This window comes from Pseudonocardia sp. GCM10023141 (assembly GCF_042653605.1).
This window is the reverse complement of sequence record NZ_JBHSIR010000035.1, coordinates 57,672-281,801: the sequence shown is the minus strand read 5'-3', so window position 1 is coordinate 281,801 and position 224,130 is coordinate 57,672. Positions and strand designations below refer to the sequence as shown.

General features: G+C 71.5%; 211 protein-coding genes, 1 tRNA gene and 10 pseudogenes (2 of these 222 running past the window's edge). 120 read left to right on the top strand and 102 right to left on the bottom strand.

What is annotated here, in order from left to right; all coding sequences use genetic code 11:
- The 3 genes from ACFPFQ_RS21605 to ACFPFQ_RS21595 form a co-directional block, all read left to right on the top strand.
- Nucleotides 1-130: the 3' end of an alkaline phosphatase PhoX gene (locus tag ACFPFQ_RS21605; protein ID WP_379621563.1), read on the top strand. 1,313 nt of this gene lie to the left of the window's left edge; the window shows 130 of its 1,443 coding nt (coding positions 1,314-1,443); the start codon falls outside the window, past its left edge; it ends in the stop codon at nt 128-130.
- Between the two features lie 120 nt (nt 131-250).
- Entirely contained in the window at nt 251-727 is a 477-nt protein-coding gene (locus ACFPFQ_RS21600; protein ID WP_379621561.1) for a PH domain-containing protein, read from the top strand.
- A complete protein-coding gene (locus ACFPFQ_RS21595; protein WP_379621559.1) occupies nt 724-1,950 on the top strand; it encodes a PH domain-containing protein in 1,227 nt (408 codons plus the stop codon). The genes ACFPFQ_RS21600 and ACFPFQ_RS21595 overlap by 4 nt, the downstream gene beginning before the upstream one ends.
- Before the next feature lie 84 nt (nt 1,951-2,034).
- Here ACFPFQ_RS21595 and ACFPFQ_RS21590 read toward each other — a convergent pair whose 3' ends face one another.
- The gene (locus tag ACFPFQ_RS21590; protein WP_379621557.1) at nt 2,035-3,411 is read right to left on the bottom strand and encodes an amidase; all 1,377 of its coding nucleotides are present in this window, start codon (nt 3,409-3,411) and stop codon (nt 2,035-2,037) included.
- 133 nt (nt 3,412-3,544) lie between these two features.
- Between ACFPFQ_RS21590 and ACFPFQ_RS21585 the strand changes: the two are divergent.
- Nucleotides 3,545-4,648 (top strand): annotated as a pseudogene (locus ACFPFQ_RS21585) (MFS transporter); the annotation flags it as partial.
- Between the two features lie 74 nt (nt 4,649-4,722).
- Here the strand turns inward: ACFPFQ_RS21585 and ACFPFQ_RS21580 are convergent.
- Nucleotides 4,723-4,815, bottom strand: a tRNA-Sec gene (locus tag ACFPFQ_RS21580).
- An 8-nt stretch (nt 4,816-4,823) separates the two neighbouring features.
- A complete protein-coding gene (locus ACFPFQ_RS21575) occupies nt 4,824-5,219 on the bottom strand; it encodes an anti-sigma factor antagonist (protein WP_379621555.1) in 396 nt (131 codons plus the stop codon).
- Nucleotides 5,220-5,288: 69 nt separating this feature from the next.
- Between ACFPFQ_RS21575 and ACFPFQ_RS21570 the strand changes: the two genes are divergently transcribed.
- Complete coding sequence (locus ACFPFQ_RS21570; protein WP_379621553.1) at nt 5,289-5,732, top strand: acyl-CoA thioesterase; 444 nt, start codon at nt 5,289-5,291, stop codon at nt 5,730-5,732.
- Nucleotides 5,733-5,795: 63 nt separating this feature from the next.
- Here ACFPFQ_RS21570 and ACFPFQ_RS21565 read toward each other — a convergent pair whose 3' ends face one another.
- Nucleotides 5,796-7,097 carry a glycosyltransferase family 2 protein gene (locus ACFPFQ_RS21565; RefSeq protein WP_379621551.1) on the bottom strand — a complete coding sequence of 434 codons (1,302 nt, stop codon included), beginning with the start codon at nt 7,095-7,097 and terminating at the stop codon, nt 5,796-5,798.
- Nucleotides 7,098-7,257: 160 nt separating this feature from the next.
- Between ACFPFQ_RS21565 and ACFPFQ_RS21560 the strand changes: the two genes are divergently transcribed.
- Both ACFPFQ_RS21560 and ACFPFQ_RS21555 read left to right on the top strand, forming a co-directional pair.
- On the top strand, nt 7,258-8,247 hold the full coding sequence (locus ACFPFQ_RS21560; protein WP_379621549.1) for a patatin-like phospholipase family protein: 990 nt from the start codon (nt 7,258-7,260) through the stop codon (nt 8,245-8,247).
- A gap of 18 nt (nt 8,248-8,265) precedes the next feature.
- Nucleotides 8,266-9,558, top strand: coding sequence for a competence/damage-inducible protein A (locus ACFPFQ_RS21555; protein ID WP_379621547.1), 1,293 nt, complete (start codon nt 8,266-8,268; stop codon nt 9,556-9,558).
- Nucleotides 9,559-9,613: 55 nt separating this feature from the next.
- Here ACFPFQ_RS21555 and ACFPFQ_RS21550 read toward each other — a convergent pair whose 3' ends face one another.
- From ACFPFQ_RS21550 to ACFPFQ_RS21535, 4 genes are read right to left on the bottom strand one after another with little or no spacing between them, the layout of a single operon-like run.
- Nucleotides 9,614-10,747, bottom strand: coding sequence for an epoxide hydrolase family protein (locus tag ACFPFQ_RS21550; protein ID WP_379621545.1), 1,134 nt, complete (start codon nt 10,745-10,747; stop codon nt 9,614-9,616).
- Nucleotides 10,747-11,505: an SDR family NAD(P)-dependent oxidoreductase gene (locus ACFPFQ_RS21545; protein ID WP_379621543.1), complete on the bottom strand. Its 759-nt coding sequence runs from the start codon at nt 11,503-11,505 to the stop codon at nt 10,747-10,749. Before ACFPFQ_RS21545 ends, ACFPFQ_RS21550 begins: the two co-directional genes overlap by 1 nt.
- A 9-nt stretch (nt 11,506-11,514) precedes the next feature.
- Nucleotides 11,515-12,531: an acetamidase/formamidase family protein gene (locus ACFPFQ_RS21540; protein ID WP_379621541.1), complete on the bottom strand. Its 1,017-nt coding sequence runs from the start codon at nt 12,529-12,531 to the stop codon at nt 11,515-11,517.
- Nucleotides 12,532-12,588: 57 nt separating this feature from the next.
- Entirely contained in the window at nt 12,589-13,335 is a 747-nt protein-coding gene (locus ACFPFQ_RS21535; protein ID WP_379621539.1) for an IclR family transcriptional regulator, read from the bottom strand.
- Between the two features lie 67 nt (nt 13,336-13,402).
- Here ACFPFQ_RS21535 and ACFPFQ_RS21530 point away from each other — a divergent pair, with 67 nt between their 5' ends.
- The 5 genes from ACFPFQ_RS21530 to ACFPFQ_RS21510 all read left to right on the top strand — a co-directional run bounded on the left by ACFPFQ_RS21530 (nt 13,403) and on the right by ACFPFQ_RS21510 (nt 18,198).
- On the top strand, nt 13,403-14,569 hold the full coding sequence (locus ACFPFQ_RS21530; RefSeq protein ID WP_379621537.1) for a 4-hydroxybenzoate 3-monooxygenase: 1,167 nt from the start codon (nt 13,403-13,405) through the stop codon (nt 14,567-14,569).
- Entirely contained in the window at nt 14,569-15,285 is a 717-nt protein-coding gene (pcaH, locus tag ACFPFQ_RS21525) for a protocatechuate 3,4-dioxygenase subunit beta (protein WP_379621535.1), read from the top strand. The genes ACFPFQ_RS21530 and pcaH overlap by 1 nt, the downstream gene beginning before the upstream one ends.
- Nucleotides 15,278-15,838, top strand: a complete 561-nt coding sequence (gene pcaG, locus ACFPFQ_RS21520; protein ID WP_379621533.1) for a protocatechuate 3,4-dioxygenase subunit alpha — start codon at nt 15,278-15,280, stop codon at nt 15,836-15,838. The genes pcaH and pcaG overlap by 8 nt, the downstream gene beginning before the upstream one ends.
- Nucleotides 15,839-15,987: 149 nt before the next feature.
- Entirely contained in the window at nt 15,988-16,479 is a 492-nt protein-coding gene (locus ACFPFQ_RS21515; RefSeq protein ID WP_379621531.1) for a GtrA family protein, read from the top strand.
- 243 nt (nt 16,480-16,722) lie between these two features.
- On the top strand, nt 16,723-18,198 hold the full coding sequence (locus tag ACFPFQ_RS21510) for an NAD(P)/FAD-dependent oxidoreductase (protein WP_379621529.1): 1,476 nt from the start codon (nt 16,723-16,725) through the stop codon (nt 18,196-18,198).
- Here the strand turns inward: ACFPFQ_RS21510 and ACFPFQ_RS21505 are convergent.
- Nucleotides 18,095-19,264 (bottom strand): acetyl-CoA hydrolase/transferase C-terminal domain-containing protein, encoded by a 1,170-nt coding sequence (locus ACFPFQ_RS21505; protein ID WP_379621527.1) that lies wholly within the window; start codon nt 19,262-19,264, stop codon nt 18,095-18,097. The two genes, ACFPFQ_RS21510 and ACFPFQ_RS21505, sit on opposite strands and share 104 nt — an antisense overlap.
- A gap of 44 nt (nt 19,265-19,308) precedes the next feature.
- Between ACFPFQ_RS21505 and ACFPFQ_RS21500 the strand changes: the two genes are divergently transcribed.
- On the top strand, nt 19,309-20,304 hold the full coding sequence (locus tag ACFPFQ_RS21500) for a glutathione S-transferase family protein (protein WP_379621525.1): 996 nt from the start codon (nt 19,309-19,311) through the stop codon (nt 20,302-20,304).
- 63 nt (nt 20,305-20,367) lie between these two features.
- Nucleotides 20,368-21,609 (top strand): glycoside hydrolase family 3 N-terminal domain-containing protein, encoded by a 1,242-nt coding sequence (locus ACFPFQ_RS21495; RefSeq protein WP_379621523.1) that lies wholly within the window; start codon nt 20,368-20,370, stop codon nt 21,607-21,609.
- Between the two features lie 75 nt (nt 21,610-21,684).
- Here ACFPFQ_RS21495 and ACFPFQ_RS21490 read toward each other — a convergent pair whose 3' ends face one another.
- Entirely contained in the window at nt 21,685-27,243 is a 5,559-nt protein-coding gene (locus ACFPFQ_RS21490; protein WP_417715033.1) for a carboxyl transferase domain-containing protein, read from the bottom strand.
- Between the two features lie 185 nt (nt 27,244-27,428).
- On the opposite strand from ACFPFQ_RS21490, the gene ACFPFQ_RS21485 reads away from it, so the two are divergent.
- Nucleotides 27,429-28,283, top strand: a complete 855-nt coding sequence (locus ACFPFQ_RS21485) for an alpha/beta fold hydrolase (protein ID WP_379621519.1) — start codon at nt 27,429-27,431, stop codon at nt 28,281-28,283.
- A gap of 33 nt (nt 28,284-28,316) precedes the next feature.
- Here the strand turns inward: ACFPFQ_RS21485 and ACFPFQ_RS21480 are convergent, their stop codons facing one another.
- The gene (locus ACFPFQ_RS21480; protein ID WP_379621517.1) at nt 28,317-28,697 is read right to left on the bottom strand and encodes a MarR family winged helix-turn-helix transcriptional regulator; all 381 of its coding nucleotides are present in this window, start codon (nt 28,695-28,697) and stop codon (nt 28,317-28,319) included.
- Between the two features lie 89 nt (nt 28,698-28,786).
- Here ACFPFQ_RS21480 and ACFPFQ_RS21475 point away from each other — a divergent pair, with 89 nt between their 5' ends.
- The 3 genes from ACFPFQ_RS21475 to ACFPFQ_RS21465 all read left to right on the top strand — a co-directional run bounded on the left by ACFPFQ_RS21475 (nt 28,787) and on the right by ACFPFQ_RS21465 (nt 31,216).
- The gene (locus ACFPFQ_RS21475) at nt 28,787-30,217 is read left to right on the top strand and encodes an MFS transporter (RefSeq protein ID WP_379621515.1); all 1,431 of its coding nucleotides are present in this window, start codon (nt 28,787-28,789) and stop codon (nt 30,215-30,217) included.
- An 80-nt stretch (nt 30,218-30,297) separates the two neighbouring features.
- Nucleotides 30,298-30,843, top strand: coding sequence for a carboxymuconolactone decarboxylase family protein (locus tag ACFPFQ_RS21470; RefSeq protein ID WP_379621513.1), 546 nt, complete (start codon nt 30,298-30,300; stop codon nt 30,841-30,843).
- 7 nt (nt 30,844-30,850) lie between these two features.
- On the top strand, nt 30,851-31,216 hold the full coding sequence (locus ACFPFQ_RS21465) for a VOC family protein (protein ID WP_379621511.1): 366 nt from the start codon (nt 30,851-30,853) through the stop codon (nt 31,214-31,216).
- Nucleotides 31,217-31,258: 42 nt separating this feature from the next.
- Here the strand turns inward: ACFPFQ_RS21465 and ACFPFQ_RS21460 are convergent, their stop codons facing one another.
- The gene (locus ACFPFQ_RS21460; RefSeq protein ID WP_379621509.1) at nt 31,259-31,726 is read right to left on the bottom strand and encodes a winged helix-turn-helix transcriptional regulator; all 468 of its coding nucleotides are present in this window, start codon (nt 31,724-31,726) and stop codon (nt 31,259-31,261) included.
- A gap of 60 nt (nt 31,727-31,786) precedes the next feature.
- Between ACFPFQ_RS21460 and ACFPFQ_RS21455 the strand changes: the two genes are divergently transcribed.
- Complete coding sequence (locus ACFPFQ_RS21455) at nt 31,787-33,193, top strand: DHA2 family efflux MFS transporter permease subunit (RefSeq protein ID WP_379621507.1); 1,407 nt, start codon at nt 31,787-31,789, stop codon at nt 33,191-33,193.
- An 87-nt stretch (nt 33,194-33,280) separates the two neighbouring features.
- Here the strand turns inward: ACFPFQ_RS21455 and ACFPFQ_RS21450 are convergent, their stop codons facing one another.
- The gene (locus ACFPFQ_RS21450) at nt 33,281-34,702 is read right to left on the bottom strand and encodes an MFS transporter (protein WP_379621505.1); all 1,422 of its coding nucleotides are present in this window, start codon (nt 34,700-34,702) and stop codon (nt 33,281-33,283) included.
- A 184-nt stretch (nt 34,703-34,886) separates the two neighbouring features.
- Between ACFPFQ_RS21450 and ACFPFQ_RS21445 the strand changes: the two genes are divergently transcribed.
- Entirely contained in the window at nt 34,887-36,251 is a 1,365-nt protein-coding gene (locus tag ACFPFQ_RS21445) for an ATP-dependent 6-phosphofructokinase (RefSeq protein WP_379621794.1), read from the top strand.
- Nucleotides 36,252-36,255: 4 nt separating this feature from the next.
- Here ACFPFQ_RS21445 and ACFPFQ_RS21440 read toward each other — a convergent pair whose 3' ends face one another.
- Both ACFPFQ_RS21440 and ACFPFQ_RS21435 read right to left on the bottom strand, forming a co-directional pair.
- Nucleotides 36,256-36,849: a DUF1707 SHOCT-like domain-containing protein gene (locus tag ACFPFQ_RS21440; RefSeq protein ID WP_379621503.1), complete on the bottom strand. Its 594-nt coding sequence runs from the start codon at nt 36,847-36,849 to the stop codon at nt 36,256-36,258.
- A 117-nt stretch (nt 36,850-36,966) separates the two neighbouring features.
- Nucleotides 36,967-38,472, bottom strand: coding sequence for a long-chain-fatty-acid--CoA ligase (locus ACFPFQ_RS21435; protein ID WP_379621501.1), 1,506 nt, complete (start codon nt 38,470-38,472; stop codon nt 36,967-36,969).
- Between the two features lie 116 nt (nt 38,473-38,588).
- Between ACFPFQ_RS21435 and ACFPFQ_RS21430 the strand changes: the two genes are divergently transcribed.
- A complete protein-coding gene (locus tag ACFPFQ_RS21430; protein ID WP_379621499.1) occupies nt 38,589-39,077 on the top strand; it encodes a MarR family winged helix-turn-helix transcriptional regulator in 489 nt (162 codons plus the stop codon).
- A 72-nt stretch (nt 39,078-39,149) separates the two neighbouring features.
- Nucleotides 39,150-40,583: an MFS transporter gene (locus tag ACFPFQ_RS21425; RefSeq protein WP_379621497.1), complete on the top strand. Its 1,434-nt coding sequence runs from the start codon at nt 39,150-39,152 to the stop codon at nt 40,581-40,583.
- Nucleotides 40,584-40,595: 12 nt separating this feature from the next.
- Here ACFPFQ_RS21425 and ACFPFQ_RS21420 read toward each other — a convergent pair whose 3' ends face one another.
- Nucleotides 40,596-41,360, bottom strand: a complete 765-nt coding sequence (locus tag ACFPFQ_RS21420) for a crotonase/enoyl-CoA hydratase family protein (RefSeq protein WP_379621495.1) — start codon at nt 41,358-41,360, stop codon at nt 40,596-40,598.
- A gap of 117 nt (nt 41,361-41,477) precedes the next feature.
- Between ACFPFQ_RS21420 and ACFPFQ_RS21415 the strand changes: the two genes are divergently transcribed.
- Both ACFPFQ_RS21415 and ACFPFQ_RS21410 read left to right on the top strand, forming a co-directional pair.
- Complete coding sequence (locus tag ACFPFQ_RS21415) at nt 41,478-42,626, top strand: thiolase family protein (RefSeq protein ID WP_379621493.1); 1,149 nt, start codon at nt 41,478-41,480, stop codon at nt 42,624-42,626.
- Between the two features lie 7 nt (nt 42,627-42,633).
- Nucleotides 42,634-43,782 (top strand): CaiB/BaiF CoA transferase family protein, encoded by a 1,149-nt coding sequence (locus ACFPFQ_RS21410; RefSeq protein ID WP_379621491.1) that lies wholly within the window; start codon nt 42,634-42,636, stop codon nt 43,780-43,782.
- Nucleotides 43,783-43,912: 130 nt separating this feature from the next.
- Here the strand turns inward: ACFPFQ_RS21410 and ACFPFQ_RS21405 are convergent, their stop codons facing one another.
- The 8 genes from ACFPFQ_RS21405 to ACFPFQ_RS21370 form a co-directional block, all read right to left on the bottom strand.
- A complete protein-coding gene (locus ACFPFQ_RS21405; RefSeq protein WP_379621489.1) occupies nt 43,913-45,412 on the bottom strand; it encodes a S1C family serine protease in 1,500 nt (499 codons plus the stop codon).
- Between the two features lie 70 nt (nt 45,413-45,482).
- On the bottom strand, nt 45,483-46,313 hold the full coding sequence (locus ACFPFQ_RS21400; protein ID WP_379621487.1) for an N-acetylmuramic acid 6-phosphate etherase: 831 nt from the start codon (nt 46,311-46,313) through the stop codon (nt 45,483-45,485).
- 4 nt (nt 46,314-46,317) lie between these two features.
- Entirely contained in the window at nt 46,318-47,742 is a 1,425-nt protein-coding gene (locus tag ACFPFQ_RS21395; RefSeq protein WP_379621485.1) for a glycoside hydrolase family 3 N-terminal domain-containing protein, read from the bottom strand.
- Complete coding sequence (locus ACFPFQ_RS21390) at nt 47,739-48,554, bottom strand: carbohydrate ABC transporter permease (RefSeq protein ID WP_379621483.1); 816 nt, start codon at nt 48,552-48,554, stop codon at nt 47,739-47,741. The genes ACFPFQ_RS21395 and ACFPFQ_RS21390 overlap by 4 nt, the downstream gene beginning before the upstream one ends.
- Nucleotides 48,551-49,525 (bottom strand): carbohydrate ABC transporter permease, encoded by a 975-nt coding sequence (locus ACFPFQ_RS21385; RefSeq protein ID WP_379621481.1) that lies wholly within the window; start codon nt 49,523-49,525, stop codon nt 48,551-48,553. The genes ACFPFQ_RS21390 and ACFPFQ_RS21385 overlap by 4 nt, the downstream gene beginning before the upstream one ends.
- A complete protein-coding gene (locus ACFPFQ_RS21380; protein ID WP_379621479.1) occupies nt 49,522-50,829 on the bottom strand; it encodes a sugar ABC transporter substrate-binding protein in 1,308 nt (435 codons plus the stop codon). Before ACFPFQ_RS21380 ends, ACFPFQ_RS21385 begins: the two co-directional genes overlap by 4 nt.
- Before the next feature lie 172 nt (nt 50,830-51,001).
- A complete protein-coding gene (locus ACFPFQ_RS21375; RefSeq protein ID WP_379621477.1) occupies nt 51,002-51,721 on the bottom strand; it encodes a GntR family transcriptional regulator in 720 nt (239 codons plus the stop codon).
- A 145-nt stretch (nt 51,722-51,866) separates the two neighbouring features.
- Complete coding sequence (locus ACFPFQ_RS21370) at nt 51,867-53,036, bottom strand: thiolase family protein (RefSeq protein ID WP_379621475.1); 1,170 nt, start codon at nt 53,034-53,036, stop codon at nt 51,867-51,869.
- A 312-nt stretch (nt 53,037-53,348) separates the two neighbouring features.
- Here ACFPFQ_RS21370 and ACFPFQ_RS21365 point away from each other — a divergent pair, with 312 nt between their 5' ends.
- The gene (locus tag ACFPFQ_RS21365) at nt 53,349-54,593 is read left to right on the top strand and encodes a TMEM165/GDT1 family protein (RefSeq protein WP_379621473.1); all 1,245 of its coding nucleotides are present in this window, start codon (nt 53,349-53,351) and stop codon (nt 54,591-54,593) included.
- Nucleotides 54,594-54,651: 58 nt separating this feature from the next.
- Here the strand turns inward: ACFPFQ_RS21365 and ACFPFQ_RS21360 are convergent, their stop codons facing one another.
- The 4 genes from ACFPFQ_RS21360 to ACFPFQ_RS21345 all read right to left on the bottom strand — a co-directional run bounded on the left by ACFPFQ_RS21360 (nt 54,652) and on the right by ACFPFQ_RS21345 (nt 57,296).
- A complete protein-coding gene (locus ACFPFQ_RS21360; RefSeq protein ID WP_379621470.1) occupies nt 54,652-55,887 on the bottom strand; it encodes an acyl-CoA dehydrogenase family protein in 1,236 nt (411 codons plus the stop codon).
- 43 nt (nt 55,888-55,930) lie between these two features.
- Nucleotides 55,931-56,002 carry a putative leader peptide gene (locus ACFPFQ_RS21355; protein ID WP_379621792.1) on the bottom strand — a complete coding sequence of 24 codons (72 nt, stop codon included), beginning with the start codon at nt 56,000-56,002 and terminating at the stop codon, nt 55,931-55,933.
- A 3-nt stretch (nt 56,003-56,005) separates the two neighbouring features.
- Nucleotides 56,006-57,133, bottom strand: coding sequence for a dimethylsulfone monooxygenase SfnG (sfnG, locus tag ACFPFQ_RS21350; RefSeq protein WP_379621468.1), 1,128 nt, complete (start codon nt 57,131-57,133; stop codon nt 56,006-56,008).
- A gap of 91 nt (nt 57,134-57,224) precedes the next feature.
- A complete protein-coding gene (locus ACFPFQ_RS21345) occupies nt 57,225-57,296 on the bottom strand; it encodes a putative leader peptide (RefSeq protein WP_379621790.1) in 72 nt (23 codons plus the stop codon).
- Nucleotides 57,297-57,610: 314 nt separating this feature from the next.
- Here ACFPFQ_RS21345 and ACFPFQ_RS21340 point away from each other — a divergent pair, with 314 nt between their 5' ends.
- From ACFPFQ_RS21340 to ACFPFQ_RS21305, 8 genes are all read left to right on the top strand, one after another.
- Nucleotides 57,611-59,197: an ABC transporter substrate-binding protein gene (locus ACFPFQ_RS21340; protein WP_379621466.1), complete on the top strand. Its 1,587-nt coding sequence runs from the start codon at nt 57,611-57,613 to the stop codon at nt 59,195-59,197.
- Complete coding sequence (locus ACFPFQ_RS21335) at nt 59,182-60,138, top strand: ABC transporter permease (RefSeq protein ID WP_379621464.1); 957 nt, start codon at nt 59,182-59,184, stop codon at nt 60,136-60,138. Before ACFPFQ_RS21340 ends, ACFPFQ_RS21335 begins: the two co-directional genes overlap by 16 nt.
- On the top strand, nt 60,135-61,031 hold the full coding sequence (locus ACFPFQ_RS21330; protein ID WP_379621462.1) for an ABC transporter permease: 897 nt from the start codon (nt 60,135-60,137) through the stop codon (nt 61,029-61,031). Before ACFPFQ_RS21335 ends, ACFPFQ_RS21330 begins: the two co-directional genes overlap by 4 nt.
- A 73-nt stretch (nt 61,032-61,104) precedes the next feature.
- Entirely contained in the window at nt 61,105-62,703 is a 1,599-nt protein-coding gene (locus ACFPFQ_RS21325) for a dipeptide ABC transporter ATP-binding protein (RefSeq protein ID WP_379621460.1), read from the top strand.
- Nucleotides 62,704-62,723: 20 nt separating this feature from the next.
- Complete coding sequence (locus ACFPFQ_RS21320) at nt 62,724-63,881, top strand: LLM class flavin-dependent oxidoreductase (protein WP_379621458.1); 1,158 nt, start codon at nt 62,724-62,726, stop codon at nt 63,879-63,881.
- Nucleotides 63,882-64,076: 195 nt separating this feature from the next.
- Nucleotides 64,077-65,828, top strand: a complete 1,752-nt coding sequence (locus tag ACFPFQ_RS21315) for a hypothetical protein (RefSeq protein ID WP_379621456.1) — start codon at nt 64,077-64,079, stop codon at nt 65,826-65,828.
- 126 nt (nt 65,829-65,954) lie between these two features.
- A complete protein-coding gene (locus tag ACFPFQ_RS21310; protein WP_379621454.1) occupies nt 65,955-66,767 on the top strand; it encodes a DUF1684 domain-containing protein in 813 nt (270 codons plus the stop codon).
- A gap of 22 nt (nt 66,768-66,789) precedes the next feature.
- Nucleotides 66,790-66,882 carry a TetR family transcriptional regulator gene (locus tag ACFPFQ_RS21305; RefSeq protein ID WP_379621788.1) on the top strand — a complete coding sequence of 31 codons (93 nt, stop codon included), beginning with the start codon at nt 66,790-66,792 and terminating at the stop codon, nt 66,880-66,882.
- Nucleotides 66,883-67,195: 313 nt separating this feature from the next.
- Here ACFPFQ_RS21305 and ACFPFQ_RS21300 read toward each other — a convergent pair.
- From ACFPFQ_RS21300 to ACFPFQ_RS21285, 4 genes and pseudogenes are all read right to left on the bottom strand, one after another.
- Nucleotides 67,196-67,942, bottom strand: a pseudogene (locus tag ACFPFQ_RS21300) (DUF222 domain-containing protein); the annotation flags it as partial.
- 485 nt (nt 67,943-68,427) lie between these two features.
- Nucleotides 68,428-69,291: an alpha/beta fold hydrolase gene (locus tag ACFPFQ_RS21295; protein ID WP_379621452.1), complete on the bottom strand. Its 864-nt coding sequence runs from the start codon at nt 69,289-69,291 to the stop codon at nt 68,428-68,430.
- Between the two features lie 120 nt (nt 69,292-69,411).
- A complete protein-coding gene (gene mihF / locus ACFPFQ_RS21290; protein WP_379621450.1) occupies nt 69,412-69,723 on the bottom strand; it encodes an integration host factor, actinobacterial type in 312 nt (103 codons plus the stop codon).
- A gap of 318 nt (nt 69,724-70,041) precedes the next feature.
- Nucleotides 70,042-71,385 (bottom strand): cation:dicarboxylate symporter family transporter, encoded by a 1,344-nt coding sequence (locus tag ACFPFQ_RS21285; protein WP_379621448.1) that lies wholly within the window; start codon nt 71,383-71,385, stop codon nt 70,042-70,044.
- 90 nt (nt 71,386-71,475) lie between these two features.
- Here ACFPFQ_RS21285 and ACFPFQ_RS21280 point away from each other — a divergent pair, with 90 nt between their 5' ends.
- Both ACFPFQ_RS21280 and ACFPFQ_RS21275 read left to right on the top strand, forming a co-directional pair.
- Nucleotides 71,476-73,104 carry an ATP-binding protein gene (locus ACFPFQ_RS21280; RefSeq protein WP_379621446.1) on the top strand — a complete coding sequence of 543 codons (1,629 nt, stop codon included), beginning with the start codon at nt 71,476-71,478 and terminating at the stop codon, nt 73,102-73,104.
- Nucleotides 73,101-73,793, top strand: a complete 693-nt coding sequence (locus ACFPFQ_RS21275) for a response regulator (RefSeq protein ID WP_379621444.1) — start codon at nt 73,101-73,103, stop codon at nt 73,791-73,793. Before ACFPFQ_RS21280 ends, ACFPFQ_RS21275 begins: the two co-directional genes overlap by 4 nt.
- A 6-nt stretch (nt 73,794-73,799) precedes the next feature.
- Here ACFPFQ_RS21275 and ACFPFQ_RS21270 read toward each other — a convergent pair whose 3' ends face one another.
- Nucleotides 73,800-75,917 (bottom strand): LCP family protein, encoded by a 2,118-nt coding sequence (locus ACFPFQ_RS21270; protein WP_379621442.1) that lies wholly within the window; start codon nt 75,915-75,917, stop codon nt 73,800-73,802.
- A 354-nt stretch (nt 75,918-76,271) separates the two neighbouring features.
- Here ACFPFQ_RS21270 and ACFPFQ_RS21265 point away from each other — a divergent pair, with 354 nt between their 5' ends.
- Entirely contained in the window at nt 76,272-77,018 is a 747-nt protein-coding gene (locus ACFPFQ_RS21265; protein ID WP_379621440.1) for an IspD/TarI family cytidylyltransferase, read from the top strand.
- Here the strand turns inward: ACFPFQ_RS21265 and ACFPFQ_RS21260 are convergent.
- The 5 genes from ACFPFQ_RS21260 to ACFPFQ_RS21240 all read right to left on the bottom strand — a co-directional run bounded on the left by ACFPFQ_RS21260 (nt 76,991) and on the right by ACFPFQ_RS21240 (nt 82,829).
- Nucleotides 76,991-77,761, bottom strand: a complete 771-nt coding sequence (locus ACFPFQ_RS21260; protein WP_379621438.1) for an SAM-dependent methyltransferase — start codon at nt 77,759-77,761, stop codon at nt 76,991-76,993. The two genes, ACFPFQ_RS21265 and ACFPFQ_RS21260, sit on opposite strands and share 28 nt — an antisense overlap.
- Before the next feature lie 76 nt (nt 77,762-77,837).
- The gene (locus ACFPFQ_RS21255) at nt 77,838-79,316 is read right to left on the bottom strand and encodes a GntP family permease (RefSeq protein WP_379621436.1); all 1,479 of its coding nucleotides are present in this window, start codon (nt 79,314-79,316) and stop codon (nt 77,838-77,840) included.
- The gene (locus ACFPFQ_RS21250; protein WP_379621434.1) at nt 79,316-79,954 is read right to left on the bottom strand and encodes a bifunctional 4-hydroxy-2-oxoglutarate aldolase/2-dehydro-3-deoxy-phosphogluconate aldolase; all 639 of its coding nucleotides are present in this window, start codon (nt 79,952-79,954) and stop codon (nt 79,316-79,318) included. Before ACFPFQ_RS21250 ends, ACFPFQ_RS21255 begins: the two co-directional genes overlap by 1 nt.
- Nucleotides 79,951-81,552: an N-acyl-D-amino-acid deacylase family protein gene (locus tag ACFPFQ_RS21245; protein WP_379621432.1), complete on the bottom strand. Its 1,602-nt coding sequence runs from the start codon at nt 81,550-81,552 to the stop codon at nt 79,951-79,953. Before ACFPFQ_RS21245 ends, ACFPFQ_RS21250 begins: the two co-directional genes overlap by 4 nt.
- Nucleotides 81,552-82,829 (bottom strand): alanine racemase, encoded by a 1,278-nt coding sequence (locus ACFPFQ_RS21240; RefSeq protein WP_379621430.1) that lies wholly within the window; start codon nt 82,827-82,829, stop codon nt 81,552-81,554. The genes ACFPFQ_RS21245 and ACFPFQ_RS21240 overlap by 1 nt, the downstream gene beginning before the upstream one ends.
- 159 nt (nt 82,830-82,988) lie before the next feature.
- Between ACFPFQ_RS21240 and ACFPFQ_RS21235 the strand changes: the two genes are divergently transcribed.
- The 8 genes from ACFPFQ_RS21235 (at nt 82,989) to hypF (ending at nt 89,545) form a co-directional block, all read left to right on the top strand.
- Nucleotides 82,989-83,990: a sugar kinase gene (locus ACFPFQ_RS21235; RefSeq protein WP_379621428.1), complete on the top strand. Its 1,002-nt coding sequence runs from the start codon at nt 82,989-82,991 to the stop codon at nt 83,988-83,990.
- On the top strand, nt 83,987-84,760 hold the full coding sequence (locus ACFPFQ_RS21230; RefSeq protein WP_379621426.1) for an IclR family transcriptional regulator: 774 nt from the start codon (nt 83,987-83,989) through the stop codon (nt 84,758-84,760). The genes ACFPFQ_RS21235 and ACFPFQ_RS21230 overlap by 4 nt, the downstream gene beginning before the upstream one ends.
- Nucleotides 84,757-85,176: a RidA family protein gene (locus ACFPFQ_RS21225; protein WP_379621424.1), complete on the top strand. Its 420-nt coding sequence runs from the start codon at nt 84,757-84,759 to the stop codon at nt 85,174-85,176. The genes ACFPFQ_RS21230 and ACFPFQ_RS21225 overlap by 4 nt, the downstream gene beginning before the upstream one ends.
- Nucleotides 85,177-85,444: 268 nt before the next feature.
- A complete protein-coding gene (locus ACFPFQ_RS21220) occupies nt 85,445-85,837 on the top strand; it encodes a helix-turn-helix transcriptional regulator (protein ID WP_379621422.1) in 393 nt (130 codons plus the stop codon).
- Nucleotides 85,838-85,840: 3 nt separating this feature from the next.
- The gene (locus ACFPFQ_RS21215; RefSeq protein ID WP_379621421.1) at nt 85,841-86,404 is read left to right on the top strand and encodes a phosphoheptose isomerase; all 564 of its coding nucleotides are present in this window, start codon (nt 85,841-85,843) and stop codon (nt 86,402-86,404) included.
- A complete protein-coding gene (locus tag ACFPFQ_RS21210; protein WP_379621419.1) occupies nt 86,401-86,625 on the top strand; it encodes a HypC/HybG/HupF family hydrogenase formation chaperone in 225 nt (74 codons plus the stop codon). The genes ACFPFQ_RS21215 and ACFPFQ_RS21210 overlap by 4 nt, the downstream gene beginning before the upstream one ends.
- Nucleotides 86,622-87,290 (top strand): D-sedoheptulose-7-phosphate isomerase, encoded by a 669-nt coding sequence (locus ACFPFQ_RS21205; protein ID WP_379621417.1) that lies wholly within the window; start codon nt 86,622-86,624, stop codon nt 87,288-87,290. Before ACFPFQ_RS21210 ends, ACFPFQ_RS21205 begins: the two co-directional genes overlap by 4 nt.
- The gene (gene hypF, locus ACFPFQ_RS21200; RefSeq protein WP_379621416.1) at nt 87,287-89,545 is read left to right on the top strand and encodes a carbamoyltransferase HypF; all 2,259 of its coding nucleotides are present in this window, start codon (nt 87,287-87,289) and stop codon (nt 89,543-89,545) included. The genes ACFPFQ_RS21205 and hypF overlap by 4 nt, the downstream gene beginning before the upstream one ends.
- Before the next feature lie 69 nt (nt 89,546-89,614).
- On the opposite strand, the gene ACFPFQ_RS21195 is transcribed toward hypF, so the two are convergent.
- The 13 genes from ACFPFQ_RS21195 to ACFPFQ_RS21135 form a co-directional block, all read right to left on the bottom strand.
- Nucleotides 89,615-89,869 (bottom strand): hypothetical protein, encoded by a 255-nt coding sequence (locus ACFPFQ_RS21195; RefSeq protein ID WP_379621414.1) that lies wholly within the window; start codon nt 89,867-89,869, stop codon nt 89,615-89,617.
- A gap of 100 nt (nt 89,870-89,969) precedes the next feature.
- The gene (gene hypB, locus ACFPFQ_RS21190; protein WP_379621412.1) at nt 89,970-90,755 is read right to left on the bottom strand and encodes a hydrogenase nickel incorporation protein HypB; all 786 of its coding nucleotides are present in this window, start codon (nt 90,753-90,755) and stop codon (nt 89,970-89,972) included.
- Nucleotides 90,710-91,090: a hydrogenase maturation nickel metallochaperone HypA gene (locus ACFPFQ_RS21185; protein ID WP_379621410.1), complete on the bottom strand. Its 381-nt coding sequence runs from the start codon at nt 91,088-91,090 to the stop codon at nt 90,710-90,712. Before ACFPFQ_RS21185 ends, hypB begins: the two co-directional genes overlap by 46 nt.
- Entirely contained in the window at nt 91,090-92,250 is a 1,161-nt protein-coding gene (gene hypE / locus ACFPFQ_RS21180) for a hydrogenase expression/formation protein HypE (RefSeq protein ID WP_379621408.1), read from the bottom strand. The genes ACFPFQ_RS21185 and hypE overlap by 1 nt, the downstream gene beginning before the upstream one ends.
- On the bottom strand, nt 92,247-93,374 hold the full coding sequence (gene hypD / locus ACFPFQ_RS21175; RefSeq protein WP_379621406.1) for a hydrogenase formation protein HypD: 1,128 nt from the start codon (nt 93,372-93,374) through the stop codon (nt 92,247-92,249). Before hypD ends, hypE begins: the two co-directional genes overlap by 4 nt.
- A gap of 10 nt (nt 93,375-93,384) precedes the next feature.
- Complete coding sequence (locus tag ACFPFQ_RS21170; RefSeq protein WP_379621404.1) at nt 93,385-93,669, bottom strand: HypC/HybG/HupF family hydrogenase formation chaperone; 285 nt, start codon at nt 93,667-93,669, stop codon at nt 93,385-93,387.
- Between the two features lie 121 nt (nt 93,670-93,790).
- A complete protein-coding gene (locus ACFPFQ_RS21165; RefSeq protein WP_379621402.1) occupies nt 93,791-94,291 on the bottom strand; it encodes a hydrogenase maturation protease in 501 nt (166 codons plus the stop codon).
- Nucleotides 94,288-95,694: a hypothetical protein gene (locus ACFPFQ_RS21160; RefSeq protein WP_379621400.1), complete on the bottom strand. Its 1,407-nt coding sequence runs from the start codon at nt 95,692-95,694 to the stop codon at nt 94,288-94,290. The genes ACFPFQ_RS21165 and ACFPFQ_RS21160 overlap by 4 nt, the downstream gene beginning before the upstream one ends.
- Entirely contained in the window at nt 95,687-96,316 is a 630-nt protein-coding gene (locus ACFPFQ_RS21155; RefSeq protein WP_379621398.1) for a DUF6084 family protein, read from the bottom strand. The genes ACFPFQ_RS21160 and ACFPFQ_RS21155 overlap by 8 nt, the downstream gene beginning before the upstream one ends.
- 1 nt (nt 96,317) lies before the next feature.
- Nucleotides 96,318-96,968, bottom strand: coding sequence for a DUF5947 family protein (locus tag ACFPFQ_RS21150; protein ID WP_379621396.1), 651 nt, complete (start codon nt 96,966-96,968; stop codon nt 96,318-96,320).
- A gap of 1 nt (nt 96,969) precedes the next feature.
- Nucleotides 96,970-97,500, bottom strand: coding sequence for a hypothetical protein (locus ACFPFQ_RS21145; protein WP_379621394.1), 531 nt, complete (start codon nt 97,498-97,500; stop codon nt 96,970-96,972).
- Nucleotides 97,500-99,308, bottom strand: coding sequence for a nickel-dependent hydrogenase large subunit (locus ACFPFQ_RS21140; RefSeq protein ID WP_379621392.1), 1,809 nt, complete (start codon nt 99,306-99,308; stop codon nt 97,500-97,502). Before ACFPFQ_RS21140 ends, ACFPFQ_RS21145 begins: the two co-directional genes overlap by 1 nt.
- 5 nt (nt 99,309-99,313) lie before the next feature.
- Complete coding sequence (locus tag ACFPFQ_RS21135; RefSeq protein ID WP_379621390.1) at nt 99,314-100,360, bottom strand: hydrogenase expression protein HypE; 1,047 nt, start codon at nt 100,358-100,360, stop codon at nt 99,314-99,316.
- 178 nt (nt 100,361-100,538) lie between these two features.
- Here ACFPFQ_RS21135 and ACFPFQ_RS21130 point away from each other — a divergent pair, with 178 nt between their 5' ends.
- On the top strand, nt 100,539-101,210 hold the full coding sequence (locus tag ACFPFQ_RS21130; protein ID WP_379621388.1) for a FadR/GntR family transcriptional regulator: 672 nt from the start codon (nt 100,539-100,541) through the stop codon (nt 101,208-101,210).
- 177 nt (nt 101,211-101,387) lie between these two features.
- Here ACFPFQ_RS21130 and ACFPFQ_RS21125 read toward each other — a convergent pair whose 3' ends face one another.
- From ACFPFQ_RS21125 to ACFPFQ_RS21085, 9 genes are all read right to left on the bottom strand, one after another.
- Nucleotides 101,388-102,203 (bottom strand): amidohydrolase family protein, encoded by an 816-nt coding sequence (locus ACFPFQ_RS21125; RefSeq protein WP_379621386.1) that lies wholly within the window; start codon nt 102,201-102,203, stop codon nt 101,388-101,390.
- On the bottom strand, nt 102,200-103,141 hold the full coding sequence (locus ACFPFQ_RS21120; protein ID WP_379621384.1) for an aldo/keto reductase: 942 nt from the start codon (nt 103,139-103,141) through the stop codon (nt 102,200-102,202). The genes ACFPFQ_RS21125 and ACFPFQ_RS21120 overlap by 4 nt, the downstream gene beginning before the upstream one ends.
- Before the next feature lie 23 nt (nt 103,142-103,164).
- Nucleotides 103,165-104,202 (bottom strand): ABC transporter permease, encoded by a 1,038-nt coding sequence (locus ACFPFQ_RS21115; protein ID WP_379621382.1) that lies wholly within the window; start codon nt 104,200-104,202, stop codon nt 103,165-103,167.
- Entirely contained in the window at nt 104,199-105,704 is a 1,506-nt protein-coding gene (locus tag ACFPFQ_RS21110) for a sugar ABC transporter ATP-binding protein (protein WP_379621380.1), read from the bottom strand. Before ACFPFQ_RS21110 ends, ACFPFQ_RS21115 begins: the two co-directional genes overlap by 4 nt.
- Before the next feature lie 94 nt (nt 105,705-105,798).
- Complete coding sequence (locus ACFPFQ_RS21105; RefSeq protein WP_379621378.1) at nt 105,799-106,851, bottom strand: sugar ABC transporter substrate-binding protein; 1,053 nt, start codon at nt 106,849-106,851, stop codon at nt 105,799-105,801.
- A gap of 25 nt (nt 106,852-106,876) precedes the next feature.
- The gene (locus tag ACFPFQ_RS21100; RefSeq protein WP_379621376.1) at nt 106,877-107,635 is read right to left on the bottom strand and encodes an SDR family NAD(P)-dependent oxidoreductase; all 759 of its coding nucleotides are present in this window, start codon (nt 107,633-107,635) and stop codon (nt 106,877-106,879) included.
- Nucleotides 107,632-108,969: an enolase C-terminal domain-like protein gene (locus ACFPFQ_RS21095; protein WP_379621374.1), complete on the bottom strand. Its 1,338-nt coding sequence runs from the start codon at nt 108,967-108,969 to the stop codon at nt 107,632-107,634. The genes ACFPFQ_RS21100 and ACFPFQ_RS21095 overlap by 4 nt, the downstream gene beginning before the upstream one ends.
- A 137-nt stretch (nt 108,970-109,106) precedes the next feature.
- Complete coding sequence (locus tag ACFPFQ_RS21090; RefSeq protein ID WP_379621372.1) at nt 109,107-110,084, bottom strand: ArsR/SmtB family transcription factor; 978 nt, start codon at nt 110,082-110,084, stop codon at nt 109,107-109,109.
- A gap of 317 nt (nt 110,085-110,401) precedes the next feature.
- Entirely contained in the window at nt 110,402-111,382 is a 981-nt protein-coding gene (locus ACFPFQ_RS21085; protein ID WP_379621370.1) for an N-acetylglucosamine kinase, read from the bottom strand.
- A 107-nt stretch (nt 111,383-111,489) separates the two neighbouring features.
- On the opposite strand from ACFPFQ_RS21085, the gene ACFPFQ_RS21080 reads away from it, so the two are divergent.
- From ACFPFQ_RS21080 to ACFPFQ_RS21060, 5 genes are all read left to right on the top strand, one after another.
- A complete protein-coding gene (locus ACFPFQ_RS21080; RefSeq protein ID WP_379621368.1) occupies nt 111,490-112,434 on the top strand; it encodes a MurR/RpiR family transcriptional regulator in 945 nt (314 codons plus the stop codon).
- Between the two features lie 68 nt (nt 112,435-112,502).
- A complete protein-coding gene (locus tag ACFPFQ_RS21075; protein ID WP_379621366.1) occupies nt 112,503-113,303 on the top strand; it encodes a sugar isomerase domain-containing protein in 801 nt (266 codons plus the stop codon).
- Between the two features lie 100 nt (nt 113,304-113,403).
- Nucleotides 113,404-114,831, top strand: coding sequence for an N-acetylglucosamine/diacetylchitobiose ABC transporter substrate-binding protein (gene ngcE / locus ACFPFQ_RS21070; protein WP_379621364.1), 1,428 nt, complete (start codon nt 113,404-113,406; stop codon nt 114,829-114,831).
- A 14-nt stretch (nt 114,832-114,845) separates the two neighbouring features.
- Nucleotides 114,846-115,757 (top strand): carbohydrate ABC transporter permease, encoded by a 912-nt coding sequence (locus ACFPFQ_RS21065; RefSeq protein ID WP_379621363.1) that lies wholly within the window; start codon nt 114,846-114,848, stop codon nt 115,755-115,757.
- A gap of 25 nt (nt 115,758-115,782) precedes the next feature.
- Nucleotides 115,783-116,703 carry a carbohydrate ABC transporter permease gene (locus ACFPFQ_RS21060; RefSeq protein WP_379621361.1) on the top strand — a complete coding sequence of 307 codons (921 nt, stop codon included), beginning with the start codon at nt 115,783-115,785 and terminating at the stop codon, nt 116,701-116,703.
- 59 nt (nt 116,704-116,762) lie between these two features.
- Here ACFPFQ_RS21060 and bla read toward each other — a convergent pair whose 3' ends face one another.
- The gene (gene bla, locus ACFPFQ_RS21055) at nt 116,763-117,656 is read right to left on the bottom strand and encodes a class A beta-lactamase (protein WP_379621786.1); all 894 of its coding nucleotides are present in this window, start codon (nt 117,654-117,656) and stop codon (nt 116,763-116,765) included.
- A gap of 124 nt (nt 117,657-117,780) precedes the next feature.
- Here bla and ACFPFQ_RS21050 point away from each other — a divergent pair, with 124 nt between their 5' ends.
- The 4 genes from ACFPFQ_RS21050 (at nt 117,781) to ACFPFQ_RS21035 (ending at nt 121,167) form a co-directional block, all read left to right on the top strand.
- Nucleotides 117,781-118,650 carry a LysR family transcriptional regulator gene (locus ACFPFQ_RS21050; RefSeq protein WP_379621359.1) on the top strand — a complete coding sequence of 290 codons (870 nt, stop codon included), beginning with the start codon at nt 117,781-117,783 and terminating at the stop codon, nt 118,648-118,650.
- Nucleotides 118,647-119,540, top strand: coding sequence for a serine hydrolase (locus ACFPFQ_RS21045; protein ID WP_379621357.1), 894 nt, complete (start codon nt 118,647-118,649; stop codon nt 119,538-119,540). The genes ACFPFQ_RS21050 and ACFPFQ_RS21045 overlap by 4 nt, the downstream gene beginning before the upstream one ends.
- Before the next feature lie 6 nt (nt 119,541-119,546).
- The gene (locus ACFPFQ_RS21040; RefSeq protein ID WP_379621784.1) at nt 119,547-120,284 is read left to right on the top strand and encodes a siderophore-interacting protein; all 738 of its coding nucleotides are present in this window, start codon (nt 119,547-119,549) and stop codon (nt 120,282-120,284) included.
- Between the two features lie 82 nt (nt 120,285-120,366).
- Nucleotides 120,367-121,167, top strand: coding sequence for a mycofactocin-coupled SDR family oxidoreductase (locus tag ACFPFQ_RS21035; protein ID WP_379621356.1), 801 nt, complete (start codon nt 120,367-120,369; stop codon nt 121,165-121,167).
- Nucleotides 121,168-121,304: 137 nt separating this feature from the next.
- Here ACFPFQ_RS21035 and ACFPFQ_RS21030 read toward each other — a convergent pair whose 3' ends face one another.
- Genes ACFPFQ_RS21030 through ACFPFQ_RS21010 form a run of 5 tightly spaced genes read right to left on the bottom strand, consistent with a single transcriptional unit; the run spans nt 121,305 to nt 125,421 of the window.
- Complete coding sequence (locus tag ACFPFQ_RS21030) at nt 121,305-122,072, bottom strand: SDR family oxidoreductase (protein WP_379621354.1); 768 nt, start codon at nt 122,070-122,072, stop codon at nt 121,305-121,307.
- Nucleotides 122,073-122,120: 48 nt separating this feature from the next.
- Nucleotides 122,121-123,089: a zinc-binding dehydrogenase gene (locus ACFPFQ_RS21025; RefSeq protein WP_379621352.1), complete on the bottom strand. Its 969-nt coding sequence runs from the start codon at nt 123,087-123,089 to the stop codon at nt 122,121-122,123.
- 14 nt (nt 123,090-123,103) lie between these two features.
- Nucleotides 123,104-124,219 (bottom strand): hypothetical protein, encoded by a 1,116-nt coding sequence (locus ACFPFQ_RS21020; RefSeq protein ID WP_379621350.1) that lies wholly within the window; start codon nt 124,217-124,219, stop codon nt 123,104-123,106.
- Nucleotides 124,216-124,773, bottom strand: coding sequence for a VOC family protein (locus tag ACFPFQ_RS21015; protein ID WP_379621348.1), 558 nt, complete (start codon nt 124,771-124,773; stop codon nt 124,216-124,218). The genes ACFPFQ_RS21020 and ACFPFQ_RS21015 overlap by 4 nt, the downstream gene beginning before the upstream one ends.
- A 57-nt stretch (nt 124,774-124,830) precedes the next feature.
- Nucleotides 124,831-125,421, bottom strand: coding sequence for a sigma-70 family RNA polymerase sigma factor (locus ACFPFQ_RS21010; RefSeq protein ID WP_379621346.1), 591 nt, complete (start codon nt 125,419-125,421; stop codon nt 124,831-124,833).
- Nucleotides 125,422-125,525: 104 nt separating this feature from the next.
- Here ACFPFQ_RS21010 and ACFPFQ_RS21005 point away from each other — a divergent pair, with 104 nt between their 5' ends.
- From ACFPFQ_RS21005 to ACFPFQ_RS20985, 5 genes are all read left to right on the top strand, one after another.
- A complete protein-coding gene (locus ACFPFQ_RS21005) occupies nt 125,526-126,272 on the top strand; it encodes a zf-HC2 domain-containing protein (protein ID WP_379621344.1) in 747 nt (248 codons plus the stop codon).
- A complete protein-coding gene (locus ACFPFQ_RS21000) occupies nt 126,269-126,844 on the top strand; it encodes a MauE/DoxX family redox-associated membrane protein (RefSeq protein WP_379621342.1) in 576 nt (191 codons plus the stop codon). The genes ACFPFQ_RS21005 and ACFPFQ_RS21000 overlap by 4 nt, the downstream gene beginning before the upstream one ends.
- Nucleotides 126,844-127,545 carry a DsbA family protein gene (locus tag ACFPFQ_RS20995; protein ID WP_379621341.1) on the top strand — a complete coding sequence of 234 codons (702 nt, stop codon included), beginning with the start codon at nt 126,844-126,846 and terminating at the stop codon, nt 127,543-127,545. The genes ACFPFQ_RS21000 and ACFPFQ_RS20995 overlap by 1 nt, the downstream gene beginning before the upstream one ends.
- Before the next feature lie 87 nt (nt 127,546-127,632).
- Nucleotides 127,633-128,946, top strand: a complete 1,314-nt coding sequence (locus ACFPFQ_RS20990; protein WP_379621339.1) for a molybdopterin-dependent oxidoreductase — start codon at nt 127,633-127,635, stop codon at nt 128,944-128,946.
- Nucleotides 128,943-129,488, top strand: coding sequence for a hypothetical protein (locus tag ACFPFQ_RS20985; RefSeq protein ID WP_379621337.1), 546 nt, complete (start codon nt 128,943-128,945; stop codon nt 129,486-129,488). The genes ACFPFQ_RS20990 and ACFPFQ_RS20985 overlap by 4 nt, the downstream gene beginning before the upstream one ends.
- Here ACFPFQ_RS20985 and ACFPFQ_RS20980 read toward each other — a convergent pair.
- The gene (locus tag ACFPFQ_RS20980) at nt 129,429-130,079 is read right to left on the bottom strand and encodes a histidine phosphatase family protein (RefSeq protein ID WP_379621335.1); all 651 of its coding nucleotides are present in this window, start codon (nt 130,077-130,079) and stop codon (nt 129,429-129,431) included. The two genes, ACFPFQ_RS20985 and ACFPFQ_RS20980, sit on opposite strands and share 60 nt — an antisense overlap.
- Here ACFPFQ_RS20980 and ACFPFQ_RS20975 point away from each other — a divergent pair.
- The 3 genes from ACFPFQ_RS20975 (at nt 130,078) to ACFPFQ_RS20965 (ending at nt 131,765) form a co-directional block, all read left to right on the top strand.
- The gene (locus ACFPFQ_RS20975) at nt 130,078-130,290 is read left to right on the top strand and encodes a CbtB domain-containing protein (protein WP_379621333.1); all 213 of its coding nucleotides are present in this window, start codon (nt 130,078-130,080) and stop codon (nt 130,288-130,290) included. The two genes, ACFPFQ_RS20980 and ACFPFQ_RS20975, sit on opposite strands and share 2 nt — an antisense overlap.
- A gap of 47 nt (nt 130,291-130,337) precedes the next feature.
- A complete protein-coding gene (locus tag ACFPFQ_RS20970) occupies nt 130,338-131,177 on the top strand; it encodes a CbtA family protein (protein ID WP_379621331.1) in 840 nt (279 codons plus the stop codon).
- 72 nt (nt 131,178-131,249) lie between these two features.
- Nucleotides 131,250-131,765, top strand: coding sequence for a DUF4282 domain-containing protein (locus tag ACFPFQ_RS20965; RefSeq protein WP_379621329.1), 516 nt, complete (start codon nt 131,250-131,252; stop codon nt 131,763-131,765).
- 128 nt (nt 131,766-131,893) lie between these two features.
- Here ACFPFQ_RS20965 and ACFPFQ_RS20960 read toward each other — a convergent pair whose 3' ends face one another.
- Entirely contained in the window at nt 131,894-132,565 is a 672-nt protein-coding gene (locus tag ACFPFQ_RS20960; protein WP_379621327.1) for a TetR/AcrR family transcriptional regulator, read from the bottom strand.
- A 561-nt stretch (nt 132,566-133,126) separates the two neighbouring features.
- Between ACFPFQ_RS20960 and ACFPFQ_RS20955 the strand changes: the two genes are divergently transcribed.
- The 15 genes from ACFPFQ_RS20955 (at nt 133,127) to ACFPFQ_RS20885 (ending at nt 146,646) form a co-directional block, all read left to right on the top strand.
- Nucleotides 133,127-133,882 carry an MlaE family ABC transporter permease gene (locus ACFPFQ_RS20955; protein WP_379621325.1) on the top strand — a complete coding sequence of 252 codons (756 nt, stop codon included), beginning with the start codon at nt 133,127-133,129 and terminating at the stop codon, nt 133,880-133,882.
- 2 nt (nt 133,883-133,884) lie between these two features.
- Nucleotides 133,885-134,730: an MlaE family ABC transporter permease gene (locus tag ACFPFQ_RS20950; RefSeq protein WP_379621323.1), complete on the top strand. Its 846-nt coding sequence runs from the start codon at nt 133,885-133,887 to the stop codon at nt 134,728-134,730.
- A complete protein-coding gene (locus ACFPFQ_RS20945) occupies nt 134,727-135,959 on the top strand; it encodes an MCE family protein (RefSeq protein ID WP_379621321.1) in 1,233 nt (410 codons plus the stop codon). Before ACFPFQ_RS20950 ends, ACFPFQ_RS20945 begins: the two co-directional genes overlap by 4 nt.
- A complete protein-coding gene (locus ACFPFQ_RS20940) occupies nt 135,956-136,957 on the top strand; it encodes an MCE family protein (RefSeq protein WP_379621319.1) in 1,002 nt (333 codons plus the stop codon). The genes ACFPFQ_RS20945 and ACFPFQ_RS20940 overlap by 4 nt, the downstream gene beginning before the upstream one ends.
- The gene (locus ACFPFQ_RS20935; protein WP_379621317.1) at nt 136,954-137,940 is read left to right on the top strand and encodes an MCE family protein; all 987 of its coding nucleotides are present in this window, start codon (nt 136,954-136,956) and stop codon (nt 137,938-137,940) included. The genes ACFPFQ_RS20940 and ACFPFQ_RS20935 overlap by 4 nt, the downstream gene beginning before the upstream one ends.
- Nucleotides 137,940-139,034 (top strand): MCE family protein, encoded by a 1,095-nt coding sequence (locus tag ACFPFQ_RS20930; RefSeq protein ID WP_379621315.1) that lies wholly within the window; start codon nt 137,940-137,942, stop codon nt 139,032-139,034. Before ACFPFQ_RS20935 ends, ACFPFQ_RS20930 begins: the two co-directional genes overlap by 1 nt.
- A complete protein-coding gene (locus ACFPFQ_RS20925; RefSeq protein WP_379621313.1) occupies nt 139,031-140,077 on the top strand; it encodes an MCE family protein in 1,047 nt (348 codons plus the stop codon). Before ACFPFQ_RS20930 ends, ACFPFQ_RS20925 begins: the two co-directional genes overlap by 4 nt.
- Nucleotides 140,074-141,312, top strand: a complete 1,239-nt coding sequence (locus tag ACFPFQ_RS20920) for an MlaD family protein (protein ID WP_379621311.1) — start codon at nt 140,074-140,076, stop codon at nt 141,310-141,312. Before ACFPFQ_RS20925 ends, ACFPFQ_RS20920 begins: the two co-directional genes overlap by 4 nt.
- The gene (locus tag ACFPFQ_RS20915) at nt 141,312-141,890 is read left to right on the top strand and encodes a hypothetical protein (RefSeq protein ID WP_379621309.1); all 579 of its coding nucleotides are present in this window, start codon (nt 141,312-141,314) and stop codon (nt 141,888-141,890) included. The genes ACFPFQ_RS20920 and ACFPFQ_RS20915 overlap by 1 nt, the downstream gene beginning before the upstream one ends.
- A 237-nt stretch (nt 141,891-142,127) precedes the next feature.
- Nucleotides 142,128-142,760: a DUF1707 SHOCT-like domain-containing protein gene (locus tag ACFPFQ_RS20910; RefSeq protein WP_379621307.1), complete on the top strand. Its 633-nt coding sequence runs from the start codon at nt 142,128-142,130 to the stop codon at nt 142,758-142,760.
- Nucleotides 142,761-142,788: 28 nt separating this feature from the next.
- Nucleotides 142,789-144,096 (top strand): ABC1 kinase family protein, encoded by a 1,308-nt coding sequence (locus ACFPFQ_RS20905; protein WP_379621782.1) that lies wholly within the window; start codon nt 142,789-142,791, stop codon nt 144,094-144,096.
- Nucleotides 144,097-144,183: 87 nt separating this feature from the next.
- Nucleotides 144,184-145,398, top strand: coding sequence for a cytochrome P450 (locus ACFPFQ_RS20900; RefSeq protein WP_379621305.1), 1,215 nt, complete (start codon nt 144,184-144,186; stop codon nt 145,396-145,398).
- Nucleotides 145,392-145,589 carry a ferredoxin gene (locus tag ACFPFQ_RS20895; RefSeq protein ID WP_379621302.1) on the top strand — a complete coding sequence of 66 codons (198 nt, stop codon included), beginning with the start codon at nt 145,392-145,394 and terminating at the stop codon, nt 145,587-145,589. Before ACFPFQ_RS20900 ends, ACFPFQ_RS20895 begins: the two co-directional genes overlap by 7 nt.
- 34 nt (nt 145,590-145,623) lie before the next feature.
- Nucleotides 145,624-146,220: a TetR/AcrR family transcriptional regulator gene (locus ACFPFQ_RS20890; RefSeq protein ID WP_379621300.1), complete on the top strand. Its 597-nt coding sequence runs from the start codon at nt 145,624-145,626 to the stop codon at nt 146,218-146,220.
- Between the two features lie 3 nt (nt 146,221-146,223).
- Nucleotides 146,224-146,646: a VOC family protein gene (locus ACFPFQ_RS20885; protein ID WP_379621298.1), complete on the top strand. Its 423-nt coding sequence runs from the start codon at nt 146,224-146,226 to the stop codon at nt 146,644-146,646.
- Here ACFPFQ_RS20885 and ACFPFQ_RS20880 read toward each other — a convergent pair.
- The 6 genes from ACFPFQ_RS20880 to ACFPFQ_RS20855 all read right to left on the bottom strand — a co-directional run bounded on the left by ACFPFQ_RS20880 (nt 146,595) and on the right by ACFPFQ_RS20855 (nt 153,131).
- Nucleotides 146,595-148,805: a SulP family inorganic anion transporter gene (locus ACFPFQ_RS20880; protein ID WP_379621296.1), complete on the bottom strand. Its 2,211-nt coding sequence runs from the start codon at nt 148,803-148,805 to the stop codon at nt 146,595-146,597. The two genes, ACFPFQ_RS20885 and ACFPFQ_RS20880, sit on opposite strands and share 52 nt — an antisense overlap.
- 329 nt (nt 148,806-149,134) lie before the next feature.
- The gene (locus tag ACFPFQ_RS20875; RefSeq protein ID WP_379621294.1) at nt 149,135-149,722 is read right to left on the bottom strand and encodes a TIGR03086 family metal-binding protein; all 588 of its coding nucleotides are present in this window, start codon (nt 149,720-149,722) and stop codon (nt 149,135-149,137) included.
- Between the two features lie 63 nt (nt 149,723-149,785).
- Nucleotides 149,786-150,394: a DJ-1/PfpI family protein gene (locus tag ACFPFQ_RS20870; protein ID WP_379621292.1), complete on the bottom strand. Its 609-nt coding sequence runs from the start codon at nt 150,392-150,394 to the stop codon at nt 149,786-149,788.
- A gap of 95 nt (nt 150,395-150,489) precedes the next feature.
- Nucleotides 150,490-151,122, bottom strand: coding sequence for an arginine--tRNA ligase (gene argS / locus ACFPFQ_RS20865; protein WP_379621290.1), 633 nt, complete (start codon nt 151,120-151,122; stop codon nt 150,490-150,492).
- Entirely contained in the window at nt 151,115-151,915 is an 801-nt protein-coding gene (locus ACFPFQ_RS20860) for an SDR family oxidoreductase (RefSeq protein WP_379621288.1), read from the bottom strand. Before ACFPFQ_RS20860 ends, argS begins: the two co-directional genes overlap by 8 nt.
- 193 nt (nt 151,916-152,108) lie before the next feature.
- The gene (locus tag ACFPFQ_RS20855; RefSeq protein WP_379621286.1) at nt 152,109-153,131 is read right to left on the bottom strand and encodes an ArsR family transcriptional regulator; all 1,023 of its coding nucleotides are present in this window, start codon (nt 153,129-153,131) and stop codon (nt 152,109-152,111) included.
- 218 nt (nt 153,132-153,349) lie between these two features.
- Here ACFPFQ_RS20855 and zwf point away from each other — a divergent pair, with 218 nt between their 5' ends.
- The gene (zwf, locus tag ACFPFQ_RS20850; protein WP_379621284.1) at nt 153,350-154,843 is read left to right on the top strand and encodes a glucose-6-phosphate dehydrogenase; all 1,494 of its coding nucleotides are present in this window, start codon (nt 153,350-153,352) and stop codon (nt 154,841-154,843) included.
- A gap of 13 nt (nt 154,844-154,856) precedes the next feature.
- Here the strand turns inward: zwf and ACFPFQ_RS20845 are convergent, their stop codons facing one another.
- Complete coding sequence (locus tag ACFPFQ_RS20845) at nt 154,857-155,669, bottom strand: thioesterase family protein (RefSeq protein WP_379621282.1); 813 nt, start codon at nt 155,667-155,669, stop codon at nt 154,857-154,859.
- A 27-nt stretch (nt 155,670-155,696) separates the two neighbouring features.
- Nucleotides 155,697-157,076, bottom strand: coding sequence for an MFS transporter (locus tag ACFPFQ_RS20840; protein WP_379621280.1), 1,380 nt, complete (start codon nt 157,074-157,076; stop codon nt 155,697-155,699).
- Between the two features lie 128 nt (nt 157,077-157,204).
- On the opposite strand from ACFPFQ_RS20840, the gene ACFPFQ_RS20835 reads away from it, so the two are divergent.
- Nucleotides 157,205-157,726 (top strand): winged helix-turn-helix transcriptional regulator, encoded by a 522-nt coding sequence (locus ACFPFQ_RS20835; protein ID WP_379621278.1) that lies wholly within the window; start codon nt 157,205-157,207, stop codon nt 157,724-157,726.
- A 15-nt stretch (nt 157,727-157,741) separates the two neighbouring features.
- Here ACFPFQ_RS20835 and ACFPFQ_RS20830 read toward each other — a convergent pair whose 3' ends face one another.
- Nucleotides 157,742-158,515 (bottom strand): SAM-dependent methyltransferase, encoded by a 774-nt coding sequence (locus ACFPFQ_RS20830; protein WP_379621276.1) that lies wholly within the window; start codon nt 158,513-158,515, stop codon nt 157,742-157,744.
- Between the two features lie 118 nt (nt 158,516-158,633).
- Entirely contained in the window at nt 158,634-158,843 is a 210-nt protein-coding gene (locus tag ACFPFQ_RS20825; protein WP_379621274.1) for a hypothetical protein, read from the bottom strand.
- 290 nt (nt 158,844-159,133) lie between these two features.
- On the opposite strand from ACFPFQ_RS20825, the gene ACFPFQ_RS20820 reads away from it, so the two are divergent.
- The gene (locus tag ACFPFQ_RS20820; protein WP_379621272.1) at nt 159,134-159,826 is read left to right on the top strand and encodes a histone-like nucleoid-structuring protein Lsr2; all 693 of its coding nucleotides are present in this window, start codon (nt 159,134-159,136) and stop codon (nt 159,824-159,826) included.
- Here the strand turns inward: ACFPFQ_RS20820 and ACFPFQ_RS20815 are convergent.
- The gene (locus tag ACFPFQ_RS20815) at nt 159,816-161,075 is read right to left on the bottom strand and encodes a flavin-dependent oxidoreductase (protein ID WP_379621270.1); all 1,260 of its coding nucleotides are present in this window, start codon (nt 161,073-161,075) and stop codon (nt 159,816-159,818) included. The two genes, ACFPFQ_RS20820 and ACFPFQ_RS20815, sit on opposite strands and share 11 nt — an antisense overlap.
- A gap of 361 nt (nt 161,076-161,436) precedes the next feature.
- On the bottom strand, nt 161,437-162,423 hold the full coding sequence (locus tag ACFPFQ_RS20810; RefSeq protein WP_379621268.1) for an aldo/keto reductase family protein: 987 nt from the start codon (nt 162,421-162,423) through the stop codon (nt 161,437-161,439).
- A 59-nt stretch (nt 162,424-162,482) separates the two neighbouring features.
- Here ACFPFQ_RS20810 and ACFPFQ_RS20805 point away from each other — a divergent pair, with 59 nt between their 5' ends.
- From ACFPFQ_RS20805 to ACFPFQ_RS20780, 6 genes are all read left to right on the top strand, one after another.
- Entirely contained in the window at nt 162,483-162,869 is a 387-nt protein-coding gene (locus ACFPFQ_RS20805; RefSeq protein ID WP_379621266.1) for a hypothetical protein, read from the top strand.
- 414 nt (nt 162,870-163,283) lie between these two features.
- Entirely contained in the window at nt 163,284-164,420 is a 1,137-nt protein-coding gene (locus ACFPFQ_RS20800) for an ABC transporter substrate-binding protein (protein WP_379621264.1), read from the top strand.
- 1 nt (nt 164,421) lies between these two features.
- Nucleotides 164,422-165,339, top strand: coding sequence for an ABC transporter permease (locus tag ACFPFQ_RS20795; RefSeq protein ID WP_379621262.1), 918 nt, complete (start codon nt 164,422-164,424; stop codon nt 165,337-165,339).
- Nucleotides 165,327-166,157: an ABC transporter permease gene (locus ACFPFQ_RS20790; protein WP_379621260.1), complete on the top strand. Its 831-nt coding sequence runs from the start codon at nt 165,327-165,329 to the stop codon at nt 166,155-166,157. The genes ACFPFQ_RS20795 and ACFPFQ_RS20790 overlap by 13 nt, the downstream gene beginning before the upstream one ends.
- A complete protein-coding gene (locus ACFPFQ_RS20785) occupies nt 166,154-167,272 on the top strand; it encodes an ABC transporter ATP-binding protein (RefSeq protein WP_379621258.1) in 1,119 nt (372 codons plus the stop codon). Before ACFPFQ_RS20790 ends, ACFPFQ_RS20785 begins: the two co-directional genes overlap by 4 nt.
- 20 nt (nt 167,273-167,292) lie before the next feature.
- Nucleotides 167,293-167,994 (top strand): spermidine synthase, encoded by a 702-nt coding sequence (locus tag ACFPFQ_RS20780; RefSeq protein WP_379621256.1) that lies wholly within the window; start codon nt 167,293-167,295, stop codon nt 167,992-167,994.
- On the opposite strand, the gene ACFPFQ_RS20775 is transcribed toward ACFPFQ_RS20780, so the two are convergent.
- Nucleotides 167,891-168,907, bottom strand: a complete 1,017-nt coding sequence (locus ACFPFQ_RS20775; protein ID WP_379621254.1) for an RNA polymerase subunit sigma-70 — start codon at nt 168,905-168,907, stop codon at nt 167,891-167,893. The genes ACFPFQ_RS20780 and ACFPFQ_RS20775 overlap by 104 nt on opposite strands.
- Before the next feature lie 25 nt (nt 168,908-168,932).
- Entirely contained in the window at nt 168,933-169,580 is a 648-nt protein-coding gene (locus ACFPFQ_RS20770) for a TetR/AcrR family transcriptional regulator (RefSeq protein ID WP_379621252.1), read from the bottom strand.
- Between the two features lie 125 nt (nt 169,581-169,705).
- Between ACFPFQ_RS20770 and ACFPFQ_RS20765 the strand changes: the two genes are divergently transcribed.
- Nucleotides 169,706-170,509 (top strand): alpha/beta fold hydrolase, encoded by an 804-nt coding sequence (locus ACFPFQ_RS20765; RefSeq protein ID WP_379621250.1) that lies wholly within the window; start codon nt 169,706-169,708, stop codon nt 170,507-170,509.
- 28 nt (nt 170,510-170,537) lie between these two features.
- The gene (locus ACFPFQ_RS20760; RefSeq protein WP_379621248.1) at nt 170,538-171,083 is read left to right on the top strand and encodes a dihydrofolate reductase family protein; all 546 of its coding nucleotides are present in this window, start codon (nt 170,538-170,540) and stop codon (nt 171,081-171,083) included.
- A 10-nt stretch (nt 171,084-171,093) separates the two neighbouring features.
- On the opposite strand, the gene ACFPFQ_RS20755 is transcribed toward ACFPFQ_RS20760, so the two are convergent.
- The 9 genes from ACFPFQ_RS20755 to ACFPFQ_RS20715 all read right to left on the bottom strand — a co-directional run bounded on the left by ACFPFQ_RS20755 (nt 171,094) and on the right by ACFPFQ_RS20715 (nt 180,650).
- A complete protein-coding gene (locus ACFPFQ_RS20755) occupies nt 171,094-172,161 on the bottom strand; it encodes an ATP-dependent DNA ligase (protein ID WP_379621246.1) in 1,068 nt (355 codons plus the stop codon).
- 575 nt (nt 172,162-172,736) lie between these two features.
- Complete coding sequence (locus tag ACFPFQ_RS20750; RefSeq protein ID WP_379621244.1) at nt 172,737-173,015, bottom strand: GlsB/YeaQ/YmgE family stress response membrane protein; 279 nt, start codon at nt 173,013-173,015, stop codon at nt 172,737-172,739.
- 130 nt (nt 173,016-173,145) lie between these two features.
- The gene (locus tag ACFPFQ_RS20745; RefSeq protein WP_379621242.1) at nt 173,146-174,402 is read right to left on the bottom strand and encodes a PucR family transcriptional regulator; all 1,257 of its coding nucleotides are present in this window, start codon (nt 174,400-174,402) and stop codon (nt 173,146-173,148) included.
- Between the two features lie 45 nt (nt 174,403-174,447).
- Complete coding sequence (locus tag ACFPFQ_RS20740; protein ID WP_379621240.1) at nt 174,448-175,860, bottom strand: fatty acid desaturase; 1,413 nt, start codon at nt 175,858-175,860, stop codon at nt 174,448-174,450.
- A 222-nt stretch (nt 175,861-176,082) separates the two neighbouring features.
- Nucleotides 176,083-177,060, bottom strand: a complete 978-nt coding sequence (locus ACFPFQ_RS20735) for a Gfo/Idh/MocA family protein (protein WP_379621237.1) — start codon at nt 177,058-177,060, stop codon at nt 176,083-176,085.
- Entirely contained in the window at nt 177,057-178,097 is a 1,041-nt protein-coding gene (locus tag ACFPFQ_RS20730) for a Gfo/Idh/MocA family protein (protein ID WP_379621235.1), read from the bottom strand. Before ACFPFQ_RS20730 ends, ACFPFQ_RS20735 begins: the two co-directional genes overlap by 4 nt.
- A complete protein-coding gene (locus ACFPFQ_RS20725; protein WP_379621233.1) occupies nt 178,094-179,179 on the bottom strand; it encodes a 3-deoxy-7-phosphoheptulonate synthase in 1,086 nt (361 codons plus the stop codon). Before ACFPFQ_RS20725 ends, ACFPFQ_RS20730 begins: the two co-directional genes overlap by 4 nt.
- Nucleotides 179,180-179,443: 264 nt before the next feature.
- A complete protein-coding gene (locus ACFPFQ_RS20720) occupies nt 179,444-179,938 on the bottom strand; it encodes an FBP domain-containing protein (protein WP_379621231.1) in 495 nt (164 codons plus the stop codon).
- 40 nt (nt 179,939-179,978) lie between these two features.
- Complete coding sequence (locus tag ACFPFQ_RS20715; RefSeq protein WP_379621229.1) at nt 179,979-180,650, bottom strand: TetR/AcrR family transcriptional regulator; 672 nt, start codon at nt 180,648-180,650, stop codon at nt 179,979-179,981.
- A gap of 150 nt (nt 180,651-180,800) precedes the next feature.
- Here ACFPFQ_RS20715 and ACFPFQ_RS20710 point away from each other — a divergent pair, with 150 nt between their 5' ends.
- The 9 genes and pseudogenes from ACFPFQ_RS20710 (at nt 180,801) to ACFPFQ_RS20670 (ending at nt 188,659) form a co-directional block, all read left to right on the top strand.
- Nucleotides 180,801-181,607 carry an enoyl-CoA hydratase/isomerase family protein gene (locus ACFPFQ_RS20710; RefSeq protein WP_379621227.1) on the top strand — a complete coding sequence of 269 codons (807 nt, stop codon included), beginning with the start codon at nt 180,801-180,803 and terminating at the stop codon, nt 181,605-181,607.
- Nucleotides 181,604-182,239: an enoyl-CoA hydratase-related protein gene (locus ACFPFQ_RS20705; protein ID WP_379621225.1), complete on the top strand. Its 636-nt coding sequence runs from the start codon at nt 181,604-181,606 to the stop codon at nt 182,237-182,239. Before ACFPFQ_RS20710 ends, ACFPFQ_RS20705 begins: the two co-directional genes overlap by 4 nt.
- An 11-nt stretch (nt 182,240-182,250) precedes the next feature.
- Nucleotides 182,251-182,985 (top strand): SDR family NAD(P)-dependent oxidoreductase, encoded by a 735-nt coding sequence (locus ACFPFQ_RS20700; RefSeq protein ID WP_379621223.1) that lies wholly within the window; start codon nt 182,251-182,253, stop codon nt 182,983-182,985.
- Between the two features lie 45 nt (nt 182,986-183,030).
- A pseudogene (locus ACFPFQ_RS20695) lies at nt 183,031-183,840 on the top strand (AMP-binding protein); the annotation flags it as partial.
- 127 nt (nt 183,841-183,967) lie between these two features.
- Nucleotides 183,968-184,162 (top strand): annotated as a pseudogene (locus ACFPFQ_RS20690) (hypothetical protein); the annotation flags it as partial.
- Between the two features lie 28 nt (nt 184,163-184,190).
- Complete coding sequence (locus ACFPFQ_RS20685; RefSeq protein WP_379621221.1) at nt 184,191-185,351, top strand: acyl-CoA dehydrogenase family protein; 1,161 nt, start codon at nt 184,191-184,193, stop codon at nt 185,349-185,351.
- A complete protein-coding gene (locus ACFPFQ_RS20680; protein ID WP_379621219.1) occupies nt 185,348-186,469 on the top strand; it encodes a CaiB/BaiF CoA transferase family protein in 1,122 nt (373 codons plus the stop codon). Before ACFPFQ_RS20685 ends, ACFPFQ_RS20680 begins: the two co-directional genes overlap by 4 nt.
- Nucleotides 186,462-187,673, top strand: coding sequence for an acetyl-CoA C-acetyltransferase (locus ACFPFQ_RS20675; RefSeq protein WP_379621217.1), 1,212 nt, complete (start codon nt 186,462-186,464; stop codon nt 187,671-187,673). The genes ACFPFQ_RS20680 and ACFPFQ_RS20675 overlap by 8 nt, the downstream gene beginning before the upstream one ends.
- On the top strand, nt 187,673-188,659 hold the full coding sequence (locus ACFPFQ_RS20670; protein ID WP_379621215.1) for a zinc-dependent alcohol dehydrogenase family protein: 987 nt from the start codon (nt 187,673-187,675) through the stop codon (nt 188,657-188,659). The genes ACFPFQ_RS20675 and ACFPFQ_RS20670 overlap by 1 nt, the downstream gene beginning before the upstream one ends.
- A gap of 874 nt (nt 188,660-189,533) precedes the next feature.
- On the opposite strand, the gene ACFPFQ_RS20665 is transcribed toward ACFPFQ_RS20670, so the two are convergent.
- On the bottom strand, nt 189,534-189,785 hold the full coding sequence (locus tag ACFPFQ_RS20665; RefSeq protein ID WP_379621213.1) for a hypothetical protein: 252 nt from the start codon (nt 189,783-189,785) through the stop codon (nt 189,534-189,536).
- Nucleotides 189,786-189,943: 158 nt separating this feature from the next.
- Between ACFPFQ_RS20665 and ACFPFQ_RS20660 the strand changes: the two genes are divergently transcribed.
- The 3 genes from ACFPFQ_RS20660 (at nt 189,944) to ACFPFQ_RS20650 (ending at nt 193,701) form a co-directional block, all read left to right on the top strand.
- Nucleotides 189,944-191,815 carry a helix-turn-helix domain-containing protein gene (locus ACFPFQ_RS20660; protein WP_379621211.1) on the top strand — a complete coding sequence of 624 codons (1,872 nt, stop codon included), beginning with the start codon at nt 189,944-189,946 and terminating at the stop codon, nt 191,813-191,815.
- Between the two features lie 150 nt (nt 191,816-191,965).
- Nucleotides 191,966-193,012, top strand: a complete 1,047-nt coding sequence (locus ACFPFQ_RS20655) for an alcohol dehydrogenase catalytic domain-containing protein (protein ID WP_379621209.1) — start codon at nt 191,966-191,968, stop codon at nt 193,010-193,012.
- A gap of 38 nt (nt 193,013-193,050) precedes the next feature.
- The gene (locus ACFPFQ_RS20650) at nt 193,051-193,701 is read left to right on the top strand and encodes an acetate uptake transporter family protein (RefSeq protein WP_379621207.1); all 651 of its coding nucleotides are present in this window, start codon (nt 193,051-193,053) and stop codon (nt 193,699-193,701) included.
- A 125-nt stretch (nt 193,702-193,826) separates the two neighbouring features.
- Here ACFPFQ_RS20650 and ACFPFQ_RS20645 read toward each other — a convergent pair.
- Nucleotides 193,827-193,937 (bottom strand): annotated as a pseudogene (locus ACFPFQ_RS20645) (integrase core domain-containing protein); the annotation flags it as partial.
- A 249-nt stretch (nt 193,938-194,186) separates the two neighbouring features.
- On the opposite strand from ACFPFQ_RS20645, the gene ACFPFQ_RS20640 reads away from it, so the two are divergent.
- The 12 genes and pseudogenes from ACFPFQ_RS20640 (at nt 194,187) to ACFPFQ_RS20585 (ending at nt 206,143) form a co-directional block, all read left to right on the top strand.
- The gene (locus ACFPFQ_RS20640; protein ID WP_379621205.1) at nt 194,187-194,594 is read left to right on the top strand and encodes a hypothetical protein; all 408 of its coding nucleotides are present in this window, start codon (nt 194,187-194,189) and stop codon (nt 194,592-194,594) included.
- A gap of 64 nt (nt 194,595-194,658) precedes the next feature.
- Nucleotides 194,659-196,254 (top strand): acyl-CoA synthetase, encoded by a 1,596-nt coding sequence (locus ACFPFQ_RS20635; protein ID WP_379621203.1) that lies wholly within the window; start codon nt 194,659-194,661, stop codon nt 196,252-196,254.
- A gap of 396 nt (nt 196,255-196,650) precedes the next feature.
- Nucleotides 196,651-197,183, top strand: a pseudogene (locus ACFPFQ_RS20630) (transposase); the annotation flags it as partial.
- 4 nt (nt 197,184-197,187) lie between these two features.
- Nucleotides 197,188-198,117: an enolase C-terminal domain-like protein gene (locus ACFPFQ_RS20625; protein ID WP_379621201.1), complete on the top strand. Its 930-nt coding sequence runs from the start codon at nt 197,188-197,190 to the stop codon at nt 198,115-198,117.
- A gap of 182 nt (nt 198,118-198,299) precedes the next feature.
- A complete protein-coding gene (locus ACFPFQ_RS20620; protein WP_379621780.1) occupies nt 198,300-199,130 on the top strand; it encodes a mycofactocin-coupled SDR family oxidoreductase in 831 nt (276 codons plus the stop codon).
- A 39-nt stretch (nt 199,131-199,169) separates the two neighbouring features.
- Nucleotides 199,170-200,066 (top strand): AAA family ATPase, encoded by an 897-nt coding sequence (locus ACFPFQ_RS20615; RefSeq protein WP_379621199.1) that lies wholly within the window; start codon nt 199,170-199,172, stop codon nt 200,064-200,066.
- A 167-nt stretch (nt 200,067-200,233) separates the two neighbouring features.
- Complete coding sequence (locus ACFPFQ_RS20610) at nt 200,234-201,079, top strand: vWA domain-containing protein (RefSeq protein ID WP_379621197.1); 846 nt, start codon at nt 200,234-200,236, stop codon at nt 201,077-201,079.
- Between the two features lie 424 nt (nt 201,080-201,503).
- Complete coding sequence (locus ACFPFQ_RS20605; protein ID WP_379621195.1) at nt 201,504-201,683, top strand: hypothetical protein; 180 nt, start codon at nt 201,504-201,506, stop codon at nt 201,681-201,683.
- Between the two features lie 233 nt (nt 201,684-201,916).
- Nucleotides 201,917-203,068 carry an acyl-CoA dehydrogenase family protein gene (locus ACFPFQ_RS20600; protein ID WP_379621193.1) on the top strand — a complete coding sequence of 384 codons (1,152 nt, stop codon included), beginning with the start codon at nt 201,917-201,919 and terminating at the stop codon, nt 203,066-203,068.
- A complete protein-coding gene (locus ACFPFQ_RS20595; protein WP_379621191.1) occupies nt 203,065-204,108 on the top strand; it encodes an acyl-CoA dehydrogenase family protein in 1,044 nt (347 codons plus the stop codon). The genes ACFPFQ_RS20600 and ACFPFQ_RS20595 overlap by 4 nt, the downstream gene beginning before the upstream one ends.
- 44 nt (nt 204,109-204,152) lie before the next feature.
- Nucleotides 204,153-204,929 carry an enoyl-CoA hydratase/isomerase family protein gene (locus ACFPFQ_RS20590; protein WP_379621189.1) on the top strand — a complete coding sequence of 259 codons (777 nt, stop codon included), beginning with the start codon at nt 204,153-204,155 and terminating at the stop codon, nt 204,927-204,929.
- Nucleotides 204,926-206,143 (top strand): CaiB/BaiF CoA transferase family protein, encoded by a 1,218-nt coding sequence (locus ACFPFQ_RS20585; protein ID WP_379621187.1) that lies wholly within the window; start codon nt 204,926-204,928, stop codon nt 206,141-206,143. The genes ACFPFQ_RS20590 and ACFPFQ_RS20585 overlap by 4 nt, the downstream gene beginning before the upstream one ends.
- 22 nt (nt 206,144-206,165) lie before the next feature.
- Here the strand turns inward: ACFPFQ_RS20585 and ACFPFQ_RS20580 are convergent, their stop codons facing one another.
- From ACFPFQ_RS20580 to ACFPFQ_RS20570, 3 genes and pseudogenes are all read right to left on the bottom strand, one after another.
- The gene (locus tag ACFPFQ_RS20580; protein WP_379621185.1) at nt 206,166-206,942 is read right to left on the bottom strand and encodes a GntR family transcriptional regulator; all 777 of its coding nucleotides are present in this window, start codon (nt 206,940-206,942) and stop codon (nt 206,166-206,168) included.
- Nucleotides 206,943-207,299: 357 nt separating this feature from the next.
- Complete coding sequence (locus tag ACFPFQ_RS20575; protein WP_379621183.1) at nt 207,300-209,084, bottom strand: sigma-54-dependent Fis family transcriptional regulator; 1,785 nt, start codon at nt 209,082-209,084, stop codon at nt 207,300-207,302.
- Nucleotides 209,085-209,588: 504 nt separating this feature from the next.
- A pseudogene (locus ACFPFQ_RS20570) lies at nt 209,589-210,127 on the bottom strand (integrase core domain-containing protein); the annotation flags it as partial.
- A 191-nt stretch (nt 210,128-210,318) separates the two neighbouring features.
- On the opposite strand from ACFPFQ_RS20570, the gene ACFPFQ_RS20565 reads away from it, so the two are divergent.
- Nucleotides 210,319-210,819 (top strand): transposase, encoded by a 501-nt coding sequence (locus ACFPFQ_RS20565; RefSeq protein ID WP_379621181.1) that lies wholly within the window; start codon nt 210,319-210,321, stop codon nt 210,817-210,819.
- 7 nt (nt 210,820-210,826) lie between these two features.
- Here the strand turns inward: ACFPFQ_RS20565 and ACFPFQ_RS20560 are convergent, their stop codons facing one another.
- Nucleotides 210,827-211,105 carry a hypothetical protein gene (locus tag ACFPFQ_RS20560; protein ID WP_379621179.1) on the bottom strand — a complete coding sequence of 93 codons (279 nt, stop codon included), beginning with the start codon at nt 211,103-211,105 and terminating at the stop codon, nt 210,827-210,829.
- Here ACFPFQ_RS20560 and ACFPFQ_RS20555 point away from each other — a divergent pair.
- Both ACFPFQ_RS20555 and ACFPFQ_RS20550 read left to right on the top strand, forming a co-directional pair.
- Nucleotides 211,088-211,780, top strand: coding sequence for a cupin domain-containing protein (locus ACFPFQ_RS20555; protein WP_379621177.1), 693 nt, complete (start codon nt 211,088-211,090; stop codon nt 211,778-211,780). The genes ACFPFQ_RS20560 and ACFPFQ_RS20555 overlap by 18 nt on opposite strands.
- Before the next feature lie 887 nt (nt 211,781-212,667).
- Nucleotides 212,668-213,102 (top strand): SRPBCC family protein, encoded by a 435-nt coding sequence (locus ACFPFQ_RS20550; RefSeq protein WP_379621175.1) that lies wholly within the window; start codon nt 212,668-212,670, stop codon nt 213,100-213,102.
- A 467-nt stretch (nt 213,103-213,569) separates the two neighbouring features.
- On the opposite strand, the pseudogene ACFPFQ_RS20545 reads toward ACFPFQ_RS20550, so the two are convergent.
- A pseudogene (locus tag ACFPFQ_RS20545) lies at nt 213,570-214,544 on the bottom strand (IS1380 family transposase); the annotation flags it as partial.
- A gap of 177 nt (nt 214,545-214,721) precedes the next feature.
- Between ACFPFQ_RS20545 and ACFPFQ_RS20540 the strand changes: the two are divergent.
- Both ACFPFQ_RS20540 and ACFPFQ_RS20535 read left to right on the top strand, forming a co-directional pair.
- Nucleotides 214,722-214,877, top strand: a pseudogene (locus tag ACFPFQ_RS20540) (IS256 family transposase); the annotation flags it as partial.
- A 612-nt stretch (nt 214,878-215,489) separates the two neighbouring features.
- Nucleotides 215,490-216,689 (top strand): TetR/AcrR family transcriptional regulator, encoded by a 1,200-nt coding sequence (locus ACFPFQ_RS20535; RefSeq protein WP_379621173.1) that lies wholly within the window; start codon nt 215,490-215,492, stop codon nt 216,687-216,689.
- Nucleotides 216,690-216,713: 24 nt separating this feature from the next.
- On the opposite strand, the gene ACFPFQ_RS20530 is transcribed toward ACFPFQ_RS20535, so the two are convergent.
- A complete protein-coding gene (locus ACFPFQ_RS20530; protein ID WP_379621171.1) occupies nt 216,714-217,868 on the bottom strand; it encodes an acyl-CoA dehydrogenase family protein in 1,155 nt (384 codons plus the stop codon).
- A gap of 199 nt (nt 217,869-218,067) precedes the next feature.
- On the opposite strand from ACFPFQ_RS20530, the gene ACFPFQ_RS20525 reads away from it, so the two are divergent.
- The 3 genes and pseudogenes from ACFPFQ_RS20525 to ACFPFQ_RS20515 all read left to right on the top strand — a co-directional run.
- The gene (locus ACFPFQ_RS20525) at nt 218,068-218,808 is read left to right on the top strand and encodes an SDR family oxidoreductase (RefSeq protein WP_379621169.1); all 741 of its coding nucleotides are present in this window, start codon (nt 218,068-218,070) and stop codon (nt 218,806-218,808) included.
- Between the two features lie 659 nt (nt 218,809-219,467).
- Nucleotides 219,468-219,767 carry a Dabb family protein gene (locus tag ACFPFQ_RS20520; protein WP_379621167.1) on the top strand — a complete coding sequence of 100 codons (300 nt, stop codon included), beginning with the start codon at nt 219,468-219,470 and terminating at the stop codon, nt 219,765-219,767.
- A gap of 185 nt (nt 219,768-219,952) precedes the next feature.
- Nucleotides 219,953-220,494 (top strand): annotated as a pseudogene (locus tag ACFPFQ_RS20515) (SDR family NAD(P)-dependent oxidoreductase); the annotation flags it as partial.
- 239 nt (nt 220,495-220,733) lie between these two features.
- Here the strand turns inward: ACFPFQ_RS20515 and ACFPFQ_RS20510 are convergent.
- The 3 genes from ACFPFQ_RS20510 to ACFPFQ_RS20500 all read right to left on the bottom strand — a co-directional run.
- The gene (locus ACFPFQ_RS20510; protein WP_379621165.1) at nt 220,734-221,924 is read right to left on the bottom strand and encodes a TetR/AcrR family transcriptional regulator; all 1,191 of its coding nucleotides are present in this window, start codon (nt 221,922-221,924) and stop codon (nt 220,734-220,736) included.
- A gap of 236 nt (nt 221,925-222,160) precedes the next feature.
- Nucleotides 222,161-222,688 carry an SMP-30/gluconolactonase/LRE family protein gene (locus tag ACFPFQ_RS20505; RefSeq protein WP_379621778.1) on the bottom strand — a complete coding sequence of 176 codons (528 nt, stop codon included), beginning with the start codon at nt 222,686-222,688 and terminating at the stop codon, nt 222,161-222,163.
- Between the two features lie 26 nt (nt 222,689-222,714).
- Nucleotides 222,715-224,130 carry the 3' portion of an AMP-binding protein gene (locus ACFPFQ_RS20500; RefSeq protein WP_379621163.1) on the bottom strand. It continues 336 nt past the right edge of the window, so 1,416 of the gene's 1,752 nt are visible here — the last part of the coding sequence; its start codon lies off the right edge, out of view — the gene reads right to left on this strand; the stop codon is at nt 222,715-222,717.

The following is a 224,130-nucleotide window of genomic DNA, read 5'->3' as shown; positions in this document are numbered from 1 at the left end:
CACGGCGAAGACGAAGAACGTGGAGTTCACGGGGCCGATCTACTCGCCGGACCGGAAGTTCCTCTTCGCCAACGTCCAGGAGCCGGGGTTCACGTTCGCGATCACGGGGCCGTGGCGCAACCAGCGGTAGCGCGGGTGGGCAATACCTCCTTCGGAGCAGACGAGACGTAAGGATGACGACGGGGGCGGACCTCTGCGCCATGGTGCAGAGGTAACTTCTGGATCTCTGACCACCGCGGCGACCGCACCGTTGCGGCTGCGGCCACCGCGGCACCCCGTCGACCGGCGCGCCATCACCTGGTGGCGGCTGCAGTCGGCGGGGTGGTGGCTGGCGCTGCTCGTCGTCGGCGGCGTCGGCCTGGTCATCTTCTCGCCGGCCTGGCTGGTGGTGCTGGATGTGGTGATCGCCGTGATCGGGCTCGCCGACGTCGCGGTGCTCCCGTCGATGCGCTACCGGCGGCACCGGTACGAGCCCACCGACCAGGCCGTCTACGTCCGCGACGGTGTGTTCGTCCAGGACTGGCGGGTGGCGCCGCTGTCGCGCGTGCAGACCGTCGACACCAAGCGGGGACCGCTGCAGCAGTGGCTGGGCCTGTCCACCGTCACGGTCACCACGGCGTCGACGGCCGGGGCGTTGAAGATCCACGGGCTGGACCGCGACGTGGCGGCCGAGCTGGTGGAGCGGCTGTCGGCGGCCACCGAGGACACCCCTGGCGACGCGACATGAGCCCGGACGTCACGGGGTCGGACATCAGGGAGTCGGGCGCCGCTGTTCCCGGCGTGGTCGCCGTGCCGGAGCAGGAATGGCTGCGGCTGCACCGCCGGTCGATCTGGGTGGCGCCGCTGCAGCCGCTGGCCGGGCTGCTGGTCACCGGCCTGCTGGTGATCACGTTCCGCGGCTGGGACGAGGTCGGTGTGGTCGAGCCGCTCATCGGCGTGGTTGTCGCGCTGGGCGCGTTCCTTCTCAGCGCCTGGTCCTGGGCCACCACCCGCTACCGCATCACGGGCACGCACGTCGAGATGCGCAGCGGGATGCTGGTGCGCAAGCACCGGGCCGTGGCGCGCGACCGGCTGCGCTCGGTCGACCTCACCGCCGACATCACGCACCGCGTCGCCGGGCTCGCGGTGGTGGTGATCGGCACCGGGCGCCAGGGCGGCGATGCCGATGACGAGGTCGAACTCGACTCGGTGGCGCGCGGCGAGGCGGAGCGGCTGCGCGAGATGCTGCTGGTGCGGCGGGGCCGGCCCGCTGGGACCGTTTCCGGCGTTGCTTCCGGTTCCGGCGGGGACCCGAACGCGCTGGCCTCCTTCGAGGCGAGCTGGCTGCGCCTGGCCCCGTTCTCGCTGCTCGGACTCGTCGCGGTGGGAGTGCTCCTCGCCGGTGCCACGCAGCTGCTCCGCACGGTCGGGGGCGACGAGGTCTTCGGCTCCGGTCCGGTGCAGGCGGCGTGGGACTGGGTCGTCGGCACGCCGGTGCCCACCGTCGTGATCGTCGCGCTCGCGGTCCTGCTGGTGCTCAACACCGTGCTGTCGACGGTGCTCTACGTCCTGTTCTACGGCGGGTACACGGTGCGCCGCGCCGACGACGGCACCCTGCGGATCGCCTACGGGCTGATCACCCACCGGTCGGTGGCCATCGAGGAGCGCAGGATCCGGGGCGTGCGCATGGATGAGCCGCTGATCCTGCGCCTCGGCGGCGGCGCGCGCCTACGGCTCGTCGCGGCCGGGCTGGGGGCCAAGGACGGCGACGGCGAGGAGAAGCAGGACAGCGACCTGCTCCTGCCCACCGCGCCGCGCGCGGTCGCCGACCGGGTCGTCGCCAGCGTGCTGGAGGTGCCGGTCGCGCCCGCCGCGGACGGCGTCCGGAGCCACCCGCTCGCGGCGCTGCGTGTGCTGCTGGTCCGCTGGGTCGGGGTGGCGCTGGTGCCGGCCGTCGTGCTGGAGCGCTGAGCGCGGCTGTCTTCGCACACCGTTGGGGGTCGTCGCACGCGTTCCAGGGTGTGCGAGCACCGGCGAAGGTGTGCGACGTCGGGATCAGACGTACGCGCGGGGCGTCGCGGCGCCCGCGGTCGGCACCGGCTGCCGCTCCAGGCGCGCGGCCGCGGCGAGCAGCGCGGCCTCGGAACCGGGACGTCCCACGAGCTGCACCCCCACCGCCCGGCCGCCGATCAGGACGGGTGCCACCACCGCGGGCAGCCCGGCCAGGTTCCACGCCTGCGTGTAGGGCACGCGCCGGGCCGACTGCAGCGCGGTGCGCAGGTACCCGTGGTCGGACAGGGTGCCCGCGGCAGGTGCCGGGCCGGCGACCGCGGGGGAGAGCAGCAGGTCGTATCCGGCGTCGTCGAGCCAGGCGAGGACGCTCTCGCGCCAGGCTGTGACGGTGGCCGGGCGCGGTGGGGTGAAGCGCAGCACCTGCCTGCCCCTGCGGACGACGCTGGCGGTGCGGGGCTCCACCTCGGCCAGGTCCAGCTCCAGCGCGGCGGCATCGGCCGCCACCCCGGCGTGCCAGCGGCTCGCCCACTGGGCGCCGAGCCGGTGCGGGTACGGCGGGTCGTCGAACGTCACGGTGCAGCCGCCGGGCCCGGCGCGCAGTCGCGCCGCCGCGCCGACGACGGCGGCCCGGTGGTCGGCGTGGAGCTGGCCCGACGGGCCGGGGCTGCGCAGCGACAGCGCGATCCGGCCGGGACCCTCCGCCGTGAGCGTCACCGGTGCGCCCCACAGCACGCTGAGCATCAGGGCGGCGTCCCTGGCGGTGCGGGCGAGCGGGCCCGCCGCCGTCAGGCCGTGCCAGCGCTCGCCGACGCCGCCCGGCAGCGGCACCACGCCGGTGCCCGGTTTGAGCCCGACCAGCCCGCAGTAGGCCGCCGGGATGCGGATCGAGCCGCCGCTGTCGGTGCCGAGCGCGATCGTGGCCATGCCGGCCGCGACGGCCGCGGCGCTGCCGCCGCTGGACCCACCCGGGTCCCGCGTCTCGTCGAGCGGGTTCAGCGTGCAGCCGAGCGCGGACTGGGTGAACCCCCAGATCGCGAGCTCCGACATCCGGGTCTTGCCCACCACCACCGCGCCGGCCGCGCGCAGCCGCTTGACCAGCTCGTCGTCGCGCCGGGCCGGGGTGGTGGACGTGGCGGCGGAGCCGTGGCGGGTGGGGTAGCCGGCCACGTCGATGTTGTCCTTGATGGCGACGGGCACGCCGGCCAGCGGCAGCGCGAACCGGTCGGCCCTGGTGTCGACGGCGCCTGCCTCGGCCAGCACGCGGCGCGGGTCGCAGGTCTGGAACGCGCCGATGACGGGCTCGCGCTCGCCGACGCGCGCCAGGTGCGCCTCGGCCACCTCCACGGCGCTGCTGCGCCCGTCGCGCACCCGTTCGGCGATCTCGACCGCGGTGAGCGCAGTCAGGTCGAGGGCGTCCATCCCCCCACCCTGGCATTGATCAGGGGTTATCGGGAGTCGACCCGCCGGGTTCCGAGCACCCTCACGGCGAGTTGAGTCAGTCCGGCTCAACTCTGCTTGACTCCCTTCGGGGGTGTCGAGCCATGATTGAGTCGTGCGGACTCAACTTCTTCCGACGGGGTTCCGGATCTGGGTGGCGGCGGCCACCGTCTCGCAGGTGGGCGATGCCGTCCTCTACTTCGCGATCGGCTGGGCCGCCACCGCCTACGGCGGCACGGCGGCGGGTGCGGTGCTGGCGGCCGTGATCGTGCCGCGGACGCTGCTGATGCTCCTGGGTGGGACGATCGCCGACCGGATCGGGCCGCGCCGCGTGATGCTCACCGCGGACGCGTTGTTGCTGGTCGGATCCGCTTTGGCCATCGTGCTCGCCGGGGCCTACGGCACGCCGCTGTGGCTGCTGGCCACCATCGCGGTCGTGCTCGGGGTGACCACGTCGTTCTACTTCCCGGCGGCGGGCGCGCTGCCGGCCCGGCTCGTCGACGCCGAGCAGCTGCCGCGGGCGCTCGCGCTGCGCAATGCCGGGTCCCAGATCGGGAGCCTCGCTGGCGGCCCGCTCGGCGGGTTGCTCGTCGCGCTCGGCGGGCTCGGCGCGGCACTGGGACTCAACGCGGCGTCGTTCCTGCTCGTGCTGGTGGTGATGGTCGTGCTGCGGCCGATGAGCGGCCCCGCGCCGGTGGAACGGGGATCGGTGTGGAGCGAGATGCGCGACGGGTTGCGGGTCGCGATGCGCCGCCGCGCGCTGCGTCAGGTGCTCGGCCTCTACGCGGTGGCGGGCGGGTTCGTGCTCCCGCTCGGTTCGCTGGCCGTGCCGCTGCTGGCCAGGGAGCGGGACTGGGGTGTCACGGGAGCAGGCTGGGTCGACGGGTCGATCGGTGCCGCCGCGCTCGTCGGCGCGCTGGTGATCGCCCGCACCGGCGTGCACCCGCGCACCGGTCGAGCCGTCGCCGCCGGCCTGCTGGGCACCGCTGCCGGGGCCATCGCGCTGGCACTGGCGCCGGTCGTCGGGGTCGCCTTCGGGGGCGGCGTGCTGATCGGCTGCGGGCTGGCGGTGTTCATCGCCCACGCCGGACCGCAGCTGGTGGCCCGAACGCCCGGCTCGCACCTGTCGCGCGTGCAGGCACTGCTGGGCATGGTGCAGAGCACGGCGCTGATCGGCACGAACCTGCTGCTCGGGGACCTCAGCAGGGTCGCGGGCGCGGCCGTGGCCGCGCTGGTGTCGGCCGCGTTCCTCGCGACGGCGGCAGTGGTCGCCGCGCTGTCGAAAGAGCTCGGCGGAGGCGGACGGGAATCGAACCCGCCTGGCCGAGGTGCTCGGCCACGTCGGTGTTGAAGACCGCGGGGGCCACCAGGCGCCCTTACGCCTCCCTGGCCGGCTACCGAGCCGCGGCGAGTGCCTCGGGCACGTCGTCGGCGATGGCGAAGTGCGGGAGCAGGCCGGTGGCCTCCATCGCGCGTTTCACGATCCGCGAGCCGGGCACCACCCACAGCCTGCCGCCGGCGGCATCGGCTGCGTCCTTGGCCCCGACGAGCACGGCGAGCCCGGCCGAGCCGAGGAACGTGACGTCGGTCAGGTCGAGCACGATGTGGCGCGCGGCGGCCTGCTGTTCCTGCAGGCGCGCGTTGAGCAACGGAGCGGTGAGGGTGTCGAGCTCGCCCACGACGTGCAGCACGCGCACGCCTGGTCCATGATCGACAACGTCGAAGCGGATGATCTCACCGACGTCGAGACCGTCGGCGGGAGTCTTCTCGCCGGGGGTATCGGCGTCCATGGACGGAACCCTACGGCGACGCTCATGGGGGCACAACAAGACCCCCGGCGCGTGCGATCCTCAGTGGTCATGGACGGTCAGTTCGCGGTGCGGATCGTGGTGCGCAGCTATGAGGTCGACGCCAACCAGCACGTCAACCACGCCATCTACCACCGCTACGGCGAGCACGCGCGCACCGAGCACCTCGCCGCGGCGGGCTGCTCGATGGCCCGGCTGGTCGAGCGCGGGATGGGGATCGTCTTGTTGGAGACCCATGTCCGGTTCCTGCGGGAGCTGCGCCACGGTGACGACGTCGAGATCGACTCCCGGATCGCGTTCGGCGCCGGGAAGACCTTCGAGATGGCCCACACGCTGCGCCGCGCCGACGGCGTCGTGGCGGCCGAGATCAGCTGCCGGATGGGCCTGCTCGACGCCGCGGCGCGGAGGCTGCTGGCGGAGCCACGGGAGCGGCTTTCGGAGATCGCGACAGATCCCGGCCTGATCGGGGCGCACGCCCACCCCGACTTCGCATGACGTCGCCGGTCCTCGCACACCGTGGAACGTGTGCGAGGACCGGCGAGGGTGTGCGAGGTCGCCTCAGGCGGCCAGCGCGTCCGCTGGGGCCGCCTTGCGGGCTCGGGCCGGCGCCGGACGGTCGGCGGCCAGCGCGGGCACCTGACCACCGGAGCGGCGGGTGGCGCGGCGGGACCGCAGGTACGCCCGCGGTCCGGCGGCGAGCCCGCGCATCCGGGCTGCGCTCGAGCCCGCCGGCAGTGCCGGTGCGGCCGTCCCGGAGGTGCTGGTAGCGCTGGTGGCGCTGCCCTGGGTGTTGATCCGGCGCAGCGCCGAGACGGCGGCCGGGATCCGGCGCACCGCGGTCCTGCGGGCGCGGGGGTCCAGGGCGATCTTGGTGAGGAACGCGCCGAGCCCGACCGCGTAGCCGTAGACCTGCTTGCGCAGCGCGGCGGCGTCGACGCGGTGGTGGTGCCAGACGAAGATGCCGGGCTCGTAGCCCAGCACGTTGCCGGCCAGCACGAGGCGCACGAGGAACTCGCAGTCCTCGCCGCTGAACGTGGCCGATCCCGGGCCGAGCGCCTCGTCGAAGCCGCCCGCGGCGCGCGCGACGTCGGTGCGCACGGCCAGGTTGGCGCCGATCCCGAACAGTCCGGGGGAGAACGGGAAGATCGGGGAGTCGGCGGGCGGCGCGGCCAGGGCGAACCGGCGCGGGGTGTAGCCCTTGCTCCAGCCCAGCGCGGCGTCGGCCGCCAGCTCCTCCGGGGTGCCCAGGCGTGCGGCGAGCACCGGGCCGCTGAGGCAGTCCAGTTCGGGCTCGGCGTCGAACGCGCCCGTGATGCGGGAGGCCCAGCTGCGGTCGGGCTCGGTGTCGTCGTCGGTGAAGGCGACGATCGCGGTGTCGGCCTCCAGCAGGCCGCGGTTGCGTCCGGCGGACGCGCCGCGGCGCGGCTCGCGGACGTAGCGCACCCGCTTGTCGTCGATGGCCCGCACGACGGCGGCGGTGGCGTCGTCGACCGGGTCGTTGTCGACCACGAGCACGGTGACGTCGGGGTGGTCACCGGCGAGCAGTGCGCGCACGCAGCGGTCCACGCTGTCCGGGCGGCCACGGGTGGCCACCACGACGGTCAGCGGGCTGGCGGAGACGGGGGGAGCTGCCGGGGAGGCGACGGTGCCGAGCGCGTCGTCGAGCGCGGTGCGGACGGTGTTGGCCGTCGCGCGCCCGCCGACGAGCGGCAGCTCGATCGTGCCGATGGGGATGCCGCCCGCGGTCACCAGCAGCCGGGCCGCACCGAAGCGGCCGTCGACGGCGATGGCCCGGACGGGGTCGTGACGATCCACTCGGCCGACCCAGGTCGGCGCGGGCAGGGAGTTCCAGGCGTTCATCGGAGTCCTCCCGACGTTGCTCGTTGGCGGATTCATTGGGGCCCACGTTAGGTGTGGCTCCCTGTGGTGACGCTGAGTCGACATGTGTGTGAGCTGTGCGTGACCGTATTCCTCGACTCCGGACCGGGCGGATCGGCCGCGGGCCCCGTACTCTTTCGACGTGGATTCTGAGGGGTCGCTCCCCTTCTTGCACGGCGACCGGGACGTGATGCGCGTCCTGCTCGACCGGCGCGCCGACGGCAGCACCCCCGGGGCACGACATGACGATCATCGGGTGGCCCTGGTCATCGGCGGCGGCGGGATGCGCGGCACCTACGTCGCGGGCATGCTGAGGGCGCTGGAACGCGCTGGCCTGCAGCCGGGCTTCGACGAGGTGTACGGAGCCTCCTCCGGATCGTTCAGTGCGGCGGCCTTCCTCACCGGCAATGCCGAGGACTGCGCCACCTGTTTCCACGAGGACCTGTCGACCGAGGCATTCATCAACATGAAGCGCCTGGGGTCGCGGCGACCGGTGGTCTCGCTCGACCACCTCGTCGACGCGATCGGGTCGCGCCGGCCGATGGACTGGGCCGGATTGGGCCGAACGCCCGCCCCGCTGCGGATTGTGGCCACTGACACAGCCGACCTCACCCCGCACACGCTCGAGGGCATGGTCACCGACGCCGACTGGGTGCAGGCGCTGCGGGCCAGTGCCTCGATCCCGCTGCTGTGCGGGCCGCCCGTCTCCTACGGCGGCCGCCGCTGGGTGGACGGCTCGGTGGGCGAGCCGCTGGCGATGCTGCGCGCGCTGCGCGGTGGCGCCACGCACGTGCTCGTCATGCTGTGCCGCGGCGCCGACGACATGCACGAGGACGCCGATGCGGGCATGTCGCTGTGGGCCCGCACGCTCGACCGGATCGTGCCGGGGCTGGGCACCGTGGCGCAGGGATCGCGGCGCTACGGCGCGGAGCTGCGGATCGTCACCGACGCGGCACATCCCGACCGCGGTCCGGGGCACCTGCTCGCGATGGCACCGTCGCGCTCGGCGGGTGTCGGATCACTGTGCGTCGACGCCGACCCGCTCGGCGAGGCCGTCCGGATCGGTGACGAGTCGGCCGTCGCGGCCATCGCGTCGGTGGCGCTCGAGGGACGTGACCTCGATCCTGCGTGAGTGACTAACGTCCCTCCCATGGATGCAGGTGAGCGGCCCCGCGCGGCCGTCGTCGTCACCGGTAGCGAGCTGCTGACCGGCGTGATCTCCGACAGCAACGGTCCGTGGCTCGCCACGGAGCTGGCCGGGCTCGGCTTCGAGCTGGCCCACCTCCTCCTGGTGGGGGACCGGGCCGACGATCTCGCCGCCGCGTTGCGCTTCGCCGCCGACGCGGGAGCCGAGCTGCTCATCACCAGCGGCGGCCTGGGCCCGACGGCCGATGACCTCACCGCCCAGGTCGTCGCCGACTTCGCCGGTCTCGAACTCGAGTTCGACGAGCAGGTGCACGCCACGATCGCGGCGATCGTCGCAGGCTGGTCGGCGCGCACCGGGTTCAGCGGCCCGTCCGTCGACGCCGCCACCCGCAAGCAGTCGATGGTGCCGCGCGGTGCGGTGGTGCTCCCGCCGGTGGGCACCGCACCGGGCCTGGTCGTGCCGACCGCGGGCGGGCCGCTGGTCGTCGTGCTGCCCGGACCGCCGCGCGAGCTGCGGGGCTCGTGGCCCTCGGCGCTCGCGACCGCCCCCATGCAGGCGCTGCTGGCCAGGGTGCCGCGCGCCGAGTCGCGATCGCTGCACTTCTTCGGGCTGCCGGAGTCGGAGATCGCGGAGTCGCTGCGCGAGGTCGGTGCCGCGCTGGACCTGACGGCGCTGGAGGTCACCACCTGCCAGCGGCACTCCGAGCTCGAGGTGGACATCCGCGCGCGGCCGGGCGCCGAGGAGACGGCAGAGGCGCTCGTCGACGAGCTGGTCGGCAGGCACCGCAGGCAGCTGCTCAGCACCGACGGCGCGCGCACCGACGAGCTGGTGGCGCGCGCGCTGCTGGCGTCGGGGCTGACGGTGGCGACCGGGGAGTCGTGCACTGGCGGGATGCTCGCGTCGCGCCTCGTCGACCGCGCCGGGTCGTCGGCGTACGTGGCGGGCGGGGTGGTGGCCTACACGAACGAGGCGAAGACGGCGCTGCTCGGCGTTCCGGCCGACATGATCGTCGCGCACGGGGCGGTGTCGCCGCAGGTGGCGCGGGCGCTGGCCGACGGGGCGCGGGAGCGGCTCGGCGCCGACATCGGCGTCGGGATCACGGGGGTGGCCGGGCCGGGCGGCGGCACGGAGGCGAAGCCGGTGGGCACCGTCAGCCTCTGCGTGTCCACCGGCGACGGCCAGGTGATCGCCCGCGACGTCCGGCTGCCCGGCAGCCGGGCCGACATCCGGGAGCGCTCCACGGACCTCGCGATGTACCTGATCCTGCGCGCGGCAGGCGGCCTGCCCACCCCCTGACGGGCTGGGGTCAGGTTGCGCGGGCTGCGGCGAAGCGCGCCGTTCCAGCGGGAGGTCAGCGCAGGGGACGGAAGAATTCCCGCAGCTCGTCCACGTACACCTCGGGCTGCTCCAGCGACGCGAAGTGGCCGCCGGTCTTCGGCTCCGACCAGTGCCGCACGTCGGTGTAGCGCTGCTCGATCCAGGAGCGCGGCAGCCGCACCAGCTCGTGCGGGAACTGCGTGATGCCGGTGGGCACCTCGACGGTGTCCACGCGCCTGCTCTTGAAGCTCTCCCAGTACAGCCGTGCCGACGACGCGCCGGTGTTGGGCAGCCAGTGCAGCATCACGTTGTCGAGCAGGCGGTCGCGCGAGATCACGTTCTCCGGGTGCCCGGCGCAGTCGGTCCAGTCCCAGAACTTCTCGACGATCCACATGGCCTGGCCCGACGGGGAGTCGGCGAGCCCGTAGCCCAGCGTCTGCGGGCGGGTGGACTGCTCGGCCGAGTAGCCCGTGCCGACCTTGGCGAACGCCTCGCGCTCGGCGAGGCGGCCCTTCTCGTCGGCGGTGAGCGGGCCCACGTCGCCGGTCTCGGGCCGCTGCGCGATCGGCATCGTCAGGTGGATGCCGAACAGGTTCTCCGGCGCGCCGGTGCCCAGCGCGGAGGTGATGATCGAGCCCCAGTCGCCGCCGGCGGCGCCGTAGCGCTCGTAGCCGAGCCGGTCCATCAGCTGCGCCCACGCGGTGGCGATCCGCTCGACTCCCCAGCCCGCGATCGTCGGCTTGCCGCTGAACCCGTACCCGGGCAGCGACGGCGCGATGACGTGGAACGCGTCGCGGGGATCGGGCGGGTCGATGAGCGCGTCGACGATGTCGACGAACTCGATCACCGAGCCCGGCCAGCCGTGCGTCAGCAGCAGCGGCATCGCACCCTTGTGCCGCGACCTCGCATGGATCAGGTGGATCTCGACGCGGTCGTCACCACCGCCGTCCAGGCCGGTGCGGAACTGCGGCAGCGCGTTGAGCTCGGACTCGCAGCGGCGCCAGTCGTACTGGTTGGCCCAGTAGTCGGTGAGCTCCCGCGCGTAGTCGAGGGGGACGCCCTGCGACCAGCCGGCCACCGTGGCCGCCTCGGGCCACCGGGTGCGGGCGAGCCGGTAGCGCAGGTCGTCCAGGTCGGGTTCGGGGATGGCTACGCGGAATTCGCGCACTAAAACTGCACTCCTCTGGTGAGAGCACCGTCGACGACGAGGTTGGTGCCCGTGATGAAGGACGCGCGCGGGCTGGCGAGCATGGTGACGGCGTACGCGATCTCCTCGGCGGTCGCCATCCGGCCCGTGGGATTGAGATCCATGGCCGTGGCGAACAGATCGGGGTTGCCGCCCTCGATGCCCTGCCACACGCCTCCGGGGAAGTAGGTGTTGCCCGGCGAGACGCAGTTGGCCCGCACGCCTGATGCCGCGAGCTGGAAGGCCAGCCCGGAGATGTAATGGATCACGGCGGCCTTCATGGTGCCATACGCGTCCTTCGCGAAGTCGATCTCGCGACCGGACACCGACGAGACCGCGACGATCGAACCCTTCGACGTCTCCAGGTGCGGTTGCGCCGCCTCGCACAGCCGGACGGTATGCATGAGGTCGACCTGGTAGCTCGCCTGCCAGTTGTCCTCGCCGGAGCCGATGGCCAGCGCGCTGACGTTCGCGACGACCACGTCGATCCCGCCGAACGCCTCGGCCGACGCCGCCACCCAGGCCGTCAGCGCCGCCGCGTCGGCCACGTCGACGGCGGTGCCGGCCACGTCGCCGCCTGCGGCCCGCAGCTCCTTCTCCGCCGTGGCGACGTCGGCTGCGGTGCGGGCGCAGAACGCCACCCGCATGCCCTCGGCCACCAACGCCTCGACGGTGGCGCGCCCGATGCCCTTGGTGCCGCCCGTGACCAGCGCGGTCTTGCCGGTGAGCTGCAGATCCATGGAGTGCTCCTAGATGAGTTCGCGCGAGAGCTCGCGCAGGTGGCGGTGCATGGCGCCGTAGGCATCGGCGGCGGGCAGGAGCGACTTCTCGACGAGGGTGAGCGCGCTGTAGTTGGCGTCGACGACGTTGGCCAGCGGGGAGCGGCTGATCTGGGTGAGCAGCTGGTAGGCATCGAGACGGTCGAGCCCGTAGAGCTCGCCGAGCCAGCCGACCATCCCGACCTGACTGGCCCGCCACGCGTCCTCCAGAGGGCGCGACGAGCCGACGACGGCGTAGTGGTCGTCGTGCTCGAGCCGGGGCCACTCGGGCGCGCCACCTTTGATCAGATCGACGATCAGGGTCACCTCCATGGCACCCTCGACGGCCGTGCCGCAGCTCTCGCCCTCACCCTGGCGGTAATGGCCGTCGCCCACGGAGAACAGCGCGCCCTCGACGTTGACGCCGAGGAAGCAGGTGGTGCCCGCCTTCATCTCGGGGGTGTCCATGTTGCCGCCGAACTTGTCGGGCACCAGGCTCGAGCGCACCTCGCGGCCGGCTGGGGCGACACCGACGGTGCCGAGCATGGGGTTGCAGGGCAGCTCGATGCTGAAGCCGTCACTGCCGCGCACCGGGCGCTGGGCCTCGAAGAGCACGGTGTTGCGGGCGCGGTCGAGCTGGTAGATCCACGTCTGCTCGGGCAGCGGGGTGTTCAGCAGCGCCGTGCGGTCGGTGCCGGTGAGGGCGCCGAAGAACGGGATCGTGGTGGACGCCGCCCAGTCGCGGGCCGGAGTCAGGTCCACGATGTGGATGGCCAGCGTGTCGCCGGGCTCGGCGCCCTCCACGTGGAACGGGCCGGTCTGCGGGTTCACCTCCGTCATGTCCAGCACCTGGCTGGGCAGGTCGCAGGCGCGCTGCAGGCGCCCGGAGAAGGCATCCTCGGTCCAGAGCTTCAGCGCGGTGCCGGGCCGGACCCGGTGCGTCGGCGCGACACCGCCGAACGTCCACGCGTACTGATCGGGGGTGGGGCGGAACTCGACGACATCCACCCGCGTGATCGTCGTGCGGAGTGCTTCGCGGCGCAAGGGCCTGGGGTGCTCCGGACGCTATCGCCTTCGCTCCGGCGCCCCCAGCACTCGGGAGATGCCCCGCGCCGCGGTCCGCACCACCGGCACGAAGGCCCGGGGGTCGGAGTCGGACGGCACGACGATCGACAGTGCCGCGACGACGTCACCGCGGCGCCCGCGCACCGGGGCCGCCACCGACAGGGAGATGAGCTCGATCTGCCCGTTGCTGATCGCGACACCGGTGTGCCGCACGTCGGCGAGCACCCGGCGCAGCTCGTCGGGTCGGCAGATGGTGCGGGCCGTGAACCGCTGCAGCGGCGCCGCCAGTACCTGCTCCTGCAGCTCCGCGCTGGAGTGGGCCAGCAGCACGAGCCCGACGCCGGTGGCGTGCAGGGGGAGCCTGCCCCCGACCCGGGTGATCACGTTGACCGCCCCGCGGCCCGACAGCCGCTCCACGTAGACGACCTCGGTGCCGTCGAGCACCGCGAGCTGCACGTTCTGTTGCGTCACCGCGTAGAGGTCCTCGAGGAAGGGCATCGCCGACTCGCGCAGGCCCAGCCCGCGTGGGGCCAGCGCGCCGACCTCCCACAGGCGCAGTCCGATGCGGTAGCGGCCGTCGTCGGCGCGTTCCAGCGCGCCCCATGCGGTGAGCTCGCCGACGAGCCGGTGCGCGGTGGACAGCGGCAGCCCGGCGCGGCGCGCGATCTCGGTCAGCGTCAGCTCCGGCCGTTCGGCGCTGAACGCGTCGAGGACGCCCAGCACGCGCGTGGTGACCGTCTCGCCCATCGGCCCATCCTTCCGTTCTCCGGAAGTCGCGTCGAGACCGCCCGATCGGAGGGCCAGGCTCTCGGTCATGCGAACCCAGGTCGGAATCGTGGGAGCGGGGCCCGCGGGGCTGCTGCTGTCGCACCTGCTGGCCCGCCAGGGCATCGATGCCGTGGTCCTCGAGACCCGCAGCCGCGACTACGTCGAGCAGCGGGTGCGGGCCGGGGTGCTGGAGCACCCGACGGTCGAGCTGCTGCGCGAGGTCGGCCTCGCCGATCGCCTGGACCGCGAGGGCCTGCCCCACGAGGGCATCTCGCTGCGCTTCGACGGTGGCGACCACCGCATCGACTTCGCCGACCTCACCGGGCGCGGCATCGTCGTCTACGGGCAGCAGGAGGTCGTCAAGGATCTCATCGCCGCCCGGCTCGATGCCGGCGGCGACATCCTGTTCGAGGTCTCCGACGTCGCCGTCGCCGGTCTCGACGACGACCCGCTGATCACCTTCACCGATGCCGACGGCCGCGCACAGGAGCTGCATTGCGCGGTGATCGCGGGCTGCGACGGTTTCCACGGGATCACCCGCGGCGCGTTCGCGCCGGAGATGTTCGAGCGCGACTACCCGTTCGCGTGGCTCGGGATCCTCGCCAAGGCGGCCCCGACGCACCATGAGCTCGTCTACGCCAGCCACGCCAACGGCTTCGCGCTCTACTCCATGCGCAGCCCCGAGGTCACGCGGCTGTACCTGCAGGTTCCCCCCGACACCGACGCGAGCACCTGGTCGGACGGTCAGGTCTGGGACGAGCTCGGCACCCGGCTCGCCGCTGACGGCTTCCACCTCAACGAGGGCCCGGTGCTCGAGAAGAGCGTGACGGCCATGCGCAGCGTCGTCGCGGAGCCGATGCGCCACGGCAGGCTCTTCCTGGCAGGCGATGCGGCCCACATCGTGCCACCCACCGGCGCGAAGGGCATGAACCTCGCGATCGCCGACGTCCGCGTGCTCGCCGAGGCGCTCACCGGGTACCTCCGCAACGGCGACGAGTCGGGGATCGATGCCTATTCCGACACCTGCCTGCGTCGGGTCTGGCGCGCCGAGCACTTCTCGTGGTGGATGACCTCGATGCTGCACACCTTCGACACCGAGGACGCGTTCACCCGCCGCCTGCAGCTCTCGCAGCTGCGCTACACGGTCTCGTCCCGGGCTGCGGCAACGAGCCTCGCCGAGAACTATGTCGGTCTACCCCACGGAGCACTCTGATGACGATCCCGCACCCGGCCGGGTACCGGTCGCCCCCGCCCGGCACGCACCCGGCGCTGGCCTCGCACGACTACCGCAGCACCCGGCTGCGCGCGCCGTCGCAGGCCCCGGTGATCCTGCGGGACCGGCTCACCGAGATCACCGGCCCGCTGCTGGTCGGCGACGTCGGCCCGTCGGACCACGACCTGACCACCCAGCACGCCGGCGAGCCGATCGGGCAGCGGATCGTCGTGTTCGGCCGCGTGCTGGACGCCGACGGCCGCGCGGTGCCCGACACGCTCGTCGAGGTGTGGCAGGCCAACGCGGCGGGCCGCTACGCCCACGCCGGGGACAACTGGCCTGCGCCGCTCGACCCGAACTTCTCCGGCGGTGGCCGCGTGCTGACCGACTCGGCCGGCAACTACTCCTTCACCACCATCAAGCCCGGCGCCTACCCCTGGGGCAACCACCGCAACGCCTGGCGGCCCGCGCACATCCACTTCTCGCTGTTCGGCCGCGCGTTCACCCAGCGGCTGGTCACGCAGATGTACTTCCCCGACGACCCGCTCTTCGCCCAGGACCCGATCTACAACTCGGTGCCCGACGAGGCCGCCCGTCGCCGGATGATCTCCACCTTCGACCTGGAGGCCACGCGCCCGGACTGGGCGCTCGCGTACCGGTTCGACATCGTGCTGCGCGGCCGCGAGCAGAGCGTCTTCGAGGAGCCCCATGAGTGAGATCGCCCCGCTGGGAGAGACACCGTCGCAGACCGTCGGGCCGTTCCTGTCGCTCGGGCTGACCTGGCCGAACGGTTACCTCGTCGTTCCCGACGGCGCCCCCGGCGCGATCCTGATCTCGGGCGTGCTCACCGACGGAGCGGGCGAGCCCGTTCCCGACGGCGTCATCGAGACCTGGCAGGCCGACGCGGACGGCCGCTTCGACCATCCCGACGATCCGCGCGGCGCGAGCGGCTCCGGGTTCGTCGGCTTCGGTCGGTGCAGCACCGATGCCGCGGGCCGGTTCCGGATCGTCACGATCAAACCGGGTGCGATCGGTGACGGCCAGGCGCCGCACATCGACGTGACGGTGCTGGCCAGAGGCCTGCTCGACCGGGTCGTCACGCGCATCTACTTCCCGGACGAGTCCGCGGCGAACGCGACCGACCCGCTGCTGTCCGAGCTGGCGCCGGAGCGCGCCGCGACGCTGCTGGCGCAGCCCGCGGGCGCGGGCGAGCTCACCTTCGACATCCGGCTGCAGGGCGCGGGCGAGACGGTCTTCCTCTCGATCTGAACCGATGGCAGGGATCACCCGAAGAACTGGTTGCAGGCGGAATCACCCGGCGTTCACAGCGTTGCCACAGGTAGGAGATAGCGAGCTGATCGGTCCAGGTGCGAGAAAGGACAAGTCGATCTGCACCTGACGAAAGGGAGTGACCACCGATGGCGGGAGCAGCGCTCACAGCGACCGGCCCCACCACGGTCGGACCCATCGGGACAGGGCCCGGCAGCGCACTGGCACGCCTGCAGGCCAACCATCCCCTCGTTGCGCAGCTGGCCCGCTTCATGGTCGTGGGCGGGCTCAGCACCGCTCTCAATGCCGGCCTGTTCCTGATCGTCACGAACTGGCTGGACTCGGTGCCCGCCAACCTGGTGTCGCTCGTGCTCAGCACGGTGGTCAGCACCGAGATCAACCGGCGCTTCACCTTCGACAGCGCGCCCACGGACCACTGGCGGGTGCACGTGCAGAACAGCGGCACCGTGCTCTTCTACGCGTTCTACGGCTCCATCGTGCTGCTGCTGCTCGACGGCTTCGTGCCCGGTGCGAGCCCCGTGCTCGAGAGCGCCACCGTGGCGGCCGCCAGCGTGCTGGGCGGGGCCGCCCGGTTCCTGGTGCTGCGGTACTGGGTGTTCGCGAAGCACGCAACCGTGTGACGGATCGGGTGACCGGCGCATTCCGGCCGCCACGGTTGTGGTGACAGTTCCGGCATCAGCGGCACCATTGAGCTGACGGTTGCGGGCACTGTGTCCTTGAGCGCTGTGTTCGACGATTCCTGAAGTACCGGCGATCCCATCGCCGGAAGCAGAAGGAGTCCTCGCCATGAAGATCAGAATTCCCCGGGCCCTCGCCACCACCACCGCCATGTTCGGCATCGCGACCGCCGTGCTGAGTGAGCAATGAGTTCCCCCCATCGGCCGGGCACCGTCCGCGTGGCGGGCCGCGCGGTCGTGCTGGGCGCGAGCATCGCCGGCCTGCTGGCGGCGCGGACGCTCAGCGATGTCTACGACGAGGTCGTCGTGATCGACCGGGATCCGCTGACCGGCACGGGTCCCCGCAAGGGTGTGCCACAGGGCCGGCACGCCCACGTGCTGCTGGCCCGCGGGCATGCCGTGCTCGAGGAGCTGTTCCCGGGGCTCACCGCCGACCTCGTCGGTGCCGGGGCCGTCGTGATCGACCAGATCCGGGACACCGTCTGGATGGCGTCGGGTCGCAGGCTGGCCCAGGCGCCGTCGGATCTGCGCGCGCTCGCGGTGAGCCGTCCGGCGCTGGAGGACCACGTCCGGGACCGGGTCCAGAAGCTGCCCGGGGTGACGTTCCGGGGCGGCCACGAGGCCACGCGCCTGCTCGCCTCGGCCGACCGGGGGACGGTGACCGGTGTCGAGCTGGCGGACCTGACCGCCGGCCTGCGGTGCGAGCTGGCAGCGGAGCTCGTCGTCGACGCGACGGGCCGCAGCAACCGCGGCGCCACCTGGCTCGCCGAGCTGGGCTACGTGCGGCCCGCCGAGGAGGTGGTCAAGGCGACGATCGCCTACGCCTCACGACAGTACGTGCGCTCGGGGCCGCTGGCGAGCGGTGCGATGGCGATCGCCGCGGTGGTGATGTCGCCGGAGTTCCCGCAGGGAGCGGCGGTGCTGCCGATGGAGGGGGATCGCTGGATGGTCACCCTGATCGGCCTGGACGGGAACCTCCCGCCGACCGACATCGCGGGCTTCGACCGCTTCAGCAGGCTGATACCCAGCGCCGACCTGCACGACGTCGTCGACGGCTGCGAGCCGCTCACCGAGCCGCTTTCCTACCGGGTGCCGGCGAGCGTCCGGCGGCGCTACGAACGTCTGCGCCGCCTGCCCGACCGGTACCTGGTGATCGGCGACGCGCTGTGCGCGTTCAACCCGATCTACGGCCAGGGCATGACGGTGTCGGCGATCGAGGCCACGGTCCTGCGGGAGTGCCTCCAGAGCTCGACGACCGGCCTGCCCCGCCGGTTCTACCGCCAGGCGGCCCGCGCGATCGACATCCCGTGGGACATCGCGGCAGGCGGTGACCTCGCCCTCCCGACGGTCACGGGGAAGCGGACGCTCAAGACCCGCCTCCTCAACGCCTACGTCGCGCGGATCCTGCGCGCGGCGGAGCGCGACGCGCAGGTCGGGCGGGCGTTCCACCGGTCGGTGAACCTGATCAGCCGCCCGACGTCGCTGTTCGCGCCGTGGCTGCTGCTGCGGGCGTTGGCGGGCCTTCCTGCAACGGCGATCGGGCGGCGTCCCACGGTGATCACCGGCTGCGCTCGAACACCTTCCCGTCCCACAGCTCCAGCAGCGCGGCCGCCCGCTCCGCGCGATCGAGCCCCCGCAGCGCGACGGACCCGCGCTCGGTGACCACCACGTCCACGTCGTGCGACGCGGTGGTGACCGGTCGCGACAGCGTCCGGACCAGCGTCGAGCGGCCGCGGTGCTCGGACGCGACGGCCACCACCGACAGCCCGCCGCGTGAGCGCGTGCCCGCCGCCGCGTAGTCGGCGTGGCCGCCGATGCCGCCGACCACCGCCGACGCGGTGCCCTCGACGTTGACCTGCCCGTCGACATCGATCTCGATGGCGGTGTTGCAGGCGATGAACGGCGCCGGGTCGTCGGAGCACAGCCGGCTCGGGTCGTGGGTGTACTCGACGGGTCGCAGCAGCGGGCGCCCGTCGGCCCAGTCGTAGAGCCGCTTCGTGCCCACCAGGTACGCCGCGATCGCCTCGACCAGCAGGCCGCGCTCGTCGAGGTCGACCACGCCCTCCGGCAGCAGCCCGGAGTCCACCCGCACCGGCACCCGCAGTGCACCCAGCAGTGCCGTGCCCAGCCGGCCGGGGCCGACCTGCACCCGGGCACCCTCTGGCACCAGCCTCGCCACGTGCGCCGCGATGGCCGTCTCCACCTCGCCGGGGGCCTCGGTGGGCACCTCCCGCGGCGCGTCGTCGACCTCGGCCAGCACCGTGACGGCGTCGGGAGGCAACGGCGGACCGGCGTCGCAGTGCGGGGCCGTGCTCGACACCACGGCCGCAACCGGCACGCCCGCGTCGACGGCGCCGCGCATCCAGGAGACCTCTGCACCGAAGCGCAGCCCGTCGGGGGTGCGGACGAGCGTGGCCAGCAGCAGGTCGGGGCGCAGCGGGCCGGCCAGCAGTGCCGGCATGGCCGAGAGCCGGGCGGGCACCGAGCGCAGGGTGCCGGCGGCGACGTGGCGGCGCAGGCCCCAGCCCGGCATCACCGTGCGGGCGTCAGCGAAGGCGCCCGGGTCCAGGTCGGGTTCGTCGTGGGGCATCCAGCCCAGCACGAGGCCGAGGTCGCGGTGCTGCAGGGCGATGCGGGTCAGTTCCGGGTAGAGGGAGCGCGGCCCGCCGGCGCCGTCGGAGATCGCGATCCGCATGCCCGGCCGAACGAGATCACCCAGCGCCACCACGCAGCGATGATCGCACGGTCGCTCGCGGCGGTAGGTTCGTTGTCATGGCCACCACCCCTTCCACCGGCTCGTTCGAGCGTGCACCCGTCGCGTTGGACGAGCGGATCACCGCCGACGGCTCGTCCGCATGGCCGGTAGAGGCCGGCCGCTACCGGCTCGTCATCGCCCGCGCCTGCCCGTGGGCCAACCGGTCCGCGATCGTGCGGCGGCTGCTGGGCCTGGAACAGGCGATCTCGATGGGCATCGCAGGCCCGCTGCACGACGAGCGCAGCTGGCGCTTCCACAACGACCCCGACAACCGCGACCCGGTGCTCGGCATCGAGTGGCTCGGCGACGCCTACCGCAAGGCCGACCCCGGGTTCGACGCCGGCATCACCGTGCCGGCGATGGTGGAGATCGCCACGGGCAAGGTGGCCACCAACGGCTTCCAGCAGCTCACGCTGGACTTCTCCACCCAGTGGACGGCGTTGCACCGCGAGGGCGCGCCCGACCTCTACCCCGAGTCGCTGCGGGGCGAGATCGACGAGGTCATGGACGGCGTCTACCGCGACGTCAACAACGGCGTGTACCGCTGCGGCTTCGCGTCCACGCAGGAGGCGTACGAGAAGGCCTACGCGGCGTTGTTCGCGCGGCTCGACGAGATGTCGGAGCGGCTGGCCACGCAGCGGTTCCTCGTCGGCGACACGATCACCGAGGCCGACGTGCGGCTGTGGGTCACGCTGGTGCGCTTCGACGCCGTGTACCACGGCCACTTCAAGTGCAACCGGCAGAAGCTGTCGGAGATGCCGGTGCTGTGGGCCTACGCGCGCGACCTGTTCCAGCTGCCCGGCTTCGGTGACACCACCGACTTCGAGCAGATCAAGCAGCATTACTACGGCGTGCACCGGGGCATCAACCCGACGGGCATCGTGCCGGCCGGCCCGGACGTCACCAACTGGCTCACCCCGCACGGCCGCGAGGAGCTGGGTGGACGCCCGTGGGGCGACGGTACCCCGCCCGGCCCGCCACCCGAGTACGAGCGCGTGCCGGCGATCGGCTGACGCACCCGGGCGCGCCGCGGGCCCGGCGCCCGCCACGCAGCGTCGCCGGGCATGATGCTGGGGATGCCCACCTGCCACCCGTCCCTGCAACTGCGTGCGCACCCGCCGCAGCGGCGTCGCGGTACGCGCCCGGCCGGGCCGCTGCTCGTCGGGATGCTGGCCGGACTCGTCGCGGCGATGGTGGCCGGGCTGGCCGTGCCGGCGCCGGCACTGGCCCTGACGCCCATGGCGCTCGCCCCGCAGGCCGACACCTCGGGCAGCGCGCTGGGCCCCGACCGGCTGCCCGCCTGCAGCGCCGTCGTCGCCGCGATGACGCCCCGCGCGCGGGTCGCGCAGCGGCTGATGGTCGGCGTCGACGCGTCCGACCCCGCGGGCACCGCCGAGTCGGTGCGGGCCACCCAGATCGGCGGGATCTTCATCGGCGGCGATGCCACGGACCTGCTGCAGAACCAGGCGCTGCGCGGCGTGCAGGCGGTGTCGCGCATCCCGCTGGCCGTCGCCGTCGACGACGAGGGCGGGCGGGTGCAGCGCGTCGACGCGCTCGACGGCAACCTGCCCAGCGCGCGCACGATGGCGGCGCAGCAGACACCCGTGCAGGTCCAGGAGGCGGCGCAGGCCAGGGGCAAGGCACTCGCCGCGCGTGGCATCACGATGAACTTCGGCCCGGTCGTCGACGTCGGGCAGCAACCCTCGGGCGCCGTCATCGGGGACCGCTCGTTCAGCTCCGACCCCAAGGTTGCCGCCCAGTACGCCGCCGCCTTCGCGATGGGGGAGCGCACCGCGGGGATCTTCACGGTGCTCAAGCACTTCCCAGGTCACGGGCGGGGCGACGGGGATTCGCACAAGGGACGCGTCACCACGCCGCCGCTGGCGGAGCTCAAGTCCGACGACCTGCTGCCCTACACCGCGCTGCTCGGCGCCGGTGGCCCGCTGTCGCTCATCGAGGGCAAGGGCCGCACCGGGGTGATGGTCGGGCACCTCGACGTCCCCGGCCTCACCGACGACCTGCCCAGCTCGCTGACCCCGGCCACCTACAAGCTGCTGCGCGAGGACTACAAGTTCGACGGGTTCGTCATCACCGACGACCTCGGCGCGATGAAGGCCGTCACCGGCACGTTCGAGCTGCCCGAGGCCGTCGAGCGGGCACTGGCGGCCGGCGCCGACATGGCGCTGTGGTCGGCGGGCGGGCGCATCACGCCCGTGCTGGATCGCCTCGAGCAGGCGCTGACCGCCGGCCGCCTGGATGCCGCGGCCGACGACACCGCGGTGGCGCGCGTCCTGCGCGCGAAGTCCGTCTGCTCGTAGCACCGCCGGCGCACACCGTGTGGGGCTCGCGCACACCGTCAACGGTGTGCGCGAACCCCACAGGATGTGCGTGAGCTAGCGGGTCGGGCCCGCCTTCGCGATCCCGCGCTGGACCGCCTCGTAGAGGTAGGACCGCAGGCGGGTCGGCGCGACGATCTCGTGCACCGAGCCCACCCGCTGCGCGCGCTGCACGCTGTGTGCGGCGTCGAACTCGTCGGCCACCTGCCCGAGCTTCTCCGACCGGACACCCGGACGCACGGCCCCGAGCTCGGCCGAGAGGCGCGCGGCCTCGGTGTCGGAGCCGGCCCGCCGGGCGTCGGCGATGCGGGCCTCCAGGTCGGCGACGCGCGCGTCGGCAGCGGTGCGCTTGTTGACCTCACCCGCGAACACCACGGCCGCGGCGGGCGCGCCACCGAGCACCGAGGCGTAGGAGCCTTCGACGGCCGCCACCTCCATGTTGTCGTTGAGCGTGCCGGAGAACACCACGAACGCGCCGCCGTGGTAGCGGCTGACCACGCAGAACACGATCGGGCCCTGGAAGTTGACCACTGCTCGGCCGATCTCGGCGCCGTACTCGAGCTGCAGCTGGCGCAGCGACTCCGGGGAGCCGTCGAAGCCCGAGAGGTTGGCGAGCACCACCAGCGGGCGGTTGCCGCTCGCCGCGTTGATCGCCCGCGCCGTCTTCTTCGACGACTTCGGGAACAGCGTGCCCGCCGTGAACGTGGTGGGCCCGTCCATCGGGATCCGGCCGCGGCGCGGCAGCGGCCGGGACTCGATGCCCAGCAGCGCGATCGGCTGGCCGCCGAGGTGGGCGTCGAGCACGACCACGCCCTCGGCGTCGATCATGTCGACCCAGCGCTCCAGCGTCGGGTGGTCGCTGTCGGCCACCGCCTGCAGGATCGACCGGATGTCGAACGGCTTCTTGCGCCCGGGGTTGGCGGTGAACACCTCGCCCACGGTGGCGAAGTCGGTGCCGGCGCCCGCGTGCGGCGAGTCGGAGACGTCGCGGTCGACGGGGTCGGACGTGGGTGCCGGGCGCGGGAACGCCTCGCCGGGCGCCCGGTAGGTGTGGTCGTAGTGCGCGAGCAGCACGTCCACCGCGCCGGACACGTCGGGCGCCCAGTACTGCGCCTGCCCGTTCGGGCCCATGATCCGGTCGTAGCCACCGATGCCGAAGTTGTCCTCGGCCGAGACACCACCGGAGAAGTCGAGCGACTGCTTGCCCGTGAGCACCATGGCGCCCTCCGGCGTCATCACCAGGATGCCCTTGGTGTGCATCAGCATCGTGGCCTCGGCGTTCCAGTACGGCTGGGCGCCCACGTTGATGCCGGTGACGATCACGTTGATCTCGCCGCCCGCCTGCGTGAACTCGATGATCGAGCGCAGCACCCGGGAGATCCAGTCCATGTTCTCGGTGCCGGAGTCCATCGCGATCCGGGCCCCCGCCGACACCGCGTACCACTCGACGGGCGCGTCGAGGCGGCTCGCCAGCTCGATGGCGGCCTGCACCCGGTGGCACTCGGCCTCCGAGAGCGCGCCCAGCGCCCGCGTCGGGTCGCCGAGCAGCACGACCCGCGTCATGCCCTCGGGGTAGCGGCTGGTGGCCGTGGTGACGGTGCCCAGCACGATGCCGGCCTTGTTGCCGCCGGGCGCGCGGTCCACCGGCACCGCGGTGCCGGTGTCGTCGAGGTCGTACTCGGTGAACGTGCCCGGCTCACCGCCCTTGTCGGGGTTGCGGGCCAGCAACGACACCAGCTCGTAGGGGTAGATCGTGCCGCGGCGCCGGGCCCTGATCACCTTCTGGGCGTAGGCGTCGAGCTCGCGCAGCTTCCGGACGGGCGGGTCGGTGACCTGGACGGTGAGGCCGGCACCGGGCGGGCGCGACATCCGGAGCATGAACTCGCGGGGCTCGCCGCCCTCCTCGGGCTGGTAGCGGAACTGCACCTGCGCCTGCTCCAGCCCGATCGCCTCGGCGCGCGGCGCGAGCACCCGCACCACCGCGTCCAGCTCGTCGAGCGAGACGTCGACCACCGGCCAGACGTAGAGCAGCACGCGGTTCCAGTCGACCTTCGCGTCGGCGCGGTCGGCGGCCCGCGCCGAGCGCAGCGCGTCCATGCAGGCGTCGAGCACGTGCTCCAGCTGCGGCAGGGCCCGGATCGTGCCGTTGTCGTCGCGCAGCACGGTGAGCTCGCGGACGTCCGACAGCGCGATCAGCCGCTTGTCGTCGGGCACGTTGCGCCCGATCGCGCGGAACAGGTGCACGTCGACCGGTGACGGCAGGCGCGTCAGCTCGAAGTCGGCGAGGCGCCAGAGTCCGAGCCGGGCCGCGACCAGCGGGTGCAGGCCACGCAGCGTGCGGTCCTCGACGGGCTTGCGGTCGGGACCTGATCGGAAGGTGAACCACGCCGACCGCTCGTCCCCGGCGGGTCGGCGCACGGCCACCGCGACGCGCTGCAGCTTGTCGGGCAGCCTGCCCAGCATCGCCTTGATCTTCTCGGCGGAGCGCTCCGGGTCCTCGTCGGGCGCCTCTCCCGCGATCACGTAGAGATCGAGCAGGGCGGTGCGGTCGGCGGGCAGTGCCGCGATGATGCGGCGCAGGTCGCCCTGCACGGTCATCGGATCGCCCCCGCTCGGGGCGTCGGCGGCCGTGTGGACGGTGGTGGCGAGAACCGTGTAGTCGCGGCCCTCGTGGGTGAAGGCCGCGGTGAGCAGCGGACGGCCGCCCCGGTCGGAGAGCTCGACGTCGCGCAGGGTGCGGATGCGGTAGTAGCGCCGCGTCATCACCTCCAGCATCGCGGCGTGGTGCTGCGCGCCGAACACCCCGAGGATCGGCTCGGCCGCCGAGACGATCGTGTCGATCTGGCGGGCGCGCTCGGCGGGCTCGTCGGAGAGCCGGTCCAGCTCGGCGCGCACCGCCGCCTGGCCGCGGGCGCGCTCGGCGTCGACGAGCGGGGCGTCGAAGCACGTGTAGCGCACCTGCCGGGCCAATCCACCGACCACGGGGTGCCGCAGCTGGGTGGCGCGCACCAGCCGGTCCAGCACCCGCTGGTACTCCTCGCGAGCGCCGTCGGGCAGCGAGTGCGGGTGGCGCAGGCGCCACTGCAGCAGGTCCAGCACCACCGGGACGTGCGCGGTGGCGCGCCGGTGGGCCAGGAACATCCGGTACAGCGCGCTCGACAGCTCCGGTGTCGGCTCCAGGTCCAGCACGCCGTAGTGGCTCAGCGCGGTGCGCAGCTTGTCGCAGAACGACTCGGGCAGGCCCTCGGCGTCGGCGTCGCGCGAGCGCAGGTAGGCGTAGAGGTACTCCTGCGGGTTGCGCGCCTCCTCGCCCGTCGGGTCGGACTGCTGCGACTCGTCCTCGGGGCCGCGACGGTTGCGGCTGAGCGCGCAGAGGTCCGCGAAGATCCGGAAGGTGGCCATCTCGCCGGCCAGTACACCCGGGTCGTCGGCAGGCAGCTGCTCGCGCGCGGCGGTCAGCGCCGCCTGCAGCGGGCGGGCGTCGCTCTCGTCGATGTCGTAGCCGAGCACGAGGAAGCGCAGCGCGGTGAACGTGTCGGCGGCGACGGCGCCAGGGTCGGCTCCACCGACGGTGGCCTCGCCCAGCGCCGACAGGTCGACGCGGTCCCCGGTGGGTGCGGCGTCGCCGTCGGCGGCGGGCTCCAGCCGGATGAGCTTCGTGCCGCCCTCCACCTGCGTGTTGGCGTCGACGAGGATCTCCGCGACGCGGCCCGCCACGGGCGCGCGCAGCGGCGTCTCCAGCTTCATGCTCTCGACGACGGCCACGATGTCGCCCGCCTCGACGAGGTCACCCGCCGCGATCGGGATCGCCACCACCATGGCGGGGGCCGGCGCGCGGACCATGCCGGCCTCGCCTCCGGAGATGCGGTGCACGGCGCCGTCGACCTCGATGAGGTAGTCGGACTCCTGCAGCACCGACAGCACGTGGAACGTGTGGTCGCCGACGGTGAGCTTGCGCTCGTAGCGGCCGGTGCGCTCGGCGTCGACGTCGACGGAGTGGCCGTCGAGCGACACGTGGTAGCGCGAGCCCCGCGACTGCGCGACGCGCAGCCGGTAGGCCTGCCCGCCGGCGCGGACGTCGACCTGGTGCCAGGTCTCGTGGCCGACCTCGGGACGCCCGCGCTCCGCGGAGGCGAACAGCCGCTCCCGCTGGCGCGCGACGTGGGCGTCCTGCGCCTCGACGGCCGTGGCGAGCAGCGCGACGTCGAGGCGCCGCGGCGGGGTGTAGCCCTGCGCCATCAGGCCGTCGAGCCAGGTGGTGTCGGTGTCGCCGGAGCGCACCTCGGGACGGTCGAGGATGTCGAGCAGGAACGCCTTGTTGGTGGTGCCGCCGTCGATCACCGCGGTGGTCTGGCGCAGCGCGCGCGACAGGCGCGCGCGGGCCTCGTTGCGGTCGCGGCCCCACGCGATCACCTTGGCGATCATGGAGTCGAACTGCGGCGGGATCACGTCACCGGAGGCGACGCCGGTGTCGACGCGCACGCCGGGGCCGCTGGGCAGCGCGAGGTGCTCGATGCGTCCGGGTGCGGGGGCGAAGCCCTGCTCGGGGTCCTCCGCGGTGAGCCGGGCCTCGATGGCGTGGCCGCGCGCGGGCGGCGCGGCGGGCGCGATGTCGGCGAGCAGCCCGCCACCTGCGACGTGCAGCTGCAGCTTGACGATGTCGACGCCGGTGGTGACCTCCGTGACGGGGTGCTCCACCTGCAGTCGCGTGTTGACCTCGAGGAACGTCAGCAGGCGTTCCTTGGGCTCGTAGAGGAACTCGACGGTGCCCGCGTTGACGTAGCCCGCGGCCTTCGCCAGCGCGGCGGCGGAGTCGCGCAGCAGCTGCTCCTGCTCGGCGTCGAGCGCGGTGGAGGCCGACTCCTCGAGCACCTTCTGGTTGCGCCGCTGCACCGAGCAGTCGCGGATGCCGAGCGTCCACACGTCGCCGCTCGCGTCGGCGATCACCTGGACCTCGACGTGGCGCCCGCCGCTGATGGCGCGCTCCAGGAAGACGGTGGCGTCGCCCGCGGTCTTCGCGGCCTCCGAGCCGGCCCGCTCGAAGGCCTCGGCGAGCTCCTCGGGCGCGTTGACCTTGCGGATGCCGCGTCCGCCGCCGCCGGCGGTGGCCTTGACCATCAGGGGGTAGCCGATGCGCTCGGCGTGCTCGCGCGCCGCGGCGACGTCGGCGACCGGGCCGTGGCTCCACGCCGCCAGCGGGACCTGGACCTGCTCGGCGAGGCGCTTGGCCTCGATCTTGTCGCCGAGCCGCTCCATCACCTCGGGCGACGGCCCCACGAACACGATGCCGAGGTCGCGGCACAGGCGGGCGAAGTCGGCCTTCTCCGACACGAAGCCCCAGCCGGGCCAGACCGCGTCGGCGCGGGCGACCTTCAGCGCCCGCTCGAGCTCCGCGTAGTCGAGGTAGGGGCTGGCCGCGAAGGCCTGGTCTGGGTCGTCGGGCCCGATGAGGACGGCCTCGTCGGCCTCGCGCACGAACATGGCGTGGCGATCGACGGCGGTGAAGAGCGCGATCGTGCGCAGCGGCCGGAGTCCCTCGGCGTTCCATTCACGCACCGCGTGAATCAGCCTCATCGCCGGTTCACCCCGGTTGACGATGGCGATCCGCTGGAACAACTGCTCCGTCACGATGTTCTCTCTCCCGTCGCTGGTGATCCCTGTTCCGGTGACCACGGCTCGGACTCCATGGCGGGGTCGCCGCTGCCCGGGGCCCACCCAACTCGACACCAGACGCACGCACAACCTGCGAGCGGGCGAAGCGCGTGAAGGTTTGGACACAGTCCGTGGGGCATCATGATCTCGTGCCTACGTCGACCCGCGGCAACCTGACCTTCGATGTGCGTGTGACCGGGCCCGATGACGGCGATCCGGTGCTGGCGCTGCACGGCTTCCCGCAGCGTGGCAACTCGTGGGATCCGGTGGCGGCGATGCTCGGTGCAAAAGGCTATCGGACGATCGCTCCCGACCAGCGCGGATATTCACCCGGCGCGCGCCCGGTGGGACGCCGCGCGTACGCGCTGGGGGAGATCACCGAGGACGCGATCGCGGTCATCGATGACCTCGTCGGGCCGTCGGGGCGGGTGCACGTGGTGGGCCACGACTGGGGTGCCGCGGTGGCGTGGCGGCTGGCGGCGCGACACCCCGACCGGGTGCGCACGCTCACGGCCGTGTCGGTGCCACCGGCCGCGGCGTTCGTGCGCGCGCTGCTCACCACCCGTCAGGCGTTCGCGTCCTGGTACATGCTGGCGCTGCAGCTGCCGGTACTGCCCGAGCGGCTGCTGGCGGCGGGGGATCGGCCGTTCTCACCCGCGCTCGTGTCGATGCTGCTGCGCACCGGGCAGACCCGGGAAGCCGCCGAACGCGACGCGGCGGGCCTGGCCGATCCGCAGGCGCTCGCGGCGGCGATCGGGTGGTACCGCGGGATGCTCGCCGAGTCGCCGACCGTCTCCGACCCGCCCGTCGAGGTACCCACCCTGTTCGTCTGGAGCGACGGCGACAGCGCGCTGACCCGGCAGTCCACGGCGCTGGTGCACAAGTACGTGACCGGCCCGTTCCGCTACGCCGAGCTGCGGGGCGTCAGCCACTGGGTGCCGGACCAGGCGCCCGTCGAGCTGGCGGAGCTGATGCTGGAGCACCTGGCGGCGCATCCGGGGTGAGGTTCCCGACCTGGCCAACCCACCCGTTGTGGATCACGCAGGGGTGAGCGCGGCCGCCAGCACCGACCGGTGGGTGGCCTGCGCCTCCGCGTGCTTGCGCCTGCCGGCCGCGGTGAGCTCGACGAAGATGCCGCGCCGATCGGTGTCGCACATGTTGCGGGTGACGAAGCCGTCGGCGTCGAGCCGGGCGACCACCCGCGACAGCGCGCTCTGGCTCAGGTGCGCACCAGCGGCGAGCTCCTGCATCCGAACGGACGGCTTGTCGAGCGGGGAGTCGGCCATCTGGTCCAGCACCTCGAACTCGCTGGCACCGAGGCCGTGGCCCTCGCGCAGCGCGCGATCCAGCGCGCACCAGGTGGCGTGGTAGCGCGCCAGCAGATCACGCCAGTCTGCGACGAGCTCGTCCTCGGTCACGGCCGCCACCTTACCATGCGGCGGCATAAAATTCCTGTGCATTGAATGACGTCGCATTAGATGCAGTTGCATGTATAGAGTGCCTCCTCGTGACCACAACGGCATCACCTCTCCTCGCACCCGCCGCGGGGACACGCTGGTCCGCTCGTACCTGGGCGGGTCTGTTCCTCCTCTGCGGGGTGCTGTTCCTCGACGGGCTCGACGTCTCGATGGTCGGCGTCGCGCTCCCGTCCATCGGCACCGATCTCGGCATGACCACTTCCAGCCTGCAGTGGGTCGTCAGCGGCTACGTCCTGGGCTACGGCGGTTTCCTGCTGCTGGGCGGGCGCACGGCCGACCTGCTCGGCAGGCGCACCGTCCTGCTCGTCGCGCTCGGCGTCTTCGCGCTCGCGTCGCTGCTCGGCGGCATCGTCGACGACCCGACGCTGCTGATCGCGGCCCGGTTCATCAAGGGCGTCGCGGCGGCGTTCACCGCGCCGGCGGGCCTGTCCATCATCACCACGACGTTCGCGGAGGGCCCCGCCCGCAACCGCGCGCTGAGCATCTACACCGCGTTCGGTGCGAGCGGGTTCTCGTCCGGCCTGATCCTCGGGGGGCTCATGACCGAGGTCGGCTGGCGCGCGACGTTCCTGCTCCCGTTCCCGATCGCGGTGCTGGTGCTGCTGCTGGGGATCAAGCTGATCCCGCGCCACCCGCGTCCCGAGCTCACCCACCGCGGCTACGACGTCGGCGGCGCCATCACCAGCACCGCGGCGCTGCTGCTGCTCGTCTACACCGTCGTGACGGCGTCCGACGTCGGTTGGACCAGCCTGCGCACGCTCGGCTCGTTCGTGGTCGTGATCGGGTTGGTGGTGGCGTTCATCCTGGTGGAGCGGCGGGTCGCGCACCCGCTGCTGCGCCTGGGCATCCTGCGCAACCGCAAAGTGCTCGCCGCGAACCTGGCCGCGATGGCCGTCTTCGGCTCCTACATCGGCTTCCAGTTCATCGGGGCGCTCTACCTGCAGTCGCTGCTGGGTTGGTCGCCCCTGGGCATGGCGCTGGCGTTCCTGCCTGCCGGGCTGATCGTGGCGTTCGGCGGTCCGCGCACCGGGGCGCTGGTCAACCGGTTCGGTCCCGGGCTGGTCGTGATGGCCGGGCTCGTCGCGTTCACCGTCGGATACGCGCTCTACCTGCGGATCGACGTCGTGGCCGACTACCCGGCGGTGATCCTGCCCAGCATGATCCTGATCGGCCTGGGCTTCGCGCTCGCCTTCCCGGCGCTCAACATCCAGGCCACCACCGGCGTCGTCGACGACGAGCAGGGGCTGGCCTCCGGGCTGGTGCAGACATCCTTCCAGGTCGGCGGGGCGATCAGCCTCGCCATCGTCACGGCGCTGATCAGCGGCGGCCACGCCACGACTCCGACGGCCGTGCTCGACAGCTACCGGCCCGCACTGTGGCTGGTGACCGGGCTGGCACTGGCCGGACTGGCGCTCACGGCCGCGCTGGGCGGTCTGCGCAGGCGAACCGAGGTGGGCTGACGCAGGAGGGCGTCCCTCCTGACGTTGAACGTCGGCAGGGACGCCCTCCTGACGTGGCCGGGCGCCGTAGGGTCCTCCGCATGGCTCGCGTTCCCTACCTCGACCCCGACACCGCCCCGCCCGTCACCGCATCGGCGCTGGGCAAGCTGCCCGCTCTGCACGTGTTCGGGATGATGGCCAACGCCGAGTCGGCGTTCGTGCCCTGGCTGCGCTTCGGCGGCGTCATCCTCAACGACCTCGCGCTCGATCCGCTGCTGCGCGAGCTGGCCATCCTGCAGGTGGGGCGGCTGGCCGCGCGCTACGAGTGGGAGCAGCACGTGGGCATCGCGAAGTCCTGCGGCGCCACCGACGAGCAGATCGCGGCGCTGGACCGCGGGGAGATCGAGGCCGGCTGCTTCAGCCCGGTGCAGCAGTTGGTTCTCGCGTTCGTCGCCGACATGGTGCGCGACGGCGTCGTCCCCGACGACCGGTACGCCGCACTGGCCGCCGAGCTCGACGACCGTCGCATCGTGGAGCTGGCCATGACCACCGCCCAGTACCTGGGCCTGGCGCGGATCATGACGGCGCTGCGGATCGACTCGGACCCGCCGGCGCCGCCCGGTTCGGTCAAGGTCTCGAGCCTGTGACCGGCTGATGGAGATCCTCTCCGGCCGGGTGCTGCTGCGACCCGTCGACAGGGAACGCAGCCTGGCCTTCTACCGCGACGTGCTCGGCCTCGCAATAGCCCGCGAGTTCCCCGGCGGCACGGTGTTCTTCATGGGGAGCGGGTACCTGGAGCTGTCCGGGCAGGCCGACGCGCCGTCGAGCGCCGCGGTGGCGCTGTGGATGCAGGTCCGCGACCTCGACGCGGCCGCGGTCGAGCTCGCCGCGCACGTCGTCCGGGAACCGCGCAAGGAGCCGTGGGGCCTGTCCGAGATGTGGATCACCGATCCGGACGGGACGCGGATCGTGCTCGTGCAGATCCCGCCGGACCACCCGATCCGCCGCGATACCCGCTGAGCCGTCGAGAACGACGGTGTCATGATCCAAAGGCCCCGTTGATCATGGCAACGTCGTTCTCGACGGGGTTGGGAGAGTTACCAGGGTGTCCGCGCGGGTGAGCAGGTGGCCCTCCGTGCAGCGCATCTCGACGCGCACCTGGCCGCCGCAGCCGTGGTGCTCGACGCGGACGGGCGGGCCGTCGGGGCCCGCGCGGTGCTCGTCGCCCCACGCCAGCATCGCCTGCAGCACCGGGCGCAGGTCGCGGCCCGCGTCGGTGAGCTGGTACTCGTGGCGCTCGCGGCGGCCAGGCTCCCGGTAGGGGACGCGCACGACGATGCCGCCCTCGATCAGCGCCTCGAGCCTGCGCGTGAGCACGTTGCGGGCGATGTCGAGGTTCGCGGCGATGTCGTCGAAGCGACGGTGGCCGCGGAACAGGTCGCGCAGCACGAGCACCGTCCAGGCGTCGCCGACGACGGCCGCGGTGCGCGCCACCGAGCACCGGACGCTGTCGAGCTCCTTCGCATCCATGCGTCGACCCTAGCGGACTGGGTTGCGCTGCGGAACTCAGCTACCTACGCTGCGTTGCTTATGAGAACTCAGCCGGCTCGGCCCGGCGCTGTGCTCGCCGTGGCGGCGCTCGGCGCCTTCGTGGCCTTCCTCGACGTGACCATCGTCAACATCGCGTTCCCGGCGGTCTCCGCCGAGTTCGCCGGGGCGTCGCTGGCCGGCCTGTCCTGGGTGATCACGGCCTACAACATCGTCTTCGCGGCGCTGCTGATCCCCGCCGGTCGCCTCGCCGACCAGTTCGGCCGCCGCCGGGTCTTCCTCACCGGCCTGGCGCTGTTCGGGCTGGCCTCGGCCGCGTGCGCGCTGGCGCCGAACGCCGGGGTGCTGGTCGCGGCGCGGGCGGTGCAGGCCGTGGCCGCCGCGCTGCTCGCGCCGTCCTCGCTCGCGCTGCTGCTGCCCGCCTTCCCGCCCGAGCGGCGCGGAGCGGTCGTGGGGGTCTGGGGCGCGACCAGCGCCGTCGCCGCGGCGGCCGGGCCGGCGCTGGGCGGGATGCTCGTCGAGGGGCTGGGCTGGCGCGCGGTGTTCCTCGTCAACGTGCCGATCGTGGTCGCCGTGCTGGTCGCGGGCGTCCTGCTGCTCCCGGAGTCGCGCGACCCCCGCCACGGCATCCCCGACGTCGCGAGCGTGGTGCTGCTCGGCGCCGGTGTGGCGCTGCTGTCGCTGGGGATCGTCAACGGCGAGGGCGGCGCCTGGACGTCGGCGGCGGTCGGGTGGCCGCTGGTGGCCGCGGTGCTGCTGCTGGCCGGGTTCGTGCTGCGCAGCGCCCTGGTCCGCAACCCGCTGGTCGAGCTGGGGCTCTTCCGGGTGCGCGCGTTCGCGGCCGCGACGGCGGGCTACTTCCTCTACTCCGCCGCGTTCTTCGCGCTCCTGCTGTCCAACGTGCTGTTCCTGACCGGTGTCTGGCACCTCGACGTCCTCGTGGCCGGGCTGGCGGTGACGCCGGGGCCGCTGATGGCCGCGCTGGCCGCTCCCGTCGCCGGTCGTCTCACCGACCGCTTCGGCGCCCGCGCGGCGATCGTGCCGGGCGGGCTGCTGTTCGCGGCGGGCACGCTGCTCCTCGCGACGCAGATCGGCGCTGCACCGGACTACGCGGCCGTGTTCCTGCCGGCCGCGATGCTCACCGGCGCGGGCACCGGCACCGTGTACGCCGGGCTCGGGGCCGCATCGGTGGCCCAGCTGCCGCCGTCGCGCTTCGCCACGGGCAGCGCCGTCGGCAACTGCGCCCGGCAGATCGGCGCGGTGCTCGGCGTCGCGCTGCTGCTGTCGGGGCTGGGTGCCGCGGGGGCACAGCTCGGGGCGTTCCGCACGGCCTGGGCGGTGATGGTCGTCGGTGGGGTCGGTGCGGCCGCCTGCGGGCTGGTGGCGGGTGCGGTGCGCGCCCGCCGGTCGGCGCCGCCGCAGCCCGTCACTGCCGAGCCGTTGGGATGAGTGGGCCGTTGGGATGAGTGGGCCGTTGGGATGAGTGGGCCGTTGGGATGAGTGGGCCGTTTGGGATGAGTGGGCCGTTGGGATGAGTCAGGCAGCCTCGGCCAGCACCTGCTCGCAGACCTCGGCGGCCTGCGGGCGCGGGGTGAGGGCGGCGATCACGCACCCCACGGCCGCGCCGGCCGCCGCCGTGGCGAACACCACCGTGTAGGCCGTGCCGGCCGGAAACATCTGACCGTCGGTCATCACGGTGAACCCGGTGGCCACCGCGGCGACCACCGCACTGCACGACGACGTCCCGAGCTGGCGCATCAGGGTGTTGAGGCTGTTGGCCGCGGCGGTCTCGGTCGGCGGCACCGCATCCATGATCAGCATCGGGAGCGCGGAGTAGGAGAGCGCCGCGCCGATCGAGCTGACCGAGGTGGCCACCAGCACCAGCGGGATCGACGCCGGCAGGAACGCCAGCGCGATGTTGCCGACGACGAGGATCGACGTGCCGAGCACCAGCGTGGTCCGGGCGCCCCAGCGGGCGGAGATGCGCGCCGAGACGGGGGAGAAGACCGTCATCGAGATGCCCGTGGGCAGCATGACGATGCCGGCGGCGACCAGCGAGAGCCCGAACCCGTAACCGGTGCCCAGCGGTGCCTGCAGGATCTGCGTGGTGACGAGGAACCCGGCGAACATGGCGAACCCGATGAGGATCGACGCCACGTTCGTCCACAGCACGGCGGGCCGGGCGGAGACGCGCAGGTCGACCAGCGGTGAGCGGGCGCGCAGCTCCCACGCTCCCCATACGACGAAGAGCGCGGCGGCCGCGACCAGCAGCCCGATCACGAGCGGGCTGCCCCAGCCCCACTCGCTGCCCTTCGAGACGGCCAGCAGCATGCACACCAGCGCCCCGGCGAGCCCGATCGCCCCGGGGAAGTCGAAACGGCCGGGGGCGCGCTCGCCCGATGCCGGTACGAGGATCGCGACCAGTGCGATGAGCACCAGCGCGAGCACCGCGGCCCCGGCGAAGAGCCACCGCCAGCTCGTGTGCTGGGCGACGACCCCGGTCAGCGGCAGCCCGATCGCGCCCCCGATCCCGAGCGATGAGCTCATCAGCGCCACGCCGCTGCCCACCCGGTCGGCCCGGAGCAGATCGCGCATGATGCTCATGCCGAGCGGCACCACCCCGAGCGACGCCCCCTGCATCGCCCGCCCGACGATCAGCGTGCCGACATCCGGCGATGCTGCTCCCAGCGCCGACCCCACCGCCACCAGCACCAGTGCCACCAGTAGCAGCCGGCGCCTGCCGTAGAGATCGCCGAGCCTGCCGAGCAGCGGCGCGCAGACCGCGCCGGCCACGAGCGTGGCGGTGACGAGCCACGCCACCGTGGCCGGTGTGGCGTTGAGCAGGCGGGGGAACTGGGGCAGCAGGGGGATCACGAGCGTCTGCATCAACGAGACGCACAGGCCGCACGAGGCGAGGACGGCGATGACGAGTGCCGGACGGGGGGTGAGGGCGACCACTCGATCAGGTGACCACGGGTCGTTGGCAATGGCAAGGTGATTCGTTCTGCCTACATCGCTGGCCCCGATGGGGGTAGGCAGTGCAGACTGTACCGGTCAAGAGAGCCATGACCCCATTGCCGCGGCCTGGCCCCACCACCTCGAGACCCCGTCTCGGGACCGCCGCAGGAGTGCCGTCGTGAGCATCGCCTTCGGAGATGACGACAGCAACGTCGTCGAGCTGCCCCGCCACCAGCCGGCGCCCGATCTCGCCATCGCCACCCTCGGACCGTCGCGGATCACCTCCCCGATGGCTCCGCTGCTCGACGCCCGCCAGACCACCGAGCACTACGTCGACGAGCACGACCGCGTCCTGTTCGACGACACCCTCGAGGGCATCTCCTCCCGCGGTGTCCCGGCCGCCGAGCTGCCCAGCATGGAGCCGTGCGGGCCCCGCCGGAAGATCTACTTCGACCCGGCGAAGACGCGCGCGGCCATCGTGACCTGCGGCGGGCTGTGTCCCGGCCTCAACGACGTGATCGCCGGGCTGGTCCGCACCCTCACCTACCACTACCGGGTCCGCCGGGTGGTCGGCATCCGCAACGGCTACCAGGGCTTCGTCGCGAGCTACGGCCACGACGTCGTCGACCTGACGCCCGAGTCCGTGCGCGACATCGCCACCGACGGCGGCACGGTGCTCGGCACCTCGCGGGGACCGCAGGACCCGGAGGAGATCGTCGACTGCCTGGAGCGGCTGCACGTCAACGTGCTGTTCGTCGTCGGTGGTGACGGCTCGATGCGCGGGGCCATGCAGATCGCCGCGACGGTGGCCGAGCGCGGCCTGCTCATCTCGGTGGTCGGCATCCCGAAGACGATTGACAACGACATCCCCTACATCGACCAGAGCTTCGGCTTCCAGACCGCGTTCTCCCACGCCAGCGACGCGATCCGCGCGGCGCAGGTGGAGGCGAAGTCGACGGCCAACGGGATCGGGCTGGTCAAGCTGATGGGCCGCCACTCCGGCTTCATCGCCTGCTACGCCGCGCTCGCCCGCTCCGGTGCCGACGTGGTGCTCATCCCCGAGGTGCCCTTCGCCCTCGACGGCGAGGGTGGCCTGCTCGCGCACCTGCGCCGTCGCGTGGCCGAGCGCGGGCACGCCGTCGTGGTGGCCGCCGAGGGCGCGGGGCAGGAGCTGCTCGGCCCCGAGGACCGCAGCGACGCCTCCGGCAACGCGCGCCTGCAGGACATCGGCCCCTACCTGCGGCGCCGCATCGGTGACCACTTCGCCGATGCCGGCATCGAGACGTCCATCCGCTACATCGATCCGAGCTACGCGATCCGCAGCGTCCCGGCCAACCCGTACGACTCGGTGTACTGCGTGCGGCTCTCGCAGGCCGCGGTGCACGCGGCGATGTCGGGCCGCACCCAGATGGTGGTGGGCCGCTACCGGCGCCGGTTCGTGCACGTGCCGATGGCGGCCGCGGTGAGCAGGCGCAACCAGGTGGACCCGCACGGTGATCTCTGGCTGGCCGTTCTGGAGTCGACGGGGCAGCCGGTGCGCTTCGCCTGACCGGCTACCGCAGCCAGCCGCCGGACGGGTGGTAGGGCCGCGGGCGCGTCGAGTGCTTGACGGTGATGGTGCCGCACCGGGTGCTGCCCACCACCTCGATGTGCGGGGTGCCGCGCTCGGCCGCAGGCGCCGTCCTGTCGTTGATCAGCCCGATGCCGGCCCGCACCTGGTCCAGGTCGACGGTGGCGCCCGGCGGCAGGACGAGGTCGACGTTGCCGGCGCCGACGTTCAGGTCGACGGTGACGTCGGTGGTGGTGAACCGGGCCTCGGTGAAGTCGAGCCGGACGTTGCCCACCCACGTGCTCACCGCGACCGTCGCGGGCACCACCCAGTGGCCGCTGCGCTGCAGGTCGCCCACCCGGCCGGCGATAGTGAGTACGTCGTCGGCGATGTCCGGCGACAGCCGGGCCCCCGGGAGGTCGATCAGCACCGAGTTGAGGTCGGCCCGCGTGACGGCCGCGTTCGCCACGCCGAGCCGTCCGGTGTACTCGTCGGGCGTCAGCCGCCCCGCCGCCAGCTGCCGGGCGAGCAGCTCGGCGACGTGCTCGCGTTCTGCGTGGGACACCCGCAGGTCCCGGGCCGGGGTGCAGTCGCTCATCACTCCACGGTAGGTACGGCACCGTCGACCGGCATCAGGGCGATCCCTGGCTTTCCCGCGCCAGCTCGGTGAGGGTGACGCCCGACCGCGGGATCGCTCAGGTCCGGGGACGTGCCGTCACACCCCGGTGCCCTCGGGGGCCTCGACCTCGCGGCGCAGGATCTTGCCGGTGGGGCCCTTGGGCAGCGCGTCGACGACCCAGACGTGGCGCGGGTACTTGTAGGCCGCCACCCGCTCCTTGACGAACGCCTTGAGCTCGTCGGGCTCGGCCGACTCGCCCGGCTTGAACGCCACCGCCGCGCCGATCTCCTCGCCGAGGTCGGCGTGCTTGATCCCGATGACGGCGGCCTCGGCGACGGCCGGGTGCTCGTAGAGGGCCTCCTCGATCTCGCGCGGGTAGACGTTGTAACCACCGCGGATGATCAGGTCCTTCTTGCGGTCGACGATCGTGTAGTAGCCGTCGGCGTCTCGCGTCGCGATGTCGCCGCTGCGGAACCAGCCGTCCGGGATCGCCTCGGCCGTGGCCTCCGCGCGGTTCCAGTAGCCCTTCATGACGACCTCGCCGCGGATCGCGATCTCGCCGGGCTCGCCGTCGGCCACCTCGTTGCCCTCGTCGTCGACGAGCTTCATCTCGCAGCCGCGCACCGGGAACCCGATCGAGCCGGGCTTGCGCTCGCTGCCCGGCTGGTTGAACGACGCGACCGGTGAGGTCTCCGAGAGGCCGTAGCCCTCGAGGATCATGCAGCCGAGCTTCTCCTCGAACGCCCGCATGACCTCGACGGGCATCGCGGAGCCACCGGAGATGCAGACGCGCAGCGACGAGACGTCGGCGCCGTCGGCGTCGGGGTTGTTGAGGATGGCCGCGTACATCGTGGGCACGCCCTCGAACACGGTGACCCGGTCGCGCGCGATCACGGCCAGCGCCTTGGCCGGGTCGAACCGCGGGATCAGCGTCAGCGACGCCCCGCTGACCACCGCGGCGTTGAGCCCGCACGTCAGACCGAACACGTGGAACAGCGGCAGGCAGCCCATCATCACGTCGTCGGTGGTGATCTCGATCAGCGTGTCGACGGTGGTGCGGGCGTTGCTGTCGAGGTTGTGGTGCGTCAGCTCGGCGCCCTTGGGCTGGCCGGTGGTGCCCGAGGTGTAGAGGATCACCGCCGTGTCGTCGTCGGCGCGGTCGACGGGGGTGGTGAGCGGTGTGGCGTCACCGACCTGCTCCTTGGAGAGGCCCAGCGCGCTCACCGTCACGGCGTCGACGCCGACGGCCTTCCCGCCCGCGGTGACCGCGTCACCGCCGCCGTCCCAGCCGAAGACCAGTGACATGCCCGAGTCCTTGAGGTAGTACTCGACCTCGCGCGCCTTGAGCAGCGGGTTCATCGGCACGACCGTGGCGCCGGCCAGCAGGGCCCCGTAGAACAGCACCGGGAAGGCGGGGACGTTGGGCAGCACGATCCCGATCCGGTCGCCGGGCTCGATGCCCCGCGCCTGGAGCATGCCCGCGGCCGCAGCCGCCTGGGCGTGCAGCTCGGAGTAGGTGAGCACGAAGTCGTCCAGCCGTACCGCGGGCCGGGACCCGTGCTCGGACGCCGCTGTCACGAGATTGGCTGCGAGATTGGTCATGGCCAGACCTTATTGCCTGGTGGCCCGGTCCGCAGGGAGGCTCGGACCTGCCGATCCGGATCGTCCCGTCGCGGGATCATCCCGTTGCGGATGGTCGTAGTGTGGAACGTATGGACATGCGCAGCAACGACGAGATCCGCGGTGACCTGTCGTTCCTCCTCGACAAGGCGAGCCAGTCCCTCGCGGCGCGCATGACGGCCGCGCTGTCGGACGTCGGGGTCACGCCGCGCGGCTACTGCGTGCTCATGAAGGCCATGCCGGGGGAGCTCACGCAGGGCGAGATCGCCGAGATCGCACTGCTCGACAAGACCACGATGGTGGTGACGGTCGACCACCTCGAGGGCGCCGGACTGGCGCGCCGCACGCCGGCACCCACCGACCGGCGGGCCCGGATCGTCGAGACCACCGACGAGGGTGCCCAGGTCGTGGCGAGGGGTCGCACGATCATCGACGGCGTCTTCGACGACGTACTGGGGGTCCTCACGGAGCCGGAGCGCGCCGCCTTCCTCGACGCGATGGTGAAGCTGGTCGGGGCCGGCGGGCCGCTCTCGGGTGCGGCGCAGGGCGAGCAGGTGCCGCGACGCAAGTCCTCTCGAACGGTCTAGTTGATTTCAGGATCGTCTAGAACGGGACTATCTGTTACGGTCCCTCTTGGAGCTCTCGTCCAGGAGGTACTGATGGCTGTCCCTGCCGCGCCGGGCATCGAACGTCCGATGCGCTCGCGCTGGTTCGCGCTCGCCGTGCTCTGCGGCGGCCTACTCATGATCATTCTCGACGGCACGATCGTCAGCACGGCACTGCCGACGATCCAGTCGGATCTCGGCTTCTCCCCGGAGGGTCTGGCCTGGACGGTCAACGCCTACCTCGTCCCGCTCGGCGGCCTGCTGCTGCTCGCCGGGCGGCTGGGCGACCTGCTGGGACGCCGCCGGATGCTGGTCGCAGGCCTCTCGCTGTTCGTGGTGGCCTCGCTGCTGTGCGGGCTCGCCGTCGGCCCGGAGATGCTCGTGGCGGCCCGGTTCGTGCAGGGCGTCGCGGCGGCCATGGCCTCGGCCGTGGTGCTCGGCATGATCGTCGAGCTGTTCCCCGAGCCTGCCGAGCGGGGGCGGGCGATGGGCGCCTACGCCTTCGTCGGTGCTGCCGGGGCGTCGATCGGGACGCTGTTGGGCGGCGTGCTCACCGATGCCGTCGGCTGGCCGTGGATCTTCTTCGTCAACGTCCCGATCGGGATCGTCGTCGTGGTGCTCGCGCTGCGCACCCTCCCGGCCGACGGGCCCCGCACCGGCTCCGGGCATGCCGACGTGCTCGGCGGCGTGCTGGTGACGGCCGGGCTGGCGGCACTGGTCTTCACGATCATCGCGCCCTCCGGACCGCTGGTGCGGGTGATCGCAGGGGTGGTGGCCGGCACGCTGCTGGTGGCGTTCGTGCTGCGGCAGCGTCGTCCCAGCAGGCCACGCACCGCGCCAGGGGCAGGCGCCGAGCCGCTGGTGGACCTGCGCGTCTTCCGGTCCCGGGCCGTCAGCGGCGGCAACGTCGCGCAGTTGCTCGTCGTGGCCGCGATGATGGGTTTCCAGTTCACCGTCGCGCTCTACCTGCAGCATTCGCTCGGCTACACGCCCACGCAGGCCGGGCTCGCGCTGCTGCCCGTGCCGGTCGTGATCGCCGTGGTGTCGCTGACCGCGGCGGGACGGCTGATCACGCGGTTCGGGGCGCGCGCCGTGCTGGTCGTGGGGGAGTCCGTGCTGGTGGTGGGCCTGGCGCTGCTCACCGTGACGGTAGGTGGGGACTATGCCGTGAGCATCCTGCCGGCGATGGTCCTGCTGGGGCTGGGGGCCGGCGTGGTGATCCCCGCCGTCAACACGGTGATCATGTCGGATGCCACGCCGCAGAACGCCGGGCTCGCGTCCGGGCTGGCCAACACCAGCCAGCAGGTGGGCGCCGCCATCGGCATCGCGGTGCTGGCCGCGCTGGCCGCCGCCCGCACCGACGGCCTGGTGACCGGGGGTGTCCCGACCGCAGCGGCGCTGGCGAGCGGCTACCAGCTGGCCTTCGCGATCAGCGCGGTGCTGGCGGCACTGGCCACGGTGGTGACGCTGGTGGTGCTGCGCCGCTGACGCACACCCTGCTCACTCCCCGCGCCACACCGGCGCGCGCTTCTCCGCGAACGCCGTGGCGCCCTCGCGCGCGTCCTTCGACACCATGACCGGGCCCATGATCTTCGCCTGGCGGTCCCAGCGCTCGGCCGCCGGCCAGTCGGGGGACTCCGCGATGATCTGCTTGGTGGCCCGCACGGCCAGCGGGCCGCTCTGGCTGATCTTCGCGGCGAGCTCGAGCGCACCCTCCAATGCCTTGCCCGGCTCGGTGAGCCGGTTGACCAGTCCCCACGCCTTCGCGTCCTCGGCGCCGAAGAACTCCCCGGTCAGGGCGTACTCCATCGCGATCGCCCGCGGGATCCGCTGCGGCAGCCGGAACAGGCCGCCCGCACCTGCCACGAGCGAGCGCTTCGCCTCGGGGAGCCCGAACTTCGCCTCGCGCGAGGCGACGATCAGGTCGCAGGCCAGCGCGATCTCGCAGCCGCCGGCCAGCGCGTAGCCCTCGACGGCGGCGATGATCGGCTTGGCCGGCGGCGTCAGCGTGATGCCGGCGAGCCCGCGGCCCTCGACGACCGGGATGTCGCCGGTGAGGAACGCCTTCAGGTCCATCCCCGAGCTGAACGACCCGCCGGCGCCGGTCAGGATGCCGACCGTGATCGACGGGTCGGCGTCCAGCTCGTCCAGCGCCGCCGCGACGCCGCGGGCCAGTGCCCCGTTCACCGCGTTGCGGGCCTGCGGGCGGTTCATGGTGATCACCAGGACCGCGCCGTCGCGCTCGGTCAGCACCTCGTCGGACACAAAGACCTCCCCATCTCGGCGGATGTGACGCGGCTCGCTCGCCCGCGCACCCGGATCGGAGCCTATCCTCAAACAGACAGGTCTGACTGGTACGAACTGCAGTGAGGGAGTTCGGGTATGCGGGACGCAGTGATCGTGGAGGCCGTGCGTACACCGGTCGGCAAGCGCAACGGTGGGCTGTCCGGGGTGCACCCCGTGGACCTCTCTGCGCACGTGCTGCAGGCGCTGGCCGCCCGGACGGGCATCGATCCTGCCGTCGTCGATGACGTGATCTGGGGCTGCGTCGGCCAGGTGGGCGAGCAGACGTTCGACATCGGCCGCAACGCGGTGCTCGCCGCGGGCTGGCCGGAGACGGTCACCGGCGTGACGATCGACCGGCAGTGCGGGTCGAGCCAGCAGTCCGTCCACTTCGCCGCGGCGGGACTGATCGCCGGCCAGTACGACGTGGTCGTCGCCGGCGGTGTCGAGTCGATGTCGCGGGTGCCGATGGGGGCGTCGTCGCAGGGTGCCGACCCGCTGGGCCCGCTGTACCTGGCTCGTTACGACAACGTGCGTCCCAACCAGGGCGTGGGCGCCGAGATGATCGCCGAGCGGTGGGGCTTCTCCCGCACGCAGCTCGACGAGTTCTCCGCCGCGTCGCACGAGAAGGCGGCTGCCGCGCAGGACGCAGGCCGGTTCGACGCGCAGATCGCGCCGGTCACGCTGCCCGACGGCACCGTGATCAGCAAGGATGAGGGCATCCGCCGCGGGTCGTCGGTGGAGTCGCTCTCCGGGCTCAAGACGGTGTTCAAGCCCGAGGGCGGCGTGATCACCGCCGGCAACGCCTCGCAGATCTCCGACGGCTCCGCGGCGCTGCTGATGATGACTTCGGAGAAGGCCGCGGCACTGGGCCTGACGCCGATCGCCCGGGTGCACACCGCGGTGCTCGCCGGTGCCGATCCGGTGATCATGCTGACCGCGCCGATCCCCGCCACCCAGAAGGCGCTGGTCAGGAGCGGTCTGGGCATCGACGAGATCGGGGCGTTCGAGGTCAACGAGGCATTCGCGCCGGTTCCGCTGGCCTGGCTCGCCGAGCTCGCGGCGGACCCGAAGGCGCTCAACCCCAACGGCGGCGCGATCGCGCTGGGCCACCCGCTCGGCGGCTCCGGTGCCCGGCTGATGACCACGCTCGTGCACCAGATGCGCGACAACGGCATCCGCTACGGCCTGCAGACGATGTGCGAGGGCGGCGGCCAGGCCAACGCCACGATCCTCGAGCTGCTGTGATCGCCGCATGATCGATGACGCCACCCCGGCCACCGGACCGCTGGCCGGGGTGGTCGTCGCCGACTTCTCCCGGGTGCTGGCCGGTCCGTACGCCACGATGATGCTGGCCGACCTCGGCGCCACGGTGATCAAGGTGGAGGGCCCTCCCACGGGCGACGACACCCGGATCTGGACGCCGCCGACGCGCGACGGCGTGGCCACCTACTACCTGTCGATCAACCGCAACAAGCACTCGATCCTGCTCGACCTCGCCGATCCGGACGATCTCGCGGTGGCGCAGCGGCTCGCCGCGCGCGCCGACGTCATGATCGAGAACTTCAAGCCGGGCGGGCTGGTGCGGTTCGGGCTGGACTACGCCCGGGTCGCCGCCGCGAACCCGGCCGTCGTCTACTGCTCGATCAGCGGGTTCGGCCCGGCCGGGGGCGCCGCGCTGCCGGGCTACGACCTGCTGGTGCAGGCGACGTCGGGGCTCATGAGCCTCACCGGCGAGCCCGACGGGCCGCCGTTGCGCGCAGGGGTCGCGGTGTTCGACGTGATCACGGGGCTGCATGCGGCCGTCGCGATCCTCGCCGCGCTGCACCACCGCGACCGCACCGGCGAGGGCCAGCTGGTGGAGACGAACCTGCTGTCGGCGGCGCTGTCGGGGCTGGTCAACCAGACCTCCGCCTACCTGGCGGGCGGTGTCGTGCCGGGACGGCTCGGCAACGCGCACCTGAGCCTGTTCCCGTACGAGCCGCTGCCCACCGGCGACGGCGACCTGATCATCATCGCGGCCAACGACGGCCAGTTCCGCAAGCTCGTCACCGCGCTGGGTGTGTCGGAACTGCTCGACGACCCGCGGTTCGGCTCGATGGCTGAGCGCAACGCCCACCGCGACGCGCTGCGCCCGCTGCTGCTCGCACCGCTGGCCACGCGCTCGGCGCAGGAGTGGTTCGAGGTGCTCAGCGCGGCGGGGGTGCCGTGCGGGCCGATCAACACCGTGGACCAGGGCCTGGAGCTCGCCGCGAAGCTGGGGCTCGAGCCGGTGGTGGAGCCCGGCGGCGTCCCGAGCGTCCGCAACCCGGTGACGTACTCGGCCACCCCGCCGTCCTACCGCCGCCCGCCGCCCGCGCTGGGCGCCGACGGCGACGCGGTCCGCGCCTGGCTGGCCGGCTGAGCCCACCGGACCGTCACGGCCGTGAAACGGCGAAACCCCAGGTCGCGGCTGAAGTCCGCGGTCCGGGGTTCCGCCCTGTAGGGCCACGACCCGGGCGGAAGTGGATCCGCCGAGGCCGGTTTTCAGGTGGTCAGTTGCCGCCGAACGGGCTGCCGTTGCCGCCCTCGCCGTTGCCGCCGCCGGTGCCGCCGTTGCCCCCGCCGTTGCCACCGCCGAAGGGCGAGCGGCCGAACGGGCTGGTGCTCTCCCCGCCGGTGCTGGTGCTGGCGGCCTTGTCGGGCTGGCTGCCGAGCGTGACCTGGGCGGTGCGGGTGGCCCCGCCGTTGGTGAGGGTGAGCGTGACCTGCTGGCCGGGTGCGTAGGAGCCGATCCGGGCGATGAGGTCGGCGAAGTTCTGCACCGTGGCGTCGCCGACCTTCGTGACGACGTCGCCCGCGGCGAGCCCGGCCGCTGCGGCAGGCGAGCCCGCCACGACCTGGCCGATCTGCGCCCCACCGGTGCCCGAGCCGGCCGCGTTGCCCTGCACGCCGAGCACCGGCTTGCTGGCCGTGCCGGTGCTCATGATCTCCTGCGCGATGCGCTTGGCCTGGTCGATCGGGATGGCGAAGCCGAGGCCGATGCTGCCGTCGCTCTGGCCGCCGCCGGTGGCGATGGCCGAGTCGATGCCGACCACCTGGCCGTCGAGGTTGATCAGCGGGCCACCGGAGTTGCCGGGGTTGATCGCCGCGTCGGTCTGCAGCCCGTTGTAGACGATGGCCGAGCCGTCCTCGCCCTGCGTGGAGACGGTGCGGTTGAACGCGCTGACGATGCCGCTGGTGACGGTGCCGGTGAGGCCCTTCGGCGAGCCGATGGCCACCACGGTCTGGCCCACCTGCAGGTCGGCGCTGCGACCGAGCGTGGCGGGGGTGAGGCCGGAGACGTTCTGGATCTTGAGGACCGCGAGGTCGTAGCTCGGGGAGGTGCCGACGATGGTGGCCGTGTGCGTGGTGCCGTCGGCCAGCGTGACGGTGACCGGGCCCTGGGTGCCCGCGACGACGTGGTTGTTGGTGAGCACGTTGCCGTCGGCGGTGAGGATCACGCCCGTGCCCTCGACGGTGCCCTGCGCGACCTTCCCCTGGATGTCGACGGTGCTCGGCGTCATCTTCGCCGCGGCGGCCGGCACCGAACCCGGGGTGAGGGCCGAGGCGTTGGTGCTCGACGGCGACGACGTGAGCTGCGTGCCGCCCGACGGGCTGCCCAGCAGCGCGTAGGCGCCACCGAAACCGGCGCCGCCGCCGACGATGCCGGCGATCAGGGCCGCGGCCACGATCCCGCCCATGGCGCGCTGCTTGCGCGGCTTCTCGGTGGTGGGGCCGGGCAGCGGGTTGACCGCGGTCTGGCTGTAGGGGTTGGTGCCGTAGTGCGGCGGGCCCGACGACCAGCTCGGGCCGGACTGGGCCGGGCCGGGGTACGCGGGACCGTGACCGCCGGGATTGCCGGCGGGATTGCCACCAGGGGGATTGCCGCCGGCGGGGGCGCCGCCCACGGGTGCGGTGGCCGCGGTGTAGGACGGAACGGGGGGCTGCTCGGTACGGGGGCGATCGGTCGGTGCGCTCGCGTCCCGGCCCTGCTCCCTCTGCTCGTCGCTCATGACACATAGATTGCCTCCCGTTTCTGGGAGGTAGCTGAGGAGCGCCTGGGAATCCGTTCGCGTTTCGGTCTCAGGTTGCCAGCAGTTGCTGCAGCGCGGCGCGGGTGTTGCCCGCCGCCGCGTCCAGCGCGGCGCCGACGGCCGCCTGGTCGGCCCCGGTGATCTCGATCAGGATCCGCTGCGCGCGGCGGCGCAGCTTCTCGTTCGAGGCGACCACGTCGATCATCCACGGACCGTGGGTGCGGCCGATGCGCACCATCGCGGCCGTCGACAGCACGTTGAGGGCCACCTTCTGGGCGGTGCCTGCGGTCAGCCGGGTGGACCCGGAGATCACCTCGGGCCCGGTGAGCAGCTCGACGGCGACGTCGGCGCGGGCGGCTGCCGGGCTGTCGGCGTTGTTGACGATCGCGACGGTGGCCGCACCCGCGGCCCGGGCCACGTCGAGCGCGGCGAGCACGTACGGCGTCCGGCCCGAGGCGGAGATCCCCACGACGAGGTCGAGCGGGCCGGGGGAGCGCTCGCGCAGGTCGGCCGCGCCCGCTGCGGTGTCGTCCTCGGCGCCCTCGACCGCCATGTCGGCGGCCCGCGAACCCCCGGCCAGCACCGCCTGCACCATCTCGGACGACACGCCGAAGGTCGGCAGGCACTCGGCGGCGTCGAGCGCGGCGAGGCGGCCGGGGGTGCCGGCGCCGACGTAGATCAGCCGCCCGCCCCCGCCGAGCGCGTGCTCGGCGAGCGCGACGGCCTCGGCCAGCTGCCTCGATGCCGCGGCGAGCACCGCGGGCACCGCGGCCTCGGCCGCCAGCAGCACGTCGACGATGTCACCCGGGGACCGCTCGTTGAGGTCCTCGAGCCCCGGCCGAGCGCCCTCGGTGCCGAGCCCGTCCAGTTCCTGGCTCACCCATCTACCCCTTGTCCGTCGTGCGTTCGAGCAGGTCGGCAGCCGTCTCGGCGTGCACCCGCCCGTCCCCCCACAGCGTCACCGACGGCGACACCGATGCCCCCTCGACCGGCAGCCCGATCTGTACCACGACCGTGTCGGGCCGCTGTGCCCTCAGGTCGGCGAGTGCCGCGTTCGGCCCGTCGACCAGCGCGACGACCGGACGCCCGGCCGGCAGCGGATCGAGGACGGCGCCCACGGTGACGCTCGCGTCGCGCGTCCGCAGGGCCGCGACCAGCCACGGTTCGTGGGCGCCCGCCGCGACGCCCGGCCCGTGTGTCAGGTCGACGACGTGGGCCCCCCGTCCCACGCCCACGTCGCCGACCACGTCCACGACGCGGCGCAGCACGGCAGAGCCGGCACCGGTACCGGTGAACGGGAGCACCGGACGCGCTCCGATCCAGCCGGACAGCTCCGCGACGCGCTGTTGCGCCTGCTCCACCCGCGCGCGGGAGAGCGTGCCGTCCTGCAGCGCCGCGAGCACGGCGTCGCGCACCTCACGGTAGCCGAGCTCGTCGTCGTAGGGCGTGGGGAACCCGGGGTTGCCGGTGCACAGCAGGTCGACGCCCGCGGCGAGCGCGGCCACCGCACCCGGGCCCCGGCCGATGCCCTGGGCGATCGCGTGCATGTCCAGCGCGTCGCTGATGACGACGCCGTCGAAGCCCAGCTCGGTGCGCAGCAGCCCGAGCACCGTGGCGCTCATCGTGGCCGGCGCGGGGTCCAGCGCGGGGAAGACGACGTGGGCGGTGAGGACCGCGCGCACGCCCGCGCCGACCGCGGCCGCGAACGGCGGCAGGTCCCGGGAGCGCAGCGTCGCCACGTCGGCCGCGACGGTCGGCAGCGCCACGTGCGAGTCGACGGTGGTGGACCCGTGGCCGGGGAAGTGCTTGGCCGCGGCTGCCACCCCCGCGCCCTGCAGCCCGCGCACGAACGCCGCGGTGTGCCGGGACACGAGGTCGGCGGTGGCGCCGAAGGAGCGGATGCCGATCACCGGGTTCTCCGGCTCGGCGTTGACGTCCGCGACGGGGGCGAGCACGAGGTCGATGCCCGCTGCCCGGCACTGGCGGCCCAGCCCGGCCGCGACGGCCTCGGTGGCGACGACGTCGTCGAGGCGCCCGAGTGCCGCGGCGGCAGGCCACGACGAGCCGGCGGCGTGCTCGAGCCGGGTGACCGAGCCGCCCTCCTCGTCCGAGGCGATGAGGAAGCCGGGCCGACGGGCGTGCAGCTCGGCGGTCAGGCCGGTGAACCCGGCCTCGACGTTGGAGGCGAACACGCAGACCCCGCCCAGCCCGCCGTCGATCGCCCGCGCGAGCCAGTCGGGCACCCGCGGACCGGCGAAACCGGGCAGGAGCACACCGTCGGCCAGCCGTTCCAGCGCCGGATCGGTCACCCCTTCACCGCGCCCGCGACGAGCCCGTCGGTGAGCCGCTTCTGCGCGATGATGAAGAAGATCATCACCGGGATCGTGATGATCGTGGACGCGGCCATCACCGAGCCCCAGTCGGTGCCGTGCTGGCCGAAGAACTGCCGCAGCCCGACCGCCACCGTGTAGTTGTCGTCCTGCGACATGAACGTCAGCGCGAAGATGAACTCGTTCCACGCGGTGATGAAGGAGAAGACGCTGGTGGCCACCAGGCCCGGCGCGACCAGCGGGAACAGCACCGACCAGAACATCCGCCACCACGACGCCCCGTCGAGGAAGGCGGCCTCCTCGAGCTCGACGGGCACCGCGGCGACGAAGCCGCGCAGCGTCCAGATCGCGAACGGCAGCGAGAACGCCAGGTAGACGATGACCAGGCCCATCAGGCTGTTGAGCATCCCGAGGTTGCGCGCCTGCACGAACAGCGGGATGACCAGCGCCTCCAGCGGCACCATCTGGATGATCAGGACCATCACCAGCACCGACGTGCGGAAGCGGAAGCGGAACCGGGCCACGGCCACGGCGGCCAGCATCGCCAGCGCGGCGCTGATGATGACCGTGGCGATGGCGACGATCAGCGAGTTGAGCAGGTAGGTGCCGAAGCCGCCCTCGCGGAAGACGTAGGTGAAGTTGTCGAACGTCCAGCTGTCGGGCCACAGCGTGCGCGAACCCGCGTTGGCCCGGCCGTTGAGCGAGGTGGAGACCATCATCCAGACGGGCAGCAGCGTGAACGCCAGCACCGCGGCGACCCCGACGCCCTTGCCGACGGACCGGATCGTCACAGCTCCTCCTCCTTGAACAGCAGCCGCAGGTAGGCGAGCGTGATCCCGAGCAGTAGCAGGGTGAGCAGCACGGCGATGGCGGCGCCGACCCCGAACTTGTTCTGGGCGAAGGACTCCGAGTAGGACCAGGTGCCGAGGTTGAGCACGCCCCGGTTGATCCCGTCACCGCCGGGCATCAGGTAGATCTGCGTGAACACCTTGAAGTCCCAGATGGTCGAGAGCACCGTGACCACGGCGAACACCTGCCGCAGCATCGGGAACGTCACCGACCAGAAGCGCCGCCACGCGTTCGCGCCGTCCATCAGCGCGGCCTCGGTGAGCTCCTTCGGGATCGTCATCAGCCCGGCCAGCACGGTGAGCGCGACGAACGGGAAGCCGTGGTGCACCACGTTGAGCGCGGCGATCGCGTAGAACGAGATCCGGTCGTTGAACGGGTTGGCGGTGGCCGCGTCGACCAGCCCGAAGGCCTGCAGCGCCTGCAGTGCGACCCCGTCACCCGGGGTGAACAGGAAGACCCACACGTAGGTGCCCGTGACCGCCGGGATCGCCCACGCCGCCATGATCGCGGTGGTGACCAGGCCGCGGGTCAGCGGCTTGAGCTTCGCGAGCAGCAGCGCCACCAGCGTGCCGAGCACCACGGTGAGCAGCACCGTCACGATCGCGAAGACCACCGTGTTGGGCAGGACGGTGGTCCACAGCGTGCTGGTGCCCAGCACCGAGCCGTAGTTGTCGAGCCCGACCCAGTTGTTCGCCCCGGTCCGCAGCTCGCGCAGCCCGAAGTTCTGCAGCGACAGCACGACCACCCGGATCAGCGGCCACAGCAGCAGGCCCGCCATCGCCACCAGTGCGGGCGCCAGCAGCAGCCACGGCCGCCACTTCTGCGAGCCCGGACGGCGGGTGGGACGGCCCGGCCGGGCCGCGGGGGTGCCCGCGGCCCGGCTCGGCGTCGTGCGTGGCGAGACGGTCGTCACGATCCTGCGAAGATCTGGTTCATCTCGGCGGCCGCGTCCGAGGTGGCCTTCTCGACCGTCTTCTCGCCGGTGAGGATGGACCGCATCATCGCCGCGATCGTCTTCTTGCCCTGGATCTTGCCGAACAGCGGGGTGACGGGCACGCTGCGCCCGGCGTCCACCATCTGCTTGGCGAACGGCGCCACCAGCGGGTCCGGGGACTGCGCGGCCTGCTGCATGAGCGCGGTGGTGCCGGGGAAGTAGCTCGAGTCGCTGCTCCACTTCTGGGCGAAGTCACCGGTGCCCATCAGCTTGACGAGCTCCCACGCCAGCTCCGGGTTCTTGGTGCCGTCGAAGATCGACAGGAGCGACCCGCCGAGCACGGACGGCGCGAGCCCGCCGGTCGGGCCGGGGAGGGCGAACGCGCCGATCTTGCCCTTCAGGTCGGGTGCGGCCTGCAGGATCGCCTTCGGCGTCCAGCTGCCGGAGATCGTCATCGCGGCCTGGCCCTTGGTGAAGGCGTCACGCAGGTCGGTCTCGCGCCATGTCGCCGCGGCGGGGGTGGAGAAGCCGTTCTTCACCGCGAGGTCGGAGTAGAACTGGATGCCCTTGCGCGACTCGGGTGAGTCGATCGCCGAGGTCCACTTGCCATCCTTCTCGGTGGCGATCTGGCCACCGGCGCCCCAGACGAACGGGTAGACGGCGAACTCGTTGTCGCCCGCGATCGGGAACGGCAGCATGTCCGGCTTCGCGGCCTTGATCTTCGCGGCGGCGGCGACCATCTCGTCCCAGGTGGTGGGCGGGGTGATGCCCAGCTCCTGGAAGACGTCGGTGCGGTAGACCACCGAGCGGACGCCCGCGTACCAGGGCATGCCGTAGAGCCCGCCGTCGAGCGTGCCCGCCTCCTTGAGGCCGGCCACCAGCCCGTCGGTGAGGCCGGCCTGCTTCACCTGCTGGGTGAGGTCGACCAGCGCGCCGATGTCACCGAACTCGCCCGCCCAGGTGGTGCCGATCTCGGCGACGTCCGGCGTGGTCTTGCCGGCGATCGAGGTCAGGAACTTGTCGTGCGCCGAGGCCCACTGCTGGAACTGGACGTCGAGGGTGGCGCCGGTCTGCTTGGTGAACGCGGCCTTCAGGTCGTCGAAGAACGGCTTGGAGTTCGGGTTGGTGCCCTCCATGATCCAGAGGGTGACCGTCTTGCCGGTTCCGTCGGCGGGCGATCCGCCCGCCGCGGGGGCGCTGCTGCCGCCGCAGCCGGCGAGCGCGAGCGCCGCCACCGCCGTCAGCGCGACGCCCGCGCGGCGTACCGCGCGTGCTCCGGTCATCGACCACATGGTGGTTCCCTTCCGAGAAAGTTCCTCGCCCCGTCGCGAAGCAGACCGCTTTGTGAGACCAGAGGTCTAATATGGGCGAGACTTTAACCCGGACGCCCCGGCCCCGGTCAAGGATTCGGGCGGATTTCGGAACGGGATTCCGGGCGGGCCCGGACCTCGGAGCTCAGGTCGGGAAGATGTCGACCATGATCCGGTAGCGGTCGCCGCGGTAGACCGAGCGCACGAACTCGGCGACCCGGCCACCGTCGACGCGGCAGGTGCGTTCGAAGCAGAACGCGGGCGAGCCGGCGGTCACCCCGAGCGCGGCGGCATCGTCGGTGCTGGTCAGCGCCGCCTCCGCGGTCTGCGTGCCGGACGTGATGCGGTGGCCGTAGCGCTGGGCGAGCAGCTCGTAGTACGAGCTGTCCTCGAGGTCCTCGCCGCGCAGCCCGGGCACGAGGTCGCCGGGTACGTGCAGGTCCTCGACGGCCATCGGCTCGTCATCGGCCAGCCGGAGCCTGCGCACGTGCAGCACCGGGGCGCCGGCAGGCACCTCGAGCAGTGCAGCGAGCATGACGCCCGCCGGGGCGCGTCCGGTCCGGAGCGTGCGGCTGCCCGGTCGCATGCCGCGGGCGCGCATGTCGGCGGAGAACGAGTTGGCGGCCAGCCGGTGCGCCACCTTGGCGGGCGCCACGAACGTCCCGGCGCCTTGCCGGCGCACCAGCAGGGACTCGGCCACCATCGAGTCGACGGCGCGGCGCAGCGTCATGCGGGCGACGCCGAGGTCGCGGGCGAGGTCGCGCTCGGCGGGCAGCGGCTCGCCCGGCGACATCGCCGCGATCAGGTCGGCGAGCCGCGCACGCAGCATCCGCTGCTTGTCGGTCTCGGCTGCGGGCGCGCTCATGGGCCATTGGTACACCAGCAGAACCCGCGGAGGCCAACATCCGCGCAATCCGGAGGTCGAATGCACCCCTAGGTCGCACACACCGCAGAGGCACCGCACACATCGTGCACGGTGTGTGCGGGCGCGTTGCGGTGTGTGCGAGCGCTCAGCGCAGGAGCTCCACGATCGTGGCGTTGGCGGTGCCGCCGCCCTCGCACATCGTCTGCAGGCCGTAGCGGATGTCGTTGTCGCGCATGTGGTGCAGCAGCCGCGTCATCAGCACGGTGCCCGACGCCCCCAGCGGATGCCCGACGGCGATGGCGCCGCCGAGCGGGTTGAGGCGGGACTCGTCGGCGCCGAGCTCGGCCAGCCACGCCAGCGGGACGGGCGCGAAGGCCTCGTTGACCTCGAACGCGCCGATGTCGGAGATCGACAGTCCGGAGCGCTTGAGCACCTTCTGGGTGGCGGGGATGGGGCCGGTGAGCATCATCAGCGGGTCGGCCCCGCTGACGGCGCCGGAGTGGTAGCGCGCGATCGGCGTCAGGCCCAGCTCGGCGGCCCGCTCCGCCGAGGCGATGAGCACGGCGGACGCGCCGTCGGAGATCTGCGACGCGTTGCCGGCGTGGATCACACCGCCCTCGCGGAAGCTGGGCTTGAGCTTGGCCAGCGTCTCCGGGGTGGTGCCGCGACGCAGCCCCTCGTCGGCGGTGAGGCCGGGCGCAGCGGGCACCGCGGCGAGCTGGGCGTCGAACGCGCCGGCGTCGATGGCGGCGGCGGCCAGCTCGTGCGAGCGCGCGGAGTACTCGTCGAGGCGGTGGCGCGAGAGGCCCCAGTGCGCCGCGATCCGCTCCGCGCCCACGCCCTGGTTGAAGTCGCCGCCGGGGAACTCGCCGCTGGTCAGGTCGGCGGCGTAGCGCTCGCGCACGAGCGGGCCGAACAGCGAGCCGATGTCGCGTCCCGAGCCCAGCGGAACGCGCGTCATCGACTCCACGCCGCCCGCGACGACCAGGTCGTACTGCCCCGAGGCCACCATCCCGGCGGCGAAGTCGAACGACGACTGGCTCGACCCGCAGGCCCGGTTGATCGTGACGCCGGGCACCGACTCCGGCCAGCCCGCCGCGAGCACGGCGTAGCGCCCGATCTGCGCGGCCTGGTCGCCGACCTGGTTCACGCAGCCCCACAGCACGTCGTCGATCAGCTGCGGGTCGACGCCGGTGCGCTCGACGAGCGCGCGCAGCACGACGGCGGAGAGATCGACCGGGTGGACGTCGGCGAGCGAACCCTTCCGCTTGCCGATGGGGGTGCGGACCGCGTCGACGATGACGGCCTCGGGCATGGTGGGCTCCTCACGCAGGGCTGTTGAACGAACGTTAGGTGGGGTCTGGGCGGCACACCAGGACGTGTGACGGCCGCGACGCCGACGATGTCCTCGACGCTGCGTAGACTGACGGTCGCGAAGGGGAGTAGCTCCCAACGTCGCGGTCGACATACTGGCTCGCCGATCCCACATGGCAGCCCGGCCGCACGGCCTGTCCCGCGGCACCACCCGCGGTGAGGCGAGCGAGACCTTCGATCCGGTGCAGCACTTTCCGGATCGGAGCCGCTCGCGACCCCGATCCGGACCGAGATCGAGGGGTCGATCAGGTCGATGGACGGTTTCCTGCTGGCGTGCGCCGTGAGCTTCGCGGTGGTCTTCGTTGCGGAGCTGGGCGACAAGTCCCAGCTCATGGCGCTCACGTTCGCCACCCGCTACCGCATGCTCCCGGTGCTGGTCGGCATCACCATCGCCACCGCGGTGGTGCACCTGATCTCGGTGGCCGTCGGGCACAGCTTCGGCGCGGCGCTGCCGACGGGCTGGATCGCGCTCGCCGCAGCCGTCGCGTTCGTCGGCTTCGGGGCATGGTCGCTGCGCGGTGACTCCCTGAGCGAGGCCGAACGCACCAAGGCCGACCGCGCTGGCGGCTCGGCCGTCGTCGCCGCGTCGGTGGCGTTCTTCCTCGCCGAGCTGGGCGACAAGACGATGCTGGCCACGATCACGCTGGCCACCCAGTACGGCTGGTTCGGCGTCTGGCTCGGTTCCACGGTCGGGATGGTGGCTGCCGACGCGCTCGCCATCGTCGTGGGCAGGCAGCTGGGCCGGATGCTGCCCGAGCGGCTGGTCAAGATCGGCGCGGCGGTCCTGTTCTTCGTCTTCGGCGCCGTGCTCGCCTACGAGGCGATCGAGGGGCTGAGCGGGCAGTCGCCGTGGGCCGCGATCGCCGACGGCCTCGATCACCACGCCGCGGGCTGGATCGCGCTCGGCATCGCCGTGCTGGCCACCCTCGCCGGCGGGATCGGCAGGCTCCGGACGCGCGGGAACGCGAGCCGTCGCGGTGGCGCGTTCGCACCGGCGGCGTGGTCGGCGCGCATCCTGTTCGGGCTCTCGACGGTGCTGGGGCTGGCCGCCCCGCTGCTCGTCGCCGCGGATGTGATCGACCCGATCACGGTCTTCGACGACCCCGGCCTGGTGGTCGTCGGGGCCGGGCTGGCGCTGCTCGGGGTGGCGCTCGTGCTCGCGGCGCAGGTCAACGCCCGCCCGAGCCGTCGGGAGCCGGTGCTGGTCACGCGCGGCCTGCACGCCCGCATCCGCAACCCCGGGCTGACGGGCATGGTCGTGGCCACCGCGGGCACGCTGCTGATGGTGCCGACGCTGATCGCGGTGCTGGGCGCCGTGCTGCTGGTCGTGGCCGTCCAGGTGCAGGCCCGGGGCGTGCGGGAGCCGCTGCTCGCCCGGCTGCACGGCGAGTCCTACGTGCTGTACGCCGCGCGCAGCGGGCGCTTCCTGCCGAAGGTCCTCCCGCTCGACGACGCGCCTGCCGGCCTGCGGGACGCCCAGCGGATGCGGGTCGGCTGAGCTAGCAGGCCGCAGCCGGTGGCCGGCCAGGTCGATCCGCCGGCCACCGGCGCCTCGATCAGGAGTACCAGGTGGGTTCCGGCAGCTCGTCACGCAGCAGGAACGCCCCGACCTCCCGACGCTTGTAGGCGACCGGGTCGTGCAGGGTGTGGGTGCGCACGTTGCGCCAGAACCGGTCGAAGCCCAGTGCCGCGGCGGTGGCCCGCGCGCCGAGTCCCTCGAAGACCTTGGTGGTGATCTCCAGCGCGACCTCGGTCGCCCGCGCCTTCACCGCGGCCACCCGCACCTCGTGCTCCCCGCGCTGCTGCGCGGTGACGTTCCAGGCGTCGTGGTGGATCGCCAGTCCCTCCTCGGCCACCCGGTCGGCGAGCGCTTCCACGGCCCACAGCTTCGACGCGAGGTCGCCGTAGAGATCGAGCTGGTAGGGCTCGTCGACGGCCCGGTCGAAGCCGCCGTGCAGCCACGGCCGGGTCTCGGTTCGGGTGTACTCGGCGGCGGTCTCCAGCGCGCCGCGCGCGATGCCGAGGTAGAAGTTGACGAACACGAGCTGGATCGTCGGCACGTTGAGCGTGTTGTAGACCCGCGGCTGGAACACCTTGTCGACGAACCCGGCCGCCGCGGCCCACGGCACCTGCACCTCCGAGATCGTGACGCTGCCGCTCTCGGTGAGGCGCTGGCCGATGTTGTCCCAGTCGTCGTGGAACGTGATGCCGGGCTGGTCGCTGGGCACGATCGCGAAGACGTGCGTGTCGGTGTTCTCCAGCACGCCTTCCAGCACCGTGACGTCGGAGACCCGGCTGCCCGTGGAGAACGACTTGCGTCCGTTGTAGACGATGTGGTCGCCATCGTCGCGGATGACGACGTCGGCGTCGCGCGGGTTGACCGCGCCGCCGAAGAACCAGCGGTTGCGCGCGGCCTCGGCCTCGACGGCGGCGATCTGCTCCTTCGTGCCGACGAGCCGGGCCGCCCAGTTCCACAGGTAGTGGTAGCCCAGCAGCTGGCCGATCGAGCCGTCGGCGGCCGCGACCTCGCGGACCACGCGGTACGCGGTGGGCCATTCCTGGCCGCCCCCGCCGTGCTCGGCCGGTCCGAGCAGCGTGACCAGCCCGGAGTCCTTGAGCAGCGCGATCTCGGCATACGGGGTCTCGGCGGCGCGATCGCGCTCGGCCGCGTCGACGGCGAGGATCTCCGCGACCTCGTGGGCGCGGGCGATCCAGGCGTCGGCCGTGTCGGGTGTGGGGCGGGTGGTCCAGTCCGGGGCGGCGGTGCCGGGCCGGTTCTCGGTAGTGGTCATGTCGGTTCCTCTCGAAGCGGATGTCCTGCGGGCTGACGGGCGATCAGCGACAGACGCAGGACGCGATCCGGACGAGGTCGACGTGGAGCCGACGGACCAGTGCGGGAGAGGCCACCGGCTAGTGCGTCAGGGCGGGCTCGCGCTCGAGGAGTTCCGCCTCCTTCTCGCGGATGATCGGCAGCACGTGGCTGCCGAAGTGCTCGACCTCCTCCTGGAAGTGCAGGTAGCCCAGCAGCAGCAGGTTCGCGCCGCGGCGCTTGTACTCGATGGCGCGGTCGGCGATCTGCTCGGGCGTGCCGATGAGCTGGGTGCGGAAGCCGTCGTTGTACTGGACGAGGTCCTCGAACGAGGAGTCCGCCCACATACCCTTCTTGTTGCCCGTGGAGGCGCCGGCCTGCTGGACGGCGTCCCGGAAGCCCTCGACGGCCGGCTTGTTGGCCTTGGCGATGATCTCGCGGAGCGTCTCGCGGGCCTCCTTCTCGGTGTCGCGGGCGATCATGAAGCCGTTGAGCCCGAACTTCGGCGGGGTCGTGCGCCCGGCGTCCTCGGCGTGCGCGAGCACCTCGGTGACCTGCTCGGTGAAGCCCTCGTAGTCCTTGCCGTTGCTGAAGTACCAGTCCGAGACCCGGCCGCCGTTGCGGCGCGCTGCCGAGGAGTTGCCGCCCTGGAAGATCTCCGGGTGGGCCCGGCCGGGGACGGCGAGGGGCTTGGGCTTCAGGTCGAAGTCGTGGATGCGGTAGAAGTCTCCCGAGAACTCCGCGCTGTCGCTCGTCCAGATCTCGCGCAGGACGCGGATGAACTCCTCGGAACGGCGGTAGCGCTCGTCGTGTTCGAGCCACGGCTCGCCCAGCGCGGTGAACTCGGCCTTGAGCCAGCCACTCACGACGTTGACGGCGATGCGTCCGTTCGACAGGTGATCGGCCGTCGCGACCCACTTCGACAGCACACCCGGCTGCCACAGCCCGGGGTGGATCGCGGCGATGACCTTGAGCCGCTCGGTGGCCAGCAGCAGTGCGAGCGAGAAGCTCGTGGACTCGTGCTGGTGGTCGGCCCCGTAGCTGGCCATGTACCGCACCTGCGAGAGCGCGTACTCGAAGCCGTTGTTCTCGGCCGTCTGCGCCAGCTTCTTGTTGTAGTCGTAGCCCCAGTCGGTGCGCTGCTCGATGTCGCTGGTGACCAGACCGCCGCTGACGTTGGGCACCCAGTAGGCGAATCGCAACGGTTCGGGCGGCAATTGTTCGGGCATGGAGAACCCCAATTCGGGAAAGTGCGATGAAATGAACGGACATATGCCGGCGGGCACATGTGGTGGACGCGCTGGAGGCGTCAGGAGCAGGTCAGCGACACGTGGCCGACGACACGCGCGACAGATCGACGTGACGCCGACGGGTGAGCTCGCGCGGGAACATTGATCTCCACCGTGGTTGAGACCGGCCGTGCTGTCAACCCGCAGCGGTGCGGAACACAATTTCCACCCGATGGGTTGAATGCTCACGATTCGCTCCGTAGCGTCAAGAGTGGCCATGAGTTTCGGCGATAGCGGAGGGAGGTGTGATGGACACGCGGGACGGGGGCGCGAGCCCGCTGCACACCACCTGGCACGCCTGGCGCCACGAGGTGGATCTCTGCCGCACCTGCACCGCCATCTGTACGGGCTGACGCTCCGCTCCTGTTTCCGGCGCCACCGCCGCCGGCTCGTCACCCCGTTTCCCGAAGGACCCCCATGCGCCGCCTCCTGCCCACCGCCGTACTGGCGAGCCTGCTGCTCGCCGCCTGCGGCACGTCCGCCTCGCTCCCCGCTGCTGCCGGGCCTCCGCACGCAGGCGGGACGCTGCGCTTCGCCGTCTCCAGCGACCAGGGCTGCCTCGATCCGCAGCAGGTGTCGAGCAACGACTCGATCTACGCGGTGCGCCAGCTGGTGGACTCGCTCACCGACCAGGATCCCAAGTCCGGTGAGATCAAGCCCTGGCTCGCCACGGCGTGGACGGCCAACGCCGACGCCACCTCGTACGTCTTCACGCTGCGCAGCGGCGTCACCTTCAGCGACGGCACGCCGCTCGACGCGAGCGCCGTCAAGGCGAACTTCGACAAGGTGCCGACGCTGGGTGCCAGGGCCGCGCTGCCGAAGGGCTACCTCGCGGGCTACCAGGGCACCACCGTGCAGAGCCCCACGCAGTTCACCGTGGCGTTCAGCGCCCCCAACGTGCAGTTCCTGCAGGGCACCTCCACCCACAGCCTCGGCATCCTCGCGCCCGCCACCGTGGCGAAGTCCGACGACGAGCGCTGCGCGGCGGTCGTCGGGTCCGGACCGTTCGTGCTCGGCGGGTACGTGAAGAACCAGTCGATCACCCTGACCAAGCGCACCGGCTACAACTGGGGCTCGTCGCTGTGGGCGCACACCGGCGATGCGTACCTGGACGGCGTGGAGTTCCGGATCGTGCCCGAGTCGGGCGTGCGCACCGGCAGCCTGCAGTCCGGCGAGGTCGACGCCATCGGCAGCATCGGCCCGCAGGACGAGGCCCCGCTCACCGGCGCCGGGGTGCAGCTGCTCGCGCGCGCCAACCCGGGACTCCCGTTCGGCATCGGGTTCAACCTGTCGAAGCCGATCGTGTCCGACCCCGCTGTCCGCACCGCCCTGTCGCTGGCCATCAACCGGCCCGAGGTGGTGAGCGCGGTGTTCACCTCGCAGACGAAGGCGGCCACGAGCCCGCTCGCGTCCAGCACGCCGTCCTACGCCGACGAGTCGGCGCAGCTCGCGTTCGACCCGGCGAAGGCCGGCTCGACGCTCGACGCCGCCGGCTGGACAGCCGGTCCCGACGGCATCCGGGCCAAGGCCGGGCAGCCGCTGCGCATCGAGCTCACGTTCTACGCCAACGCCGCCACCAACAAGCCCGCGCTGGAGCTGATCCAGCAGCAGGCCAAGGCCGTCGGCATCGACCTGCAGCTCAAGGAACGTCCCATCAGCGACGCGACGCCGGTACAGCAGAGCGGTGACTACGTGGCCAGCTGGGGCAACCTGACCCGGGCCGACCCGGACATCCTGCGCAGCACCTACTCCACGGCGGGCACCAACTTCTACCGCCTGCCCGCCGGCCCGCTCGACGCCGCGCTCGCCGGCCAGGCCGCGGCGGTCGACCCGGCGAAGCGCACCACGCTCGTCGGGCAGGCCCAGCAGCTGCTGGTCGCGAACTACTACACGGTGCCGGTGGTGGAGCTGACCACGGTGCTCGGCGTCGCCCCGGACGTCCACGACGTCACGTTCGACGCGTCCTCGCGCATCCAGCTCCACGACGCGTGGAAGTCGTCGTGATCCGCTACCTCGCGCGCCGCATCGCGCTCGCGGTCGGCGTGCTCTGGGCGGCGTTCACCGTCTCGTTCATCGTGCTCTACCTGCTGCCGGGCGACCCCGTCGCGACGATGGCGGGCGGCGGCCTGGACGGCGAGCCGCTCTCGCCCGCCGCGCTCGACGCGCTGCGGGCCCGCTACGGCTTCGACCGCCCGGTGCTCGAGCAGTACTTCACGAAGCTGCTGGCCGCGCTGCACGGCGACTTCGGCACGTCCATCCAGAACGGCCAGGACGTGGGCGCCGCGATCCGGGAGGCGCTGCCGCCGACGATCCAGATCGCGCTGTCCGGGCTGCTGGTGGCGGTGGTGCTCGGCAGCGTGGTCGCGCTCGTGGCCACGTACACCTCGGCCCGCTGGCTGCGCCAGCTGCTGATGGGGCTCCCGTCGCTGGCGGTCTCGCTGCCGGTGTTCTGGGTCGGCCTGATGCTGGTGGAGCTGTTCTCCTTCCAGCTGCGGCTGCTGCCGTCAGTCGGTGCTCGGGGGGTCGAGTCGCTGGTGCTGCCGGCGATCACGCTCGGGCTGCCGACCGGGGCGCTGGTGGCCCAGGTGCTGGCCAAGAGCCTGAGCCAGGCGCTGGAGGAGCCCTACGTCGTGACGGCGCGGGCGAAGGGGGTCGGTCGGGTGGCCATCCATCTGCGCCACGCGCTGCAGAACGCGGCGATCCCGGCGCTGACGGTGCTCGGGTACGTGGTCGGCAACCTGATCGCGGGCTCGGTGGTGGTGGAGACGGTGTTCACCCGACCCGGGCTGGGCAGGCTGACGGTCGCCGCCGTCGGCGTGCAGGACATCCCGCTGGTGCAGGGGATCGTCGTGTTCGCCGCCGCGGTGTTCGTGGCCGTCAACTTGCTCGTCGACCTGCTCTACCCCGTGCTCGACCCGAGGATCACCGCGGGAGCGACCGCATGACCGAGCTGCTGATCCGCGAACCCGCGCTGGCGAGCGCACCGGATCCCGACCGTCCGACATCCGCGCGCAGCAGGCGCCTGCTGCGCTTCCTGCTGCACCGCCCGGGACTCGTGGTGTCGGTGGTGGTGGTGGTGCTGGTGCTGATCGCGGCCTTCGCGCCCACGCTGCTCGCCGGTGGCGATCCGGACCTCGGCGTCCCCGCCGCCAAGCTGCGACCGCCCGGTCCCGGCCACCTCCTCGGCACCGACTACCTCGGCCGCGACGTCTACACGCGCGTGGTGCACGGCGCCGCGCTGTCGTTGCAGGCCACGGTGATCGCCGTGAGCGTGGCGCTGGTCGTCGGCGGCCTGATCGGGCTGCTGGCGGGCTTCGTCGGGCGCTGGGTGGACGAGGCGCTGATGCGCGTCGTCGACGTCATGCTCGCGATCCCGGCGGTGCTGCTGTCGCTGGCGCTGATCACCGCGCTGGGCTACGGCACGATCAAGGTCGCCATCGCGGTGGGGGTGGCGAGCGTCGCGAGCTTCGCACGGGTGATGCGCGCCGAGACGCTCCGGATCCGCCAGACCACCTACGTCGAGGCCGCCAGGGCGGCGGGCACCCGCTGGTACGTGACGCTGTGGCGCCACGTCCTGCCCAACGCCGCAGGCCCGGTGCTGGTGCTGGCCGTGCTGGAGTTCGGGCTGGCGATCCTGGCGGTGTCGTCACTGTCGTTCCTCGGGTACGGCGCGCCGCCGCCCGCTCCCGAGTGGGGCTCGCTGATCGCGGAGGGCCGCAACTACCTGGCCACCGCGTGGTGGCTGTGCGCGATGCCCGGCTTCGCGATCGCGGCCACCGTGCTGTCGGTGAACCGCATCTCGCGGGCGCTGGACGGGGAGTGGGCGAGGGCCCGGTGAGCGAGCTTGCGAGCGAGCCAATGTCACAGCGCCCTTGCGCGCAGCGCCGACCGAGCCTCAGCGAGGGAGAGCGGTGAGCGAGCTGCTGCAGGTCGAGGACCTCGACATCAGCTACCACACCTCCGGTGGGCTGATCCGCGCCGTCCGCGGGGCGTCGCTGACGGTGGCGGCGGGGGAGACCGTCGCGATCGTCGGGGAGTCCGGATCGGGCAAGACGACGCTGGCGCAGGCCGTGATCGGGCTGCTGCCACCCAACGGCGCGGTCGACGCCGGGAGCGTCCGCCTCGCCGGGGCGGACCTGGCGCGGCTCTCGGAGCGGGAGTTCCGGGCCGTGCGGGGCAAGCGGATCGGGCTGGTACCGCAGGACCCCACGGTGTCGCTCAACCCCGTCCGCAAGATCGGCGCCCAGGTCGCCGAGGTGCTGCGCGTGCACGGGCTGGCCGACCGGCGCCGGGCCGCGCTCGACGCCGTCGAGATCCTGGAACGGGCCGGGCTGCCGGAGCCTGCCGTGCGGGCGGGGCAGTACCCGCACGAGCTCTCCGGTGGCATGCGCCAGCGGGTGCTGATCGCGATCGCGATCGCGGCGAAGCCACGGCTGATCATCGCCGACGAGCCCACCAGCTCGCTGGACGCCACCGTCGCCCGGCGCATCCTCGACCACCTCGAGGGGCTGGCCCGGGAGACCGGCACGGCGCTGCTGCTCATCACCCACGACCTGGGCGTCGCGGCCGACCGCGCCGACCGGATCATCGTGATGTCGCAGGGCCGGATCGTCGAGGAGGGCCCGGCGGGAGCGGTGCTCGCGGCACCCCGGGACGCCTACACGCGCCGGCTCGTCGAGAGCGCGCCCGGGCTGCGCCCGGCAACGCCGCCGGCCCGGTCGGCGCCCGCCGGGCCGCCGCTGGTGGAGGTCCGGGACCTGGTCAAGGAGTTCCGGCTCCCGGGCCGCCGCACGCTGCGGGCCGTGGACGGCGTCAGCTTCACGATCGGGCGCGGCGAGACGCTCGCGCTGGTCGGGGAGTCGGGGTCGGGCAAGTCGACGACCGCGCGGATGGTGTTGCGGCTCGCTGATCCGACCTCGGGGCAGGTGCTGTTCGACGGGAGCGACATCACCACGTCCCGCGGGCGGCCGTGGCGGGAGCTGCGCCGCCGGGCCCAGCTGATCTACCAGAACCCCTACGCGTCGCTGGACCCGCGCTTCAGCATCGAGGAGCTGGTGGCCGAGCCGCTGCGGGCGTTCGCCGTCGGGGACGCGGCCGCGCGCCGGCAGCGGGTCACGGAGCTGGTGGAGCGCGTGGCGTTGCCGTCGTCGGTGCTGGCGCGCCGGCCCGTCGAGCTCTCGGGCGGGCAGCGCCAGCGCGTCGCGATCGCCCGCGCGCTCGCGCTCTCCCCGGACCTCGTGGTCTGCGACGAGCCGGTGTCGGCGCTGGACGTCTCGGTGCAGGCGCAGGTGCTCGACCTGCTCGGCGAGCTGCAGGCCGACGCCGGGCTCACGTACCTGTTCATCTCCCACGACCTCGCCGTGGTCCGCAGCATCGCCCACCGCGTCGGTGTCATGCGGGAGGGCAGGCTGCTGGAGCTCGCGCCGGCGCGTCAGCTCTTCGAGAATCCCGGGCACGAGTACACGCGCGAGCTGCTGGCGGCCATCGCCGGCAGCCGCGCCCACGTCTGACCGGCAAGGTGGGTGGGCCTGTGACCGCACGGATTCCGCTGTCGATCCTCGACCTGTCACCGGTACCTGCCGGGGGAACGGCCGCCGACGCGCTGCGCAACACCCTCGCGCACGCCCAGGTGGCCGAGCGCGCCGGTTACGCGCGGTACTGGGTGGCCGAGCACCACCTGAACCCCGGTGTCGCGTCGGCGTCCACACCGGTGCTGGTGGCGCTGCTGGCGGCGGCGACGTCCACGATCCGGGTGGGGTCGGGCGCCGTCCAGCTGCCCAACACCCCGCCCCTGCTGGTGGCCGAGCAGTTCGGCACCGTCGCCGCCGTGCACCCGGGACGGGTCGACCTCGGGCTCGGCCGGTTCGACCTGCACAAGATCCTCGCGCTGATCCAGGAGGGCCGGGCCGCGGCCCGCGGTGACGCACCGCCGGCCCGGCCGTCCCGCGTGGTGGACGGGCTGTTGATCCCGACGCCCGGCCGCTTCGCAGGCGACCTCTCGCTGTTCGGTGCACTCGGCGCGCTGCTCGGGTTCGACGCCGCCGACCCGGCACCGGACTACCGCACCCAGGTCACCGACATCCTCGACCACTTCGCCGGGCGCTCCCGCCGTCCCGACGGCGTCCCGATGACCGTCCAGCCCGCGGCGGGCGCCGATCTCGACGTCTGGGTGCTCGGGTCCAGCGCGGGTGAGAGCGCGCGGGTGGCGGGCGAGCTGGGGCTGCCGTTCGCCGCGAGCTACCACACGGTGCCCGCCACGGTGCTCGACGCGGTGGCGGCCTACCGGGCCGGGTTCCGGCCGTCTGCACGGCTGGCGCGTCCGCACGTCATGGTGTCGGCCGACGTCGTGGTGGCCGAGACCGTCGAGCGGGCCCGCGAGCTCGCCGCACCGTACGCCGGATGGGTGCTCGACATCCGCGCCGGCCGCGGCGCGCACCCCTACCCGACGCCCGCCCAGGCCCGCGCGCGCGTGTGGACCGATGCCGAGCGGGCCGCCGTGGCCGACCGCGTCGACACGCAGTTCGTGGGCGACGCGGGCACCGTCGTCGAGCGGCTCGCGACGCTCGCGCGGGTCACCGGAGCCGACGAGCTGCTCGTCACGACGATCACCGGCGACCCCGCCGACCGGGTCCGCAGCACCGAGCTCCTCGGACACGAATGGTCCACTGCGGTGCTGCCGATCGGGTAAGAAAACCCTTACCTGGCGCTACACGGGCGTTCCCGCCGAGGAGATCGCCCGAAAAGTGAAACGAACGCATGCTTCTCCTCGACAACGAATCAGCCGGCGCCAGACCGGCAGCGAAACCGGGAGAAAAACATGAGCGGCGCTCAGGGTGGCAATGGCGGCAACGGTGGGACCGCAACTTCCTCCAACAGTGGCAATGTGAACGTGGGCGGATCGCAGAGCAACACCGCCTCGGCCAACGCCAACGGCGGCAACGGTGGCGCAGCCACCGCCGGACACGGTGGCGCAGCCACCGGCGGCAACGGCGGCAACGGCGGTCACGCCGATGCCTCCAACGCGGGCAACGTGAACGTCGGCGGCCACCAGAGCAACGACGCTTCCGCCAACGCGAACGGTGGCAACGGCGGAGCCGCCACCGCAGGGCACGGCGGCAACGCGACCGGTGGCAACGGGGGCAACGGTGGCGACGCCACGGCCCACAACACCGGCAACGTGAACGTCGGCGGGCACCAGGACAACTCGGCCTCCGCGAACGCGAACGGTGGCAACGGCGGCGCGGCACACGCCGGCGGCCACGGCACCGCGACCGGTGGCAACGGTGGTAACGGCGGCACCGCCGACGCCGGGAACGTGGGCAACGTCAACGTCGGTGGGCACCAGAGCAACGACGCGAGCGCCAACGCGAACGGCGGCAACGGCGGAGCCGCCACCGCCGGGCACGGTGGGCACGCGACCGGCGGCAACGGGGGCAACGGCGGCACCGCAGACGCCCACAACACCGGCAACGTGAACGTCGGCGGGCACCAGAGCAACGACGCCACGGCGAACGCGAACGGTGGCAATGGCGGCGCGGCACACGCCGGCGGACACGGCACCGCGACCGGCGGCAACGGCGGCGACGGCGGGCACGCCACGGCGGGCAACGACGGCAACGTCAACGTCTTCGGCAGCCAGCACAACACCGCGTCGGCCAACGCCAACGGCGGCAACGGTGGCAACGCCGATGCCGGGCACGGCGGGCACGCCACGGGCGGCAACGGGGGCAACGGCGGCACCGCCGACGCCCACAACGTCGGCAACGTCAACATCGGCGGGCACCAGGACAACTCCGCCACGGCCAACGCGAACGGTGGCAACGGCGGCGACGCCGACGTCCCCCACAACACGGGCATCGTCCCGCCGTGGCTGCAGCACGGCACCGCGACCGGCGGCAACGGGGGCGACGGCGGCACCGCCAGCGCCTCCAACGAGGGCAACGTCAACGTCGGCGGGCACCAGGACAACTCCGCCACGGCCAACGCGAACGGCGGCGACGGTGGCGACGCCCACGGCGCCGGCGGGTTCTTCGGCCACGGCGACGCGGTCGGTGGCGACGGTGGCTTCGGTGGCCTGGCCATCGCGGTCAACGCCGGCAACGTGAACCTCGGGCACGGGTCGCAGACCAACTCCGCCACGGCCAACGCCAACGGTGGCGACGGCGGCAACGCCGGCGGCAGCCCGGTCACCATCACCCACGGTGGCGACGGCGGAAACGGCGGCATCTCGCTCGCCGTCAACGCCGGCAACATCAACTTCGGGGACGGTGTCCAGGAGAACTCGGCCACGGCCAACGCAGGAGGCGGCAACGGCGGCGACGCGTTCGGTCACGGCACGGGCGGCGACGGCGGCGACGGCGGGTTCGCCTCGGCGATCAACGCCGGCAACGTCAACTTCGGTGGCTTCCAGCACAACGACGCCACGGCCAACGCCAACGGCGGCGACGGCGGCGACGCCTTCGGTGGCCACAACCCGTTCCTCCACGCCGATGGTGGCGACGGCGGCGACGGTGGCGAGGCCTTCGCCTCCAACGAGCACAACCTCAACGTGTTCGGCGACCAGCACAACCACGCCGACGCCGACGCCGATGGTGGCGACGGTGGGGCTGCGCACGCGTTCGACTTCCACATCTGATCCGATGATCTGAGCACCACCTGACCGATGCCGGCCTGCTGATCCCCAACAGGCCGGCATCGGCATGTCCGGTGCCGGAAAATCTGCGGCAGGCATGAACCGGCGGCCTCCGGTGTTGCACCGAACATGACAGTGGCACAGGAGATCCGGTCGGACCTGCAGCGCGCCTGGGACACCTGGCACGCCGCACGCGAGGGCGAGCTGAGCACACCGCACGGGTGGCTCAGCCTCACCGCACTGCAGTGGCTCACCCCGGAGCCGTCGGCGATCGAGGGGCTGCCCGGCCTGTGGAGCGCAACCCCCGACGGCGTGAAGATCTCCGCAGTGGCCGCCGACGGGCTCGTCGTCCAGACCACGCGCGAGCCGCGCCGCATCGACGGCACGGCCACGCTGCACCCGGTGGACGGGCTGCCCGGCACGCTCGTCGAGCTCGGTGACGTGGTGATCGAGGTCGTGCGCCGCACCGACACCCACGCGCTGCGCGTGCGCGACCCGCAGGCAGCCACCCGCACGGGCTTCACCGGCGTGCCGGCGTTCCCGGCGCAGGAGCGCTGGGTCGTGCCGGCGCGGTTCGAGGCGTACCCGGAACCCGTCGCGATCACGGTGGACGCGGTGGTGGAGGGGCTCAACCACTACCTGACCGCCGTCGGCGTGGTGCGGTTCGAGCTCGACGGCCAGACGCACGAGCTCGTCGCGATGCCGGGCAAGGACGGCGGTCTGTCGCTGCACTTCCGAGACGCCACCTCGGGCGTCACGACCTACTCGGGCGGCCGTCAGGTGCGCACCGCCGACCCGGCGCCCGATGGCAGCGTCGAGATCGACTTCAACCGGCTCACGAACCTGCCCTGCGCGTTCACCGACTTCGCCACCTGCCCGCTGCCGCCGGCCGGCAACGTGCTGACGGTGGCCGTGGAGGCCGGGGAGCGCATCCCGAGCTGAGGGGGAGCTCGGTTTCGACCTGGTGACGGTCGACGCGGTGGCCGGGCGCTGCGGCGCATCGAAGGCCACGCTGTACCGGCACTGGCCCAGCGAGGGCGCGTTGCTCTCCGAGTAGACCGCCCGTCACGTCGCGGGCCCGCAGGACGTGATGTGGGGCGTACTTCGACGCCTTCGCGGGGGACGCCGGGTGTGGGTCGGGTGTTTGCTGGTTGTTGATCGGACCGGAGCCCGTGCGTGCTTGGTGCGGGCCCGCTCGGTCCGGGCTGGGCCGGTACCGGTTCTGGGCCGGTGGGCTCGGCGGCGGCAGTATCGGGCGCGGGATCGGCGGTCTGCGGTGCCTCGTCCGGGGTGGCTGCGGTCTCGGCGTTGCGGCCGTCGGTGACCATGGCCGTGATGATGTCGGCGCGTCCGAGTCCGGCAAGGGTCCCGTCGAGGAGCCGGACGAACAGATCCGCGCGGACTTGGTGCACGGTGCCGGGATGCCCGGCGCGGCGGATCGCATCGGCCAGGTCTTCGAGCCGCGCCGCCGCAGCGGCGGCCTCGGTCGGCGTGAGTCCGTGGGCGGTGATGGTGGCAGTTCCGTCGGCCGCCAGATAGCCGGTCACGCCGCGTTCGTGGACGGCGGCTCGGTATTTCTTGCGGGAGTAGGAGCGGTCGACGGCCAGGACTTCCCGCAGTAGCCACTGGGCGAGTTGCCCGGTGGTCCACTCTTCGGCCGGGCCCACGAGCCGCGTGCAGATCCGCTCGATCTGGGGGTCGGTGAGGTCGGCGAGGTAGTCGGTGAACACGCGCGCCTTGTGGTGATCGAGTCGTCCGGCCAGCAGCGCGGCATACACGAGCGGCAAACGGTTGATCAGTATCGAGGCGAATTCGCGTTCGTATCCGGTACGGCGTGCGGTGAAGGTCAAGGCGGCGGCGATCTCGGCGTCGGCCCAGTCGCCGGTGGTGCGGTGCAGGAGGTGGTGGGGGTCATCGGGGTCGGGGTCGCTGCGCGAGATCTGGTCGAGGGCGGCGGCGTAGAGGGCGAACAGTTGCGAGGTCTGTCGCCAGGTCGCCTGGAGTACGTCGACCTTCTGGTCCTGCGGGATGGCGGTGAAGTCGAGGTTGGTGAGGGCGGCGAGCAGTTCGGGCCCGGGCGGCAGTGCCGCGAGGCTCGGTAGCTGCTGGTCAACCATCATGTGTCGACCATACGTTCGAGGACCGACGGTTCCGGGGTGTTCCGGGGGCGGTCGGGCAAAAAATCTTGAAGACTTTTCGGGCCCGCAGCGCGCCAACCCCCGGCCGCCTCACGCGACCGTCGGTCCGACTCGCGGGTCGATCCCATCCCGACTCGCGGGTCAATCGGTCCCGACTCGCGGGTCATTCCGTCCCGACTCGCGGGCACATCCGTCGCAACTCGCGGGCCGATCTGGCGCAACTCGCGGGCACATCCACCGCAACTCGCGCGTTGACCTGCACTAACTCGTAGCTGCGGGCACGCCTGACCCGGTTTCTCGGGAGCCCCGCCGGGTGAGAGAGCCCGTGCGCGCGCAGCGCGCACCCCGGGGCCCAAGTGTCCCCAGCCCTCCCCGAGACCTGCCCCGCCGGCGAGGCGTCGGCAAAGCCGGGGCACACCACCCAACCGCACCGGACCGGCAGGCACGAAACCGGCGCACGCGACCTAAGCAGACGTAGCAGCCGCCGACGTCTGAGTCAGTATCGCGGCGGCCAGCGGCGAGACCACCGTGCGATTGATGGCATGCCCCATCCCCGGAATCCGGACCAATCGCCCGCTACCCAGCGCCCGGGCCAGGTGCCCGGCGTGGGGCGGCGGGTACACGGGATCCTCAGGAGCCTCGATGACGAGCGTCGGCACCTCGACGGCGGCCAGCTCGGCGCCGCGGTTGAAGCCGTCGAGCGACATCTGCGCGTGGGCGATGACCGGCTCGTGGTGGCCCGCGTGCTCGATGACCCGCTCTTCGAGCGCCCGGAACTCGTCGGCGTCGAACGTGGTGCCGGTGCCGTTGAGCAGGCGCCAGTGCTGGACGCGCCATTCGAGCTCGCCCTCGCGGTCGCGCTCGTCGTCGAGCTCGCCCCACATGCGCAGCAGTGCGGGGTCGGGGCCGGGCAGCTCGGGTGCCCCCGGGACGGGCAGCGCCCCGGTGCAGAAGACGGTGGCCGAGATGCACCGCTCGGGATGGTCGAGCAGCATGAGCTGGACGAGCGTGCCGCCCAGCGACATGCCCACGACGTGGGCCCGCGGGATGTCGAACGCGTCGAGCACGGCGATCGCATCGGCGGCCAGGTCGGTGACGCCGTAGGGCTGGTCCGCGAAGGCGGCGGTGCTGCGGCCGGTGTCGCGGTGGTCGTAGCGGATGACGCGGTGGCGCTCCGCGAGCTGGGCGACGAGCTCGTCGGGCCAGATGAGCCCGGACGATGCTGCGCCCATCACGAGCAGGATGGGCTCGCCGGGATCGGGCGAGCTGGAGGCGAGGTCCTCGGTCCAGAGCCGGACCCCGGGCGCGACGTCGATGAAGCGATCCACCTGCTCAGCCTGCCTGTCGCCTTGGCGCGTGTCGAACGAAAGGTCCCGGCAGGTGGTGCAGCCCACCCCGCCCGCCCCCGAGGATGACCTCGGGGGCCGGACGTGGAAGCGGGCTTCGTACTACTTGAGCGCGTCCAGCAGCGCCTGGCGCTGGCGGTCGCCCAGTCCGGCGGCGCGGCGCGAGGCGTCGATGCCGGTCTGCTCGAGCAGCGCCGAGACCTTGGCGGGGCCGTAGCCGGGGAGGCTCTTGAGCAGGTCGGCGACCTTGGTCTTGCCGACGATCGTGTCGGACTTCGCCCGGCTGAGCACGGCCGGGATGGTCTCCTTGCCGGCGGCGATCGCGTCGCGCAGCTCCTTGCGGGCCGTACGTGCGGCGGCGGCCTTCTTGAGGGCCTCGGCGCGCTGCTCGGGGGTGAGCGTGGGCAGTGCCATGTTGGCGTTCTCCTCTCCATGCGTCCACCCAGGACGGGTGTCTGCGCAGGTCATCTTCGTGTCAAGCGTGGCAGAGCCGCTCAGCGACACGCGTGCAGCCCCCCTTCTGACGTGCGGATCGATCGAAAAGGCGCTGTTCGGGGGTGTCCGGGGGCACCATCGGGTGAGGGTGGTGTGGACAACGTCCGCGCAGGTCAGCGGCGGTGCGGTGCTCGTGCGATCACGCTCTGCAACCTCCGTTGACGCAACGAACGGCGCGCTCGTCCAGCGGATGTGGACGAGCGCGCCGTCGTGCGGTCGGGTCGGGGACTGCGGGGCTCAGGCCGAGGTGGTGGCCGGGTCCTTCAGCAGCTGCACCTCGGGTGCGTGGGGGTCGTTGTCGAGCATGGTGGCCTCGTCGAACGGGTCCTCGCCGCTGAGCACCCGGTTGGCCTTGTCGCGGTCGAACTCGCCGACCCAGTTGCCGATCAGCACGGTGGCCACGGCGTTGCCGGCGAAGTTGGTGACGGCGCGGGCCTCGGACATGAACCGGTCGATGCCGACGATCAGCCCGACGCCGTCCACGAGGTCCGGACGGTGCGAGGCCAGCCCGCCCGCCAGCGTCGAGAGCCCGGCCCCGGTGACGCCGGCAGCACCCTTCGACGCGATGATCATGAACAGCAGCAGCGAGATCTGCTCGCCGAGCGCCAGCGGCTTGCCCAGCGCGTCGGCCACGAACAGCGAGGCCATCGTCAGGTAGATCGCGGTGCCGTCCAGGTTGAACGAGTAGCCCGTTGGCACCGTGATCCCGACGACCGGCCGCGAGACGCCGATGTGCTCCATCTTCGCGATGAGCCGCGGGAACGCCGACTCCGACGACGACGTCGAGACGATCAGCAGGAACTCGCGGCCGAGGTAGCGCAGCAGCGAGAAGATGCTCATCCCGGCCGCGAAGCGCAGCAGCAGCCCGAGGATCACCACGACGAACAGGAAGCACGTGACGTAGAAGCCGAGCATCACCTGGAAGAGTGCGCCGACGGCCTTCCAACCGGTCTCGCCCACCACGGCGGCCATCGCGCCGAACGCGCCGATCGGGGCCACCCACATGATCATGGTCAGGATCCGGAAGACGAGCTTCTGGAGGTAGCTGATCGCGGTCAGGATGGGCTGCCCCGTCTGCCCGAGCGCCTGGACCCCGAAGCCGACGAGCAGCGCCACGAACAGCGTGGAGAGCACGCTCGTGCCGACCAGCGCGGAGAACAGAGTGGTCGGGATGATCTCGAGGATGAAGTCGGTGGCCCCCTCGGCCGCCGGCACCTTGTACGGCGTCAGGTTGGTGATCCCGAGCCCGGCACCGGGCTGCACGATGTTGCCGACCACGAGGCCGATGGCCAGCGCGACGGTGGACATCGCGATGAAGTAGCCCAGCGCGATCCCGCCGACCTTGCCGACCTTCGCCGCCTGCCGGATGGAGCCGATGCCCAGCACGATCGTGCAGAAGATGATGGGGCTGATCATCATCTTGATGAGGTTGACGAACGCGGTGCCGAGCGGCTTGAGACCCTTGCCGAGCTCGGGCCACAGCAGGCCGACGACCACGCCCAGTATCACCGCGACGACCACCGCGATGTACAGGAAGTGGGTCCGATCCTTCTTGGCTGGGGGTGCGGATGTGGCTGACACGGGGTCCTCCGGGGGCCGACGACGACGGCGGGCATTTGCGCCGACATGCGGGTGTCGGCACTCTTCGCGAGAAGCATCAGGGGAGTGGTGGTGGCCGTCACGGTTTCGTTCATTTCGTACGTGCGCAGATGGAGCGTCGCCCGGCAGCTGTTCGCCCTGCAGGCGCTCGTCATCGTGATCGTGCTCGGCGGTGTCGCCACCGCCACCTACGTGCAGCTCGACCAGGCGAACATCGGCTCGACCGCCGACGAGATGCTGGCGGTCGCGCACACCCTCGCGGCCGAGCCCGACGTCCTCGCGGGGCTCGCCGAGCCGCAGCCGACGGCGGTGCTGCAGCCGCTGGTGGAGCGCGTGCGCGTCGACACCGCCACCGACTTCATCGTGGTGATGACCCCGGCCGGCATCCGCTTCACGCATCCGGACACCACGCAGATCGGCCAGAAGTTCCTCGGTTCCATCGAGCAGGCCGCCCGCGGCGAGTCCTACACCGAGACCTACACGGGCACGCTCGGCCCGTCGGTGCGGGCGGTGGTGCCGGTGTTCGCGGCCGGTCGGGTCGTCGCCCTCGTGTCGGTCGGGCGCACCGTCTCCGCGGTGGCGCGCGACTTCGCCCCGCAGGTGACGTTGCTGCTGAGCGCCGCTGCGGTGGCGCTGCTGCTGGCCGCGGCCGGGTCGTGGCTGGTCAGCCGGTGGCTGCGGCGCGCCACCCACGACCTGGGGCCGACGCAGCTCTCCCGCATGTACGAGTACTACGACGCCGTGCTGCACGCGGTGCGCGAGGGGCTGGTGCTGCTCGACGGCGCCGGCCGGGTGCAGCTCGTCAACGACGAGGCGCGCCGGCTGCTGGGCCTGGGTGAGGACACCGACGTCGTCGGCCACCCGATCGACGCGCTGGGGCTGCCGGACGCGCTCGCGGCGTCGCTCGCGAGCGGCGAGCCGTCCCACGACGAGATCCACGTGACAGCCGACCGGATCGTGGTCGTCAACCAGGCCACGACCCGCCGGGGGGTCCGCAGGCTGGGCACGGTGGTCACCCTGCGCGACCACACCGAGCTGCGCGCGCTGGTGAGCGAGCTGCAGACGATCCGTGGCTTCGCCGACTCCCTCAACGCGCAGGCCCACGAGGCCGCCAACCAGCTCCACACCGTCATCTCGCTCATCGAGCTCGGCCGGGCCGACGACGCGCTGGAGTACGCCACACGCGAGCTGCAGGTGGCCCAGCAGCTCACCGACGCGGTGCTGGGTGCCTTCGCCGTGCCCGAGCTCGCCGCGCTCGTGGTGGGCAAGGCGGCCGAGGCGGCGGAGCGCGGCGTCGAGCTGATCCTCGACGACGGCGCGTCGGTGCCCGCCGGCATCGCCGACCCGCGCGACCTCGTGACGATCGTGGGCAACCTGCTCGACAACGCGATCGATGCCACCCTGGACACCCCGGCACCGCACGTGGTGCGGCTCGGTGCGTCGATACGGGAGGAGGAGCTCGTGCTGCAGGTGGCCGACAGCGGGCCCGGGCTCGACGCCGCCGCGGTCGAGCAGGCCTTCGTACGGGGCTGGAGCACGAAGCCGCACGGCGCGGGGATGGGCCGCGGGCTCGGGCTGGCGCTGGTGCGCCAAGCTGCACACCGCTACGGGGGCCGGGTGGAGGCCGGCCGGGCCGTCCGCTCCGGTGGCGCGCTCTTCTCGGTCCACCTCCCCCTGCACCAGGAGGCCGTGCTCACGTGATCCGCACCCTCGTCGTCGAGGACGATCCGGTGGCCGCGGCCGCCCACGTGGCCTACGTGGAGCGCGTGCCGGGCTTTGCGGTGGCCGGGCAGGCCGGCACCGGCGAGGCGGCGCTGCGGGCGCTCGCGTCCACGTCCGTCGACCTCGTCCTGCTCGACGTCCACCTGCCCGACACCAACGGGCTGGAGGTGCTGCGCCGCATCCGCGCCGCGGGCCACACCACCGACGTGATCATGGTGACGCGGGCGCGCGATCTCGACGTCGTGCAGGCGGCCGTCGCCTTCGGGGCAACGCAGTACCTGGTGAAGCCGTTCACCTTCGCCGCCGTGCGCGCCAAGCTGGAGAGCCACCTCGCCTACCGCGCCCGGATGGAGCAGGACCACGTGCTCGCCCAGTCCGACGTCGACGAGCTGTTCGGTGCTCTGCGCGGCCCCAGTGACGCCCCGGGGCTCCCGAAAGGCGTGAGCCGGGAGTCGCTCGACGCCGTCGCCGCGGCGCTGGAGGCGGCCGGCTCCGGGGCCGGGCTGACGGCGGCGGAGGCGGCCGAGTCGGTGGGTGCCTCGCGCGTCACCGCCCGGCGGTACCTGGAGTACCTCGCCGAGACCGGGCTGGCCGTGCGGCACGCGCGCTACGGCGACGCCGGGCGCCCGCAGGTGGAGTACCGCTGGCGGCCCGGCGGGGTGCGCTGAGGCCGCTCAGCCGCAGGTGGCCGACAGGTTGGTGGGTGCGGCAGGCGCCGTGGCCGTCGTCTCGTCGGTGGTGCTCGGTTTCGTCGTCGGCTTGGCGGCGCCGCTGCTGGGCTTGGTGCTGGTGGTGGGCGCGGCGGCGGTGGCAGGCGGTGCGGCCGGCTCCGGCGCCTTGTTGATCGCGTCCTGGACCACCTTGCGCATCAGGTCGAGGTTGGGGTCGAGCGTGCTGAACTTGCCGTCGTTCGCGTCGGGGTCGGGGAGGTCCGGGGTGAACGCGATGCTCTCCAGCGTCACCGTCTCCGAGCCGGCGAGCGACACCAGTGCCGGCAGCACCTGCTGCGGGATGTTGGTGGACACGCTGTCGGTGGTGGCGGCCGCGACCGCCTGGAAGTTGGTGAGCAGGTCGGCGGGGCTCTTCTGCTTGAGGATGTTCTGCAGCAGGCAGCGCTGGCGGCCCATCCGCGTGTAGTCGTCGGAATCGGTGCGGGAACGGGCGTACGCGAGCGAGTCGGCGCCCGACAGCCGCTGCACACCGGCCGGGATGTAGCGGTCCGGCGCGACGTGGCGGCCGTCGGGTGTGATGCCGCCGACCGGGATCTTGTTGGGGCCGACGTCGACGGTCAGCCCGCCGAGCGCGTCGATGATGGACGCGAAGCCTGCCATGTTCAGCTCGACGTAGTAGTCCATCTGGATCCCCAGCATGTACTGGACCGACTCGTTGAGCAGGTTCAGCCCGGGGTCCGTGGTCGGACCGGCCGGAGCCAGCGACGGGTTCGTGTGCGCGTACGCGTACAGCGCGTTGAGCAGGTACTCGCCCGAGAGCGGATCGGCGGCGTCGTAGAACCCGTCCGGGAACTTCTTGGCCATCGGGGTGCCGGGCGGGAACGCGGCGTGGCCGATGTTGCGGGGCAGCCCGAACAGGGTGGTGCGGCCGGTCTTGGTGTCGAGGCTCGCCACCATCATCGAGTCGGTGCGGGTGCCCTCGCGGTCGGGCCCCGCGTCGCTGCCGACGAGCAGGACGTTGAGCCGGGGCTTGGTGATGGCCTCGGCCACCGCCGTGCCGCCCTTGTCGCCGGAGAAGAGCGTGTCGAGCAGGCCGCGCTGGGAGTTGGCCAGGTTGGCGGCGAAGCCCAGCGGGGTGGCGATCACCAGGCACAGCGCGGTGACGGTGAGGATGCCCAGCGCCTGGCGGCCCACATCGAGGCCGCGTGGCCGCGCGATCAGGTAGGTGCGGACGATGACGGTGACCCAGGCCAGCGCCGCCACGATGATCGCGATGATCGCGACGAGCAGCACCCGGCTCGACAGCGCGTTCTGCAGCAGCTCCGAACGGCTCGACGTGAGCCCCAGCAGCAGGACGCCGACGATGCAGAGCACGAAGACGCCGAGGATGAGGGCGCCGGTGCGCTTGCGGCGCAGCATCAGGTGCCCCGAGCCCGGCACGATGGTGGCGGCCGCGGTGGCGAGCAGCGCGCTGCCCAAGGTGCGCGGCGGGGTGGCAGCGGCCCGGCGGCGGCGGGCAGCGGCGGCCGCGGCCGGGCCGTCCGGCCGGCGGGTGCCCGCACCTGTGCCGCGGCCGTTGACCTTCGGCACGGTGGTGGTGGGCACGCCGTCCTCGTCGGTGGACCGCGACCGTGGGCGATCGAGCGTGGACCGGCCGCTCGCGCTGCGCGTGGCCGATCGGCGCGGCGCGACGCGCTCGCCGGTGTCGCGCCCGCCCGGCAGGCGTTCCTCGCCCGTGCGATCAGGGGCTCCGCGGGCCGGCGTGCGCGGCACCGGACGGGTCAGTGGCTCCGGCGCCGGCGGGAAGTTGCGGGGGGCGCGGGGCTCCTGCGGCGCCCGGCGGCGGGGCTCGCCCAGCGGCGGCGGGGGTGCGGCAGCGGGCTGCCCGGGCTGCTGAACGGGCTGGGGCGGGGGCGCGCTGCGCCGCGGCGGAACCGGCCGCGTCGGGACGTCGACCGAGGGCTCGACCCGGCGTGGCGGCAGCGGGCGGCGCGTCTCGGACGGCCGGGTGCGGGGTGGCGGGAACGGACGCTGCTCGCGCTCGGCGCGGCGGGGCCACGGCTGCTGCTCGGGCGGCAGCTCCCGGCGGCGGGGCGGCACTCGCGCTCCGTCGTCATCCACCACGTCCACCTCCGTGCCTCCCCTCTCGCGCGACCATCGCCGCTGCTGCTGATCATGACGCGTCACCGAGGCCGGTCGGAGCCTACTGCGAGTGACGACCGGGCCGCGGTGTGCCTCGTCAGGATGGCTCCGATGCCCGTCCGGACCGCACTCTGCCCTGGCGACACCGGGGGTGCTGCACGAGGGAAGCAGCGCGGTGCCGCGTCGGACTCATGGGGCGACGATACGGAAACGTCGACGGAGGCTTTGCGGTGCACCACTCCTGTGTGGAATGCCCGATCCTACCCGTTCGGGCTCCTACCAGTGCTGTAAGGCGATTTGACTCGCCGCGTCCGGTGCGGCTGCACTGGTGGTGTGGACCCCCGTGATCGTCTCCCGGAAGCCGCCGCCGTCGTGCTCGCGGGCGGGAGCGGCACGCGGGTCGGTGCCGACCGCAACAAGGTCTACCTCCCGCTGGCCGGACGTTCGGTCATCGCGTGGTCACTCGCTGCACTGGCTGCGACGCCGGGGGTCGGCCCGCTCGTCCTCGTCGTCCGGGAGGCCGACCGCGCCGCGGCGGCCGCGGTGCTGGCGGGCGATGAGACGCTCGGGCGGGTCGAGACGGTGATCGGCGGCGCGACCCGTCAGGAGTCGGAGCTCGCCGGGTTGCGGGTGCTCGCCGACCGCATCCACGGCGGCGCGGTCGATGCCGTGCTGATCCACGACGGCGCCCGACCGCTCGCCGGCACCGCGCTCGCCGCGGAGGTGCTGCGGGTGGCGCGCGAGAGCGGCGGCGCGGTGCCCGGCCTGCGCCGCGACGACCTCGCGGTGGCCGCGCCGGACGGCCGCACCCTGACCGGGCCCGCCGCCGGGCTGGTGGCGGTGCAGACGCCGCAGGGCTTCCGGGCGGCCCCGCTGCTGGCGGCCTACGAGGCTGCAGCGCGGGCCGGCTTCGCGGGCACCGACACGGCGTCGTGCGTTGCCGAGTTCGCGCCGGAGCTGCCCGTCCGCTGGATCCCGGGTGAGGAGCGCAACTTCAAGATCACCCATCGGCACGATCTGGAGCTGGCGGATCAGGTGCTCGGGCGGGTGCGTCAGGGCTTGCGGCCCGCCGCGCAGTAGGAGTCGATCGGCTCGTCGGTGCCGGTGCTGCCGGGGTCCGGGCGCCACTGCAGCGTGGTGACCAGCCCGGGTTCCACCAGCTCCAGCCCGTCGAAGCACTGGCGGAACTCGTCGAGGCTGCGCAGCGTGTAGTTGTTGAGCTTGGCGCTGTCGCGCGCGGTGTCGCTGGTGTCGGTGCCGTCCTGCAACACCAGGTAGCTGCCCGCGGGCACGGCGGCCATGAGCCGGGTGATCACGGCGCGCATGCGGTCGAAGTCGGGGGTGGCGTGCCCGAGAATCCCGAGCAGCATGACGGCGATGGGACGTTCGAAGTTCAGCACGTTGCGGGCGTCGGAGATGATCTCGTACGGCTTGCGGACGTCGGCGTGGACGTAGGTGGTGACGCCCTCGTCGGAGGTGTTCACCAGCAGCGTGCGCGCGTGGGCGAGCACGAGCGGGTCGTTGTCGACGTAGACGACGCGGGCCGCCGGGTTGACGGACTGGGCCACCTCGTGGGTGTTCTGCATCGTGGGCAGGCCGGTGCCGATGTCGAGGAACTGGTCGATGCCGGCCTCGGCGGCCAGGAAGGTGACGGCGCGGATCAGGAACTGCCGCGACGCCCGCGCGACCAGCATGATCTCCGGGTACCGCGCCGCGATCGCGTCGCCGACGGCGCGGTCGGGCGGGTAGTTGTCCTTGCCTCCCAGCCAGTAGTTCCACACCCGTGCCGAGTGCGGGACGTCGATCCTGATCTCGTCGGCCACGCGGAGATGTTAGTGCCATCACAGAGAGTTGGGGGCGGCCTTCCCCCGAGCGGGATCGGGGTCGGCCGCCCGGCGGCTACACGACCAGCCAGATGAGCCCGGCCATCGCGAACCCGACCACCGACAGGATGGTCTCCAGCACGGTCCAGGTCTTGAGGGTGTCCTTGACCGACATGTTGAAGTACTTCGCGACGATCCAGAACCCGCCGTCGTTCACGTGGCTGGCCACGATCGAGCCCGCCGACACGGCGATGACGATCAGCGCGATCTGGGCCTGTGAGTAGCCGCCCGCGGAGACGATGGGCTCGATGATGCCCGCGGTGGTGACGATCGCGACCGTGGCCGATCCCTGGGCCAGCCGCAGCGCGCAGCTGATCAGGTAGGCCGACAGGATGATCGGGAGCCCGCCCGCGGTCATGGAGCCGGCGAGCGCGTCACCGACCTTGGTGGCCTTGAGCACCGCGCCGAAGAACGCGCCGGCGCCGACGACGAGCAGGATCATGCCGATCGGGCGCAGCGACTCGCCGGTGATCCGGCCCAGCTCGGTGACGGTGATGCCGCGCCGGGTGCCGAGCACGTACATCGCGATCAGCACCGCGATGGTGAGTGCGATGGCCGGGGTGCCGAGGAACGTCAGCACCGGCTGGGCCCCGGACTCCTTCGGCAGGGCGACCGACCCGACCGTGGCGCCGAGGATGAGCACCAGCGGCACCAGGATGATCGTGCTGATCAGCCCCACCGACGGCGGCGTGACCCGGGTCCGCGTGGCGGTGCCCCCACCGGTGGGGGCATCGGTGTCGGGCTCGGCCGGGTCATCCTCCTCGATCGCCTTGTCGACGGTGCCGTCGCGCTCCGCCTGCTCGTCGGCCGCCACCACGTCGGCGGGGAGGGCGACGAAGACGCGGTTGCCGATGTAGGAGCCCCACCAGACGCCGCTGACGAGGAACGCGGGGATCCCGCACGCGAGGCCCATGATGATCAGCCAGCCGAGGTCGACGTGCAGCAGTCCGGCGGCGGCGACGGGTCCGGGGTGCGGCGGCAGGAACGCGTGCGTCATCGACAGCCCGGCGAGCATCGGCAGTGCGTAGAGCACCAGCGAGCGGCCGCCGCGCTTCGCCGCGACGTAGACGAGCGGCGCGAGCACGAAGATGCCGATGTCGAAGAACACCGGGATGCCGAAGATCAGGCCGGTGAGGCCCATCGCCAGCGGCGCGCCCTTCGGCCCGAACAGCCGCAGCAGCCTGCTCGCGAGCACGTCGGCGCCACCGGAGCGTTCCATGATCGCGCCGAGCACGGTGCCCAGCCCGATGATGGGTGCGATGTGGCCGAGGATGCCGCCGAACCCGGTCTCCAGCAGCGATTTGCTGGAGCTGATCGGGGTGCCGACGAGGTCGGCGATCGGGACACCCGCCACGAGCGCGACGGCCACGCTGACGACGATCAGCGCGATGAACGGTTCCAGCTTGACCGTGATGATCAGTACCAGCAGCACCGCGACGCTGACGATGGCGAGCGTCAGCAACCCTGGCGTGGTGTGTTGTAACCAGTCGATCATCAGGGCTCCCGGTGGGGGGTGAGTGCGGCCGCGAAGGCGCGGGCGCGGTCGGTGATCTCGGACAGTGCGCCCGCCTCGACGGCGGCGGGTGGAACGACACTCGTTCCGGCGCAGACGGCCAGCGCCCCGGCGGCGAGGAAGTCGGCGGCGTTCGCGGCCGACACGCCGCCCGAGGGCAGCAGCCGCACTCCGGGATAGGGCCCCTGCAGGTCGCCGAGGTACTTCGGGCCCAGCCGCCCGGCCGGGAAGATCTTGACGGCCGCTGCGCCCATGTCCAGCGCCATCGCGACCTCGGTGGGCGTGAACGCGCCGAGGAAGATCGGCACGCCTGCCGCGACGGCCACCGCGGCGACCTCGGGCCGCAGCCCCGGCGTGACGAGGAACCGGGCGCCCGCGTCGATCGCGGCCCGAGCCTGCTCCCCGGTGAGCACGGTGCCGACACCCAGCAGCACATCGGCCCTGCCGTCGGCGGCGGCCGCCGCAACGTGCTTCAGCACGTCGGGCGTGGTGAACGTCAGCTCGACGGTGCGGATGCCGCCGTCGGCGAGCGCGTGGCACAGCGCGACGGCGTCGGGGATGTGGGCGGCTCGCACCACCGTCAGCGCGCGGTCGGCGGTGAGGACGTCGAGGGGGTTCACGAGACGGCACCCCCGGTCCGGCGGCGCAGCGCGCGCCCCGCCATCGCTTCGGTGCGCTGTCCGTCGTCCATGGCGAGCTCTCCGTTCACGAACACGTAGGGGATGCCGGCCGCCTGCTGCTTCGGCTCGGCGAAGGTGGCGCTGTCGGCGACCGTGGTGGGATCGAACAGCACCAGGTCGGCGGCGTACCCGGTGCGGACGTACCCCCGGTCGCGCAGGCGCAACCGCGTGGCCGCGCGCCCGGTGAGGTGCCCGACGCATTCCTCCAGGGAGAACAGGCCCAGCTCGCGGGTGTAGTGGCCGAGGTAGCGCGGGAACGTGCCCCAGGCCCGGGGATGCGGCTTGGCGCCGACGAGCAGGCCGTCGCTGCCCCCGGTGTGGCCGGGGTGGCGCATGATCTCCTGCACGTTGCCCTCGTGGCCGACGTGCTGCAGCATCCCGGTGCCGAGCTCGTCGCGCACGAGGATGTCGACGAACGTGTCGAACGGGCCCTGCCCGCGGGCCGCCGCGATCTGCGCCACGGTGCGCCCGACGAGCTCGTCCAGCTCGGGGTGGGCGACCCCGCTGATCTCGAGGGTGTCCCACTCCGCGGTGACGCCGTGGCAGCCGTCGGATCCGGTGATCTCCAGGTGCTCGCGGATGCGGGCGAGCGCCGCCGGGTCGTGCAGCCTGCGCAGCGTCTCCTCGGTGCCGCCCGCCGAGGACCAGCTCGGCAGCACCGCCGAGAGCGTGGTGGCGCCGGGCAGGTAGGGGTAGGTGTCGAGGGAGATGTCGGCGCCGCCCGCGATCGCGGCGTCGAGCAGGGCCAGCAGCTCGCCGGCGCGGCCCTTGTTGGGCCCGAAGTTCATGGTGGCGTGCGAGAGGTGCAGTGGGCAGCCGGCACGCGTGGTGAGGTCGACCATCTCGGCGTAGGCCTCCAGCGCCCCCTTTCCGTAGGAGCGGTGGTGCGGCGCGAAGAACCCGCCCAGCTCGCCGACCGTGCGGCACAGGCCCAGCAGCTCCCCGGACTCCGCGTACATGCCGGGCGTGTAGGTGAGGCCCGCGGACAGCCCGACGGCGCCCTGCTCCATGGCGGTGCGCACGATCTCCTGCATGGCGACGATGTCGGCTGCGGTGGCCGGCACGTCGTCCCAGCCGAGCACGAGCGCGCGCACGACGCCGTGGGGAACGAGGTAGGCGGCGTTGCCGGCGATGCCTTCGTCGAGCCGGTCCAGGTACTCGCCGACGCTGCGCCAGGTGAACGGCTCGGGCCCGGGATCGGTGTTCCAGCCGGTGAGCTTGCGGCGCAGCATTCCCAGCGCCGCGTCGTCGACGGGGGCGTAGGACAGGCCGTCCTGGCCGAGCACCTCGGTGGTGCAGCCCTGGCTGATCTTCGCCAGGTGGTCGGGGTTGATCAGGATCTGCAGGTCGGAGTGGGCGTGCATGTCGATGAAGCCGGGCGACAGGACGAGCCCGTCGGCGTCGATGACGCGGTCGGCCGGTTGCGTGATCGAGGGCCCGATCGCGGCGATGCGCCCCTCGGTGACGAGCACGTCGGCGGTGTAGCGGGGGCCCTCGGCGCCGTCGATGACGGACGCGTGCCGCACCAGTGTGGACATCAGAAGTACGTCCGGACGAGCTCGATGACGACGGGGTCGGGCTCGGTGTCGCCGTCGACGACCGGGATGACGCGCCACTTGTCGATGGCGGTGCAGGGGTGCGACAGGCGCAGCCGCACGACCTCGCCGAGTGCGGGCTCGGCGCCCGGTGCGGTGCGCAGGAAGGCGTGCTGGTCGGCCACCGAGGTGATCTCCCCGACCACCGGCCGGGTGGGCGAGCCCAGCTGCGCTGCCACCAGGTCGGGCATCGGGTTGCCCTGGTCGACGGGGACGTCGCGGCGCCCCGCGTCGAGCAGTGCGAGGCCGGGCTCCGGTTGCGACACCACCCGCGCCCAGACGTGCATGGCCGACCGGAGCGGCCGGTGGTCGGCATCGCGGGAGAAGGGGGAGACGCCGCGGTAGTAGCCGTCGTCGTGGATCACGTAGGCGCCCGAGCGCAGCAACACCCGCACGCCGGGCCCGGCCAGCGGTGCCAGCGCGGCGGCGACGTCGTCGAAGTAGGCGCTGCCTCCGGCGGTGACGATGACCTCGCCCGGATAAGCGCCCGCGTCGAGCAGGCTGCGGTGCAGCGCCGCGAACCCGTCGAGGAACTTGCGCACGACGGCCAGCTCGGCCGGGGCGGCGTCGTGGGCGAGCGAGCCCTCGTAGGCGGCGACCCCGCCGAGCGTGAGGTGCGGGCTGCGTGCCACCGCGTCGACGACGGCGCGTGCGGCGTCGGGACCGCGGGCCCCGGTGCGCCCGCCGGGGGCGCCGAGCTCGACCAGCACGGTGAGCGCGCGCTGGGGCGTGAGGGTGGCGAGTGCGGCGTCCATGGCCGCGACGGTGTGGGGCGCGTCGACCCAGCTGATGACCTGCAGCTCCGGATCGGCGTCGAGCGCGCGGCTGACGGTGGCCAGTGCGTGCGGATCGACCAGCGCGTTGGCGAGCTGGATGCGTCGGATGCCGGCCGCGAGCGCCACCCGCAGCTGGGACGGCGTGGCGACGGTGATGCCCCACGCGCCGGCCCGCAGCTGACGCTCCCACAGCGCGGGCGCCATGGTCGTCTTGCCGTGCGGCGCGATCTCGACGCCATGCGCGGTGCACCAGGCGGCCATGCGTTCGATGTTGGCGTCGAGCACCGCCGAGTCGAGCACGAGCAGCGGCGTGCCGAAGGTCGACAGGCGTGGCCCGGTGGCGAGGAAGTCGGCGACCGTGCTGCCGCCCGCAGCCGCCGGGAGCGACTTCTCCAGCGTGCCCAGGCGCTGCGGCCCGAGGTCGGTGGTTGTCGTGCTGCCCATGCCGCGTGTCTCCTCGTTCGGCTCGGAAGTTCCACTTGACCTGCGGGGTTGCACATGGTGCAACGCTCGTTGCGTATTTCGCTGTGCAGGTTGTAGCATCGCCGCCACCAGGGCGTCAACGGCTGGCGCGCTGCGGTGGCAGAGGAGTGCACGCAGAAGATGGAGTGGCCGAATCCCTATGTCGCCTGCCTCGGTGAGGCGCTCGTGCTGCTTCCGGCCGTGCCGGCGGAGTCCGATACCGCCCCCACGGATCTCACCGGTGCACTCCCGGCAGGTGCTGAGCTCAACGTCGCGGCCGGCCTCTCGGCCGCCGGGCTGCGCACGGCGTGGCTGGGCCGGGTCGGCAACGACCCCTACGGGGCGTTCCTCCTGTCCGAGATGCGGGCCCGCGGCATCGACGTCGGCGGCGTCGAGATCGACGAGCACCGGCCCACCGGGAGCTACGCCAAGGAGCCCGGGATCGGGCCCGACGGCGAGCCGAAGACACGCATGCACTACCGCAGGGCCGGTTCGGCGGCGTCGGCGATGGGCCCGGAGTTCCTGGAGGTGCCCGAGGTCCTCGAACGCATACGGGCGGCGCGCTACGTGCACTTCAGCGGCATCACCGCGGCGCTCTCACCCAGCTGCGCCGAGCTCATGCGCCAGCTGGTGATGGGGGAGCGCGTCTCCAGCCTGTGCTTCGACGTGAACTGGCGCGAGCAGATGTGGCCCGACGGCGATCCGGCGCCCGTCATCGAGCTGGCCGGGGTGTCCGACATCGTGCTGGTCGGCGCCGACGAGGCGGAGCGGGTGTTCGGGGTCGGCGACGTCGAGGCGCTGCGCAGGTTCCTGCCGGGCCCCGAGCTCATCGTGGTCAAGGACGGCGCCACGATGGCGCTCGCGATCGATCGGAAGGGCCAGATCACGCGCCAGCCGGCACTGAAGGTGGACGTCGTGGAGCCGGTCGGGGCAGGCGATGCCTTCGCGGCCGGTTTCCTCGCCGGCCTGGTGCGCGAGGAGCCGGTGCAGCGCTGCCTGCGCCGCGGCCACCTGTCCGCGGCCGCGGTGCTCACCGTCGAGGGCGACTCCGCTCCGGCGCTCGACGACATGCTGCTCGAGCTGCGTGCGGGGGAGTGGTTCCGGGTGCGCGTGGGCAGCGGCGGAAAGGTGACCATGACGTGAGCCAGAGCTTGGTCAAGGCCATGCAGATCCTCACCGAGCTGGGGGAGCGGCCCGCCTCGCTCGACGAGCTGGCCGCCGCGCTGGGCGTGCACAAGACCACCGTGCTGCGCCTGCTGCGCACGCTGGCCGAGGAGCACTTCGTGTTCCGCGACGGCAGCCACCGCTACCACCTCGGCGCCCGCATCCACGAGCTGTCCTCCCGCGGACTCGACCAGCGCGAGGTGCGCCGGATCGCCGCCCCGCACCTGGCCGCGTTCAACCGCGCCCACGGGCGCACCACGCACCTGTCGGAGCTCGTCGGCACCGAGATCGTGTACATCGACAAGCTGGAGTCCCACGACAACATCCGGATGGCGTCGCGCATCGGGCTGCGTGCCCCGGTGCACTGCACCGCGGCGGGCAAGGTGCTGGTGGCCGGCCTGCCCGAGGCGGATCTGGACGCGCTCGTCGCCCGGCTGACCTTTCCCCGCCGCACCGCCAACACCATCACCGACGAGATGTCCTTCCGCGCCGAGCTGGCCCGCGTGCGCGAGCTCGGCTGGGGTCACGACCGCGAGGAGAACGAGCTGTCCATCAACTGCATCGCCGCACCGATCCGGGATGTCACCGGGCGCGCGGTGGCCGCGGTGTCGGTGTCGGTGCCCGACATCGTCATGACCGACGAGCAGCTGCTCACGCTGCTGCCCATCCTCGCCGGCACCGCCGAGGCGATCTCCCGCGACAGCGGCTGGCAACCCGGAACCGAGATCTCGAGAGGACGTCCCGCATGACCGGCATGACCGACAAGATCGGCAAGACCGTCGTCACGACCACAGGTGCCCCCGCCCCCGCCCACACGTTCAGCCAGGGTGTGCGCAAGGGCGGGTTGCTGCAGGTGTCGGGACAGGGCGCGATGGACCCCGCCACCAACACCTACATCGGTGCAGGCGACGTCCGGGCGCAGACGCGACGCACCCTGGAGAACGTGCGCGCGATCCTCGAGGCGGGCGGCGCGAGCGTCGAGGACGTGCTGATGTTCCGCGTCTACCTCACCACCCGCGCCGACTTCGCCGCGATGAACGAGGTGTACGGCGAGTTCGTGGCCGAGCACGTCCCGAGCGGGGAGCTGCCGTGCCGCACCACCGTGTTCGTGGAGCTGCCCCACGAGGTGATGCTGGTGGAGATCGACGCGCTGGCGAAGGTGTAGCCGGCGTCGGCCCCCCGCGGCGGTGGCTGCGCGGAACCGACCGCGCCAACCTTTTGGCCACGGCGCCGATGTCCTGACGTTGGCGCGGTGGCGAACTGGTTGGCGCGGTCGATCCGGCCCGCGCCTCGATCGCAGCACGGTGCTCGGCGCGACCGGGTGATCGCAGCCGGTCACATCGTGAGGTATACCTTCCTTGTATTGCACGTCACATGCTGAGACGATCGGACCGGGCCAGGCGTCCACCACCGCCGCCCGGGGGGTTCACCCGATGGCCGAACTGGAACCGCGCAACTTCCTGCAACCCTGCCTGCTGCTGCTCCTGCACGAGCACCCCGACCACGGCTACGAGCTGGCGTCGCGGCTGCGCCCGATGCACGAGGGCGATGGTGACGCGGGTGGCGTCTACCGGGCGTTGCGCGGGCTGGAGCGCCACGAGCTGGTGCGGTCGGAGTGGGAGACCTCGGGTGTCGGCCCGGCGCGACGCACCTACTACCTGACCCCCGCGGGGCTGGCCTACCTGCACGACCAGGCGCAGAGCCTGGAGCGGATCCACGAGATGCTCCACGTCTTCAGCGAGCGCTACGCCAGCACCTGCGGCGAGCGGCCCTCGCACGTCCACACGCCCAGCACGCCGTCCCCTCGCACCTCCACCACGAGGTGAGGGATGAACGCGCCGCTGACGGCCGAGCACGTGGCAGCCGCGTTCGGCAGGCGAACGGGGCCCGTGGCCGCGCTCGCCGTTGACGCCGACGCGCTCGCCGCGGCCTGCCACGCGATGGCCGAGCGGTTCGGTCGGGGCGGGCGCCTGCTCGCACTCGGCTCCGGGCCTGCCGCCGCCGACGCCGCCCACGTCGTCGTCGAGTTCGTGCACCCGGTGATCGTGGGCAAGCGCGCGCTGCCGGCGCTGGCCCTGCCCGACGGCGGGTCGGCCGCCACCGTCGCGCTGTTCGGCAACCCCGACGACATCGCGCTCGCCTTCTCCCCGGACGGCGCGTCGCCCGTGCTCGCCGACGCCATGGCCGCGGCGGCGCGGGGCGGGCTGCTCACGGTGGCGCTGCTGGGTGGCGACGGCGGTGCGGTCGCGGCGGGCCCGCCGCTCGACCACGTCATCACCATCCCGTCGGATGACCGCCGGGTCGTCCGCGAGGCCCACGTCACCGCCTACCACGTGCTGTGGGAGCTCGTGCACGTCTTCCTGGAGGCCCAGGGGAAAGGGGGCAGGCCATGACCGGGGAGTGCCACGGTCCCGTCTGCATCACCTGCTCCGACGCGGCCGTCGAGGTCACGATCACACAGCTGCTCGGCGACGACCTCGCGATGGTCGACACCGGCGAGGGGCGGCCGGAGGAGGAGGTCAGCATCGCGCTCGTCGACGCCGGGGTGGGCGATCGGGTGCTGGTGCACGCCGGTGAGGCCATCGGCATGGCCGCCCGGGACGGCACGACATGACCACGGAGTTCCTGTACCCGTTCCAGCACGCGCAGACCGGGGACGTCGGCGCGCTGCTGGCGGATGTGGCCCGCTCGACACGGGCCAAGGTCGCGGAGATCGAGGCGTTGCGGGCCGAGGTGCTGTCCACCGAGGGGGCCGCGCTGGCCGCCTGCGCCACCGCGATGGCCGCCCGGTTCACCGCCGGGGGCCGGCTGCACGTGTTCGGCAACGGCGGCTCGGCCACCGACGCGCTCGCCGTCGCCTCGCTCCACGTCGACCCGGGTCCGGGATGGCGCCCGCTGCCCGCACTCGCACTGCCCGCCGACATCGCCACGCTCACCGCACTGGCCAACGACGTCGGGTTCGAGGTGGTCTTCGCCCGCCCGCTGGTGGCGGCGGGCCGTCCCGCCGACATCGCGTACGGGCTGTCCACCAGCGGTGGCTCGGCCAACGTGCTGCGCGGGCTGGCCGCCGCCCGTGAGCTGGGCATGCTCACCGTCGGGCTGGCGGGCGCGGGTGGCGGCGCCATGGCGGAGGCCGCCGTGCCCGATGCCACCGGACGCCGCGGGATCGAGCACCTGTTCGTGATGCCCTCGTCGTCGGTGCACCGCATCCAGGAGGCGCAGACCACCGTCTACCAGGTGCTCTGGGAGCTCGTGCAGGTCGCGCTCGGCCCGCCATGACCACGTCGACGACCACCGGCGGCGTGGCGCGGCGGTCGATCCGGGTCACCGGGATCGTGCAGGGTGTCGGGTTCCGGCCGTTCGTGCACGGGCTGGCCGCGGAACTGGGGCTCGCCGGGTTCGTCGGCAACGACGAGAGCGGCGTGTTCATCGAGGTGGAGGGCCCACCGGGGGCGTTGGACGCGCTGGTGGCGGCCCTGCACGACCGGCCGCCCCCGCTCGCGATGATCACCGGCGTGGCCGCGACTGCCGTCCCCGTGCGGGGTGACACGGTGTTCACGATCGCGCCGAGCGCGGCAACGGGCCGGGCCGCGACGCTGATCTCGCCCGACACCGCCACCTGCTCCGACTGCCTGCGCGAGCTGCGCGATGCCGCCGACCGCCGCTACCGCCACCCGTTCGTCAACTGCACGCACTGCGGTCCTCGCTTCACGATCGTCACCGGGGTGCCCTACGACCGTGGTGTCACGACCATGGCCGGCTTCCCGATGTGCACCGACTGCGAGCGGGAGTACCACGACCCCTCCGACCGGCGGTTCCACGCCCAGCCGGTGTGCTGCCCCGCCTGCGGTCCCACGCTGGTGTTCAGCGGCGGCGGTGGCGACCCGATCGCGGCCGCGGCAGCGGCGCTGCGGGCCGGTGCCGTGCTCGCGATCAAGGGCCTGGGCGGCTACCACCTCGCGGCGCTCGCGTCCGACGCCGCCGCCGTGGCGACGCTGCGGGCGCGCAAGCACCGCGAGGACAAGCCGTTCGCGATCATGGCGGCCGACGTCGACGCGGTCCGCGAGCGCTGCGCGTGCGACGCGGCCGAGGAGGCCGAGCTGACCTCCCGGCGGGCGCCGATCGTGCTGCTGCGCCGGCTGCCGGACGCGCCCGTCGCGCCGGCCGTCGCGCCGGGCAACGCGCACCTGGGCATGCTGCTGCCCTACACCCCGATCCACCACCTGCTGCTCGACGAGCTGGGCGAGCCGATCGTCCTGACCAGCGGCAACATCTCCGATGAGCCCATCGCCCATCGCGACGACGACGCCGCGGCCCGGCTGCACGGCATCGCCGACGCCTTCCTCAGCCACGACCGCGCCATCCGCACCCGCGCCGACGACTCGGTGCTGCGGGTGGTGCGCGGCGCGCCCTACCCGGTGCGGCGCTCGCGCGGGTTCGCCCCGGAACCGATCCGGCTCGACGTCACGACCGACCGTCCGATGCTCGGCTGCGGAGCCGAGCTCAAGAACACGTTCTGCCTGCTGCGGGGCAGCGAGGCGTTCGTGTCGCACCACATCGGCGACCTGGAGAACGCCGAGACGCTGCACGCCTACACCGACGGCATCGCGCACCTGCGCACGCTGCTCGACGTCGAGCCCGCGGTGCTGGCCCACGACCTGCACCCGGAGTACCTCTCCACGAAGTGGGCGCTCGCGCAGGAGGACGTGGAGCTCGTGGGGGTCCAGCACCACCACGCGCACCTGGCGTCCTGCCTGGCCGAGCACGGCGAGGCGGGGCCGGTGGTCGGCATCGCCTGCGACGGGCTGGGCTACGGCACCGACGGCGTCCTGTGGGGCGGCGAGGTGCTGGTGGTCTCGCTCACCGGGTTCACGCGGGCCGCGCACCTGGAACCGGTGGCACTGCCCGGCGGTGCCACGGCGATCCGCCAGCCGTGGCGCACCGCGGCGTCGTGGCTGCGCACCGCGGGGGTGGCGCTGCCCGGGATGGCCGAGCGGATCGGCGGGCAGTGGGCGGGTGTGCAGCGCCTGCTGGACTCGGACCTGCCGATGCCGATGACCACCAGCGCCGGTCGCCTGTTCGACGCCGTCGCCGCCCTGCTCGGGGTGCGCGACCGCGTCACCTACGAGGGCCAGGCCGCCATCCAGCTCGAGCAGAGCGTGGACCGCGACGTGCGCGACGGCTACCCGGTGGGGCAGGACGGTGCCGTGATCCGGGCGTCGGACCTGGTGCGGGCCGTCGTCGCCGAGCTGGGGGCCGGCGTGGCCGTCCCGGTGATCGCCGCCCGGTTCCACCACGGGCTGGCGGCCGCGCTCGTGGCGGCGGCGCTGCGCACCGCCCGGGCCGAGGGCCTCACCACCGCGGCGCTCTCGGGCGGGGTGTTCCAGAACCTGGTGCTGCTCGACGCGGTGCGCACCGGGCTGGAGGCGGCGGGACTGCGGGTGCTCGTGCACTCCCGGCTGCCGTGCAACGACGGTGGCATCAGCCTCGGCCAGGTGGCCGTGGCCGCATCGAGGGCAGCAGCCCGGCCGTGACAACACCACACGACAGCACCACAGCGGCCCGCCCGATCTCCCCCCGGGTGGGCCGCTGCGGTGTTGTCGCTAGGAGAGGTAGCTCTCCGGCCCCGGATCGGTGACGCGCGTGCCGCCACCGAAGCTCAGGTAGCTCTCGGTGCCCGGGGTGGTGACCCGGGTACCGCCGCCGCTGCCGCCGGGGTGGACGACCAGCGCCGGTCCACCGTCGGGATCGGTGACCCGCGTCCCGCCGGGCTCCGCCGCGGACGCGGACAGTGCGGCGCCCACCAGGCCGGCACCCACCAGAACCGTGCCCAGCGCGACCTGAACCACTCGCTTCATGCCTGTTCCTCCCCGAGACGGCCGGGATGGCCACCCCAAGGACACCACAGGGGCGCCGAGCACCCCGCGTCATTCCGCGGATCTTGCGAATGTCCGATCGTCACGTGCTCGGGTGTGCTCCCAGCCAGCGGTACCACCCGGCGAGACCGTCCCCGCGGGTCGCGGAGATCTCGAGCACCTCCACGCCCGGACGGGCCCGGCGGGCCCCGCTGACGAAGGCGTCCACATCGAACTCCACGTAGGGCAGCAGGTCCACCTTGGTGAGCAGCACGAGGTCGGCGGTGCGGAACATGTGCGGGTACTTGAGCGGCTTGTCGGCGCCCTCGGTCACCGACATGATCACGACGCGGGCGCTCTCGCCCAGGTCGAACAGGGCCGGGCACACCAGGTTGCCGACGTTCTCCACGAACAGCAGCGAGCCGGGCGCCGGTGCGAGCACGCGCAGTCCCTCGGCCACCATGTCGGCGTCGAGGTGGCATCCCGCGCCGGTGTTGATCTGCACCGCCCTGGCACCCGCCGCGCGGATGCGCTCGGCGTCCAGCAGCGTCTCCTGGTCACCCTCCAGGACGGTGCACGGCAGCTCGGCTCCGACGTCGCGGATGGTGCGTTCCAGCAGCGTCGTCTTGCCGGCGCCGGGGGAGCTCATGAGGTTGAGCGCCGTCACGCCCAGCTCGGCCAGCCGGGCGCGGTTGACCGCGGCGAGGTCGTCGTTCCTGGCCAGGATGTCGATCTCGAGCGCCACGGTCACGCCGGCGGCCGGGGTGTCGTGGTCGTGGGAATGCCCGTGGCCGTGCCCACCGTGGAGGTGTCCACCGTGGTCGTGCTGGACAGCCGGATCGATCACCCGGACCCCCGGCCCGTCGGAGCATCCGCAGGTTGCGCACATGCCGGGTCCACCTCCACTTCCTTGATGCGTAGTTCGGTGCCGCCCAGCACGGCGATGTCGGCGCTGTCGCAGGCGTCGCACAGCGGCAGCACCTCGCTGGTGGCGAAGTCGCTGCCGCAGCTGCGGCAGTGTGCGCGGCCGGGCGGCTCGTCGATCTCCAGCAGTGCGTGCTCGCAGGTGGTGCCCGCCGCCACCATCTCGAAGCAGAACCGGACGGCGTCGGGCACGAGGCCCGAGAGCTTGCCGATCTCCAGCCGGATCCGGCGCACCCGCGCCGTACCCATCCGCTGGGTGATGGTCGAGACGACCGTCTGGGTGATCGACAGCTCGTGCATCAGCAGATGCGGGGGAGCGGGTCCCCGACCAGCAGATCGACGATCCGGGTGCCCCCGAACGACGTGCGCAGCAGCACCAGCCCCGGCGGGTCGTCCTTGACGACGCCGATCGCGGCGGCGCCCTCGCCGAGCGGGTGCGCGTGCAGCGCCGCCAGCGCCGCGTCGGCGTGCTCCGGTGCGACGACGGCGACGAGCCGGCCCTCGCAGGCCACGTAGAGCGGGTCGATGCCGAGCAGCTCCGACGCCCCGTTGACGACCGGCCGGATCGGCAGCGACTTCTCGTCGAGCACCACCGCCACCCGCGACGCGACGGCCACCTCGTTGCAGATGGTGGCGACCCCGCCGCGGGTGGCGTCGCGCAGCAGCCGCACGCCGCCACCGGCCGCGTCGAGCAGGTTCGCGGTGATCTCGTGCAGCGCGGCGGTGTCGGACTCGATGTCGGCTTCGATGTCGAGCTCTCCGCGCGCGAGCATCACGGTGACGCCGTGGTCGCCGATCGGCCCGGACACGAGCACGACGTCGCCGGGCTGCGCGGCCGCAGCCGAGAGCACGACCTCGCGCTCCAGCACCCCGACGCCGGCGGTGTTGATGTAGCAGCCGTCGGCCTTGCCGCGCTCGACGACCTTGGTGTCGCCGGTGACGATCTGCACACCCGCGGCCCGCGCCGCGGCGGCCATCGAGGCCACGATCCGCTGCAGGTCCTCGACCGGGAAGCCCTCCTCCAGGATGAACCCGCAGGACAGGTACAGCGGCCGCGCCCCGCACATGGCGAGGTCGTTGACCGTGCCGTTGACAGCCAGGTCACCGATGTCACCGCCGGGGAAGAACAGGGGCGAGACGACGTAGGAGTCGGTGGTGAAGGCCAACCTGCCACCCGCTATCGAGAGCTGCGCCCCGTCCTCCAGCAGCTCCAACGTCGGGTTGCGGAACGCATCGAGGAACACCGCCTCGATCAGCGTCTGGGTGGCCTTGCCCCCGGCGCCGTGCGAGAGCGTGATCCGCTTCTCCTTGATCTTCGGCCTGCGGGCGCGCGCCTTCGCGATGCGGGCAAGCACCTGCTCCTCTCGGGTCAGGTGCTCGGCTCCGGCGTGGGCGGCGACGGCCTCCTCGGCCCAGTTGGCGCGCGTCGGGATCGACGCCCCGAGATCCTGTGTCGTCATGCGCGCGTCGCCTCCTTCACCCGGTCCCGGGTGAACCGGCCGAAGTTGTAGTACGCCGCGCATGCTCCCTCCGACGACACCATGCAGGTGCCGATCGGCGTCTCGGGCGTGCACGCGGTGCCGAACACCTTGCACTCCCAGGGTTTCAACACGCCCTTGAGCACCTCACCGCACTGGCACGCCTTGGGGTCGGCGACCCGCACCCCGGGCACGTCGAAGATCCGTTCGGCGTCGAACCGCGCGTAGCGCTCGTTGATCCGCAGCGCCGAGTGGGAGATGAAGCCCAGCCCGCGCCACTCGAAGTGCGGCCGCAGCTCCATGACCTCGGCGATCACCTGCAGCGCCTTGGTGTTGCCGTCCCACGGCACCACGCGGGCGTACTGGTTCTCCACCTCGCAGCGGCCCTCGGAGAGCTGCAGGAGCAACTGGTAGACCGACTGAAGGATGTCGAGCGGCTCGAAGCCCGCGCACACCAGCGGTTTGCCGGCGTCGCGCGCGATCCACTCGTACGGCTTGCACCCGATCACCGTGGAGACGTGGCCGGGGCCGATGAAGCCGTCGAGGCGCAGGTCGGGGGAGTCGAGGATCGCTTTGATCGCCGGGATGATCGTGACGTGGTTGCAGAAGACGGAGAAGTTGTCGAGGCTCTCGGCGGCGGCCCGCAGCACCGTCATCGCGGTGGACGGCGCGGTGGTCTCGAAGCCGATCGCCATGAACACCACGCGCTTGTCGGGGTTCTTGCGGGCGATCTTCAGCGCGTCCAGCGGCGAGTAGACCATCCGGATGTCGGAACCCGCGGCCTTGGAGTCGAAGAACGAGCCGCGCCCGCCGGGCACCCGCAGCATGTCGCCGAACGTGGTGAGGATGACGTCGTCGTGCTCGGCGATCGCGATCGCGTCGTCGAGGCGGCCCATCGGGATGACGCACACCGGGCAGCCCGGGCCGTGCACCAGCGACACCGTCTCGGGCAGGTAGTCCTCCAGCCCGTGCTTGTAGATGGTGTGCGTGTGGCCGCCGCACACCTCCATGAACTTGTAGTGCCGGCCCGGCTCGCACAGCGCGGCGATCTTCGTGGCCAGCACGCGGGCCATGCCCGCGTCACGGAACTCGTCAACGAACTTCATCGGAGACCCTTCACGTGATATCACTGGCGGCGAGGGCCTCCAGCTCGTCGGTGTAGGCATCACCGAGTCCGGTCAGGAAGTCCAGCGACGCCTTCGCCTCCTGCTCGTCGATCTTCGAGAGCGCGAAGCCGACGTGGATGAGGATCCACTCGCCGGGCACCAGGTCGAGCGTGCCGTCGTCCTCGCGCAGCAGCCCGATGTTCACCGCCCGCTTGACGCCCTCGACGCTGACCATCGCCAGGTCCTCATGGCCGGCCATCAGCTCGATCACTTCCCCGGGAATGCCCAAGCACATGGTTGCCCCTCCTACATTTCGCTGATGGCGCGGTAGCGGGCGATCTCGTCACGGGACTGGACGGCGAGGATCGCGGCCGTTGTGGCCGCGGCGAGCAGCACGAGTACGAGGAACTTGCGGATCATCGGTGGGCCCCTTCAGGTTCGGCGAGCGTGGGGAGGAGGTCGAGCACCGCGCGCACCGCGGGTTCGACCGCGGCCGCGACGGGCCGGGAGAGGCCGATCGCCTCGTCGAGCACGGCCGGTTCGCAGCCGACGACGAGCACGCGACCGACCGGCCGGGTGATGCCCATCGACGTGGCGAGGGTGTCGAGTTGGTCGAGCACCGACAGGGGATCCATGCCGTGCGCGTCGAACTGCGGCTCGCCGGTCCGGGGCGCGTCGAGATCGTGTTCGAGCGTGTAGAGCGTGCCGGGGGCGCTGCCGCGCTGGAGCGCGTCGATGATCACGAGGGCGTCGTAACCGTCGAGCAGCTGGTAGGCCAGGTGCATGCCGCGGATGCCGGTGTCGACGAGCTCCACGTCCGGCGGCAGCTCAGCCGACCGCAGGGCGCGCAGCACCTCGACGCCGAACCCGTCGTCGGACAGGAACATGTTGCCGATGCCGGCGACCAGCACGGTCACAGCAGGGCCTCCAGCTCCGCGGGCCGGAAGTACCGGAAGCGGCCGTGGGCGAGCTGCATCTCCGCGCCCGGGTCACCGTCCACCGACACGGCGACGTGGACGCCGCCGTCGACGTCGTGCACCACGGCCTGGACGGTGGCGCGCATGCCGTCGAGGAAGCGGTCCTGGGCGTCGCTGGAGCGGCCGGGGCGCAGCAGCACGTGCGATCCCTTGTGCACCGCGATATCGCCGACCAGCACCGAGTCGGTGTCCGGATCGACCGACGCGTCCTGGCCCGGGTCCCACCACGGCTGCTGGGCAGGAGGGCGGGCCGCCGGGCTGTCGGATCCGAAGGCGGGGACCGCGGTCCCGAACACGCTGGTGTCGGTGCCCGGCGTGCTGAACGTCGGCACGGCCGGATCGTCGGGCTTCCCGAGCGGGCGCAACGACCGCACCGCGCCGTGGAGGCGCTCCAGGATCTCGGGCGGCATGGCGTCGACGGCGTCGATGATGTGGGCGGCGCGCGGGTCGGTGGCGCGGGCCTCGGCCTTCTCGGCGTCGGTGAGCACCAGCGTGCGCAACGTCAGGATCTCGTCGTTCTCCAGCCCGTCGAACAGGTTGATCGTGCTCTCGGGGGCCAGCTGCGGGTGGTCGGCGAGGATGATCGGGGACGACAGCAGCAGGTCGTCGCGATCGTCGGGGCCCGCGAGCACGGGCCAGGTGTGCTCGTTGACGCACTCCTCGGTGGCGGGCTCGGCCCACCGCGGGCCGTCGGTGAGCGACAGGAACGACGCCTGCTTCGCCGCGATCATGGTGTGCGCGGCGATGAGCGAGGTGCGCAGCACCTCCTCGCGCGGCGCGCCCGGTGCGCAGGCGGCGTCGTTGATCACGTCGAAGCGCAGGCGGTGCACGAGGTAGGGTCCGGGCAGGTCGACGGCGGTGAGCACGATGCGCCCGGTCAGCGCCCAGCTCTCCCGCTGGATCCGGCCGACGAGCGTGCCCGCGCCGTCGCGCAGCTCCTCGGTCTCGACGGCCGCCGGGAGGTCGATGGGCACCGTGATCCCGGTGAGCAGGTCGTCGACGGCCAGCACCGCGTCGACGGTGCGGGGCACGCCCTCCTCGAAGCACGTGTGCCGCACCCCGTCCACCAGCAGGTCGTCGACGGCGTGGCCGTCCAGCGTCAGCGGGGTGCGAGCCTGCAGCTGCAGGAACCGCAGCCGCAGCGTCAGCTCGGCGCCCGGCTTGGGCTCCAGCAGGCACTCGGTGCGGTTGGCGGTGGGTTCGGTGCCGTCGGACGCGGGCGTGAGCACGCCGAACTGCCAGCGCAACCGGTTCTTCTGCGCCGAGGCCCGGTACGGGTAGAGGAGGTAGCCCTCGAACAGCACGGCGTCGGCGACGGCGGCGATCTCGTCCAGGTCACTCACGTTCTGCCTCCTTCAACAGCTGCTCGAACGTGTCGTCCCAGGTGGGGATGACACGCTCGGAGCGGAAGGCCGACAGTGCGTCGAGCGTGTCGGTGCCGACGCGGATCCAGGCCGAGTTGGGGTAGTGGTCGTCCATCGCCGCGCGCCAGGTGGCGACCGGGAGGCGGAACGTCGCCTCCTCGTGCCAGGGCACCAGCCCGACCTGCACCCCGTCCGGTCCGGCGTAGTACATCGTGCCGGAGAACAGCATCAGCAACGCGATGTGACCTTCTGCCAGGCCATGGAAGTACTTGGTGGCCGCGATGTCGAGGTCGTAGGTGAGCGGTACGCGCACGGCCACGGTCGTCTCGCCGGTGAACCCGCCGACGGTCAGCCCGATCTCGGTGAGCTGCATCGGGTTGAGCGTGTCGCCCCAGCGCGACGGCTCGCCGAACAGGTCGACCAGCTTCGCGGACTCCACCGCGGTGTAGGTCCGCCCGCGCGGCTCGATCCGGATCTGCACGCGCAGCGCCACCGAGTGCACCCGCTGCCCGCTGTCCTCGCCGACCAACAGGTCGAACAGGAGCGTCGGCCCGGCCGCGTACGGCTCGGGCCGGGCCCCGGTGCAGGAGAACCGCAGCACCTCAGACCTCCGCGGCCGGACGCGGCAGGAGGGGACGGGCCTCGTCACGCAGCCCGTCGAAGAACGCGTCGATCTCGCGCCAGGCGTCCGCGCCGCCGTCGAAGCCGCGCCAGTGCATGCGCACCAGCCCGACCAGCCGGTAGCAGGCGTCGATGGGCACGAGCAGGCACTCGGCCGTTCCGTTCCCGGCCTTCTCGCGGCGCACCAGCAGCGCCTCGACGTCGGGTTCCAGCTCGGCAGCCAGCCGCGCGGACCCGATCCCGGCGGCCCAGGCCTCCAGTTCGAGCTCGCTCTCGGTGGCCCCGGCCGGGCTCGGGTAGCAGGCGATCATCTTCTGCTGCGCGGAGTTGTGCAGGAAGAACGCCATCCCGACGGGGATCTGCAGCTCGTCCCACTGCGCGTCGCTGAGCCGGAAGCCGGGATCGGACAGGTAGCGGTCCGGGACGCGGCGGTACCCGCCCCCACCCGCGCCGGGGTTGGAGAACAGGAAGCCGCACGGCCCGCAGGCGCACAGCATCTTGCGCTCCGCCACCTGCACCAGGTGCGGGTGCAGCGACGGGATCGGGGTGGCGCAGAGCTCGCAGCGCTCCGGCACCGGTTCCTGGTTGGTGGGTTCGACCAGGAACCGGCGGAGGCCCCCTAGTGACGTCACGTCAGCTGACCTTCTCCTGGGGCCGCACCCCGATCTGCAGCAGCGTCGGCGCGGCGGGCGCGGCGTCGAACACCACCCCGGCAACCTCCGGCGCCAGCTCGCTGATCGAGGCGGACACCAGGTCCTTGATGGTGTCCATCCCGCAACCGCCACCGGCCACCAGCACGTGCACCATCCCGTCGGCGTCGAGGCCACCGAGGGTGACGCCCGAGCCGTGCGAGCCCAGCTTGCGCCGCGCGGCGTCCATGGCGTGACCGAGCCGCTGCTCGACGGGGACGGGGTGCAGGTCGTGCAGCGCCAGCAACCCCGCCACCAGCGGATCGGCCGCCATCCGGTGCACGATCGTCTCGCCAGCACCGGCCTTGACGATGGCCACCATCTGCTCGATGCCGGAGCCGTAGAACTTCATCAGCACCCGGACGAGCTCTTCCGCGGCGTGCCCGACGGCGGGTCCGCCGTCGGCCGTGATGCCCTCCAGTAGCTCCTCGATCCGGCCGGCCAGCCCCTGCGGGTCCAGGTCGGTGGATGCCATCAGATGTTGTTCAACATCGACGGTGACGTCATGCGGTGCAACGGTTTCCCGTCCCCCTTGTACATGTGCACACCACACGGCAGGCACGGGTCGAAGCTGCGGACGGCCCGCATGATGTCGATGCCCTTGAAGTCGTCGCCGCGGCTCTCCTCGAAGATCGGCGTGTTCTGCACGGCGTCCTCGTAGGGGCCGGGCGTGCCGTAGGAGTCGCGGACGCTGCCGTTCCACGGCGTCGGCGGGTACGGGTGGTAGTTCGCGATCTTGCCGCCGCGGATGACCATGTGGTGGCTCAGCACGCCGCGGACCGCCTCGGTGAAGCCAACGCTGATCGACTCGTCCGGGACCACGAACTTCTCCCACGTCTTCGTGTGGCCGGCGCGGACCTCGGCGAGCGCCTTCTCGATGAAATGCAGCGCGCACCCGGCCGCGTAGGCCTGGAAGTAGGTGCGGGCGCGGTTGCGCTCGATCGCGTTGGAGAGCGGCTTGCCCTCCTTGTCGTGCGGGATCTTCCACTCGAAGCTGACTTCGGGCTTGAGGATCGTCCGCGGCAGGTTGATCTTGACGCTGTGCCCGGTGGCCTCGATCTCGTCGATGTGGACGAGACCGCCGAGCGCCGTGGCCCACAGCCGGGCGAGCGGGCCGCCGCCGGTGTCGAGCGCGAGGTGGTCCTTGCCGTCGAACCAGCGCGGCGACATCGTCCAGCTGTACTTGTCGTCGAAGTCGCGCTTCTGCGGGGCCGGGATCGTGTGCTGGTTCCAGGGGTGGCGGCGGTCGACCTTGTTGCCGAGCGGGTCGTGCGTCGCGAACATCTCCTGGTCTTCCCAGTCCCGGTAGAACGAGCTGCCGAGCAGGATCCGGATCCCCAGGTTGATCTCGACCAGGTCGTTGGTGACGAGCTTGCCGTCGACGACGATGCCGGGCGTCACGAACATCTTGCGACCCCAGCCGGTCATCGTCCGGTACTGGAAGTCGCAGTGGTCGGGGTCGTTGAAGGCGCCCCAGCAGTTGAGCAGGACGCGGCGGCGCCCGACCTCCTCGTAGCCGGGCAGTGCCTCGTACATGAAGTCGAACAGGTCGTCGTGCATCGGCAGGCAGCGCTTCATGAACTCGACGTAGCGCATGAGGCGCGTGTAGTAGTCGGTGAAGAGCTGGATGGTGGCCACGGTGCCGACGCCGCCCGGGTAGAGCGTGGACGGGTGCACGTGGCGCCCCTCCATCAGGCAGAACATCTCGCGCGTGTACCGGCTGACCTGCAGCGCCTCGCGGTAGAACTCGCCGCTGAACGGGTTGAGGGCCCGCATGATGTCGCCGATGGTCTTGTAGCCGTGTGCCGCGCCCTGGGGCGCCTCGGTGCGGTTGGCCAGCTCGAGCACACCCGGGTTGGTCTCCGCGATCATGCGCTCGCAGTAGTCCACCCCGACCAGGTTCTCCTGGAAGATGTTGTGGTCGAACATGTACTCGGCGGCCTCGCCGAGGTTGATGATCCACTCGGCGAGGTGCGGCGGGCGCACCCCGTAGGCCATGTTCTGGTTGTAGACCGAGCACGTCGCGTGGTTGTCACCGCAGATGCCGCAGATGCGGCTCGTGATGAAGTGCGCGTCGCGCGGGTCCTTGCCCTTCATGAAGATCGAGTAGCCGCGGAAGATCGAGGACGTCGAGTGGCACTCGACCACCTTCTTCTGCGGGAAATCGATCTTCGTGTAGATCCCGAGGCTGCCGACGATCCGGGTGATCGGATCCCACGCCATCTCGGTGAGGCCGGCCTTGTCGGTGCTCGGCGTCGAGGCCTTGGGCTGCGTTGTGGTCATGGGAGTTACCAGGCCTTCTTGTAGCCGGTGGTCAGCTCGCGGCCGTTCTGGCGCCAGGCCGGTTCCTTGTCGAGCTTGCGCTCGGTGATCTTGCGCAGCCTGCGGATGACGCTGCCGTAGATGCCGCTGGCCGTGCCGGAGACGCGGCTGCCGGGCGGGGCGTCCATGAAGGGCATGAACTTGTCGGGGAAGCCGGGCATCGTGCAGCCGATGCAGATGCCGCCGACGTTCGGGCAGCCGCCCACGCCGTTGATCCAGCCGCGCTTGGGCACGTTGCACTTCACGACCGGACCCCAGCAGCCGAGCTTCACCAGGCACTTGGGCGAGCCGTACTCGGTGGCGAACTGGCCCTCCTCGTAGTAGCCGCCGCGGTCGCAACCCTCGTGCACGGTGTTGCCGAACAGCCACTTCGGGCGCAGGGCCTCGTCGAGCGGAATCATCGGAGCGACGCCGGCGGCCTGGTAGAGCAGATACAGGATCGTCTCGGAGAGGTTGTCGGGGTGGGTCGGGCAGCCGGGCACGCAGACGATCGGGATGCCGGCCTTCGACTTCCAGTTCCAGCCGAGGTAGTCGGGCACGCCCATGGCGCCCGTCGGGTTGCCGGCCATGGCGTGGATGCCGCCGTAGGTGGCGCAGGTGCCGACGGCGAGCACCACGAGTGCCCGCGGCGCGAGCCGGTCGAGCCACTCGCTCGTGGTCATGGGCTGGCCGGTCTCGGGGTTGTTGCCGAACCCGGACCAGTACCCCTCCGGCTTGATCTTCTCGTTGGGGATGGACCCCTCGACGACCAGCACGAACGGCTCGAGCTCGCCGCGTTCGGCCTTGAAGAACCACTCGATGAAGTCGTTGTTGCCGCCCACCGGGCCGTTGTCGAAGTCGATCAACGGCCAGTGCACCGCGACCTTCGGCAGGCCGGGAAGGGCGCCGAGCGCGATCTCCTCGATGCTCGGCTGGGTGGCGGCGGTGAGCGCCACGGAGTCGCCGTCGCAACTGAGCCCCGCGTTGATCCACAAGATGTGGACGACGGGTTCTTCCTGGTCCGGTGCTGACATCGGTGTCGCCCCTCGTGACCCTGCTTGCGGGCAGGGTCGTGCCGGCTGTGGTGGAGATCACCTTTCTAGCGGTGTTCGGCCGTGCGGAGTAAGTGAGCGCGACACCTACGGCAACCGCGGTCATACCTGCGGCGGCGGGTTACGCTCGGGGCCAGACATCCGATGTCCGGGAGGACAGATGCCGGTCACCGACGAGGCGATCGAGAAGATCAAGGCGATGATCGTGTCCGGGGAGCTGGCGCCCGGAGCGCGGTTGCCGCGCGAGGCCGATCTCGCCGAGCGGCTGGGCCTGTCGCGCAACTCGTTGCGGGAGGCCGTCAAGGCGCTCTCGCTCATCCGCGTGCTCGACGTCCGGCAGGGCGACGGCACCTACGTCACGAGCCTCGACCCGGACCTCCTGCTCGACGCGATGAGCTTCGTCGTCGACTTCCACCGCGACGACACGGTGCTGGAATTCTTCGAGGTCCGGCGCATCCTCGAACCGGCCGCCACCGCGATGGCCGCGCTCACCATGACCGACGAGCAGATCGCCGGGCTGCGCGCGGTGCTCGCCGAACTCGACCCCGAACCCGACGTCGAGGCGCTGGTGGCCAACGACCTCGAGTTCCACCGCCGGGTCGCCGCCGGCAGCGGCAACACCGTGCTCTGCTCGCTGATCGACGGCCTGTCGGGCCCCACCACCCGGGCCCGGATCTGGCGCGGCCTCACGCAGGAGGGGGCCGTGGCCCGCACGATCGAGCAGCACGGCGCCATCTGCGACGCCATCGCCGCCCGGCAGCCCGAGCTGGCGCGCTCCTGGGCCACCATCCACGTGGCCGGGGTGGAGGAGTGGTTGCGCAGCGCGTTGTAGCTCTGCTGCGCCGCGGGGTGTGCGGTTCGGATCGGTCGAGTCGGTCGTCGCGTCGCTGCCACATGGAACCTCGTGGCTGCTGCGGGACGGGTTCGGGGTGCCGCCCTACCGGTATCGGCCCGCCGGAAGATGACTCGGCCCGCCGGAAGATGAATGGGCCCGCCGGAGGAGGCGGACCTACAGCGCGTAGACCCGCTCCGCCGTCGTTCCCAGCACCGCGGCGCGCTCCGCCCCGGTGAGCTGCTCGAGGAACACCCGCGTCGTCTCCCACACCGCCGGGTAGCCGCCCGCCAGCTCGCAGACGGGCCAGTCGGAGCCGAACATCACCCGGTCCGGCCCGAACGACAGCAGTACCTGCTCCGCATAGGGCCGCAGCGCGGCCGCGTCGGCCCCGGGGGCGGCCTCGGTGAGCAGCCCCGAGAGCTTGCACGTCACGTTCGGCAGCATCGCGAGCTCCGCGATCCACGACGCCCACGGCTCCCACTCGCCGTCGCGGATCGCGGGCTTGCCGGCGTGGTCCAGCACGAACGCGACGTCGGGGGAGTTGCGGGCCGCCACCAGCGCCGCCTCGCGCTGCGGGCCGCGCACCAGCAGGTCGTAGACCAGTCCCCGGCTCGCGACTGCCGCCAGGCCGCGCCCGACGTCGGGACGGGCCAGCCAGCCCGCATCGGGCTCGTCCTGGGCGAGGTGGCGGATCCCGGCCAGGCGTCCGAGCCGGGACCGGAGCCGGTCCAGCTCGTCGCCGATCCCCGCTGCTGTGAGATCGGCCCAGCCGACCACAGCGACCACCGGCGCCGGAACGGCCAGCAGCCGCTCGGTCTCGGCCGTGGTGTTCAGGGTCTGCACCAGCACCGTCGCCGTGATCTCCGCGGGAGCGACCGCGCGCAGGTCCGCCGCGGTGTAGACCCGCCGGATCCCGCCGAGCGCCGGGTCGTCGAGCCAGGACTGGCCCTCGTCAGCGGGATCCCAGACGTGGTGGTGGGCATCGATCACGCGACCAGCCCCAGCTCGGTGAGCTCGGCCCACAGCGCATCGGGCACGTCGACGGCGTCGGCCGCCGTGTTGGCGGCCACCTCGGCGGCGGTGCGCGCGCCGATCAGCACTGTCGCGACCTCGGGCCGGTTCTGGACGAACGCGATCGCCGCCGCGGGCAGCGTGACGCCGTGGCGGTGGCAGACCTCGCGGATCGCCAGTGCCCGGTCGCGGATCTCGGCGGGAGCGGGGGAGTAGTTGTAGGTGGTCTGCTCGGGCGGGTCGTCGGTTGCCAGCACGCCACTGTTGAACACCCCCGCCGCGATCACCGAGACGCCGCGCTCGGCGCACGCCGGCAGCAGGTCCAGCGCCGCGCTCTGGTCCAGCAGCGTGTAGCGCCCGGCCAGCAGCACCGCGTCCACCTCGGTCTCGGTGACGAACTTGGTCAGCATCGCCGACTGGTTCATGCCCGCGCCGATCGCGCCGATCACGCCCTGGCTGCGCAGCTCGTGCAGCGCCGGGTAGGCCTGCCCGACGGCGGCTTCCCAGTGGTCGTCGGGGTCGTGGATCAGCACCAGGTCCACGCGGTCGAGCCCGAGCCGCTGCAGGCTGTCGTCGAGGCTGCGGCGGACGCCGTCGGCGGAGAAGTCCCAGACGCGGCGCATGTCGGCCGGCACCTCGAAGCCGCCGTCGACGTCACGTCGCGACGCCCCGTCCGGATCGGGCACGAGCAGCCGTCCGACCTTGGTGGAGATCGTGAACTCGGCCCGCGGCTTCCCGGCGAGCACGCGACCCATCCGACGTTCGCCGAGGCCGAGCCCGTAGTGCGGCGCGGTGTCGAAGAACCGCACGCCGGAGCGCCAGGCCTGCTCGACGGTGGCGTCCGAGTCGGCGTCGCTGACCTCCGCGTACAGGTTGGCCAGCGCGGCGCCGCCCAGCCCGATCGGGCTGACCGACACCGATGAACGTCCGAGCTGTGTCACTAGTCCTGCGCCTTACCACTGGTCAGCCGCGCCAGCACCAACGCGACGAGAATGACGATGCCGTTGACGGCCTGGATCTGGTCGGCCTTCACCTGCGCGAGCGTCAGCACGTTCTGGATCAGGCCCAGCAGCACCACACCACACAGCGCGCCGAACAGCGACCCCTTGCCGCCGTCGAGCGAGATCCCACCGATCACCGCGGCCGCGAAGACGGTGAAGATCATGCCGCTGCCCTGTGCCGCGGCCACCGAGCCGAGCCGGGCCGACAGCATCAGGCCGGCGAGGGCGGCGAGTGCACCCGCCACGATCAGCGTCAGCCAGACCACCCGCTCCACGCGGATGCCGGCGGCGCGGGCGGCGTCCGGGTTGCCGCCCACGGCGTAGAGCGAGCGTCCGACGCGGGTGTAGCCGAGCACCACGATGCCCACCCCGAACGCCACGACGACGATCCAGATCGCCACCGGGATGCCGATGAACCGGATGCTGCCCAGGTCGTCGACGACCGGGATCTTGTTGGCCAGGTCGGAGATCGTCGCGCCGCCGACGATGGCCAGCTGCAGGCCGCGCAACGCGATGAGCATGGCGAGGGTGACGATGAACGCCGACAGCTTGAACCGCACGATCAGCAGCCCGTTGAACGCGCCGATCAGGGCGCCGAAGACGATCGTGACCGGCAGCACCGTCCAGGTCGGCCACGGGGCGCCGAGGAACGAGGTGTCGCCGACGACCATGAACACGGCCACCGCGGGCGCGATGCCGACGACCGACTCCAGCGACAGGTCGAACTTGCCGACGATCAGCACCAGCGCCTCGGCGAGCACCACCAGCGCGAGCTCCGACTGGTACTTGAGCACCGTGTCGACCAGGTAGGACTGCGACAGGAACACATCGGGCTTGAGCAGGTAGCCCACGATCAGCAGCGCGATGATCGGCGGGATCAGCGCCAGGTCACGCAGCCGGGCCAGGCGCAATCGGCGCGGGGCAGGCCTGTCCTCGGCCGGGGCCGCGCGCGGGGTATCGGTGAGCGGTTCGGTCATGACGCTTCCCCCTGGATGCCCTCGATCTCGGCAACGAGGTCGGCCTCGCGCCAGCCGCGCAGGTGCTCGGCGACGATCCGCCCGCCGACCATCACCACCACGCGGTCACACACCCGCAGGTCGTCGATCTCGTCGGAGACCAGCAGCACGGCCCGGTCCCGCTCGGTCTCCGCGTCGACGGCGCCGAGCAGCGACTCCTTGGACCGCACGTCGACGCCCGCCGTGGGCTGCACGAGCACGAGTACGGCCGGGTCGCTCGCCAGCGCCCGCGCCATCACGACCTTCTGCGCGTTGCCGCCCGAGAGCTCGCCGACCGGCTGCGTCGGCCCGCTGGTGTGCACGTCCAGCTGCACGATCATCTCCCGGGCCCGCGCGTCCTGCCGCCGGGGGAGCACGAAACCGGCGGGCCCGAGCCGGTCGGCGATCGTCATCGTCGCGTTCTCCGCCACCGACAGCCCCGGGACGAAACCGTCGACGTTGCGGTCACCCGGCAGGTAGCCGATGCCGCTGCGCAGCGCCGCCGGTACGTCACCGGAGCGGATCGGCCTGCCGTCGACCGTGATCGTGCCCGTCCGCTGCGCCAGCCCGACCACTGCCTCGGCGAGCTGGCGCTTGCCACTCGCCGCCGACCCGGCGACGCCGACGATCTCGCCGCGACGCACCGTCAGGTCGACGGCGTCGAACGCGCCGTCCACGGCGACGCCGGACAGTTGCAGCGCGACGGGCGCATCGGCGGGCACGGACGGCCGGTGCGCGCCGACGTCGACGAGCCCGCGGGCCTCGCCCACCATCGCGGCCACCAGGTCGTCGCGGCTCAGGTCGGTGACGTTCGCATCGAGCACGTAGCGGGCGTCGCGGAACACCGTGACCCGCTGGCAGATCTCGTAGATCTCGGGCAGGTGATGCGAGATGTAGAGGAACGTGACGCCGTGGTCGCGCAGCCCGCGCAGGCGGTCGAACAGCCGCGTGATCGCGCGGCCCTCCAGCTGCGCGGTGGGCTCGTCGAGGATCACGAAGCGGGCGCCGAGCGACAGCGCGCCGGCGATCTCGACGAGCTGGCGCTGCTCCACCGACAGCTCGCGCGCGGGGGTGTCCGGATCGACGTGCACGGCCCACTCGTCGAGCAGCTGCGCCGCCCGGCTGCGCAGCAGCTTCGGCGAGAGCAGCCCGAACCGGCCGCGGGGCTGGCGGTGCAGGAACAGGTTCTCGGCGACGGAGAGCTCCGGCACCACCGATGGCTTCTGGTAGACGCAGGCGACGTGGCGGCGCCAGGCCGCGCGGTCACCGGGGTCGGGGGCCGGTTCGCCGTTGAAGGTGACGGAGCCGGAGTCGGCGCGCAGGAGTCCGGTGAGGACACCGACGAGCGTCGACTTTCCGGCGCCGTTGCGCCCGACGAGCGCGTGGGTCTCCCCGGGTGCGACCGTGAGGCTGCCGTCGGCCAGCGCCACGGTGGCCCCGAACCGCTTGGTGACGCCCACGGCCTGGGCGACGGGTGTGGTCACGAGGAAGTGCCCTCCGGGTCGTACGGGTTTGCAGGAAAGCCACCTTGCTGCAACGACGTTGCGGGAAAGTGGCTTTCCTGCAATGAGGTGGCTGCTAGCCCGCCGCGTTCCCCCACAGCGCCTTGTCGTCCACGTTGTCCTTGGTCACCAGCGGAGCGGGGAGCTGGTCCTCGAAACCGTTGGGGAGCGCGACGATCGTGGAGTTGTGGTCGCTCGGGCCCGCCACGGGTGTGACGCCGGCGAGCGCCTGCTTGGCCCAGTAGAGGCCGTACTGCGCGTACTGGTCGGCGGGCTGGGAGACCGTGGCGTCGATCTGACCGGCGCGGATCGCCGCGAACTCCTGCGGGATGCCGTCGTTGGAGACGACGAAGATGTGCTTCGGGTCGGTCGGAGGCACGATCAGGTTGCGCTGCTTGAGCACCTGCAGCGTCGGGTCCAGGAACACCCCGCCCGCCTGCATGTAGATGCCCTTGATGTCGGGGTCGGTGGACAGGCGGGTCTCCAGCGCGCTCTGCGCCTTGGTGCCCTCCCACTCGGTGGGCTCCTCGAACACCGTGATGGCGGGGTACCTCGCCGTCATGCACTGCTTGAAGGCCTCGGAGCGGTCCCGGCCGTTGATCGACGACAGCGCGCCCTGGAACTCGACGATCTTGCCCTTGCCGCCCAGCTTCTCGCCGAGGAACTCGCACGCCTTCTGCCCGTAGGCCCGGTTGTCGGCGCGCACCACCATGTAGACCTTGCCGGCGTCGGGCCGCGTGTCGACGCTGACCACCGGGATCTTCTTGCCGGCCAGCTCGTCGAGCTTCGGGCCGATCGCGCCGGTGTCCTGCGGGGCGATCACCAGCGCGCCCGAGCCCTGCGTGACCAGGCTGTCGACGTTGGCGATGAGCTTCTGCACGTCGTTCTGCGAGTTGGTGGTGCCCGACAGCGTGACGCCGAGCTCGGTCGCCTTCTGCGGGATGTACTTGGCGTAGGCGTTCCAGAAGTCGGAGTCGGCGCGGGGGAGGTCCACGCCGATCGTCTTCGCGCCGCTCCCGCCGCCGGGCGCGGCCCCCGTGCCGCCGGGTGTGTCCTTGCTGCAGGCGGCCATGGTCAGCACGAGCGTTGTCGCGGCGAGTGTGCCGACGACGCGCCGGATCGCGATCATCGTTGATCTCCTTGGATGGCGGGTCTCAGTTGCGTGGACGCAGGCGCAGGCCCTGCATGCCACCGTCGACGGCGAGGACCGTGCCGGTGGTGGATCCGGCGAGCGGGCTCGCCAGGTAGGCGATGGCCGCGGCCACCTCGGGCGCCGACACGAGCCGGCCCATCGGTTGGCGGGCCGCCAGCGCGGCCCGTTCCGCGGCCGGATCGGTGGCCGCGTCGAGCAGCCGGCCCACCCACGGGGTGTCGGCCGTGCCCGGGTTGACGCAGTTGACGCGGATGCCCTCGCCGACGTGGTCGGCCGCCATCGCCAACGTCAACGACTGCACGGCACCCTTGCTGGCGCTGTAGAGCGCCCGCTGCGGCAGCCCGGCCGTCGCCGCGATCGAGCAGGTGTTGACGATCGAGGCGACCTTCGATCGGCGCAAGTGCGGCAGCACCGCCCTGGCCAGGCGCACTATGCCGAGCACGTTGACGTCGAGGACGCGCTGCCACTCCTCGATCGGGTTGGTCTCGACGGTGCCCTGCGCACCGATCCCGGCGTTGTTGACCAGGATGTCGATGCCGCCCAGCCGCTCGACGACCGTCGTGATCGCCGCGTCCACCGACGCCTGGTCGGTGACGTCCGCGGTGACGCCGAGCAGCGGTTCGCCCGCCCCGGACGGGTCGAGGTCCAGGCACGCCACCCGCGCGCCGCGCTGAGCCAGCAGCTGCGCGGTGGCCAGCCCGATGCCGGACCCGCCGCCGCTGACCACGGCCGTGAGCCCGCTCAGCTCGCCCTCGCTCACGCGTCGCCCTCCGTGCTGCCCGCCCACTCGGCGCCGTCCGGGAACCTGAACGTCGCGAGGGACTTCTCGTGCATCTGACCGCTTCCGCCCGGGGCCGTCGGCGCGTGGTAGCGGCCACCGGTGACGACCACCGGGTCGACGAAGTGCTCGTGCAGGTGATCCACGTACTCGATCACCCGGTCGTCGAGGGACCCGGACACGGCGACGAAGTCGAACATCGCCAGGTGCTGCACCAGCTCGCAGAGCCCGACGCCGCCGGCGTGCGGGCACACCGGCACCCCGAACTTGGCCGCCAGCAGCAGGATCGCGACGTTCTCGTTGACCCCGCCCACGCGGGCGGCGTCGATCTGCAGGTAGGACAGCGCCCCGGTCTGCAGCAGCTGCTTGAACACCACCCGGTTGGCCACGTGCTCGCCGGTGGCGACCTTCACCGGCGCGATGCCGCGCGCGATCGCGGCCAGCCCCAGCACGTCGTCGGGGCTGGTCGGCTCCTCCACCCACCACGGGTCGAACTCGGCGAGCTCACCCACCCAGGAGATGGCGTCGGCGACGTCCCAGCGCTGGTTGGCGTCCACCGCGATCCGGATGCCGTCGCCGACGGTCTCCCGCGCGATCCGCATGCGGCGCCGGTCGTCGTCGAGGTCGGCCCCGACCTTCAGCTTGATCTGGGTGAACCCGTCCTCGACGGCCTCGCGGCACAGCCTGCGCAGCTTGTCGTCGTCATAGCCGAGCCAACCCGGAGACGTCGTGTAGGCCGGGTAGCCGTCGGCGAGCAGCGCCCGCTGCCGCTGCGCGCGGCCCGGCTCGGCGGCGCGCAGGATCGCGAGCGCCTCGTCACGGGTCAGCGCGTCGGTGAGGTAGCGGAAGTCGACGAGGTCCACCAGCTCCTCCGGGGACAGCCCGGCGAGCAGCTGCCACAGCGGCTGCCCGGCCCGCTTGGCGCGCAGGTCCCACAGGGCGTTCACCACGGCGGAGATCGCCATGTGGATCACGCCCTTCTCGGGCCCGAGCCAGCGCAGCTGCGAGTCGTGCACCAGGTCCGTCCAGACCTGCCCGAGCCCGGCGAGCGTCGCCTCGAGCGGGCGACCGATGAGCATCGAGGAGACCGTGTCGATCGCCGCGGTCTGCACCTCGTTGCCGCGGCCGATGGTGAACGCGAACCCGTGACCGGCCAGGTCGTCGTCCGCGTCGGTCTCGATCACGACGTAGGCGGCCGAGTAGTCGGGGTCGGGGTTCATCGCGTCGGAGCCGTCGAGCTCCCGGGAGGTGGGAAACCGCACGTCCAGCGTGCGGACAGCGACGATCCTGGGGGTGGTCCGTGGTCCGGCTGTCATACCCATCCATTTCCGGCGTCAAGACATCGGATGTATGGGTCGTGTTTATACGGCGTCTTGTCGCCGGGTGCAACGGGCCTCGCGGCCGGACATCGGATCTGTGCCCTGTTTGCGACCGGGCGCTGGGGGAGCCGGCGTTACCGGGACCCGTCGTACAGGTCGAGCAGGCCGGCGCCGCGCTCGGTGCGGTTGATCAGGGTGCGCCTGCCCTCCCGCCTGCGTGCGACGAGGTCGGCGGCCACGAGCGCGTCGACCTGGTGGGTGGCCGCGCTCGCACCGACGCCGAGCCCGGCCGCGACCTGCGACATCGACCACTCGCCCTCCAGCATGCGCAGCAGGCCGGCCCGCATCGGCGTCAGCAGCGCGGCGAGGCCGCCGGGGTCGGGGGCGCGCAGTGCGCGGTCGGCGACGGGGTAGGCGAGCCAGATCATGTCCGGCCGTTCGAGGTTGCTGATGGACAGGTCGAGCTTGCTGAGCACCGGAGCGAGCACGACGACGCGGCCGGTGGCGTCGAGCTCGGTGCCCTCGGGATCGGGGAAGATCAGGGTGTTGTCCTCGACGCGCCCCCGTGGATGCGCCTCGGCCACCACCACGTCCATGGCCTGGCGGGCCGCCGCCGCACCCACCCGCTCGGCCTCGCGTGCCCGCAGTGGGTCCTCGCGGTGCCAGACGGGTTCCACCGCCGTCCACAGCGTGTCCAGCGCGTCGGCGACATCGCGCGCCCAGCGCTGGGGCGCATCGCTGATCCGCTCCCAGTGCGGTGGCAGGTGGCCACCGAACGTCTCGTCGAGGTCATGGCGCATGTCGTCGGCCGAGAGGCCCCGCAGGCGGTCGACCTCGGCGGCGACGTCGGTGTCGCGGCTCAGGTCCGACGGACTCAGGCAGTCGGGGCTCATGGAGCTCCCGGGCGCCACGATCCGCGAGATCGCCCGCAGCCCGCGCTCGGAGAACCGCCCGGCGACCCGCGCCGGACCCGTGTCCTGGCCGCGCAGCCGATCCCGCACCCCAGCGCAGGCCAGCGCCAACACGCTCGAGTACGGGTCGAACGTGACCCGCACCGCGGCGCGTGGATCGATGCGGATCCTGCTCTCGGCCTCTTGCCCCGCCTCAGTCATGATGCCTCCCCCGTCAGGCTCACTCGGCCGAAGCAGAGCGGTGCCTGCGTCGATCGTAGGTAACTCGTGGCGATGGGGTGAGGGGGAACCCCGCAGCATGCGGTCACCGGCAGGATGATCGGCCGGTTGATCGACGGAGCGTGACAGCACGAGCACTGCCGGATCTGCGAGATCCCCCTGTGCCCCGGGATCTCCCGGGGCTCCCGGATCCGCTGCCGCGGCCGGGTGCGCGGCTGCTGTCCGGCTCCAGGTGGTCCGGGTTGTGTGCTTCGGGCTGCCACAAGGTTCCCTGTAGCGCCACAGGCCGGAGCTCCCGATCATCCGATCACCACCCGGTGCAGCCCTGGATCCCGGGCGCCGGATCCGGTGCCCGGCCCGGCCAGCGCGAGCCAGGCCGCCGCACGGGCCGCATCCCCCGCCGTCGCGACGCAGCCGGGCCAGCGCTCCTCGAGCCGGGCCCGAACCAGTGCGGCCACCGGGTTGGCGCCGCCCGCGACGCTCCCGGCCAGCACGATCGGCGTGTTCTCGCCCGGTTCCCGGATCGCGACGACGTCGCTCACCAGGGCGTCCGCGGCCTCGTCGACGATACGCAGCGCCACCGCGTCCCCCGCGGAAGCGGCGGCGGTGACCAGCGGCGCGAGGCGCGCGAGCGCGATCGGCGGTGCGGCGTGCACGGCCTCGACAAGCCGCTCGATCGTGCCGGACCCGGGCCGGACGGGGCCCGTCGCCGGTGTCCCGAGCAGTTCACCGGTCACCGCGGGCAGCAGTGCCGTCGGGACCCGCCGCCCGTCGAGCGCGGCCAGCGCGGCCTGCACGGCTCGGCGGCCCAGCCAGAACCCCGATCCGGTGTCGCCCAGCAGCCAGCCGTGACCGTCCACCCCCGCGGCGTGGGTCCAGCCGGTGATCCGGGCCGCGACGGCGCCGGTCCCGGAGATCAGGACGGTGCCGCTCGGGTCCGGCGTGCCGGCGGCGAACGCCACGATCACGTCGCCCCGTACATCGGGTCGGCAGCCCAGTCCGAGCGTCGCGGCGAGCCCCGCGAGCTGCTCGGTCATCCGAGGTCTGCCCAGGGATCCGCCGCCCGCCATCCCGATGACCACCGCACGTACGTGCGCGGCGGGCAACCCGTTCAGCGCGGCGCCCAGGGCCCGTGCCATCGCGTCGAACGCCCGGTCCGGGGGGTGCGTGGTCGGGTTGCCGCCCGGGCCCTCCGCCGCGCCGAGCAGCCCTCCCGAGGCGTCGATGACCGCGGCGCGCGAGCGGCTGCCTCCGACATCCATGCCGACGAACGTGTCCATCGACCCTCCTTCCGGCAAGAAACTTCTTACCAGCGTCTTGACAGTTCACTCATCTCGGTGGAAATTTTCACCACTCCACCCAGGCTCGAAAGGTTGTGTTGGCGACGGTGACTGCGGCACAGGACCTCCCCGCCGAGGCGGGCAGCGGTCAGTTGCTCGTGCATCTGCGCAGCGTCCTGCCCGGCCTGACCGGTGCGCTGCGGCAGGTCGCCAACGTGATCCTGGAAGATCCGGGATGGGCGTCGCGGGCCACGATCGTGGAGCTCGGGGAGCGCAGCAACACCTCCCCGGCCACCGTCACCCGGTTCTGCCGCAGCCTCGGTGTCGCGGGGTACACCGAGCTGCGGGTCGGCATCGCCACCGAGATCGGGCGGGCCGTGCAGGCCGGCTGGGAGCTCGGCATCGGTGCCGACGTGGTGCCGACCGACCCGCTCGAACGCGTGCTCAAGACGCTGCTCGCCGTGGACCTGCAGGCCATGCACGAGACGGCGGCCGCGCTCGACCTGACCGCGCTCGACCGCGTCGTCGACATCATGGCGCAGGCCCGGCGCGTCGACTTCTACGCGATGGGTGGCAGCGCTGCCGTCGTGGAGGACATGCAGCTGCGGATGCACCGCATCGGCATCGCGTCCTGGACCTGGTCCGACGTGCACAACGGCCTCACCAGCGCGGTACTGCTGGGTCCGGGGGACGTCGCCATCGGGCTGTCGCACAGCGGGCGCACCACCGAGACCGTCGAGATGCTGGCCGCCGCGCGCAGCCGCGGTGCCACCACCGTCGCGATCACCAACTTCTCCACCTCGCCGGTGGCGGAGGTGGCCGACTACGTGCTGGGCACCTCGGTGCGGGAGACGTCCTTCCGGTCCGGCGCGATGTCGGCGCGGCACTCGCAGTTCCTGGTGCTCGACCTGCTCTACCTGGCCGTCGCGCAGCGCACCCACCAGCGCGCCACCGACGCCTTCGCCCGCACGGCGGACGCCGTCGCCACCCACCGCCTGCCGACCACGCCCCACTCGGCACCCCACGCGGCCCCGACACCGCCCCCGTACTAGATCCGCGTCCGTCACCCAACCCAGTACGCCACCAGCAGCACCGCCGAAGAGAGAACCGGAGTACCGACGTGCCCGACAGCACCACGCTCGACACCGCGATCCCGGCCTCGGGCGTCTCGGGGGCCGCGTTCGCGGGGATCGCCGAGCAGGCCGTGCGCACTGTGGCCGCCCAGCAGGCGGACGGGGTGCGAGCGGCTGCCGACCTGGTGGTCGAGGGCCTGCGCGCGGGAGGGGTCGTGCAGGCCTTCGGCACCGGCCACTCGCAGGCGTTCGCGATGGAGATCGCGGGGCGCGCGGGTGGGCTGGTGCCCACCAACATGATCGCCCTGCGCGACGTCGTCACGCTCGGCGGTGAGCCGCCCGCGGTGCTCTTCGGTGGGCCGGAGGGCGCGCACCTCGAGCGGGATCCCGCCGTCGCGCGCCGCATCTACGACCTCAACGCCCCGCAGCCCACCGACGTCTTCATGATGGCCTCCAACTCCGGTGGCAACGGCTCGGTCGTGGAGCTGGCCCGGGTCGTGAAGGAGCACGGGCACCCGCTCATCGCGGTCACCTCGCTGGCGCACACCACCCAGGTGACGTCGCGGCACCCGTCGGGGCTGCGCCTGTTCGAGATCGCCGACGTCGTGCTCGACAACGGCGCGCCCTACGGCGACGCGACCCTGTCCGCCGGCGGCGTCGCGGTCGGCGCCATCTCCTCGATCACGGCTGCGCTGCTCGCGCAGATGATCGTGGCCGAGGTCGTGGCCACCATGCTCGCCGCAGGCGAGACCCCACCGGTCTACCTCTCGGCGAACGTGCCGGAAGGCGATGCCCACAACACCGCGCTCGAAGCGCGCTACGCCGGGCGCATCCGGCGTTCCGCGTGAAGCCCCCGACCGCAGAATCCCCCAACGCAGAATCCCCCAACGCAGAATCCCCGAACGCAGCAACCAGTGATCGTGCACCCGTGATCCCAAGGAGGTCGTCATGAACCCCGGTTTGGACCGCAGGCAGTTCCTGCAGCGACTGGCGGCCGTCGGCCTGCTGGCAGTGCCCAGCGCCGCCGCACTGTCGGCCTGTGCCACCGGCGGCGGTGGCACAGCCGCTCCCGCCGCCACCGGCGGCGGCGCCAAGAGCGCCACCAACCCGTTCGGCGTGACCGCGGACGCCCCACTCGACGTCGTGGTCTTCAAGGGCGGCTACGGCGACGACTACGCCAAGGCCCACGAGGCCATGTACAACAAGACGTTCCCGAACTCGAAGATCACCCATACGGCCAGCACCCAGATCGGGCAGGAGCTGCAGCCGCGCTTCGTGGCCGGCAACCCGCCGGACGTCTTCGACGACTCGGGCGCGCAGCAGATCCCGTACAACACGCTGGTGTCGGCCAACCAGCTCGCCGACCTCGGGCCACTGCTCGACGCGCCGTCGGTCGACGACCCGAACGTCAAGGTGCGCGACACGCTGCTCCCCGGTGTCGTCGACCAGGGCACGTTCGGTGGCAAGTTCCTGGCGCTCAACTACGTCTACGCCGCCTTCCCGGTCTGGTACTCGAAGCCGCTGTTCGACAAGAACGGCTGGACTCCGCCCACCACGTGGGACGAGATGCTGGCGCTGTCGGAGAAGATCAAGGCGGCCGGCATCGCCCCGTTCGCCTACGGCGGTACCAACGCCTCGGACTACCTGCTCGACCTGAACCTCGGTGCGGCCGTCAAGCAGGGCGGCATCGACGTCATCAAGGCCATCGACAACCTGGAGCCGAACGCCTGGAAGCAGGCCCCGATCGTCACGGCGACCAAGGGCATCGAGGAGATGGTCAAGAAGGGCTACTTCATGGCCGGCTCCGAGGGCCTGAAGCACACCGAGGCGCAGACGGCCTGGGTGCAGGGCAAGGCGGCGTTCTACGTCTCCGGTTCCTGGCTCGAGAACGAGATGAAGGACATCTCGCCCCCCGACTTCACGATGACCGCGGCACCGATCCCGACCCTCGACGCGAGCTCCAAGATGCCGGCCAGCACCATCCGGACCCAGGCCGGTGAGGCGTTCATGGTGCCGGCCAAGGCGAAGAACGTGGCCGGTGGCCTGGAGTACCTGCGCATCATGCTGTCGAAGGACGGCGCCGGGAAGTTCGCCGACCTCACCGCGTCGACGCCGAGCATCAAGGGCTCCACCGACAAGGTCACCAAGAAGACCCCGGCGCTCGCCTCGATCTCGGACAAGCTGACCGCGGCCGGCGACAACGTCTTCAACTGGCACTTCCGCGAGTGGTACACCGCCTTCGCGCCCGGACCGGTGGTGACCGAGATGACGAACCTGCTGACCGGCCGCTACACCGCGGACGACTTCCTCAACAAGATGCAGGCGATCGCCGACAAGGTCGCCGCGGACCCCAGCGTCCCGAAGTACAAGCGCTGAGCTGGGGGGACCTCATGAGATACGGAAAGTACCGCTTCGTCGCGAGCTTCCTCGCCGTCCCGTTGGTGCTGTACGCGGTGTTCGTGGTGTCGCCGTATCTGCAGGCCTTCTACATCTCGCTGACCGACTGGCAGGGGTTCTCCGACCAGAAGAACTTCATCGGGTTCGACAACTACATCGAGCTGGCCGGTGACGGCAGGTTCTGGCAGGCCATGAGCCACAACCTGATCATGCTGATCGTCATCCCGCTGGTGACGATCCTGCTGGCCCTGTTCTTCGCGTCGATGACCACCGTCGCCGGCCGTCGGGGCTCCATGGCGCGGGGCGGCGTGCGGGGATCGCGCTTCTACCAGGTGATCTACTTCTTCCCGTACGTCGTCCCGGTGGTCATCGCCGGTGTGCTCTTCGGGTTCTTCTACAACCCCGAGGCCGGCCTGCTCAACGGCTTCCTGCGGCTGATCGGCTTCGACTGGCTGACGGCGGCCTGGCTGGGCAACACCACGTTCGCGCTCCCCGCCGTGATGGCCGTCGTCATCTGGGGAGCGGTGGGGTTCTACTTCGTGGTGTTCAGCGCCGCGATGAAGTCGGTGCCGACCGACGTCTACGAGGCGGCCGTGCTCGACGGGGCCGGCCGGGCCCGGATCTTCCGCAGCATCACGATCCCGATGATCTGGGACAGCGTCCAGGTGTCCTACATCTACCTGGGCATCGCGGCGCTCGACGGCTTCGCGCTGCTGCAGGTGATGCTCCCGGCGGGCGGCCCGGACAACTCGACGCAGGTGGTGGCGCAGTACCTCTACCAGTCGGCGTTCACCGACGGCCGGTTCGGTTACGCGTCGGCCGTCGGGGTGGCGCTGTGCCTGGTCACGCTGATCCTCGCCGTGGTGGTGCTGCGGCTGGGCCGTCGCGACCGGATCGAGTACTGATGGCGACGAGTGTGGAGAACCGGCGATGACCATCGACACGTCCAAGACCGCGGCGCCGTCGCAGGCCGCGCCGACGCCGCCGGGTCGGGGTGCGAACCGCACGACGGAGCCGGCCTCGGCGGGCGAACGCACGATGAACGTGTTCTCCCACGGCGTGCTGATCGTGTGGGCGATCCTCGTCATCGTGCCGCTGCTGTGGGCGGGCATGACCGCCTTCAAGTCGGATCGGGAGATCTTCACCAACCCGTGGTCGCTGCCGACCACATGGCACTTCGAGAACTTCGCACGGGCCTGGACCGATGCCAACATCGGGCAGTACTTCCTCAACAGCGTCATCGTCGTGGTGCCGTCGGTGGTGCTGGTGATGCTGCTCGGCTCGATGGTGGCCTACGTGATCGCCCGCTACGAGTTCCCCGGCCGCAACCTCATCTACTACGCCTTCGTCACTGGCATGACGTTCCCGATCTTCCTGGCGCTGGTGCCGCTGTTCTTCGTGGTGCAGAACGTCGGGCTGCTCGGCACGTACCCGGGGCTGATCCTCGTCTACACGGCGTACGCGCTGCCGTTCACCGTCTTCTTCATGACGGGGTTCTTCCGGACGCTGCCGGGTGCGCTCGCCGAGGCCGCGATGCTGGACGGCTGCTCGCACGCCAGGGTGTTCTTCCAGATCATGCTGCCGCTGGCCAAGCCCGGGATCATCAGCGTCGGGATCTTCAACTTCCTGGGGCTGTGGAACCAGTACCTGCTGCCGCTGGTGCTCAACACCGACCAGAACCACTACGTGCTCTCCCAGGGCCTCGCGGTGCTGTCGGCGAACCAGGGCTACCGCAGCGACTGGAGCGCGCTGTTCGCCGGCCTGGTGATCGCGCTGCTCCCGGTGCTGGCGGTCTACGTGCTCTTCCAGCGCCGGATCCAGGAAGGGCTCAGCGTCGGGGCGCTCAAGTAGCGGCCGGTCGACCGGCGCCACCCCGGTGGCCTTCCTGCAATCCCGTGCATGCCGCCCGGTCAGCCCGCTCGCACGAGCTCGTCGGCCACCACCGCGGCGGCACCGGAGATCAGCGCGTTGTCCGTCGTCGCGTCCGGGCCCGCGCCCGGCCGGGTCGAGAGCGTGGCGATCACGATCGGCTCGCCTGCTGGCGGGAAGGCGATCGCGATGTCGTTGGCGCTGGCGTAGCTGCCGGTGCCGGTCTTGTCCGCCACCCGCCACCCGGCGGGCAGCCCGGCCCGGATGCGGGCGTCGCCGGTCGTGTTGGCGAGCATCCAGTCGGTGAGCTGCGTTCGCGCGGCCGGTGCCAGCCGGTCGCCGAGCACGAGCGCCCTGCAGTCGGCCGCGATCGCGCGCGGGGTCGTGGTGTCGCGCTCGTCGCCCGGCACGGCCGAGTTGAGCTCGGTCTCGCGGCGGTCCAGTCGCGTCACCGGGTCGCCGAGCGAGCGGGCGAACGCGGTGATCTCCGCCGGTCCGCCGAGGTCGGCCAGCAGCAGGTTGCCCGCGGTGTTGTCGCTGTAGCGCAGTGCCGCGTCGCACAGCTCGCGGATCGTCATGCCGTCGGTGACGTGTTGCTGCGTGATGGGCGAGTTCGCCACGAGGTCGGCTGCGGTGTACCGGACCCTGGTGTCGAGATGGCCGATCGGGTTGCGGTCGAGCAGTGCGCCCGCGGCCAGCATCTTGAACGTCGAGCAGAGCGCGAACCGGTCGTCGGCCCGGTGCCGGAGTTCCTGGCCGGTGCCGGTGTGCACGGCGTAGATCCCGAGCCGGGCGTCGAAGCGGCGCTCCAGCTCCTCGAACCGGGCGGCCGCGACGTTCGGGTCGGGCCGGGTCGAGGCAACGGGTGGTACGGCCGGAGCGCAGCCGGCCAGTGGCAGCAGCAGCGCCGCCGCCAGGAAGGAGCGTCGCCGCAGTGCCGGGAGTTCTGTCGTCCTGTCGATCACGTGCACAGACAAACCGGGCGCGAGCGATAGCGCAAATACGCTCGAAGGGCGATCGTGATACTCGATTCCTATCGACCCTGCTAGCGTGGGATGAGTGGATCTCCTGCGCCATCTGGAATTCTTCGTGGCGATCGCCGAGGAGGAGCACTTCGGGCGGGCTGCGGGTCGGCTGGGGATGACGCAGCCCCCGGTCTCGCAGGGACTGCAGCGACTCGAGAGCAGCCTCGGGGTGCGGCTCGTCGAGCGCACCTCCCGCGGGGTGCAGCTCAATGCCGCCGGGCGGGACCTCCTGCCGCGTGCCCGCGCGCTGCTGCAGGGCGGCGAGGACCTGCGCCGGGTCGCCGGCACCCACGGCGCTGCCGCCTCGGCCCTCCGGATCGGGGTGGTGCCGCAGGTCGGCACGGCCACCGCGGCCGCGGTGGCGGTGGCGTGCGCGGCGGGCGGTGGCCCCGTCGAGCTGACTACGGCACCCACCACGACACTCGTCGACGCCGTCGCCGCGGGCCAGCTCGACCTCGCCGTCGTCGTCCACCCCGCCGTGCTCGGCGTGTTGGCCAGCGGGCCGGTCGTCCGGCTCGACACCGCACTGCTGATCCCCGCAGGCCATCCCGCGGCCACCGGGCCCGGGGCCGTGCCGGTACGCAGGCTGCGCGGTCTCGACGTCGCCACCGCGCCCCGGCCGCATGGACCCGCTGCGCACGACCTGCTGCTCGACGCCCTCGACGAGCGCGGCCTGCGCGCGCGGGCCGTGCCCGCCGACGACGACCGCGCGGCGCTCGTGCGGGTGGCCACCGGACGGGCGTTCGCGATCACCGCCGACCCGGTGCTGGTGGCGGCGGGTGTCGCGCGCAGACCGGTCGCGGGCGACCCGCTGCCGCTGCGGCTGCGGGTGGTCTGGCGCGGGGCCGACGTCGGGCCCGCGCTGCGCGACGCGGTGCAGGCCGCGCTCGTGGCCGCGCCGTGAGCGAGCTCGAACGGGAGATAACGGCGACGTTCGCCGATGCCGGTGTCCAGGGGTGGCTGCACGCCGTCGCGCTCGGCGCTCCGGCCCGGGAGGTCGGTGTCGGGCCGGACGAGCCCGTCGTGATGGCGTCGGTCTACAAGCTGCCGCTGCTGGTGGCGTTCTGCCGTCGCGTCGACGCGGGCGAGCTCGACCCGCGGGAGCCCGTGACCGTGGCGCCGGAGGGGCGCACCGCCGGGGCGACCGGCCTGTCCCTGATGCGGGACACGGTGACGATGTCGTGGCGCGACCTGGCCTTCTCGATGATCACCGTGTCGGACAACGCGGCCGCCGACGTGCTGCTGGAGCGCGTCGGCCTGGCGTACCTGCACGAGACGTTGGGGGAGCTGGGCATCGGACGCACCACGGTGCAGGGCGGCACCGCCGCAGTGCACCGAACGCTCGTGGCCGATACCGCCGCTGCCGACACCGCGGCCGCGTTCCGCGCGCTCGCCAGCAACGACACGGCGCCGCACGTGCGGGCCTATGACCCGGCATACGGAAGCGCGACCACCGCGCGGGACATGACGACGCTGCTCGACGCGGTGTGGACCGACCGTGCCGCGTCACCCGCGATGTGCCGCTTCGCGCGTGGGCTGCTCGGCTCGCAGATCTGGCCGCACCGCCTGCGCTCGGGATTCCCGTACGCCGGGGTGCGGGTGGCGGGCAAGACCGGAACGATCGGCTCGATACGCAACGAGGTCGGCGTCGTGGAGTTCGACGGCGAGCGGCCCGTCGCCGTGGCCGTCTTCACCCACGCCGCCCGCGCCGACGCGTTCCTGCCCCGGGCGGACTCGGTGGTCGGGCAGGCGGCGCGGCTCGCCGTCACCGATCTGCGGTCCGGTCGCCTCTGAGAAGCCCTGGCTCGCGCGCAGTGCAAGCTGTTCTTCGCCGAGGAGAGCGGCTACCCGGAGATGCCCGCCGCGCCCGCGGACGGCGCCACGATGCGGTGGTTCCAGAGCTTCCTGGCCATCCCGGGGGCGCAACGGCCCTGGATGCGCACCTACTCGATCCGCAGGCACCTGGCCGACCGGCAGCAGATCGAGATCGACTTCGTGCTCCACGGCGGGCACGGCGGTGACGGGCCCGCCTCGAGCTGGGCGGCGACGGCGAGCGTCGGCGACGAACTGGGGATGGTCGGTCCGGCCCAGAGCCATTTCCGCACGCCTGCCAACGGCGCCTGGAAGTTGTTCGTGGGCGACGAGACGGCCCTCCCGGCGCTGGGTGCCACGCTGGAGTCGCTCGAGCCGCAGGAGCGGGCGGTGGCGGTGATCGAGGTCGTCGACGCCGCCGAGCGGCAGGACTTCGCGACGCTCGCCGACGTCACCGTCCGATGGGTCCACCGCGGCGGCCCGGCCGCGGGACGGGCCGACGGCGTGCTCGACGCCGTCCGCGAGGTCGAGATCCCCGACGGACCGGTCTTCGCCTGGGTGGCGGGGGAGGCATCGCTGGTGCGGACGGTGCGCTGCCACCTCGTGGGCGAGCGGGGTATCGACAAGCGGGCCGTGGCGTTCGCCGGCTACTGGCGGGTCGACATGGCGCAGGACGACGCCCCGACCGATGAGGAGCTGGCGGAAGCCGGCGAGTACGTGTCCTGAACCGGCGCGGCGACCCTGGTTGACCTCAGCCGTCCGGGTGGCGAGGGTGGGTGGCAGGGATCGTCGAGCGACAGGGGGACGCATGGGCACGCGGCTGCAGGGCAAGGTGGCACTGGTGTCGGGGGCGGCGCGTGGCCAGGGGCGGGCGCACGCCGTGCGGCTGGCGGAGGAGGGCGCCGACATCATCGCGTTCGACGTCTGCCGCCAGCTCGACACGGTGCCCTACCCGTTGGCGACGCCGGAGGACCTGCAGGAGACCGTCGCTCTGGTCGAGAAGCTCGACCGGCGCATCATCGCCCGCACCGCCGACGTTCGCGACGACGCGGCGGTGCGCGCGGTCGTCGCCGACGGTGTCGCCGAGCTGGGCAGGCTCGATGTCGTGATCGCCAACGCGGGGATCGCCACGTTCGCGGAGAACACCTGGTCGCTCACCGACGCCGCGTGGGACGAGATGATCGGCGTCAACCTGACCGGGGTGTTCCGGACGGTCCGGGCCGCGATCCCGGCGATGATCGAGGCCGGCAACGGCGGCTCCATCGTGATCACCAGCTCGACGGCGGGCCTCAAGGGCATGGGTCACATCGCGCACTACAGCGCCGCGAAGCACGGTGTGGTCGGGCTGGCTCGCACGCTCGCCATCGAGCTGGCGCCCCATTCCATCCGGGTCAACACCGTGCACCCGACCGGCGTGAACACGCCGATGGTCGTCAACGAGCAGACCGGCGCGTTCCTCGACGGCAACACCGGGCTGCAGAACCTGCTGCCGGTGTCGATGGTGGAGGCCGCGGACGTCGCCAACGCCGTCCTGTGGCTCACCTCGGACGAGGGGCGCTACATCACCGGGGTCTCGTTGCCGGTGGATGCGGGTTTCCTGCAGCGCTGAGGTCTGGCTCGGCCTGCTGCCCGGTGAGTGCCTCATGGAACCTGGTGGCTGCTGACGCCCCCGCCCCAACCGCCTCCTGGAACCATGTGGCCGCCGAGCCCAGCCGACCACGCAGAACAGCCGCCGAACCCCGCCCCTCACCGCGTGGTGGCGATCCCACCATCCACCGGGATCACGGCGCCGGTCACGTACGAGCCGGCCCGGCTCGCCAGGAACACCGCGACCCCGGCCATGTCGTCGGGCCGTCCGATGCGCCCGAGCGGCGAGGACGCCGCGATCTGCTCACCGAACGCGTCGAGCGTGGCGGCCATCATCTTCGACTCGAACGGGCCGGGCGCCACGGCGTTCACGGTGATCCGCTTGGGGCCGAGCTCGCCGGCCAGCATTCGCGTCAGGTGGTGGATGCCGGCCTTGCTCGCCGCGTAGGAGTACGTGGACATGATCGGCGGCCGGAGCCCGTCGATGCTGCCGATGTTGATGACGCGCGCCGGGTCGTCGTCGGTGGCCGCGGCCTCCAGCAGCGGCAGGAACGCGCGCGTCAGGAAGAAGGGCGCCTTGAGGTTGAGGTCGAGGACCTTGTCCCACGCCGACTCGGGGAACTCCTGCAGCGGCGCGCCCCAGGTCGCGCCGGCGTTGTTGACGAGGATGTGCACGCGCTCCTCCACGCCGCCCACCTCCTGGGCGAGCCGCAGGCACTCCGCCTCGGTCGAGACGTCGGCCGGGATCGACACGACCTTCCCGTGCGGTGCCAGCTCCGCGACCGCCGCCTCGCCGGCGTCGGCCTTGCGGGAGCTGATGTACACCGAGGCGCCGGCCTGCAGCAGGCCGCGGGCGATCATCAGCCCGATGCCGCGGGTGCCGCCGGTGACGACGGCGACCTTGCCGGTGAGGTCGAACAGCTGCACAGGAGCCTCCAGGGTCGCTCGGGTGTCCCCGACCGTATCCCGCCGGGGTCAGGCGTAGTCGAGGGTGATCTTCACCTGGTCCGGTGCCGGCCGGACGGCCGCGGCGAACGCCTGCTGGGCCTGGTCGGCCGGGCGCACGTCGGTGACGTAGGTGTCGACGAGGTCGGGGTGGGCGGTGAGGTAGTCGGCGGCCGCGAGGAGCATCCGGGGCCGCTCCAGCGTGATGCCCGACATCAGCGTCAGGTTGCGCCGCAGCATGGCCTCGACGTCGATCGGGTAGATCGGGTCGTCCGGCACGCCGAACGCGAAGACACAGCCCTGCGGCGCGCACGCGCGGATCGCGTGGTTGAGCGGGGCGGCGCTGTGCCCGATCGCCTCCACGATGACATCGGGACGGTCGGCGGCGGCGATGCCGGCCGACCACCGGTCGCTGCTGGCGCGCACCGTCTCGTCGAGCCCGAAGTCCGAGGCCACGGCGCTGCGGTCGACGAGGTCGACGCCGGTGACGCGGGTGGCGCCAGCGGCGCGCAGCACGTGGGCGAACAGCAGCCCGATCGGACCGAGGCCGACCACCGCGGCGTTCGCTCCGCGCACGCGCGGCAGCTGCTCGACGGCGTAGAGCACGCAGGCCAACGGCTGCAACAGCACCGCGCGCGCCGGGGCCAGCGCGGTGGTCACCGGAGCCAGGTCGTCACCGCGGGAGATCACGCGTTCGGCCAGCCCGTCGAAGCCGGTGGCCCAGCCGACGACGCGACCGCCCACCTCGTGCGCCGGATCGGTCGAGGCGAGCACCCTGGCCACCACCTCGTGCAGCGGGGCACCGGGGCGGGGGCCGTCGGGGCCGGCGGCGGCGCCCTGCGCGGCCGCGGTGCCCTTGAACGCCGGGAGGTCGCTACCGCAGACGCCGCCTGCCAGCACCTCCAGCAGCACCTCGCCACCGCGCAGGTCGTCCTTGGTGGGCGCGGCCACGTCCACCTCGGCGAGCGTGCTCGGTGCCACCAGCTGCTGTGCCCACACGTGCGTTCCTCCGGTCAGTCGCGCGCGGCGGTCCAGCCGGCGATCAGGTCGGCCACCTGCGCGCGTGCGCCGGTGGGCTCGGTGAAGTAGTGGTCGCCCGGCACGAGCTCGAGCGTCCGGTCGGTGGCCGCGAGCCCGTCGTGGATCGCGTGGGCGTCACTCTCGTGCACGCCGGTGTCACCACGAGCATGCACCACCAGCGCCGGCACGGTGATGCGAGCCAGGTGCGGCGCGGCCCGGCACTGCGAGGTCTGCAGGCTCCACATCGACAGCCACGTGCGCAGCGTGGACTGCACCCCGACACTGAACACGCCGTAGTTCGCTGCCTGCGGCTCGCCGCGGTAGCACCACCGGGGCCGCCGTGGCGACGGCTCGACGGCCGGATCGATCATCCGCAGGTCGGCCCACGTCCGGAAGGTCTGGAACAGCCGGTCGGTGGCCCGCGTGCCCTCGAGTGCCGCGAGCTGTGCGTGCGCCCACTCGGTGATCCGCCGGTTGCGGGCCGACTGGGCCTCGCGGTACCGGTGCTGGAAGTCGGCGTCGAACGGCGGGCCGTTGGCCGGGTCGAACGGGTCGAGCGCCGGGTCAAGCGACAGCGGGTCGGACTCGTCGGTGACCGAGGGATCCATCCACGCCGTCAGCACCTCGGGACGCCCGAGGTGAGCGGCCAGCGCGACGAACGCGTCGGCTGCAGGCAGGTCGGCGATCGCGTCGGCGGCGCGGCTTCCGGATGCACGGACGGTCGGCTCGACCGACTGGGACTGGTAGGCCGCCATCAGCGAGCCGCCGCCCGAGTTGCCCAGCAGCACCACCCGCTCGACACCCGCCTCCTCGCGCAGCCACCGCACACCCACCCCGATCTCGGCGAGCGCGTGGTCGAGCAGGAAGTAGGCCTCCGCGCCGCGGAAGCGGGTGTTCCACCCGAGGAACCCGTAGCCGCGCTCGGCGAGGAACGGCGCGAGGTAGTGCTCGGCGAAGTCGACGTTGTAGTGCGTCGCGATGAACGCGGTGCGCGGCCGCTTGCCCGCCGGGCGGTGGTAGAGCCCCTGGCAGGGATGCCCGCCGGCACCGGCACGCGGGGCCAGCGGCGACGGCAGCCCGACGAACTCGCGGGCGGTGGCAGTGCTCACACGCCCGCGCGCTCGGCCCCGGTCCGGGCGGGGTGCGCCACATCGGCCGGGGTGAACGCGCGCAGCCAGCAGGCGAACTCGAGCATCGCGCCGTCGGGATCGCGGAAGTAGAACGACCGCACGTACACCCCGGGATGCAGCACCCGCGAGCTGCCGGCGGGGCTGTCGTCGTGATCGAGGATCGGGCTGACGTCGACGCCCTTCTCCTGCATCCGCACGTAGTAGCGCTCGAACTCGCCCGGCGGAACGGTGAACGCCACGTGGTTCATCGAGCCGACGGCGCTGACGATCTCGCCCTCGCCGGGGAGCGCGGCGGGTGCCGAGACGCCGGGGACGCCGTCGGGGGCGTCGGGGAACCAGAAGAACGCGATCGTGTCGCCGCCGCCGCAGTCGAAGAAGAAGTGCTGGCCCATCCCGCGCGGCAGCTCGATCGTCTTCACCAGCGGCATGCCCAGCACGCCGGAGTAGAAATCGACGGTGCGTTGCATGTCGGAGCTGACCAGTGCCAGGTGGTGGATGCCGCCGAACTGGAACTCCGAGTTCTCCTGGGCCATGGATCGACGGTAGCCGCGTGGCCGGATTGCAGGAAGGGCCCGAATTGCAGGAAGGGCTCAGAGCGCCTGGCGTGGCACTCCGTCGGCGTCCATCGCCTGCACCAGGTCGTCGCGGGCCCGCGCCACCCGCGACCGGATCGTGCCCGTGGGGCAGCCGCAGACCTCCGCGGCCTCGCCGTAGCTGAGCCCGAGCAGCTGGGTGAGCACGAACGCCTCGCGACGGTCCGGGTCGAGCGCGGTGATGAGCTCGCGCAGCACCACGGCCTCGTCGGACGCCGATCGCGACAGCGCCGATCGGGACAGGCCGGCCCGGGGAACGGCCGCGGCCAGCGCGTCCCAGTTCTCGACACCGCTCGTGCGCGGGCGGCGCACGGCGGTGCGGACGGCGTCGGCCGCGGTGTGGCGCGCGACGGCAAGCAACCACGTGCGGGCCGACGAGCGGCCGGCGAACCGGGGCAGCGAGCGCAGCGCCCGCAGGTAGGTCTCCTGCGCGAGGTCGTCGGCATCGCGGGGCCCGGCGAGGTGCGCGACGAACCGGTGGACGTCGCGCTGCGTGGCACGGACGAACTCGGCCAGCGCGGCCCGGTCGCCCGCTCCGGCCGCGAGTGCGAGCGCCGTGATGCGCGCATCGTCTGCCCGCTCGACCATGACCCCGAGCCTAACCACGTGGCCGCAACCCTCCGGAACCGCGGGGCACCCAGAACCGAAGGGGCATCCGGGAACCGAAGAGCATCCGGCGGCGACCACTGGGCATGCGATGTGCGGACTGCAGGGACGCGATCTCGGCCCGGCTGGACGGCGAGGACCTGCCCGGTGAGGACGCCGCGGTCGACGCCCACCTGCAGGGGTGCGCCGGGTGCCGGGCCCACGCCGAACGCCTCGCGCAGGTCACCAGGCTCGCCCGGCTGGGTCCGGTGCAGGAGACACCCGACCTGGTCGCGGCCGTGCTCGCGGCCGCACCCCCGCCGCCACGGCAGCGCCGCACCGGAGCGGTGCGCCTCGCGTTGGGTGGTGTCGGCATCGGGCAGTGCGCGCTCGCCGTCAGCGAGATCGTCGCGGCGGGCGGTGCGCACCACGGCGGTCCGGAGCTGGCCGGTGCCACCGCGGCACACCTGGTCAACGAGAGCTCGGCGTGGAACCTGGCGCTGGCCGTCGCGTTCCTCTGGGTCGCGGCCGGCACGTCGCGGATCTCCGGGCTGGTGCCCGTGATCGCGGCGTTCGTCGGGATCCTCACCGTCCTGAGCGCGTTCGACGTGATCAGCGGCCGGGTCGACGCCGAACGGCTGCTCTCGCACGCCCTCGTCGTCGCCGGGCTGGTACTGCTGGTGGTGATGCAACGACTCACCCGCAACGGCGGTGGTGGCACGGACGTCGCCCGCCCGGTACCCGGCTCACCTGCGACAGACGCCGATCCCGACTGGGCTGCTCCGTACGGCCGGCCCGACGTCGGCGGTACGGACGGCCTGCGCGCCGCAGCACCCGGACAGGATGCGGCGTGACCGGGCCGCGGCAGGTCGACACCGCCGCGTCGGGGACCCGTGTCAGAGTGCAGGGCGTGGCGGATGTGGGGAGGTGGGGCGCGGCCCAGCCGTGGCTCACGACGATCGGCCGGCTGGTGCTCGGCGGTGTCTGGATCGTGGCAGGGGCCTCGAAGATCACCGACCTGGCCGCTTCGGTGCGCGCCACCCGCGCCTACGACCTGCTTCCCGAGCTCGCGGCGCAGGTCGTCGGCGCTGCACTGCCCGCTGTCGAGATCCTGCTGGGGATCCTGCTGGTCATCGGGGCCGGCGTGCGTGCCGTCGCCGTGGTCTCCGCGGTGCTGATGGCCGGGTTCGTGGTCGGTATCGCGTCGGCGTGGGCTCGTGGCCTGCAGATCGACTGCGGGTGCTTCGGTTCCGGCGGGCAGTTGGCCGCCGGGGCGTCGCCCACGTACGGCTGGGAGCTCATCCGCGACGGCGCGCTACTGCTGCTCGCGATCCTGCTGGCCCTCTGGCCGGTGGGAAGATGGAGTGTGGATGCGTTCCTCGGGGGCCGCGTCGACGACGGGGTCGAAGAAGGGGTGGACGGCTGATGGGAACAGGCGCCGATCGGCGGCGGAAGGCGGCGCTGGCCAGGAGACGCGGCCCGTCCCCGTTGATGATCATCGGAATCGTGGTGATCGTGCTGTTCGCCGGCGCGATCGGCTTCGCCGTGTACCGCGCGCAGGGTCCCAGCGCCGAGGGCGCGGCCGTCCCGAAGAACGCCACCGCGCAGGGCGTGCTGGTCGGCCAGCCCACCGCGAAGGCCACCGTCGACGTCTACCTCGACTTCCAGTGCCCGGTCTGCAACGCCTACGAGAAGCAGTCCGGCGCCACGATCGACGAGCTCGTGGCGAGCGGCGCGGCGAAGGTCGTCTACCACCCGGTGGCCTACCTCGACCGGTTCTCCTCCGGCACGAAGTACTCGAGCCGCTCGTCGGCGGCAGCGGGATGCGCGGCCGACGAGGGGGTGTTCCCCGCCTACCTCAAGCTGCTCTACTCCAACCAGCCCGAGGAGAACGGCACGGGCCTGCCCGACAGCCAGCTCATCACGCTCGGGCAGCAGGCCGGGGCGGGCGCGGGCTTCGCCACCTGCGTGTCGGATGCCACCTACGCCGGCTGGACGAAGGGCGTCACCGACGCCGCGTCGCAGGCCGGGGTGAACGGCACCCCGACCGTCAAGGTCAACGGCACCGCGATCGACAACACCGACGCAGCGTTGCGCCAAGCCGTTGCCGCCGCGAACCCGGCCTGACCGACTGACGATTCTTACGGCTCCATGAACCAGCCACCCGAACCGCGGTTCACGGGGTAGTAATCCCTCCCGAGAGGGAGGACGTCGATGAAGTCGGAAAGCGTGCGGGAACGGATCGCCGAGGCGAATGCGTGGGTGGCCGAGCACCCGCCGCCCGGTCCGTTCCGCAAGGGGTTCTGGCGCAGCCCGTTGCGCGGTCCGTGGCTGACGTCCGTGCTCGGGCTGGTGCTGCTCGTCGGGCTGACGATCGTGATCGGCACCGGCCTGCTGTCCTACGCCGCCTACAACCCGAACCTGCCGATCAACGACCCCACCCCGGGGAAAGGGCTGCTCGGGTTCTACTTCTTCGACTGGCCGACCGACCCGCCGTGGCTCTACCGGCTCACGCAGGGTGTGCACGTCGGGCTCGGACTGGCGCTCGTACCCGTCGTGCTCGCCAAGCTGTGGTCGGTGATCCCGAAGCTGTTCGAATGGCCGTCGGTGCGGTCTGTTGCGCATGCGCTGGAACGGATCAGCCTGCTGCTGCTCGTCGGCGGCATCACGTTCGAGATGGTCACCGGAATTCTCAACATTCAGATCTTCTACGCGTTCCCGTTCTCGTTCTACTCGGCACATCTCTACGGTGCCTGGGTGTTCTTCGGGGCGCTGATCGTGCATGTCGCGATGAAATTCCCGACGATGGTGCGGTCGTTGCGGGCCCGGACCCTGGGCTCGGTGCTCCAGACGTCGCTCGCCGAGACGGAGCCCGAGCCTCCCGACGAGCACGGGCTCGTGGCCACCGATCCGGCTCCGCCCACGATGTCGCGCCGGGGCGCGCTGGGACTCGTCGCCGCGGCATCGGGCACCGTCACCGCCTTCTACATCGGCCAGACGCTCGACGGGCCGCTGCGAGCCACCGCGCTGCTCTCGCCGCACAGCCGCGGCGTCGGTACCGGCGCCAACGACTACCCGGTCAACAAGACCGCGGTAGGCGCCGGTGTCACGCAGGCCATGGCGGACGCGTGGCGCCTGGAACTCGTCGGCCCGGCGCAGACCGTCAAGCTCAGCCGCGCCGACCTGCTCGGCCTCCCGCAGCAGACGTTCGACCTGCCGATCGCCTGCGTCGAGGGATGGTCGGTCTCCAACACGTGGACCGGGGTGCCGCTGGCGGACCTGGTGCGGCTGGCCGGCGGCAGCGCCGGTGACCGCTTGTTCGTCGAGTCGTTCCAGACGCAGGGGCCGTTCGGGCGGGTGAGCCTGAGCGTGGCGCAGTCGCAGACGCCCAACTCGCTGCTCGCGCTGAGCGTCAACGGTGCGGACCTGTCGCTCGACCACGGCTACCCCGCCCGCACGATCATCCCGGCGGCCCCGGGCGTGCATGCCACGAAGTGGGTCGGCCGGCTGACGGTCGTGCCGGCATGACGGCCGTGGCGCGCTTGCGGCAGCGCTTCCGTGAGCGTTACGGCGCGAGCCCGCTGCACCTGCTGGCGACGCTCGCCTCGCTGGCGCTCGCGGGCTACGCCGTCACCCGGTTCCTCGCCGACACCGTGCCGCTGCTGGGCGTGGCGATCTGGTTCGTCGGCGCCGCCATCGGGCACGACGTCGTGCTCTACCCGCTCTACGCCATCGCCGACACCGCCACGCACGGCAGGCTGCTGCGGCGCCGCCACCCGCTGCCGCACCGCCTCGGCGTCCCGTGGATCAACCACGTCCGGGTGCCGATCGGGCTCTCGGCGCTGCTGCTGCTGATCTGGTTCCCGCTCATCCTCGGTGGCCGCGGTGCCGATTTCGAGGGCGCCACCGGCCTGTCCACCGACGGGTACGCAGGCCACTGGCTGGGGATCACCGGGGCACTGCTACTGGGCTCGGCGATCCTGTACGCGCTGCGGTTGCGGCGGGTGGGATCAGCGGCCCGGCGGGCGGATGCTGCGCAGGCTCCAGCGTCCCGGCTCGCCGACCAGTAGCGTCGCCGAGAGCGGTGCGACGTCCACGCGCCACAGCGCCTGCGCGGGCGCACCGAGCGCGTGCACCACGGCGGCCCGCACCACGGCGGCGTCGGCCACGGCCAGCAGCGCGTGCGGCGGGTCGGTGCGGCCGTCGAGCCAGTTCCCGACGCGCGCGACGAGGTCGGTCATCGACTCGCCGCCGTGCGGCCGGGCGTCGGGGTCGGTCAGCCAGGCGCCGAGCCCGGCGGGGTCCGCGGCGCCCACGTCGTCGAGCGTGCGACCGCTCCAGCTGCCGTGGTCGAGCCCGCGGAGCGCCGGGTCGTCGGCCACCTCCCGCCCGAGCACGGCGGCCGTCTGCCGGCAGCGCTTCGAGTCCGGGCTGTGGACGGCGTCGACCCGGGGGAGCGTGGGAGCGACGTCGACCGCCTGTGCCGTGGCCCCGGCGTCGAGCGGCTCGTCGGCGGGGAAGGCGGCGGTGCGAACGGCGCTGGTGGGGCCGTGTGCCCAGAGGACGATCCGCACATCCCACCCCAAAACCGGACAGCTGAACATGTACACGTCTGATGACGTGTTGACCTGGTCGGCTGCGCGATCGTAGCCTTCGCGCATGTCTGCATCCGTCGCAGTTCCCCAGGCCCGCCCGGTGGCCATCCCCATGTCGGAGACGTTGCCGTGGCTGATCGGTGCAGCGGTGCTCGGGCTGCTGATCTACTACTTCATCGGCATCGACGAGGGCGCCACGTCGGTGTTCGGCAACTCCACGGTCGTGCACGAGTTCGTGCACGATGCGCGCCACTTCCTGGGGTTCCCCTGTCACTGAGGCTGCGCAGCAACTCCCCCTGAACTGCCACGGATCGGACTGAACAGATGGTGCGGGCCCTCGTCCTGCGCGGAGCACTGGCCGGCGTCGTCGGTGGCCTGCTCGCGTACGTGTTCTCGTTGCTCTTCGCCGAGCCGGTCCTCCAGGCCGCCATCGACTACGAGGGCGGGCGGGACGCGGCGAAGGCGGCACTCGAGGGCGCCACCGAGGCGGAGGCGCCCGAGCTGTTCAGCCGTGCCGTGCAGGGCAACCTGGGCATCGGGGTAGGCATCGTTCTGTTCGGCCTCGCCGTCGGCTGCTTCTTCGCGGTGGCCTACTGCACGGCGTACGGACGTACCGGCTCCATCCGGCCGCGCCAGCTGACCCTGCTCGTGGCGCTCGCCGGGTTCCTCTCGCTCTACCTGGTGCCGTTCCTCAAGTACCCGGCCAACCCGCCTGCCATCGGCAACGGCGACACCATCTCGCAGCGGGCCGGGCTGTACGGGGTCATGGTCGTGGCGTCGGTCGTGTTCGCGGTGCTGGTCGTCTGGCTCGGCCAGCGCCTGCAGGCCCGGTTCGGCACCTGGAACGCCGCGCTGCTCGCCGGGCTGGCCTTCGTGGTGCTGATCGGCGTCGTGATGGCGCTGCTGCCGCCGCTGGGGCAGCTCACCGCCAACGTCGAGGTCTCCGGGAGCCTGCTCACCGAGACGCCGCAACCGCTGCTCGACGCGAAGGGTGCGATCGTCTTCCCCGGCTTCGACGCCGACCTCCTCTACCGCTTCCGGCTCTACTCGGTGGGGGCCCAGGTCATCCTGTGGGGCGCCATCGCGCTGGTGTTCGCGCCGCTTGCCGACCGCGTGTTCGCGCGCCACGGCAGCCCGGCGCAGAGCGACATGACGGCGGTCTGACTCCCTCCGGTCCTCCTCTCCCCGCGACGCCTCGCTACCATCGGTAACACCAGCCGAACAGGTGGACGTCGCATGAGGGAACCGGACGTGCCCGGGGCAGACCCGGAGCCGCACGAGGAGTTGGAGGTCGTGGTGGTCGCCGCGCCCGTCAGCGAGCAACCCCTCGCCGCCCCCGTCCCACCGGGGTACGTGCCGCCGCGCCCGCAACTGCGGTCGTTGCGCAGGTTGTTCGACCCGTCGCTGCGTGACCACCTGACGCCGATGCTCCTGCCGTACCTGTTCTTCCTGGTCACGGTCGTCACGACGGCGGCGGGAGCGGTCGTGCTCGTGGCCGCTTTCGTCGCGGCGTGGTGGTGGGGGTTGATCGCGCTCGCGGTCGTGCCGGTGCTCGTGCTGGTGGTGATCGTGATGGTGCGCATCGTCTGCGAGGTGCTGCTGGCGTTCTCGCAGATGGTGGAGCGCACGGGGGACATGGCTGCGGGCCTGTCCCGCGTCGAGAACACCGTGGACGGCGTGGCCAGCGACATGCCCCAGCTCGGTTTCCTGCGCCTGCGCGCCCAGCGCCGCCCGGTCGACCGCCGTTCCTGACCGCCCGAGCGCCTACTGGTTCATGATCGGACCGGAACCAGTGGGCGTTCGGGCCGGTTCCATGAGGCATCGCGACCTGGCGGGCGATCGCCAAGGACGAAGCGGCGACCCGATCTACCGGGAGCGGTTCAGGTCTTCGCGGATGCGATTGCGCCTGCTCTCCCTGCCGGCGCGCCCGCATCTGACGGATTTCCGACGGCGAGAAACATTTCCGTAGAACGTTCGACGAGTCGCTCCGCTGACATCTGCAACGACCCGTTCTGCCATGCGGCCAGCGTCTGGGACATGCCGCCGACGAGGAATTCGGTGATCAGGCCGAGGCCCGGGCCGTTGCGGATCCCGTAGAACTCCTGGGAATGGCGGGCGAGCATCCGCGCGAAAAGCCGGTTGGCCTCGACGCGGCGCGCGGCGAGCACGGCGATGCCCGGAGCCGCGGAGAACAGCAGCCGCCCCCGCCGGGGGTCGGCGGAGATCGCGTGCACGATGTTGGCCAACCCGGCGCGGATCTGCGACCGGCTGTCGGGTGCCGCCGCCGCGAGAGCCTTGACCGTGGAGACGGCGATGTCCTCGACCACGTGGTCGAGCACCGCCACCGCGAGCGCATCACGGTCGGTGAAGGATTCGTAGAAGTAGCGGGCTGTGAGCCCGGACTGCTTGCACGCCCCGCGCACCGACAGCGTCGACTCGCCGTCGCGGCCCCCGAGCAGCTCCAGCCCGGCCTCGATGAGCTGGGCGCGCCGCTCGGCCTGCCGTTCGTCGCCGGACACGCCGCCGTAGGCGCGCAGTGGTGCGTGGTCCATCCCTCCATCTTGACAGCCTTCGCCGTGTGGTGTCATATCTGCCAACCCACGTGTTCAGATTCCGCTCCCCGGGATGGTCATGGTCAGGACGGGTACTGCTGCTCGCGCGCCTGCGGGTGCCGGTGCGCGGCCCGGAACCCTTACTGAGCCGATTCCCCACAAGGGTTTCCCGGCTGCGGATGCGCTGATTCGACCGCGCGCATTGTGCTGGTCCGGCCGAGCGTACGAAGGTGTCCATCCATCGTGGTCGAATTCCGGGACGGTGCCTTTTCGGGGAGCGCTCCCCGGCGTCTCGGAGATGCCGGTCCACCCGTGTGACGAGGGCGTTCACCCGTAAGGCCGTCGTCACCCCTGCCATCGTCACTCGTTGTTCGAATGTACGTTGGCGCTCTGCCAACAATGCCGATCACTGATTGTTCGGTGCAGTACCCAGCGAGTCCGAAGAACGCCCCCGATCGTCGAGACGAGGCCCGGTCCGTGGCAGCACCCGATCCCGCCCGAGCGAGACCGCGGCGCCAGGTCGACCTGACCGATACCGCCGTCGGACGTGCCGTGCGGGCCGTGGGTGAGCTCGTCGGGTTCGGGCTCGCCACCGTCCTCGCGCTGTTCCGGGTGATCGCGACCCGCCGGATCTCGCTGCGCGAGACGGCGCAGCAGACGTGGTTCCTCGCGTCCGTCACCACGATGCCGGCGCTGCTGATCACGATCCCGCTCGGCGTCGTCATCGCCACCACCGTCGGCTCGCTGGCGGGACAGCTCGGTGCGCAGAACTACACCGGGGCCGTGGTCGCGCTGGTGGTCGTCGGCCAGTCGTCACCGCTGATCTGCGCGCTGATGATCTCCGGCGTCGGCGGTTCGGCGATCTGCGCCGACCTCGGCTCCCGCAAGATCCGCGAGGAGACCGACGCGCTGGAGGTCATGGGCATCTCCGTGATCGAACGGCTCGTCGTGCCCCGGGTGATCGCGGCCGTGATCGTCACGATGCTGCTCAACGGGCTCGTGATGGCGGTCGGTATCGGTGCCAGCCTGCTGGTGCAGGTGCTGGTCCTCGACAACTCGTTGGGCGGCTTCCTGGCCACCATGACGGAGTTCTCCCGGCTGTCGGACTTCGTCGTCGCCGGGATCAAGGCGTTCTTCTTCGCGGTGGCCGCGGCGATCGTGGCCTCCTACAAGGGCCTCACTGCGAAGGGCGGGCCGGGCGGTGTCGGCACCGCCGTGAACGAGGCGGTCGTGCTGGCGTTCCTCATGGTCTTCGTCGTCAACATCACGCTCACCGAGCTCTACCCGGTGCTGTTCCCGGCCAAGGGGAGCTACTGACGATGGTCACCCGCATCCCGACGGCGCTCAGCAGCCGGTTCCGGCGCGTCACCGACGCCCTCGTCGAGTTCGGCGACCAGTTCGCGTTCTACGCCCGCTGCGTGGCGTCGGTGCCCAAGACGCTGAAGTCCTACGGCGGCCAGGTCGTCAAGCTGCTGGGGGAGATCAGCTTCGGGTCGGCGGCGCTGCTGGCGGGCGGCGGCACGGTCGGTGTCGTGTTCGCCATGGCGTTCATCTCCAGCGCCCAGGTCGGGCTCGAGGGGCAGCGCGGCCTGAGCCTGATCGGGCTGAGCCCGTTCGCCGGGCTGATGTCGGCGCTGGTCAACACGCGCGAGCTGGCGCCGATCGTCGCGAGCGTGGCGCTGGCCGCCAAGGTCGGCACCGGGTTCACCGCCCAGCTCGGCGCGATGCGGATCTCCGAGGAGATCGACGCGCTCGAGGTGATGGCCATCCGATCGATGCCGTTCCTGGTCACCACGCGCATGATCGCGGCGCTGATCGCGGTGTTCCCGCTCTACCTGCTGGGGCTGTTCTCCTCCTACCTCGCCACCCGCGTCACGGTGGTGTACCTGGGCGGCCAGGCCGAGGGCACCTACGACTACTACTTCCAGCTGCTGCTGGCGCCGAGGGACGTCTTCCTGTCGCTGCTGAAGGCCCTGATCTTCGCGGTGGTCGTGACGCTGGTGCACTGCTACTACGGCTACAACGCCAAGGGCGGCCCGGAGGGCGTCGGCCGGGCGGCCGGCCGGGCCCTGCGCACCAGTCTCGTCGCGATCATCATGATCGACATGATCCTGACCTTCACGTTCTGGGGGCTCACCCCGCAGCTGCCCGGGGTCGGATCATGACGCGGGCGATGCTCGCGCTGCGCGGGCTGGCGGCCGCCGTCGTGATCGTCGTGGCCGCCGTGCTCGCCGTCCTGTTCAGCTCCGGGACGTTCGACAGCTCGCCCACGATCACGTCCTCGGTGGCGGTGCTCGGCAGCCCGATCCGCCCGCAGTCGGCCGTGCAGTACCGCGGCGTGCGGGTCGGCACGCTGCAGAGCGTCGAGGCCGATCCGGCCGGGCGTTCGACGTTGGTGATGCGGATGGATCGGGACGCGATGACGCGGGTCCCGACCGGCGCGCAGGTGCGGATCCTGCCGCTGACCCTGTTCGGTGACCAGGTGGTCGACCTCGAACCGCCCACCGGTGCGGCGCCGCTCGGCATCGCCGCGGGGGCGGCGCTGCCTGCCGACGACTCGGCCGAGACGGTGGCGCTCTACACCGCGTACCAGAAGCTCTACGACACGCTCAACGAGATCCAACCCGCCAAGATCAACATGGTGCTGTCGGCGTTCGCCGACACGCTGCGCGGGCGCGGGCCCGAGATCGGTCGCACCATCGACACGCTGCACCGCCTCGCCGTGCAGCTCGATCCGCTCGTCGAGAGCCTCGGGCCCACCCTCGACACCGTCGCCGGCATCAGCGACAAGCTCTCGGACTCGGCGCCGGACCTGTTCACGACGCTGCGCAACGCCACCCAGGTGTCGCAGTTCCTCGTGACCAAGCAGCAGGACATCGCCGCGCTGCTGGGCGGGGGCATCGGGCTGTCCGACGAGGCCGGCGCCTTCTTCGACCGCAACCACGACGACATCATCACGGTGGTGCGCACCGCCGATCCCGTGGTCGCCGTGCTCGCGCGCAACCCGCAGGGCCTCCCCGACGTGCTCGATTCCACGGCGCGCGCGGGCCGGGCCACCACCGGGCTGTCCCACCGCAGCAACCTCGACGCGGTGCTGTCCATCGAGGACACCCGGACCTACGGGCCGCGCGACTGCCCGCGCTACGGCGCGATGGCAGGCCCCAACTGCGGGTCGGCGACCCCACCTGTGGTGCCGTCGCCGTGGTCGACCCAGCCGCCGCCCGGCGGCACCGTCGGCGCGGTCGGCAGCCCGGAGGAGACCAGCCAGTTGCAGCAGATCCTGCCGCAGATGGCGCCGACCCCGGCCCCGTCGGCCCCCGACCCCGGCGCCGACGGACTGCGCGGCCTGCTGCTCGGGCCGGTGCTGCGCGGAAGTGCGGTGCATACGTCGTGAAAGACACCGCAGTGTTGATCAAGCTGGCACTGTTCCTCGTCGTCACGGTGCTGGCGTCGGTGCTGGTGGTCAACACCCTGATGCAGCCGTTGCCCCGGTCCACCGTGTCGTACACGGCCCAGTTCACCGACGCGCAGGGCCTGACGCAGGGCAGCGACGTGCGGGTCGCGGGCGTCCGGGTGGGGCAGGTCGAGTCCGTCAGCCTGCGCAACGGGATGGCCGAGGTGGCCTTCGAGGTCACCGACGACCAGGTGCTGCCCAGCGACGCCGGCGCGATCGTGCGCTACGCCGACCTGCTCGGAGCCCGGTACATCGCGATGACGGCCGGCAAGGGGGCGGGTGGACGGCTGGCCCCGGACGCGATGATCCCGGCGAACCGCACGCTGCCCGCCGTCGACCTCACCGCGCTGCTCGCGGGCTTCCAACCGCTGTTCGAGTCCATCGACCCCGCGCAGGTCAACCAGCTGGCCGGCTCGCTCGTCGCGGTCTTCCAGGGCGAGTCGGGCACGGTCGTGCAGCTGCTGCAGCAGGTGATCGCCGTGACGTCGACGATCACCGACAGGGACGCGGTGATCGGGCGGGTCCTCGACAACCTCAACGTGGTGATCAGCGGGCTGCTGGGCAAGCAGGCGCAGTTCACGGATCTGGTGGGTGCCTTGACCACGCTCGTGCAGACGGCAGCCGACGAGCGCGCGCAGATCGGTGACGTGCTCGACTCCGCATCGCAGCTGGCCGGCACGCTCGCCGACGTCACCCGCCGGGCAGGCCCGGATCTCGCGAAGGACGTCACGTCGCTGCACGCGGTGGCGGCCATGGTCGACGAGAACGGCAACGCGCTCATCGGCGGCCTGCAGTCGGTGAACCAGGCGCTCAACGGGCTGGGTCGGGCGAGCGGCTACGGCAGCTGGGTCAACCTGTACCTCTGCAACCTCGTGGTGAAGGTCGGCCCGGTCGAGGCCACGGTGCCCCCGAACGTCCACAGCTCGGTGTGCCGATGACCGGGATGAAGAACCCGTTGCTGCTGGGCGGGATCGGGGTGGTGGTGATCGCCGTGCTGCTGGTGGCCGCCCTCGTGGTCCCGCAGGTCAGCTTCAACGCGCGCACCGACGACTTCACCGCCCAGTTCAGCAACGCCGCCGGGCTGGCAGGCGACGCGCAGGTGCTCGTCGCGGGCGTGCCGGCCGGGCGCGTCACGAGGGTGAGCCTCGCGGGTGATCACGTCGACGTCGCGTTCCGCCTGGACAAGGGCCAGTCGCTGGGTGACCGGAGCCTGGCGGCGATCAAGCTGCAGACGATCCTCGGTCGCCGCTTCCTCGCGATCACCCCGGCGGGCGGCAACCTGCTCCCGGCCGGTGGCGTGATCCCGGTCGAACGCACCCAGGTGCCCTACGACATCGGCACGCTCTCGCGGGCCGCGAGCGACACGATAGGTGGCCTCGACACCACGAAGTTGCAGTCGATGATCACCACGCTCAGCGACGTGATCCCGTCGGATCCGAAGCTCGTCGGCGGCGCGCTGGACGGGGTGGCGGGTGCCTCGAAGCTGCTGGCCTCGCGCAACGAGGGGTTCCAGCAGCTGCTCAAGGGCGCCAAGTCGGTGTCGGACCTGCTGGTCGGCCAGCAGGCGAGCATCGCGCAGCTGCTCGACAACGGCAACGTCGTCGCGCAGTTCCTCGTCGACGAGCGCGATGCCCTCCACGCACTGCTGGTGGACGTGCAGAACCTGACGCGATCGGTGAACACGTTGCTGCACGACACCCAGGGTGAGCTCGGCCCGCTCATCGACCGGCTCGACAAGGTCGCCGGGCTGCTCGCGGACAACGAGAAGAGCATCAGCGACCTGCTCGTGACAGCGGCGCCCGCCGTGCGCTACGTCGCGAACGCCAGCGGCAACGGGCCGTGGGTCGACCTCTCGGGGCCGGCGCTGGTGCTGCCCGACAACGTCCTGTGCGTCGCCGGTCTCGCGCAGGGGTGTCGCTGATGTGGGTCCCGTCGCGCGGCGTGCTCGCCGGGCTCGTCGCGGTGCTGCTGCTGGCGAGCGGCTGGTACGCCTTCGTCCGCCCACCCGCGGTCCTCACCGTGACGGCGACGTTCGCCACCACCGACGGCCTGTTCCCCGGCAACAAGGTGGACCTGCTGGGCATCCCCGTCGGCAACGTCGTGTCGGTGCAGCCGCAGGGCCCCACCGTGCGCGTGGTGATGACGCTGCCGTCCGACACGCAGGTGCCGGTCGAAGCCCACGCCTACATCATGTCGCCGGACGTGATCTCCGACCGCTACATCGAGCTCACCCCGGTCTACCGCGGCGGCGCGTTGCTGACCGACGGCGCGCAGATCCCGCTGGAGCGCACGCACGCGCCGATCGCGTGGGACAAGCTGGCGAAGGCCGTCGACGGCCTGCTCGCCACGCTCGGGCCGACCCCGGAGCATCCCGACGGCACGCTCGGCCCGCTGCTGCGCACCACGGCGCTGTCACTCGACGGCAATGGTGAGAAGGTGCGCGACGCGATCGCCACCATCAACCAGGCGAGCTCGGTGCTGGTGGGCGACACCCCCGACATCACGGCGGCGCTGTCGAGCTTCGGCAAGCTCGTCGACATGCTGCAGACCCACCAGGCGAGCATCGACCAGCTCGCCCGCTCGGTCAGCGCGCTGTCGGACGAGTTCGGCGCCGAGCAGGAACGCATCACCGACACCGTCACCGACCTCGCCGACGTGCTCGACCAGGTCAACGCGCTGGTCCGGGACAGGTCCGGGCAGCTCACGGGCACCGTCGCCCATCTGGCGGCGGTCAGTGAGAACCTCGCGAGGCTGCGTCAGCGGCTCGTCGACACCCTCGACGTGGCGCCGACGACGTTCCAGAACGTCAGCAACGCCGTCGACGCCGACGGCTCGTTGCGGCTGCGCCTGGACGTCTCGACCCAGCTGCAGCAGTTCGCGGCCGGACAGGCCGTCTGCAAGGCGCTGCCGCTGCCGCTGTGCAACGGTCCCGGCCTGGCCAACCCGATCCCGGTGCCCGTTCCGGAGGCCGTGGACCCGTTGGGGCTCCTCAACTTCCCCCGGAGCGGCCGATGAGACGCGCGATGATCATCGGTGCGACGCTCGTGGCGGTGCTGTTGGCGGGCGGGTGCGGGCTCAGCTTCCAGAACCTGCCCGTCGGGCGGGCGCCCACAGGCGAGAGCTACCCGATGACGGCGGTGTTCGACGATGCGTCGGGCCTGCCGACGGGCGGTCTGATCCGGCTCGGGCAGAGCGCGGTCGGGCGCGTGGAGTCGGTGGAGGCCAAGGACTTCACCGCGATCGTGCACATGAACATCGCGTCGTCGGTGCGGATCCCGGCCGGCACCACCGCGCGGCTGCAGCTGCCCTCCCCGTTGGGAGAGGAGTTCCTGGTGCTCCGGCCGCCCGCAGGCCCCCAGGGCGACGCGCTCGCGCCCGGTGCCACGATCCCGCTGAACCTGACCAGCCGCGGTCCGGACATCGAGAACCTGTTCGCCGCGCTCGGGATGCTGCTGGGCGGCAGCGGGTTGCAGCAGGTGTCGACGATCGTGGCCGAGTCCAACAAGGCGCTCGACGGGCGGGAGGGCGAGGTCCGGGACCTGCTCGACCGGCTGCACTCGGTGCTGGGCACGTTCGAGAGCCACCGGGAGCAGATCGCCACCACGCTCGACTCGGTGGACCGCCTCGCGTCCTACACTCGGGAGAACCAGGCGACGATCGACGCGGCGCTCGACCGGATCACGCCGGGGATCGAGGCGCTGCTGGCGCAGAAGGACTCCTTCAACGAGCTCGTCGCGAAGATCCGGCCGCTCGCCGACAGCGTCAACGGCGTGGTGGGCAGCACCAGCGACCAGTTCACCGCGCTGGCGAAGAACATCCGCCCGCCGCTGGACGGCCTCGCGGCCATGAACGACCGGATCGGCGCGGTGCTCGCCGACGTCGGCAGGCTCGGCCCGAACGTCAAGGCGGGCATCCCGGGCGACTACATCACCGTCAGCGGACGGCTCGACGTGCCGGAGGTGGTCACGTCGCTGCTCGGGCAGCTCGTCACCGGCGGCAGCACGAAGCTCCTCGGTCCGGGCGGGCCGGGGCAGCTGCTGAAGGGGGTACTGCGATGACCGAGCGCGGGGCGTGGCTCAAGGTCATCGCGTTCCTGGTCATCGGGCTGCTCGCCGCGGTGCTGGTGGGCGCCCAGACCATGAGCCGCGACGTGCTCGGCGGCGGCAAGCGCATCACGGTGCAGATGCCGGACGCTGGCGGGCTGCTGCCCGCCTCGCTCGTCACCTACCGCGGGGTGAAGGTGGGCACCGTCAAGGCGATGGACGTGCGCCTCGGCGGCGCAGGCGTCACCGCCACGCTGTCGCTCACCACCGACCTGCGGATCCCCGCGGCCACGACCGCCGTCGTCGCGATGGACACCCCGGTGGCCATCGAGCACCTTGATCTGCAGCCCGACACCGACACCGGTCCCTACCTCGAGGACGGCTCGGTCATCGCCGAGGACCGCACCGTGCGCCCGCTGGCGCTGGAGCGGGTGCTCGCCGACGCCTACGGCACGCTCAGCAGCATCAACACCGCCGATCTGCACACCACCGCCGACGAGCTGGCCGTGGCGCTGCAGGGCATGGGGCCGCAGCTGCAGTCGTTGCTGGCCAACTCGATGGCGCTGATCGACACCGCCGACACCCTGACACCGCAGATCATCGACCTGACCACCAAGGGCAACCAGCTGCTGCGGCCCACCTCGCTGCTGGTGTCGCGGCTGCCGCAGCTGGCTGCCACGCTCAAGGACCTCAGCGGGCAGGTCAGCGGCCAGCTCGACAACGTCTCCACGGTCGTGGACCGCGGCAATGAGCTCGCCGACCGGCTCATCCCGCTGATGCACGACAACCAGGAGGGCGCCGCGGCGATCCTGGCCAATGGCGCGGCCGTCGGGCAGGTGCTGAGCGTGCGCACGGCGGCGCTGAACACCGGCTTCGCCACCATCCCCCGGGGCTTCGACGACCTGGCGAGCGTCTTCGTCCCCGTGCCAGGTGGGGCGACGGGAGCGCGGGTCAAGTTCGTGGCCACGCTCGGGCCGGTCTGCTACTACGACGCCCAGCGCCGGCTGCCGCAGGACACCGCGCCGATGCCGGTGGAGCCGAACTGGAGCTGCGCGGGCGACCAGCCCTACGTGCAGCAGCGGGGCGCGGCCAACGTGCCGACGCCGGGGCGGGTCGGCACCTACGACCCGCAGAGCGGTGCCGCCACCACCGGCGACGGCACCCCCGTCCAGCTCGGGCAGAACGGCGGACAGAACCAGGTACTCGGCGCCCGCTCGTGGTCGTCGCTCTTGCTACAGGGAGTGCAGTGATGCCCGACACGATGTCCCAGACCGTGACCGAGGAAGACATGCTGGACGCCACGACCCCGGCATCGGTGGAGCCCGAGCCGGCACCCGTCGGTCGCGGGGGATGGCTGCGCCGACCCCACGTGCTCGCGGTGGTGGCCGGGTTCCTGGTGCTGGCGGTGGTGGCGGGGCTGGCGTTGTTCAACTGGCGGCAGGAGTCGGCGCTCACCGGTGCGCGCAGCGCCGCGCTGGACGCCGGCAAGCGCTACGCGCTGGACCTCTCCACCTACGACTACCGCAAGATCGACGACAACTTCACGCTCGTCTCGCAGAACTCCTCGGCGGCCTTCGCCAAGCAGTACAAGGAGGTCAGCGACCAGCTGTCCGGGATCATCAAGCAGTACCAGGGCGTCTCGGAGGGCACGGTCGTCGACGCCGGGGTCGCCTCGGGTGACACGTCGCGCGTGGACGTGGTGCTGTTCGTCGACCAGAAGATCACCAACACGCAGGCGAAGGACCCGCGCGTCGACCGCAGCCGGATGAAGATGTCACTGGTCTCCGACGCCGGCACGTGGAAGATCGACAGCCTGACGCTGCTCTGACCGCGCCAACCGTTTCGCCTCGGCGCCAACGCCTGGACGTCGGCGCGGTGGCTACTGGGTTGGCGCGGTCGTGGGGTGGCTCGGACGGGAACCCGCCGCGCCAATGTGTTGGCCACGGCGCCAACGTCTCGACATCGGCGCGGCGGCCAACCGGTTGGCGCGGTGGTTGTGATGATCTCCGGCGATCCGGGACCAAAGACGGACGCATCGGCGGCGCGTCTGCGTCAGTATGGGTGGGTGACCGAACCGCACCCGGAGATGCGCATCGGCGATCGTGAACGTCAGGCTGTGGACGCGCGGCTGCGCGCGGCGCAGGCCGATGGCGTGCTGACACTGGGGGAGTACGACGAGCGGGCCGCGGCCTGCTTCGCCGCGCGCACCCAGAGCGAGCTCGATGTGCTGGTCCGCGACCTCCCCTCCCCGTCCGACCCGCCGGCCCCGAAGCCCGCCGCGGCCACCGCCGGTCCCGTCGAGGTGCGCAAGTCCGTGCCACCGGCGCGTTCCGGGCACGGTGGGCTGCGGGGCGGCCTGATCGGTGTGGCGGTGGCGGCGCTCGCCGTCTTCGCCGGCACCCAGGTCGTGGGTGCCGCCGACGGCGTCGCGATCTTCGGCCACCGCACCGTCATGGTCGCGCCCGGGCAGAAGACCGTCGACGTCGGGATGCTGTTCGGCAGCGTCCGCGTCGAGGTGCCACCGGGGACGCACGCCACCACCAAGGGCACGGTGATCTTCGGCAACACGCAGTGTGCGCTCGCCTGCAGCACGCCCGGCACGAGCGAGGTCGTCGTCACCGGCAACGGGGCGTTCGGCAGCGTCGAGGTCGCGCAGCCCGGCGAGAAGGTCAAGGACAGCAAGGACAAGGACGACTGACGTGAGCCGAGAGATCCCCCAGGGCGGCATGGGCCGATCCGCCCGGCTCGCGTCGCTGCCGCTGTCCTTCGCCGGTCGGGCCGTGGCGGGGTGGGGACGCCGCAACCTCGCCGGTGCCGATGCCGGCGACGTCGCCGCCGACACGATCGCCCGCAACGCCGACCAGCTCTTCGCCGTGCTCGGTCAGCTCAAGGGCGGCGCGATGAAGCTCGGGCAGGCGCTGAGCGTCTACGAGGCGATGATGCCCAGCGAGCTGGCGGGCCCGTACCACGAGGCGCTGGCCAAGCTGCAGAACGCCGGGCCGTCGATGCCCGCGAAGGACGCGCACCGGATGCTCGCCGAGCAGCTCGGTGGCGGGTGGCGCGGCCGGTTCCTGGAGTTCGACGACGAGCCGGCCGCGGCGGCGAGCATCGGGCAGGTGCACCGCGCGGTGTGGCGCGACGGGCGCGAGGTCGCGGTCAAGGTGCAGTACCCCGGCGCCGACGTCGCGCTCGATGCCGACCTGCGCCAGCTGCAGCGGTTCTCCCGGTTGTTCGCCGCCGTCCTGCCGGGCCTGGACGCCCGCGAGCTGGTGCGGGAGCTGCGGGACCGGATGCTGGAGGAGGTCGACTACCGCGCGGAGGCGCAGCACCAGCGGGCGTTCGCCGCCGCGTTCGCCGACGACCCGGCCGTCCGGGTACCGGGGGTCATCGCCTCCGCTCCCAAGGTGATCGTGTCGGAGTGGCTCGACGGCGTCGCGCTGGGCTCGCTGATCGGCACCCCGGCCGTCGACGCCGCCGACCAGGCCCGCCGCGACGGGTACGCCCACACGATCATCGAGTCGATGTTCTCCTCGCCCGCGCGGGTGGGGCTGCTGCACGCCGACCCGCATCCGGGCAACTTCCTCGTCCTCGACGACGGCAGGCTCGGCATGATCGACTTCGGGGCCGTCGCCGCGCTGCCCGACGGCATCCCGCCGGTGCTGGTGTCGATCCTCGCGCTGATCGCGCGCGGCTCAGGTGCGGAGCTGACGGAGCTGCTCGTCGCCGAGGGTTTCCTGGCGGGCGACGCCGAGGAGGCCGATGTGCTGCGGTGGGTGGGCGCGCTGGCCGACCCGCTGCGCGTCGATGCGTTCCACTTCGACCGGGCCTGGATGGCGCGGCAGGGTGCGCGGGTCGCGAACCCCGGGAACAAGGCGTTCCGCTCCACCGGACGCGCACTGAACCTGCCGGCGGAGTACATGCTGGTGCTGCGGGTACTCGGTGGCTGGATGAACATCCTGGCCCAGCTCGACTGCACCGTCGAGGCGCGCGCGATCGTCGAGAAGTGGGTGCCGGGCTTCGCCGTCGTCGACTGAGCGCGCTCTCAGTAAGCGATAGTCAGCTGTCACTTCGGTGGTAACGTCGAGGACGTCGTTGACCGTTGGGGAGAGGGCGGATAGGCAATGACCGAAACACCTGTGATGCCACTGCACATGCAGCGCGAGCGGTTCGATCCGGTTCCGGAGCTCACCGCCGCGCGCGAGCAGGAGGGGGCCACCTTGGTCGTCATGCAGCCGTTCGGGCAGGCGGCGTACCTGGTGACCCGGTTCGAGGACGTGCGCGACGTGCTCGCGGACGCCACCCGCTTCAGCAACGACCGCGGCAACGTCTTCGCCGCCCCGAACATGCCGAAGATCAGCGCCGAGGAGCTCGCGGAGATGCGGGCCGGGCAGATGCTGGCGTTCGACCCGCCAGAGCACACGCGGCTGCGCCGGATGCTCACGCCGGAGTTCACGATGCGCCGGATGCGCAGGCTCGAGCCGCGCATCCGCGAGATCGTCCAGGATGCGCTCGACGACGTCGAGACGGCCGGTGGCTCGGCACGCACGGCCGATCTCGTCTCGACGTTCGCGCTGCCGGTGCCGTCGCTGGTGATCTGCGAGCTGCTCGGGGTGCCCTACTCCGACCGCGCCGAGTTCCAGGCCCGCACGAGCAAGCAGCTCGACATGACCCTGCCGTTGGACGAGCGGCTGAAGCTCGGCCGGGAGAGCCGCGCCTACATGGGCGAGCTGGTGGCGCGCGCCCAGGCCGATCCGGGCGAGGACATGCTGGGGATGCTGGTGCGCGAGCACGGCGACGACCTCACCGCGTCCGAGCTCGCCGGCATCTCCGGTCTGCTGCTGGTGGCCGGGCACGAGACCACGTCCAACATGCTGGGCATCGGCACGCTCGCGCTGCTGCAGCATCCTGAGCAGCTGGCCATGGTGCGCGACGATCCGGCTGCGGTGGAACCGGCCGTCGAGGAGCTCATGCGGTGGCTCTCGATCGTGCACTCGGGCGTGCCGCGCACCACCACGCAGGAGGTGGAGATCGCGGGCGAGACCATCCCTGCCGGATCGCTCGTCGTGCTCGCACTGCCCGCGGCCAACCGCGACCCGGCGCTCGTCGAGGACCCCGAGCGGTTCGACATCACCCGCGGCGCGATGGGGCACGTCGCCTTCGGTCACGGGGTGCACCACTGCCTCGGTGCGCCGCTGGCGCGCATGGAGATGCGGATCGCGTTCCCGGCGCTGCTGCAGCGCTTTCCGGACCTCGCACTCGCCGTGCCGTACGAGGACGTCGCCTTCCGGGCGTTCCACTTCGTGTACGGCCTCCACTCGCTGCCGATCACATGGTGAGGGTGGCCGCGGACCGCGACCGCTGCGTCGGGTCCGGGATGTGCCTGATGGCGGTGCCGGACGTCTTCGACCAGGACGACGACGGGATCGTGACGCTCCTGACCGAGGCTCCCGCCGACGAGCAGGCCGGCGCGGTGCGCAAGGCCGTCGCCAACTGCCCGTCCAGGGCGCTGAGCGTGGGCGACGCCTGATATCTCCGGTTCGTTCCTGCGCTACGGTGCCCGCATGACCGCGGTGCACGGGCGAGCCCTGCGTGTCGACGCGGTGCGCAACCACGAGCGCATCACCGTCGCGGCGAGCGAGGTCTTCGAGGAGCTGGGTAGCGAGGCATCCCTCGAGGAGGTCGCTCGCCGTGCCGGTGTCGGCGTCGCCACGCTGTACCGCCGCTTCGGCAACCGCGACACGCTCGTGGCCGCCGTGCTCGAGCACGTCATGACCAGCGAGATCGAGCCGGCACTGAGCGCCGACACCGGCGACCCGTGGCGCGACCTCGTCGATGCGCTCGCCGCCAGCATCGACGTGCTCGCGGCGCACCGGGTACTCATCCGGCTCGCGCGGGAGGCCGACGCCATCAAGGTCGACGTGGTGGACCGCTACCTCCGCTCGATGGACCAGCTGCTCTGCCGCGCGCGCGATGCGGGACTGGTGCGCCCGGAGCTGCTGGCCCGCGACCTCGCCGCGGTCGTCGTCATGTGCGTGTCGGTGATCCATCCGCAGGATCCATCGGGCGCCGACCGCCGTCGCTACCTGGCGCTGCTGGTGGACGGCATGCGCCCGTCGGGCACGCTGCTGCCGGAGCCCGCGACCGAACCGGAGGTCTGACGCATGATGATCACGAGGCTGCGCCAGGTGGTGCTCGACACCACCGATGCACGGGCGCTGGCCGAGTTCTACCGGCAGTTGCTCGGCATGTACTACCGCCCGGGCGACGAGCCGACCGCCGCCGGTGAGCCCGACCCGGCCGGAGCCGACTGGCTGGTGCTGCGGCGCGGCCCCGGCCGCGTGCAGCTCGCCTTCCAGCAGGTGGCGAGCCTGCCGGAGGTGACGTGGCCCGACGGGCCGGTCGCGCAGCAGCTGCACCTGGACCTGACGGTCGAGACACCGGCGGAGCTCGCGTCCGAGCACGAGCGGGCACTGGGGCTCGGTGCGCGGCTGCTGCGTGACCTGTCCGCGGATCCCGAGGAGCCGCTCTACGTCTACGCCGACCCGGCCGGGCACCCGTTCTGCATCTTCGTGGCGCCCGCCTGAGCGTCGAGCGGGCGGAAGGCCTGGGCGTCGCCGTCGAGGACGAGGACGCGTGCGGAGCGGATGTCGAAGAACAGGCCCAGCGCCGCCAGCCCCCGGTCGGGGGAGCGCAGCTCCTGCAGTTGCAGTGCCACGTTGACCATCGCGAGCGCGTCCACCTCGTCGGCGCCCGCGGCGAGCGCGGCCCGGCCGACCGGATGGCCGTCGCGGAAGGCGGCGAGGCCGGGCAGCCCGGCGGCGAGCCAGCTGGCCAGCGCCCGCGGGGGCTGCTCGACGGCGGGCGGATCGAGCAGGGCGCGCATGGCGCCGCAGCCGGAGTGACCGCACACGATCGCGAGCGGCACCTTCAGCACGTCGGTCGCGTACTGCAGCGCGGCCTGCGACGCCTCGCCCGTGACGAAGTTGCCGACGTTCTGCACCGTGAACAGGTCGCCGGGACCGGAGTGCGTGATGACGTTGGGCACGACGCGGGAGTCCGCGCACGTCAGCAGCAGCGCCGACGGCCGCTGGCCGCCCACGAGCTCGCGCATCCGCGGACGGATCAGGCCCGCGGTGCGCGCGTGGTAGGCGGCGACGCCGGCCAGCACGGTCCCGGTCGGGTCGGTGGCCATCTCGCCGGCCTGCCACTGCGACCAGCTGGCGAAGCGGAACGGGGAGCGGGAACGGCCCGTGCGACCCTGCTCGCCGGGTTCGGTCACCTCGACGCTGCCGCCCGTCGCGCGATGGCGGCGGGTCCACGCGTCGAGGTGGTCGTACGCCGCGTGGTCGAGGTAGTCGACGACGAGGTCGACCTGCGCCGCTGCCCCGGTGGGGACGCGCGACAGCGCTCGCGACAGCGCCGGCACCGACAGGAAGCTGAGCGTGCCCTCGACGACGACGTGGTGCGCGTCGCCGTCACGGTCCGGCGGTGCGATCCGGATCCGGGCCCGCACCGCTCGGTGCAGCATCAGGACGCCCGCCACGGCGATGCCGATCGCGACACCCTCGAGCAGGTTCAGCAGCAGCACGCCGGCCGCCGTCGCGAGGTAGATCGGGAGCTCTCCGTGCACACGGGCCGTCCGGAGGTCGACCGGCTTGACCAGGCCGATGCCGACCACCACGAGTAGCCCGGCCAGCGCGGCGAGCGGGATCGCCTGGATCACGTCCACGAGCGCGATGCCGAAGACCGCGATCCACACCCCGTGCAGCACCGCCGAGGCACGGGTGCGGGCGCCGGCCTCGGCGTTGGCGGAGCTGCGCACGATCACGCCGGTGATCGGCAGCCCGCCGAGCAGCCCGGAGACCACGTTGCCGGCGCCCTGGCCGAGCAGCTCGCGATCGACGTCGGTGCGCGGCCCCTCGTGCATCCGGTCGACCGCGACGGCTGAGAGCAGGCTCTCGACGCTCGCGATCAGCGCGACGGTCAGCACGCCCCCGGCCAGCCCGGCCCACTCGTCGCCGGGCAGGAGTGCGAGCTGCGGGAGCGTGATCGCGTCGAGCAGGCCGCCGGGCAGCGCGACGCGGGGGACGTCGGGCCACAGGAGCGCCAGCCCGGTGGCGACCGCGACGGCGACGAGCGGGCCGGGGACGACCCGGATCGGACGCGGCAGCCGGGGCCACAGCGCGATCACCGCGATGGCCACCAGTCCCACCATCGCGGCGTGGTCGTGGCTGCCCAGCAGCTGCGCCGGGAGCTGCAGCGCGTTCGTCACCGGGTCGGGCTGTGGGCTGCCGCCGAGCACGACGTGCAGCTGGCCCAGCGCGATCGTGATGCCGATGCCGGCGAGCATGCCGTGTACGACGGCGGGCGGGATGGCGGCGGCGAACCGGGCGAGGCGGGTGAGCCCGAACAGGACCTGCACCAGCCCGGCGCCGAACGTGATCATGGCCGTGACCTGCCACCCGAACCGGGTGATCAGTTCCGCCAGCACCACGGTCAGTCCGGCGGCCGGCCCGCTGACCTGCAGCGGTGAGCTGCCGAGCAGCCCGGCGACGACACCACCGACGACCGCGGCGATCAACCCCGCCATGATCGGCGCGCCCGAGGCGAGCGCGATCCCCAGCGACAGGGGTACCGCGACGAGGAAGACCACCAGGGAGGCCCGGAGGTCGGCCCGCAGGTCGGCCCATGCTGTGCGGCGGAGGGAGCGAACGGCGGGGGTGTTCCGGGTCGGGGCGGGCACGGCGGTCCTCCAGGCTGGGCATCTCGGATGGGCGCCTCGCTGCACCCGGGCTGCGGGCCGTGAACGTGGTGTCCGAAAGATCCGTTCCCGCACCGTCGCCCGGATCGTCCCCGCTGCCTCCATGATCATCGACGGGCTGTGATCAGCTGACCGCGTGCCGGGCGCACGTCACTCGATCAGGGGTGACGTGGCTCTCGAAACCGGGCCGCGACCACCGCCGACCGACCCGAGGGGCGCGCCGGCTCCCGATCGGGTGAACTGGCAGAACGAACGGCGCGTTCGTCCACATCGCGTGGACGAACGCGCCGTTCGCTCGGGCGGGTCGGGCCTCAGCGGCTCCAGTCCGCGCGCCGTCCGAGGTAGGCCAGCAGCACCTCGACGTCGTCGGTGGGGTCCGCGACGGGGAGGGCCTCCGCGTAGGCGCCGAACGCCCGCAGTGGCTCGACGATCTGCACGGCGACCGCCATCAGTTCGCGCGCGAGCGGGGCCGTGAGCGGTGACGGGCTGCCGGTGGCGACGGCGATGTCCCACGCGTGCACCGCCGCATCGAGCGCGCAGGCTCCCGCGCCGACCGCGGGTGCCAGTGATCCCGGCGGCACCGGCACGGCGACCTCGGCGGCGTCCGCGTCGACCGTCGCCCAGGCGGCCGCTGCGGCCTGCATCGCCGCCTCCGCGAGGGCCGCCGGCGCCTCGGTCAGGGTTCCCGACGGCGCGAACGGGTCCTCGGTGGGCCAGCCGGTGCCGGTGATGGCGGCGGCGAACCCGTGCTGGTCACCCGCGGCGTGCTGCAGGACCTGTGTGACGGTCCAGTTCGAGCACGGGGTGGGCAGCGCCCAGCCATCGTCGGGAACGCCCTGGACGGCGGTGCGCAGCGCGTCGTGGGCCTGGTCGAGGACGGTCCAAGTGGTGGTTTCCATGAGATGAGCATAGCAGAACGGAATAATCTGTTCCAGTATCTCGAGGAGAACTTCCGGAGCAGGTCAGCTCAGCGCGTGGACCGGGGTGCGGATGGCGGCGAACACCCGCTCGACGGTCGCCCGCTTCTCCCCGACCGGGGCCACGTAGTCGACGGCCGTCCGCGCGACGTCCTCGCCGATCGTGCGGCTGATCGCCCAGGCCCCCAGGTAGAGCGAGGCGAGGCAGCCGCCCGCGGTGGCGATCGTGCCCTCGCTGTGGAACGGCTCGTCGAGCACCATGACGCCGCGCTCCTCGAGGTACGGCCGGGTGGTGACGTCGGTGCACACCGGCATCGAGTCGACCAACCCGAGCGTCGCCAGCACCAGCGCCCCCGAGCACTGGGCGCCGATGAACTGCCGGGCCGGGTCGAGGGGGAGCGCGGCGAGCAGGCCGGGGTCGGCCACGACGTCGCGCGTGCGGATGCCGCTGCCGATGAGCACGACGTCGGCCTCGGCGACGAAGTCGAGCGAGCGCTGCCCGACGACCTCGACGCCGTTCATCGACGTGACCACCGGTGTCGGTGTCGTGATGAAGGCGGTGAGCCCGTCGGGACGGGCCCGGTTGATCACCACGGACGCGATGAAGCTGTCGAGCTCGTTGAACCCGTCGAAGGTGACCACGGCAACCTGCATGAGCTTCCCCCTGGCGCTGGACCGGTCGGTGGCGCCACCGTCGCAGCGGGGTCCGCCCGGGTCAGTAGCCAATCCGCGACTGCTGGCCTGCCCGGTCACAGCCGCCGAGTCCGCCGTCGGCCGCCGCCACCGCCGCGGGCAGGCGCAGCACGCCGACAGTGCTGCCCGATCGCCGCCCTCGACGTCGGACCGCTGCGCGACGATCGCGCCCGCGCGACGATCGCGCCCGCGTGCTCGACGGCCCGGGTGAGCAGTTCGATCAGCGTCACGGTCTCGCCGGAGCGGGTGCGCAGCATGCGACCGTCGGCGCCGAGCACCGAGCCGAACGCGACGTGCACGGCCCGGTGGCCCTCGTCGAGCCAGCTGGCCTCGGTGGCGGCGGCGAACACCATCGCGAGGTGCGTGGGCGCCGTCCTCGATCCGCTGCCGGCACGCTCGACGAGCGGTCCCCGGGTGACATCGTCGACAAGGCGAGCCAGTCCCTCGCGGCGCGCAGGTGGCTCGATCAGGCCCGCGGCGCCGACGGCGCCCGCGACGGCCGCCGCGATCTCGCGGGACGGCCTGCCGAGCCGTTTCGCGAGGCTCATGGCGACGTTGGACTGGTAGTCGGCGCCGTGCTCGGCGCCGGAGGGCCGGATCAGCGCCTGCTCGGATGTGATCCGCACGCCCCAAGCGGTGTGCACCGCGGCCACGACCGCATCGGCGAGCAGCTCCGCGACGTCACCCACGGCCGAACCCACCCTCGGAACTGATCACCTGACCCGTGACCCAACCCCCGTCGGGGCCGACGAGGAACGCCACCAGCGCGGCGGCGTCCTCGGGGCGTCCCCAGCGGCCGAACGGCATGCTGCGCAGGGCCGCCTCGGTGATCTCCGGGGTGGCCCAGCCGGTGTCGGTCGGACCCGGGTTGACGCAGTTGACGGTGATCCGCTGCCGCGCGACTGCGGCCGCGAGGCTGGCCGTGATCCCGGCGAGCGCGGCCTTGCTGGTGGCGTAGGGGATCTCCGCGGGCATCGGCCCGTTGTGCTGGCCGGAGGTGAACAGGACGATCCGGCCGTCGCCCCCGTCGACGTCAGCTGCGGTGCTGAAGTGCCCGGCGAACTCCTTGACCAGCAGCAGCGTGGCGCGGGTGTTGATCGCGAAGCTGGCGTCGATCTCGGCGGCCGTGAGCTCGGCCAGCGGTGCCCACGGCGTGCTGCGGGCGTGGTTGGCCACCAGCACGTCGACGTGCCCGAACGCGTCGATACCGGCCTGCAGCACCGCGGCGGGAGCCTCGGGGTCGGAGAAGTCGGCGCTCACGTACTCGACGCGGTGGCCGCCGGCCCGCAGCTCGGCGGCGATCGCCGACGCGCCGTCGGCGTCGACGCCCCACGGCTTCTCGGCGTCGTGGGCCTCCCAGCCCTGCAGCAGCAGGTCGGCTCCCTGCTCGGCCAGCCGTCGCGCGATCGCGGCCCCGATGCCGATGCGACGCGTCACGCCGGTGACGATCGCGGTGCGTCCGGTGAGGGGGGCGAAGGACATGGCGGGTGATCCTTTCGGGCGGTGGCGATGCGGGATCACGATGACCGCGTCGGTTCCGCCTGTCGATCTGATTGCGGCAGGGGTCGGACCCCCGAACGGGTTGCAGGAAAGCCACTTTCCCGCAACGACATTGCAGGAAAGTGGCTTTCCTGCAATGTGAGGCCCGCCGCCGCGCCATCAGCGAGGACACCACTCACTCGGCGATGCGCTCCAGCAGCCCGGCGTGCTCGGTCGTGCGTGAGGTGCGCGGCCGATCCAGGAGCAGGCTCCCGCGCGGCGTTAGGGTGTGGCGGACGGCGGGACCGTGGCGCATGCTGATGATCAGCCCGGCCTCGCGCAGCACCTTCGTGTGCTGGCTGACCGCGGCCGCGGAAGTGCCCGCGCGGGCGGCGAGCTCGCCGGTGCCCGACAGCCCGCCGGCGATGGCGCCCAGCAGCACGGCCCGGGTGCGGCCCAGCAGCTTGGCGAGGTCGCGGTTCGCGTCGGCCGCCGTCCACAGCGTTCCGGGGCCGTCGATCTCGAGGCGAGCGGGGTAGGTCACGGTGCAGTCGCCCGTGATCGTGTCCACCATCGCGGCCGGCCTGCGCAGGAAGAACGACGGCGCGAGCGTGACGCCGCGGCCGTCGAGCCGGATCTCGTGGTCGGCGCTGCGGGGCAGGTGCAACGTCATCGACTCCCACCGCATCTCCGGGTGCAGCGTGGCCAGCAGGCCCTCCATGCCCTCGTCGAGCAGCGCTCGGGACCGCGTGACGCGGTCGGCGAACAAGTGCGCGCGGATGCCCTTCCACACGGGTGCGACGGCCGCCCGGTGGTACTGCGCCAGCCGGCCCATGAGCGCGGCTCGGACCCGGCGGTCGTCCGCGAGCCCGCGCAGCTCGTCGGGGAGTCGGCCCAGCGCCCGGGTGTGGAAGTCCAGCTCGGACTGCACCGCGGCGGGATCGGCTGCCAGCACGGCCTCGATGCTCTCGTCCATGTCCTGTCGCAGGCCCGACAGGCTGGCCAGGTCCAGGAACGAGTCCTCGGACACGAGCGCGCCGAGCTCGGGCGGCCGCGCGCCGATGGTGGCGTGGACCTGGCGCCGCCACTCCCGGAACGTGACGTCGGCCCGGCCCAGTCGCAGCACCGACAGGCTGTGCAGCGTCTCGGCCATCGGCCCCATGGACGGAAGCACCCGAACGCGCAGGACGTCCCGCGCGGTGAAGTGGATCCGGAGCATGTCGTTCTCCTCGGGTTCTGCTGGAGACCGCGATGCTGCCGGGCCACGGCATCCGGCCCGCCCGGATGCGGTATCTGGCACCCGATCAGCACCGCGATGCAGGATCTGGCGCGTGCCGCGGTCGAGCCGGACCCTGCGAGCGTGCTGGGTGTGGCCCGAACCCGTTAGGGTTCGCCCGAACCACTCGCCCACAGTTTCGTCCCCTGGGAGGATCGAGCGTGGCCGACAACCGCCCCGAGATCGCTTACCCGTCCCCGGGTTCGCGCCCGCACCGGCGCGACCTGGAGCCGCTGCTGCCCCACGTCATCGTGCTCTTCGGTGCCACGGGAGACCTGGCCAAACGCAAGTTGCTCCCCGGCCTCTGCTATCTCGAGGAGTCAGCGCTCGCCCCGGACGTCCGGATCGTGGGCACCGCGATGGAGGACCTCAGCACCGACGAGTTCCGCACGCTGGCCCGCAAGGCCATCGAGAGCTTCGGCACGCACAAGCTCACCGACGACGCCTGGACGCACTTCGCGGAGCGCATCACCTACGTGCCGCAGGGTGCCGGGCCGGAGGGCCTGACCACGGCCGTGAAGGCAGCAGAGGATCTGCTCGGCCCGCAGGTGCGGCGCCTGCACTACCTCTCGGTGCCGCCCAAGGCCGCACAGGCGGTGATCACGATGCTGTCCGAGGCCGGGCTGGTGGACAACGCGCGCGTGGTGATGGAGAAGCCCTTCGGCAGCGATCTCGCCAGCGCGATCAAGCTCAACGACTTCGTGCACGAGGCGTTCGACGAGTCGCAGATCTTCCGGATCGACCACTTCCTGGGCAAGGAGGCGGCGCAGAACATCCTGGCGTTCCGTTTCGCCAACGGGCTGTTCGAGCCGATCTGGAACCGCAACTTCATCGACCACGTCCAGATCGACATCCCGGAGACGCTCGGGCTCGACCAGCGCGCCAACTTCTACGAGTCCACCGGCGCCTACAAGGACATGGTGGTCACGCACCTGCTGCAGGTGCTGGCGTTCGTCGCGATGGAATCGCCCACCGCGCTGGAACCGCGCGCGATCAGCGAGGAGAAGAACAAGGTCTTCCGCTCGATGCTGCCGATCCGGCCCGCCGACGTCGTCCGCGGCCAGTACGGCGGCTACCGCGCCGAGACAGGCGTCGCGCCCGACTCCGACACCGAGACGTTCATCGCGCTCAAGGTCGGCCTCGACAACTGGCGCTGGGCGGGCGTCCCGTTCTACCTGCGCACCGGCAAGAAGCTGGCCGAGGGCATGCGGATCATCTCGATCGCCTTCAAGGAGGCGCCCCGCACGATGTTCCCGGCCGGGTCCGGGGTGGGGTCGCAGGGCCCCGATCACCTGACGTTCGACCTGGCCGACGCGTCGCGGGTGTCGCTGTCGTTCTACGGCAAGCGGCCCGGTCCCGGAATGCGGCTGGAGAAGCTGTCGATGCAGTTCTCCACGCAGGAGACCGACCAGGCCGGTGACGTGCTGGAGGCCTACGAGCGGCTGATCCTCGACGCGATGCGCGGTGACCACACGCTGTTCACCACCGCGGAGGGCATCGAGTCGCTGTGGGAGCGGTCCGCGCGGCTGCTCGACGACCCGCCACCGGTGAAGATCTACCCGCCGGGCACGTGGGGCCCCAACGCGATCCACCAGCTCATCGCGCCCAACGCGTGGCGGCTGCCGTTCGAGCGGGCCTGGCGGGAGAAGAAGTAGGAGTGCCGGCCGCTCAGCGGCGCTCCACGAACAGCGGTTGCGTGGCCACGCCGAACCCGCCGAGCTCATCGGCGAGTGCGGCGTGCGCCATGCCCGCGCCGGTGGCAGCGATGGCCGTGACGGCGTCCATGAGGATCCACTCGCCGGTGGCCTCGCGGTAGGTCGTGACGGTCAGCGTGGGCGGCACGAACAGCCACTCGGACACGACCAGCTCGGCGCTGACGCCGTTGGCGGAGTCCGCGACGATCATCGTGCGCTGCAGCCCGGTGGTCGCCTCCCCCGCCACGAGCGGCACCAGCGGCCGGGCCCAGACCGTGGCGGGCCCCGGCTCGTCGTAGGAGCCCTTGACGAAGCGCCAGTCCACCGCGCGCCCGTAGCCCCAGGTCGGGGCGACGCCGCGCAGGTAGCGCTGCTCCTGAGGGCCCGGCAGCGGGGGTGGCGGCACCGGTTCGACGGGCACGGTCACAGCGGCGTCCTCGGCGACGCGGGTGCGCCACGCGCGGGCCACGGCGACGGCCCGGCCACCGCTGCGCATCGTGGCCTCCACCAGCTCGATCCGCCGTCCCGGGCGCAGCACCTCGGCGGTGACCTCGACCCGACCCTGCGGGAGCGCGCCCAGGAAGTCGATCGAGATGCGCGTGACGGCCATGGCGGTGCCCCCGTCGCGATGGCCCGGCGCGCAGCGTTGCACGGCGCGGGCCAGCAGCGCCGACGGTGGCCCGCCGTGCTGCTGCCCGTCGCCCCACGGGCTCTCGGTGGCGAGCGTCGAGTCGAAGACCCCCTCGCTCACCGGCAGGTAGAACGCCTGCGGAGCGGTGTCGTCCATAGCCGCATTCTCCGCGCCCGGCGCCGATCAGGACCTGCTGGCCCTGGTGAGCAGCAACACCACGGCCCCGCCGACCACCGAGAGGCCGATGCCGACCATGGCGGCGATGTTCCAGCCACCGATGAGGCTCTGCGCGGCGTCGGCGGCGCCGGGGTGCACCGCGATCACCGTCACGACCGTGACGCCGAACGCGGCGCCGATGTACCGGCTCGCGTTGTTGATCCCGCTGCCGGCGCCCGCGCTGGCCGGCGGCACGCTGGCCACGGCCTCGCGCCCGAGCGTCGCGTTGAGCAGGCCGGTGCCCAGGCCCGCCACGATGAAGCCGGGCACGAGCAGCCAGCCCGACGTGTCGCTCGTCAGCATCGCCAGCGGGATGAAGCCGGCCGCGATGAGCACCAGCCCGCCGCTCAGGCGGATGCCGCCGTTGATCCAGGCCGGGATGTGGCGCACCAGCAGCGCCGTCACCACGCTGGTGGCCGACCACGCCAGCAGGACGACCGAGGCGAGGACCGCGCTGTAGGCCAGCCCGCGCTCGAGGACCGTGGTGATGAACGACATCAGCGCGATCACACCGGCGCCGGTGAGGAAGGCGGCGAGGGTGGCGGCGATCAGGGCGCGGCGGCGGAACAGCGACAGGTCCACCATGGCGCCTGCGGACCGCTGCTGGTGCACGACGAACGTCACCAGTAGTACGACCGCGGCTGCGGCCAGTACCAGCACCAGCGGGCTCGTCCAGCCCTGGCGGCCCTCGGTCAGCGCCGCGAGGAGGCTGGCGGTGCCGGCGCCGAGCAGGAGCGCTCCGACCACGTCGATGCGGCGCTCACGACCCGACTTCGACTCGGCGAGCGCGAACCGCCCGGCCACCGCGAGCCCCAGTGCGAGCACGGCGATCACGAGGTAGGCGTAGCGCCAGCCGACCGTCGCGTCGAGCACGGCGCCCAGCACCGGCCCGATCGCGGGCCCGGCGCCCATGCTGGCGCCCCAGACTCCGGTGGCATGGATCCGGCTCGGCCCGGCCGGGAAGGTATGGCTGATCACCGCGAGGCCGCACGTCATGACGGCGGCGGCGCCGATGCCCTCGACGATCCGGCCCACCACGAACAGCAGCGTGCTCGGTGCGACGAGGCAGGCGACGGTGCCGATGGCCAGCAGCACCGCGCCGATCACGAACACCCGCCGCCTGCCGAAGTCGTCGCCGATGGCGCCCGATGTCAGCAGCGCGATCGCGAGGCCGAGGCTCATCGAGCTCAGGATCCAGGCGGTGCCCGATGTGCCGGCGCCCAGCGACGCCGACACCGAGGGGACGATTCCCAGTGGCGCGGTGAAGGCGATCATGCCGAGCAGCGTGCCGCCCGCAGCCACGGAGAGCGCGCGACCTGTTCGTGCGTGAACGAGCGACGTGTCCATGACTTCCTCGACGGCTTTGCCGGGGCGTGCCCCAGGGGATCCTCAGATCGATTCGTTGACCGAACCGTTCCGGAGGCTAACACGGGTTCAGTTCGCTCACCGAACCTTTTGTGTGCGAGCATGGCCACATGGCGCTTCCCCGTGAGTACGCCCAGCAGGCCTGTTCCATGGCACGCACGCTGGAGGTCGTCGGCGAACGCTGGTCGCTGCTCATCGTCCGCGACGCGTTCTTCGGCGTGCGGCGCTTCAATGATTTCTCGGGCCACCTCGCCGTCCCGCGTGCGGTGCTGACCGAGCGGCTGGCGTTCCTCGTGGCGGAAGGCGTGCTCGATCGCGTCCCGGGACCGGGACGCCGGTTCGAGTACGAGCTCACCGACAAGGGACTGGCGCTCTGGCCGGTGGTGCGGGCGCTCGCGTACTGGGGCGACACCTTCTACTCCCCGCACGGAGCGCGCCGGGTGTTCGAGCACGCAGGCTGCGGCGGCGCGGTCAACCGCGGCGGTCGCTGCGTCGCCTGCGGGGCAGCGGTGGCGGTGGCGGCCACGACGATGCGACCCGGCCCGGGCTTCGAGCAGCTGCGCGAGGACGCCGATCCGATCAGTGTGGTGCTGGCCCAGCCACGCCTGCTGCTGGAGCCGGTGCACGCCTGACGCCGGGGAGGGGCGTCAGGGTGCCTGCAGGACCCCGCCGTACTCGTAACTCGTGGTGTCGATGCGAGACGCGCCGTCGTAGTGCGCGATCTCGTGCGGAACGGGTGCGAGCGGCGGCTGGCCGGGCAGCGGCCGCCAGTCGACGACGTTGACGAGCCCCGGCTCCACCGGCTTGAAGTCCGAGAGCAGGTCGTCGACCTCGGCGGGGGTGCGCGTCTGCCAGGGGATGCCGGCCTTGCGGATGCTGCTGGTGAGCAGCTGCCCGCGCTCGGGTTCCTCACAGATGATCTGGGAGAACGCGAGGTAGCTGCCCGCGGCGGCCCGGTCGACGACGGCGCGCAGGATGGCTCGCGGGTCGGCGGCGTCGACCAGGTGGTGGCCCACGGCGAGGAAGAGCACGGCCACCGGCTCGCTGAAGTCGATGAGCCGCGCCACCTCGTCGTGGACGAGCACCGACTCCTGGTCACGGATGTCGGCCGTGATCACGGAGGTGGAGTCGTCGGCGGCGAGCATGGCGCGCCCGTGTGCGAGCACGATCGGATCGACGTCGACGTAGACCACGCGGGCGTCGTCGGTGAACCGCGCGGCCACCTGGTGCACATTGTTGTCGGTGGGCAGTCCGCAACCCATGTCGATGAACTGCCGGATCCCCCTCTCGGCCGTCAGGAAACGCACGGCACGGTAGAGGAACAACCGATTCTGCCGGATGGTGTCGAGCGCACCGGGGAAGTCGCGCAACTGCGCCGTCATGAACCGGCGGTCGACCTCGTAGTTGTCCTTGCCGCCCAAACATCCACCCGTAGGCGCGGGCGGAGGTCGGGGTGTCGAGCGAAACCGCGCTGATGTCGCGACGGCCGGTTGTCACGCAGCCTCCAAGATCGATATGGAGCGGGCCGGGCGGCTGACCCTATCGGCGCCGGACCCGGCGCGCAGTACCGACGCCCGCCAGGTGCAGGGCGGCGAGCAACAAACCGGCGAAGACGAATGCCCACTCGTCGAGCGGGCCGAGCGAGAGATGCGCCAGATGCAGGATGAGGGCGATGGCAAAGAGGACGGCTGCGGCGATGGCGGTGATGATGGCCCCTTCCGTGGTCGGCTGAATACGTTCGGCAAGCATGCAGTGCAGAGTTCGGACGCAGAGTTCGGGACAGCTTGGCACTGGATCGGCATCGCGGTCACCACCGTCCGAGTGGAGTGATCCGGTCTCGGGCGAGCCACTACCGGGAGGTGCCCGTGACCTGTGAGCACCGCTGTGTTCTGATTAGGGAAACACAAGGGGGAAACGGCGCCCCGACCCCTGGGGTGCTCCACCGTTTCGCGTGTCGCTCGCCTCTCGCTCCACGGGTCGGGCGAACTTCGCGACATTGGTGGCGGCCTTGCTGAAACCTGCATGGGATGGAACTACCAGTGGCCCAGCACATCAACGTGGTCCTCGTCGATGATCTCGACGGCTCGGTCGCGTCGGAGTCGGTCGTATTCGGTCTCGACGGCCGCGGCTACGAGATCGACCTTTCCGGCGACAACGCCGCGAAGCTCCGCGAGGCGCTGGCCCCTTTCGTTGCCAGTGCGCGACGCGGCTCCGCAGGTGGTGCGGCGCGTGCGCAGCGCCCCGCTGCCAGCACCGTGAACAGCGCCGCCGTCCGCCAGTGGGCTCGCGAGAACGGCCACGACCTGGCTGAGCGCGGCCGCATTCCGGCCGCTGTCATGACCGCTTACGCGAACCGCGGCACCGCCGGTGCGCCGGTCGCAAAGGTGGCTGTTGCGCCGAAGGCGGCGCCCGCGGAAAAGGCCGACGCCCCGAATGCGGCCCCGAAAGCAGCTGCCGCGAAAGTGACGGCCCCGAAGGCGGCCCCGAAGTCGGCTTCGGCCAAGGCGCCGGCATCCAAGTCTCCAGCAACCAAGACTCCGGCCACCAAGACCGCAGCGGCCAAGGCGCCGGCGACCAAGACCGCCGCTGCCAAGGCCCCCGCTGCCAAGACCGCAGCGGCGAAGAAGGCTGCGCCGTCGGCCACCGCATCGGAGAAGGCGGAGGCAGCCCCGGTGAAGGCACCGCGCAAGCGGGCGCCGAAGGTCGCAGATCCGTTCACGATCAGCTCGTAGTCGGTAACCGAGTCTCCGGGTTCTGGGGAACCGTCACGGCGGAGTAGGTGCCGACGATGGCGTCCAGTTCTGCGGGATCGATCACGTCGCGCAGATCGGTGAATCCGTTGGGGGCCCTGCGTTCCACCTCGTCGATGACGCGCTCCGGGCCACCGGTGCGATTGCGCAGCACGATCTCGCCCGTCGCCGGCCGTCGTTCGTCCTCATAGGATTGCAATGCCGCAGCCGGTTCGGCGGATCGGCGCAGGTTGTTGCTCAGGCTGACCGCGTCCAGGATCGCCTGGCCCGCGCCGTTGGAACCCATGGGATACATGGGGTGCGCGGCGTCGCCGAGCAGCGTCACGCGGCCGAACGTCCAGCGGGGCAAGGGATCGCGGTCGCACATGGGGTACTCGAAGCTCTCCTGAGTGGCGGCGACGAGACCCCGCACGTCGACGTGCGGGGTGTGGAAGCGCTCGAGGTGAGGGAGCAGCTGTGCCGGGTCGCCGCGCAGCGACCAGTCCGCGCGGCGGGGCGGCGGATCGCCGGGCTCGCCGAGCTTGATGCAGATCGCCCAGTTGGTGAGCCGGGTGTCCGGGGTCCGTCCCGGCGCGATCGGGTAGAGCACCAGCTTGGCGTCGGTGCCACCCGCGATGATCATCGAGCGGCCGTCGAGGAACGCGGGCCACTCCGTGGCGCCCCGCCACATCAGCACCCCGTTCCACCGCGGCGCGCCCTCGTGGGGGTACAGCGCCGCGCGCACCGTGGAGTGCATACCGTCGGCGGCCACGAGCACGTCGCCGGTGGCCGTGGCCGGCTGCCCGTCGGCGTCGGTGAAGGTGGCCGTGACGCCCTCGGCGTCCTGGGTGACGGCGGTGACGGCGTGGCCGGTGTGCAGCGCGTCGGGGCCGAGCCGGTCGAGCACCGCCCGGTGCAGCACCCCCTGCAGCCGGCCGCGGTGGATGGAGAACTGCGGGAACTCGTGGCCGGCGTCGATCCCGCAGGCTCGACGCATGATCTCGGGGCCGAGCCGGTGCGCGTAGCGCAGCTCCCCGGTGCTGATCGCGACCTCGGCGAGCCGTTCCAGCAGGCCCAGCCGGGCGAGCGGGCCCACCGCGTGCGGCAGCGCGTTGATGCCGACCCCGAGCTCCCGGATCGACGTGGAGCGCTCGTGGACCGTGCACGCGATCCCGGCCTCGTGCAGGAACAGTGCTGTGGCCAGGCCACCGATGCCGGCGCCGACGATCACGACGTTCCCGCTCGACCCCATCCCGGCAAGCTACTGCGCGAACGCGCCGCGGGTCGAGCGCTTCGGCGGCGAGAACCGCGCCGACGCGATGGCCACGGCGGAGCAGAGACGGTTGGCGCCGTCCTTCCGGACGGCCACCGCGCCAACCCAGTAGCCACCGCGCCGACGTCCCGACGTTGGCGCGGTGGGGAGTTCATTGGCGCGGTCGGGGCGGCCCACCGCGCCAACCCATTGGCCACCGCGCCAACGTCCTGACGTCGGCGCGGTGGCGAAACGGTTGGCGCCGCCAAATCGGGCGGCCACCGCGCCAATCTCGTGGCCACCGCGCCAATGTCCTGACGTTGGCGCGGTGGCGAATTCGTTGGCGCGGTCGGGCCGGGCCCTACGGGCTGACGGTCTTGCGCGGGTCGTACTCGACGACGTCGCCCAGGATGTCGTCGATCTTGTCGACGATCTCGGAGGTGAGCTGCACCCCGGCGGCCTTGACGTTCTCGGCAACCTGCTCCGGCCGGGACGCGCCGATGATCGCCGAGGCGACGTTCGGGTTGTGCAGCACCCAGGCCACCGCGAGCTGCGCCATCGACAGCCCGACCTCGTCGGCCACCGGCTGCAGGAGCTGGACGCGCTCCAGAACGTCGTCGCGCAGCCAGCGGGCGATCATGTTGGAACCGCCCTTCTCGTCCGCGGCCCGGGAGTCGCTCGGCGGCTGCGCGCCGGGCTTGTACTTGCCGGTGAGCACGCCCTGCGCGATCGGGGACCAGACGATCTGGCTGAGCCCCTCCCGCTCGGACGCCGGCACCACCTGTGACTCGATGACCCGCCAGAGCATCGAGTACTGCGGCTGGTTGGAGATCAGGGGCACCTGCAGCTCCCGGGCGATCGCCGCCCCGCGCGTGATCTCCTCGGCGCTCCACTCCGAGACGCCGATGTAGAGCACCTTGCCCTGGCGGATGAGGTCGGCGAACGCGAGGAACGTCTCTTCGAGCGGGGTGGAGCGATCGAAGCGGTGTGCCTGGTAGAGGTCGATGTAGTCGGTCTGCAGGCGCTTGAGCGAGTTGTTGGCCGACTCGATGATGTGCTTGCGTCCGAGCCCGCGGTCGTTGGGACCGGTGCCGGTGGGCCAGAAGACCTTGGTGAAGATCTCCAGGCCCTCGCGGCGCTGGCCGGCCAGCGCCCTGCCGAGCACCGACTCGGCGCGGGTGCCCGCGTAGACGTCGGCGGTGTCGAAGGTGGTGATGCCCGCGTCGAGCGCGGCGCGGACGCAGGCCTGGGCCTGGTCCTCCTCCACCTGGGAACCGTGGGTGATCCAGTTGCCGTAGGAAATCTCGCTGACGGAAAGGCCGCTGCGGCCGAGACGACGGAACTCCATGCCTCCACTTTCGTCGACGGCCCGGCGCCCCGCGCACCGGGGTTGTCGACTGTCAGCTCGTGGCGGCCGCCGCCCGGGCCGCGGCCACCCTCGGCGGCGAGGGTCAGGATCACCCAGGTCCGCTGCGCGAGCGACGGGTCACCCGCGATGCGCGCGACGATCTCGGTGGCCTCGCTGGTGATCTGCTCCTGGCCCTCGCGGTCACCATCGCCACCGAGTTCCTCGACCACGCGGCCACGACGTTTCGGGCGTGGCGGCTGCGGATGGCCGAGCTGCTGGAGCAGGGCGGGCTCACGCATCACGACGCCGCGCGGTTCTCGGCCCTGCTCATCTCCGCCAGCGAGGGGGCCGTGGTGCTGAGCCAGGCCGAGCGCAGTCTGGAGCCGCTCGAGCTGGTCACCGAGCAGCTCGTCGCACAGGTCCGAGGCCTGCTGGCCGCCGGCTGACGCAACTGCTCGGCGACGCGTCGGAGATCGGCATGACGGAGGCGGCCGCGGGGCAGGCTGCGGTCAACACCACGCCGGCGTCGCAGCCGCCCGGCACCCTCACCCTGACGCTCCCGGACCCTGACGCTCCCGGTGCGGCCGCCGCGGGTGGAGATCCCGGTGATCGAGCTGTTCCTGCGCGCACAGCCGTGGGGTGACCGGGATCATGATCGGCGCGCTCTACCTGCTCGATTGCGACGATCCGGGCGCCGCGCACGTGTGGTTGTTCAGGTGTTCACCCGCTGTTGAGCCTTCACCCACCGTGGGCTTCAGCGGGCACTGCGACCTTCGGGCCGCTGCCGTCGGACGGAGGCAGCGCCCGAATCTCGCATCCGCTCGGGGGCGGACCGGCGATGGACCCTGGAGCGAACCGCTATGCGTAGAACCCTCACCGGCCTGGCGATCGTGGCAGCCGCCGCGGTCGCCCTGACCGCCTGCGGCTCGGGGACGAGCTCGTCCGGCACCGCGGCGTCCGGGTCCGGCACCGCGACGGCCACGTCGGCGACGGCCGCGGGCGGCATGGACGCGCTCGTCGCCGCCGCCAAGAAGGAGGGGCAGCTCAACACGATCACGCTGCCGGCGAACTGGGCCAACTACGGCAACATCATCAAGGCGTTCGAGGCCAAGTACGGCATCACGATCAACAACGCCAACCCGGACGGGTCGAGCCAGGACGAGATCAACGCCGTCAAGCAGCTCAAGGGCCAGGACCGCGCGCCCGACGTGCTCGACCTCGGGCAGTCCTTCGCCATCCAGGCCGCGAAGGACGGGTTGCTGGCGCCCTACAAGGTCGCGACCTTCGACAAGATCCCGGCCGCCGCCAAGGACCCGAACGGGGCCTGGGCCAGCGACTACGGCGGCTACGTCTCCATCGGCTACGACCCGGCGAAGGTGCCGAACCCGCCGACGTCGTTCGCTGACCTGCTCAAGCCCGAGTACAAGAACATGGTGGCCATCAACGGCAACCCGACGCAGGCCGGTGCCGCGTTCGCGGCCGTCTACGCGGCGGCTCTTGCCAACGGTGGCTCGTTCGACAACATCGCGCCCGGCGTCGACTTCTTCAAGAAGCTCAAGGCGGTGGGCAACTTCGTGCCGGTGACCGGGTCGCCGTCCACCGTGCAGAGTGGACAGACGCCGATCCTGGTGTGGTGGGACTACCTGCAGGCTTCGTCGGTGGCGAGCCAGCTGCCCACGTGGAAGGTCGTCATCCCGACCGACGCGAGCTACGCCGCCTACTACTCGCAGGCGATCAACGCGACCGCGCCGCACCCGGCCGCCGCGCGGCTGTGGGAGGAGTACCTGTACTCGGTGGAGGGTCAGAACCTGTGGCTCAACGGAGCCGCCCGGCCGATCCTGCTGCCGGAGCTCGTCAAGGACGGCACGGTCGACAAGGCCGCCAACGCGAAGCTCCCGCCCGCCCCGTCCGGTGACCCCACCTACCCGTCGGACGCGCAGCAGACCGCGGCGAAGACGATCGTGTCCCAGCAGTGGACGACCGCTGTGGGCAGCTGACGTGGTCGCTGTCTCGACCGAGCGGGCCCCCACCGGCGCACCCGCCGGTGGGGGCCCGGCCACTGCCCGCCTGCTGAGCGGCCTCAAGGCGGTCAGCGGGCTGCTGCCGTTCACGATCTACGCGGTGCTGTTCCTCGGGCTGCCGGTGCTCGCGATCGTCATCGGCGCGTTCGAGGACCCGGCGACCGGCGGCTTCACGCTCGGCAACCTCGCCATCGCCACGAGCGGCATCTACCTGCAGGGCTACCTCACGAGCATCGAGCTCTCGGTGATCACCGCGGTGGTGCCGGGCATCATCGGCCTGCTCGTGGCCTACGCGGTGCAGACCAGCCGCAGCAGCGCCCTGCGCCGCGCCGTGTCGACCGCGTCGGGCGTGTTCGCCAACTTCGGTGGGGTGCCGCTGGCCTTCCTGTTCATCGCCACACTGGGTAGCAGCGGACTCGCCGTCGATTGGCTCAAGGCGATCGGCTTCGACCCGTACGACCACGGTTTCAGCCTCTACACCTTCGCCGGCATCGCGCTGGTCTACATGTACTTCCAGATCCCGATGATGGTCCTGGTGATCACCCCGGCGCTGGAGGGCCTCAAACCGGCCTGGCGGGAGGCCGCCGACAACCTCGGCGCCAGCGGCTGGCAGTACTGGCGCCTCGTCGGCGGGCCGGTGCTGATGCCGTCGTTCCTCGGTTCGGTGCTGCTGCTGTTCGGGAGCGCGTTCTCCGCGTACGCCACGACGCAGGCACTGACGAGCGGCAGCCTCGCGATCACCCCGATCCAGATCGGCTCGTTCCTCAACGGCAACGTGCTGTCGGGCCAGGAGAACGTCGGCAAGGCGCTCGGCCTCGGCATGATCGTCGTGATCGCCGTGGTCATGGGTGCCTACACCCTGATGCAGCGGAGGGCGTCTCGATGGTTGCGGTAGCCGATGTCGCCGTCGAGGTCCCGCAGCGGGCCGCCCGGCCGCGGCGGGCGCCCCGGGCCGGGTCCTGGGCGCGTTGGATCCTGCTCGTGCTGGTCGGGGCGTACTTCCTGGTGCCGCTGTTCGCGGCGTTCGAGTTCGCCGTGGAGACCCCCGCCGGGGATTCGCTCGCTGTCTTCGGCGGTATCGGCGGGCAGGAGGGCTTCGCGGATGCGTTCGGGCTGTCGCTCAACCTGGCCGTCGTCACGACCGTGATCACCCTGGTGCTGATGGTGCCCACCGCGATCTACGTGCACCTGCGATTGCCGGCGGTGCAGCGGCTGTTCGAGGGCATCACGATCCTGCCGATCGTCATCCCGCCGGTGGTCCTCATCGTCGGCGTGCTGCAGGTGTCGCCCGGTGCGCTCAAGGGCACGCCCTACCTGCTGGCGCTCGAGTACGCGGTACTGGCCATGCCGTTCGCCTACCGGTCGCTCGACTCGGGCCTGCGCGCGCTGGCGCTCAAGACGCTGGTGGAGGCGTCCCGCTCGCTGGGCGGCGGCTGGTTCACCACGCTGTTCCGGGTGCTGCTGCCCAACCTGCGCTCGGCACTGCTGTCCGCGACGATCCTCACGATCGCGCTGGTGCTGGGCGAGTACACGATGGCCAGCCTCGACCAGTACGAGACGTTCCCGGTGTGGGTCGTCGTGTTCGACCAGGACAACGCCCACGTGTCGGTGGCGGTGTCACTGCTCGCCCTGCTGGGCACGTGGGTGCTGCTCATCGGGATCTCCCTCATCGACCGGCGGCGCGGCCGCTCCGGCACTCCAGGAGAGTCATGACCGCCGAGATCGACGTCACGGCCAGCCGCCCGAAAACCGGGGTGACCGGCGCGCCCGCGCCCGCCACCGGCGGGGCCGCGGTGGAGCTGCGCAACCTGTACCGCACCTTCGGCACCACCCGCGCCCTCGACGGCCTCTCGCTGTCGCTCGCGCCGGGGGAGATGGTGGCGCTGCTGGGCCCGTCGGGCTGCGGCAAGACCACCGCGCTGCGTGCGCTCGCCGGCATGGAGACGGTGGACGCCGGCGAGATCGTCGTCGACGGTCGCGACATCAGCCGCGTTCCGACGCGGCGGCGCGACATGGGCATGGTGTTCCAGAGCTACAGCCTGTTCCCGAACCTCTCGGCGCGCGACAACGTCGCGTTCGGGCTGCGGGTGCGGGGCCGCAGCGGCGGTGACCGCAACGCGCGTGCCGCCGAGCTGCTCGACATGGTGGGACTGGCCGACCACGGGTCGAAGTACCCGCACCAGCTCTCGGGCGGGCAGCAGCAGCGCGTCGCGCTAGCCAGGGCGCTGGCGATCGAGCCGCGCGTGCTGCTGCTCGACGAGCCGCTCTCCGCGCTCGACGCGAAGGTGCGCCTGCAGTTGCGCGAGCAGATCCGGCTGCTGCAGACCCAGCTGGGCACCACCACCCTGTTCGTCACCCACGACCAGGAGGAGGCGCTGTCGATGGCCGACCGCGTGGGGGTCATGCGCAGCGGCAGGCTCGAGCAGATCGCCCCGCCGAGCGAGCTCTACGACCACCCGGCGACGGCGTTCGTCGCCGAGTTCGTCGGCACGATGAACCGCTTGCCCGCCACCGTGGTCGCGGGCGGGGTGCGAGTGCTGGACGACCATATGTCCGATGTAGACGTCGATGGTCGCGCCGAGGGCACCGGGGTGCACGTGCTGGCCCGGCCGGAGTCGCTCACGGTGCGCGCGATCGCCCACGGGCCGGGCATCGTCACCGGCAAGACCTTCCTCGGCGGGACGACGCGGGTCGGGGTCCTGCTCGACGAGGACCTCACCGTGCTCGTCGACAGCCCCAGCGCCGACGCCGCGACGCTCACGATCGGCGAAGCCGTCGCGGTCGCCGTGACGGGTCATCAGCTGTTGGTGGTGGACGCGACGCCCTGAGCCCGTGGGATTCTGGGTGGATGACCGACCCGGACGACCACCCGGTGGAGGTGGAACGGTGCGCCGGCCTGTGCGGCGAGCTCATCCTGAGCAAGCGCGGCGCACACCACGAGATCGTGGCCAACGGCACGTTCCTCATGGACACCCGCAACGGCGCGTCGGAGCGGCTGTTGATCACCGCCGCGGCCGAGCGGATGCCGCCGCCGGGGCGGATGCTGATCGGCGGGCTCGGGGTGGGGTTGTCGCTGGCCGCGGCGCTGGCCGATCCGCGCGTCGGCGAGGTGCACGTCGTGGAGCGCGAGCCCGCGGTGATCCGCTGGAACCTCGGGCCGCTCGCCGCGGTGCACGGCGACGCGGTCCGCGACCCGCGCACCGTCGTGCACGAGGCCGACATCGTCGACTGGCTGGCCGGTGCCGAGACCGCCTCGGTCGACGCGATCTGCCTGGACGTCGACAACGGTCCCGACTGGCTCGTGACACCCGGCAACGGGCAGCTCTACACCGACGACGGGATCGCCACCGCCGCGCGGGTGCTGGCCCCGGGAGGCGTGCTCGCGCTGTGGAGCGCCGCCCGAGCCGACGCCTTCGCCGCACGTCTGCGCACCAGGTTCGACCACGTCACGACCCTGGAGATCCCGGTGCCGCGCGGAGAGCCGGACGTGGTGGTGCTGGGGCGGCTGACCGGAGTAGCTGCGCCAGTTCGCCGTCGAGGAAGTGGGTGATTGCGGTGACCCGGCCCTCGGCCGACACCGTCAGGACGATGGCTCCGGTGCGACGCTCCTGCGCCGAACCCGGCTCGGTGAGGTGGCAGGTGAACGCCGGCTGGCCGTTGACCCGGATCGGTGACAGGCGCAGGGTCCGGGGCCCGCGCCAGTCCATGCTCGACCGCAGGAAGGCGGCGATAGCGGTGGGCCCCTGGTACGCGTGGGGCGCGGGCGGCATGGCCAGCCAGGCGTCGTCGGTGAGCAGCGCGATCACGCCCGCCACGTCGCCGTCGACGTAGGCCTCGGCGAAGCGGCGCGCCACCCCGTCGTGTGCCGGGTCCGCCGCCGCGGCGGGGGGATCGATGTGCTCCCGCGCCGCGCGGGCGCGTTGCAGCAGGCCCTTGAGCGCGGTACCGCCGACGTCCAGCATCGCCGCCGCCTCGGCGGGCGAGTACCCGAGCACGTCGCACAGCAGCAGCGCGGCCGTCTGGCGCGGCGGGAGGCGCTGCAGCGCGGCGACGAACGCCAGCGAGATCGTCTCGCGCTCCTCGTAGCGGTCGGCGGGGCCCGATTCCAGCCAGGCGTCCGGGTAGGGCTGCAGCCAGGTGATCGTGTCGCGCCGGGTCGGTTCGGGCGGTGCGAAGGGTGGCACCGGTTCGAGGGGCGGGCGGCGCTTGCCGTCGCGGACGGCGTTGAGGCAGCGGTTGGTCGCGATGCGGTAGAGCCATGCCCGCAGGGATGCCCGGCCGGCGAACGTATCGAGGCCGCGCCAGGCCGCCAGCAACGTCTCCTGCAGCACGTCCTCGGCGTCGGTGATCGACCCGAGCATCCGGTAGCAGTGCACGTGCAGCTCACGCAGGTGTGGCTCGGTGAGCTCCCGGAAGGCGCGCTCGTCGCCCGCCCGGGCCGCTTCGAGCACGGATCCGCTCACGGGCACATCGTTGCACCGTACGGGTTCAGCTGCGCCCGTAGGCCGCGAGGAACACCCGCGCCGCCTGATCGGCGATGGTGGCGAGCTCGGCGTCGGGCGGCCGCGCCGCGCTCCCGGCGAACATCGTCTGGTTCATCGGCTTGTACATGCAGAGCCCGGCGAAGTGGTAGGCGGCCAGCGTCGGATCGGGGAGCTCGCGCAACACACCCCGCTCGACCAGGCGTGCCAGCGACTCGCCCAGCAGCACCAGCGCGCGGTGGAAGTTGCGCTCGAACCAGGCCGTGGAGATGTCGGGGAAGCGGTCGGCCTCCGCGAGTACGAGGCGGCGCAATCGCACGACGTCCGACAGCAGGAAGCTGTCGAAGAAGAGCAGCGCGAGGTCGCGGAACGCTCCTTGCAGGTCGGTGGCCGTCTCGACGGTGTCGGCAACGGTCTTCCCGAAGCCGTCGACGACCTGGACGGTGGTGCCGAGGATGATCTCGGTGAAGAGGTGCTGCTTGTCGGCGAACTGCTTGTAGACGGTCTGCTTGGACACCGCGGCCTTCGCCGCCACCTCGTCCATGCTGGCCCCGACGTAGCCGTGCTGCAGGAACACCGCGGTGGCCGCGTCCAGGATCGCCCGCCGCTTGCGCGCGGTGCGACCTTCGTCGGCGCCCTCCGGTAGTGGGTCCACGACAACCTCCCGTTCTGACGGCAGTGTACTGGACTGTTCCGTACTGCAGTACTGGACAGTTCCGTACCCATCTGAGTACCGTACCGTCTAGTTCTAACGGAGCAGGTCGGCTGAGGGGTGCGGGCATGGGAACGGTGCGATCCAAGGACGGCACGTCGATCGCGTTCGACGCGTGGGGCGAGGGGCAGCCGCTGATCATGGTTGACGGCGCGACGAGCTTCCGGGCGGTCAACCCGCTCAACGCGGCGGTGGGGCAGCTGCTCGCCGACGGCTTCCGGGTGTACGCCTACGACCGTCGCGGCCGTGGCGAGAGCACGGACACGGCGCCGTACGCGGTGGAGCGGGAGATCGAGGACCTGGCGGCGCTGATCGCGGACGCCGGTGGCCAGGCGGTGCTGTGCGGGTTCTCGTCGGGTGCGGTGCTCGCGATGGACGCCACCGCGGCGGGGTTGCCGGTGAGCCGGCTGGCGGTGTTCGAGCCGCCGTTCGTGGTGGGTGCCAGCCGTCCGCCGCTGCCGGCCGACTACGTCGAGCAGCTGGACCGGTGCGTCACCGACGGCCGGCCGGGAGACGCCGCGGAGCTGTTCCTGACCGCGGCGGTGGGGATGCCGGCCGAGGCCGTGGTCGGCATCCGGCAGAGTCCGTTCTGGCCGGCTCTGGAGTCGGTGGCACCGACGATCGCCTACGACGGCCGGATCATGGGGTCGACGATGTCGGGTGCGCCGCTGCCGTCGGACCGGTGGGCAGCCATCACGGTGCCGACGCTGGTGCTCTACGGCGAGGGCACCGACCCGTCGCTGGTCGCGGGCGCGCACGCCGCTGCGGACCTGCTGCCGACCGCAACCCTGCTGGCGGTGCCGGGGGAGCAGCACAGCGTCGAGGCCGACGTGCTCGCCCCTGTTCTGCGTCGCTTCGTCGCCGGCGGCTGACCACTCACAACCCGAAGGAGGTGTCGTCGTGCGCAAGGTGTCCGCATCGCTGTTCAGCTCGCTCGACCTGGTGGTCGAGGCACCGAACGAATGGCAGTTCGACTTCGACGACGAGATGGGCGCTGAGATGTCGCGCGCGCTCGCCGAACAGGATGTCGTGCTGATGGGCCGGGTGACGTTCACGGAGTGGGCGTCCTACTGGCCGACCTCGACGGAGGAGCCGTTCGCGGGATGGATCAACCAGACACCGCGCTACGTCGCGTCCTCGACGCTGGCGTCGGTGGACGAGTGGCCGGGCAGCACCTTGATCAAGGGCTCGGTCACCGACTTCGTGGCCGAGCTGCGTGGGCAGGACGGCTCCACGATCGGCGTCGGCGGCAGTCCGACGCTGGTGCGGGCGCTGTTCGATGCCGGCCTGCTCGACGAGCTGACGCTGCTCATCCACCCCGTGGTGGCCGGCGGCGGTCGGCAGCGGTTGTTCACCGACGACGCCGCGCTGGCGAAGCTGGAACTGACGGGGTCCCGGTCCACCAGCAGCGGCGTGATCATCGCGACCTACCGGCCGGTGCGGTAGGCGGGCCGCGTCAGTCGCGCGCCCTGAGGTCTCCGCGCAGCACGGCGGCGACGTCGTAACGTGCGGGGATGTCGAGCTGCTCGTAGCGGCAGGATGCCGGCTCGCGGTCGGGTCGCCACCGCGCGAACTGCCCGTTGTGCCGCAGCCGGACGGGCTGGTCGCCCTCGGTCTGGGTGTAGTGGATCTCGACGACCCGCTCGGGACGCAACGGCACGAACTGCGCTTGGGCGCCCCGCCAGCGGTTGATCTCGCCGGGGATGCGCTGACCCGGCTGCGGCGACACCCACGGGTGGGCCTCGTCCTCGGTGATCAGCTCGGCGAGCTCGGTGGCCAGCGCCCGCCGGTCGGCGGCCTTGAACGACCCGGCGACGCCGATGTGGTGCAGGAGCCCGGCCTCGTCGTAGAGGCCCAGCAGCAGCGAGCCGACGGCGGTGCCCGGCTCGGTGTCCTTGTGCCAGCGCAGGCCGGCGAGCACGACGTCGGCCGTGCGCGCGTGCTTGATCTTGATCATCGTGCGCTTGCCGGGTGTGTACGGCCCGCCGGCCGGTTTGCCCATCACGCCGTCGAGGCCGGCGCCCTCGAACAGGGTGAACCACTGCTGCGCCAGCTCGCGGTCGGTGGTGGCGGGCGTCACGTGCAGCCCCGAGAGGTCGAGCAGCGCGGCGCGGCGCTCGACCGTGGGGGACTCGAGCAGCTCGCGGGTGCCGAGCGCGAGCAGGTCGAACGCGACGAGGACAGCGGGGGTCTTCTCGGCCAGCAGCGTGACGCGGGAGGCGGCCGGATGGATCCGTTCGGACAGCGCGTCGAAGTCCAGCTCGTCGTCCACCGCGACGACCAGCTCGCCGTCGACGACGGCCTGCGGCGGCAGCACGCGCAGCATCTCCGCCTCGACCTCGGGGAAGTACCGGTTGAGCGACTTGCCGCTGCGGGACTGGAGCAGCACCTCGTCGTGGTCGCGGAAGACGAGGCAGCGGAAGCCGTCCCACTTCGGCTCGAACACCAGGTCGCCGTCGGCCGGGATGGCGTCGACCGCGGCGGCGAGCATCGGCTGCAGGGGTGGGGTCAGCGGAAGGTCCACGGGGCCATCCTGCTCTCCCGGTCTCGTGGTGCGCCGCCCACCGCGCTGGCCCGGTTGCAGGAAGGTCCTGCATGGCCTGCGGCCGCCATGAAAGAGGCCCTGGCGACTGCGCTGCGGTGCGGCTCGCACCGAGCATGCTCGCCGAGGCGCACGGGAGGGGCCCGGCGTGGGGCCGTGCGGCGCGGTCTTCGTGTCGGCGGTCGAGCGCTCATTGGCTCATGATCCAACCGGAACCGGTGGGCGTTGATCACTCGACCGGCGCGCGGCAGGCTCTCGCGTTGCAGGAAGGCCACCTTCCTGCAACGGGGCCAGTGCGGGGGGCGTCCCGGTAGGTTGCCTTCCCTGCAATGAGGAATGGGCCGGACCCGGCTACACCCGCTCGACCGCGAGCCGGCCGCGGGTCAGCGCGACGGCCGCCACCGCAGCGACCACGAGCACGGCCGCCGTGATCGTCAGCGGGCTCTGGCCCGGCACCGGCGCCGCGAACAGGACCGACGACGTCCCCCGTGGGAACCGCCGGTGTCGGTGCTGGTCACCGGCAGACCGTAGGGCCGCGGACGCGGTCGTGCACGTAGTCAGCGCGTGACGCCGCGCCGACCGTAGGTGCCGGCGACGATGCCGACTCCGATCACCGCTACCACGAGCTGGACCAGCAGTTCGAGCCAGTCGATGCCGCTGGTGTCGGTGGGGATGCCGATCAGCCTGGCGATGAACGTGCCGACGAACGCGGCGACGATGCCGACGACGATCGTGAGCCAGATCGGGATGTTCTGCTTGCCGGGCAGGATGAGGCGGGCGAGCACACCGATGATCAGACCGATGACGATGGCGCCGATGATGCCGGAGATGGTCACGATTCCTCCAAGGAAGGGGTCACGGGTCAGACGCGTGGCCCACCTCCGACCTCACGGTGATGCCGGTCACACCTGACGACCGCGCCGACCCGTTGGCCACCGCGCCGATGTCGGGACGTCGGCGCGGTGGCTACGGCGTCGGCGCGGTGGGTGGGCGCAACACCGTCGAGCCGAGCAGCCGAGCGGCCAGCAGCGCCACCTCCAGGTCGATCCGGCCGTCCTGCAGGGGCGTGCCCCGCTGCTGCTCGGCCTTGCGGATCCGGTACTGGATCGTGTTCTTGTGCAGGTGCAGCTCCGCGGCGGCCGCGGCGAGGCTGCCGCCGTGGGAGAGGTAGACCCACAGCGTCTCGCGCAGGCGGGCGGCCGCCTCGTCGTCGTCGGCCAGCCCGCCCAGCGCCGCCTGCACCCACGGCGCCGCGGTGGCGGGGTCGGCGGCCAGCAGCGCCAGCGGACCGAGGTCGGCAGGCGCGGTCACCCGCAGGCGGTGCGCCGCATCGGCGGCCACGGCGATCTGCTGGCACTGCTGCGCCTGCTGGTGGCTGCGGCGGAAGCCCGGCAGTCCCGGCGCCGGGTCGCCGAGCGCCGCATGGGTGCCGGGGACGCCGTCCAGCACATCGACGAGCGCGTCGCGGTGCAGGGCCGCGGTCGGGAACCACGCCCACAGCGTGGCCGCATCGGGCGCCACCACCAGCGGCGGCCGGGTGCAGCCCAGCGCGTTCGCGACCGCGGGAACGCTCCGCTCGAGCAGTCCGAGCCGGGCGTCCTCGTCGACGTCGGTGCCGCACCAGAAGACCGCGGCTACGTGGGCGGCGGCCAGGTCGTGACCGAGCGCGCTGTCCGGGTCGCCGCCGTCGCTCGACCGGCCGGCCAGCAGGGCCGTGACGCGGGCCAGCCGGGCGGTGTTGCGTTGCCTGATCCAGCTGTCGCGCTCGGACTGGTAGGCGAGGACGACCTCCTCGGAGACCACGTCGACGACGCTGAACGCCACCGACGACAGGTCCCTCGCCGCGGCCGCCACCTGCGCGCCGTCGGCACGGGTGGCCGCGATCCGGCCGATCACCTCCTGCTGGAACGCGGCCTGGCCCAGCCGGTAGGCGCGCAGCATCGTCGAGATCGGCACCCCGCGCTGCGCCAGCCGCCTGGCCAGCTCGAGCGCGGCCTCTGGCGCTCGGATGCCGGTGACCGCCGAGCCGGTGCCCAGCGCTGTCAGCCCGGCCGCGACGACGTCCTGGATGGTGGCGGTCATCAGCTCCCGCACGTGCGGGTCCGCTGCCAACTCCGGTAGCGGTCCGGCGATCTCCACGAGTACGGCCATGACGAGGTCACCGCGGTCGGCGAGCAGCTGTGCGGCCACCTCGCGGAGGGTGTCCGACGGCGATGGGGCCACGCGCGGACCGTACCGCGGGGCCCAGCGGCGCGGTGATCCGTCCGGTCAGGACTCGGCGCGTGCGAGGGGGATGAAGTCGACCTTGTCGCGCACCCCGCAGTCGGGGCACGTCCAGTCGTCGGGGACCTCGGCCCACGAGGTGCCGGCGGCGAAGCCCTCCAGCTCGTTGCCCTCGGCCACCACGTAGGTGTGGCCGCAGCCCGGGCAGCGCGCGGCCGCGACGTCGTCACCGACCACCGCGACGGCGGTGTCCGGCCGGTCGGCGTCGGTGCCGGCGACCGGAACCGGGTAGCGGGCGAGCAGCTTCTCGCGCTTGCGAGGGGCCAGGTTCGCCAGCCGCAGGTCACCGTCGTAGTGCGCGACGACCAGCGGGTCCATCGTCGCGCGGAACAGCGGCGGGATGACGGCGAGCAGCATCATGCCGGTGTACCCGGTGGGCAGGACGGGGCTCTCGGCGAAGTCACGCAGCGTCTGGAACCGGCGGGTCGGGTTGGCGTGGTGGTCGCTGTGGCGCTGCAGGTGGTAGAGCAGCACGTTGGTGGCCACGTTGTTGGAGTTCCACGAGTGTGCGGGCGTGACCCGCTCGTAGCGGCGCCGGTCGGGCGGGCCGATCTGCTGGCGCAGCATCCCGTAGTGCTCCATGTAGTTGACGACCTCCAGCAGCGAGAAGCCGAAGACGGCCTGGATCACCAGGTAGGGCAGGATCCCGACGCCGAACACGGCGATCAGCGCGCCCCACAGCACCGCCGACATCAGCCACGCGTTCAGCACGTCGTTGCCCAGGCGGTACGGGTGCTTGTCGCGGCGCGCGAAGCGCTTGCGCTCCACCCGCCACGCGCTGCGCAGCGAACCGACGACCGTGCGGGGCCAGAACGCGTAGAAGCTCTCGCCCATCCGGCTCGACGCCGGGTCCTGCGGGGTCGCGACGCGGACGTGGTGGCCGCGGTTGTGCTCGATGTAGAAGTGGCCGTAGAAGCACTGCGCGAGTGCGACCCTGGCCAGCCAGCGCTCGGCGGACTCCTTCTTGTGTCCCAGCTCGTGCGCGGTGTTGATCCCGATGCCGGCCACGGTGCCGAGCGTCAGCGCGAGCCCGACGTTGCCGGCCACCCCGGCGTCCTGCGTGCTGAGGAACCACATCCCCGCGATCAGCCCGGCGTACTGCACGGGCAGGAACGCGTAGGTGATCCAGCGGTAGTAGCGGTCTTCCTCGAGTGCCTCCATCACCTCGTCGGGCGGGTTGGAGCGGTCGAACCCGGCCACCAGGTCGATCAGCGGCACCACGACGAGCACGACGACGGGGCCGAGCCAGAGCGTGGCCGCCGCACCGGTCCAGGTGTGGAGGGCCATCGCGATGAAGGGCAGCAGCGGGACGACCAGCCCCAGCATCCACAGGTAGCGCTTGTGGTCCCGCCAGGTGTCGAGGCCGTCGACCGGCAGCGTCAACGCGTAGGTCTTCATGGAGCCCTCCGTTCGCAGTAGCCGTACGGCTGTGACGGTACGAACGAGGTGGCCCCGCCCCATCGGCCTGCAAGACGAAACGTGCGCAGGCTGTTGTGCCGAGAGCACAGTTCGGCCACACATCCGTCCACACAGCACTGCCCCGGACAGATCGGGGAGCCGCCTACTCCTCCCCGGGGAACCGGACGCCGAGCTGGGCGCGGACGCTGTCCATCGCCGCCATCACCCGCACCGTGTCGGAGAGGGGGAACAGGGGCGACTCGGTGTCACCAGCGGCCAGCCGGCGTGCGGCCTCGGCCGCCTGGTACCGCAGGCCGTGTCGCGCCTCGTCCGCGGTGGGGCTGCGCTCGTCGAGCACTCTCCGCTGCGGTCGACGAGCCGGATCCGGGTGGGCGCGTAGAACGTGCCGTCGATGTCCAGCCGTCCTGCCGTCCCGCAGATCGAGGCCGAGCAGCCCGACCGGGCGAGCATGGACGCGTGCAGGACGCCCTGCGCGCCGCCCGCGGTGGTGACGCAGATCGTCTCCTGGCTGTCGACGCCCAGGTCGGTCAGCGCTCCGGTGGCCGTGACGGAGGCGAAGGGGCCGAGGACGAAGTCGGCGAAGGACAACGGGTAGACGCCCAGGTCGAGCAGGGCACCGCCGGCCAGCTCCGGCCGGGAGAGGCGCTCCGGGCCGTTCGGGTAGAGCTGCTGGCCGTGATCGGCGAAGACGGTGGTGACCTCGCCGAGGATGCCGTCCGCCAGCACCTGCCGGATCACGTCGTAGTGGGGGAGGAACCGGCTCCACATCGCCTCGAGCAGGAACAGCCCCTTCGCGCGGGCGAGCTCGACGAGGTCGCGGGCCTCCGCGGCGTTGCGGGTGAAGGCCTTCTCGACGAGCACCGGCTTGCCGGCCTCGAGCGCGAGCCGGGCCTGCGCGTGGTGCTCCGAGTGCGGGGAGGCCACGTAGACGATGTCGACGTCCGGGTGGTTCACCACCTCCGCGTAGGAGCCGTACGCGGCGGTCACGCCGTACTCGTCGGCGAAGGCCTTCGCCCGTTCGACGGTGCGGGATCCGACGGCGACGATCTCCTGCCCGGTGCCCTCGCGCAGCGCTGTGGCGAACCCGCGGGCGATGCCGCCGGGCGCGAGGATGCCCCACCGCGCGACGGGCGCGGTACGAGGATCGGGGGTGCGGGGGACGGGGAGGCGGGCGCTCATGCGTGCTGTCCTTGGAGGGCGTGCCGGTCGAGGTTCGGGGAGTTGGCGTACACGGCGTCGATGATCCGCAGGGTCTCCAGCGCCGCCGGCACGTCGATCCAGAAGTCCTTGCCCGCGCGGACGTGCTGGTGGAAGTCGCGGATCAGCAGGGCGTGCGAGGCGCCCCAGTAGGACCGCTCGCCCGCGGCCGTCGCCGCCTCCGCGACGGTCTCGACCCGCCCGTCGACGTGGGTCACCGTCAGCTCGGTGTCGAGCCGCAGGGTGGCGAGCTCGGTGCGGATCTCCACCGTGATCGGGGCGTTCTCGACGTGGCCGTTGGTGGCGTGGAAGACCGACGGCACGACGTCGCCCGCCGCGGTGCGGTGGTGCAGCTGGATCGCCGCGGTGTCCTCGACCTCGATGACCCCGGCCAACGCCAGCGTGGCGGCGGTACCGCGGACGTCGCTCACCGGCCCGAGGAACCACTGCAGCAGGTCCAGCGTGTGGATCGCCTGGTTCATCAGGACACCGCCGCCGGCGCTCGCCCACCGGCCGCGCCAGCTCCGGTGCGCGTAGTAGGCGGCGTCGCGCGACCAGGTGACCGAGGCCCGCCCGCCGAGCACCCGCCCGAGCGAGCCCTCATCGAGCCGGTCGCGCAGCGCGCGGGATGTCGCGTTGTAGCGGTTCTGGAAGCAGACCCCGAGCACCGCGCTGCTGTTGCCGGCGGCGATCGCGAGCCGTTCGGCCTCCGCGACGGTGCGCGCCACGGGCTTCTCCAGCAGCACCGAGATTCCGCCTGCCAGGCACTCGGCGGCCTGCTCGGCATGCAGGTGGTGCGGCGTGCAGACGTGCACGACGTCCGGTGCGACGGCGGTGAGCATCGCGGCGACATCGGCGAAGCCCGCACAACCGGCGCGCTGCGCCGCGGCGGAGCGGCGATCGGGATCGACGTCGCACACGCCCACGGTGTGGACATCGGGGTCGGCGAGCAGCGCGTCGAGGTGGACGGCCGAGATGTCGCCGCAGCCGACGACGGCGGCCCGAAGGCGGGCGCTCACGGCAGCAGGCGCCGCGCCGACACCCCGTCGGCCAGCTCGTCGAGCAGTGCGGCGGTGGTGTCCCAGTCCATGCAGGCATCCGTGATGGACTGCCCGCGGGTCATGGCCGGGCCCAGGTCCTGGCGGCCGGCGACGAGGAAGCTCTCCAGCATCACCCCGACGATGCCGCGCTCGCCGCCGGCGATGCGGGCGGCGATCTCGCGGGTGACCTCGGCCTGACGGACGTGGTCCTTGCCGCTGTTGCCGTGGCTGGCGTCGATCAGGATGCGGGCGGGCAGGTGGGCTCTGCGCAGCAGTTCCAGCGCGGAGGCCACCGAGGCGGCGTCGTGGTTGGGACCGCTGGAGCCGCCGCGCAGGATCACGTGGCAGTCCGGGTTGCCCGACGTCGTGACCAGCGCCGCGACGCCGTCGTGGTCGATGCTCATGAAGACGTGGCCTGCGGCGGCCGCGCCCACACCGTCGATGGCGACCTGGACGTCGCCGTCGGTGCCGTTCTTGATCCCGACGGGCATCGACAGGCCGCTGCAGAGCTGGCGGTGGACCTGGCTGGCCGCGGTACGGGCCCCGATGGCGCCCCACGACACGACATCGGCGATGAACTGCGGGGTGATCGGGTCGAGGAACTCGCAGCCGACCGGCAACCCCAGCGCCGTCACCTCGAGCAGGAGCTTGCGGGCGATGCGCAGCCCGGTGTTGACGTCGAACGTGCCGTCGAGGCCGGGGTCGTTGATCAGACCCTTCCAGCCGACGGTGGAGCGGGGCTTCTCGAAGTAGGTGCGCATGACGATGCGCAGCTCGCCGGCGGTCTTCTCGGCGTGGGCGGCGAGGCGGGCGGCGTAGTCGAGCGCGGCGTCGGGGTCGTGGATGGAGCAGGGCCCGACGACGACCAGTAGACGGTCGTCGTTGCCGTCGAGGATGTCGGCGACCTCGGTGCGGGTGCGCATGACGGTGCGGGCGACGGGCTCCGCGATCGGCAGCTCGTGGCGCAGCCGCGACGGCGGGAGCAGCGGGCTGGTGCGCACGGTGCGGTGCTCGTCGAGGGCCGGGACGGCGACGATGGACAGGCCGGGGCCGGCGTTCACGGGCGCACCCGGCCGGCGGTAGCACGGCTGCGGCCACCGGGTCGCGGGCTCTGATGACCGTCGGTCACACGATCCATCACACCTGATGGTGTACCAGTACCCGAACGGCCGCTCGCCGATAGCCCTGCGTGTGCAGCCGCCGTCCGCGGGTCCAGTACCGTACAGCTTGCTCGATGTGGCCCGCCCGGTGTCGCCCGCCCGAACGGCGCGTTCGTCCATCGGGTGCTGGCGAACGCGCCGTTCGTTCCGGGCGGGCGCGAGCGCTCAGTCCAGCACGGCCCTGGCGAACTCCTGCGCACGTTCCCGCAGCCCGGAGCGCCGCTCGTCGACCGTGGTGCCGGGGGTCGGACGCAGCGCCGCGGTGGCCTTCTCGACCCGGACGTGCTCGGCGCACCGGAGATCCCCGCACACGTACGTGCCGACGGTGTCGCCGTTGCGCCCGGCCGCGCCGGGGCGCCGGGCCACGAGCAGCTCCACCCGTCCCGGTGCGTGGGTGGTGCGGCACAGCGCACACATCGCCGTGGCCCGCACCGCACCGTCGCCGGTGCGCAGCGCGATACCGACGAACCCGTCCGCGCCGGGCAGCAGCAGTACACCGCGCTCGGGTGCCTTCGGGTCGCGCCAGCCCAGCACGTCGTCGACACCGTCGAGATCGAGGTCGCGCACCCAGGCGGGCAGCGTCATCCGGGTGGTCTCGCCCTTCGTGGCGTTGGCCATGGCGTGGCGGATCCGGGCGTCGGTGGAGGTCGTGGCGGTCATGGTCCTGTCCGTGGGTCGAAGCTGCTGCTGATCCCCGACGCTAACCAGCGCCGGCCCCGGCGACATCCGGTTTTGCGTCGGGCGCGGCACGTCGGAAGAGCCGGAGGCCCTCGTCGACGACCGCGGCACGCCGCCGGTTGCCCGGGTCGGTATCGGGGCGCAGCCAGATCGAGGCGTGGTTCAGGACGCCGTGCAGGCAGTGCAGCGCGACGGCGGGATCCGGGCAGTCGAACTCGCCGTCGGCGACACCGCGTTCGATGACCTCACGGAAGATATCGTCGTGGCGTCGCCGCATGGACTTCATGGACTCGCCGTGCTCGGCGGGCCACGACATCGGGAACGAGAACAGCTTGCCGACCTCGGGGTAGAGCTCGGTCAGCACGTGGAGCTGCTCGCCGACGAGGATCGTGAGCTGCTCGGTGGCGGACCGGTCGGCCGCGGCGTCCAGCTCGTGGCGGAGCCTACCGAGCACGTCGGTGGTGAGGGCCTCCAGCGCTGAGGCGACGAGCGCGTCCTTGCCGGGGAAGTAGTGGTAGAGCGTGGCCTTCGCGATGTCGGTGCGTTCCGCGACGTCCTCGAGGCTCATGCCCTGGTAGCCGCTGCTGCTCAGGATCTGCAGCGCGACCGCGACGATCTCCGCCTTCCGGCGGTCCCGGCGCCGCGCGGCGCGCCCCGTCGGAGGCGCGGAGGGGTCATCGATCGTCGACGTCACCGCTGCATCGTAGCCGCGCGGCGGGTTGGTGTGACGTTCCCGGGGCCTGATAATCGACTGCGAATGGCAGAAGTCGACCGATCGGTTGACTTTTGGGATTGACGGTCGATACCGTCGCTCCCGTCGCGAACCCCGAGCTCAGGAGTTGCCATGGCCGTCACAGCACCGGTCTCGTCCGCGGTGGCCGAGCTCCGCCGCACCGGCGGGGTCGCGGCCATCACGCTGCGCAGGCCGCCCGCCAACGCCTTCGACCCGGTGCTCGTGCAGCAGCTGGGCGAGCTGGTGGCGGAGGTCGCCGCCGATGTGGACGTGCGCTGCGTGGTCTTCCGCGGAGCGGGCGCGCTGTTCTCGGCGGGAGCCGACGTCGAGGCGCTGCAGGTGCTGGCGGCCGCGACGGCCGGTACCGACGCCGTGGTCGAGCACGTCGCGCGGATGCAGGAGCTGTTCACGGCCGTTGCCGGACTCCCGGTGCCGACGATCGCGGCCATCCACGGGGTCGCCGCCGGCGGTGGGCTCGAGCTCGCACTCGCCTGCGATCTGCGGATCGTCGGTCGACGCGCCCGGCTGGGGCTGCCCGAGGTCGGCCTCGGGCTGGTGCCGGGAGCCGGTGGGACGCAACGGATCGCGCGCCAGGTGGGTCCGGGGTGGGCCGCCCGGCTGGTGCTCGGCGGCGAGCTGATCAGCGGGACCGAGGCGGTGCGCATCGGGCTGGCCCAGCACGCCGTTCCCGACACCGACGTCCACGCCGCAGTCGAGGAGGTCGCGGCCCGCATCGCCGGGCGCCCCCGGGCCGCGCTGGTGGCGGCCAAGCGCTGCCTGGCCGCCGCGGGAACGGCACCTGGATTCGGGATCGAGCTGGCCGCGGTGCGCGAGCTGATCGGTTCACAGGAGACGACCGCGCTGCTGGCCGCGTTCACCGCGGGCCGCAGCCGGAGGGATCGGAGCAACCCAGAATGACCGTCTACGAGGACATCCGGTACGAGCGGATCGGGTCCGCCGCCGTCGTCACCATCGACCGCCCGAAGCGCTACAACGCCTTCCGCGGGCGCACGATCGAGGAGCTCATCGCCGCCTTCCGCGTCGCCTGGGCCGATCACGGCGTGCGCGCCGTCGTCCTCACCGGCGTGCTGTGCGACCTGACGATCGCGGCCGAGAGCGCCCGCTTCGGCCAGGCCGGCCCGCGCGTCGGCTCCTTCGACGCCGGGTTCGGCTCCACCTACCTCGCCCGCGTCATCGGGGCCAAGCGGGCCCGCGAGGTCTGGTACCTGTGCCGCCAGTACGACGCCGTGACGGCCGAGCGCTGGGGCCTGGTCAACGCCGTGGTGCCGGCGGCGGAGGTGCTCGCCGAGGCACTGCGCTGGGCCGAGGAGATCGCCGTGATGAGCCCGACGGCGATCCGGTTCCTCAAGCACTCCTTCAACGCCGACACCGAGCACCAGGCGGGCCTGGCCAACATGGCGACGGCCGCGCTCGAGATGTTCGTCGACAGCCCCGAGGGCGAGATGTTCGTCGACAGCCCCGAGGGCCAGGAGGGCGCGCGAGCGTTCACCGAGAAGCGCGCCCCCGACTTCGCCGCCCACGCGGGCTGAGGGCGGCCACCATGGACTTCACCGGGAAGCTCGCCGTCGTCACGGGCGTGGCATCGGGGATCGGGCGCGCCGTCGCGCTCGAACTGGCTGCTGCGGGGGCCACGGTCATCGCCGCCGACCGCGATCTCGACGGCGCCAAGCGCACCGCCGAGCTCGCCACCGGCGCGATCGAGCCGCACTTCCTCGACGTCACGGACCCGGCCGCGGTGCTGGCGCTGCGCGAGGACGTCGTCGCCCGCCACGGCGCACCGAACGTGCTGGTCAACGCCGCGGGCTGGGACCGCATCGCCCCGTTCCTCGACGGCGACGAGGAGTTCTGGCACGCGCTCGTCGAGATCAACTACCTCGGCCAGGTCCGCATGACCAAGGCGATGCTCGAACCGATGCTCGCGGACGGGGGTCGGATCGTGAACCTCGCCAGCGACGCCGGCCGCGTCGGGAGCAGCGGGGAGTCGGTCTACGCGGGCGCCAAGGGCGGCGTCATCGCGTTCACCAAGTCCGTGGCCAGGGAGGTCGCCCGCCACGGCATCACCGTCAACTGCGTCTGCCCCGGCCCGACCGACACCCCGCTGTTCGCCGCCCAGCCGGAGAAGATCCGGCTGGCGCTGGTCAAGGCCATCCCGCTGCGGCGGCTGGCGACACCCGAGGAGGTCGCCGCGGCCGTCACGTTCTTCGCCTCCGACCGGGCCGCGTTCGTGACCGGCCAGGTCCTCAGCGTCAGCGGCGGCCTGACCATGGCCGGCTGACGGCCGGCATCGTTCCCTTCCGAACCGCATCTGTGGAGAGAGCACATGGACGTGCACGGCGAGCAGTACCGCGCCCGCGGCTGGTGGCGGGACCGGACCCTCATCGACGACTTCCGCGAGCACGCCGCGCTGCATCCCGAGCAGCGGGCGATCGTGGCGCACCGGGCAGGCGGACCCGTCACGACGCCGACCTACGGGGAGCTGGCCGCGGTCGTCGACCGCTACGCGGGTGCCCTGCTGCAGCGCGGGGTGGGCCCCGGCGACGTGGTGTCCTTCCAGCTGCCGAACTGGTGGCAGTTCACCGCGCTGCACCTGGCCTGCGCGCGGATCGGGGCGGTCACCAACGCGATACTGCCGATCCTGCGCCGCCGGGAGGTGCAGTTCATCTGCGAGCAGCTCGGCTCATCGGTGTGCGTCGTGCCCGCGTCGTTCCGCGTCCACGCGGCGATGCTGGCCGACATCGTGGCGGAGCTCGCCTCACCGCCGCGCGTGTTCGCACTCGGCGCCACGACCGGACTGCCGCCCGGCGTCGAGGCGTTCGAGCCGTTCTTCGACGCGGACCGACCCGGGTACCCGCTCGACGCGATGCGGCCCGGCGCCGACGACGTCGCGCAGATCCAGTTCACCTCCGGCACCACGGGTGAGCCCAAGGGTGTGGTGCACACGTGGAACACGGTGCACGCCGGGATGCGGATCGTCCCGGAGACGATGGGCCTGGGAGCCGGCGACACCGTGCTCGCGGTGTCACCGATGGCCCACACCGTGGGGTTCTACTTCGGCGTCACGATGCCGATGAGCGCCGGGATGACCGTGGTCCTGCAGGACGTCTGGGACCACCGCCGTCCCGACCTCTACGCCGCCGCCGTGGACGGCGCCGGCTGGTTCGACACCGGCGACCTCGCCCGGCGCCTGCCAGGGGGCGACGTGGCCGAGTACCTGATCGGCGATGCCGCGGAGGGCGTGCGGCCGGACGCGTTCCTGGGTCGACGGCGAGGCCCGGGTGCTCCCGGTGGACACCGTCGTGCTGTGCGCCGGACAGGAGAGCGCCCGCGTCCTGTTCGAGGAGCTCACTGCCCGCGGCACGGCGTGCCGGCTCATCGGCGGCGCCCACGTCGCCGCGGAGCTCGACGCCGCTGCCGCCATCGACGAGGCCACCCGCCTCGCCCTCTCGATCTGACCGCCCGCCCGAGTACCTGAGGAGTCCAGTGGACGCCACCGAGCTGTCCGACATGCTCGCCGCCGTGCGGCGGTTCGTCCGGGACACCGTCGTCCCGGCCGAGGACGAGATCGAGGAGACCGACGCGATCCCCGACCGGATCCGCAAGGCCTGCAAGGACATGGGCCTCTACGGGTTCGCCATCCCGCAGCGGTACGGGGGCATCGGGCTGACGGCCGTCGAGGAGGTCGAGCTCGCGATGGAGCTGGGCTGGACGTCGCCCGCGCTGCGCTCGCAGTTCGGCACCAACAACGGGATCGCCGGTCACGTGCTGCTGGAGGGTGGCACCGAGGAGCAGAAGCAGGAGTGGCTGCCGCGGCTGGCCTCCGGCGAGGTGGTGGCGTCGTTCGCGCTCACCGAGCCCGACGCCGGGTCCGACGCCTCGGCGCTGTCCACCCGTGCCGTCCGGGACGGGGACCGGTGGCTGCTCACCGGCACGAAGCGCTTCATCACCAACGCGCCGCTCGCCGACGTCTTCATGGTCTTCGCCAGGACCGGGGACGACCCGGGTCTCCCGGCGAGCCGTGGCATCTCGGCGTTCCTGGTCCCGGCCGGGACGCCCGGGCTCGTCGTGGCCGAGCGCGATCACAAGATGGGGCAGGCGGGTTCCTGGACGGCCGACGTGCACCTCGACGGCGTCAGCGTCGGACCGGACGCGCTGATCGGCGGCCCGGACGGGCTCGGCCGCGGCTTCGTCACCGCGATGCGCTGCCTCGCGCACGGGCGGCTGCACATCGCCGCACTGTGCGTGGGCATGGCGCAGCGGCTGGTGGACGAGCAGGTCACCTACGCCGCGGGCCGTCGTCAGGGCGGTCGCGCGATCGCCACCCACCAGCTCGTCCAGGCCATGATCGCCGACTCCGTCACCGAGACCCGGGCGGGCCGGGCGTTCGTGCGCGAGGCCGCCGCGGGCTACGACGACGGCTCCGACACCACCGTCGGGCCGTCGGCGGCCAAGTACTTCTGCAGCGAGATGGTGGGCCGCGTCGCCGATCGGGCGGTGCAGATCCACGGCGGCAGCGGCTACATCCGCGGGGTGCCCGTCGAGCGCTTCTACCGCGACGTGCGCCTGTTCCGGATCTACGAGGGCACCTCGCAGATCCAGCAGCTCGTCATCGCCCGCGGCACGCTCGCCGCGGTGGCATCGTGAGCCCCGGCCCGCTGGCCGGGCTGCGGGTCGTCGAGCTCGCCGGGCTCGGTCCCGGGCCGTTCTGCGCGATGCTGCTGGCCGATGCCGATGCCGGCGCCGACGTGATCAGGGTCGAGCGCGACACCCGCGATCCCGGACCGGGCCCGCTCGTCCGTGGCCGGACGGTGGTGGTGGCGGACCTGAAGACCGGCGCGGGGCTCGCGCTCGTGCGCGACCTCGTCGGGCGCGCCGACGTCCTGCTCGAGGGCTTCCGGCCCGGCGTGACGGAGCGGCTCGGGCTCGGTCCGCAGGAGTGCCTGGTCGCCAACCCGCGCCTGGTGTACGGCTGGATGACCGGGTGGGGCCGGACCGGGCCGCTTGCTCAGCGGGCCGGCCACGACATCAACTACCTCGCCGTCACCGGCGCGCTGCACGCGATGCGGCGGGCCGGATCGGCTCCGGTGCCACCGCTCAACCTCGTCGCCGACTACGGCGGCGGCGGGATGCTGCTGGCGTTCGGCGTGCTGGCGGCCCTGCACGAGCGCACCGCCAGCGGGCGGGGCCAGATCGTGGACGCCGCCATGATCGACGGCGTCAGCCTGCTCATGACCGGGATCTGGAGCCGGCTCGCCGAGGGACGCTGGCCCGGCCCGGCGGGGTCGAACGAGCTCGACAGCGGTGCGCCGTTCTACGACGTGTACGCCACCGCCGACGGCGAGCACATGGCCGTCGGGGCCATCGAACCGCAGTTCTGGTCGCGGCTGCTCGCGGTGCTCGGCATCGACCCGGCCACCGTCGCCGACCAGTGGGACCGTCCGCAGTGGACGGCGACGAAGGCCCGCATCGCGCACGCCTTCGCCGCCCGCACCCGTGCCGCCTGGACTGCTGCCTTCGCCGATGTGGACGCGTGCGTGACCCCGGTCCGGAGCATGGCCGAGGCGGTGGCGGAGCCGCAGATGCAGGCCGGCGCCACCCTCGTCGACGTCGACGGCGTGGTGCACCCCGCTCCCGCCCCGCGCCTCTCGCGCACCCCGATGCGGCCGCAACGGCCGCCGGGACCCGATCACGACGCCGCCGCCGCGCTCGCGCGCTGGGGGGCGGCCGCCCAGCTCGTCGAAACCGGAGGCTCCCGTGCCTGACGTCGTGCTCTGCTCCCCGCTGCGCAGCCCGGTCGGGCGCTACGGCGGTGCCCTGCGCTCCGTGGCGGCCCACGAACTGGCCGCGCTGATGATCCGGGAGGTGATCGCGCGCACCGGGCTGCCCGGCGAGTCCGTCGACGATGTGATCCTCGGCCACTGCTACCCGACGATGGAGGCGCCCGCGATCGGCCGGGTGGCCGCGCTCGACGCGGGCCTGCCGGTGACCGCGGGCGGGATGCAGGTCGACCGGCGCTGCGGATCGGGGCTGCAGGCCGTGATCCAGGCCGCGCTCGCCGTGCGGTCCGGTGACGCCGACGTGGTGCTCGCCGGTGGCGCCGAGTCGATGTCCGGCGCGCCCTTCTACTCCACCGGGATGCGGTGGGGAGCCCGCTCCGGCGACGGCGTCATGCTGCACAACTCGCTGGTCCGGGGCCGGGTGACCGTCGGCGGGCGCAACCACCCGACGCCAGGCGGCATGCTGGAGACCGCGGAGACGCTGCGCCGGCAGTACGGCATCGGCCGCATCGAGCAGGACGAGTACGCGGCGGAGAGCCATCGCCGCGCGGCGGCGGCGCAGGCCGAGGCACGCTTCGCCGACGAGATCGTCCCGGTCGAGGTGCCCGGGCGGCGGGGCACCACGCGCGTCGATGCCGACGAGCACGTCCGTCCCGACACCACGATGGAGCAGCTGGCCGCGCTCGACGCCGTGCTCGCCGCCGACGACCCCGACGCCACCGTGACGGCCGGCAACGCCGCGGGCCAGAACGACGGCGCCGCGCTGTGCATCGTCACGCACCCGGCCAAGGCCGCCGAGCTGGGCCTGCGCCCGGTCGCGCGGCTCGTGTCGTGGGCGCTGGCGGGCGTGCCACCCGAGACGATGGGCCTCGGTCCGGTGCCCGCCACCGCCCGCGCGTTGAAGAACGCCGGGCTGACGATGGCCGACCTCGACCTGATCGAGGTCAACGAGGCGTTCGCGGTGCAGGTGCTCGCCTGCACGCGGGAGTGGGGGTTCGTCCCGGCGGATCTGGACCGGCTCAACGTCAACGGTTCCGGGATCTCGCTGGGCCACCCCGTCGGGGCCACCGGGGCGCGCATCCTCGCCACCCTGCTGCACGAGATGGGGCGCCGCGACGCCCGGTACGGGCTCGAGACGATGTGCATCGGTGGCGGCCAGGGCCTCGCGGCGATCGTGGAGCGGATCTGATGCGGGCGCTGGTGCTGCGGAGCTTCGGTGCGCCGCTGGAGGACACGGAGCTGCCGATCCCCGAACCCGGCCCCGGTCACGTGCTGGTCCGGGTCGCCGCGAGCGGGGTCAACCCGCTCGACACCAAGATCCGGGCGGGTGCGGCGGCGCACGCGCGCGTCGAGCCGCCCGCGGTGCTCGGGCTCGACCTCGCCGGCACCGTAGAGCGGGTCGGACCGGACGTCACGGGCTTCCGGCCGGGCGATCGCGTCTTCGGCCTGACCGGAGGTGTCGGCACCCTGCAGGGCTCGCTCGCCGAGTACGCCGCCGTCGACGCCCGGCTGCTGGCACGCGTGCCGGCAGGGCTGCCGCTGCGCGAGGCCGCCGCGCTGCCACTGGTGTTCATCACCGCGTGGGAGGGGCTCGTCGACCGGGCCCGGGTCGGACCCGGGATGGCGGTGCTCGTGCACGGCGGGGCGGGCGGCGTCGGCCAGATGGCGATCCAGATCGCCCGCGCCCGCGGCGCCCGCGTGTTCGCCACCGGATCACCGCGCAGCCTCGACGTGATCCGCGCGCTGGGCGCCGAACCGATCGACCGCACCACGACCTCGGTCGAGGAGTACGTGGCCGCGAGCACCGACGGTGACGGGTTCGACGTCGTGGTCGACACGATGGGCGGTGAGGTGCTCGACGCCTCGTTCCGCGCGGTGCGGGCCTACACCGGCCACGTGGTGAGCGCGCTCGGCTGGGGCTCGCACTCGCTGGCGCCGCTGTCGTTCCGCGGGGCCACGTACTCGGGCGTCTTCACCCTGCTCCCGATGCTGACGGGGAAGGGCCGCGAGCACCACGGCGAGATCCTGCGCGCCGCCGCCGGGCTGTTCCGGGACGGTGGGTTGCGACCGATCCTCGACGGGCGCCGGTTCGAACTCCTCACGATCGATGAGGCCCATGCGGTGGTGGCGGGGGGGACCGGGGAGGGGAAGGTGGTGGTGGATGTCGGGGAGTAGCGGGGGGATCGGCGCAGGTCAGTGCGCGAGTTGCGACGGATGGACCCGCGAGTTGGGACAGCTCGCACCGCGAGTTGGGACATAACGGCCCGCGAGTTGGGACAGATCGCACCGCGAGTTGGGATGGATGGGCCCGCGAGTCGGCGTCAGCGGTCGGCTGGCAGCGGGCGGGTCGAGGTCTGTTCGTCGAGTTGGGGAGTGTGTTCGGTTTCGTGCCTGCCGGTCGGGTGCGGTTGGGTTGTGTGGCCCGTTTCGTGCTCGCGGTCAGGTGCGGCTGGGTGGCGTGCCCCGGCTTTCGTGCCGCCTCGCCGGCGGGGCAGGTCTCGGGGAGGACACTGTGGGCCACCGTGTGCGCGCTGCGCGCGCACGGCTCTCGTGCCCGGCAGGGCTCCGGTGCAGACCGTGTCAGGCGTTGCCGCGGGCGGTGTCGGTGCAGGTCAGCGCGCGATTCGGGACAGATTGACCCGCGAGTTGCGCTCGAACGCACCGCGAGTTGCGGCGGATTGACCCGCGAGTTGCGACAGATGGCCCACGAGTCGGGGTCATCCGCATCCGGGGCTGCTGATTTCGCCATTTCGACACGGTGATTTCGCGTTTCCGGCACGGCGGTGGTGCTCGACGGCGTACCGGATCGGCGAAGATCGGCCCCGCCTCGAGTCCGGTGACGAGAGGTGCCCCGGCTCGCGACGTGTCGCCTGCGGGGCCGGTCGACGGGAGTGCACTCTGCGCGCCGGGGTGCGCGGGCTCTCTCGCCCGGCAGGGCTCCCGAGAAGCTGGGTCACACCGTCTGGCGCCCGCGCCTCCGTTTACCGATCGATCAGTAGCCGACGAGTGCGGCTACTGATCGATCGGTAAGTCCCGTGCGGGAACGGTCCTACGAGCCTTCCGACTCCGGATCCACGATCTTGCGGTTCTCGGGCCGTTCGTCGGGCGCCACCTCGGCCACCCCGCCCCACATGTCGTTGGCCACGCGATGGGAGGTGGCGGCCACCTCGGCGGCCTCCTGGTCGGGGTGGGGCGGCTCGATCAGCGTCCGTTCACCGTCGGCGACCTCAGCCACCATCCAGCCCCGATCGTTGCGCTCGACCTCGACGGTGGCCGTGTTCTGCTCTGCGTCGGATGTCATGACGGTGACTACCCAGGTTGTCGTGGCGCCAATCCGCCGTGCTCTCGCGCCGGTGGCCTGCTCCGTTGGGGGCGGGTCTGACCGAACGATCAGGGCCGCATGCATTGTTCGCCATGGATTCCGGTGTCGAGTGGCCTGCCCGCGCCTATCCTCGGCGGATGGCGTCGTGGGCCGTCGAGGTCGAGGCAACGCGGCGTGGTTTCCTCTCCGCGGGTGGGAGGCTGCGCGCGGGGGGTTGTGTGCGCGCGGAGGTCGTCGCGTCCTGGGAACGATCACGCGACTGCGACGTCGATCCCGATCGGATCATGGCGCGCTTCCTGGGCCACCATCGCGACGTTCCGTTGCTCGTGACCTGCGCCGACGACGTCTTCGAGGAGTTCCTCGCCGCCAACGCCGACGCGGGCTGCTCGCTGATCCTCTTCGACGCGCGCGGGGTCGTGCGGGCCCGCCGCGACAGCGACGCCGCTCTCGCCGGCCTCCTGGACGGCGTGCTGCTGGTTCCCGGTTACGGCTACGGCGAGCGGTCCGTCGGCAGCACGGCGGCGTCGATCGCGGTGCACGAGGAGCGCGACGTCGCGTTGCGCGGGGCCGAGCACTTCCACGCCCAGCTGACCTGCCTGAGCGAGGCGGCCGCGCTGGTCCCTGCGCCGGCGGGGGAACCGGTGGCCGGGGTGGTGGACATCGTCTGCCACGACGGCGACCACAGCGTCCTGCAGCTGCCACTGGCGCGGATGCTGGCCGCGCGCATCGCCGAGCGGATGGCGGGGGAGCCGTTCCGCAGGACGCAGGCGATGCTGGAGCGCTTCGCCGAACGCGGTCGCCACGGCGGCGAGTGGGTGGTCGCCACCGACGGCGAGTACGTGGTCACCAACGGGGCCACCCGCAACCTCGCCGCCGAGGACCAGCGGGTGCTCAGCGACCTCGTGCTGTCCGGGCTGGTGCTGCAGGACTTCGCCCACAAGCACGTCGACCTGCCGTCCGGGAGGTGCGGCGAGGTCGGGCTCGAGGCCGTGCACCTCGACGGCCAGCTCTGCGGGGTGGTGCTCGGCGGGGCCGTTGCGGGCACGCGGCGGGTCGAGGAGCAGTCGGAGTCGGTGCGCCGGCAGGGCTCGCACGTGGCGCCACTGGGACGTCGGGACTACGCCAAGGACATGCGGGGGGAGAACGCGCAGCGGGAGCACGCCGAAGCCCGGATCCGCGCCAACCGGGAGCTGCTCTCGCCGTACCTGCGCGCTCGGCAGGAGATGGTGGCGAGCATCCGGCAGGGCCGCAACCACCTGCTGATCGGGGAACCGGGGGTGGGGAAGCGCTCGTTGCTGGTGAGCCAGTTCCGCGCGGCGTTCCCGTCGGGGCGGGTGGTGACCGTCGACTGCGGGTCGTTCGCGGGTGAACCGGGCAGCGACGACCACGAGTCGTGGCTCTCGGACCGGGATGACAACAGGCCGCAGGCGCTGCTGCTGCAGGGCATGAACCTGCTCGACCCGGTGAGCGCGCGGCGCCTCGACGAGTGGCTGCGCCCCCTCGTCGCGTTGCCGATCCCGCCGCTGGTGGTCGGCTGCGTCGACACCCCGTCGGTGGACGCCACCCGGCCCTACGGCCTGCTGCTGCGCCACTTCCACCAGGTCACCCGCATCCCGGCGCTGCGCTACCGGGCCGACGAGATCGGCGACATCGCGCTGGCCATCCTGCGCCGGTTCTCCGGGCGCCGGTCGCTGCGGCTGAGCCACCAGGTCATCCGGGTGCTGGAGGGCTACGCCTGGCCGGGCAACATCAGCGAGCTCGAGGACGTGCTGCGCTACGTGCTGGCGCGCAAACCGATCGGCGAGGTGCAGCCTCCGGACCTGCCGCAGCTGTGCTTCTCGGCCAGGGCCCGGCGGATGTCGATGCTGGAGGCCGCGCAGTGCGACGCGATCATCCAGGCGCTCTACGAGTCGGGTGGCAACCGCTACAAGGCGGCGGCGATGCTGGGGATCGCACGGTCGTCGCTCTACCGCAAGATCGACGCCTTCGGGATCAGCTACATCGCCTGATGATCGTGAGTGTCCCGGATGTGGGGCACTCGGCTGCGGCGGCGCTTCGCGCGGACCCCTGATGGTCCGATCCTGGGACACGGGATGCGTGACCGCCGCCACTAGCGTCGACAGGGCCGAGTGCAGCAGGTCACGTCAACGGAGGTCCCTATGAAGGCACTTGTTTACCACGGTCCCGGCCAGAAGTCCTGGGAAGATGTTCCCGACGCCGTTGTCGAGGACCCCACCGATGTGGTCGTCCGCGTGGACACCACCACCATCTGCGGTACCGACCTGCACATCCTGCAGGGCGACGTCGCCGCCGTGACCGACGGCCGGATCCTCGGCCACGAGGCGGTCGGCACGATCACCGCGATCGGTGACGCGGTGAAGGGGTTCGCGGTCGGTGACCGGGTGCTCGTCCCGGCCATCACCAAGTGCGGTCGCTGCGAGTACTGCCAGCGCGGCATCCCGTCGCACTGCCAGACGGTGGGGGGCATCGGCTGGATCTTCGGGCACCTCATCGACGGTACGCAGGCCGAGCTCGTCCGGGTGCCGTACGCCGACACGTCGCTCTACCTGGTGCCCGACGCGGTCACCAACGAGCAGGCCATCTTTCTGGCTGACTCGCTCCCGACCGGCTACGAGGTGGGCGTGCTGGCAGGCGGGGTGCGCCCGGGAGACACGGTCGCCGTCGTCGGGGCCGGCGCGGTGGGGCTCTCGGCGATCCTCACCACCGGGCTCTGGGGTGCGTCCAAGGTCATCGCGATCGACTCCAACAAGTTCCGGCTGGAGCGGGCACTGGAGTTCGGCGCCACGGACGCGGTCGAGGTGGGTCCGGGCACGGTGGCCGATGTCATCGCGCTGACCGACGGCCTGGGCGTCGATGTCTCGATCGAGGCGGTCGGTTACCCGGAGACGCTGCTGACCGCGGCGTCGCTGGTCCGTCCGGGCGGGACGATCGCGAACATCGGCGTGCACGGCACGCCGGTGGAGCTGCCGATGCAGGACATGTGGATCCAGAACGTGACGATGACGATGGGACTCGTCGACACCGTCTCGATCCCGACCCTGCTGAAGATGGTGGCCAGCGGCCGGATCCCCGCGGAGAAGATGGGCACCCACTCGTTCACGTTCGACCAGATGGACGAGGCGTACGACGTGTTCAAGAACGCCGCCGCCAACTCGGCGCTCAAGGTGATCATCACTCCGAGCTGACCCCCACCGCTGAAGCAACGCTCGACGAGGAGTGTGTAGTGAGTGTCGACAATGAAGTAGCAGTGGCGCCGGAGCCCGTACAGGCACCGGTCGCAATACCCGGCAACCCGGCGTTGATCGCCCTTCCGACGTTCCTCGTCGGTGGGATCTCGCTGGGACTCTGGCTGGTCGGCTACCTGCCACGGGACCTTCCCGGTGGGTTGATCGCGGCGGTCTTCTTCGTCAACGGGATCGGCGTGTGGGTCGGTGCCCTCTGGGCGGCGCGGATCGGGCAGAGCGCGGTCGCCGGGATCTTCGCCATCTTCGGGGCGTTCTGGATGAGCTTCGGCGTGCTCGTGTTCGGGCTCGTCAACGGCCTGTTCGGGATCTCGACGAAGGACGCGGTGCTGGGCGCCAGCCAGGTGCAGGCGACGCAGGCGACGTTCCTGATCGCCTGGCTGGTCGTGTTCCTGACCCTGACGCTGGCGACGATGCGGTTGCCGCTGGCGTTCACCGCGCTGTTCGTGTTCGTCGACATCGCGGTGGCGCTGGTGCTGGGTGGAGTCCTGGCAGGCTCCACCACGCTGCTGTCCCTCGGCGGGGTCGCGGTGTTCGTGTTCTGCGTGATCGGCATCTACCTGTTCTTCGACGGCATGACGCAGGAGCTGGGGGCCAGGGCACTGCCGCTGGGCAGCCCGATCATCGGCTGATCACACCCCGCGCCGTTGCGGCCCCGCGCTGTTGCAGTAAGGCCACCTTCCCGCAGGATTCCTGCGGGAAGGTGGCGTTGCTGTAGGGGACGAGGAGCACGATGACGCGTGACGCCGAGACCCTTGCTGGTGGACACCTGCCGGTAGGCCCACTCCGTGGCCAGGGTCCTGTTGAACCGCTCCACCTTCCCGTTCTGCCACGGGCAGTGCGGTTTGATGAACTTCTGCCGGGCACCCAGACCAGCGATGACCTCACGCAGCGACCAGTTGGGACTGCGGCAAGCTGTGTCGACACCTCAGGCAGGAGCCGACATGCCCAGCTGGACCGCTGACCACATTCCCGACCAGGCCGGTCGGACCGTCGTCGTGACCGGGGCCAACAGCGGTCTCGGTCACGTGAAGGCGCGAGAGTTCGCGCGCCACGGCGCCCGGGTCGTGATGGCGGTGCGGAGCTCGACCGGCTGCGCGTCGGTCGGGACGCCCGGGTGGTCACGGTCAGCTCCGCACTGCACAAGCGCGGGTTCATCCACTTCGACGACCTGGACGGCGAACGCAGGTACAGCCCGACCGAGTTCTACTCCCAGTCCAAGTTCGCCAACGTGCTGTTCGCCCTGGAGCTGGACCGGCGGTTGCGAGCCGCGGCGGTGCCGATCCGCAGCATCCTCGCCCATCCCGGTTACGCCGCCATCAACCTGCAGTCCAGCGGCCCGACCGGGATCATGAAGCAGCTCATGAAGGTCGCGAACCGGCTCATGGCGCAGAGCGCGGACGCCGGTGCGCTCAAACAGCTCTATGCGGCCACCGATCCGCACGTCGAGAACGGCCGGTTCATCGGCCCCCGACTGGCGCGGCGAGTCGAGGGGGTTCCCCACGACCTGCCCGCCCGAACCTGATCACAGCAATCCTGCCGGTGCGGCCGCACCGGCGCCCGCCGTCCAACGAGAGGCCCGATCGACGATGACCGCACCCTTCACGGCCGAGACCGCAGAGTCGATCGCCCGTGCCCGCACGCACGCCGTCGGTGACCTGCTTCGGCGCACCGCGCTGCGCTACCCCGACAAGCTCGCGGTGGTGGCAGGCGAGCGGCGCGTCACGTTCGCGGAGTTCGACGTCGCCGTGAACCGCGCCGCCCACGCGCTCGCCGACCGCGGGCTCGGCAAGGGTGACCGGCTGGCGCTGCTCGCTCACAACAGCTGGCAGTACGTCGTGTTGGCGTTCGCCACGGCGCGCCTGGGTGTGGTGCTGGTACCGATCAACTTCATGCTCGGCGCCGAGGAGATCGCGTTCATCCTCGAGCACTCCGGTGCCGCGGGCATGGTCGCCGAGGACACACTCACCGCAACCGCCGAGGCCGCGCTCGCGGCGGCGTCGATCGAGGGTGGTGTGCGCGGTCGCATCGGTGGCGCCTCCGGCGGGTGGGAGGACATCGACGGCTGGTGGACGGCGGGCCCGGACCACGCGCCGGACGTGCTCGTCGGCGACGACGACCCGATCCGGCTCATGTACACGTCCGGCACGGAGTCGCGCCCCAAGGGCGTGATCCTCACCAGCCGCTCCCTGATCGCGCAGTACGTGTCCTGCGTGATCGACGGCGAGATGGGCGTCGACGACATCGAGGTGCACTCGCTGCCGCTGTATCACTGCGCCCAGCTGGACTGCTTCCTGTCGGTCGACGTCTACCTCGGCGCGACGAGCATCGTCCTGCCCGGCCCCGACCCGGCCGCGCTGCTGGCCACGATCGAACGGGAGGGTGCCACGAAGCTGTTCTGCCCGCCGACGGTGTGGATCTCGTTGCTGCGCCACCCGGACTTCGACACCCGCGATCTCTCGACGCTGCGCAAGGGCTACTACGGGGCCTCCGCGATGCCGGTGGAGGTCCTCAAGGAGCTGCAGCAGCGGCTGCCCGACGTCGCGTTCTGGAACTTCTACGGCCAGACCGAGATGGCGCCGCTGGCCACGATCCTGCGTCCGCACGAGCAGCTGCCCCGGGCCGGGAGCGCCGGCCGCCCGTCGATCAACGTGGAGACGCGGCTGGTGGACGACGACGACCGGCCCGTGTCGCCGGGCCAGGTGGGCGAGATCGTGCACCGCAGCCCGCACGCGGCACTGGGCTACTACAACGACGAGCAGAAGACCGCCGACGCCTTTCGCGGCGGGTGGTTCCACTCCGGTGATCTCGGGGTGATGTCCGAGGACGGCTACCTGAGCGTCGTCGACCGGAAGAAGGACATGATCAAGACTGGCGGTGAGAACGTGGCGAGCCGCGAGGTCGAGGAGGTCATCTACCAGCTCGACGGCGTGGCCGAGGTCGCCGTCTTCGGCATCAACCATCCGACCTGGATCGAGGCCGTCACCGCCGTGGTCGTACCGAAGCCCGGTGCATCGCTCACCGCCGAAGCGGTGAGCGCGCACGTCCGCGAGCACCTCGCCGGCTACAAGCGGCCCAAGTACGTCGTGTTCGCCGAGTCCCTGCCGAAGAACCCCAGCGGCAAGATCCTCAAGCGCGAGCTCCGGGACCGGCACGCCGGCCTGGCCGCGGCGCCGGAGTCCTGACCGGAGCACGGGCCTGCGGGCTGAGCCTCGATCCGCAGATGAACCGCGTCGGGCAGCGGCGTGTGAATGACCCTGCTCCAGAGAGGCACTTTCAGTGCGCGTCTCCTACCGGTTCACCGCCGCTCCGCGCGCTTCGGCGAGGACAATCTCATGTCGCGCGCAGGACTCGTGCCGTCGCCGGTGCCGACCTCATCCCGCTGACCGCGCCTCTCGCTCCCGGACGTCCGGTCAGGCAAGTCCTTGCCTGTCCGGAAGACGAGATGGCTTCGGGGATCAGGGCCAAGTGCGACGGCCAGATCCGCGAGGACTCGGGTGAGATCTTCTCTCACACCAGGGGAGAGTTGATGGTTGCCGCCTCCCGGCTGCTGTTGCGGAGCGCGGAGCGGGCGAGCGCGCGTGCGGCGGCGGCGGCGGCGCGGGATGCGGGCCCCGGTGCTCGCTGTCGGGGACGGTGCACTCGGGTTCTGGGGTGGCCTGCGCGAGGTGTTCCGCACAACGCGGGAGCAGCGCTGCTGGTTCCACAAGATCGCCAACGTGCTCGGGGCCATGCCGAAGTCGGCGCACCCGGGTGCGAAGAAGGGGCTGGCGAGATCTGGAACGCCGAGGACCGCCGCCACGCGCTGGCCGCGGTGACGTGCTTCGAGGCCGCCTACGGCGTGAAGTTCCCCAAGGCGATCGCGAAGATCACCGACGATGTCGAGGTGTTGCTGGCGGTCTTCGACTTCCCCGCCGAGCACTGGATCCACCTGCGCACCACGAACCCCATCGAGTCGACCTTCGCGACCGTGCGGCACCGCACGAAGGTCACCCGCGGGCCCGGTTCGCGGGCGGCGGGGTTGGCGATGGTGTTCAAGCTCATCGAAGCCGCTCAGAACCGCTGGCGCGCGGTCAACGGCCCGCACCTGGTCGCGCTGGTCCGCGCCGGCGCAGGGCGTGGACCTGCCGGAGGACTACGCCGACGACCGGCTCGCGTTCGTCGAAGGTGCACCCGCGACGATGACCTCGTCGATGCACCGCGATCTCGAGCACGGCAACCGGCTCGAGGTGGGACTGGTGGGAGCGACCGGTCCGGTCGCGAGCGTGCTCGCCACAGTCGATGTCGCAGCGTGGGACGCGCTGGCGGTGGCTGCGGGGCTGCCGCTCGTGCGCCTGATCGGGGCGGCACCGCGACCGATCCCGGCCTACAACAGCAACGGACTCGGACTGGTCGCACCCTCCGCGGCGGCGGAGGAGGCGGTCGAGCTGCTGGAGGAAGGTTTCACGGCGGTGAAGCTGCGGCTCGGCCGTCCATCGGCTGCTGACGATCTCGCTGCGGTTCGGGCGGTCCGCGAAGCTGCGGGACCGCAGTACACCGTGATGGCGGACTTCAACCAGGCGCTGTCGCTGCCGGAGGCCCGGTCGCGCTGCCGCCTGCTCGACGACGAGGGTCTCATGTGGATCGAGGAGCCGATCCGGCGCGACGACTACGCCGGATCGGCCGAGCTGGCGGCCGCGATGAACACCCCGGTCCAGATCGGGGAGAACTTCGCCGGGCCGCGCGCACTGGCCGCGGCGACCGCCGCCCGGGCGTCCAACCTGGTCATGCCGGACCTCGACCGCATCGGCGGTGTCACCGGCTGGATGGCGGCCGCCGCGATCGCCGACGCTGCCGGCATCCCGATGTCGAGCCATCTCTACCCGGAGGCCTCGGCGCACCTGCTCGCGGCGACCCCCACCGCGCACTGGCTGGAGTACGTGGACCGGGCCAATCCGGTGCTGGCCGAGCCGCCCTTGGTGGTCGACGGCGCGATGCGCGTCCCCGAGCAGGCGGGCAGCGGGGTGAGGTGGGACGAGAAGGCCGTGTCCCACTACCACCTCGGATGAGATGATCATGAGGAGCGTCCGCATGACACCTGATCAGCTGACGGCACCGCGATGACCCGGACGATCGAGGACCTGCCGGCCGGCGTCCGGGCAACACCACGTTCCGAATCGGAACAACCGTGATCCCCGTATCAATGACACGTTCGCCGTGCCAACGAGGGCGACGCGAGAGGCGGCAGAACATGGGTAGGGTTGAAGGAAAAGTGGCGTTCGTGACGGGAGCAGCCCGGGGGCAGGGCCGCTCACACGCTGTCCGGCTGGCCGAGGAGGGCGCCGACATCATTGCCGTGGATGTCTGCTCGGACATCGACACCGTACCCTACCCGGGGTCGACGGCCGACGATCTCAAGCTGACCGTCGCGGCGGTGGAGGACCACGACCGGCGAATCATCGCGCGGGAGGCGGACGTCCGGTCGTTCGCCGCGCTCAAGGCCGTCTACGACGAGGGCGTCGCCGAGTTCGGCCACGTCGACATCGTGGTCGCGAACGCGGGCATCCTGTCGATCGCCCCGGGTTGGGAGGTCACCGACGAGCAATGGGACGCGGTGCACGACATCAACCTCAAAGGCGTGTGGCACACCGCCAAGGCAGCCATCCCCGGCATGATCGAGCGAGGACAGGGCGGCTCGATCGTATTGACGAGCTCGATCGCCGGTATCGGGCCGCTCGCCGGGATGACCCACTACGTGGCGTCCAAGCACGGCGTCACGGGCCTGGCCCGCAACCTGGCCCTCGAGCTCGGCGGGCACAACATCCGGGTCAACTCCGTGCACCCTACGACGGTGAACAGCCCGATGATCAAGAACCAGGCGATCTACAACGTGTTCCGGCCGGATCTCGAGAACCCGACCGAGACCGACGCGCTCGAGGCTTTCGCGACGCTGACAAAGATGCCGATCCCCTACGTGGAGCCGGTGGACATCAGCAACGCGGTGCTGTGGCTCGCCTCCGACGAGGCGCGTTACGTAACCGGCGCCCAGATCCCGGTCGACGCCGGCTGGTCGGTGCGCTGAGTCGGAGCAGCGGAACCCGGTGGCACAGGAGGAGACGACGTGAACCAGTACCCGGAGGTCGCCGCGCGGGCTGAGATCGCGCGGGTCGTGGTCGGCCGCGACCGGGAGCTGACCCTCGTTCTCGCCGCGGTTGCGGCCGGTCGAGACGTCATGCTGGAGGGCCCACCGGGGACGTCGAAGTCGACGATCCTGCGGGCGATCACCGCGCATTGGGGCGTGCCGTTCGTCCTCGTCGAAGGCAACGCCGAACTGACGCCCGCTCGCCTGGTCGGGCACCACAACCCGGCCCGGGTGCTCCGGGAGGATTACTCAACGGACAACTTCGTCCCCGGGCCGCTGGTCCAGGCGATGCGCGAGGGCGGCTTCCTGTACATCGAGGAGCTCAACCGCGCCCCCGAGGACACCCTCAACGTGCTGCTGGGTGCGATGTCGGAACGGGCTGTGACGGTTCCACGGGTCGGAACCGTCACTGCATCCTCGACCTTCCGGGTCCTCGCATCGATGAACCCGTTCGACAACGTCGGGACTGCGCGGATCTCCGATTCTGTGTACGACCGGTGGAACAGGCTCGCCATCGGGTACCAGGGCGCGGACGAGGAAGCCGAGGTGGTCGCGCACCGCACCGGCTGCACGGACCGCACGCTGATCGAGGACGGTGTCGCGATCACCCGCGCAACCCGGACCCATCCCGAGCTGCGGCGGGGCGCCTCCGTGCGGGGAGCGATCGACCTCGTGGCTGTGGCGACCGAGCTGGCCCGCATCGAGCCCGCGGCGGACCGCACCCGGGTCGTTCTCGACGCGGCACTGCTCGCGCTGTCGGCCCGCATCGGGGTCGACGAAGCCTCCGAGGTCACGCCCGAGCAGGTGATCACCGATATCTGGGAGGAGCATTTTTTCTCCGCCCCCGGCGGGCAGCGCCGGGTTCGCACCGCCTGATGTCGCCCGGACCCGGCATGCTGCCCACCGCCGTCAGCGGTGCACGCCGGGGCCTCGCCCCCTTGCGGCGGCGCCCGAAGCGTCTCGACACCGCTCCGGCGCTCTACAGCTCAGGGCGGGGCACACCGATCGTGACTGAACCGAACGGCGCCCGACCGTCCGGGCCGGTGGATGACCGGCCGGGCGGCGGGCAGGGAGTGCTGCTGACCGACGGATCCGCGCGACGGCTGGAGCTGGCGTCGCTGCTCGGTGACGCGGCCATGGACGCCGCCGTAGCGGCGATGGCCACCGCCATCGCGCGGAGGCTCTCGGTCCGGCGCCGCCCGCGGAAACGACGGGCCGAGCAGGGCATCGGCGCTCTCACCTCGATGCCCTATACCTACCGCTCAGACGAGATCGATCTCGACCGCACGATCGAGGTCCTGGCCGAGAGACCCGTTCCGGACGACACCGACGTCGTCGTCCGGGAGCGGACAGGCAACCGCCGCTCGGTCGTCCTGATCGTCGACGTGTCCGGCTCGATGCGCGGCGAGAAGGTACGGATCGCCGCAGCCACCGTCGCTGCGCTGTGTGCCGACCTCACTGGTCTGCACGACCAGCTCGGAGTGGTCGCGTTCTGGTCCGACGCTGCACTGATCAAGAGGCTCACCGACAGCACCACCGCGACGCGGCTGCTTGACACCCTGCTGCGCATTCCCGCCCGCGGACTCACCAACGTCGGCTTCGGCCTCGATGTCGCGCAGACCGAGCTGCGCCGGTCCGCGGCACCGCAGCGCACCGCCATCCTGCTCAGTGACGCTGTCCACAACGCCGGACCGGATCCCCGCATTCTCGCCCACCGGTTCCCCGAGCTGCATGTGCTCCTCGAGACCGACGGCGAACACGACCACCAGCTCGGTCGCGATCTCGCGCGTCTCGGACGCGGCACCGTGACCCCCATTCGGACGCACCGGGAGGTCGCTCCTGCCCTCAACCGAATACTCGACCGACAGAGGAGAGCCGCTCGTGGATAGAGCAGTCATCGACGCGAAGCCCCACTCGTCGCTGCCAGCCATCCTCGACTCGGAGCTCGACGGTGGACCTCTGACCGGACCGTGCGGCGGGTGTTCGACGCGGTCGACATGGCCGTCGCGGAGCGAGCGGAAGGACTGATCCGCACCCAGGAGTTCCGTACGCAGCGCGTGGACGTTCCGGATCCTGTCAGGACTCTGCGATCGGGTCGACGACATCAGCACAGGGTTGTGGCACCTGGTGAACCCTGCCCGCCCGCACCGATCTGCAGCGCCTCAACGCACACTTCGGCGAGCTGGATCTGAGGTGAGGGCTCGGGACATGGGTGGGCAGATCGTTCTCGGGTGATCCTTTGAATGATCAACTACCGGGTTGGCGAGGTGCCAAGGCGCGGAATCGGGTGACCGGTTGCTTCGTGGTGCGCGGGTGGAGGCAGAGTTCCTCGCCGTTGTGCACGACGCGGAAGTGGTTGTCCTCGACGATGATGGTGATGGTCTTGCCGGCATGAGTGCGCCCGATGCGCAGCCGCTGGCTGGTCACCATGACCATGCCGTCGACGGGGATGCGGCGCTCGAGGTGGACCGGGCCGGCGGGCGGCGGCGGTAGGGGTTGTTCGGCCAGGCGGGTGGCGTTGCTCGGGTGGGACCGGGCAGGGCGGCGTTTCGCGAGCACGCCGTAGTGGATGAGGTGCCCGTCCAGGCGCAGGGTGCCCCGGGTTCGAGCGAGTTGGGTGCGACGCCGGCCCGGTCCGGGAGGTGAAACCGGCCGCGATCGCGTCGGCAGGAGCCCGCCACCGACAATCGTATCCTATTTGGGATCCCATCCTGTAGGCTCGGACCGTGGCTACAAAGAACAGCACGGCAGGGCTCGTGGTCGACCCTGCCGATCAGCGACTGCACGACCTGCGGCGAGAGGTGCGGGAGTTCCTGGCGGGGGAGCGCGCCGAACGCAGTTTCGCCCCCCGTTGCGACAGCTGGATGTCCTCGCCCGACCCGGCGTTCAGTCGCCGTCTGGCTGCCCGGGGTTGGGTCGGGATGGTCATCCCGCAGGCATACGGCGGGCGCGGGCGCTCGACACTGGAGCGGTTCGCGGTGTTGGAGGAGCTGCTTGCGGCGGGCGCACCCGTAGCGGCGCACTGGATCGCCGACCGGCAGATGGCGCCGAGCATCCTGCGACACGGCACGGAGGAGCAGCGGCGTCGGTATCTCCCGTCAATCGCAGCGGGGGAGTGTTTCATCTCGATCGGGATGTCGGAGCCGGACTCGGGCTCAGACCTCGCATCCGTCCGGACCAGAGCGGAGGTCGTCGACGGTAGCTGGGTACTGACCGGCACGAAGGTGTGGACCACCGGCGCGCACTACGCCCACGCGGTGATGGTGCTCGCGCGGACCGATCCGGCCGACGGGGACAGGCATGCCGGGTTGTCGCAGTTCCTCGTGGACCTGCCGCACCCCGCGATCGAGGTCCGGCCGATCGTGACGATCGACGGCGAGCACCACTTCAACGAGGTGGTCTTCGACGGTGCAGTGGTGACGGCGGGCAGCTTGCTCGGCGAGCGCGGAGCAGGATGGCGACAGGTGATGGCTGAGCTGGCCTACGAGCGCTCCGGACCCGAGCGGGTCATGAGCACCATTCCGCTGGCCGAGGCCTGGGTCGCCGAGGCTCGCCGCATCGGTGCCGACCCGGTCGTTCGCCGCGAGATCGGTCGGGTCAGCGCCGCGGCGTGGTCGCTGCACCAGATGTCGACCGCGGTTGCCGCGGCGCTGGCCGAGGGACAGGCGCCGGAGGTCGAGGCCGCGCTCGTCAAGGACTTCGGGTCGCAGTTCGAGCAGGAGACGGTCCGGGCCGTCCGCCGGGTCACCCCTTCCCCGGACCCGGCGTTCGCGCAGCTGCTGGACGATGCCGTGCTGCACAGCCCGGTGTTCACTCTCCGCGGGGGGACCAACGAGATCCTCCGCTCGGTCGTCGCACGCGGGCTGGGGGCCCGGTGAGCAGCGACGTCCACGAGCAGATCCGCGCGGTGGTCGACAGAATGTGCGTCACCGCGGCGGACCGCCAGACCGCGACCGCGGGACTCGATGACGGCCTGTGGTCGGATCTCGTCGACACCGGCTTCACGCTGCTGGGCGTCCCCGTGGAGGTCGGCGGCAGCGGCGGCGACCTCGGCGACCTCGCCGTCGTCGTGGAAGCAGTCGCGCGGCACACGGCGGCGGTGCCGATCGCGGAGACTGCCTTCGTCGCGGGTTGGCTGCTCGGCCGCTGCGGCCTCGAGGTTCCGGATACTGGACCGCTGACCGCGACCCCGGACGTGCTCGTCACCGACCCCGGCGGGGAAACCGTCTCGGGCGAGACCATGACACCCTGGGCCCGCCACGCAGGCCACCTCGTCGCGGTCGTCGACCGTGGTGGCGAACGACTCGTCGGGGCCTTCCCACTGCAGGGGCCGCAGGCACCGATGCTTCTGCCCGGGGCCAACCTCGCGGGCGAGCCGCGCGACACTCTCGTGTTCGAGGGCTGCCCGCTCCCCCTGCTGGTCGCGGCGTGTCCCGCGGACGTCGGGTCCACGAGCGTCCTTCAAAGGGGCGCCCTCGCCCGGGCGATCCAGCTCGGTGGCGCGGCTCAGGCGGTGCTGGCCATGAGCCTGCGCCACTCCTCGGAGCGCGAGCAGTTCGGACGTCCGCTGATCCGGTTCCCGGCAGTGCAGCACATGCTGGCCGCGCTCGCCGGCGAGGTGATGAGGATGCAGACCTCGGCGTCGGTCGCGGTCCGTGCGGTGCAGGCGGGATCCGACTCCGCGCCACTCGCGGTGGCCGCAGCCAAGGCGGCGACGTCCGCAGCCGCGGCGACCGTCGCAGGACTTGGACACCAGATCCACGGAGCCTTCGGCTACACATTGGAACACCGGCTCGGTCGCGCGACGACGCGCCTCTGGTCATGGCGCGACGACTTCGGAGCCGAGTCGGTGTGGGAGGACAACCTGGCCGATCTCGTGCTCGCCGACCAGTCCTGGTGGGCGGCGCTGACCCGGTGACTGCTCTCCGCCCCGACCCGGTGATATACGGAAAGGAATCTGGCATGTCCGACACCCACTCCCCACTCTCGGTGGCGAGAGACCAGCACGTCACCGTGATCGAGATCTCCCGACCGCCGGCGAACTACTTCGACGAGGAGCTCGTCAGTGCGCTGGTGACCGCACTGAGCGCCGCCGATGACGACGCCGAGTGCAGGGCGGTGGTCCTCTGCTCGGCCGGACGGAACTTCTGCGCAGGCGCTGATTTCGGTGCGGGCGGTTTCGCCACTGACCGCGTCGCCACGGCCGCCCGCATGTACCGACGGGTAGTCGGCCTCTTCGGGAACCGGAAGCCGATCGTCGCCGCCATCCAGAGGGCCGCAGTGGGCGGCGGTCTCGGGCTGGCGTGCGTTGCCGATTTCCGGGTCGCCGACCCGGACTCGAGGTTCGTCGCCAACTTCGCCGCGTTGGGGTTCCACCAAGGCTTCGGGCTGAGTGTCACGCTGCCCGCCATCGTGGGCCGCCAGCACGCGGCGGACCTGCTCTACCGAGGGGCGACGATCCACGGTGAACGTGCATTCGAGCTTGGGCTCGTCGACCGGCTCGTCGAGCGTGGAGGTCAGCGGAAGGCCGCGTTGGAATGGGCGCACGAGATCGCCGGCTCGGCACCTCTCGCCGTGGCGTCCATCCGCGAGACACTGCGCGGCGGGCTCGCCGACGAGGTCCGTGCGGTGCTGGACCGCGAGCTCGCCGAGCAGACCCGGCTGTGGCAGACCGCCGACAGCGCGGAGGGGATCGCCGCGGTGCTCGAACGCCGCCGCCCCGAATTCGTGGGGCGATGAGCGGCGCGCTCGACGGGGTCAGGGTCGTGGACCTGACCACCGTCATCATGGGGCCGTACGCCACAGCCACGCTGGCCGATCTCGGAGCCGACGTGGTCAAGGTCGAACCGCTGGGCGGCGACATGACGCGCGGCATCGGCGCCCACCGGCACCGCGGTATGTCTGCCATGACCATGAACCTGCAGCGCAACAAGCGCAGTATCGCCCTGGACATGGGACCACCCGACGGGGCCACGGTCCTCGACGACCTCGTGCGCGGCGCCGACGTGCTCGTCACGAACCTGCGGCCACGGTCGCGAACCAAGCTGGGTATCGAACCCGATCGGCTGCTCGGCATCAACCCCCGGCTGGTGGTGTGCACGGCTCAGGCCTACGGCGCCGATACCGACAGTCGCGACGAACCCGCCTACGACGACATCGTGCAGGCGGCGTCCGGGTTCGCGATGTTCGCCGATCTGGTCCACGGCGCGCCCGCGTACACACCGTCCGTGATCGCCGACAAGGTGAGCGGTCTGCACATAGTGATCGGGATCCTCGCCGCACTGCACCACCGCGAACGCACGGGGCGAGGCCAGCACGTCGACGTACCGATGGTGGACGCCATGATCTCGTTCAACCTGGTCGAGCACCTCGCGGGCCACACGTTCGATCCGCCGGCGGGCGGATTCGGCTGGTCGCGGGTGCTGGTGCCAGAGCGCAAGCCGCACCGGACGGCGGACGGGTGGATCTGCCTGATGCCTTACTCGCACCGCAACTGGGCCGACTTCTTCCGCCTGATCGGGCGCCCCGAGCTCGTCGACGACCCGCGCTTCCAGACCGTCGACGACCGTCACCTGCACATGGGCAACCTGCTGTCACTCGTCGACTCGGTCACGCCCAACCACACGACTGCGGAGTGGATGGCAATCTGCGCCGACCACGACATCCCCGCAGCGCCCCTGCTTGATCTGGCACACGCGCACGACGTCGAGTACGTCCGGTCCCGGGGGTTGCTGGAACTGGCAGAGCACCCGACCGAGGGCGCCTATTACGCCACCCGGACCCCCCTCGACCTCAGCGATACCCCGGTTGCACACATCCGCCCGGCGCCGCGGCTCGGTGAGCAGACCGAGGAGTTGCTGCGCGAGCTCGGCTACTCGACCGAACGGATCAGTCGGCTCACCAGGTCCGGCGTCGTCGCGGTGGCCGACACGACGAGCGTCACGACGCCGTGACCACCGTCGTCTGTGCGACCGGTCAACCTCCTTCGACTGATCGATTACCGACGGCCTGCAGCATCAGCCCGAGCGCGACCCCCGACCCGTCCCGGTGGTCGTTCATCAGCGCGATCACCTCGTCCCGGCGGCCCGCCGCGAGGGCATCGATCATCGCCCGGTGCTCGGCCACAAACCGGGCGAGTCCAGCCGGGTCGTTCAGCGACACCGTGTGGTAGGGCATGGCCCACGCCCAGATCCGCTCGATCTCGGCCACCAGCAGCGTCAGCGGGCTGAGGCCGAAGATCGCGAAGTGGAAGTCCTTGTTCAACGCGCGCGCCGTCCCCACGTCCTGCTGTTTGGCCGCTGCCTCGATGCGGTCGTTCAGATCCCGCAGGCGCTCGAGAACGGACGCCGGTGCGTCGGCGAGGCTGGCCAGCACCTCGGACTCCAACAGCCGGCGCATGAGATAGACCTGGTCGAACTCCGCGCGACTGAGCCGGGTGACGGTGAAACCGACGTTGTGCACGTGGGCGACGAGCCCATCGGCCATCAGCTGGCGGAGTGCCTCTCGCACCGGCAGCCGGCTGACGCCGAGCCTGACCGCCATCTGCTCCTGGCGAATCTGCTGACCGGGAAGCAGGTCGCCGCTCACAATCATGTCTCGGATGGCCGTGATCACCCGCACCACGGCCTGATCACCGGACCCGGCCCGCCGAGCATCCACCGGTGCCTCCGTCCAGTTCGATCCAACGAAGGATAACCCGCTGATCGGAACGGACGACGGCCGCGCATGCAGATCAGCAGCCTCCGTCGCCACCTGGTTCTCCTCCGACCGACGGCCACCACACTCGTCCGGCCGAGCCGAGCCGCGGCGGTGGACCACTCTGCCCGACCGCTTTCGACAGGAACCGATGCTCGTCCGATCGATCTCACCGCAGCGCCCCACCGACGTGGTGGCCGAGGCCCGCGCCGTGCCGGCAGCTGAGGTCGCCACTGCGGCCGGTCGCGGGCGCGCCGCGCAGCGAGAATGGTGGGCCGCCACCCCACAGGTGCGGTCGTCGACGCTCATGGCCGCGGCGACGGCACGCCGCGCCCGGGCCGCGGAGGCCACTGAAGGGAGTGTCGCATGGCCGTCGCGACGCGCGTCTCGTCGTCGCGTATCGCCCAGTGACTCTCAGTCGCCCGTCGAGATCCGGTAGGTCTGCAGCTTGCGGTAGAGCGTGGTGCGGCCGATGCCGAGCACGGAGGCCGCTTTCGTCCGGTTGCCGCCGAACCGGCGCAGTGCGCTGATGATCGCGTCGCGCTCCGCGGTCTCGATCATGCCGAGTCCTCGACGCGGGGTCTGCTGCATGCGCGGTGGCAGATCGGCCGAGCTGATGGTGTTTCCGGTCCGTCGGCGCGCCAGCTGCTCGACCATCCGGCGTAGCTCGGCGAGGTTGCCGGGCCAGGACCAGCGCATGAGCACCTGCAGCGCATCGGAGCTGAACCGGGTATCGCGCTGGCCGTTTGGGAGACCCGCCACGATCTCCCGTACGAGGCGGGGCACCTCCGCGGAAATCTCCGGCAAGGACGGCAGTCGGACCGTGGTACACAGCGCGGCGACGAAGGCCTGGACGTCGTCGGCGGCCCTGTCGAGGTCCACGGTTAGCGCTATCGGCACTGCGGTGTCCTCGACGGCGGTCCTGATGCGGCGCAGCTGTTGAGGCGGTGCATCGTGGACGTGTCCGAGTACGACGGCGGCGGCACCGGTCGCGTCGATTGACTCCGGGCACTCGGTGCGGGCGAGGTCGATGACCAGAGGTGGCGAGCCGGTCGCCTCGGCGAGGGCAGCGGCTGCCGCGGTGAGCTTGCCGCTGCCCGCGGGACCGTTGACGGCGAGCACTTCTCGGAACCCGACCGCGCTGCGCAGCTGTTCGTCGATGTCGGGGATCGGATGCAGCGGTCGACGTGCTCGTACTGTGTTGCTCCGGCTCGCCCGTCGAGGGGCCAGAGGCCGGTATGCATCGGGGCTACGCGGAGGTTCTAGCAAACGGACGCAGAACGCCGGGCCGGTCTGTCCGACTCCGTCCACCCGCTCGACGAGGGCGTCCGACCTTCCGCCCTGCAGCCGCACCGCGCGCCTGTGTCGTCCTGCACGCAGACCGGACTCGACGAGGTCTTGCCAGAGCAGGGCGTGCGTCTCGGGGGTGATGTGGACGAGCCCGGCTGTGTTGCCGAACGCCGTAGTCTCGGTGACCACGATGACCGGGTGCCGGTCCGAGCGCGTCGCGAGCAGGTAGGCCTGGATCAGCGTGCGTTCGCGCGCGCCCAGCATCGCGGTGAGGTTGCCCTCGATCTGACGCCCGATGTCGATGGCCATCGCCGACATCAGTGAGCTGACGTGATCGGACCGGCACGTGAGCGCGAAGGTGCCCAGCAGTTGTTGGGTGAACGGCTCGAAGATCGGTGTACCGGCGCAGGTGAGGGGGCCGAGCAGCTCGTTGTAGTGCTCGGTGCCGTGGACCAGCACGGGACGGCGTTCACGCGCGACCGTACCGACACCGTTGGTGCCGACGGCGGTCTCGGAGAAGTCGAATCCCTCCGCGGCGCAGGATTCATCGAGGATGCGCAACTGCTGGGACTCCGCCGCGCGGCGGATGATGATGCGCCCCTGGTCGTCGCTGAGGAACATCGCCACGTGGGCGTCACCGAGATCGTCGCTCAGCCGGTCAAGGACGGGCACGGCCGCGGCGTGGAGCCGGGGATGCATGTCGTGGACGTCGGCGACGTAGGGGATCTCCTGCCGGTCGACCGGTACCTCGGCAGCGACGCAGCGCCGCCAGCTGCGCTCGATGACTTCGCGGACGCCGGACTGGGCAACGGGCGTGGCGAGGAGCCCCTGATCGAGGAGCCGTACGAGAGCCTGCCGTGTATGCGCCTGATCGGGCGGTGCCGAACGGGGTAGTGATTCGCGTGCCACTGCCGCTCCTCATCGTCGAGTCGGCGTGATCGGGGGGCATCGCCCGCTCACTGACGATAGCCCGACGAGCGGCGCCACCCATCGGACCATGGTGTGCCGGCGTCAGACGCCGGCGGTTTCGACGTCGCGACGCATCGCGACGCCCTCCTACCCGCTCCCTCGACCTCGACGAGCAACTGCCAGTAGGGCCGCTTCCGACCATGTAGAACATGACGGTGCCCTTGTCGGGGACGTTTCTGGCCGAAGATCCACGACTTGACCTTCGAGAGCAGGGTCATGTTCGCGATGGTTTCGCAGAGCTCGGGCCACTCGTCCTCGGCCCGCTGGATCGGCTCCAGTCCCGCCGCGCCGGTCGACAGGTCGTGGGGTGTACCTCGCACCGTGAGAGTGCCACGCGCCACACAGCTATGTCAAGGACTACTAACTCATCTGCGGGCGCTGCGGGGGTCCAGCACCCCTCAGGCGCTAGCTCGTACTCCTCCTATCTGTACTCGGCCGCGACGTTCATGACAGTCGGCTGACAGGTGGGAGTCCTCCGAGTGCGCTGTGGCGGCGTTGAGTGTTGTAGTACTCGATCCACGGGGCAAGGGCTGCGGTGCGGTCGGTGTTGCTGGTGAACACCTGCCGGTAGGCCCGCTCGGTGGCCAGGGTGCGATTGAGGCGTTCGAGACCTTGCCGTTCTGCCAGGGACAGTGCGGTTTGATGAACAACCTGCCGGGCGCCGAGCCAGGCCACGACCTCGCGCAGCGAGTAGGTGTACGCCCACGCGTTGTCGGTCATGATCCGCTCGATCCGGTCGATCCCGTGCGCAGTGAAGTAGTCGGCAGCCCGGTCGAGGAATCCGGCGCAGGTCACGCCCTACTCATCACCCAGGACTTCGGAGTAGGCCAGCCTAGAGTGATCATCGACGAGGGAGCTGACGCGACCGTGATCTTGTGGTCTCGGCCGGCACCGGCTGTTTCACGCCCGTTCGCCCGCCGGCCGCCACCGTCGGGGATCCGGCCGGTCTTCTTCACGTCCATGTGTACCAACTCGCCGGGCCTAGTACTCCAGCCGTAGATCGTGATCTTCCCGGCGTGGCGGTCCCGGACGTGGAACGGCCACCGCTCGATGAGCGTCCGTTGTGTCGACATCCGAAGATCAAGCGGTGGCCGCGAGCCGCAGGGTAGAGCCAGAGTTGTGGACGTCGGAGACCGACAGGATCCTCGAACGGACGGCCGGGAGGTTCGCCCGGATGGAGACCCGCCGCCGCACCCGCGGGTTCCTCCCCGGGCTGCTCGCGGACCTGCCGCGCAAGAACTGCTGGACCATCGCCCAGCACGCCGGGGGGACCGACCCGTGCGGCATGCAGGACCTGCTCGCTCGGGCCAGCTGGGACTCTGACGGGGTGCGCGAGGACCTGCGCGACTACGTCACGACCGGGCTCGGCGACGCCGACGCCGTGCTGGTGGTCGACGAGACCGGCGACCTCAAGAAGGGTGTCTGCACGGTCGGGGTGCAGCGCCAGTACACCGGCACCGCCGGCCGTGTCGAGAACGCGCAGGTCGCGGTCCATCTCACCTATGCCGGCGCCGCCGGTCACGCGATGATCGACCGCGAGTTCTACCTGCCGTCCTGGATCGGCGACGAGCAGCGGCTCGCCGAGGCCGGGGTACCCGCCGATGATCGGCGACGGCATGAACACCCGGTAACGGTCGGTGAGGCCGTAGAACTCGGCGACACTCCGCACCTGTAGCCAAGTGTCATGGGTGTGCAGCACGCCCTTGGGCTGGGACATGGTGCCCGAGGGTGTAGAGGAGCCGGGCGAGGTCCTGGCCCCAACGAGACCTTTGCCGCTCTCCGTTACCGCCAACGCCCTCGGAGAGGAGCTCCTCGAGCGACACGTCACCACCGCTGCCTGCGGTGACGACCGTCGTCAAGTCAGTCAGCCCGCCGCGGATGTCGGAGATCATCGTCAGGTAGTCCGTCGCAACGCCCTCCAGCTGGGGAAATTCGATCTTGAGATGGGTGAACTGCTGCATGGCCGCCTCCCAGGAGCACGCCGCATCAACGGTGTCGCCGCAGTCGAAGACAACATCGATTTGGGGTGCATGTTTATCAAACTGGCTGTATGCAAGCAGGCAAGATGCTGTAAGGTCAACGGTCAACAACATCATCCACTGCACCAAGGAGGGGCTATGGTTCTCAAGGTCGAGCGGGTAGTCACCGAGGTCACGCCAGACGGCAGGTCGGTCTTCGCTGATCGTGGTGCGCCACGGCAGGCCCCCGCGTCTGGACTGGACATCGTCAACGTGTGGGGCACCGGTGACGGCATCGCGACGGTGGGCAACGCCGGGCAGGAGCCCGTCCTGTTCCCATTCTTCCCGGGCCCCGGTGGCAGTCGAGTGGTGGTCGTGCGCTTCCCGCCCGAGTCCGCGTCCGATAGCGGCCATGCCGACGGGGCCGACCCGGAGGAGGCTCAGCCCGGTCTTCTCGCGGCGTTCGAGCCTGATCACCCGGGCATGCACACCACCGACAGCATCGACTACGGCATCTGCTTGTCCGGCGAGCTCTACCTGGAACTCGACGACGGCGCTGAACAGCACATCACCCCAGGAGCGATCGTCGTCCAACAAGGCACGCGGCACGCCTGGCGCAACCGCAGCGCCGAGGTGTGCACGATGGTCTACGTCCTGATCGGAGCCCGTCGCAGCTGATCCCGGCCACGTCGGAGAAGATCCCGGAATCGCCGCACCTCTCGTGGCGCCTGCGCCCTATCGGTTCGGGCTGTGGCCGCACTCTTCGTGCTTGTGGCCACTGACGTGCGGCAACCTCAGCTGGAGGATCACGTCGTGTTCAGGCGGTCCTAGCTGCTCGTATTTGCGGGCTTGTCGCTCCGCTACCGGCCCGCCTCCGCTTCATTGAAGTTGCTGGACATTGACATAACCGCATCTCCGTGGAAAGCTTGCTACCGCGCGAAAGGAACGACCGGTCGGTCCTGACCTCCAGCACTGCTACGAGCGGCCGGCGGGTCCAGCACATCGCCCGCTTCGGGGGCACAAGGCCGCCCTCGAAGGAAGTGCTCGGCGCAGTCGCGCGCATGCGCGTGTGACGCCAGACGGTGCCACAGCGCCGCAACCTGGACAGTCGGCGGCAACGGCCGCCGTCGCATCAACGATTCAACGCTGAATGTCAGTTGGGGGATGTCCGTGTTCGATGGTTCCCGCGGGGAGTCCGCGGAGGCCGGTTACGTCAACGAGTTCTGCCTGCCCCAATGACCGAGCAGGCCCCGGGCTGAGGAGTCGGCCTCAAAGTCGTCGACCCGCCGGATTGTACTCAACCGTGGCGAGAATCATCGGCCGCTGCTGGGCGGTTCGTCAAAATGGACGCGAGCCGGTGCGCCTCTCCAGGCAGACAAATTACATCTCGCACTAAGGATGGGCGGTCGGCGGGGGACCGTCGTTCGTCTCGACGAACACGCCGGTGACGTCACTCCTTCGTCCAGATCACATTGTGACGGCCAGGGGATGTTGAATCGGTTAGGGAATGTCTGAAGGTCAGCCAGAGTATACAGCCGTGACACCAGAAAGGTAGCGAAGAACCGATGGGATACTCGACTACATACAGTCGATCTATCGACGCGAAGCCCGTGAACATCTTCAACCTCCTAGTGGACTTCGGAGCGATCGGGAACCTCCTTCCCGATGTCATCGAGTCCGTCAGCGTTGAAGGCAGTGGAGTCGGCAGCGAGCGCACGATCCTGTTCTATGATCAAGAGATTCCGATCGTCGAACGCCTTGATCTGGTTGTCGCCCCTTCACTCATCAGCTACTCCATCGTCAATGACTCCCCGCTCCCGCTCGATCGCTACCACGCTGTGGTGAAGCTGGACCCCATCGGTGCCGACCAGTGCGAGCTGACATATGCGAGCAACTGGAAAGCCAAGGGAGCGCCAAATTCGGAAGTGAACTCGCTAATTGGGGGGTTCTACGAGTCGATCGTCGCCAGCGTGGTGAAGGCTCTAGATGTGCATAACTAATCGTGACCAGAACGCAGTAGACCGTCCGTTTCGCCATTCGTCGCGGGCGCTGCCTGGGACCTCGGTGCCGCCATCGATCACGAAGGCCATCGACCATCCCTTTGTAAACACGACCTAGTAGTGCTCTGCTAGTGAAGTCCTCCAAGGCGCCCCGGCCAGCCGCTCGGCCAGGCGGACCCCGGACAGGCCCGCGGGCGGCGCCGTCCAGCGCGACGACGCTGGCGGCGCCGCTTTGATCCAGCTGTTGGGCTTTGTGGCCACACGTTCGCCACTGGCGCCACCCCGGCCGCGCGCGGGCGTTGCTGCACTCAGTGCTGCGCGCTAAGCCTGGATCCGCAGAGTGGCCTGCGCGGATGATCTTGGTTGCGATTGGTCTTGTTGGTTGGTCTGCAGGCGTGGCGGAGTCGCTGGTCTGTCCAGCTCTTCCACTGATCGGGTAGTCGGGCGGGTTGGCGGCGGGGTTGGTGTCAGGCAGCGGCGGGTGGACTGTGGGGCGATGGTCTGGTCCCACAGCCGCAGCCGTGCCGCTGCCCAGGGCCAGCGGCTGGGTAGGTGCAGGACAGGCACGCGGGCTGGTCGGGCCAGTCAGGCGGGCACGGTGATCAGCCGTCGGCGCAGGGTCGCGCTGCGGGCGCCGGCGTGGCCGTGGCCGGCGAGGGTACCGGCGGCGTGGAGCAGGTTGTGCGCGATCGCGGCGCACAGTGCCCAGGCGGAGTTGGCGCCGAAGCGCCCCGAGGGCAGGTGCGCCAGGGGCCCGTCGATCAGGTCGGCGAACACGGTTTCGATGATCGCGTGGCGGCGGTGGACGGTGTCGGCCTCGACGGTGGGCAGGTCAGTGTTGGTGAAGAACGGGTGATACCGCCAGACCGGGAACAGCGCGTCCGGGGTAGCGGGCGTCCTTGACCCGGCGCACGATCAGCCGGGCGGTGATCCGATCCCGGGTGGCGGCGAAGGCGGTGTAGGACACTTCGGCGACCTCGGCGTCGGAGATCCACGCTCCGGTGTCGGGGTCCTGGACCGCGCCGGGGTAGCGCACCCGGGGTCCATGCGTCGTCGGGGATGGCGTCGATGGCCCGTTGGATGGCCCGTTGGATGGCCCGTTGGATGGCCCGGTTCTTGGTCATGACCAGGGAGAACTCGGCGTTGCCGCGTCGGCACGCGCGTACCACCGCGCGGTTGCCGTAGGCGGAGTCGCCGTGGACCAGGATCTTCCCGGTCGCGCCGGCGGCGCGAGCGGTGGCGATCGCTTGGGCGATCATCCGCCCGGCGCCCTTGCCCGAGCCGGTCTTGCCCGCCCGCAGCCGCATCCCGGCGATCACCGGCGCGGAGTGCGCGGTGCTGATCGTGGTGGCCAACGGTGAGAGCCCTTTGCGGAGCACCTGTTTGCCGGCGATCTTGGTGTGGCCGTAGGAGGCGCCCTGTTTGGCGTGCCGTAGACCGGGCGCGTCGGGTGATCGTCTGGCTGCGCGGGCAAACACCCCCGCGCCACCTGGAAGTGGATTCATCGCCACCACCTTCCGGGATGGTGGCCCCACCGACGGCGCGACCAGGCTGTTCGACCCGATGACGGTGCCTGTCACCCGCTACCGCTACTGCTACCGGGCCGCGATCATCCCCACGCCATGGCAGCGAAGCAGACCGACGAGTGGGCCGAAGGCCGCCGCTACCTCGGACTCGAGGTCCTCGCCCGCTCCCGTGTCAGAGCCGTCCCCGACACCACCGTCAACGCCGGGGAGGTGAGCACGATCGACACGATCCCGGCGCTCAGCGCCTGAACCAACCAGAAGATCACGCGTCAGCCGTCACACACCACGCCGGCGGGCTTGACCAACCTCGGACGCTGGGACGCGGAGGGTTGTCTGACGAACGCCGGTTGCCGCAAAGACATCATCATCCGTGGCGGGGAGAACCTCAGCGCCAAGGAGATCGAGGACGTCGCCGTCGCCGTCGCCGACGTCGCCGGGGACCGACCCAGCCTTCGGCGAACGCGTGTGCGCGATGTTCGTCCTCCCATCCGAGGCCGAGGTCACGCTCGATTCGGTGGGTTGCCTGGCTCGAGCAGCACCGGATCGCGCGCCAGAAGCTGCCTGAGCACCTCGTGCTCGCTGATAGTCTGCCCCGGACCGCGAGTGGCAAGGTCCAAAATTCAAGCTGCGTCAGATGATGCGCGAGACACCCCAGCGACTGATTTCGGCTCGACCTCGGCGCTCGCATGACGCGCTGTCGCACCCAGCAGATATACGCTGCCGGGGTGCCCAGCAATGACCGTGGCGGCCGGCTCCTCGTCGCCTCACCGATGCGACGAGTGTCCCGACGGCTCGGCCGCTCCCTGCAGAGTCCCTGCGGCGCAGGTTACTCGCCGGTTGAGCTCTCGTGCGGAGATGCGAATGCCTGAGCCGACCCGCCGTCGGGGGGCACGGCGCGACGAGATCGCCGACCAGGCGGGCATCCTGTTCAGCGAACGCGGCTTCCATTCCGTACGGATGGAAGAGATCGCCGAGGCCGTCGGCATCACGGTCAGGGCGCTGTACCGACACTATCCGGGGAAGCAGGCCCTACTCGCTTTCGTCGTGATCCGCGACCAGGACCGTCTGGTCAACGCTCTTCAGAATCTCGAGCAGAAGCCTGCCGACGACCTCGACACGGCGCAGATCATTCTTCACGAGCTCGCCATGGTCTCACTGGTCAGCCGCCACCTCTCCTTGCTGTGGCAGCGTGAAGCCCGACACCTGCAGCCCGACGACTTCCAATTCGTGAGGCGCCGAACGATCTGGATCGCCGAACAGATCAAGCAGCTCGTCGTCATCCGCATGCAGCCGGGGCTCGACGCGTTCAGCGCCGACCTCCGTAGTTGGGCCCTCGTCAGTTTGCTGACCAGCAGCGTCTACTACGACGCCGCCCTCCCCCCGGCGGCGCTCACCCAGGAGATCGTGGCCGCCTGCGTCCGCATCATCGCGGCGAAAGCCGAGTGTCATGGCAGTGAGGTCGCCGGTTTGAGCCCGCCGCCCGCGCTGGTCCAGCCCGTCTCGCGTCGTGAACAGCTCCTTGTCGTTGCGGCCAGGGTCTTCCGACGCCGAGGATTCGGGGGTGTCACGCTCGACGAGATCGGCGACGATCTGGACATCGTCGGCGCTGCCCTGTACCGCTACTTCCCCACGAAGGCGAGTATTCTGGCCGCAGCCGTGACGAGATTTCATGAGTGGATTTGTCACGAGATGTTCCGCACGCTCGCGCATCCGCAGGAAGACCCTTGCCAGACTCTGATGAGTCTTTCCCGCGGCTACCTTCGGGTAGAGCACGAAGCGACCGATTATCTCGCCGTCGCCCTAAACGAACGCCTCTTTCTGCCGAACGACGTCCGCGCCCAGACCGATCGGATGCGGCTAGACAACACAGCTGAATGGATCCGGTGGTACTCCCTGGCCGAATCGAGCGCCTCCCCAGCACAAAGCGCTGTGCGGGTGCACATCACCCAGAGGGTCATCGACGACTGCGTGCGGATTCCACGCCTGGCCGCGCACCCCGACTTCGTCCCAGGGATGCACTCAGTCATCGAGCGTTCTCTTGGTCTGACGGCCGACGACTGACGGGATCCGACAGCCGCCCGCCGATCACAGCCGGGCGGCGCGCCCGATGATCTCTTTCATCATCTCGTTGGTCCCACCGTAGATGCGCTGGACTCGAGCCGCGCTGTAGTAGTTCGCGATCGGGTATTCGGTGATGTAACCGTAGCCACCGAACAGCTGCAGGCACTTGTCCGTGATGGCGTTCTCCTCCTCGCTGAGCCACAGCTTCGCCATGGCCGCGGTCGCGTTGTCGAGTTCGTCTCGGTCCAGCTGCTCGACGCAGCTGTCCAGGAACGCACCCGCCACGCGCGCACGAGTGACGCACTCGGCGATCTCGAACCGAACGTGCTGATGCTCGATGAGCGGACGCCCGAAGGACTCTCTATCATTGATGTGCTCGATCGCCAGCTCGACGCTCCGCTCGATCGCAGCAAGCGCCGACACCGCCAGCGACATCCGCTCGAGGGGGAGCCGGCGCATGAGCATGACAAAACCATCACCTTCTTCTCCGAGCAGATTCGCCGCGGGAACCCTGGCCTCGTCGAAGACCAGCTCAACGGTGTCGGACTCGTGGTGGCCCAGCTTGTGCAGCGTCCGTCCAACACTGAAGCCCGCGCAGTCGCGAGTATCCACCACAATCAGCGAAAGGCCCTTCCGCCCAACACGTGGATCCGTCGAGACGGCCAGCACGACCAGGTCCGCCTGCGCACCGTTGGTAATGAAGATCTTCGATCCGGAGATCACGTACTCGTCGCCCTCGCGCCGAGCACGAGTACCTATCGCGGCGACGTCCGAGCCCGCCCCGGCCTCGGTCATCCCGAGAGATCCGATGAGCTCCCCCGAGGCGAGTCCGGGGAGCCAGCGCTGCCGCTGATCCTCCGACCCGTAGTGGACAATGTAGTGGGGCACGACGTTGCTCTGGATTTGGAACGGCGCAGGCGAAATTCCAGCACGCACGAACGCCCGAAGCACTGTGAAGTCGTCCAGCGAAGATCCGCCACCTCCGCCGTACTCCGCCGGAACGGCGCACGATAGCAGGCCAAGCTTCCCCGCCTTTCGGAAGAAGTCGCGGTCGATGCGCTGCTGCCTACGCCAGTCCTCCAGGTTGGCCTCGGCCTCCGCACGAGCGAACTTCAGCGCCATGTCCGCCAACGCCGTCCGCTCGTCGGTCATCCACGACGCCGCTCGCAGCAACTCCATCGGGCTCCTTCGTTGAACACTCACCACCCCCGCCGTGGCTGGATTGCCACAGTGTCAGCAGCGAAGCACACGCATGATGGCCCCGAGGCCTCGCTAACTGCCACGTCACAGTACCCCTCTTGTCAATAATGTCAGTGGCGGATAACATGAGCCTGGTTACATCAGGCTTGGTCGCCGTCATCGTGGAGGATGAACAGCTATGGCATCACAGCCACTCGCGGTCATCACCGGGGCAGCCGGTGGGATCGGCGCTGCCACTGCGCAGTCACTCAGCGCAGCAGGTTACGAAGTACTTATGATCGACCGGAACGTCGAATCCCTACAGGTCGCCGTGAAGGACGTGCAGCGTCGCGGAGGAACTGCTCGGGCGCTCGAGCTCGACTTGCTCGACATGGCAGCCGTGACGGCCGCCCTCGCCGATTTCGAGGGGCGTAGTCGGGTGCAGGCGCTAGTTAATGCCGCTGGTATCGTCGCCTTCGGCGATATAACGGACATCGGTCCGGATCGCTGGAACACGATGCTCGGAATCAAACTGGGAGGCAACTATCTGACTTGCCATTCACTGATCCCGGCTATCGCGGAGAACGGCGGCGGCGCGATCGTCAACATTGCCTCGATGTCGGGTCGAACTAAGTCGCTTGTATCCGGCGTCGACTATTCCACGGCCAATGCGGGCGTCATCGGAATGACGATGACGTTAGCGGCGCAGAACGCCAAGCGAGGAGTCCGCGTCAACTGTATTGCTCCCGGAATGGTGCAGACGCCGATGCTAGATGGCTACGAGGTGTCTCATCTCGACGCCATCAGGTCCGCGATACCAATGCAGAGGTTCGCGAAGCCCGAGGAGATCGCGAGTGTGGTGGCTTTCCTGGTGTCCGATGCCGCAAGTTACATTACCGGCGAAACCATCAATGCCAACGGCGGCATGTTCACCGTATAGAAATCCTGGGGCCTTATTCGCAAGCCGTTAGATCGAATAGTTTTGCGTGAATAGCTGAGACTGTCTCAAGTTGTGTAAGTTGGGTATCGATATACCCTTGTGCGCGTGTCCCGCTTGAGGTGCACAACAGCTCTTGTCGTCTTGTTTCGTTGTCGGGCAGGCATCGAAACGAATCGGGCAAGTGCTGTTGCGGTCTGAGGCTATGGCAGGGCTGACGGATGAGCAACTCACCAATCTGGTGGTCCGTGTGCATGTCGTATGCGCGGACAAGTTCGTCTCGCGCGGCCGGCCCATCGCGTCGGGGCTGTTCTGGTCGGTGGCGATGGTGGTGTCCAGATGCGGAAGAACTCGACCTTGGCCGGGCGGTCGTCGATGTAGACCGCCTCCCGGATCCGCGGTGCCGGCGGCGGACGCCGGCCGCCCTTGCGTGCGGTACGCGCCGTGCGCAGCCGGATCAGCTCCTTGGCCAGGGTGGACACCGGTTGGGCGTACACCCACTGGTAGATCGCCTCGTGAGACGCCCGGCAAGACTCGTCGGCGGCGTACTCGGTCGGCAATCGGCCCGCGATTCGACGCCGTTGACCAGCCGTCCCACGGCTGCGGGCAGACGAATGGTGACACCCTCGCTCACCCCTCAGTACCTCACAAGGAGAACGCCGATGTTGATCCACTGCGTGACCGTCATATTCAAGGAATCCGCGACCTCGGAGCGGGTGGCCGCGTTCGACGTGGCACTCGCTGCCCTGCCCGCCCAGATCGAGCTCATCCGTGAAACCCGCCACGGGCGCGATCTCGGAGAGAGACCGACGAACGCCGACTACGCGCTGGTCACGGCGTTCGACGATGCGAACGCCTTCCACGCTTACCTGGAGCACCCAGCGCACCAAGCGGTCGTCCGTGATCACCTCGCCCCGTTGGCTGACTCCTTCCACAGCACCCAGTTCCTCGTTGCGGACTGAAACCAGCCCGCAGATCGACGCCGCCACCACACGATACGAAGAGGGACTCTTCCATGACCACCAAGGACAACGACCTGGCCGCCACGTTGATCGGTGCATGGCCGGGTGATGACGCGCCGGTCGTCGTTGTGACCGGCGCGGCACGCGGCATCGGCCGGGCGGTCGCCGACTGATTCGCGAGCAACGGAGTCCGCATGGTGGTGAACGATCTTGAGCCGGAGGCCGCCGACCAAGCCGCCCGGGAGATCACCGAGGCGGGCGGGCAGGCTCTCGGGGTCGGCGGTGATGTCTCGCACCTCGCCGCCGTCAAAGCACTGGCCGCCATCGTCAAGGACAGGGCAGGGCGCGTCGATGTCCTCGTGAACAATACCGGCATCTCCGACGTCGTCCTGCCCACGGTCGAGCAAGATGTTGACCGCTGGCAGCTGACGATGAACGTTCTGCTGCGTGAGCCGTACATCTGCAGCAAGACCATCGCCGAGCAGTTCATGCTGCCTGCGGGCTTCGGTCGCATCGTCAACATCGCCTCGATTGCTGCGCTTTCGCCCCTCCCTATGCGTAACGCCTACGCCCCGTCGAAGGCCGGTGTCGCGATGATGACCAGGACGATGGCCGCCGAATGGGCGCGTTCGGCAAGTCCGACGACATCGCGCGGGCCGTGTGCTTCCTCGCCGCGCCGGCGTCGTCGTACGTGACCGGGGTTCTTCTTCCGGTCGACGGTGGATGAACGTCCTTCGGGGCCGCCGGGGACGCCTTCCCGCCCGACGAGCTCTGACGATCCAGAACATGCTGGCCGACCTGGCCCAGGTCGGGCGGTGGCAGGCGGTGGAGGGTCTGGAGGCGGTGCAGGTCGTCCCTGTATCCGACAGAGCCACCAGTGCATGACAGGCCGGCCGAGATCAGTGGTGCGGCCGGCATCGGTTCCGGCATGCATCGGCCGCCATCGCGTGCGGACCCCGGGAGGGGTCAGACGTGCACGACAGCAGTGACCGCTGTCGTGAGCTCAGAGGCGAAGGTCGGCTCGCGGTACAGATGTGCGATACGCACGAGGTCGTGGACGATGCCCTTGCTGATGTGTACGAGGGTCAACGCGGTCGCCTCGTCGAGATCGTCGCGTGTCGCCGAGATCCAGCGCTGCCACTCCAGCGTGTTCTCTTCTCGGATGCGGTCGAACCGATCGCGCTCGCCCTCGGGCAGGTAGTGGTTCTCCGTGAAGGAAACGGCCAACACGTCGATGGCCCGCACTGCGAGCCTGACGTAGCCCTCAACCAGGGCATCGAACACGTCAGCGTCGCGCGCAGGCCGAGTCAGGGCTTGCGCCACCTCGAGCGCCTGCCATTCGTAGAAACGGTTCGTCGCCGCCACGAGGATGCCCGCCTTGGTGTCGAAGTAGCGATAGATCGCCGGGCCCACCACTCCGACCTCGGCCCCGATGTCATCGATGCTGACCCCTGCATACCCGTTACGCCGGAAGGCGCGCGCGGCGGCGGCGAGGAGCTGCTCACGCCTCGAGGCGGGCATCCGCAGGTGCTGGACCGCTGGGGCGCCCGGCTCCGAGTGGGCGCCGACAACACCGATGACTCGCATGCACGCCTCAACGAGCAACTTGTTCAGCCTGGCACGAGAAAGGCCACTGTCGTAGAAGGCGAGGCTGGTCAGGATGCTGACCACCGACCAACTCCGTACATCCGTGGTGAAGTCGTCGAGGTCGGGGGCCGCTGGTGCCACCACCAGGCGCCCCACCTGCTCGGCAATCCAACGAGTCCGATTGCGGACCAGCAAGAAATCGTCCCGGTCGAGGTGTCGGGCCTCCCGCTGCCACAGAACCGAGAGGCGCCGGCTCTCCAGACCCACCTCTGCGAGCGTCGAGAGACGGTCCTCTACGCTGCCGGCGTCGTCGGCCGTCGCAAGTTGCTCCAGGGCCGTCACCAAACGCTGCTGATCCTCATGGATCACGTGGGACAGGAGCGCCTGCTTGTTGGCGTAATGACGGTAGAGCGCCCGCGCCGTGATGCCGCTCGCTTCGGCGATCTGGTCCATCCGCACCGAGTGATAGCCGTGGGCAGTGAACAGCTCACGCGCGTTCAGGGCGATCTGCCGCCCGCGATCCGGCGGACGCCGCGCGGTGTCCTTCGCGGGACGCGCCGCGCCACCCATCGCGTGACTCCTCTCCGACACTCCCGACACTCCCGGCCCTCCCGGTCGGACAGGCGACCGCACGTCGCGTTGCCCTGGCCGACCGAGCAGAACAGTACTACTTGGTATCGGGCGCACCGCCGCCTTGTGATGCGTCGGCGAGATACTGCGATGGACCCACCTGCGGGGAGAGATCAGTCGAGGTGACCGACACGTTTTGCCGCAGCCCTCTCGATGATCCCTGAGGTATTTCCTGTTCAGGCGGCAGCGGAACCCTTACGTCCGACCTTGGCCGTGGCGATCGCGGCCGAGGACTTGCCGACGTTGAACTCCTCCACCGTAGTGGTGTTGCAGGTCATGTAGAGCGTGTCGAGGTCATCGCCACCGAAGGCACAGGCGTCCGACCAGGCGCCGGGGTTGCGCACGCTGGGGCCGACATGAACCAGCCGCGTCGTCTCGGGGTTCTCCTCACCGAGCGCGAATCCTAAGTTGCCGACGTAGGCGTGGCCAGCCTTGGTGACGAGCATGTCGTTGCCGATGCCGCCGGCGAACTGGCTGAAATCGGCGTGGACGGTCGGCGTACCGTCGGGCGCGACCTTCAGGACGGACTTGTCAGCCTGGGAGACAACGAGCACCGAACCGTCGGGGAGGAAGCCCAGGCCGGAGGGAGAACCTTCGACCTCGACGACGGTCTGGTGGGAGCCGTCGGCCGCGAAGCGCTTGACCGCCTTGGTGAAGGAGTCGCTGGACCACAGGCCTCCCTCCTGCCAGCGGAGGCCCTCCAGGAACTGATGGCCGGTGGAGAAGATGCTCAGCTCGTGCTCGTTCGTGACTTTCCGTTCCGCGACGGTACTGTGGCCGCCGCTTGGGTCGATGGGTGAGTTGATCGAGGAGCGGGCAAGGTCGACCGCTGTGGCGCCCGCGTGATCTGCTGATCAGGAAGACGCCCTCCCTCGACCAGGTCCTTGGCCAGGTCACGCAACTTGAACTTCTGGATCTTTCCGCTGGCTGTACGAGGCATCTCGTCCAGCACGATCAGGCTCTCGGGGAGCTTCTGCTTGGCGATCTTGCGCTCCAGGAGCCACTCGATGAGTTCGGTGAGATCCACTGCCACGTCAGGCTCGGGAACGACGACAGCACAGACCCGCTCTCCCAACACCGGATCGGGTGAGCCCACGACGGCGACTTCGGCGATCTTGGGGTGAGCGAAGAGATGGTCCTCGACCTCCTTGGCGCTGAGGTTCTCGCCGCCGCGAATGATGATGTCCTTCTTGCGACCGGTGATCTCAAGGTGTCCATCGGCGTCGATACGACCCAGGTCTCCGGTGCGGAACCATCCGTCATCGGTGAACGCGGACTTGTTCAACTCGGCATCGAGGTAGCCGACGAACATCTCGGGACCTCGTGCGAGCAGCTCGCCGTCCTGCCCGCTGTCGAGGTCGGTCTCATGGTCGTCGACGATCCTGATGCGGGCCAAGCCGATGGCGCGGCCGTCGGTGTGGGCGCGCTTCTGCAACGGGTCCGCGGCGTGGCCGGTGGTGGCGGTGGGGTACTCGGTCGACCCGTAGACCCGAGCGACCATGCAGTCCAACGCTGTCGTGCCGTTGACGATCAGGTCCGGCGGGACGTCCGCACCTCCACACAGGAAGTTCCTCAGCGAAGAGACGTCGTAGTCGCCGAGAGAGGGGTGATGGACGAGCCCGTGCAGGAACGGCGTGGCCGCGAGCATGAAGGCACACTGGTGTTCCTGGATCAGCTCCAAGCCGGCGGTTGGCTCCCATATATCCAGGAGGACGACGCCGCTTCGCAACATCGGCGGCATCTGGATGCCATACAAGATGCCGGTGATGTGACCTACCGGGGACGGCATGAACACCACGTCGCCCTGGGTCAGGCCGATCACCTCGATGATGCTTCGGTTCTCGTAGTCGAGGGTGTTGTGCGTGTGCAGCGCGCCCTTCGGAGCCGACGTCGTGCCGGATGTGTACAGCAGGAGCACCAGGTCGTTGGCGTCGCGCGTGACCGGCTCGGGCTTGCTGCCGTGGAAGCCGTCGAGGAAGTCCTCGAAGGAGACCTCGTGATCCCGCTGTGCCTCGCCCAGTACAACGACGGTCGTCAGCTCCAGCAGGCCCGTCGTGATCTCCGCGAACATCTCGGAGAAGTCGAAGTTGCGGAACGTCCCGGGGATGAACGCGATCTTGGACTTCGCCTGTTCCAGTATGAATCG

What these genes read in the sequence shown, in the direction of transcription:
- ACFPFQ_RS21375 (WP_379621477.1), bottom strand. Translation starts at nt 51,721, where the DNA reads ATGAGCGCGCCCGCAGCCGAGACCGACAAGCAGCGGATGCTGCGTGCG.
- ACFPFQ_RS21105 (WP_379621378.1), bottom strand. Translation starts at nt 106,851, where the DNA reads ATGATCGCGATCCGGCGCGTCGTCGGCACACTCGCCGCGACAACGCTC.
- ACFPFQ_RS21225 (WP_379621424.1), top strand. Translation starts at nt 84,757, where the DNA reads ATGACCGGCATGACCGACAAGATCGGCAAGACCGTCGTCACGACCACA.
- ACFPFQ_RS20560 (WP_379621179.1), bottom strand. Translation starts at nt 211,105, where the DNA reads ATGCAGCAGTTCACCCATCTCAAGATCGAATTTCCCCAGCTGGAGGGC.
- ACFPFQ_RS21460 (WP_379621509.1), bottom strand. Translation starts at nt 31,726, where the DNA reads ATGGATGCGAAGGAGCTCGACAGCGTCCGGTGCTCGGTGGCGCGCACC.
- ACFPFQ_RS21555 (WP_379621547.1), top strand. Translation starts at nt 8,266, where the DNA reads ATGGATGCAGGTGAGCGGCCCCGCGCGGCCGTCGTCGTCACCGGTAGC.
- ACFPFQ_RS20800 (WP_379621264.1), top strand. Translation starts at nt 163,284, where the DNA reads ATGCGTAGAACCCTCACCGGCCTGGCGATCGTGGCAGCCGCCGCGGTC.
- ACFPFQ_RS21435 (WP_379621501.1), bottom strand. Translation starts at nt 38,472, where the DNA reads ATGACCAATCTCGCAGCCAATCTCGTGACAGCGGCGTCCGAGCACGGG.
- ACFPFQ_RS21140 (WP_379621392.1), bottom strand. Translation starts at nt 99,308, where the DNA reads ATGACCACAACGCAGCCCAAGGCCTCGACGCCGAGCACCGACAAGGCC.
- ACFPFQ_RS21430 (WP_379621499.1), top strand. Translation starts at nt 38,589, where the DNA reads ATGCGCAGCAACGACGAGATCCGCGGTGACCTGTCGTTCCTCCTCGAC.
- ACFPFQ_RS20720 (WP_379621231.1), bottom strand. Translation starts at nt 179,938, where the DNA reads ATGACCGCCACGACCTCCACCGACGCCCGGATCCGCCACGCCATGGCC.
- ACFPFQ_RS21455 (WP_379621507.1), top strand. Translation starts at nt 31,787, where the DNA reads ATGAGAACTCAGCCGGCTCGGCCCGGCGCTGTGCTCGCCGTGGCGGCG.
- ACFPFQ_RS20660 (WP_379621211.1), top strand. Translation starts at nt 189,944, where the DNA reads ATGGCGTCGTGGGCCGTCGAGGTCGAGGCAACGCGGCGTGGTTTCCTC.
- ACFPFQ_RS20825 (WP_379621274.1), bottom strand. Translation starts at nt 158,843, where the DNA reads ATGCTTGCCGAACGTATTCAGCCGACCACGGAAGGGGCCATCATCACC.
- ACFPFQ_RS20890 (WP_379621300.1), top strand. Translation starts at nt 145,624, where the DNA reads ATGACCGCGGTGCACGGGCGAGCCCTGCGTGTCGACGCGGTGCGCAAC.
- ACFPFQ_RS21145 (WP_379621394.1), bottom strand. Translation starts at nt 97,500, where the DNA reads ATGGCATCCACCGACCTGGACCCGCAGGGGCTGGCCGGCCGGATCGAG.
- ACFPFQ_RS20990 (WP_379621339.1), top strand. Translation starts at nt 127,633, where the DNA reads ATGAAGTCGGAAAGCGTGCGGGAACGGATCGCCGAGGCGAATGCGTGG.
- ACFPFQ_RS21590 (WP_379621557.1), bottom strand. Translation starts at nt 3,411, where the DNA reads ATGGACGCCCTCGACCTGACTGCGCTCACCGCGGTCGAGATCGCCGAA.
- ACFPFQ_RS20935 (WP_379621317.1), top strand. Translation starts at nt 136,954, where the DNA reads ATGACCGGGATGAAGAACCCGTTGCTGCTGGGCGGGATCGGGGTGGTG.
- ACFPFQ_RS21465 (WP_379621511.1), top strand. Translation starts at nt 30,851, where the DNA reads ATGGAGATCCTCTCCGGCCGGGTGCTGCTGCGACCCGTCGACAGGGAA.
- ACFPFQ_RS20705 (WP_379621225.1), top strand. Translation starts at nt 181,604, where the DNA reads ATGACCGTCTACGAGGACATCCGGTACGAGCGGATCGGGTCCGCCGCC.
- ACFPFQ_RS20930 (WP_379621315.1), top strand. Translation starts at nt 137,940, where the DNA reads ATGTGGGTCCCGTCGCGCGGCGTGCTCGCCGGGCTCGTCGCGGTGCTG.
- ACFPFQ_RS21470 (WP_379621513.1), top strand. Translation starts at nt 30,298, where the DNA reads ATGGCTCGCGTTCCCTACCTCGACCCCGACACCGCCCCGCCCGTCACC.
- ACFPFQ_RS21340 (WP_379621466.1), top strand. Translation starts at nt 57,611, where the DNA reads ATGCGCCGCCTCCTGCCCACCGCCGTACTGGCGAGCCTGCTGCTCGCC.
- ACFPFQ_RS20790 (WP_379621260.1), top strand. Translation starts at nt 165,327, where the DNA reads ATGGTTGCGGTAGCCGATGTCGCCGTCGAGGTCCCGCAGCGGGCCGCC.
- ACFPFQ_RS20900 (WP_379621305.1), top strand. Translation starts at nt 144,184, where the DNA reads ATGACCGAAACACCTGTGATGCCACTGCACATGCAGCGCGAGCGGTTC.
- ACFPFQ_RS20765 (WP_379621250.1), top strand. Translation starts at nt 169,706, where the DNA reads ATGGGAACGGTGCGATCCAAGGACGGCACGTCGATCGCGTTCGACGCG.
- ngcE (WP_379621364.1), top strand. Translation starts at nt 113,404, where the DNA reads ATGAACCCCGGTTTGGACCGCAGGCAGTTCCTGCAGCGACTGGCGGCC.
- ACFPFQ_RS20535 (WP_379621173.1), top strand. Translation starts at nt 215,490, where the DNA reads ATGCCTGAGCCGACCCGCCGTCGGGGGGCACGGCGCGACGAGATCGCC.
- ACFPFQ_RS21545 (WP_379621543.1), bottom strand. Translation starts at nt 11,505, where the DNA reads ATGGATCTGCAGCTCACCGGCAAGACCGCGCTGGTCACGGGCGGCACC.
- ACFPFQ_RS20885 (WP_379621298.1), top strand. Translation starts at nt 146,224, where the DNA reads ATGATGATCACGAGGCTGCGCCAGGTGGTGCTCGACACCACCGATGCA.
- ACFPFQ_RS20835 (WP_379621278.1), top strand. Translation starts at nt 157,205, where the DNA reads ATGGCGCTTCCCCGTGAGTACGCCCAGCAGGCCTGTTCCATGGCACGC.
- ACFPFQ_RS20855 (WP_379621286.1), bottom strand. Translation starts at nt 153,131, where the DNA reads ATGCTCCGGATCCACTTCACCGCGCGGGACGTCCTGCGCGTTCGGGTG.
- ACFPFQ_RS20905 (WP_379621782.1), top strand. Translation starts at nt 142,789, where the DNA reads ATGGGCCGATCCGCCCGGCTCGCGTCGCTGCCGCTGTCCTTCGCCGGT.
- ACFPFQ_RS21530 (WP_379621537.1), top strand. Translation starts at nt 13,403, where the DNA reads ATGCGAACCCAGGTCGGAATCGTGGGAGCGGGGCCCGCGGGGCTGCTG.
- ACFPFQ_RS21095 (WP_379621374.1), bottom strand. Translation starts at nt 108,969, where the DNA reads ATGACAGCCGGACCACGGACCACCCCCAGGATCGTCGCTGTCCGCACG.
- ACFPFQ_RS21065 (WP_379621363.1), top strand. Translation starts at nt 114,846, where the DNA reads ATGAGATACGGAAAGTACCGCTTCGTCGCGAGCTTCCTCGCCGTCCCG.
- ACFPFQ_RS20920 (WP_379621311.1), top strand. Translation starts at nt 140,074, where the DNA reads ATGACCGAGCGCGGGGCGTGGCTCAAGGTCATCGCGTTCCTGGTCATC.
- hypE (WP_379621408.1), bottom strand. Translation starts at nt 92,250, where the DNA reads ATGACGACACAGGATCTCGGGGCGTCGATCCCGACGCGCGCCAACTGG.
- ACFPFQ_RS20520 (WP_379621167.1), top strand. Translation starts at nt 219,468, where the DNA reads ATGTTGATCCACTGCGTGACCGTCATATTCAAGGAATCCGCGACCTCG.
- ACFPFQ_RS20870 (WP_379621292.1), bottom strand. Translation starts at nt 150,394, where the DNA reads ATGCAGGTTGCCGTGGTCACCTTCGACGGGTTCAACGAGCTCGACAGC.
- ACFPFQ_RS20590 (WP_379621189.1), top strand. Translation starts at nt 204,153, where the DNA reads ATGTCCGACACCCACTCCCCACTCTCGGTGGCGAGAGACCAGCACGTC.
- ACFPFQ_RS20975 (WP_379621333.1), top strand. Translation starts at nt 130,078, where the DNA reads ATGTCTGCATCCGTCGCAGTTCCCCAGGCCCGCCCGGTGGCCATCCCC.
- ACFPFQ_RS20960 (WP_379621327.1), bottom strand. Translation starts at nt 132,565, where the DNA reads ATGGACCACGCACCACTGCGCGCCTACGGCGGCGTGTCCGGCGACGAA.
- ACFPFQ_RS21440 (WP_379621503.1), bottom strand. Translation starts at nt 36,849, where the DNA reads ATGAGCGACTGCACCCCGGCCCGGGACCTGCGGGTGTCCCACGCAGAA.
- ACFPFQ_RS21410 (WP_379621491.1), top strand. Translation starts at nt 42,634, where the DNA reads ATGATCGATGACGCCACCCCGGCCACCGGACCGCTGGCCGGGGTGGTC.
- ACFPFQ_RS20915 (WP_379621309.1), top strand. Translation starts at nt 141,312, where the DNA reads ATGCCCGACACGATGTCCCAGACCGTGACCGAGGAAGACATGCTGGAC.
- ACFPFQ_RS20655 (WP_379621209.1), top strand. Translation starts at nt 191,966, where the DNA reads ATGAAGGCACTTGTTTACCACGGTCCCGGCCAGAAGTCCTGGGAAGAT.
- ACFPFQ_RS21405 (WP_379621489.1), bottom strand. Translation starts at nt 45,412, where the DNA reads ATGAGCGACGAGCAGAGGGAGCAGGGCCGGGACGCGAGCGCACCGACC.
- ACFPFQ_RS20555 (WP_379621177.1), top strand. Translation starts at nt 211,088, where the DNA reads ATGGGTGAACTGCTGCATGGCCGCCTCCCAGGAGCACGCCGCATCAAC.
- ACFPFQ_RS20970 (WP_379621331.1), top strand. Translation starts at nt 130,338, where the DNA reads ATGGTGCGGGCCCTCGTCCTGCGCGGAGCACTGGCCGGCGTCGTCGGT.
- ACFPFQ_RS21575 (WP_379621555.1), bottom strand. Translation starts at nt 5,219, where the DNA reads ATGGACGCCGATACCCCCGGCGAGAAGACTCCCGCCGACGGTCTCGAC.
- ACFPFQ_RS20810 (WP_379621268.1), bottom strand. Translation starts at nt 162,423, where the DNA reads ATGGAGTTCCGTCGTCTCGGCCGCAGCGGCCTTTCCGTCAGCGAGATT.
- ACFPFQ_RS21255 (WP_379621436.1), bottom strand. Translation starts at nt 79,316, where the DNA reads ATGATCGACTGGTTACAACACACCACGCCAGGGTTGCTGACGCTCGCC.
- ACFPFQ_RS21090 (WP_379621372.1), bottom strand. Translation starts at nt 110,084, where the DNA reads ATGACTGAGGCGGGGCAAGAGGCCGAGAGCAGGATCCGCATCGATCCA.
- ACFPFQ_RS21500 (WP_379621525.1), top strand. Translation starts at nt 19,309, where the DNA reads ATGGCCACCACCCCTTCCACCGGCTCGTTCGAGCGTGCACCCGTCGCG.
- ACFPFQ_RS20875 (WP_379621294.1), bottom strand. Translation starts at nt 149,722, where the DNA reads ATGGAAACCACCACTTGGACCGTCCTCGACCAGGCCCACGACGCGCTG.
- sfnG (WP_379621468.1), bottom strand. Translation starts at nt 57,133, where the DNA reads ATGCCCGAACAATTGCCGCCCGAACCGTTGCGATTCGCCTACTGGGTG.
- ACFPFQ_RS21170 (WP_379621404.1), bottom strand. Translation starts at nt 93,669, where the DNA reads ATGTGCTTGGGCATTCCCGGGGAAGTGATCGAGCTGATGGCCGGCCAT.
- ACFPFQ_RS21195 (WP_379621414.1), bottom strand. Translation starts at nt 89,869, where the DNA reads ATGAAGCGAGTGGTTCAGGTCGCGCTGGGCACGGTTCTGGTGGGTGCC.
- ACFPFQ_RS20670 (WP_379621215.1), top strand. Translation starts at nt 187,673, where the DNA reads ATGCGGGCGCTGGTGCTGCGGAGCTTCGGTGCGCCGCTGGAGGACACG.
- ACFPFQ_RS20525 (WP_379621169.1), top strand. Translation starts at nt 218,068, where the DNA reads ATGGCATCACAGCCACTCGCGGTCATCACCGGGGCAGCCGGTGGGATC.
- ACFPFQ_RS20840 (WP_379621280.1), bottom strand. Translation starts at nt 157,076, where the DNA reads ATGGACACGTCGCTCGTTCACGCACGAACAGGTCGCGCGCTCTCCGTG.
- ACFPFQ_RS20565 (WP_379621181.1), top strand. Translation starts at nt 210,319, where the DNA reads ATGGAGACCCGCCGCCGCACCCGCGGGTTCCTCCCCGGGCTGCTCGCG.
- ACFPFQ_RS20780 (WP_379621256.1), top strand. Translation starts at nt 167,293, where the DNA reads ATGACCGACCCGGACGACCACCCGGTGGAGGTGGAACGGTGCGCCGGC.
- ACFPFQ_RS20700 (WP_379621223.1), top strand. Translation starts at nt 182,251, where the DNA reads ATGGACTTCACCGGGAAGCTCGCCGTCGTCACGGGCGTGGCATCGGGG.
- ACFPFQ_RS20945 (WP_379621321.1), top strand. Translation starts at nt 134,727, where the DNA reads ATGACGCGGGCGATGCTCGCGCTGCGCGGGCTGGCGGCCGCCGTCGTG.
- ACFPFQ_RS20860 (WP_379621288.1), bottom strand. Translation starts at nt 151,915, where the DNA reads ATGTCCTTCGCCCCCCTCACCGGACGCACCGCGATCGTCACCGGCGTG.
- ACFPFQ_RS21515 (WP_379621531.1), top strand. Translation starts at nt 15,988, where the DNA reads ATGGCGGGAGCAGCGCTCACAGCGACCGGCCCCACCACGGTCGGACCC.
- ACFPFQ_RS21005 (WP_379621344.1), top strand. Translation starts at nt 125,526, where the DNA reads ATGCGATGTGCGGACTGCAGGGACGCGATCTCGGCCCGGCTGGACGGC.
- ACFPFQ_RS20845 (WP_379621282.1), bottom strand. Translation starts at nt 155,669, where the DNA reads ATGGACGACACCGCTCCGCAGGCGTTCTACCTGCCGGTGAGCGAGGGG.
- ACFPFQ_RS20815 (WP_379621270.1), bottom strand. Translation starts at nt 161,075, where the DNA reads ATGGGGTCGAGCGGGAACGTCGTGATCGTCGGCGCCGGCATCGGTGGC.
- ACFPFQ_RS20665 (WP_379621213.1), bottom strand. Translation starts at nt 189,785, where the DNA reads ATGACATCCGACGCAGAGCAGAACACGGCCACCGTCGAGGTCGAGCGC.
- ACFPFQ_RS21185 (WP_379621410.1), bottom strand. Translation starts at nt 91,090, where the DNA reads ATGCACGAGCTGTCGATCACCCAGACGGTCGTCTCGACCATCACCCAG.
- hypD (WP_379621406.1), bottom strand. Translation starts at nt 93,374, where the DNA reads ATGAAGTTCGTTGACGAGTTCCGTGACGCGGGCATGGCCCGCGTGCTG.
- ACFPFQ_RS21015 (WP_379621348.1), bottom strand. Translation starts at nt 124,773, where the DNA reads ATGGCCCAGGAGAACTCGGAGTTCCAGTTCGGCGGCATCCACCACCTG.
- ACFPFQ_RS20985 (WP_379621337.1), top strand. Translation starts at nt 128,943, where the DNA reads ATGACGGCCGTGGCGCGCTTGCGGCAGCGCTTCCGTGAGCGTTACGGC.
- ACFPFQ_RS20620 (WP_379621780.1), top strand. Translation starts at nt 198,300, where the DNA reads ATGGGTAGGGTTGAAGGAAAAGTGGCGTTCGTGACGGGAGCAGCCCGG.
- ACFPFQ_RS20785 (WP_379621258.1), top strand. Translation starts at nt 166,154, where the DNA reads ATGACCGCCGAGATCGACGTCACGGCCAGCCGCCCGAAAACCGGGGTG.
- ACFPFQ_RS21595 (WP_379621559.1), top strand. Translation starts at nt 724, where the DNA reads ATGAGCCCGGACGTCACGGGGTCGGACATCAGGGAGTCGGGCGCCGCT.
- hypF (WP_379621416.1), top strand. Translation starts at nt 87,287, where the DNA reads ATGACCACGTCGACGACCACCGGCGGCGTGGCGCGGCGGTCGATCCGG.
- ACFPFQ_RS21310 (WP_379621454.1), top strand. Translation starts at nt 65,955, where the DNA reads ATGACAGTGGCACAGGAGATCCGGTCGGACCTGCAGCGCGCCTGGGAC.
- ACFPFQ_RS21135 (WP_379621390.1), bottom strand. Translation starts at nt 100,360, where the DNA reads ATGTCAGCACCGGACCAGGAAGAACCCGTCGTCCACATCTTGTGGATC.
- ACFPFQ_RS20895 (WP_379621302.1), top strand. Translation starts at nt 145,392, where the DNA reads ATGGTGAGGGTGGCCGCGGACCGCGACCGCTGCGTCGGGTCCGGGATG.
- pcaH (WP_379621535.1), top strand. Translation starts at nt 14,569, where the DNA reads ATGACGATCCCGCACCCGGCCGGGTACCGGTCGCCCCCGCCCGGCACG.
- mihF (WP_379621450.1), bottom strand. Translation starts at nt 69,723, where the DNA reads ATGGCACTGCCCACGCTCACCCCCGAGCAGCGCGCCGAGGCCCTCAAG.
- ACFPFQ_RS21245 (WP_379621432.1), bottom strand. Translation starts at nt 81,552, where the DNA reads ATGTCCACACTGGTGCGGCACGCGTCCGTCATCGACGGCGCCGAGGGC.
- ACFPFQ_RS21220 (WP_379621422.1), top strand. Translation starts at nt 85,445, where the DNA reads ATGGCCGAACTGGAACCGCGCAACTTCCTGCAACCCTGCCTGCTGCTG.
- ACFPFQ_RS20550 (WP_379621175.1), top strand. Translation starts at nt 212,668, where the DNA reads ATGGGATACTCGACTACATACAGTCGATCTATCGACGCGAAGCCCGTG.
- ACFPFQ_RS21415 (WP_379621493.1), top strand. Translation starts at nt 41,478, where the DNA reads ATGCGGGACGCAGTGATCGTGGAGGCCGTGCGTACACCGGTCGGCAAG.
- ACFPFQ_RS21365 (WP_379621473.1), top strand. Translation starts at nt 53,349, where the DNA reads ATGGACGGTTTCCTGCTGGCGTGCGCCGTGAGCTTCGCGGTGGTCTTC.
- ACFPFQ_RS20585 (WP_379621187.1), top strand. Translation starts at nt 204,926, where the DNA reads ATGAGCGGCGCGCTCGACGGGGTCAGGGTCGTGGACCTGACCACCGTC.
- ACFPFQ_RS21510 (WP_379621529.1), top strand. Translation starts at nt 16,723, where the DNA reads ATGAGTTCCCCCCATCGGCCGGGCACCGTCCGCGTGGCGGGCCGCGCG.
- ACFPFQ_RS21010 (WP_379621346.1), bottom strand. Translation starts at nt 125,421, where the DNA reads ATGGTCGAGCGGGCAGACGATGCGCGCATCACGGCGCTCGCACTCGCG.
- ACFPFQ_RS21205 (WP_379621417.1), top strand. Translation starts at nt 86,622, where the DNA reads ATGACCACGGAGTTCCTGTACCCGTTCCAGCACGCGCAGACCGGGGAC.
- ACFPFQ_RS21085 (WP_379621370.1), bottom strand. Translation starts at nt 111,382, where the DNA reads ATGGACACGTTCGTCGGCATGGATGTCGGAGGCAGCCGCTCGCGCGCC.
- hypB (WP_379621412.1), bottom strand. Translation starts at nt 90,755, where the DNA reads ATGTGCGCAACCTGCGGATGCTCCGACGGGCCGGGGGTCCGGGTGATC.
- ACFPFQ_RS21240 (WP_379621430.1), bottom strand. Translation starts at nt 82,829, where the DNA reads ATGGGCAGCACGACAACCACCGACCTCGGGCCGCAGCGCCTGGGCACG.
- ACFPFQ_RS21565 (WP_379621551.1), bottom strand. Translation starts at nt 7,097, where the DNA reads ATGAACGCCTGGAACTCCCTGCCCGCGCCGACCTGGGTCGGCCGAGTG.
- ACFPFQ_RS20965 (WP_379621329.1), top strand. Translation starts at nt 131,250, where the DNA reads ATGAGGGAACCGGACGTGCCCGGGGCAGACCCGGAGCCGCACGAGGAG.
- ACFPFQ_RS21060 (WP_379621361.1), top strand. Translation starts at nt 115,783, where the DNA reads ATGACCATCGACACGTCCAAGACCGCGGCGCCGTCGCAGGCCGCGCCG.
- ACFPFQ_RS21210 (WP_379621419.1), top strand. Translation starts at nt 86,401, where the DNA reads ATGACCGGGGAGTGCCACGGTCCCGTCTGCATCACCTGCTCCGACGCG.
- ACFPFQ_RS20980 (WP_379621335.1), bottom strand. Translation starts at nt 130,079, where the DNA reads ATGCGCGAAGGCTACGATCGCGCAGCCGACCAGGTCAACACGTCATCA.
- ACFPFQ_RS21570 (WP_379621553.1), top strand. Translation starts at nt 5,289, where the DNA reads ATGGACGGTCAGTTCGCGGTGCGGATCGTGGTGCGCAGCTATGAGGTC.
- ACFPFQ_RS21495 (WP_379621523.1), top strand. Translation starts at nt 20,368, where the DNA reads ATGCCCACCTGCCACCCGTCCCTGCAACTGCGTGCGCACCCGCCGCAG.
- ACFPFQ_RS20950 (WP_379621323.1), top strand. Translation starts at nt 133,885, where the DNA reads ATGGTCACCCGCATCCCGACGGCGCTCAGCAGCCGGTTCCGGCGCGTC.
- ACFPFQ_RS21130 (WP_379621388.1), top strand. Translation starts at nt 100,539, where the DNA reads ATGCCGGTCACCGACGAGGCGATCGAGAAGATCAAGGCGATGATCGTG.
- ACFPFQ_RS20995 (WP_379621341.1), top strand. Translation starts at nt 126,844, where the DNA reads ATGGGAACAGGCGCCGATCGGCGGCGGAAGGCGGCGCTGGCCAGGAGA.
- ACFPFQ_RS20735 (WP_379621237.1), bottom strand. Translation starts at nt 177,060, where the DNA reads ATGAGCGCCCGCCTCCCCGTCCCCCGCACCCCCGATCCTCGTACCGCG.
- ACFPFQ_RS21330 (WP_379621462.1), top strand. Translation starts at nt 60,135, where the DNA reads ATGACCGAGCTGCTGATCCGCGAACCCGCGCTGGCGAGCGCACCGGAT.
- ACFPFQ_RS21380 (WP_379621479.1), bottom strand. Translation starts at nt 50,829, where the DNA reads ATGACCGGAGCACGCGCGGTACGCCGCGCGGGCGTCGCGCTGACGGCG.
- ACFPFQ_RS20530 (WP_379621171.1), bottom strand. Translation starts at nt 217,868, where the DNA reads ATGGAGTTGCTGCGAGCGGCGTCGTGGATGACCGACGAGCGGACGGCG.
- ACFPFQ_RS21235 (WP_379621428.1), top strand. Translation starts at nt 82,989, where the DNA reads ATGGAGTGGCCGAATCCCTATGTCGCCTGCCTCGGTGAGGCGCTCGTG.
- pcaG (WP_379621533.1), top strand. Translation starts at nt 15,278, where the DNA reads ATGAGTGAGATCGCCCCGCTGGGAGAGACACCGTCGCAGACCGTCGGG.
- ACFPFQ_RS21535 (WP_379621539.1), bottom strand. Translation starts at nt 13,335, where the DNA reads ATGGGCGAGACGGTCACCACGCGCGTGCTGGGCGTCCTCGACGCGTTC.
- ACFPFQ_RS20510 (WP_379621165.1), bottom strand. Translation starts at nt 221,924, where the DNA reads ATGGGTGGCGCGGCGCGTCCCGCGAAGGACACCGCGCGGCGTCCGCCG.
- ACFPFQ_RS21115 (WP_379621382.1), bottom strand. Translation starts at nt 104,202, where the DNA reads ATGACCGAACCGCTCACCGATACCCCGCGCGCGGCCCCGGCCGAGGAC.
- ACFPFQ_RS20710 (WP_379621227.1), top strand. Translation starts at nt 180,801, where the DNA reads ATGGCCGTCACAGCACCGGTCTCGTCCGCGGTGGCCGAGCTCCGCCGC.
- ACFPFQ_RS20925 (WP_379621313.1), top strand. Translation starts at nt 139,031, where the DNA reads ATGAGACGCGCGATGATCATCGGTGCGACGCTCGTGGCGGTGCTGTTG.
- ACFPFQ_RS20740 (WP_379621240.1), bottom strand. Translation starts at nt 175,860, where the DNA reads ATGAAGACCTACGCGTTGACGCTGCCGGTCGACGGCCTCGACACCTGG.
- ACFPFQ_RS20635 (WP_379621203.1), top strand. Translation starts at nt 194,659, where the DNA reads ATGACCGCACCCTTCACGGCCGAGACCGCAGAGTCGATCGCCCGTGCC.
- ACFPFQ_RS21370 (WP_379621475.1), bottom strand. Translation starts at nt 53,036, where the DNA reads ATGCCCGAGGCCGTCATCGTCGACGCGGTCCGCACCCCCATCGGCAAG.
- ACFPFQ_RS21360 (WP_379621470.1), bottom strand. Translation starts at nt 55,887, where the DNA reads ATGACCACTACCGAGAACCGGCCCGGCACCGCCGCCCCGGACTGGACC.
- ACFPFQ_RS21215 (WP_379621421.1), top strand. Translation starts at nt 85,841, where the DNA reads ATGAACGCGCCGCTGACGGCCGAGCACGTGGCAGCCGCGTTCGGCAGG.
- ACFPFQ_RS21035 (WP_379621356.1), top strand. Translation starts at nt 120,367, where the DNA reads ATGGGCACGCGGCTGCAGGGCAAGGTGGCACTGGTGTCGGGGGCGGCG.
- ACFPFQ_RS21425 (WP_379621497.1), top strand. Translation starts at nt 39,150, where the DNA reads ATGGCTGTCCCTGCCGCGCCGGGCATCGAACGTCCGATGCGCTCGCGC.